Source organism: Hymenobacter swuensis DY53, assembly GCF_000576555.1.
Taxonomy (GTDB): domain Bacteria; phylum Bacteroidota; class Bacteroidia; order Cytophagales; family Hymenobacteraceae; genus Hymenobacter; species Hymenobacter swuensis.
On record NZ_CP007145.1, the window covers coordinates 2352653 to 2580496 of the forward strand.

Sequence of the window (227844 nt, forward strand, 5' to 3'; positions counted from 1 at the left end):
AATAACCGTAGTCACGCCGTTCTTGATAACGTTACCCAATTCAAAGGAACGGAGCAGGCGGCGCACCAACTGCTGTACTTCCTGCAGGAGCTGCACTAAGCCGGTGCGGTCGGCAAACTCCACGTCCTCTTCGCCAAAGTCCAGTTCCAATTCCAGCAGGGCCGCAAACTGTACCAGCCGGCCGCGCAGGTCCTTCAACTCCTGGGAAAAGCCCCCGCGCATCTGACGCATGGCTACCTGGTGCGAAAGGGCCGAGTCGGCGGCAATCAGATCGGCCACGGCTTCGGCCTGGGCCAAGTCGAAGGCTCCGTGCAGGAATGCACGCTTGGTGAACTCGCCGGCCTCCGCCAGGCGGGCGCCGTGGCGCAACAGCAGCGTCAGGACTTCCTGCACGATGTAATCGGAGCCGTGGGTGCTGATTTCCACTACGTCCTCACGGGTGTAGGAGTGTGGCCCCCGAAACAACGATACGACGACTTCATCCAGAATCCGCGCCCCGTCGCGGATGGTCCCTACATGTAGTGTGTGGCTGGGCTGGTCGCGCAGGCGCTTTCCGGCAAATACCACATCGGTCAGCAAAATAGCCTGCGGCCCTGACAGTCGAAGCAGGGCAATAGCGCCGGCCCCGGGCGGCGTTGACAGGGCAACAATGGTATCGGAAAGCGAGGGAGGTAAGCCTATGGCCATAACACAGCAGGATGAGTTCAGCCGCAAAGGTACGTGCCTGCTTGCCAGTGTTCATGCTGTTACTGATGCTCACCTGAAGGCAACCGGGATTCGTGCAGATAGCTTGGTGTACCGAGGCCGCGGAACAGTAATTCCTCACCGAGTACGGGGTGTACAGGGCTCAATCCGTGACCAGCAGGTTACGGCTTACTTCGGCTGAGACTAAGTATTTAACTTCGTTGTTGATTTTGATTTCTAGGGAATTATCGAATGTTATCTTATCTACTACTTCAATCTGTGTGCCGAGGTTGACGCCCACTTTATCGAGGTATTGCAGGAAGGGAGCCGAGGTATTCTTGACGGCTATAACCCGGCCGTGTTCACCGGGGCGCAGGTCGGAAAGCAGGCGGTGCTGGGGGCGGTGCAGCACGCCATCGGCCGTCGGAATCGGGTCGCCGTGGGGGTCAAGCTGCGGGAAGCCCAGAAACTCATCGAGGCGGCGCACCAGCAGGTCGGAGTCGATGTGCTCCATCTGTTCGGCGACGTCGTGTACTTCATCCCAGTTGAACCCCAGGTGCTGGACCAGAAAAACCTCCCACAGCCGGTGTTTCCGAATAGTAAGCAGGGCCAGCCGGCGGCCTTCCTGCGTGAGCGTCACGCCCCGGTAACGCGTGTAATGCAGCAGCTCTTTTTCCCCGAGGCGGCGCAGCATATCCGTCACCGAAGCGGGCCGCGTCCGTAGCTCCTCCGCCACGCTGTTGGTGCTGACTTCGGTGCCGGGTTGCGCTTCTGCCAGCTTGTAGATGGCTTTCAGGTAATTCTCCTCGGTGTAGCTGGGCATTCGGTTGCATTAAGAATTATGAATTAAGAAGTAAAAATCGAGGTGACCAACGCGGATGATAAAGTCCGGTCAGCCACCTCATTTTTACTTCTCAATTTTTAATTGACCAGAACCTACCAGCGGATCAGGGCGGAGGCCCAGGTGAACCCGGAGCCGAAGGCGGCCAGACACACCAGGTCGCCGCGCTTGATGCGGCCTTCCTGCACGGCTTCGCTCAGGGCAATGGGCACCGAGGCGGCTGTAGTGTTGCCGTAGCGCTGAATGTTGCTGAACACCTTGTCATCGGAGAGGCCCATTTTCTGCTGCACGAACTGCGTGATGCGCAGGTTGGCCTGGTGCGGGATGAGCATATCGATATCCTTTGACTCGTAACCATTGGCATCGAGGGCCTCCCGGATAACCTGCGGAAAGCGCACCACGGCGTGCTTGAACACGTTCTGGCCGTTCATGTACGGGTACATTTCCAGCTCGTTGGCCATTACGTACTCCAGGCGGTTGTTGCGGTTCGAGCCGGGTTCCCGCACAATAAGCTCCTCGGCGTGCTCGCCTTGGGAGTGGAGGTGGGTGCTCAGAATGCCATGGCCCTCGCGGGTGCTGGGGCGCAATACCACCGCGCCGGCTCCATCACCGAAAATAACTGACACGGCCCGGCCCCGGGTGCTGATGTCGAGGCCCGAGGAGTGAATTTCGGAGCCCACCACCAGCACGGTATCGTACATGCCGGTTTTGATGAACTGGTCGGCCATGCTCAGCGCGTACACGAAGCCGGAGCACTGGTTGCGCACATCAAAAGCCGGAATGGGGGCCGTGATACCCAACTCACGCTGCAGCAGCACACCGGAACCGGGGAAGAAGTAGTCGGGCGACAAGGTGGCAAACACAATCAGCTGCACGTCATCGGGCGTGAGGCCGGCCATTTCCAGGGCCTTGCGGGCCGCGTTGGCCCCCATGTTGGCCGTGGTGTCTTTTCCTTCCTCAAACCAGCGCCGCTCCCGAATGCCGGTACGTTCCTGGATCCACTCGTCGGTGGTGTCAATCAGTTGGGTCAGGTCGGCATTCGTGACCACGCGCTCAGGCACGTAGTGACCAACACCGGCAATTTCAGAGAGTCGGAGAGAGTTGTTCATCAGTAGGGGGGATTTGCGGAGCAGGGCAGTCGGAAATAAGCACGCCGAAGGTAGAAAAATTCGGCACCAGCTCCGTAAACGGCCCGCAAAGGTCGGTAGTTACCGGATAGAATCCATCAGCCAGTGCAATTTTTCAGCTTCCGACTGCCAGAAGACTCCGGCGGGTGGGCCGGCCGGGTAGTATACGCGGCTTTGCAGCAGTCGGGCCAGTTCTTCAGCGGGCGGATAAGCGGGCTGCTGGAAGTCGAACCCAAAACCGGCTTCCGCTTCCTCCGCCAAATCGGACCAGAGCGGATTGGGCGGCAGCACCAGCGGTAGCGCGTGGGCTAGGTACTCGAACAGCTTGGTAGGAAGGCAACGGGCCGTGCTGGGGTGCGGCCGGTAGGGCAGCAGCCCCAGGTGGCTCCGGCGGATTTCAGCCACTACCTGCGCGTGCGGCACCAGGGCCACCCCACCCACCAGCGTCACGGCCTCACTGGCGGCAGCCACTGCTGCCTCCAGGCGCGGCAGTAGCCCCGGTTGCTGGCAGCTGCCAATGATGGTCAGGTGAGCCAGCGGCCACACCTGCCGCATATGCTGCACAAACCGGATAGCCTCCCACACGCCATTCAGCTCCGAAATAGTACCCGTGTACACTATCCGCAACGGCTCGGTAACCGGCGGCAGCCGGCGCGGGAACGGGGTGGGGTGCTCGTCGTAGAGCTGGTATTTGTTTTCGATTAGCAGGGTGAGCCCACGGCGGTTTCCGGTCGGTGGCAGATTCGTTGCAGACAGTTGGGCAAAGGGCAGTTCTTCCGCATAGCTTCTTTCGGCCAGCAGCACGGCGGTGGCCCGGGCACTGGCCAGGGTTTCGAGGTGCCGCACTAAGCTGGCCAGCAGGTTACGGGCCCAGGCCGGGTACACAGCCTGCGTCCGGATGTTGAGGGCGTAATTTTCCCGTACATCGTACATAAACCGCCGTCCCGGCCCTAGCAGTTGCCACAGTACCGTGAGAGGGAGCAGTTCGGGCGCATGTACGAATACGACAGCGGGCCGGAGCTGCCGGAGCAACCGCCAGTAGCGGAACTGCGCCCACACGCGGCCCAGGCTCAGGCGGGAGCCGTGCAGCAGAGTATGCGTGTGCAGGTTGGCGGGCAGGCTGGGTGGAAGTGGGGCCAAGCGGCCTGCTACGTGTACCTGGGTGCCCGGCCTTCCGGCCAGCGTGCGTCCAAACTTGCCCAGCATCCGCGTGTCATCGAGGGGCTTAAGGACAGAGGCCAGCAAAATGGTGACGGGACGCGGCATATTGGGTGCGAAGATGGTACTTTTGGCCCGCTTGCGGTATGGGTTGGTTATGAGTTTTCAGTTATCATAACAAGCAACAACTCGTAACCAACACCCAATAACCGGCAACCAACAACTGGCAACACACAACCCCTTTAGCATGTCTGAACTGCAAAACCTGATTGAAGCCGCCTGGGCCGACCGGAGCCTGCTCCAGCAAGCCGCCACCACTGAGGCCATCCAGCACGTAATTGAAGAGCTCGATAAAGGCCGCCTGCGCGTGGCCCAGCCCGCCACTGACCGGGAAGGCGGCTGGCTGGTAAACGACTGGGTGAAGAAGGCGGTTATCCTGTACTTCCCCATTCGCCAGATGGAAACCATTGAGGTAGGACCGTTTGAATTCCGGGACAAAATGCGGCTCAAAACCAACTACGAGCAGCAGGGCGTGCGCGTGGTTCCCCCAGCCGTGGCCCGCTACGGTGCCTATCTGGCCCCCGGCGTTATTCTGATGCCGAGCTATGTTAACATCGGGGCCTGGGTAGGTGAGGGTACGATGGTGGACACCTGGGCTACTGTGGGCTCCTGCGCCCAGATTGGGGCGGGCGTGCACCTGAGCGGGGGTGTAGGCATTGGCGGCGTACTGGAGCCGGTGCAGGCTGCGCCGGTTATCATCGAAGACGGAGCCTTCGTGGGTTCGCGCAGCATTCTGGTGGAAGGCTGCTTCGTGGGCAAAGAAGCCGTCATCGGGGCAGGTGTGACCATCACGGGCAGCACCAAAATCATTGACGTGACGGGCCCCGAGCCAGTGGAGTACAAAGGCACGGTGCCGGCTCGCTCGGTGGTGATTCCGGGTTCCTACACCAAGCACTTCCCGGCCGGCGACTACCAGGTGCCCTGCGCGCTCATCATCGGGCAGCGCAAGCCCAGCACCGACCTCAAAACTTCACTCAACGACGCGTTGCGCGAGCACAACGTAGCCGTATAAAGCATGCATTCTGGATAGAGCCTCTGGTTTATATGAAGTAGGTGAGCCAGCTTCCAGGTAAGTAAACGTCCGGCTGACTGCCTACAGTCGGCCGGACGTTTTTTGTGGGAAAAGGCCGCCGGCATCGGTAGCCGAGCCGCGCAGCCAGGCCAACCGAATCCGTGAAATCCGAAAAATCCGTTCAAATCCGTGATTAACTGCTTAACATTGTAGAGCCGCGCCCGCCACCGGTTGGTCCTGGGCCGGACGTCTATTCTTTCTCTTTGCTTGATGAGTACCCTGAAACCAGTTGTATCGGCCGCTCAGGCCCGCGACGAAGTGCGCGACTACATAGCCCAGGAACTGGGCGTTGAACCCGATACCATCCAGACCCGCGTGGCCTTCAACCGGGAATTGCCTTGGGTGGATGCCCGCATGCACCACTGCTTCCTGGTGGAGTGGGCCGATGCTACCGGCCGCGACGGTGTGGCCCTAGCCGGCCCCTACACTCACAATTTCTTCGAGTTTACCCGGGCCGATGCCTATCAGCTGGGCGCCCAGAACGCGTGGCGGCAGCAGCTCATCAACCTGTACGCCGGCTGCGAGCTGGTGGTGCAGGCTCGCCTCACGCAGGCTTTTACCGATACGCCCGACCCCACGCGCTTGGCCATCATCAAGCAAACCCTGGAAGAGCGCACCAACTGGCGCATCGGCGTAAACGTGTCGTTGCGCGAGTTCCTGCGCTTTGGGGTAGATGAGTACTATATTTTCAACGGCAGCTGGGTCTGGAACCCGCACTACCGCTACTCGCACCTAAAAGGCTTTATCCCGTACGGGGAGAAAACCCTGATGGAACTGCCCAAAGGGGACTTTCTACCGGTCAAGAACTTCTCGCCCTTCGAGGCCATTCCGCCGCTGGGTGAAGATGGCGCGTATCCGGGTGAGTTGGTAAGTTTCATCATCGTGAAGAACAACCAGATCCTCGAAACCCGGGCCCTCGACCTCTACGCCCGTACCCTGATGAACCAGGTGGCACTGTTCTATGCCCTCGGCCGGGAGCATGGCCCCTTCAAGATTGATCTGCCGGAACAGGGATAAGAAGAAGTAAAAAGATAAAAAATCAACGCGCGGACGTAGCCCCTGAAATCGGCTTGCGTCCGCGCGTTGACTTTTATCTGCCTCCCAGGCTACACTTTCAGCTTGTCACCAAATACAGCTTTCACCTTATCTACTTTGCTTTTTACCACAAACTGGCAGTAGGGCTGAGAACCGTTGAGGTTGTAGTAATTCTGATGGTATGCTTCAGCGGGGTAAAACGCGGCCAGGGGCAAAATTTCGGTGGTAATAGGGCCGCTGAAGGCGTTGGCCTCAGTGAGCTTCTGCTTATAGGCTTCGGCTGTGTGCTGCTGCTCCGCGTTGTGGGCGTAAATGCCTGAGCGGTACTGGGTGCCGGCATCGTTGCCTTGTCGGTTGAGGGTAGTAGGGTCGTGGGTTTTCCAGAATACCTCCAGCAGCTCCTCGTAGCTGATAACGGCCGGGTCATAGGTAATCTGAATAACCTCGTTGTGGCCCGTCAGACCGCTGCACACCTCCTTATACGTGGGGTTGGCGATGCGCCCGCCGGTATAGCCCGATACTACTTTTTCTACGCCTTTCAGATTCTGAAATACGGCTTCGGTGCACCAGAAGCAGCCGCCGCCAAATGTTGCTTGTTCCATTAAAATACGAGTCAGATGTCAGAGTCAAAAACTGAATCTATATAAGCGTATTTAGGGCCCGAAGGTTTCATCAGAATCCAACGGCAAACGCCCTTGCCGGTTTACCGGCAAAGGCGTTAGAAGTATAGAACAGACCCGGAGCTTACTTGCGAAACCGCTCGGCCAGCACCAGCTCTTTGGTGCCGTGGGCCCAGGAATAGAACCCTTCGCCGGACTTCACGCCCAGGCGGCCCGCCGTTACCATATTCACCAGTAGCGGACAAGGAGCGTATTTGGGGTTGCCCAAACCGTCGTGCAACACGCGCAGAATGGCCAGGCACACATCTAGGCCAATGAAATCGGCCAGTTGCAGGGGGCCCATGGGGTGGGCCATGCCCAGCTTCATCACCGTGTCAATTTCCTCTACACCGGCCACGCCCTCAAACAGGCTGTAAATGGCCTCGTTGATCATAGGCATCAGAATGCGGTTGGCCACAAAGCCGGGGTAGTCGTTCACCTCGGTGGGCGTTTTGCCCAGCTGGCGCGACAAATCCATTACGCGCTGCGTCACCTCATCGGAAGTGGCATAGCCCCGGATTACCTCCACCAGCTTCATCACCGGTACCGGGTTCATGAAGTGCATCCCGATTACCTGAGCGGGCCGCTTCGTGACGGCCGCAATGCGGGTAATGGAAATGGACGACGTATTGGAGGCCAGAATGGCTGCTGTCGGTGCGTGCTGGTCCAGCTCCCGGAAGATGCTAAGCTTGAGGTCCACGTTTTCCGTGGCGGCTTCTACCACCAGGTCCGCAGTACGCACCCCTTCAGCCAGACTGGTAAAGCTGGTCAGGCGCTCCAAAGTAGCCGCTTTGTCATCGGCCGTAAGGCCACCTTTGGCCACCTGACGGTCCAGGTTCTTGCCTATGGTAGCCAAGCCCTTGTCGAGAGACGCCGGATTAGTATCGATGAGGGCCACAGAGAAACCATGCTGGGCAAAAACGTGAGCAATGCCATTGCCCATGGTGCCCGCGCCAATTACGGCAACGTTCATAGTAAAAAGAGTTGGGTGGGGTGGGAATGGGCCGGAGCCCGGGAAAACTGCTGCAAAGCTAAGCCGAAAAAGGCGGCGTCCTCAATTCTAAAATGCTAGGATATTCCCAGGGCACACATAGATTTTTTTTAATGCAAAATCGATGATTTGAGCCCTGAAAAGCCATTTTCCTCATAACACCTAGTCCTACGGCAAAAAAAATATGAAGCCTTTATAAACCTTTTGGCTGAAAGGGCGCGTACAAAACCGCAGAATGGCTTCCGCCGCTGAAATCACCCACAACACGGCGGAAACCAACAAAACCCCACTCTCCCTTTTTTCACTAAACTCTCTCCTCCAATCATGGGCAATCTACTGTACATCATCGCCGTCATTCTGATCATCATCTGGGCCCTGGGCTTCTTCGGTGTAATGGGCGCGGGTATTGCCGGTAACGGCCTGATTCACATTCTGCTGGTTATTGCCATTATTGCTATCCTGCTGCGTGTTATCCGCGGTGGTCGGGTAGTATAACTGGCCTCGATTTCCACTTTGGTAGGTGGAATTCACCCTGTTCGAAAAACGCAAAAGCCCCGCTCAGCAATGAGCGGGGCTTTTTGTTGTACCAGCGGCAACTTTATTTCAGATCAAACAGGAAGCTGAAGCGGATAACCGGCTGCCCATAAATGTCCTCAAAACCGTCGTTGAAGTTGTAGAGCACCACAATATCGGCGGCGGCCCGGTCGCTGAAGCGGGTGCGGTAGCCGGCCCCGGCCAGAGGCGTGCGCACATTGAGCTTGCGCTTGAAAAGCTGGCCGGTATTGATATCCTGATAAAGGACTTCCGCTTGGGTTACTTCGTATTCGGCGTGCAGAAAAAACTCTTTGTAAGCAATGAATTGGGCGAAGCCTTTCACCCCAAAGCTACTGGTTTTGATGCCATCGGTCCCGCGCAGGGAGTAGCTGTTGTAGGCGTAGGAAATGCCCGGTCCGGCCGCAAACCGCTCTGTAAACCGGTACCCGATGGCCGGAGCTAGGCTGGCACTGAACTGACTGAACCCATACAGACTACTGAAGCCCAGGCCGAAATTGGTGTACAGGAAATACTTCCGCAAGGGCGGGGGCGGCGGGGCTACACCGGGCCGCTGCGGCAAATCCATGCCCGAGGGCCGGCTGGGGTCGAAGGGCTGGTTGGAGGCCGGCACGTTCGGGTCGGGGGCCACGGGAGCCGTAGGCGCTGGCTGGTACACGGGAGCCGGCTGCCGGGGTGTGGGCACGCTGCCGGGCGGGGCCGTGTTCAGCTGGGGCTTGCTGGTGCGGGTGGTATCGGTGGTTTGGGCTGAAACGGTAGGGGCCAGCCCAACCAGGCCGGCCCCACCCATCAGCATCAGGAACAAGAGTCGTTTCATAATGCCTGTAAGAACGTAATTACGATACCAATTGGTACATGCGCTGGCGCTGGGTCCGAATGTTTTCGTCGGCCAGGTATTCCTCGTAGCTCATGCGCCGGTCAATGATGCCCGTGGGCGTCAGCTCGATGATACGGTTGGCTACCGACTGAATCACCTGCAAGTCGTGAGAAGCAAACAGCAGCGTACCGTTGAACTCGCGCAGGGAGTTATCCAAAGCCGTAATGCTTTCCAGATCCAGGTGGTTCGTCGGGTCGTCGAGCACGAGCACGTTGCCGCCTTCCATCATCATTTTGGAAAGCATGCAGCGCACTTTCTCGCCCCCGCTCAGTACATTCGACTTCTTCTGCGACTCCTCGCCTGAGAAGAGCATGCGGCCCAAAAAGCCCCGGATGAACGATTCATCCTTCTCGGTGCTGTACTGGCGCAGCCAGTCCACCAAGTTCAGGTTGGTATCGAAGAACTCGGTGTTTTCCTTGGGGAAGTAGCTGGGCGTGATGGTAGTGCCCCACTTAAAGTCGCCGGTTTCAGCCTTGACCTGCTCAAATAGCACGTCGAACAGGAGGGAAGCGGCCCGGTCGTCGCGGCCGATGATGGCCACTTTATCCTTCTTATCCAGCGCGAAGGAGACATTGCGGAAAACCACCTGACCGTCTACCGATTTGCTCAGGTTGTCTACCGTCAGCAGCTGGTTGCCGGCTTCGCGCTCGGGCTTGAAGGCAATGTAGGGGTATTTGCGCGAGCTAGGCTTAATCTCCTCCAAGGTGAGTTTCTGGAGCAGCTTCTGGCGCGAAGTAGCCTGCTTGGACTTGGACGCGTTGGCCGAGAAGCGGCGCACGAATTCTTCCAGTTCCTTACGCTTGTCCTCAGTCTTCTTGTTAATATCCTGGCGCTGGCGCAAAGCCAGCTGCGACGACTCGTACCAGAACGAGTAGTTGCCGGGGTACATGGTGATTTTTGAGAAATCGAGGTCAGCCATATAGTTACACACTGCGTCAAGGAAGTGACGGTCGTGGCTGACCACAATTACCGTATTCTGGAACGAGTCGAGGAAGTTCTCCAGCCACAGCACAGTTTCGGCGTCGAGGCCGTTGGTGGGTTCGTCGAGCAGCAGCACGTCGGGGTTACCGAACAGGGCCTGAGCCAGGAGCACGCGCACCTTGTCGGAGGTACCCAGGTCGGCCATCAGGGTGTGGTGCTTATCTTCCCCGATGCCGAGGCCGGAAAGCAGCTCGGCAGCTTCGTACTCGGCATTCCAGCCTTCCAGGTCGGCAAACTCGCCTTCCAGCTCGGCGGCCCGCTCGCCGTCAGCGTCCGAGAAGTCGGCCTTGGCGTAGAGGGCATCTTTTTCCTCCATCACCTTCCACAGGCGCGTGTGGCCCATAATTACGGTCTGGAGCACGGGGAAGGCATCGGCCGCAAACTGGTCCTGCTTCAGTACCGAGAGGCGGGCCCCCTTAGGCATATCCACCGAGCCGGTGTTTGGCTCAATCTCGCCCGAGAGAATCTTCAGAAACGTGGACTTACCCGCGCCATTGGCCCCGATGAGGCCATACACGTTGCCGGGCATGAACTTGATGGTAACGTCTTCAAACAATACGCGCTTGCCGTAGCGCAGGCTTACGTTGGAGGTGCTGATCATAGGTGAAGTAAGGCGGAAAAATCCCGAAATGGCCGGCAAAGAGCGTGTCCGCTGATTCCCGGCCCGCAAAAGTACGTAAAATGCCTCGGCCCCCCGGATTTGCAGCCGACAGAATCGGCCACGGACGAAAAAAAAGCCTGGAATGTACAACCGGTTGCCACTCAGGGCTGTATAGATAAGAGCAGGTTGCTGTCGGAGGTAGCACGGGTAGGCCGGTGTTGTAACATGAATACTCCCACCGGTAGTTCCGGAACAGCAGCTTGCTGGGTATCCCTTCCACCTTTTAACAGTTCAACTCATGGCAACCACTCAACTTACGCCCGAAACCAACGGTGTCCGCTATGGCCTGTTTACAGCCGGCGGCATGGTCCTGTACTTTCTTATTGCGTCCCTGTTCGGCTTGTCCGAGCGGATCGAGCTCAGCTTTCTGAATGGCGTAATTCTGGCGGTGGGCATCTGCCTGGCCATTGCGCAGTACAAACGGTTCCGGCACGGCCGAATGCCCTATTTGCACGGTTTTGCCACCGGTATCATCACAGCTATTGTTGCCTCGGTAGTCTTTAGCCTCTTCTTTATTCTGTACGCCGGAGTGCTGAACCGGCATATTATGGATGGTATCCGAGCGCAGGATCTGTTTGGGTTTGACCTTTCAGTGACCATTGCCTTCTTGGCCATCATTCTGCAGGGTGCCATGTCGGGCATGATTATCTCGCTGATAGCCATGCAGTACTACAAAAGCCCCGACCATAAGCCAATGACTGGGCTTGAGTAAGCACGTTCAGCCTGATAACCGCTGCTACCAGCCGGCCCCAAAGGCCGGCTGGTATGCGTAAAGAGAAAGAGAAGAACACGAATGGGAGAATATTTACGTTAATTATTTCAATAAATAATTGTCTTTTTTTGCTTAAAATAATTGTGATTGTACTTTAAACCACGTATTTTTGGATATAAATACTAGGGAAGGAGTGGAATTTTTTACGATGCAGCTTGGTTGGTTGCCCACTACATACCTATGCTCTCAAACCTGCCCGCTTTCCACCGTTTTCCCATGAAAGCTCTTGTCCTAACCTGTTTACTGGCTGCATTTGGCACTGCCGCGCATGCCCAGATGAAAGACCGATACGCCGAGCGTCCTGGCACTTCGGAGCCCTCTACCACTCAGGTAGAGGACCTAACACGTTCCATGAGCCAGCAGTTGCAACTAAACGAAGCCCAGTTTATCCAGTTGCGAGCCGTTAACAAGATCAAGCTGGCCCGTACTGAAGAAATTCAGTGGCAATACCACGATAATCCCTTGGAGCGCACCGCCAAACTGGCGGAGCTGGAGTCGCAGTATGAAACAGAGTGTGGCCGCATTCTAACTCCCTCGCAGCTAAGCCTGTTTCACAACGAGCAGCACCGAGATGTTATGCCTGCTCAGCCAACCAACTCTACTGATGGCGGGCTTGGGTAAGGCAGTTTAAAGCAGTTCGCCTTAGTAAAAACGGCCGTTTCTCTGCCAAGAGAAGCGGCCGTTGCTGTATTAAGTGTACAGAGAAGTTCGGGCAGTGTAAAAGGTTATTAATGATGTATGTTGAAATAGTTATATTTAATCAAATTTGATTACTGGTAGGATAATTTCCGTAATGGTGCCGGTTGCTCCACTTCGCAGGAGCATTCTGTTGCTGCCGGAGCGCGGGTGGCCAGGGGCGCAATGCATACCAGGGGCCACGTAGTAGATGTATACTTTGTCGCTCTGCTCACCGAGCTCCTCTTCGTCGGGGTGGCCTAGCAACGCGGTAATATCATTGATCCGGGAGCCGTAGAGGGCATTGCGGTGCTTTTCCAGAATAGGTAGCAACTGGCGGCGCTGATTCTGGCAGCCGTAGGAGTCGGCGCGCCAGGTGGCTGCATTAAAGCCCGGAAGCGCAGGCAGGTCGTGGCCGCAGCTAGTGCAAGCCAAGGTCATCAGTCCCCAAAAAGCAGCACGAGGTAAAAGCGTGGGAACAGTTTTTCTGGTCAAGTGGTTGAGCATCGCAAGGTTAATTGACGCGAAAGTACTATTTTTGGCTAGCCCAAAGCCCAGCCGCTTCGCAAGCTACTTCCATTTTCTTCGCCCCGACTACTTTAGCCGATGACGAATCTGCCGACTTTCACCGCCGGTCTTTTCCTGACGTGTTTTTCCTGGTTTGCGCCAGCTAGTGCCGCGCCTGTTGCTGCCTTTGCAAGCCCGGTAGTGGAGGAAGCTCCAGCCGCCGCCGGGCTGAGTGCTACCGCTCGTATGGCCTACACAGCGGCTTTTGAACAACACGTGGCCCTGACGTATGTTCGGGCTGGCCTGACTGCCGCCGGCGTACCGCTGGATGTATACCGGAAAGCCCTAGTGGGGTTTTACAACTTACAGCAGCAAGGCACCATCAGCAGCACTTGTCACACCATTACCATTGTTGATTTCAGCCGCTCTAGCACCCGGGAACGGCTGTGGGTGGTAGATCTGGCGCAGGGCAGGCTGTTGCACCACACACTAGTAGCGCACGGCAAAAACACCGGTGAAGAATACGCCCAAACGTTTTCGAACCGGGAAGGCTCCGAGATGAGCAGTCTGGGTTTTTACGTAACCGGCCAAACGTATCAGGGCAAGCACGGCCTTTCCCTGAAGCTGCATGGCGTAGATCAGGGCTATAATACGAACGCCCTGGGGCGGGCTGTGGTGGTACACGGTGCTGAATACGTAAGCCAGGAATTCATCCGGCAGCACGGGCGACTGGGGCGCAGCCAGGGCTGTCCGGCTTTGCCCGTGGCCCAGACGCCCGGTATCATTCGCTCCATCAAAGGTGGGACGGTGCTGTTTGCCAACGGCCCAGCCACCTCCGCCTACCGCTCCCAGCTTCTGCTCCTGGATTCTGCATTGCTGGCTTTTGCGCAGAGCAAAGGACTGGTAGCTCGCGCGAGCTAGCTTCGCCTACGTACCAACAGCAGCGGCCCGCCTCTCTGATTGAGAAGCGGGCCGCTGGCATTTCAGGCAGTGAGAAGGTTACGCCCGGTCACTGGTAGTCCGAACCAGGTTGATGCCGGCAAAAAAGAAAATCAAGCCTACCACAAACGGAACCAGCGAGTTCATCTTGCTGAGGCCCAGGCCGCCAATTTGCAGGAAACCCAACGCGGCTATGATGATACCGATAATACCCAGAACGGTCAGGATGCTGCCGAAAGTGCGTTTTTGATTCATAGGGAAAGGGGAGTTGCAGTGGGAAGAAAGGCCCTCCGGGGAGAGAATGGCCGGGATAGGGCCTGATACGTGTACCACTGGATTTTAGGTTTCAACAGGCCAGGCAACCCTACCGAAAGCTGCGCGTTACAAGGCGCAAAGGACGTTTCGTCCGGTTTTCGCACTTTCCCTACTCCCTTCCTTCCAATTAATCATGAGAGGCAACCTACGCTACATAATTGCCCTGGTAATGGCCGCCTTTGCGTTCATTCCCTATTACTGCAATACCCAGAAGAACGAAGTTACGGGCGAAGTCCAGCACGTAGATATGTCGGCTGACCAGGAAATTGCCCTGGGCTTGCAGGCCGCTCCCGAAATGGCCCAGCAATACGGCGGCATTCACCCCGACCAGAAAGCCGGAGCGGCCGTAGAGCGCATCGGCCAGGAAATTGTCCGGTCAACCAAAGCGGGCCAGTCGCCCTACAAATTCCAGTTTCACCTGCTGGCCGATGAAAACACCATTAATGCCTTTGCCTTACCCGGCGGGCAGGTGTTTATTACGGCTGGCTTGCTGAAAAACCTGAAAACCGAAGGGCAAGTGGCCGGCGTACTGGCCCACGAAATCGGCCACGTGGTGGGACGGCACTCGGCCGAGCAAATTGCCAAGTCGCGCCTCACCAGCGGCTTGACCGGAGCCGCTGCCATCGGCCTCTATGACCCCGAGCGGCCCGGTACCGCCGCCAGCGCCGCTGCTGCCGCTATGGTGGGCAAGCTGCTGACCCTGCGCTACGGCCGCGAGGATGAGCTGGAAGCCGACCGCTTGGCCGTGGACTTCACACCGGCTGCCGGCTACGACCCCCGCTCCATGATTCAGGTGATGGAAGTGCTGCAGCAGGCCAACCAGGGCAGTAGTCCGCCTGAGTTCCTGAGCACCCACCCCAACCCGGGCAACCGTATTGAGGAACTGCAGCAGGAAATCAATGCCGATTACCCGCAAGGTTTGCCGGCCAACCTGAAGCCCTAGTCCTGATGCAATTTTTTCCTGTTCCGGAGCCGGCCAAAAGCCGGCTCCGTTCGTTTAGGAAACCACCATCTTTGTACCGTCTACCGCGTATCTGTTCCTCGCATGCTTCCCACCTCCCCTGCGCAGCTTCGGCGGCTCCTGTTCGTGCTTAATCCTGTTTCCGGCGACATTGATAAGTCGGAGTTGGAAGGCTCCATTACTGCTTATTGCACCGAAAGAGGCCGGACGGCGGCATTTTTTCATACCGATGGGGAGGATGATCTGGCTCAGTTGCGCATGCACTTGCATGAGCATACCTACGACGCCGTATTTGCGGCCGGCGGTGATGGAACGGTAAGCCTGGTGGCAGAAGTAGTGAGCAACACGCATCTGCCGCTGGGGATTCTGCCCCTAGGGTCCGGCAACGGCCTGTCGAAAGACCTGGGCATCCCACAGGACCCAGCCGAGGCGCTACGTCTTACCTGGGACTATCAGGTACGCACGCTGGACACATTGCGTGTGGGCGGCAGGTTCTCGGCGCATCTGGCCGATATGGGTTTCAATGCCCTCATTGTGGAACGGTTCGATGCGGGCGACGTGCGCGGGCCGGGGGCCTATGTGCGTATTGCTACGCAGGAATACGCCGCTTACCAGCCCGCTACCTACCGCATTGAAACGGAGCAGGAAACATGGGAAGGCGTGGCATTTATGCTCACCATTGCCAATGCTAATACATTCGGCAGCAACGTTATCATCAACCCCGATAGTCAGCTGGATGATGGGAAGTTTGAAATCTGCCTGATTGCGCCGTTCCCGAATACGGCCGCCCCGGGGCTGCTGTACCGCCTGTACACCAGTGACTTTGACGCTTCAGACTACACGCGCCGGCTGTGCTGTAGCCAGGCCCGCATAAGCGTGCCAGGAGCTACGCAGGTGCTGGTGCAGATTGACGGCGAACCGTATCAGCTGCCCACGCCGGTGGAAGTGGAAATGTACCCGGCCAGCCTGCGGGTGCTGGTGCCTGCTACGGTTTAGCGGCTCAGCAACTGGCCCAGTTGCTGCGGCAGCGGCACTACTGGCGGCGTAGCGGGCGTGGCAGGCTGTAACCGTAGCCGAAACACTTCCGAGGTAGCGCCCGGCTCCAGCGTCCGGAGCCAGGTTTCCTGGCCGGTATAGAAATCGAGGCTAAAAAAACCGATGTGTTCGTGCACAAACGTGGCATTTCCGCCTTTCTGCACAAACGCAGTTTTACTACCCGCGCCACTCACCAAGTAATGCCCGCCGTACCGCTGAAAGTATTGCAGGTTGTGGTCGTGGCCGGCAGCGTAGATGATGTTTGGAAACTCATGCAGAACCCGCAGCAGCCGGCGGCGCATTTTACGGTAGCGGGGGTGGGCCATATCCTCTGCCGCTCCAAACAGCTTACGGTAGAGCGGTAGCAAAGACCCAATGAAAGGCAACGGTACGTAGGCCCGCTTATGTACCGTAGTGAGAGGGAATACGTGCTGTTTGGCTGTGAACTTTCCCCCGTGCAGCGCATTGGAGTACAGCGGATGATGCCCAGCTACCACCACGCGTTGATGCCGGTTGGCGGCCAGCAGCTGCCGGAGCTGCCGAAACGGTTCCTTGGTGTCGGCGGCGGGGCGAGGGCCGCGTTGCACCCACCACTGCGTATTCAGCACGATAAGCAGGATACCATCGGCTAGTTGCAGGGTGACCGGGCCCGGGGCTCCATTAGTTGGCAGATAATGGGCCGTGGGCAGATGCTCCCGCACATACGCCTCCTGCCGCCGCAGGTATTCCCAGCCATCTGGGCGGCCTTTGTTCCAGTCGTGGTTACCGCTAAGCAGCACTACGTGGCCCTGAAACTGGCGTAGCGTGGCCAATAAAGCATCAAAACGCGCCTCGGCGGCAGCCCGGCCCGGGTGTTCGGGGGCTGGCAGACCAGTGGGGTAAATATTGTCGCCTAGGATAATGACCGTGCCGGCCGCGCCGGTTTCCTGCTGCCACTCCGCCAGCCGGCTCAGGATGGGGTCGGAGCCGTTGGTGGCTACGGCACCCGGGTCGCCGAGCAGGGCTACGCGGTGCCGGGGCGCATCGGCGGGAAGCGGGTGCTGGGGCCAGTCGTTGTGAGCCGGGGCCACGTAGGGCCGGCGGCGGTAGCGCCGTTCCTCCGCAAACCGGCGCAGGAGCCACAGCGTTAGCGCAACAGCCGCAACTGCCAGTGTATACAGGAGCAGAGAAGTTACCGGCACAGGAAGAAGCGGAAGTCCATACTAGCTCTACGAAACAACGCCCGCTGTGGTGCAAACGGTGGATGCCTGCTGTCGGTAAACCAGCTCAGAAAGCTGGGGGCGTGAGGTTTTTGAAATGGCCGTTGAGGCGTACCCGCTCCTTCAGATGCTCCGTTTCCTGCAGCACCGGTAGTATATGTTCTAGGTGAGCCAACATCAGCTGCTGCCGCTCCAGCTCCGATGCGGCTTCCAGTAGCTCGTACTCCTGCTCGGTATTCAGCCCCAGGTGGTGCGCTACGTCGTAAGCCCGGAAGTTTTCCGGCAAATCCAGGAATAGCCGCCGCAGGTTCAGAATATCGTAGAGCTGCTCAATCAATTTTCGGGTTTGCTGGTGCAGGGCCAGGTCGGCGGTGGTATCATCGGGTAGCTCTTCCACGGTAGCCCCGGCGTAGAGCTTGCCCGGCAGCTCGTGAAAAAACTCCCGCACCCGAAACAGCCCTACGGCCCGCGTCCGGATATCCATTTCGCCCGAAGGATAGGTTTTTTCAATATTCAGCAGCCGCATTTCCGTGCCCAGCATGCTTACCCCGCCATTGATGTAGGGCGGAATGCCGAACGTGATGTTGTCCTGCAGACAATCATGCACCAACTGGCGGTAGCGGGGCTCAAAAATGTGCAGGTTGAGTTTCTCGCCGGGAAAAACCACCAGGTTAAGCGGAAAAAGAGCCAGTTGGCGCATTGGGTGGGGTAGAATGCAGAGTGGAAGCGTACTGTAGCTGACGGTTCAAGGTAAGGCTTTACCGCATTACCTCGATGAGTGGTCAACTCAAGGCAAACAAACATGTTTTTACTCCAGTGAGGCCACGGTGAGCAGCCGGACGGATAATAACCGACGAGAAACCAATAAGTGCTGAAACAGCCGCTATTTTTGTGCCGGGCTCTAAGTTGGGGCCGTGTTCAAGGCTAGGCAGCAATTTTGTGAAGGATTACAGGCAAATGGCCCGCCATGCGGGGCGACTCACGCTTCAGGTAGTAGTAGCGCTATTTCTGACCTCAGTGGCGTGGGTGCTGGTGTACCGTTGGGTGAGTCCACCCGCTACCTGGCTTATGCTGGAGCGGCGCGCCCATGCTCCCGTGGGGAAAGGCTACCACGGCATTCGGGAAGACGACCGGCACGTCCGTTACGCTTTCAAAACCCTGGAGGAAGTATCGCCCCAGCTACCGTTGGCCCTGGTGGCCGCCGAGGACCAACGGTTTCTGCTGCACCACGGCTTCGATGGCGACGCGCTGCTGAAGGCGGCTAAGTCTAACATGAGTGGTAAAAAGCAGCTACGCGGCGGCAGTACCATTTCGCAGCAGGTGGCAAAAAACGTGTTCCTGTGGCACGGCCGCAGCTACGTGCGCAAGGCCGCCGAAGCATATTTCACCCTGCTCATTGAGTTGCTCTGGAACAAGCGCCGCATTATGGAGATGTACCTGAACGTGGCCGAAATGGGCGACTGTATTTTTGGGGCCGAGGCCGCTTCGCAGCAATATTTTCACAAATCGGCCAGTAAGCTCACGCCTCAGGAGGCCGCGCTGCTGGCGGGCGTGTTGCCCAACCCATTGCGCTTTCGGGCCAGTAACCCCGGCCCCCAGGCCCGCCTCAAGCAGCGCCGGGTACTGCGCCGGATGCGCCAGCTACGCGGCTCGGTGTACGTGCGTGAGCTAATGAAGGAATAAGCCTGAACTGGCGCGCAGCCAAGTAAAAAGCCCACTTTCATCTGAAAGCGGGCTTTTTACTTGGCTGCGCGCTGAACTCTCGCGTCCTTTGATTTCATGAAACGCCTTTCTGCCTTCCTGTTATGCGTGGGGCTGCTGGCCAGCTGCGCCGCCACGCACCAGCTGACCACTGCCGATACCGCCTCCGCTCGGCGCGACATCCTGCAGGTACTCACCACCCAAACCGCCGCCTGGAACCGGGGCGACGTACCCGGCTACATGCAGGGCTACTGGCAGCATGACTCCCTAGTGTTCATCGGCAAAAGCGGCCTGACATATGGCTGGCAGCGTACCCTGGAGAATTACCGCCGCAGTTACCCCACACCCGCCGCAATGGGTCAGTTGACGTTTAGCAACCTCCGCATTCAACTCCTGGGCGCGGAAGCAGCGCAGGTTGTCGGCCGCTGGCATCTGGCTCGTCCGGTGGCCGGCGACCTGCAGGGGCATTTTCTACTGGTGTTGCGCCGCCTGAATGGCCACTGGGTGGTGGTAGCTGACCATTCGAGCTGAGCATAAGGGGTAGCGGAGTAAGTGTTTTATCAGCACTGCTTGTGCCGACAAAACGACTACTCCGCTACTCCGTTACTTCCTTATGCCATAACCGGCTGGCCGGTGCCTTCGCCATCAAGGCCGTCTTCTTCGGGGGCAGTTTCGTCTTTTTGTTTTTCCTGCTCCACCGCTGGCACGGCTGCCTGGAATACCAGGCCCACTCCGGCCGCGTGCTTGGCCGCCTGCACGGTGTCTTTCACCAGCAACATTTCCACCTTGTCGTTGCGCAGCTCCTCGCGCACCTGTTCAACCAAAGCAGCCCGTTCCGGCAGATTCACGTCGCGGATGTAGATGGCCAGCACTCGGCCGGGGTGGCGGCGCACTACTTCCCGGTAGATGTTGGCGTCTTCCTGGCCCGAGTCGCCGATGAGTACGAAAGGCAGTTTGGGATACGTGAGCAGCAGGTTGTCAATTTCTTTGAGCTTGTGGCCATGATGCTCGGAGGCCGAGCCGGCCTGCTTGCGTTTCAGGGCCATGTCGCGTAGCAGGAGCGGCCCAGGCGGAATATCGTTCAGCTCCAGGAAGTCCTCTAGTAGATCATATAGGTTCCAAGGCGAGCTGCTCACGTAGAAAAACGGGTTGTTGCGCTTCCCGTTGCGCCCCAGCTGTAACTGGCGGTAGAACTCGGCCACGCCTTTGAAGGGTAGGCGGGAGCGGGCATTGCGCAACAGCACGGTCCGGGCCATGCGTAGCAAATCGGTGGCTGAGGTCTGGATGACGGTATCGTCCAGGTCAGAAATGATGCCGTACTCCGCGTCGGGCGGCGGAATAAGGACCATGTTGCGAGTGCGCAGGCCGGCCGGCGTAGGGAAGGGGGCGGGCGACTGGCGCAGCAGCACTTCCACCGGATACCACAGAAAATCTACTGGCTCCGGCAGCACTTTGGGTTCCAGGTTTAGGGTATAGTACCCCTCCTCATCCGAAATGACCGGATGCTCGGAGCCGTCGGCGGGGTGTACGCTCAGCTGGGCCCCGCTGATTTCGTTGCTGTCGAAGCGCCGGTACATGTTCAGCAGATTGTGCCAGCGGGAGTCGTTGGGGTCGGCCTCACTGATGCCCTTGTCAGTGAGCAGACGGCCCTTGATGTAGAGCCGCTCGGGTGTGCCGTAGCTGCGGTAAGGTATCAGCTGCAACGGGTGCAGCAGGCCCAGGCGGGCACGGGTGCGGGTAAACGCCTCATCGGCCCGTTCGGCCCAGCCGTTGAGTTTGTCAAGTAAAGCCATAAAGCGTAAAGAAAGCGGGTTGGCGGAACTCTGCCTACGCAGCCCGCCCGCTTCGGTGTTGCACAGGGGCAGCAAAAGGCAGAGCCTCAGATGCAAAAAAAAGCTCCCGACGACGAATCGGAAGCTTTTTTCAGACAGCGCAAATACGTGCTGTATTCCTTTGAACCAGCCTATAGACTGCCTTTAAGCTCGTTGAAGTCAGCGCTGCCGGCCGTGCGGTTGCGGCAGTTCAGCTGGTCGGCTTTGGTCTGAATATTCTGGATGCGGGAGCCGGGGTCGGGGTGGGTGCTCAGGAATTCGGGCGGGCTCTGTTGGCCATCGTTTTGGGCCTTGATGAAGAAACCGGCCGCGCCGTCGCAGGCGTAGTAGTTGGTGCCGTTGAGGTACTCTACTGAGTACGCGTCGGCTTCATTCTCATAGTCGCGGCTGAATTTAAGCTGGCCCAGACCATTTGCTACTTCCACCAGCGTGTTCTGGTTGTCGCCCAGGATCAGACTCAGCAGTGTGCTGATACCGTACTGGGTTTGGAGCTGGCGGGAAGTGTGGCGCCGGTCGGCGTGGGCAATTTCGTGACCCAGTACGCCGGCCAGCTGGGTTTCGTTGTCGAGGTACTTAATCAGGCCTGAATACACGTAAATGTGGCCGCCGGGCGTGGCAAACGCATTCTGAGTGGCGTCGTCCCGGATGATTTTGACATCCCACGGAAACTCGTTGCGGTATTGCAGCTTGCCGCTATCCAGCACCCGACCAACGATGCGGCCCAGGGCCGCGTAAGCGCGGGGGTTACTGCCGGGTTCCAGCAGCTGACCCTTGGCCCGGAAGGTGGAATCGGTTTGGGCCGCGACCTGCTCACCCAGAGCTTTATCGTCTTCGATGGAGAACAGCAATACCCCGTCGCCGTCTTTGGAGCAGGAAGCAGCACCGCCAAGAGTAAGTGCAAGGCCGGCCAGCAGCCCGGTTTTTTGCAGAAGATTGCGCATCGTACGCCAGGATTTGAGGGTTGTGAAGAAAGGAGAGCAATGCCGGCCCCTAGAAAAAACAATGCCAGAGCCGGCGGCATCCTAACGGCAGCAGGCAAAGCAGTGTTGCACAGCCGGCGGACGGAAGCAGAGCAGGGCCGCTTAGGTAGCGGAGTATCAGCCAAAAAAAACCGCTGCCCGAGCTACCAGCCCAAGCCGAAAGCCGATAAAAAAACGGCCATGTAGCGGCCGGAGCACATAGCCTTCGGCCAGATTCCTGCGTACAGAAAGGCCATTTGGCATCCTTACCAGCCCTGTTTTTTTGCCCACCCATGACTACCGTAGCAGCTACTCCCCGCCCCAAAACCAAGAAAAAACGCCTGGCTCCGCTGGAGGAGGCGCACGAGCTCTATAAAGACCCGGCGCGCCAAGCCGAATTGGCCGGCCTGCGCTACCTCACCGATACCAAGCCCGGCCTCACCCGCCAAGCCACGAAAAGTGGCAGCTTCCGTTACGTATCGGCCAAGGGGGAGCCGGTGGAAGATGAAAAAACGCTGACCCGGATTCAGAGCTTTGTGATTCCGCCGGCCTGGACGGAGGTCTGGATTTCGCCCTCGGCCACCACGCACCTGCAGGTAACCGGCCGCGACGCCAAGGGCCGTAAGCAATACCTCTACCATCCGGCCTGGGACCAGGCCCGGGCCCTCACGAAGTTCAGCCGGCTGCGCGCCTTCGGAGAAAAGCTGGCCGACTTACGGCAGCAGATGGCCAAAGATCTGGCCCGCCCGCAGCTGGATAAGCGCAAGGTGGTGGCCCTGGTACTCACGCTCATGGATCAGTCATTCATCCGCATCGGCAACAGGGAATACGCCAAAAAGAACAAAACCTACGGCCTCACCACGCTGCGCGACAAGCATGTGGCCGTCAGCGGGGCGGACGTACGCTTTAGCTTTGTAGGCAAGAAGGGCGTACCGCACGACCTCACCATTCATGACCGGAAGCTGGCCCGGCTGGTGCAGAAGTGCAAGGAAATTCCCGGTCAGCACTTGTTCCAGTATTATGCCCCCGACGGCCACCGCCAGGAGCTGGAGTCGGGCGACGTGAACGAGTACCTGCACGAGGTAACGGGAATGAGCCTATCGGCCAAGGACTTCCGGACTTGGGGTGGCACCGTGAAAATGGTGGAATGCCTGGAGCGGGTACTGGATGAGGAGCCCGATTTTCCGAAGCCCAAAACCCTGAAGCGGGCTGTGAAGGAGGTTGCCGAAAATCTGGGCAATACACCCAGCGTCTGCTCCAAGTACTACATTCATCCGCAGGTAGTGGAGTTGTTCAACTCCGATAAGCTCATTGACTACCTGCGCCGCCACGACGCCGACCCTTCCGAAAATGACCAGCTAACCCCCACCGAGCACATGGTGCTGGAAATGCTGGCAGAGCTGGAAGGGAAGTAAAACCGAGCATCAGCAATTAAAAACCGGGTTGATCGACCTCACTACCTGCGACGTTAATCAACCCGGTTTTTAATTGCTGATGCTCGGTTTTCTTGTGCCCTCTACCGTCCCGAGCCGTCCCGATCAAAGGCGTGGGAGAGGACGCTGTGAGCGGTGCGGTCTTTGGTTTCGGGGCCGGGTTCCAGCACGTTGTTGCGGCTGGTATCAAAGAAGCGGGTGCGTTTGCGCAGGCCCGCCACCCGCGACGAATCCTGCAGCAGATCTTCACCGGGGCCACCATACACTTCCACAAACGGGGAGCGGCGCACCTCTCCGGAAACCACAAATTCATCCTTCCCCTGCAACCCATGCAGCCGAACGGTATGGGTGTAAGCCGGGTTGAAGCTACGCTGGTAGAGCAACGACGCGGCCGGATCCTTTTTGCGCAGCGGCAGCGCGTACACCGATACCACCGTGGCTGTGTCGTTGAGGCGTTGTACCACAAACCGTTCAGCTTCATCGGTGCCGGCTACCAATACCTCCCGGGCTTTGAGCCGATAGAATTCCTCCGTCGCCTTGGGCAGCGTGGTCCGCCGGGCTTTCAGTGTGGCTATCATGCGCGGGCCTTCCAACTGATACACTTCCCGGGGCAGGCCCTGGCGTACGGCCTGCTCAATTACCGCGTCAGTGAGCTGCAACTGCAGCTCATGCGCGGTACGCAGGTACGTGGCGCGGGGCACGGCGGCCAGGGCGCGCTCATCCATGAAAGCGGCGTTGCGGGTGTAGCCCTCAATGCTTTCGTAGTGGAGCCTGAAGGTGCGGAATTTGGCCACCAGCTTGCTCACCAGCCAGGAAAGCACGCCGTCATCGAAGCGAAAGAAAACCTGGTCCCGATCCTGGGGCACAGGTTTCCAGAGGACGCGGCCGGTGGGTTGGGTGTAAGCTGCCCAGCTCCATTGGCCCTCGTGCCGGTCCCAGTCGCCCAGCCACAGGTCGAGCAGGCGAGCCCGGATATAAGCGTCGCCATCCAGCACATGTTTTGCCGACGCATAACGCTCCGCCAGCACGTCATCCGATTCTTCTAAGTCCTGGGCACCGGCTACGGGGCCGGTAATGTTCTGCTTACCTTCAAACTTCTCCTCCAGCAGCACCACTTTGCCCCGGAACCGCTCGGAGGCTTCTTCGAGGCCGTTTTCATCGGGCCGCACGTAAAAAGCCCGGGGTGTAGTATGTGGCACGCCGGCAGCTTCGGCCAATGCGGGAACTACCAGCGCGCCGTAGGGCATTCCGGCCGATGTGGCATCACGCACCGTAGTCAGGATAAAGCCCTGGCGAAGTGCCTTGGGAAGCGTGCGGTACGGGTCCTTGTCGATGCTGCGCAGGGCGTAGCTCCGGCCATCGGCTCCTACCACCGTCATGCTGATGGTTTGAAAACCACCCCCGATTTTACCAAATTTCAGTCCGCCCGGCACGGCTGTCTGGAGGTCGAGCACAGGCAGCGTAATGGGCTCGGCCCAAGCGCGGCGGTAGTGGGGGCCCAAAAAGAACCGTCCCGAGGGCCCGCGCCGGTAGTGGCGGCCGGCGGTTACGCGGGCACTATCGGCGCGGGCAGGCAGGGCAGAAGTGAAGTCAACCCGGGCATCAGGCTGAAAATACGTGTCGCGGCTGCACGAGGCGGCCGTCAGAAGCAGAAAAGCGAAAGGGTAGCGTGGGTTCATACGGGGCGGGAAAGCGCGGCGTCGGGTCCTTGAACGCAACTTCGGCAGAAAAGTCAATGCGGTTGCGTACAACCGTGAAGGTCAGCTTTGCGCTATAAGGGCAGCCGTTCCGATCGGAGCGGGTTTGCTTCCTGCCGAAACGCCTGCTCATTCGTGTTGTTTTCCTCCTCTGCATCCTGGCTGGCCGCGGGCTTATGCAGTGCTCTGGTTCTGAGTTCCTGCTCGGCCCCGGCCCAAACGGCACCGGCTGCCACCCAGCCTGCCATTCGCCCCGATTCGACGGTGCTGGTAGCGGCCGGGCCGCAGTACGACCGGGGCGCTGTGCACCGCTTCTTCTGGGGGACGCACTACCGGACCCTGTGGGGGCTGCCCGTAACGGTACCGGTTTTCAACCTGCGTACGGCCGTGCCGGGCGGGCTTACGCCCGTTCGGGAGGGAGGCTCATTCCAGACTAAAAACCTGCGGCTAATTGACCGTAATGGGGTCCAATACGTGTTGCGCTCTGTAGATAAGGATGCCACCAAGGCGCTGCCCGAGGGCCTGCAGGATGGTCCCATCGGGCGGCTGATGAAGGACCAGACCAGCGTGATTCACCCGTATGGAGCCTACATTGTGGCGCCACTGGCGCAGGCGGCGGGCCTGTACCATACAAATCCCCGGCTCGTGTACATTGCCGATGACCCGGGCCTGGGAGAATTTCGGGAGGGTTTCGGGCAGGCGCTGTACCTGTTTGAAGAACGCCCTGAAGGCGACCAGCGTACCGTGCGCAGCTTCGGCAACTCGGCGGCTGTAGAAAGCTCCCGCAAAGTATTCACCAACCTGGTAGCCAGCTCCGCCTTTCAAGTAGATGCCCGGCAATACCTGCGCAACCGGCTGTTTGATATGTGGCTGGGCGACTGGAGTCGGCGTGAGGACCAGTGGCGCTGGGCCAGCTTTCCGGCGGCCGGCGGCGGCACGGTGTACCGGGCTATTCCGCGCGACCGGGACCACGCCTTCTTCAAGTTTGATGATGGCTTACTCACGCACATGATTGGCTGGGTGAAATCCAACTACCAGAGCTTTCATGAGAAAATCCGGCTGGCCGATGTGGAAGGTCTGAACCGGGCTGCCCGCCCGATGGACAAGTCGCTGCTGGCCTATCTGAGCCGGGAGGATTTCCGGCAGATTGCCGACTCCCTGCGCACTTCCCTGGCCGACCCCGTTATTGCCCGGGCCCTGGCCGTGTGGCCCCCGGAAGTTCGACAAATGAGCACTGCTGATTTTACCCGCAAGCTACGCGCCCGCCGGGAGCAGTTGCCCGCTGTGGCCGAAAAGTTCTACCAGTTGTTGAACCAGGACGTAGAACTCCCCGGCACCGATGAACCTGAGCGGTTTGTGCTGGAAGCCACCGGTCCCAATGAGGTACAGGTGCAGGTGTTCCATCTTTCGCCTCAGGGAGCCACACTACTGCATCAGCGCACGTTCTCCGCCAGTGAAACCCGATCCATTAAACTGTTTGGCCTGGGCGGTAATGATGCGTTTGAGCTGCGCGGGGAGCCGACTTCCCGCCTGGAAATAGGGGTGTACGATGGGGCAGGTCAGGACCTTGTAGAAGCTACTCCCGCCCCCGCTAAAAGCCTCCGCAGCCGCCTGACGGTATATGACAGCGGCGACGGTAATACCCTGCGGCTGGGCAAGGTAAAACAGGAGAGATACCAGCCCCGGGCCGAGGAGTTCGATGCCGCTGGCTGGCTGTTACGCCACCGGCTGTTCTAACGGACAGGTCAATTAACAGTTGGCTTGCAGCCACTGGGTTGCTGCCCCTTCATCACCGAACAGTTGCACTTTAAAGGGCTGCCCGGCTTGCGGGGCTTCCTGGGCCAGTACGGCCAACGGCGTGGCCGGGGTCTCTGCGGGCTGCCAGGTGGCAGCTACCAGGCACGCCAGGTGCACGATGCGGTTGTTGAGCTGGCTGCTGAGCGTAGGCAGGTAGTCATTGGCCAGCCACTGCACCATAGCCGTATCCGACTGTGTGCGCCGCCGCGAGTCGATCAGCCAGCAGGTTGCGCTATGCTGTACGGCGGCCTGAAGGGTAGCGGAATAGCCTTGCTGCAACTCAGCCTGGGTCACGTCGCGCAGCCAGCGCACAATCAGCAGGTGTAAATCGGGGCGGAAGGAAATCGTGAGGAAGGAGGAACTAGAGGTCATATATAACGGGCCGGGAACGACCGGTCTAAAGGTACTACTTACCGGGCCGAAAAATGGCGCAGACAGGGGAGGGTCCTGCCGAAAATGAGCCCTGCGGCTGCGGCTAGCTAGCTGCACCTGGTAGCTGTACCGTATATTTGATTTCGAATCAAGCCCTCATGCGCACCTTCGCCGCTCCCGATTTCCTCTCCCTGGCTCACCGTTCCGACCTCGATTTCCTGGTAGCCCGTTGGTTACGACCGGTGTCCGGGGAGGAAACCAGATGGGGTTACCAGTTGATTCTGGAGGCTGCGCAGCAGTGCCGCTGTCCTTACTGGCTCCTGGATGGCCGCCGCCGCCAGCCCGCTGATGCCGATACTACCCGCTGGGGACTGGAGGAGTTTTTTCCGCAACTGGCCGGCAAAATGGGTAGGCCCATATGCATGAGCCAGCTACTGTCGCCTGACTACCAACAACTAACCGAGGAACTGCCCGCGTTCCAAGCGGCCGACCACGACCCTAATCGAACCTACCAGATGCGCCGCTTCAATGATGAGACCCGGGCCGTGCAGTGGCTGCAGCAGGCTCAGGCCGGGAAGTGAGGTGTCAGAACCTAGATAGTAGAAGTAAGCCTTTCGTTCCGCTGACGAGCTTCTCCTGCCTCACTTCTACGTTCTAAATTCTCCTATCTCACTTGAACACCTTCACTTTATCCTTGTGCGGGGTGCGCAGGTACTGGCGGATAATCTGCTGCACGTCCTTGTTGTCGTTGTAGCGCGTAATACCGTCCTGGAAATCGGCGAAGCGGCGGGCCGTGAAAGTTTCATCGATGTAGCCGAAGCCGAGGTAGCGGCCGTTTTCCACTACCACTAGGCTCTTCTCGTCTTCGCGGCGGCCCTGCCCAATCACCACGAACGAGCCGTGCTCGTAGGTAAACGACTCGATGGCCGCCTCCACGCGCTGGTTGTACTCCTCGGCCGGCTCCAGGCCCAGGCAGGCACCTTTGCAACGGTGCACCTGGTAATCAAAGCAGGCCCCCTGGGTTTTGTACAGGTCGCAGAGTTTCTGGCAGAGGTTGAACTTGGCCACTTTGTGAAAAAGGAAGCCCTTGGCCTTGTATTGATTGCCCAAGGCAATCAACGGGTGCGACTCGGCGTGGTCGTCGGCGCGGCCGTAGTAGAGGTGCTTGTAGCCATTTTCGTCGGTGCGCAGGAAGATACCGGCCGGAAACACCGAGCGGCGCTGCGCGCGGTTGTACAACGGCTTGAGGCGCTTGATTTCGTGCGACTCATACAGCAGTGCCACCAGTTCCGAGCCCGTCAACTCCCAAGTGATATCCGAAATCGAGTTCTTAAACTCAATGCTCTTGCGCGACTTGTAATCAACGGCGAAGTGCTGCTGAATCCGCTTGTAGATATTAATGCTCTTGCCCACGTAAATCACCTCCCCGGCCTCGTTGTGGAAGTAATATACCCCTGCTTCGTGAGGCAGGGAGGCCACCTTCTCGGGGGTGATGTTGGGCGGGAGCAGCGCCGTTTTAATAGCATCCTGCACCGCCTTGATCTTGCGGGCCGACGGCTGCTTGGTGGCCGCAGCAGCCGTTTCGGGCTTGCGGCCGGCCGGGGCGTTGGCATCCACAGCGGCCAGCGCATCGGCCGGTGTCAGGCCCGCTGCCTCCGGGTTTTCCTGCTGCTGACTGATGGCCAGCAGCCGCCCGAACAGGATAGCCGTAGCCGCTGCGTCACCGGCGGCGCGGTGGCGGCCATTGAGCGGAATCCCGATGTTCTGGCACAGCTTACCCAGGCTGTAGCTCGGCTGGCCCGGCATCAGAGAGCGGCTCAGGCGCACCGTACACAGCGTTTTGCGGGAGTAATTATAGCCTAGGTCGGCAAACTCTTTTTTTAGGAAGGAGTAGTCGAAGCGTACGTTGTGGGCCACAAACACGCAACCCTCGGTCATTTCTACCACTTTGCGCGCTACTTCATGGAACCTGGGTGCCTCCCGCACCATATCATCGGTGATGCCCGTGAGCTGGGTAATGAAGAAGGGAATGTTCCGGCCGGGGTTGAGCAGGGTGCTGAATTCATCCACCACTTTCTCGCCATCATGAATGTAAATGGCAATTTCGGTGATACGGTCCTGCGCGGGCTGGCCCCCGGTGGTTTCAAGGTCGATGATGGCGTACAAAAGCGGCGGGGCTAATAAGACTGGATTCCGGCTAAGCTGATTCGTAACAAAGATACCGGGTCGGAAGGTTGCAACGGTGCCGGAGTCCGGTTCGGCAGTCAACTTGGATAGGTCTAGCGCCAACAACACGTGATTCCGAGCTTACCGAGGACACGCATGCTGATGTCTGATTGCGCTGGCAACGTCAGCACGCGAGATTCCTCGGCAAGCTCGGAATGACGTGCTATGCCCCTCTGCTTTAAATGCGCAAAAAAGGCCCACCAGAAGGGTGAGCCTTTTTTGATTCTAAGAAAGTAACTGCCGCCTATCGAGTGCCTTTCTGCTGAGTAATCCAATTTTTGGCCGACAAAATTTCGCCGTGCTGCTTCTGAATCACGTTACGTGCTTCTACGGGTAGCTCCTGTGACTGCAGTGCCGTTTCGTACGATTTCAGCGCCGTCGCGTCGCCGGTTTCGCACTCACCCAGAATGGCTGAGTCGTCCTGGCCCGTAATAGCCGATTTAATGTTGATCCAACCCCGATGTACAGCGGCGGCGGCGTCGGCTACCACGCCTTCCACAGTTGTTTCATTTGCGGGGTTAATGCCGTACTGGCGGGCGTGCTGGTTAAGTTCAGAAGCAAATTGGGCGCGCTGCTGGCTCAATTCACTGAGCTTCGATTTCAGGTCGGGGCTGGTTACGCCTTCGGCAGCTTCTTGATAGCCTTTAGCTGCAGTTTCGTTGATTTCTACGAGGTCGTTGTAAGCGCGGGCAGTTTCTCCGGTGATAGTAGCCATGATGGAAAGAAATAAGGGTGCAAGGTTCAGTTGTAAGACGCCGCCGGAAGCGGTAGTCTGTGCTGTATACCGCAAGCTGGTAAGATGAGGTTGCGTATAAAATTTCGGGTCTATACCTTGATAAACAGATATTTAATACGGAGAACGGCCTCCCGTAGCTAGCTGCGGGAGGCCGTTAAATACCTTCTGGAATAAGGAGTTAGGCCGCTTTGCCGGTCAGGCGCTGCCAGAATTTCTGAATGCCGCCCGGCTCTTTGTTTTCCGGCTTTACCGAGTCTTCGCCCTCGGCCGTATCGCCCAGTAGGAAGCCCCAGGGTTCCGTCGTCTTGTTGGCATCCAGCACTACCTTGGCCACGGCCATCAGCGGGATACTCAGAATCATGCCCGGCGTACCCCACAACTCCCCGCCCAGGATGAGGGCCAGAATGGCGGCCAGCGGGTTGATGCTCACCTGCGAGCCGGTAATCATGGGCGTAATGAAGTTGCCCTCCAGAAACTGTACCACCACAAATACACCAATCACCAGCGCCGCTTGTACCGGAGAGCCGGTTTCGACCAAGGTAATGATAGCCGGTACTGTAGCCCCGATCATAATGCCGATATAGGGAATAACGGCCAGCACGGAGGCAAAAATGGCGAAGAAGATGGCAAACTTCACGCCCAGTGCCAGCAGCCCGATGCCGTTCAGAATGGATACAATGACAATCACCTTAAACAGGCCTGAAATGTAGGCTTGTACTACCGTCTGGATGTTATCCACCGTGTGCAGCACGCTAGTGCGCTTGTCGGGAGCCACGAAGCGGAACATAAACTGCCGCAGATGGTCACGATAGTACAGAAAACAGAAAACGTAAATCAGTACCTGCGCTAGGTTACTCAGTACGGCCGTGGTGGTGTTGAGCGTAGTGCCTAGGTAAGTACCGCCCGATTTCTTGAGGGCCTTAATGGAGCTTTCCTTCAGGTCGTTGATGCTCATGGGCTGGTAGCCGAACTTGGCGTGTGCCCATTCCTGCGCGTTGGTGAAGAACTCCATCATCTTCACCTGCAGCTTGGGAATTTCGTTTTTGAACTGGGCCAGCTGAGAGCCAAAACCCAGAATAACGCCCGTAAAAACAGCTAATACAAGCAGTAGGCACACTATAATGGCCAGCACCCGGGGCACCCCACGCAGCTCCAGCCACCGGCAGATGGGCAGTAGCAACAGCGTAAACACTGCCGAAAAAAGCAGCGGCAGCAGAATATCATCAAGGACTTTGAGCGAGTACACCAGCAGCACGGCCCCCAGTAGGAAGAAGGCAAACTGAATAATGGGTGTTTGCTTGACCATCGGACTGGGTTTGTGACCGGACGGCGGTAAATGATGTTGAGGGGAAGGGGGGAGCATTTTGCTAATATGATTGGAGTTGTGTGTCAGATGAAAACGTGTTTTGTGGGAAGGGGAGGAGAATTTATGCGGTTGGGAAGTCGTTGAGGTTAGGCCGGTATAGTATATTTTGCTAACTTTACTAGCGGAATAACGACGCGGAAACGGACAATTTTCTGCGTTATTTTACCCCAAATTCGATTTCTGGTTTCCCGATGGCTGAACAGCAAGTACCCTCCGCCCAACACGCGTATACCGAAGACAGCATCCGCTCCTTGGACTGGCGCGAGCATATCCGGCTGCGGCCGGGCATGTATATCGGCAAGCTCGGCGACGGTTCCAGCTACGACGACGGCATCTATGTGCTGGTGAAGGAAGTTATCGACAACTCCATCGATGAGTACGTGATGGGCCACGGCCGCACCATCGACATCAAAATCTCAGACCAGCGGGTGCAGGTGCGCGACTACGGACGCGGCATTCCGCTGGGCAAAGTGGTGGAAGTGGTCAGCAAAATCAACACGGGCGGCAAATACGATAGCAAAGTATTTCAGAAGTCTGTGGGCTTAAACGGCGTCGGCACCAAAGCGGTTAATGCGCTCAGCAATTACTTTCTCGTGCAGAGTGTGCGCGAGGGCCAGTTGAAGGCTGCCGAGTTTTCGCAGGGCATTCTGACCAGCGACGCCGCGCCGGTAAAAACCAGCCAGCGCAACGGTACGCTCATGACGTTCCAGCCCGATGAGTCGATTTTTCGCAACTACCGCTTCATCCCGGAGTACCTGGAAAACCAGATCTGGAACTACTGCTACCTCAACGCGGGCCTCACTATCAACTTCAACGGGCAGAAGTACTTTTCCGAGAACGGCCTCAAAGACCTGCTGGAGCGCAAAGCCGACCGCGAGAGCCTGCGCTACGACATCATTCATCTCAAGGCCGAGGATATTGAGCTGGCCCTCACTCACGGCAACGACTACGGCGAGGAGTATTACAGCTTTGTAAACGGCCAGTACACCACCCAGGGCGGTACCCACCTGGCCGCCTTTCGGGAAGCCGTGGTGAAAACCGTGCAGGAGTTTTTCGCCAAAACCAACAAGAACAAGAAGTACGAAGCCTCCGATATCCGGGCCTCCATCATTGCTGCCATTTCGGTGCGGGTGCAGGAACCGGTGTTCGAAAGCCAGACGAAAACCAAGCTGGGCAGCATCAACATGGGGCCCGACGGCCCCACGGTGCGCGGGTTCATGCTCGATTTCGTGAAGGAGCACCTGGATAACTATCTGCACGAAAACCCGTTGGTAGCCGATGCCCTCCGTAAGCGCATCGACCAGAGCGAGCGGGAGCGGACCGATATGGCCGGGGTGAAAAAGCTGGCCAACCAGCGCGCCAAAAAAGCCAATCTGCACAACCGCAAGCTCCGCGACTGTCGGTTCCATTTGGGCGAAAACGCCAAGGAGGCCGAAAAGGAGCTGCTCACCACGCTGTTCATCACCGAGGGCGACTCGGCGTCGGGCTCTATTACCAAGAGCCGCAACGTGGAAACGGAGGCCGTATTCAGTCTGCGCGGCAAGCCCCTGAACTGCTTCGGGCTTAAAAAGAAAATCGTGTACGAGAACGAGGAGCTGAACCTGCTCCAGCACGCGCTCAACATTGAGGAGGGCATTGAGGGCCTGCGCTACAACCGCGTGGTGGTGGCCACCGACGCCGACGTGGACGGCATGCACATCCGGCTGCTGCTACTCACGTTCTTCCTGCAGTTCTTCCCCGATTTAGTGCGCAATGGCCACGTCTTCATCCTGGAAACGCCGCTGTTCCGGGTGCGCAACAAGAAAACGACTATCTACTGCTACAACGAGCAGGAAAAGCAGGCCGCCATGCGCCAGCTCGGCCGCAACCCCGAAGTCACGCGCTTCAAGGGCCTAGGCGAAATCAGCCCCGATGAGTTCGGTAAGTTCATCGGCGACAACATCAAGCTGGAACCCGTGATTCTGCAATCGGACCGCTCCATTCAGCAGGTGCTCACCTATTACATGGGCAAGAACACACCCGCCCGTCAGGAATTCATTATTGACAACCTGCGCTTGGAAAAGGATTTGGTGACCAGCGACGTGCTGCCGGTAGCCGAGGTGCCGGAGGAGGATCTGGCGTAGTTGCTGGCGTACGCAACTCAAGGCAACTGCCTCACCCAGTACAGACCCGCAGGTGGGGCAGTTGGCGTTACCAGAGTGTCAGGAAGGAGCATAAGCTCGCCAATTGGTAAGTCAGGAATAGAGATACTTGCCTTCAGCCACCGATAGGGGCCGGGAAGGCTGTGTGAAGTCGAAAACAGGGCGCGGGAATAGTGTATCTTGTCCCACCTTTTTCCTGAGCACCATATTTTTCCTTCCATGAACCGGTTCCTGCTTTGCCGCGCACTACTACTTGTGCTGGGGCTGGGGCTGGCGGCGGCAGCTCCGGTTCAGAAAAACGGTAACAGCCCCACCGTGGTGCTGGCGGACTCCCCGGAGCGCATAACCGCTATTGCCGTGCAGCGCACCAGCCAACGACGCATTGACAGCTTGCAGGCGCTGATTGACGCCCGCCCGGTGCTCGATACCATCAAAATAATGCAGGTAACTCGTCTCGCCTGGGAAATCCAGCAACGGGATGTGCGGGCCGGCCTGCCGGTGCTACGAAAGGCCTTGCAGATGTCGCATCAACTGCGGTGCCGGGATTATGAAGCGGAGGCGCTACTGGACCTGGCCGACTGCCATATTCTGCTGGGGGAGTACGTTGCGGCCAGGCACTGGCTGAACCAGGCAGATGCGGAGTTCCGGCGTATTCATAATATCGGGGGGCGCATCCGGTGTCTGGGGCGCATGGCCAGAATTGCCTCGCAGCAGGGCCAGTATGCCCGGGCCCTGTCGTATTGCTTCCGGGTGCCTGCCTCGTATGATGCGGGGGATACGCGCCGCTTCTATACCAGCCTGCAGATTCAGATTGGCAGCACGTACCGGCAGCTTGGGGAACTGCCCACGGCGGAGCGGTACCTGCGTCATGCCCTGAAAGTGGCCCTGCGCTATGACTACCCCGACCGACTCAACCTGATTTATGGTGAGCTGGGGGAAGTCTGCCGCCGACAGAAGCGCTGGGCGCAGGCCAGCCGTTATTACGCCCAAAGCATGACCATTAGCGAAAAGCTGCATCTGGCCCCGGAAATTCTGGGGATGGAAATCAATCTGGCGGAAATGGATGAGCAACTGGGCCGGAACTCGGGAGCCATGCAGCGCGCGTATTCGGTGCTCTGGCAGGCAAAAAAAGTGCTGCCGCTGGCAGTACCCCGGGTGCTGGTGCTATTGGCCCGGGGCAACCTGAGCTGGGGCCGTGCCGATAGCGCCGTGCTGTACGCCCGGAAAAGTATGCAGGCCAGTCGGCTCATCCATTCGCAGTCGGGCATTCAGAATGCTAACGAAGTGCTAGCACAGGCTTACGCCGGACTGGGGCAGTTTGCCCGCGCTTACCAAGCCCAGCAGCAGTTTATGGTTGCGCGGGATAGTCTGACCGGTGCAGAAGTAAGTAGGCGCACGGCCGCCCTGCAGTACCGTCACCAGCTCCGTGAGCAGCAGGGCAGAATACAGCTGCTTACCCAACAAACGCGCCTGCAGCAGCAACAGCAGCAGCTGGTAAGGTTGCGGCAGCAGAGGCAGGTGGCGTTGCTGGTAGGAGTGGGGGGGCTGGTGGCTTTGTTGACCGGAGTAGTATTCTGGCTGTACCGCCGCCGGCAGGCCGCCCGCGAAGCTGCCCTGCGCACCAGTCTGGCCGCTGACCTGCACGATGACGTGGGCTCCCTGCTCACCCAGATTTCCCTGCAGAGCACCATGTTGCGCGAAGGCCTATATCCGCCCGAACAGCAGCGTGGCCACCTCGACCACATGGCCGAAACCAGCCGCATGGCCGCCCGCCAGATGAGCGACGTAGTATGGGGAATTGATGCCCGCAACGACTCCTTTCTCAGTGTGCTGGACCGCATGCGTGACCACGCCCACCAAGTGCTGCCCCCGGCCGGGCTGGAACTGGATTTCTTCGCCGACCCCGCATTACTGACTGCGTCTGTGCCGCTCAATACCCGTCAGGCGGTGTATCTGATTTATAAAGAGGCCCTGCACAATGCCGTGAAGCACGCGCGGGCTTCCCTGGTAACGGTGCACCTGCGCCTGCGCGGGCGCCAGCTGGAGCTGCAAGTGACTGATGATGGCTGTGGCGGCCCGGTACCTGCCCGGCCGGCCGGGCAGGGCTTGCGCAATATGCAGGCTCGGGCCGCCGCTGCGGCCGGCACCGTTACCTACGACACGGCCGGCCCGGGTTTCCGGCTGGTAGCCCGGTTGCCGCTGGGCTAAAGCCAATGGACCCGGCTGCTCGGCCCTGCTCCCGAACGGTTGCTATGGGGCTGCCAGGGGGAGAAATTTCACATATTCATGCTATACTGCCAGCAATGTCTACCGGCGACCTTTGTCAGGTGATAACTCTCGGCATCATTGAAGACCAGCCAACCATCAGGGAAGCCCTGACCGGCTACTTGTGCGCGCAGCCGGAATTCAGCTGTGTGCTGAGCACCGGCTCGGTGGAGGAGTTTCTGACGGCGCTGCCCACACTGCCGGCCGCGCCCACGCTGGTGCTGTCGGATATTGGGCTGCCGGGCATGTCGGGGATTGAAGGGCTGGCCCACCTGCGCCGCCTGCTGCCGGCGGTGGAAGTAGTAATGCTAAGCGTGTACACCGATGCCGAGCGGGTATTTGAGGCGTTGCGCGCCGGTGCGGTGGGCTACCTGGAGAAAGATACTCCGCTGCCTTTGCTCAAGGAGCATCTGCTGCAGGTGGCCGCTGGGGGCTCGCCTATGTCGCCCAGCATTGCCCGCCACGTCATCCGCCATTTTCAGCCCGCCCCCCGGCCGTCCCTGGAGCCCCTCACGGCCCGCGAGCAGGACATTGTGCGCGGCATTGAGGACGGCCTGAGTTACCAGCGCATCGCCGACCGGCTGTTTTTGAGCATCGATACCGTGCGCAGCCACATCCGGCAGGTGTACCGCAAGCTGCAGGTCAACTCCAAGGCCGAGCTACTGGCCCGCAACTACCGCCGCTAACGGCCCCATGTGCTCATCTGGCGGGGCGGGTACCGCCTGATTTGCTATTGCTTGAAGCAGTCTTTGTTCGACAGTGGGTTGTATTTTAACTTATTGAGAGGTCATGTTGGGGCGTTGCGTGTAAAAATCCGGTAGCCATTTTCGCATGTTCATGTGATACCGCCGCGTGGCTCTGGCTGCTACCTTGCCCGGATGAAAAGCATAGTAGCTATCATCGAAGCAGAACCCGCGTTACGAGAGGTTTGGCAGGCTTACCTCGGGGCACAGCCGGAGTTTGAAAGTGTGGTGGTGGCCGAGTCGGTGGAAGAGTTGGTAGCCACGCTGCTGGCCGGCGCCCGCAAGCCACACCTGATTCTGCTAGATGCCCGCCTGCCCAGGACGGCTGCCTTAGCCGATGTAGCCCTCCTCCGGGAATTTGCTTCCCTGGCCGCCGTGGTGCTTATGGTGGAGGAGTTGGCCGGTTTGTCGGGCCGGGGCCGGGTGGGCGGAGCCAATGGATATTTGCTGAGAAATACCCCGCTGCCGACCATCAAGGAAGGCTTGCTGGAAATGCTGCTTAACGCGTCGGCTCTGCCAGTCGTTGTGCCCGTGCCGTCAGTGTATTCCTTCTGAAACGGTATCGGCCCTCGCGGAAATATGTCGGCAGGCGGCTACCGGGGCGGTGGTGGCATGGCTTTTTGCTACTTTGGGCGCCCATCACCGCGCCCCATGCTCGCCATTCTTACGGACATCCGTCAGCGCCTGAAAACCGGCGACTATGAAAACGAAGAACACGTTCGCCTATCGCTGGTAGCGCGCATTGTGCAGGCCCTGGGCTGAAATATCTGGAACCCGGACGAAGTGTACGCCGAGTTTAAAGCCACCCCGAACGAAGACGTGAAGCGGGTAGATCTGGCTCTGTTTGCCGACAACCTATCGGAAGACGCCATATTTATCGAGTGCAAGGCCACCGGGAATCTGGCCAAAGGCCTGCCCGAAGACCTGGCCAAAGTGGAGCGGCAGCTGCGCGACTACAACAAGGACAACACCGCCCAGCTTGCCATTATTACCAACGGCCGCATCTGGCGGTTTTACTACTTCTACACCAGCGGGAAGTTTGCCAGCAAGCACTTCAAAACCCTCAACCTCTCCGAAGACGACCTGGAAACGGTAGCCGAGTTCTTTACCTTGTTCCTGAGCAAAGCTGCCGTGGCCGACCGTAGTGCTCGGGTCGCCGCCGAAAGCTACCTCAACCTCACCCGCAAGCAGCAGAAAATGCAGGATGCCCGCCCCGAGGCCGAGCGGCGCATCACCCAGTACCCATTTCCCAGCCTGCCCGACGCGCTGATGCAGGTAGTAGCCGAGCAGCACACCGCCGTTTCGCGGCAGGAGGCGGAAGCCTTTCTGGAAGGCCACGACGGCCGCCTGCTCCGGCCCGCCGGGGTTGCCGGCAAAGCCGCCCCCGGTAACCCTGCGCCGCCTGAAGCAGCACCCGCCAAAACTACCCCTGACTCGAAGGCTCCCAAACGCCGGGTCGCTCCGCTACCAGAGGCGGCTGTTGCATTCGTGCCGGCTGTTCCTGAACCGGCTCCAAAGCAGCCAACAGGGGAGAAGTTCACGCTGAAACAGGGTACGGCTCACGCCACCGCGTATTTGCAGCCCGATGGCCGGTTGCTGGTGGCGGCCGGCTCCCTGGCCGCCGCCCAGGCGGCGGGCAGCATTCCGCCCAAACAGAAAGTCCTGCGCCCAACCGGCGACTACCTGGAGTTCACGGAAAACCACGTTTTTGCCTCCGCCAATACTGCCGCCGTAATCATTGTGGCCCGCGCCGTAAATGCCCAGCTGGCCTGGAAACACGCCACCGGCCGGCAGCTACGGGATTTTCTGGCACATAGTAATTCGTAGCGGGCGTTGGGGCATTTCGGCAACGGCTGCAGGAAGTTTGGCTAACCAAATTAGTTTTAATTCGACATATCCGGCCTTGTCCGGGAAGCGGGAAAAGCCAGTGAGGCCAATTCACGGCTTGTACTTGCTTTTGGCTAATGAAATTAGGAACTTTGAATAGGAGTTCAGGCGTTGGAAAAATTGCGTTCTGCGCAGCTAACGGTACTTTTGCTGTTCCGGAGCTGCGCAGTAGCCCGGCAGAATACCGTAGATTTTCTTCGTAGCTTTTTCCCTGATTATTTGCGCTGCTGCTCTGGGTTTCGGCCTTTCAAGCCAAACCAGTAGGGTGACAAAGCCTTCCGCCTATGTGGCCGGAAGAGAGGTACAAGAACAATAACCGTGGCAAACGCCACACCCCACCGTGTCAGAAGAAAACACCCCCCAGGATCCGAATTCTGAAGAGCAGCCTAACCTGTTTGGGGCCGGCGACTCTATCGAATTCAGTGCTGCCGCCGCTTCGGCGGCGCACGACGAGGATGTCACCCAGTTCAGCATCAGCGAAACCGGCGAGCTGCTGCTGGAAATGGCCGCCGCCGAAACCACGGCCGCCGAGCCGGCCCCGGAAGAAACTGCTCCCGAGGAGGAGCCCAAATTCGCGCCCGGCGAGATGATTCACGATGTGGCCACCGTGAACGGTATGTATCAGAACTGGTTTCTGGACTACGCCAGCTACGTGATTCTGGAGCGCGCCGTGCCCGCCATCGAGGATGGTCTCAAGCCCGTGCAGCGCCGCATTCTGCACGCCATGAAGGAAATGGACGACGGCCGCTTCAACAAAGTGGCCAACGTCATCGGACAGACCATGCAGTACCATCCCCACGGCGACGCCAGCATCGGCGACGCCATGGTGAACCTGGGCCAGAAGGATTTGCTTATCGAAACTCAGGGCAACTGGGGCGACATCCGCACCGGCGACGGGGCGGCGGCTCCGCGTTACATTGAGGCCCGCCTGAGTAAGTTTGCGCTGGACGTGGTGTTCAACCCCGACATTACGGAGTGGCAGATGAGCTACGACGGCCGCAAGCGGGAGCCCACCACGTTGCCCGTGAAGTTTCCGCTGCTGCTGGCCCAGGGTGTGGAGGGCATTGCCGTGGGCCTGAGCACCAAGATTATGCCCCACAACTTCCGCGAGCTGTGCAAGGCCAGTATCGACGTGCTGCGGGGCCGGGAAATTCAGCTGTTTCCGGACTTCCCGACCGGCGGCCTCTGCGACGTGACCAACTACAACGGCGGCCTGCGCGGGGCCAAAATCCGCCTGCGCGCCACCATCGAGAAGGCCGACAAGACCATGCTGGTCATTCGTGATATTCCCTACGGCACCACTACCACGGCGCTGATGGAGAGCATCGTGAAGGCCTCGGAAGCCAACAAAATCAAGATTAAAAAGGTGGTCGATAACACGGCTGCCGAGGTGGAAATCCAGGTGCATCTGCCCGCCGGCGTGAGTCCCGACCTCACCATGGATGCGCTCTACGCCTTCACTGACTGCGAAGTCAGCATTTCGCCCAATACCTGCGTTATTATTGAGGATAAGCCGCGCTTCGTGGGAGTGGAGGATATGCTCAAACTAAGCACCCAAAAAACGGTGCGCCTGCTGGAGCGGGAACTGGAAATCCGCCAAAATGAACTGCAGGAAAAGTGGCATTCTGCTTCCCTGGAGAAAATCTTCATCGAGAACCGCATCTACCGCAAAATCGAGGAGTGCGAAACCTGGGAAGACATTCTGCAGACTATTGATGCCGGTTTGCGCAAGTTTGTGCGCATCGAGGGCGAGAAGCCCAAAGCCAACGACCTGCGCATTGTGCTGCGCCGCGCCATTACCGAGGACGACCTCACGCGCCTGACCGAAATCCGCATCAAGCGCATTAGCAAGTTCGATGGGTTCAAGGCCGAGGAGTACATCCAGCGGCTGGAAACCGAGCTGGCCGAAGTGGCCGACCACTTGGCCAACCTCACCCGGTACGCTATCAACTACTTCGAGGGCCTGCTGAAAAAGTACGGCGCGGGCCGGGAGCGAAAAACCCAACTGCGCACCTTTGATGTGGTAACAGCCCAGAAAGTAGCCGTAGCCAACCAGAAGCTCTACGTGAACTACGCCGATGGTTTTGTGGGCTACGGCCTGAAAAAGGACGAAAAAGCGGTGGAAGTCACTAGCTGCTCCGACCTCGACGACATCATTGCCATCCGCCGCGACGGCACGTTCACGGTGTCGAAAATTGCCGAGAAAACCTTTGTGGGCAAGGATATTCTGCATGTGGGCGTGTACAATAAGAACGACGACCGGTTGGTGTACAATATGGTGTACCTGGATGGGGCCTCGGGCATCAGCTTCGCCAAGCGCTTCCTCGTCACAGGCATCACCCGCGACAAGGTGTACGACCTCACCAAGGGCACAAAAGGCACCAAAACACTCTACCTCACGGCCAACCCTAACTCCGAGTCGGAAGTGGTGAGCATCCAGCTCTCCGACAAAGCCCCGGCCCGCGTGAAGCAGTTCGATTTCGACTTTGCCGAGTTGGCCATTAAGGGTAAGGGCTCAATGGGGAACATCGTAACTAAACAGCCCATCAAGAAAATCCAGCGCAAGTCAGTGGGTGACTCCACGCTGGGGGGCCGGGAAGTATTCTTCGACAGCGTGGTGGGTCGCCTCAACCACGCGGGCCACGGCCGTTATCTGGGAGCCTTCGACACCGAGGACACGCTACTGCGGGTGTACAAAGATGGGAGCTACGAAGTAGTGCCGCCTGAGCTGTCCCTGCAGTTTGACATGGGCAATATGGTGCTGTTGCGCAAATTGGAACCCGATACCGTGTTGAGCGCCGTGTACTACGAGGGTGAATCGAAAACTCACTATGTGAAGCGGTTTAGTATCGAAACCGCGACGCTGAAAAAGCGCTTTACGTTCATCAGCGAAACCACTGGCTCTAAGCTGCTGACAGCCACGGCCCACCCTGAGCCGCAGGTGGAAATCAAGCTGCAGCGCGACAAAAAAGCCGATAAGGAGACGGAGAAGCTGCTGCTGCACGAGTTCATTGACGTGAAGGGGTGGAAGGCTATGGGCAACAAGCTCAACTACTTCAAAATTCACGCCCTCACGCTGCTCACCGACGAAGGCCCGGAGCCTGAGCGCAAAGCAGCCAAGAAGAAAGCCGGCCCCGCTACCATCCTGCGCTCCACCACCACAGCCGCCCCGGAAGCGGAGGAGCCGCTTCCGGAACACACCGGCGACGTGGACATCTCCGCCGCCGACGTGGCCCAGGCTCAGGCGGTGCTGAAAACCCCTAAGTCGCAGCTGAAGTTGTTTTAAGCTGCTGCCTCACCAGTTCAATCAGCCGCAAAACGGCCGTCTTACTCACGTAAGGCGGCCGTTTTGCGGCTGATTGAACAACTTTGCGCCGGCCGTTGTGTAAGTATCTGGTTGTTTTACCTCTTCCCGTTTTCTCCCTTGCCTGGTATGCCCCTTCCGTTTCGAGCCTTCGCCAGCACGCTGCTGCTGAGCCTGTGGCTGGCGGGGTTGCCACAAGTCGGCGCGCAGCCGGCCCCCAAACCGGCCAAAGCCCCTGTGGCTGCGCCCGCCCCCGATCCGGCCGTAACCGAGCTGCTGGTCCAGGCCCGCAAGCTCCAGGCAGAGTACCACGAATCGGAGGCGCTGGGTAAGTACGAGCAGGCCCTCGGCAAATCCCCGGCTACCTACGAGGCCCTATGGCAGGCGGCCGTGCTGAGCGTGCGCATCGGGAGCCGGTATACCGATGAAACTCGTAAATCGGCCTACTTCGCGGCGGCTCGCCTCTATGCCAACCGGGCCCTAGTAGTGCGGCCCGACGGAGCAGAGGGCCACTACGCCGAAGCGCTGACCCTGGCCAATCAGGCCAACTTACTCACGGCCCGGGGCCGCCTGCTGGCCTACCGAGAGATGCGCAGCCACGTATTCCGGGCCACCGAGCTGCGCCCTGATTGGGCCGACGCCTGGCAACTGCTGGGCCGCTGGCACTACCGCGTCGACCACTACAGTCCGCTGGAGCGCGTATTCAGCCGTCTGTTTCTGGGCGGGATGCCGGCCAGCGCTAGTACCTTCATGGCCATTGATGCGCTGCGTAAGGCCCACGAACTGGAGCCTAAGCGTATTCAGTTTGCCTACGACCTGGCCCGCGTGCACCTCAACCGTAGCCAGGAAACCCGAGCTACAGCCGTGCTGCAGGAGGCCGTGGCCCTCACGCCTGTTACGGCCGACGAACTGGAAATCAGCCGCCGCTGCCGCCGGTTGCTGGAGCAGCTTAACCGCCGCCTGCACCGGCAGGTGCACCGACGATTAAAGAAGCTGTGAGCTGCCGGACCCGGAACCGGCGTTATCTTTGCCCATCTCATTGTGTCGTTACCGTGCCTGCTTTTCGCTTCTCCTGTTCCTGTTTTCTCTTGACTGCCGGTCTGCTTGTATCCTGCGCCCCTGATACGGAGGAGCGGCCCGAGCGCATGGTCAACCTGAAAACGGTGCAGAGCGGGCCCGCCATCCAGGCCCAGGAACTGGACGGGGCTATTAGCCGGCAGCCCCGCAATGCGTCACTCTATGCCCGTCGGGCTGCGTTTCGGCTGGAGGCCGGGCAGGTTGAAGCGGCCCTGCGCGACATCAACGAGGCCCTGGAGCTGGATGATGCCCCCGGCGAGTTTTATTTCACCAAAGCCCGCGCCCTGCGGGCCGAAGGGCGAATCAAGGCGGCCCTGACCGCTACCGATGAAGCCGCCCGCCGCGGGTTTGCCTCGCCCGAGCTGAACCTGCTGGTAGGGGAGATGCACCTCGCCTCCCGTCGCTATCAGGATGCCCTCGACCAGCTCGACCGGGCGTTGCAGCAAGAGCCGGATCAGCCCGCGGCGCTTTTCTATAAGGGCGTGGCGTACATCGGGCTGCAGGATACCGTGCAGGCCTTGGACTACCTGCGCGCCAGCCTCGCCCGCGACCCGCGTCAGCCCGAAACCCTGCACCAGCTGGCCTTCCTCTCCAACGCTTATCGCCAGCCGGCCCAGGCGGCGCAGTATGCCGCCCGCGGCCTGAAGCTGGCCCCCACCTATGGCCCGCTCTGGTACGACTACGGCCGCCAGTTTGAGCTGCAGAACCAGCCCGACAGCGCCGTGCGCATTTACGTTCGCGCCGTGCAACTGGACACTACCTTCTACCGCGCTGATTACCGTTTAGGCCTTGTGGCGTACAAAAAACGCCGCTATGCCGATGCCATACCGCATCTGCAGCGGGCCCTGCGCCGCTCATCTCGCCTCGAAAATGCCCGGCAGATGCTGGCCGAGAGCTTCGAGAGCCTGGCCCGCTGGTCCGAAGCCGCCGACCAGTACCGCCTGCTGGTGCAGGAAAACCCCGGTAACCGCCACTGGACCTACAAAGCCTGGAAAGTAAGCAACCGCGCCCGGGGTGTTATGGTGGAGGAAACTCCGCGTCCTGCCCCCATAGAGGCCATCGAACCCATTCAGCTACACCGCCCGGGACTGTAGCAAGGGGGGGAAGTGGTGAAAGTGAGTTTGACGTTTAGCTTGTACCGGTTGAACGTCAAAGTCATCATTTCACCACTTCATAAATTCACCACTTGTGTAACTTGCGGCCTCACGGCTGCTTGTATAGCCATTATTCCCTCCCTTTTTTATGCTCAACATCACCCTCCCCGACGGTTCGGTGCGCCAGTTTGTAGATGGCGCCACGGGCTACGACGTTGCCGCCGGCATCAGCGAAGGCCTCGCCCGCAATGCCCTTGGCGTGCGCGTCAACGGCGAAGTGCGCGACCTGCACCGTCCTATTGAACAGGATGCGCAGGTGGCCATCCTCACCTGGAATGACCCCGAAGGCAAAGCTTCCTTCTGGCACTCTTCGGCTCACCTGATGGCCGAAGCTCTCGAAGCCCTGTACCCCGGCGTGAAGCTGGGCATTGGTCCCAGCATTGAAAACGGCTTCTACTACGACATCGACCTGGGCGAAGGCCGCTCGATTTCGACCGATGACCTGCCGGAAGTTGAGAAGAAGATACTGGAGCTGGCTAAGAAGAAAAGCCAATTCGAGCGTAAGGAAGTGAGCAAGGCCGATGCCATTGCTTACTTCACCGAGAAGCAGGACCCCTACAAACTGGATCTGCTGGAGCGCCTGGAAGACGGTTCCATCACCTTCTATACGCAGGGCGACTTTACCGACCTCTGCCGCGGTCCGCACATTCCAGATACTTCCCCAATTAAGGCTGTGAAGCTACTCAACGTGGCCGGGGCCTACTGGCGCGGCGACGAAAAGAACAAGCAGCTCACGCGCATCTACGGCATCACCTTCCCCAAGGCCAAGGAGCTGACCGAGTACCTGGAGCGCCTGGAAGAAGCCAAGCGCCGCGACCACCGCAAGCTGGGCAAGGAGCTAGAGCTGTTCACGTTTTCTGAGAAGGTAGGAGCGGGGCTGCCCCTGTGGCTGCCTAAAGGCACGGCCCTGCGCGAGAAGCTGGAGCAGTTTTTGCGCCGCGCCCAGCTGCGGGCCGGCTACCAGCCCGTCGTGACGCCCCACATCGGTTCCAAGGAGCTGTACGTGACCAGCGGCCACTACGAGAAATACGGCGCCGACTCGTTCCAGCCCATCAAGACGCCCAACCCCGGCGAGGAGTTCTTCCTCAAGCCGATGAACTGTCCCCACCACTGCGAAATCTACAAGAGCAAGCCCCGCTCGTACCGCGACCTGCCCGTGCGCCTCGCCGAGTTCGGCACGGTGTACCGCTACGAGCAGAGCGGCGAGCTGCACGGCCTGACCCGCGTGCGGGGCTTCACCCAGGATGACGCCCACATCTTCTGCCGCCCCGATCAGGTGAAGGAGGAGTTCCTGAAGGTGATTGACATCGTACTCTACGTGCTCAAAGCCCTGGATTTCCCTGATTTCACCGCCCAGATTTCCCTGCGCGACCCCGAGAACAAAGCCAAGTACATCGGCTCCGACGAAAACTGGGAGAAAGCCGAACGCGCCATCATTGAAGCCGCCGCCGAAAAAGGCCTCACGACCGTGACGGAGCTGGGCGAGGCGGCCTTCTACGGTCCTAAGCTCGACTTCATGGTACGCGACGCCATCGGCCGTAAGTGGCAACTGGGTACCATTCAGGTAGATTACAACCTGCCCGAGCGGTTCGAGCTGGAGTACGTGGCTCCCGATAACTCGCGCCAGCGCCCCGTTATGATTCACCGGGCTCCGTTTGGCTCGCTGGAGCGCTTCGTGGCCGTGCTTATCGAGCACTGCGGTGGCAACTTCCCGCTCTGGCTCTCGCCCGAGCAATTTGCCGTGCTGCCCATCTCGGAGAAGTACCACGACTACGCCCAGCAAGTGTACGACCAGCTGGTGCAGGCCGACTTGCGCGGTACTGTGGACCACCGCGACGAGAAAATCGGCCGCAAAATCCGCGACGCCGAGGTTTCCAAGGTTCCCTACATGCTCATCGTGGGCGAAAAGGAGCAGGCCGAGGGCATCGTCTCCATCCGCCGCCACGGCCAGGGCGACGTGGGCGCCATGCCCATCGGGGCCTTCATTGCCGACTTCCAGCAGCAGGTGAGTGACCTGATGGACGGTAAATCGGTCGGATAATCCTGCCCGCACATCCCGCCGGATGAAACGAAAGCCCCGAAAAAAGGCTTGAGTATAGTCCGGCGGGTTTTTTGTGCGATTCCGAAAAACCGTCTTCCGTTACCAAATCCGGCAATTTTATATAGCTTTTCTTGAGCGTTCGAAAAAAATGCCGGATATTTGCCCGCTGATCAAACCCATTGGGCTTGCCCGATTAGCGGTTTAATTTCGCAGAATCTGACTTCCACCTAAAGGAAAACCGCCATAGCTACCCCCAACCGCCGCTATATCCCTCGTGCCCAGGTCGAGGAGCCGTTCAAAATCAACCAGAAGATTACGGCTCGTGAAGTCCGCCTCGTTGGCGACAACGTGGAACAAGGCATCTACCCCACCGACCAGGCCCGGCGCATGGCCCAGGAGCAAAACCTGGACCTTGTAGAAATTTCGCCCACCGCAGTACCGCCCGTGTGCCGTGTCATCGACTACTCGAAATTCAAGTACGAGCAGAAGAAGAAGACCCGCGAGCTGAAAGCCAAGCAGACGAAAGTTGTCATCAAGGAAATCCGTTTCGGACCTAACACGGATGACCACGACTTTGCCTTCAAGCTCAAGCACGCTCAAGAGTTCCTGCGGGAAGGTGCCAAGATTAAGGCGTATGTGCACTTCGTAGGTCGGAGCATCGTGTTCAAAGAGCGGGGTGAAATCCTACTGCTTAAGTTTGCCCAGGCCCTTGAGGACCTCGGTAAAGTAGAGCAGCTCCCCAAGCTCGAAGGCAAGCGTATGTTCCTGTACCTGGCTCCTAAGGCCGCCGTGGTTCCCGTGAAGAAACCAGCACCGGCTCCCGCCAAGGATGCCCCGAAAGAGGCCAAGCCTGCCGCTGCTCCCGCCGAGAAGGCCGCTGAATAGTTTTGCCGGAATCTTCGGATTCCACCTGTATGCTGGCGCACCGGCCTTAGGCAGCCGACCGCCGCAGTTTTTCACCTTTTATCACCACCACAATGCCGAAAATGAAGACCAAGTCTGGTGCCAAAAAGCGTTTCTCGCTGACCGGTACGGGCAAAATCAAGCGCAAGCACGCTTACAAGAGCCACATTCTGACCAAGAAAACCACCAAGCAGAAGCGTGCCCTCACGCACGTTGGTCTGGTTAGCTCGGCCGATATGAACCGCGTAAAAGACATGCTTGCCATTTAATTAAAAATGAAGAATTAAAAATTGAAAATGTATCGGTCAGCTTATAGCCGTGTCATTTTGCCGATTTTTAATTCATGATTTTTAATTTCTAATTCATTCACCAGGCGTCCGGTAGGAATTCTAAGCTGCGGCACTAAACCCGCCGCCGGCCGCCAAAAACAACTCTGGTTATGCCAAGAAGTGTAAACCACGCGGCCTCGCGCCACCGTCGGAAAAAAGTAATGCGTTTGGCGAAAGGCTATTATGGCCGTCGCAAGAACGTATGGACCGTTGCCAAAAACGCCGTTGAAAAAGGCCTGCTCTATGCTTACCGTGACCGCAAGGTTAAGAAGCGTGAGTTCCGTGCCCTCTGGATTCAGCGTATCAATGCTGGTGCACGTGAGCACGGCATGTCGTACTCACAACTGATGGGCGGCCTGAAAAAGGCTGGCATCGAATTGAACCGTAAAGTTTTGGCCGACCTCGCCCTGAACCATCCCGCAGCCTTCAAAGGTATCGTGGAGAAAATCAAGTAGGTTGCCTAATATGCCTATTGAAAAGCGTCTGATCCTACTGGATCGGACGCTTTTTCGTGCTTGACCGTTTTTTGTTGAAATAAAACCGGATGCGCCTCACAACAGCCGGCCGCTGTTTCTGAAGGAAAGCGGCCGGCTGTTGTGTGGTTACGGATGAGTGAGTTGCCTATTCAGGAAGCTGACTGCTGCATGTGCCGCAGCCAAGTTTGAGCCTCTTCTATGTTTTCGAACAGGCGCATCTGAAAGCTGTTGCCAACGCGCAGGTGCATATCCTCCGCTGAGGCCTGACCAAAGACTCCCGGGGCTACTATGTGAGCGTGGTAGCGAAGTCCGGCAGCCAAGGCCTGCGGCATCCATTGGGCTTCGATCCACTCGTTGGCCTGCTTCCAGGAGCCCAGCACGCCCCGGTTGTCATTGAGCATGTACGGGCATTGCGAGTGCTGAAGAATCTCTAAGACGCCGGTAGAGCCCTGTATCACTCCCTCTAGGGATAACAGGCCCTGCCAGTTGTTATAGATCCAGTTGTTCGGCTTATCGAATTCAGTAATGAGGAACGTCTTACCGAAGGAGTTCTGAAAATCATGACGCATTTGGTCAAGATGCCAAACCGGTGCTGAACAGGCAAGGTTTTTAGACTAACGAACAGTAGTACCCGGTGAGTAGCTACCTGCTGAGGGTTAGCCCTGTCAGGATCAGCGCACAGCCAAATGAGAAAAGCCAACAAAAAACGGCCTTCCCGCAATGGAAAGGCCGTTTTTGTAAGTAGCGGGGACGAGAGTTGAATTAGTGGCTACTCTTGCAAAAGTGCATTTGCAGGCCGTAGTGGCAGTTTTTGGGGTTGCGGCGATGCAGGTTTCAGTCACAGGTGTGATAAAATTGTGATGCTCTCACAACCCATTCTCAGAGCTGCCAACTGCAATAGTAGCACCCAGGCCGGCAATTCACGCAAACACGATGGCAACGTACTACGATGCGCGGTGCGGGCCGGCGGCGGTCCGGGTACTTGGTTTGCGACGGAGTATAAAGCCGCCCCCTACGTTACGTTCATAGTAAAGAGAGGGGTGGGTGATAAGGGAAAACAGCAGTGGCCTGCGTAGTACGAAGCTACGCAGGCCACACCAAAACCGATAGAATACCGGGTTCAGTTACCGGGTCCGGCACTTAAGAATGGAAAGGTTGCTTTCATCCCATAAGGGGCTGCCTACGGTTTAGCTTACACCGGGAAAAACTGGCAAGTATAATATATAAGGTATTTAAGATAAGGCCTTTTCCCAGAATAGGATTGTTCATTTGTCTTGTAAAATCTACGTTTTAACTGGTAAAAATACAGAACTAACGAAATTGTACTGGCGTACAAATGCCGTTATGGTGCATAGAAAGCAACTTTGCACCTAATTACTATCTAGTAAGACCTTTACGGCTTCTCCGACATACCACACCTCTACCATCTCAAAATGAAACTAAGCGCGACTCCATTTCACCCGGTAACGGGAGATTTGCTGCCGGCCTATAGGGACGCGTATCTACGCGGTGACCTATCCAGCCAGAATACGGAACTCGTTGACGCGTTCCTTAAAGCAGATAAACAAGTGGCTGATGAAACGCTCAGCCGCTTTTACGAACTCAAACAAAAAGGCCACCAGGTAAAGCCCGTGGGCTGGGTGCAGCGGCAGTTCGAGCTGATGCGCACCGAGCCGGAGCGGTTTCGCCGCCGGGCGGCTTCCCTTATCGTGGGCAGCGCCCTGGTAAGCGGGGCCGTCTTCGCCGGAGCCAACCTGCCCAACACGCCCACGGAAGCCGTGCCGGTTACGAGCGAGTTGGCCGAGTCGGCCGCCGAGGCCAGCGCGTTGCGCGTTTCCACGGTAGCGGGCCGCATTCTGGATGAAAATGGCAAGCCCCTGGTGGGCGCTACTGTGTGGGTGAAAGGCACCCGTACGGGCGTCAGCACGGATGCTGAGGGCCAGTATACGTTGCGCATGGCTGCCGGGCAGCCGGCCACGCTGCAATACGCTTACGCGGGCTACAAGGAAGAGGAAGTGATTCGCTCTAAGGGCGGCACGGCCAACGTCACGCTGCTGCCCCGCACCGGAAAGGCTGCCACGGCTAAAAAGCGCTGGCTGTTTTTTTAACCCGCTAACCCAGCGCGCCGCCAGCTCCGGTAGTTTGTGGGAAGCCGACCGGAACCGGCGGCGCGCTGTGAGCCCGGCCCCTGCGCGCCGGGCATGCCATCCTTGTTCAACGCTTACTCTCACCGCTAACTCAAGCAGTTGCATGCGCATCCCTTTTCTAAACCAGTTGGTGGTGAAAAAAATCACGGGAGATGCCGTGGGCGCTACGCGCTCCAGTGCGGAAACGCTCATTCAGCACCTGCTGCGGGAACTGCCCGAATTAGTGGCCGTCGCGGTGGTGGACACCGCCTCCAGCAAAATGGTAGCCGCTTACACGGCGACGCCCAAATTCGACCCCTACAAGCTTACAGGGCGCAGTACCGACTTGTTTCGGGGGCTGCAGCGGATGCTCGCCGCCCCGTGGCTGCAGGGCCAGCAGGTAACCGATCTGGTAGTGGTGCTCGATGAGCAGCTGCATTGCCTGCGCCCCGTGGGCCAGGGCCGGCAGATCGTCTACCTGGTCGTCCGGTTGGCCGATACGAATATGTCGCTGGTGCGGGACATTCTGCGTCGGCACGCCTTTTAACGTTTCTTTTTTACACTTTCTTTTTTCGCGTTCATGTCCACGTTGACCCCCAACCAAGTAATTCAAAACATCCTGAAAGAACTGCCCTCGCTGGTAGCCGTAGCCGTGGTGGAAACGGAAACGGGTATGCCCCTGGCGCACCATTCGAACCTGGCTTCGTTTGATGCCGAAACGGCTGCCGCTTACAACACGGAGGTAGTAAAGCAGAAGTTAAAAGCCATTCAGGCCCTGAAGCTGAACCAGACCATCCAGGACATCCTGCTGACCCTGACCGACCAGCTGCACCTGCTCAAGCTCTCGGCCGACGGGGGCAAGTTCATCTACCTGGCCGTGAACTCGGCTGATACGAACCTGGCCATGGCGCGTCAGATTGTAAAAAGCCAGGCTGCCGTTCTCAACTAGGGCGCCCCACGCGTGTAGTAGCCGCAGAACGGGCCCGCCGACCAGCTGTTACCAGCTGCCGGCGGGCCCGTTCTGCGTGTGGTGCAGCACGAAACCCGTTGCGCCGACCACTGGGCTACCGGACGGGGTGCAGAAGAGCAGAAGCGAATTAAGGGGTAGCTGGCGGGCTACAGGCCCAGGCGCGGGCGGCGTGCACGTCAGTGAAGTAGCGTAGCTCGATGGGCAGGCTTTCGACCGGGTAGGTGTACTCCTCCTGAATCAAGGCGCGGTTGAGCCAATCCTCCGATTCCAGCATGGCCAGGCGGCGCAGGCCCCCGGCGGCCAGGGCCGGCAAGATGTGCGTGCCTACCCAGGCCAGGTCTTCGCGCTCCATGGGCCCTAGCCGCCGGTCGTCGGCAACCCACCCCGTGGTCTGGTACTGCTGCACGTAGGTGACGGCCTGCAGGACGGCCTCCCGGAAGAAGGAACTGCTCACGTAGTCTCCCCACACCGCTTCCAGGGCATTGCAGCCAATATCGTGCAGGTAAAAGGTGACGAAGGGAAAGGAGGCAAGGTGCACCATCGAGTAGCGGTGTGAGAGGGCAAATGGTCTGCTCGAAGGGCAGGAAGGAGCACCGGAAGGGCACCATCCTACGGCACGCTACTCCCGGGCGAGGATACAGGAGGGCTATCTTACGTGTGCTGCTGCTGCGTGGTTTGGAGCCAGCGCTGGGCCTCGGGCAGGTTATCGAACATGTGCATCTGCAGCTGACCCTCAAAACCCAGCAGCATGGACGTGGCCGACTGGGCCGCCAGCGACTCGGAGCTGACGATGTGGGCGAAGTGGGTCAGGCCGCTGGCAATGGCGCGCGGGGCCCAGTTGGTGACAATCCACTCCACGGCGTGGTCCCAGGGGCCGAGCACCTGGCGGTTGTCGTTGAGCAAGTAGGCGCAGGCGTGTTCCTGCAGCGTGGGCAGGCAGGCATCGGCCCCGGCAATAATGCCGGTGTAGGTCTGGTAGCCGACCCAGTTGTTGTACACCCACTTGTTGGCTGGGTCGTAGGCAATGGTCAGGTAGACCTTGCCAAAGCCATTGGTAAGTTCAGTAGGCATCGGGGGAAGGTAGTCGTAGGAAGAAAATGCTACCGCAAAGGTAGCTCCGGCAAAGTCGGCAGCGCCGCCGCTTCCGGAGAAACTAGCAGACCGGTGGGCCTGCTGGTGGGTATCCGTGGCCGCCCGGCTCCAGCGGTCCAGGATGGAGTTGATGGTATCAGCGCAGGTGCCGGGCTTGTCCTTAGCACAACCCAGTTTCTCGTTCCAGTCGCCGGGCCGGCAGGATTCGAAGGAATTCAGGCGCAGGCTGTCCCAGCGAAAAATCAGGCGAATCGGGGCAGTACCCTTTTTCTTGGATAGGCAGCGGGAGGGGCACTATACACTGCGCTGCTCCTGAGCGAAACCAAATGGTAAGCATTTTTGTAGCCAGCCTGTACTCTGCACTTTTCTCAGACCTGCTTGCCTCTTTCCTATGCCTTTACATCACCTGATCTATCTAAGCACCCCTACCGTTTCTTTCTCGTCTCAACAATTACAGGACCTCTTGCAGGTATGTCGCCTCAACAACGCTCGGAGCGAACTGACGGGTGTACTCTTTTATGGTCAGCGGCACTTTATGCAGCTCATTGAAGGGGAGCAAGACAAGGTGTACGCCCTGTATGAACACTTACGCCAGGATGCGCGCCACAAGAACCTGATCAAGATTGCCGATAAGCCGATTCAGGCCCGTGGGTTTGCCGACTGGTCCATGGCCTTTCAGTGCCTGGAAGGAGCGGAGGCCGAGCAGGGCTTTCAGCAACTGGAATCGGTCACCCTAGAGCGCCCGATGCTGGCGGCGGCCGATGCGCTGCTGCTGGAGACAATGCGCCAGCGGCTACTGGCTGAGTAGGGCAAATGAGGCAGGAATGGTGACGGGCATATCAGTTCGACGGGGTATGCTCACTTGCTGCCATATCCGCTTCAGCAGGAGCCGAGCGCCGCGTGAGCTGCTGCCGGAAGAGGAAGAAACCCACGCCCAGCAGCATAACCAGCGCAAAAACTTCCTTGGTCGACGGCCTGGGCACGGTGCTGCGGCTGCTGTTTGCGCCCACACGACTGGCGTACGAGGGTTTTAGCCTGCTAGTAAAGGGCCTGGCGGAGTGGGTCCGGCAGTCGGAGCCGGCCAAGGCGGTCATCCTGGTCATGCTAACCCCACTCCGCATGCTCTTCGATATGCTGCGCGACTCGCCGGCGTTTTTCGAAGGCTTTAGCGCCGCCGCGCAGGCAAGCTTCGGGCAGGTGGGCAAGGCCTGGCGCGCCGTGCTGCGCGGCGACTTCAGCGCCGCCGGCGAGGAGCTGGCCAGCATCGGCGGGGCCGCCGGCCGCGCCTACCTCAAGGCCTTCGACGCGGCTCGGGCCAGCCGGCCGGCGGAGGCCACGGCCACCACGGCCGCCGGCGGGGAGGAGCCAGACGGCAACAAGCCCGGGGCCGGCGGGGATGGAACTACTCAGGCTGAGCGGGATAAAGCAGCGAAAGAGGCCCAGGCAGCCCGCGAAAAGGCCCGCAAGGAAGCCAAAGCCGCTCGTGACAAAGCGGATCAGGAGCACCTGAATGGCCTCAAAAAGCTGGTGCAGGACGAACTCGTGGTACTCAGTGACCGGGACGCGCTGCGGGCCCAGCGCGAGCTGGCCGGCTACAACGACGAGCTACGGCGCCGCGACCAGCAGCGGCAAAAACTTTTCGATGCCGCCGCCGCGCAGGTCGACAAGCTCACCGGGCTGGAGAACGACTACTCCCAGCGGGTGGAGGCTATCATGCAGGAGCGGGACCTGAGCCTGCGCGAGCTGCAGGCCGGCTTCGATGAGGAGTCAGCGAAGCGCAAGCAGGAGCAACTGGACCAGAAGATTGCCCAGGGCCAGGCCGAGCAGGAGCAGGCCCTGGCTGAACTGGACCTGCAGCTGACCAACGGCGTGCTCAACGAGTGGGCCTTCCAGGATGCGGTGTATGCCGTCAAGCAGGCCGCCCTGGAGCGGGAACTGGCGCTGGTCAAGCTGAAGAACGGGGAGGAGTCGGCCGAGTACAAGGCCCTGCAGGCGGAGAAGCTGCGCAACCAGGCTGATTTCATTGCCTCGCGCAAAGGCATGGATGAGGGGCTCTACAAGATGGAGAAGGGCATCACGGCGGCCCACAAGCTGCTGGGCTCCGAGGAATTCACGGCCCTGACTGAGCTATTGGGTAAGAAAACGCTGGTCTACAAAGCGGCCATGGCGGCGCAGAAGGCCCTGACCATTGCCGAAATCGGGATGGGCGTAGTCAAGCAGTTTGCCTCTAATGCCGAAGCCGGGGCGAAAATTGCCGCCATGGCGCCCCCGGTATCGATTCCGCTGGGCACGGCTTATACGGTCGGAGCTAATATCCTGGCCTCCGCCACGGCCGGGGCGGCGGTGGCCAAGGTGCTGGGCATCGGCTTCCGTCAGGGCGGGCCCACCGGCAGCGCGCCCGTGGGGGAGGGTGCCGGGCTGGCCGGCCTGCGCATCGGGACCAGTGGCAAGCTGCTCGATGCCGAGGGCTTTGCCGTGGCCGGGGTGGTGCACGAGAATGAGTACGTGATTCCCGAGTGGATGCGGGCTGATCTGAAGGTGGTGCAGATCGAGCAGTTCCTGGAGCAGAAGCGCCTGCGTGGGTACATCGAAGGTGGCGCCACCAGCGGCAACGTGACTGTGCCGGCCGCCGGTACCGGGGCCGCTCCGGAGACGGAAGTGCAGCTGCTGCTGCTGGCCGTGCTCGGCCGCCTGGACTTGCGCCTGGTCGACGTGGAGCAGTGGGCCCGCGACCTGAACGTGGTGCTCGACGTGTACGGACTGGAGCAAACGTTTGAAGAACGGGACGCCACCCGGAAGGCGGCCGAAATCCGGTAAAATGGGTGTTCGAATTATGTAGTGAAAGAAGCCCCCGAAAAACCGCGTTTTCGGGGGCTTTTGCGTGGGTGGTAAAAGTGGTCGGAAAAGATCCTATTTCGATCAACTTATTAATCCGCGTAGGATGTAACTCTCTCCTACTATGTAGTCACTTACACCCTCAACCTATGTAGTCACTTACACCCTCAACGCGATAGCTGATGGCCATTTTCGGATCAAAGGCTGGTGTGTAGTAGGCCGCTATCCGTGAATCAAATTCATCACAGAGCTTATGTTGCTTGGCATAGAGCCTGTCCGCTTCGGTCTGAAACGTGACCTCAAATGCGGACCAATCATAGCGCATGCTGATGGCTAAGCTGGGTGTGATGATGGCCGCAATGGTAAATACCTCTGAAAAGTCCTGCTGTTGCCTGGCTCTAGTTTTTCGTTGTCGTAGGATGACTCTGTATAACCAAAGCAGGACCAAGATTAAGAGAGTAAAGAATAGATAGAGAGATATTTTCATAGACTCAAAAATACAAATGCTATAGAATCTTTAGCAAATGGCCCTGTCCATACAAGGGACGGTTTATGCACAGTCTGACCAGCATTGAAAACGCCCCCGAAAACGCGGTTTTTCGGGGGCGTTTCTGATACCCTTTTCTGGACAGTCATTCGTGTCCAGAAACCGAGCGTTTGCCGGACAGCCATTCATACTCCCTTGATTCTTGGAAACGAATAAATAGGCCACCGAGAACTGGAAGGCGTGGCTGCGGTAAGGTGCATTAATATGCATAGCTATTCTCAGAGTCAGTGCGGGTTCGAATATTTAATTTTGATATGAATAGGATAGTATTTTGTCGGGGCTAAATTTGCACACTGTCTCTCTTCTACCGTTTAAATACGTTAACGTTCTTTTTTTTTGTTTTTTATGCGTGCTTTATTTGCTTGGCCACTACTGCTTAGCTCACTAGGTTTGGGTAACTGCGCCGCTCCCTCCGCCGAGTCTGCCTCTAATACTGCCCCAGTCGCAGCACCAGCGCGTAGCGATGATTCTACAGGCGTTGCAATCAGCAGGAAACCCGGACCTGACTCCACTCAACAGCCTGTCCAAGCGGAAGACATCTTGAGCGAGGACACAGCGTATGCGGCAACATTACCCGTCCTAGATGACGCTGACGGCTCGGTGCACATCCGGATAACGGTTAATCCTCAAGCCCATACGCTGGAAAAAATGACGGTGCTTTCCACACCTCACAAGCCAACGGTAACTTACAGACAAGTGGGTGAGGGCATAGGTAAGTATGATTCGACCACGGGCCGCTACTACTTCGTTCGACTCTATCAGAAGATAAGCAAGCTCAATGCTCTGGTAACCGATAATGGCGACATTCTAGAAATTGCGGGATGGATAAATCCTGCGGACGCCACCGCAGCCGTGGCGCACAAAGTAGCTACCTAAGATGTTGCATAGGATTGGTGTTCGGATTAGAACACTTTTTCACCCCCTGCCAACGCCCCCGAAAACGCGGATTTTCGGGGGCGTTTTTGACTAAGTAATTCGAACACTACATTTAGGCAATGAGAGTAGCCCTATATGCTCGTGTCTCCACAGCTGATAAGGACCAGGACCCGGAGAACCAGCTGCTCGTGCTGCGCCGTCATGCTGAGCAGGCCGGTGATGTCGTTTATAAGGAGTACGTTGATGAGGAGTCCGGCCGCAAGAGCACGCGCCGGGCTTTCCAGGAAATGATGCGCGATGCCCAGAAGCGCAAGTTCGACCTGGTGCGCGTGTGGGACCTGAGCCGCTTCAGCCGCGAAGGTATCGAGAAGGTGTTTGAGCACACCTCCTTGCTGGAGCAGTGCGGCGTCAGCTTCTGGAGCTACTCGGAGCCGCTGCTCAATACGACCGGCCCGATGAAGGATTTGATGAAGGCCATGATATCCTGGGCCGCCGGCTACTACTCGCAGCGCCTGAGCGAGAACGTGAGTGCGGGCCTGGCCCGAAAGAAGCAGAAGGCTGCGGAGAAAGGGGAGGTATATGTGCACGGCCGCCGGGGCCTGTTGCCGGAGCTGGTAGCACAGATCCAGCAGCTGCAGCGCGAAGGCCTCAGCGTCCGGAAGATCAGCGCGGCTACTGGTGTGCCGCCAGGTACTTTGCACAAGTACCTGGTGAAAGAAGAAAGCCTCGCTGAGTAGCGGGGCTTTTTTGTGTCCTTTTTGACCGTGGCAGGGGATGGCAGTTTTGGGCCTCAATCAACCAAACCCAACCCTCAATAAGAAGTTACATTGTGCTGCTCTTCGGCAGCTTCGCCCTGTTACTGGCCACCGCGTGCAGCAGGCCGGCCCCGCCCACTCTGCCGCCTGCGCCGGTCAAGTACTTCTTCCGTGAGCACCGGTGTGCACCGGTGCAGGACTCACGCGGAGCTGCTCCTGCCAAGGAGCAGCTCCGCGTGAGTCAGGTGGCCACGTCAACTAAGCAGGTCGCAGCTCCGTCGCCTCGTTTTTACACCAGGTGGCGCAGGGTGCACGGCCGCTGGTATCACTTTACCTACCGAGTAGGAGATAAGCGTGCCATGGTACAGCATCCAGATCCAGGCCGGCGAAGTAGTGTTTTGGTATAATACTGCCCCAAAACTGTCCCCCGGAAAAGAAAAAGGGCCTCAGCGAGTAGCTGAGGCCCTTTTTTGTGGTCGTGTAAGGAATGAGCCTGTATATTGTCTGTAGGTCAGCCTAAAAGTCCGGCATCTTGGCCAGCTGCTCATCGTCATCGAACATGCCCAGCCGGCGCAGGTAAGTCGCCGTGATGCCGGCGTGGGCGTGCCGACAGTGGCGGCGCACCAGCTCAATATCCTTGTGGCTAGGTACAGGTTGATGGCCCCTGTGTGCTTGTAGCCATACACGGTATGCTCCCCGTCGTTCAGGCCCACGGCCGTCAGCACTTTGCGGTGGCGCTTGGCAAACCAGTTCTTGCCCACCGGCACCGGCCCGGGCTTGTGCTCCTTGGTGAACACGTACGCGTCGAGCGGATAGGTGCGCAGGCCGGCCTTCTCAATCAGGGCTTCGAGTTGGTGCACGATGGCCACGTGCTCGGCCTTGCCGTTCTTGGCCCGGGCGGCCGGGACCAGCACTGTGCGCGGCTTGAGGTCCCGCACGCGCAGCAGGCGCAGCTCACTGCCACTGCGGATGAAGCCGTAGTAAATGAAGCTTATATATAAGAGGAGTTGCTCGTCGCCGCGCGCGCGGATTTCCGCCGTGATGGCCTGCTGCTCCGGCTCCGTGTAGGGCACATGAATAGGGGAGGCCTCCACCTTGCGCAGCTCGGTGGGGGCGCAGGGGTTGCGCAGCAGGACTTCCTGCTTGACCAGGTAGTTGAAGGACGCGTTGAGGCTGTTGCGGTAGTTGTTGTAGGTTTTGGCCTCGATGCCGCGCTTGCTCTGCTGGTCCAGAAAGTTGGTGACGTGGGCCAGGGAGAGAAATTTGAGCGGCAGGGTGGCAAACGGCGGGTACTCGCGAATGCGGCGCAGGGCCACGTTGTAGAACGCGGGGCCCACGCCGGCCGCCTTCTTGCGCTCTACAACCCATTCGATGGCTTCGCGCACGGTGGCCTTTTTAGGGTCGATGCCTATGGATACGGCGGGCGTCTCGCCGGCCGTGTAGCCTTCCTCCCGCAGCCGCCGGGTTTCGGCCAGCTTCTCCTTGCACACCCGCTGCCGCTCCCGCAGCGTGGTGTACTTATTCATCCCCGTGTATTGCTTGCGGACGAACTCCTGCTTGTCCGTATTCCAGATCCGGTAGTCGATATACTACCGCTTGGACATGTCCCCATCCGCATCAAATAATCGGGGCTCGTACTTGGGGGCGTACATGGAGGTGTGATAAAACTGTGATAAAAAAACTAACAAGCACAAAAAAACGGCCTTTCCGCAATGGAAAGGCCGTTTTTGTAAGTAGCGGGGACGAGAGTTGAACTCGTGACCTCAGGGTTATGAATCCTGTGCTCTAACCAACTGAGCTACCCCGCCCTGTTTGGTGGTGCAAATGTAGCAACAAGATTTAATGTTGTGCAAGTGTTGTGCAAAAAAAAACCCGCGTATATTGGCTGCCGGGCCGCTTTTTCTACATGAGCATGGCCGTTAAATTCTTCACTTTGTTCTGCTTATGCCCCTTTCTGCCACTCGCCTCAAACACCGGTTTACGGTCGAATATCCCATTAACGCTTCCCCTAAAATCCTGTACCCGTACTTGGCTTCGGCTTCCGGCCTTTCGCACTGGTTCTGTCAGGACGTGAAAATTGAAGGTGGGCACCTCTACAATTTCATCTGGGACAATCAGCCGCACTATGCTGAAATGGCCTCCCATCGTACCAACCGTTCGGCTCGGTTTGTTTTTCTGGACGAGAACAAACGGCATGCTGCCGATGCCAACTTCTTGGACTTTCTGATTGAAGAGTCACAGCTGACTCAGGAGGTGTATCTGCGGGTAGTGGACTACTCAGAGGAAACGGACACTATTGAGTTGCAGGAAATGTGGGATAGTCTGATTCTGAAACTTCGCGAACAGGTAGGAGGGTAGCATTTGTTTACTCAGGTAGGCAGGGAGCAGGCACGAAACGAGGCGTATCTTCGTTTCCTGTTTGCTCCCTTTCTTTTTGCGCTAGGGTGTTGCTCACTGGCTGGCGAAGCATATGAAAAAACTCGATAAACTGATCCTGCGGGCCTTTGCCGGACCGTTTCTGCTCACCTTTGCCGTGGTGGAGTTCATCTTCCTGACGCAGTATATGCTCAAGTATATGGACGACTTGGTAGGCAAAGACCTTGGCCTGGGCGTTATCGGCCAGCTGCTATTCTATTTCGCCGTGATGCTGGTGCCCATTGCGCTACCACTGGCTGTGTTGCTTTCCTCACTGATGACGTATGGGACGCTGGGGGAACATCATGAGCTGACGGCCATAAAAACGGCGGGCATCTCCCTCACGCGCATCCTGCGGCCTGTGATGCTGGTGAGTGCCATGCTGGCGGGCGGAGCTTTCTGGTACAACAACGTGGTGGTGCCCAAGGCCAACCTGGAAGCGTTCAGCTTGCTCTGGGACGTGCGGCAGCAGAAACTGGCCCTAGATATTCGGGAAGGCGTGTTCTACAACGGTATTCCGGGCTTTACCATCAAAGTAAACCAGAAGATGGGGGAAAACGGCGACCTGCTGAAGGGTGTGATGATTTACGACCATACCCAAAGCCGGGGCGGCAGCACTATCATCCTGGCCGATTCGGGCCGCATGTTCACGCGTTTTGGGGGGCAGTATCTGGGGCTGGAACTGTTCCGGGGCCGCACGTACGTGGAGCAGCCCTCGGCTGAAAACCGCTCCGGAGCCAGTTTTATCCGGCAGAATTTTGACCGCAACCTGATAACCTTCTCCCTGGCCTCCTTTGGGCTGGACCGTACCAAAAAGGAGTTGTTCAACACAAACAAGATGATGCTGGACCTCTCCCAACTGGCACATTTTACCGATTCGCTGCACAACCGCCTGTTTCTGGAGCGTCGGCTGCTGATTCCGCAGCTCAACCCGTATTACACTTATCTGCGCCTTGATACGACTGGCCACATGGCTATACAGCGCGTAGAGAATTGGCAGGTGCCCGCCGCTGAACTGAAGCCAGTGAGCCTGAACATTACGCAGCAGGCAGCCAACCGGGCCCGCAATGTTCATTCATTCCTAGGTACTTCGGCGGAGCGGCTGATCAACCTAAACAAGGAAACTGCCAATTACCGCATCGAAACCTACCGCAAATACACGCAGTCGGCGGCCATTTTGCTGATGTTCCTGATTGGGGCTCCGCTGGGAGCTATCATTAAGAAAGGTGGTATTGGTATTCCCATTCTGGTTTCTATCGTCTTTTTCATTGTATACTACGTGCTGTCCATCATGGGGGAAAAGTACGGTCGGGAAATGGTGATGCCTGTTGGAATTGGCATGTGGATGTCGGCGGCAGTATTGCTGCCTATTGGCTTGTTTTTCCTCTACCAAGCTCGCCACGACTCCGGTATTATGGATGTTAACTGGAGCCGGTTCGCGCCGCAATGGTTACGCTGGCCTTTGCGAGGCTATAAGAAGGCAGTGTGAGGAGCGTGGTAGGAAATGGGGAGAAATGTGCAAATTGATAATGGGTAATACATTCCAACGCATATATCACATTAACTGCTTACCTTTGCGGCCACCCCGAAATGCGGGGTGGCTTTCTTTTTTTCATTTTTAAATCCAGGACGGGGAAACCTATCTGCCGATGAAACTCACTACCGAAGCAAAACAGGCTATTTTCGAGAAAAACAGCCTGCAAAAAGTAGCCACCGACACGGGTTCGGCCGAGGCTCAGATTGCATTGTTCACGCACCGCATCTCACACCTCACCGAGCACCTGAAAGTGAACAAAAAAGACTTCTCGACTCGTTTGGGTCTGCTGAAGCTTGTTGGTAAGCGTCGTCGCATGCTGGACTACCTCCAGCACCGCGAAATCAACCGCTACCGCGCCATCATCAAGGAGCTGGGCATTCGTAAGTAAGCCCACCGCCTGGAGCAGGGAGCCTTCCACCCCGGAAGGTTCCCTGCTCTTTTTTTGTCCGAAACCAAGTGCACCATTTGCCAGCTTCGGTCGTTGAATTTTCAGAATATGATTTTTTAGAGCAAAATGGGGCCGCTGCCGGTCCCGTTTTTACGGCTGCTCGCCCGCTGCACGCTTTCCACAAGCACCCTCTCAGATGCCCAATTACACCGCGGTTACCAAACACATTACGCTGCCCGACGGGCGGCAGATTTCCATCGAAACCGGCAAGCTGGCCAAATTTGCCGACGGCGCCGTAGTGGTGCGCCTCGGCGACGCCATGCTGCTGGCTACGGTCGTGTCGCAGCCCAGCTCGCGCGGCGACGTGGATTTCCTGCCCCTGTCGGTTGATTACCAAGAGAAATTCGGTGGTGCCGGCAACATTCCCGGCTCGTTCCAGCGCCGCGAAGGCCGCCTCTCGGATTACGAAATCCTGGTGTGCCGTATCGTAGACCGTATCCTGCGCCCGATGTTCCCCAAGGACTATCACTACGAGGTGCAGGTGATGATTACCCTGATTTCGGCCGATAAAACCGTGCAGCCCGACGCCCTGGCCGCCCTGGCTGCCTCGGCTGCCCTCTCGATTTCGGATATTCCCTTCGCTGGCCCCATCTCGGAGGTTCGCGTGGCCCGCATCGACGGCAAGCTGCAAATCAACCCCCTCACCGCCGACATTACTCGCGCCGACATTGACCTGATTGTAGGGGCCACGGCTGATTCGGTAGCCATGGTGGAAGGCGAAATGAACGAAGTGAGCGAAGAGGAAATGGTCGAAGCCATTGCCTTCGCCCACGAAGCTATCAAGGAGCAGGTGCGCGTGCAGCTGGAGCTGGCCGCCGAAGTGGAGAAATCCCACGTGAAGCGCGAGTACCCCAAGTACGAGGAAAACGACGATCTGAAGAAGCGCATCCACGAGGGCGTATATGAGCACGCCTACAAAGTGGCGCACTCGGGCAACCCCAGCAAGGCCGGCCGCAAGGAAGGCTTTGGCGCCATTAAGAAGTCGCTGACCGAGAAACTGCTGGAAGAGCAGCCCGAGCTGGACATGAAGATGTTCGGCCGCTACTACTCGTCGGCCGAGAAGAAGGCCATCCGTGACATGATGATCAAGGAGCGTACCCGCCTCGACGGCCGCGCCCTGACGGAAATCCGCCCTATCTGGAGCGAGGTGAACTACCTGCCCGGTGCCCACGGCTCGGCTTTGTTCACTCGCGGCGAAACCCAGTCGCTGACCACCGTAGCCCTCGGCACCAAGCTCGATGAGCAGATCATCGACACGGCCATGACCTCGGGCTACAGCAAATTCATGCTGCACTACAACTTTCCAGCCTTCTCGACCGGTGAAGTGAAGCCTAACCGCGGCCCTGGCCGCCGCGAAATCGGCCACGGCAACCTAGCCCAACGCTCACTGAAGAAGGTAATGCCTTCCGACGACGAGAACCCCTACACCGTGCGTATCGTGTCGGACATCTTGGAGTCGAACGGTTCCAGCTCGATGGCTACCGTTTGCGCTGGTTCGATGGCCTTGATGGACGCTGGTATTCCGGTGCGTGCTGCCGTTTCGGGTATTGCCATGGGCCTCGTGCAGGATAAGGAAACCGGCGAATACGCCGTGCTTTCCGATATTCTGGGCGATGAGGACCACCTCGGCGACATGGACTTCAAAGTAACCGGCACCGAGAAAGGTATCGTGGCTTGCCAGATGGACATCAAAATCCAGGGCTTGAGCGCCGAAATCATGACGGCTGCCCTGCACCAGGCCCGCGAAGGCCGTCTGCACATCCTGCGCGAGATGGCCAAGACCATTGCTGCGCCGGCTGCTGAGCTGAAGCCTCACACCCCTCGCTCGCACAAAATGCTGATTGATAAGGAGTACATCGGTGCCGTTATCGGACCCGGTGGCAAAGTCATCCAGCAGATCCAGAAGGACACCAACGCCACGGTTATCATCGAGGAGAAGGACGAGAAAGGCCACGTAAGCATTTACGCTTCCAACCAGGAAGATATGCAGGCCGCCATCGACCGGATCCGGGCCATTGCCGCCACGCCGGAAATCGGCGAGACCTACAAAGGCAAAGTGCGCAGCATTCAGCCGTACGGCGCGTTTGTGGAAATCATGCCGGGCAAAGATGGGCTGCTGCACATCTCGGAGGTTTCGCACGAGCGCCTCGCCGCGCTGGAAGGGGTGCTGGAAGTAGGGCAGGAGATTGACGTAAAACTGCTCGACATCGACAAAAAGACCGGTAAATACCGCCTCTCGCGCAAGGTGCTGCTTCCGAAACCGGAGCGCGCCGCCGATACCAACGGTGCGGCCTAAACCGCCCCACCGAACTTTCGCGGGTACCGGGGTGTTGCTTTCAACTGACCCGGTACCCGCGTTTGGGTATCCCTCGTATACCGGACCAACACGACCTTACTAGCATCAACAACTCAACTCTCTCGCGCCCGCAATGAGACAGCTAAAAATCAGCAAGCAGATCACCAACCGCGAAAGCCAGTCGCTGGATAAATACCTCCAGGAGATTGGCAAGGTGGATCTGTTAACCCCCGACGAGGAGGTAACGCTGGCGCAACGCATCAAAGAAGGTGACCAGCAAGCGCTGGAAAAACTCACCAAGGCTAACCTACGCTTCGTGGTGTCGGTGGCCAAGCAGTACCAGAACCAGGGCCTAAGCCTGGGCGATTTGATCAACGAGGGCAACCTCGGCCTGATCAAAGCAGCCAAGCGCTTCGACGAAACTCGGGGCTTCAAATTCATTTCCTACGCCGTATGGTGGATTCGCCAGTCGATTCTGCAGGCCTTGGCCGAGCAGAGCCGCATCGTGCGTCTGCCCCTGAACCGGGTTGGCTCGCTGAACAAAATCAGCAAGTCGTTCTCGGAGCTGGAGCAGAAGTTTGAGCGCGAGCCCTCGCCCGAGGAAATTGCCGAAGTACTGGAGCTGACTACCTCGGAAGTGGTGGACACGCTCAAGATTTCGGGCCGCCACGTATCGGTGGATGCGCCGTTTGTGCAGGGCGAAGAAAACCGCCTGCTCGACGTGCTCGAAAACGAGGACGAAGAATCGCCCGACACTGGCCTGATGAACGACTCGCTCCGCAAGGAAGTGCAGCGCGCCTTGAGCACGCTCACCAAGCGCGAAGCCGACGTCATCACGCTTTACTTCGGCCTGAACGGGGAACACTCGCTCACGCTGGAAGAAATCGGGGAGAAGTTCAACCTGACCCGCGAACGGGTGCGCCAGATCAAAGAGAAGGCCATCCGCCGTCTGCGCCACACCTCGCGCAGCAAGGCCCTGAAGCCGTACCTGGGGTAAGTAGTTCTACCCCGCAGCAGAAAACCCTGGCCTTTGGTTGGGGTTTTTTGTTGAATACGTGTCGGCGGCCTCCGTATTATCCTGCTTTCCCGGCGTTTCGGACAAAGTGGCCGATGTGCAGAGTTGGCGCAATTTTCGGCAATACGGAGTCGCACCGGATGAAAACCCGGGACGCGTGTACTTTTGCATCCCAATCTTAACCCTTCATGGCGCTGGCGCAAGCTGCCGCTACTTTCTCCTGTATGGCGACTACCACTCCGGAACACATCAAGTGTCTGATTATCGGCTCCGGCCCGGCCGGCTACACGGCGGCTATTTACGCGGCCCGCGCCAACCTCAACCCCGTGATGTACCAAGGCCTGCAGCCCGGCGGCCAGCTCACGATTACCAACGACGTCGAGAACTTCCCCGGCTACCCCGACGGCATTATGGGTCCCGAAATGATGGAGGACCTCAAGAAGCAGGCCGCCCGCTTCGGTACCGATATCCGCTACGGCATCGCCACCTCGGTGGACTTCTCGGGCCACCCGCACCGCGTGACGGTGGATGAGAACCTGGAGTTGACGGCCGATACCATCATCATTGCCACCGGCGCCTCGGCCAAGTGGCTGGGGCTGCCCTCGGAGCAGCGCCTGAACGGCTCAGGCGTATCGGCCTGCGCCGTGTGCGACGGGTTCTTCTACCGCGGCAAGGACGTAGCCATTGTGGGTGCCGGCGACACGGCAGCCGAAGAGGCTACCTATCTGGCCAACCTGTGCAACAAGGTGTACATGATTGTGCGGAAAGGCGAGATGCGCGCCTCGAAAATCATGCAGAAGCGCGTGACCGACAACCCCAAGATTGAGGTGCTCTGGAATACGGTAACCGACGAAATCCTGGGCGAGCACGCCGTGGACGGCGCCCGCGTGAAAAACGTGCTGGATGGCACCACCCGCGACCTGGCCATTGAGGGCTTCTTCGTAGCCATCGGCCACGACCCGAACTCGAAAATCTTCCAGCCCTACCTGCACCACGATGAGCAGGGCTACCTGAAAACCATTCCCGGCACGGCCAAAACCAACGTGGACGGCGTATTCGCCTGCGGCGACGTGCAGGACTACACCTACCGCCAGGCCGTAACGGCCGCCGGCTCCGGCTGCATGGCCGCCCTCGACGCCGAGCGTTACCTAGCTGCTTTGGGCGACCATTAGGCGAAATGGTGAGTTAGTGATTCAGTGAGTTTGACGCCAAACACTATTCAAGGTGGCTGTGCGTTCAACCCACTAAATCACTAACTCACCACTTCACTATTTCACCATTTCACTGTTTTGCCCTTGCTGCATTTTTTGAAAACATGGCTGCTGCCGCTGCTACTGATCGGGCTGTTTGTAGGCTTGCCCGGCCAGCTGCTGGCCCAGCGCCGCAAAGTACCGGAGCCGAAGGCAAAAGCCGGTTCGGCCGGCAAGCGGAGCGACTTTTTTCGGATTAAGTCGCCCACTATTCGCTACGTGCGACCTGATACGACCATTCTCATTGAAACGGAGGAACTGCCCGACGAGGGCTCCGACGCAGCCAAATCCATCTTCTTCAACCCCGCTAAAAAGCTCTCTATCGTGAGTGAGGATACGTCCACGCTCAACGAGGGGGAGCAGCATATTGTGGAGGTAAAGGAGCAGGTGCAGATTGACTCCTCCTGGATCCAGGTGGCAGGGTATTACGCCATCTGGGATACGCACAATATCAACCCGTACCGGGTGGATGGCCGCCGCATCAAGGATACGCTAAACCTGAAACTGACGGAACCGGATCGGCAGCGCTACGCCAAAATGCCGCTGGTGAAAACGCCTCTGACCTCTGATTTCGGGTTCCGCGGCTACCGCTGGCACTACGGCGTAGACCTGGACCTGGAAACCGGCGACTCGGTGAAAGCGGCCTTTGACGGGGTTGTGCGCATTGTAAAATGGGACGGTTCGGGCTACGGCAACTATGTGCTCATCCGCCACTATAACGGCATCGAAACGCTTTACGGGCACATGCAGAAGTCATTGGTGACGCCGGGTACGTTTGTAAAGGCCGGACAGCTGATTGGCCGGGGCGGCAGTACAGGGCGCAGCAGCGGCTCGCATCTGCACTTTGAGGTGCGCTACGAGGGCAACCCCATCGACCCGGAGCAGATGTACGATTTCCCGGATTACCGGCTCATCAAAGACAACTTCCAGATTACTTCGGGCCTGTTTGCTTACTACAGCAAGTCGTTGAAGTACCGGGGCGGCAGCGTGCCGGGGGCGGCCAGCAGCAGTAGCCGAAGCAGCAGTGCCGCCAAGCCCACGCAGGCCCGGCGCATTGTGTCACACAAAATCCGCAGTGGCGATACGCTGTCGGAAATTGCCGACAAGTACGGGGTTTCGCAGGCCCAGATCCGGCGGCTGAACGGTGGCACCGCCGTGCTGCGCGTGGGCCGGACGCTACGGATTAAGTAAACAAGCTTCTTTTTTGATTTGTGAAAAGCCCCGCTGCGGTAGTAATCCGGCGGGGCTTTTTGGTGTCTCAGCCTTCGATTATCAGCCCGCTGCGTGGCGAAGATTATCTATCTTTTGGCAGCAGGTGCGTGCCGTGGTGTTGACGGCATGCACCGGTCGTTGCTGCTGAATATTCTGTCCGCTGCCCATGTTCGTCCACCTTGATCTGGCCCTTGTGTTTCACCTGTTCTGCATCGTGCAGGGGCTGAGTACGGCCGCGTACCTGCTGGCGGGGCCACGCCGGCCGGGCAACCGATGGCTGGGGCTGTTGTTGCTGGCCCTCACGCTGCAGGTGATTGATTATTTTCTGAGCCGCTCGGGTGTGTACTACCGCAGCCAGTGGCTGTATTTCACGCCGCTGTTCTTCTCCTGGGGTTTCGGGCCGCTGCTGCTGGCGTACGTGCGGGCGCCGTACGGTGCCCGGCCGCTGCGGTGGCCGCACTTCGGGCCGGTGGCGGGGCAGGCACTGTTCTACGTGGTGCTGGCAGTGCAGTCGTTTGATGCCAAAACATGGTTCTGGCTGAACGTGCATAAGCCCTGGACACGCTACCTCGAGCACTACGGGGCGGTGCTGTCGGTGCTGCTGTATGCGGGGCTGGCGCTCGGCTTTCTGAGCCGGCAGTCCCGGCCGGCCCGGTGGCTACGGCCGGGGTTGCTGGGTGTGGGCCTGTTCTACGCGGCCGCTGCCCTGGACCCGGTGGTGAACAGCGCCTACCTGCCCGCCGGGGGGGCAAAATTCTACCTCACCAGTCTGGTGCTGCCCGTGCTTGCCTATGCGCTGGCGTTGGGGGGGTGGCTGAAAAATACCGCTACGCCGGTGCCGCACTTGGTCGGAGCGGCATCGGCTGAAGCGGCATCTGGCTTGTCGGAAGTCGCAATGCCCGCCGCAAACGCAGCAGCTCCCAGCAAAGAGCCGCCGCAAGTAAACCCTGAGCAACTGGCGCGGGTGGTGGCCGCCTTCGAGCAGGAGCATGTGTTCCGCAACCCCGACCTGACCCTCGACAGCTTGGCGGAGCTGCTGGACCTGACGCCTAATGCCGCGTCGCAGTTGCTGAATGCCGGGCTGGGGCAGTCGTTTCACGAGCTGGTGAACGGCTACCGGCTGGAGGAGGTGAAGCGCCGCCTGCTGACTCCCGATGCTCGTCGGCTGACGGTGCTGGCTCTGGCCTTGGAAGCGGGCTTCAATCCCAAGACTACTTTCAACCGGGTATTCAAGGAAAAGACCGGCCTGACGCCCAAAGAGTACCAAAAGAAGTACCAAGCTACCCATCGGGACGATTCGGTGACGGCCGCCGGCTAGGTTTGCTGTCGTCATCATAGTCCTACCTACTATGCGCTTGCTTGTACTGCTGCCGCTCCTGCTGAGCTACCTGGGCTCTGTGCCTAGTCTCGCTCAGGCTCCCGCCGCTTCGCCCTTGCCCGCCTCGGTGCCCGCCCGCATCCGGGCCGTGGAAAACAGCCTGCTGCCTTACGTGCCGGTAGCCGGCCTGCCGGGCTGGAACCTCTTGGACCGCATGAAGCACCACCGCGTGCCTGGGCTCAGCATTGCCGTCATCCACAACTACCGGGTGGAGTGGGTGAAAGCCTATGGCTGGGCCGATACCACCCGTAGGGTGCCAGTAACGCCAGCTACGCTGTTTTCGGCAGGTTCCATTTCCAAGCTTGTCACGGCTGGGGCCGCGTTGCAGCTGGTGCAGTCCGGTAAGTTCAGCCTGGACACGCCCATCAATACCTACCTGAAGTCGTGGCAGGTCGCCGAAAACGACTTCACCCGGCAGCAGCCTGTTACGCTACGGCTGCTGCTGAGCCACCAGGGCGGCACCAGCCAGTCGGCTTACTTTGGGTTTGTGCCGGGGAAAGGCCCGCTGCCTTCGGTGGTCGATATTCTCAGCGGGCAGCCCCGGGCCGAGAGCCGGCCGGTGGTGGTGAACAAGGTGCCGGGCACGGGCTTCCAGTATTCGGGTGGGGGCTACCTGGTGGCCCAGTTGGCTATGATGGATGCTACCGGCCTGGACTTCGCCACCCTCACCGACGAGGTGCTGTTCCGGCCCCTGAAGATGCGCAGCGCCACGTTTGCCCAGCCTTTGCCGCCAGCCCTGGAAGCCCGCGCCGCCTGGGCGTATTCCGAAAATAGCTGGTTTAAGAGCATGCCCTACGTGTATCCGCAGCAGGTCCCGGCCGGCCTCTACGCCACGCCCACCGACTTTGCCCGGTTTGTGCTGGAGGTGCAGCAGGCCTACCGGGGCAGGGGCCGGGTGCTCACTCAGGCCTCGGCCCGGGCCATGCTCACGCCTGAGGCCGATGTTTCGCAGGGCACGTACCGGGAGCAGATGGGGCTGGGGGCTTTCTTGCTGCAGCGCGCCGACCGCACCGACGAGGGCAGCCGCTATTTTGAGCACATGGGCGTGAATGCCGGCTTTCTGGCCTATGCCCTCGGCAGCGTGACGGGCGGCAACGGTGTGGTGATTATGATGAACAACAACAACGGGGCGGCCGAGCTGGGCAAGGAGCTGCGCCGGGCCGTGGCCGCCGTGTACGGCTGGCCGGCCTTCCTGCCCGAGCCCATCCGGCCCCTGGCCGTGGCCTCGGCCGTGCTGGATGCCTACGCCGGCCGCTACCAGCGCGGCCCCGATGAAGTCGTGACGTTTCGGCGGGAGGCCGGGCACTTGGTCGAAACCATCAACGACGGGGCCGAAATCCTGGCCTACCCCATGGGCCCCGATACGGTGGCCTTCACCGATTACGCTATGCGCGGCGTGTTCACACGCGACGCGGCAGGGCGGGTAGCCGGCCTGCGGATTCCGGAAACCAACCAGCTGCTGCCCCGTCTCGCCCCCGAGAATCTGCTGCCCGGAGAATTCTTACGACAGGGCCGCATTGCGGAGGCCGTGGCTGGCTACCGGCTGCTTAAGCTCAACGAATACCAGCTTACATACATGGCCTACGAGCTGCTCAACGGCCACCCCGCCAACCTTCCCGCTGCCTGGGCCTGCTCACGCTGGCCCGGGAGCAGTTCCCGGAGTCGGCCATCGTTTTCGCCCGTTGGGGCGACCTGTACGCGCGCCAAGGCAACAAACCCCGGGCCATTGAAGCCTACCAGCAAGCCCTGCGGCTGTATCCCGAGGATAAGGATGTGCAGGAAAAGCTGCTGGCTTTGCAGCCGTAAGCAGGCCCAGGCAGGCGGGCTACCGCACTACCTGCTACTTTTGCCGGTAGCTGTGGCCCGAGCCCGGCACTCAGGCGGGCGTCGTCCGCGGGGAGGAGCCAGGCCGGGCTACAGCGTTCCTGTTGTGGCTTATTTTTCTCTCTCTGAATGAAACTTGATATTCTGGCCTTTGGGGCGCACCCCGATGATGTAGAAATGTCGGCTGCGGGTACGCTGCTGACGGCGGCGGCGGCCGGTAAGAAAATCGGCATTGTGGACTTTACCCGGGGCGAGCTGGGCACGCGCGGCACGCCCGTTACCCGCGCCCAAGAAGCCGAAGCGGCCAGCCGCATCCTGGGCCTGAGCGCCCGCGAAAACCTAGGCCTGCCCGATGGCTTCTTCCGTAACGACCGGGAGCACCAACTGCCCGTTATTGCCGCTATCCGTCGCTACCAGCCCGAGATTATCCTCTGCAACGCCATTCACGACCGGCACCCCGACCACGGCCGGGGCGCGCAGCTGGCCTCCGAATCGTGCTTTCTGAGCGGGCTGCGCATGATTGAAACCCTCGGCGACGACGGGCAGTCCCAGCAGCCCTGGCGGCCGCGCCTGGTGTTTCACTACATCCAGGACCGCCAGATTCCAGCCGACTTCGTGGTGGATATTTCGGCGCATTGGCCCCAAAAGTGGGAAAGCATTCAGGCCTACCGCACCCAGTTCCACGACCCCGAAAGCACCGAGCCCGGTACCTACCTCTCCACGCCGGTGTTCAGCAACTTTATGGAAGCCCGCGCCCGGGAGTTTGGCCACCTGATAGGAGTGGAGTTCGGGGAAGGCTTCACCCGCGAACGGCCGCTGGGCGTGCGGGAAATTACGGAGCTACTGTAGCTGTTGCGTGTGATAAAACCACGTCATTTCAAGCGTAGTGTAGCGAAGCCGAGGAATCTCACGTGCTGATGTTGGATTACTCTGGCAACCTCAGCACGCCAGATTCTTCGGCAAGCTCGGAATGACGTGCTGGTTGATAGGGGATTTTCTTGCTGTCTATTCACCCTGTGCTGCCTCAGTACGGAAAGAGCCCGGTCCTTCAAGGCTGGGCTCTTTGCATGAAATCCAGTTGGAACAAGAGAATTGCAGGAGTGTGCGAGATGCGTTGAAAGTCTGATAACATAGGGCATAAATTCACTTTAATACGTTGAAAAGCTTTTTTGTGAGGAAGAGAAAAGTCTGATAAGTGGATGAGTTGTAATGGCGCTTCGGCTGTCAATCTGCTACTTCGGGCATCTCTTCTGCGTCGGCTGTTCTTCAGGGCCGGCAGGAGGGAAGTTGCCCCACCTCACTTCCTCGTACCCATGAAACGTGTTCCTGCTCGCTTGCCTTTGGGATTGAAACTGGCCTTCACGGCTTTCCTACTGGTAATGGTGCCGGTGTACTGGGTGAATTACGGCCCCACCAACTTCCTGTACTTCTGCGACGTGTCGCTGCTGCTGTGTCTCATCAGCGTCTGGACGGAGCGCCGCCTGTCGGCTTCCATGGCCGCTGTGGGTATCCTGCTGCCCCAGGTGCTGTGGTGCGCCGATTTTCTGGGCGAACTGGGCGGCACCCACCTGATTGGTATGACGTCGTACATGTTCGACCCCAACCGCTCCTTGTTTCTGCGCGGGCTCTCGTTTTTCCACGGCTGGCTGCCTTTCCTCATCCTGTTTCTGGTGAAGCGTCTGGGCTACGACCGGCGCGCCCTGCCGGCCTGGACGCTGCTGGCCTGGGGCCTGTGCCTAGTAGCCTACTTCTGGCTGCCGCCCGCCGGAGCCACCGTACCCGACCCCAAGATTCCGGTGAACATCAACTACGTGTTCGGCTTCGATGATGCCCACCCCCAAACCTGGCTGCCCGCCCCGCTCTACCTCGTGGGCTGGATGCTGACGCTGCTGCTCGTCATCTATTTGCCCACGCACTGGGCGCTGCGCCGCTGGCTGGCCCCGAAGTCGGCACCGGTGCAGGCGGCGGCAGAGTACCCGGTCAAGTTGACACTGAAGCAGGGCTAAGCTTCGGTAATTTCTCTTCGGTGAACTATCTTGTTATGAAAATCACGCGCTTTACCGCTTCCGTTACCCGGCTACTCCTGATGTCTATCCTCGGCCCTGAGCAATTCCCGGACGCCGCCGCCCAACCCGCTACAGGCCGCCGCCAGCGCCTGGCCGGGGCGGCGGCTACCACCGCCACCCAGCTGCTGCCTTTGCTCAAGCTGCTCGATACCATCCAGCCCCAGGTGTGCAGCGACTCGGTGTTTCACCTGCGGCGGCTGAAAATTCAGGCTCACTTTGCGGAGGTACGCCAGGAAATGCGGGCAGAGCGGCCCCGTCGACAGGCCCTGCAATTCGCCCTCCACGCCCTCACCGAGCTGGTGCGCGAAGAAGCCCGTGACATCAGCCGCGACGAGCTGCAGCAAGCCGCCAAGGAAGTTGTGCTGGCCACCCTCAAAAATGCACCGGCCCTGCTGAACGCCGCCAATCAGGCGCGGTTGCTGGCGTGAAGTATAGTGAGTGAGGAGGTCTATTCTACCGCACCTCAGTTTGTTGCGCTTCCAGGCCGGTCCAGTAGCGGCTCCCAAAACGGCGTGGTATAGCACCCGTTGGGGCTAAGATGAACGGCTGGAAAAACAGGACGGAAAAAAATTACCTGCAACGATGCGTTACCGGGCGTAACAATGCCGTAGTTTTGCAGCATGCTTCAACCCCAAAACCTGTTGATGAAGCGTGGAACCCTGCCCGGCAAGGACCCGCGAGTGGACCAGAAGGTCTTCGCCGCCATCGGTTTTTCCGATTTTGCCGCTGCTGTTTCCGTTATTTTTTCTGCCTGTTGCCCCGCCGCCGTTTCGGATTTCGAAACGGTTTTTTTATGCCCCTTGGGTTCGTCGGACGCTACCGCTCCGCCCAACGCGCGGCGGCGGCCGGCGCCCCGGCCTCCACGGGTAGCTCGTTTCTCCGGCCTGGGGAATAGCCGATAAGACTTTCCATTGTCCGTTTTAGTCCGACAACCTCACTTTTCCTCACCTCCGGTATGGCACGTAAAGACCTCCTTGACATTGCATCCCTTCACCGGGAGGAAATCGAGTTTTTGCTCGATCAATCCACGTCCTTTAAAAAGCTGTTCACCCGCTCGGTGAAGAAAATCCCCGCCCTCGAGGGCAAGTCGGTGCTTATGCTGTTCTACGAGGCCAGCACCCGGACGCACTCCTCCTTCGAGGTGGCCGCCAAACGCCTCTCGGCGGAGGTTACGAACTTCGACGTCGCCCACTCCTCCATCACCAAGGGCGAGTCGGTGCGCGAGACAATTGAGACGCTGCAGGCCATGCGCACCGACTACATCGTCGTGCGCCACGGGCACCCCGGGCTGCCCGCCATGATTGCCCGCCAAACCACGGCGTCGGTCATCAATGCCGGCGACGGCGCGCACGAACACCCCACCCAGGCGTTGCTGGACGCCTTCACCATCAAGGAAAAATTTCCTGACCCCCGGGGCAAGAAAGTCCTCATCATCGGCGACATTCTCCATTCCCGCGTGGCGCGCTCCACCAGCACGCTGCTGCAAAAGCTGGGCGTGGAGGTGGCGTATCTCGGGCCGGGCTCCCTGGTGCCCAAGTACGGCCCGGCCACCATTCCCCGCTTCACCGACTACGAGGCGGCCATGGCCTGGGCGCCCGATGTGGTGTACCTGCTCCGCGTGCAGATGGAGCGCCAGGACGTGCAGTTTTTCCCCAACGTCCGCGAATACCACCGGGTCTACGGCATCACCACCGCCCGGCTGGCAGAAATCCGTGATAAGGGTCTCTACATCATGCACCCCGGCCCCGTAAACCGCGGGGTGGAGCTGTGCGATGCCGTGATGGACTACGAGCGTAGCCTCATCACCAACCAGGTCGAAAACGGCATCTCCATCCGCATGGCCGTGCTCGACTGGCTTACGCCGGGCGGGGACTTCCCGAAGCAGGAAGCGTATGCCGCCCGGCAGCAAGCCGGCTCTTCGCTGCTTATGCCCTAGGTAGCGGCTGGTGCCGCCCGCGTAGTATCATCTTCAACAGTTCGAATATTTCACCCACCCTTTGCCGGTTCATCGCACTCCTTACTCCATGCTCCTCCTTCAAAACGCCCGCATCGCCTCCGAAAATTCACCCGTACTTGTCGAGAGCGACGTTTTAATTATCGAAGGAATAATTCAAGAAATCGGCACCAGCCTGGCCATTCCCGAGGGCGCGCGCGTGATTGATGCGCGGGGCCGGGTGCTGATGCCCGGCATGTTCGATGCCCACGTCCACTTCCGTGCCCCCGGCTTCGAGAACAAGGAAACCATCACCACGGGTAGCGAAGCGGCCATCAACGGCGGCATTACCGGCGTGGTGATGATGCCGAACACCCGTCCGGCCCTCGATTCGGCCACCGCCATAGCCACCGTGCTGGAAAATGCCAAGCACCGCGCCCGCATTCCGGTGTACACCTCCGGCTGCGTCACCAAAAACCGCGAGGGCGAGGAACTGGCCGAAATCGAAGGCATGCACCGGCTCGGCGTGATCATGCTCACCGACGACGGCGACACCACCGCCGACCCGGCGGTGCTGCTGCGGGCCATGCAGTATGCCACCGAGTTCGGGATGTTTTTCGCCAGCCACTGCGAGGTACCGGAGCTGGCCGGGCCCCGCGCCCTCAATGAGGGCGTGATGAGCTACCGGCTTGGCATCAAAGGCTCACCGGCCTGCGCCGAGGAAATCATCATCGACCGGGACATCCGGCTGGCCCGGGCGGCGGGCGCGCACGTCCACATTCAGCACGTTTCCAGCAAGATGGGCATGGAAACTATCCGCTGGTGGAAATCGCGCGGCGACGTGAAGGTGACGGCCGAAGTGGCCCCACACCACCTGCTGTTCACCGACGAGCACATCGGCGACTATGACACCAACTACAAGATGAACCCGCCGCTGCGCACCCAGGCCGACTGTGACGCGCTGCTGGAAGGACTCAAGGAAGGCGTGTTCGACCTCATTGCCACCGACCACGCCCCACACACGCCCTTCGAGAAAGCCCAGGATTTCATCAGCGCGCCCAACGGTATCACCGGCCTGGATACGGCCCTGGTATCGCTCCATCACTTCTTCGTCGAGCCCGGCAAATTCGGGTGGGATTTGGTGGTGAAGCGTTATTCGGCCGAGCCCCGCCGCCTGATGGGCCTGCCGGTAGCCGCCATCGAAGTCGGCCAGGAAGCCAATTGCGTTTTGTTCGATACTGAAGCGGAAACGACCTTTACGAAGGAATTTATGAAATCCAAATCCCAGAACACGCCCTTTATCGACCAGACGCTGCAAGGACGGGTAGATATGGTGATTCTGGGGACGGAAATCCTGCTGGAGCGTTAATAGCTGGAGCTGCCTTTGCCTGCAACAGAACGTCATGCTGAGCGAAGCCGAAGCATCTCTACCGCTTCGCTCGCACGGCTGCAAATACTGAACTCAATGGGTACTGACTCGATGTGGATTGAGCACGTTTTGAATCCTAAAACCATAACGAGTATCTACCCAACTGAACCTCTATCCTTAGAGCAGATACAGTTGTTTGAGGTAGCCATTGTTTGTGGCGATGACCTACAGTGTAAGCTTCATTTTGACTTGAAGGATTTTCCTGCTGACGCCCCGATCAAATGGGTACAGCGAAAATGTAATACAGTGCAAATGAGCTTAAACTTGAGTCAAACTGAGCTAAACCGTTGCGCTATTCCTAGCGGAAATGGCATTGGCGACTTGAGTATCATTTACGACGGAACGCGCTTTCAAGTAACATTCACCACCCAGCCACAAGGAATTGTTTTTCAAGCAACAGCTACTTGGATACACGTCGACAACATCTCGGGCTATCAAAATGAACTTCGCTAACCGCTCAACGAAGCGGTAGAGATGCTTCGGCTTCGCTCAGCATGACGACCAACTAATTTCGATGAGTACTACTTCCTCCCCCAATACCCTCAAACCCATAATTGGCGTCGTCATGGGCTCCAATAGCGACTGGGACACCATGCAGCACGCCGTGCAGATTCTCACGGAATTTGGCGTGGCCCACGAAGCCCGCGTGGTGTCGGCCCACCGCATGCCCGACGACTTGTTTGCCTACGCCGAACAGGCTGGGCCGCGCGGTTTGCAGGCCATTATTGCCGGCGCGGGCGGGGCCGCCCACCTGCCGGGGATGCTGGCCGCCAAAACCACCGTGCCCGTGCTGGGTGTGCCGGTAGCCAGCCGCCATTTGCAGGGCGTTGACTCGCTGCACAGCATCGTGCAGATGCCTAAAGGGGTGCCGGTGGCCACGTTTGCCATTGGCACCGCTGGCGCGGCCAATGCCGCCCTATTCGCGGTAAGCCAACTGGCCTTGCACGACGCAGCTCTGGCCGCCAAGCTGCTGGCCTTCCGCGCCGCCCAAACCGAAGCTGCCCGCGCCATGACGCTGCCGCTATGAGCGAGGGAGCTGATATGACCACCATGACGCCGATTTTCCCGAGCAGCACGGACGCCGCCGGCCAGCGGGCCACGCTGGGCGTGCTGGGCGGCGGCCAGCTGGGCCGCATGTTTGTGCACGCCGCCCAGCGCCTAGGCTACTTCACCGCCGTGCTGGAGCCCGACCCGCAAAGCCCCGCCGGGCTGGTCAGCCACCACCACATCCAGACCGGTTACGACGACCCGGCCGGGCTGGCGCAACTGGCCCAGCTCTGCCAGGCCATCACCACCGAGTTTGAGAACGTGCCGGCCCAAACTCTGCACACGTTGGCCCAAACCCGCCCCGTGGCCCCCGGCGCGGCCGTGGTGGGCATTGCCCAAAACCGCATCGAGGAAAAAGCCCGCTTCACTGCTTGCGCCGACGTGTCGGGTGTGAGCTGCGCGCCGTATGCGGTGATTGAAACGCCGGCCCAACTGCAAACCGTGCTGGACGAGCGGGCCGAGTTGCTACCCGGTATCCTGAAAACCGCGCGTATGGGCTACGATGGCAAGGGCCAGGTGCGCGTGCAAACTGCCGGGGCATTGGCTGCCGCCTGGGCCGAGCTGGGCCACACCGCCTGCGTGCTGGAAAAGATGCTGCCGCTCACTGCCGAATGCTCGGTGCTGGTGGCGCGGGGCTGGGATGGGCAGGTGGTGAGCTTCGCCCCCCAGCGCAACGTGCACGTCGGGGGTATTCTGGCCGTCACGCACGCCTACGAAGGCGCGCTGCCGCCCGCTTTGGCCGACCGGGCCCGGGAGGCAGCCGTGGCCATTGCCCGGCATCTGGACTACGTGGGGGTGCTGTGTGTGGAGTTCTTTGTGGTGGACGACGGCAGCGAATACGGCGGCCTGGTGGTCAATGAAATGGCCCCGCGCCCGCACAACAGCGGCCACTATACCCTGGACGCCTGCGACGCCTCGCAGTTCGACCTGCAGGTGCATGCCATGGCGGGCCTGCCTTTGCCGCAGCCGCGCCAGCATTCCCCGGCCATCATGCTCAACCTGCTGGGTGACGTGTGGTTTGCTGCCGACGGGCAACTACGGGAGCCCGACTGGTCGGCCGTGCTGCGCCTGCCAGGCACGCACCTGCACCTGTACGGCAAAGTGGAAGCCCGCGCCGGCCGCAAAATGGGCCACCTGACCATCACCGGCCCGGATGCCGCCAGCGTCACGACGGTGGCGCGGCGCGTGGCAGAGATGCTCGGACTTCCGGGGTTGGACGCTATGTAGATGCCCCTGTCAGCCCTTATCAACGGAATCCTACTGGTCCTCAACTGGCTGTTAGCCACCCGAGGTAGACTGCTCCCAGAACGACCAACGCCGCCAATCAGGCGCGGCTGCTGGCGTGAGAAGCTATATGCTCTTAGCTTGGCGGTTATCCTGTCAGCAAGAACGAGCTGCTGTACTTACCCGATAAAATAGTTGATTCTCGATAGGTGGTAGCACATGTACGCCACTGCCTGAGTACTTTCATTACTTGGAAGAGAAACCTGCTTCCTTGAAAAATAGCTGCTTATGATTACCTCATTCCTCCCCAAGCATATCGTTAGCGCCTGGCTGTTACCGCTACTCGTTGTTTTCGCATCCTGCGGCTCCAAGGACGATGACAAACCAGAACCCACGCCTCAGTATGTAGTCAAAGTCAAGGTGATTAGCATAGACGCCGGTGGGTTAGGTGCGGGTGGAACAGTACATGTCACGCGATTCAATGATCCTCTTGGATCTATCCTGATGAACGCTAGCTTACCTGATAACGGAATTAAGGAAACGGGCCAGATTACCAATCTAAAGACAGGTGAAAAAGTCGCTGTTGGGTTAGGTTTTGATAAAGCTACAACCGGTTCCGGTATTGTCCCTCGCACAACCAGTAAGCTGCGTGGTGAAATCTGGGTGAACGACCAGCTCAAAGCCTCGGCTGAGTTAGACCGCAATACACCTTCGCAAAACCCAGATTATCCTACCAATTTTGCCGCGTACACAATGGGTGACTAACCACCAAATTCGCACGCACAAAAAGGCCGCCCGGTTACATAACCGGGCGGCCTTTTCGTGCGTGCGAATTTCCGCTACCGAGCCCCCAGCCGGTTGCGTTTCCAGGCCGAGCCGGTAGCGGCGGGCGCATCGGCGGCGGGAGTTGCGGGTTTCTTCTCCATCAGGAGCATGGCGGTGAGGACGGCGGCAAGCTTGGCGGTGGCTTCATTGGGGGCGGCAGGTTTCAGGGCGTCGGCCGGGAAATGGTCGCGGATGAAGTTGGTGTCGAAGTTGCCGCTCACGAAGGCCGGGTGCTGCAGCACGTAGCGGCCGAAGCCCAGCGTGGTTTCGATGCCGGTAATCTGGTATTCGTCGATGGCGCGCAGCATCCGGGCAATGGCCTCCTCGCGGGTGGCCCCGAAGGTGACGAGCTTGGCAATCATCGGGTCGTAGTAAATCGGGATTTCCATGCCTTGCTCGAAGCCGTCATCCACCCGCACGCCGGGGCCCTGGGGGCGCACGTAGGTGGTCAGCGTCCCGATGTCGGGCAGGAAATTGTTCTGCGGATCCTCGGCGTACACGCGCAGCTCCAGGGCGTGGCCGGTGATGGTCAGGTCGTCCTGGCTAAAGGCCAGGGGCAGGCCCTGGGCCACTTTGATCTGCTCCTTCACCAGGTCGAGGCCCGTAATCTGCTCCGTCACGGGGTGCTCCACCTGCAGGCGGGTGTTCATCTCCAGGAAGTAGAAGTTGCGCTGGTCGTCCAGCAAAAACTCCACGGTGCCGGCCCCGGTGTAGTTGCAGGCGCGGGCCACGTCCACGGCGCAACGGCCCATTTCGGCGCGCAGCTCGGGCGTGAGCACCGAGGAAGGCGCTTCCTCAATCACCTTCTGGTGGCGGCGCTGAATCGAGCATTCCCGCTCAAACAGATGCACGATGTTGCCGTGCTCGTCGCCCAGGACCTGAATTTCGATGTGGCGCGGGCCGGTCACGAACTTCTCAATGAACACCGAGCCGTCGCCGAAGGCTGAGGTGGCCTCGTTGATGGCCAGCTGCATCTGCTCCTCAAAATCCTCGGCCGAATTCACGATGCGCATGCCCTTGCCGCCGCCGCCGGCCGAGGCCTTGATCAGGATGGGGAAGCCCACCGTGGCGGCAATGCGCTTGGCCTCTTCCACGTCGGAAATGGCTTCGTCGGTGCCGGGCACCAGCGGGATGTTGTAGGCTTTCACGGCCTGCTTGGCCGAAAGCTTGTCGCCCATCACGTTCATGGCTTCCGGCGAAGGACCCACGAAAATCAGCCCGGCCTCCGTGACCATGCGGGCAAACTCGGCGTTTTCGCTCAGGAAGCCGTAGCCGGGGTGAATGGCATCGACGCCCAATTGCTTGCAGACTTCCAGGATTTTGTCGCCGCGCAGGTAGCTGTCTTTGCTGGCGGGCGGGCCCACGCACACGGCCTCGTCGGCGTAGCGCACGTGCAGGGCATTGCGGTCAGCTTCAGAGTAGATGGCTACGGTCTGGAGGCCCATTTCCTTGGCCGAGCGCAGCACGCGCAACGCAATTTCGCCGCGGTTGGCGACGAGCAGCTTGGTTATTTTTTTCATCGGGAGAGAGGTGGAGCGGGTGGGAGTGGAGTCGGATTATGTAAACAGAAACGTCATGCTGAGCTTGTCGAAGCATCTCTACCGCTTCGTTGGGTTAGCATTGCAACGAAGCGGTAGAGATGCTTCGACAAGCTCAGCATGACGTTTCTGTTGGCGGTAACAGGCGTTCAATACCCAAAGAAACGCCATTCCGACCGGACCAGAAAACCGCGCCGGCCAATTCCCGGAAGGTTGGATAGCGGCCCGGGGGAGCTTACCTTTGCGGATTGCCATAACTTTGTACATTCCCCGGTGGTTTAGCGCTCAGGCGTCACCGCCCGTTTCCTTTCACATTAACCCGTCCCCTCGTGGATCTATTTGAGAAGATTGCCGCCAACCGCGGCCCGCTGGGTGTCCACTCACACTACGCGCACGGCTACTTCGCTTTCCCTAAGCTGGAAGGCGAAATTAAGCCCCGCATGATTTTCCGCGGCAAGGAAGTGCTTACCTGGAGCCTCAATAACTACCTGGGCCTGGCCAACCACCCCGAGGTGCGCAAGGCCGATGCCGATGGCGCGGCCGAGTACGGCATGGCCCTGCCCATGGGCGCCCGCATGATGTCGGGCAACTCCAACCTGCACGAGCAGCTGGAAAGCGAGCTGGCCGAGTTTGTAATGAAGCCGGACTGCATGCTGCTCAACTTCGGTTACCAAGGCGTGGTAAGCATCATCGACGCCATGGTGAACCGCCACGACGTAATTGTGTACGACGCTGAGTCGCACGCCTGCATCATTGACGGGGTTCGTCTGCACGCCGGCAAGCGGTTCGTGTACGTGCACAACGACATGGCCAGCCTGGAGAAGCAGCTGCAGCGCGCCGAGCGTATCATTGCCGAAACCGGCGGCGCTATTCTGGTGATTACCGAGGGCGTATTCGGCATGTCGGGCAACCAGGGCGACCTGCGGGGCGTGATTGCACTGAAGGAGAAATACCAGTTCCGCCTGTTCGTAGACGACGCTCACGGCTTCGGTACGCAGGGGGCTACGGGTGCCGGAACGGGCGAAGAACAGGGCGTACAGGACGGTATCGACCTTTATTTTTCGACGTTTGCCAAGTCGATGGCCAGCATCGGCGCCTTCGTAGCTGGTCCCGAGAACGTAATTGAATATTTGCGCTACAACATGCGCAGCCAGATTTTCGCCAAAAGCCTGCCCATGCCGCTTGTAGTGGGCGCTTTGAAGCGGTTGGAGCTGTTACGCACCCAGCCTGAGCTGAAAGAAAACCTCTGGACCATCGTACGGGCGCTGCAAAGCGGTTTGCGCGAAAAGGGCTTCAATCTGGGCACTACCACCTCCTGCGTAACGCCGGTGCTGCTGACCGGCCAAATCTCCGACGCGGCCCAGATTACCTTCGATCTACGTGAGAATCACGGCATTTTCTGTTCCATCGTGGTGTACCCGGTGGTGCCGAAGGGCGTTATCATGCTGCGCCTCATCCCCACGGCCAGCCACTCGCTCGATGATGTGGCCGTGACCATCAAAGCCTTCGAGGCGGTGCAGGAGAAGCTCTCGAAAGGACTATATTCCAAAGCTGAAGTGCCTGCCGGCCTCCAGGACTAATTACGGCTTTGCTAAGTACAAAAGTCAGCTTCCATCCCGGGGGCTGACTTTTTGCTTTAGTACTATTCCGGGTATTGTCCGGTCATGAGGAGGGGTAGAGTGAGTCGGTTTGAGGGTAAAAAGGCCCCTATGCGGCTGAAAAAGGGGATTGAGAAAAAAACTCACCGACTTGCTTGTATTTGAAATCCCTGTATATTAGGGCCGGTTAAACACTTTTTTCCACACCAAATAACCCCTCCCAAAATGAGCAACTTTAGCCAACTGAAAGACCTCGTGATGTCGCTGGAAGCTGACTTCGAGAAGTTCTACGACAAGGGCAACTCGGCCGCTGGCACCCGCGTGCGCAAGGGCATGCAGGAGCTGAAAAATATGGCCCAGACCATCCGCACCGAGGTGCAGAACGCCAAGAACACCGCTGGCGAAGCCGCTCCGGCCAAAGCTGCTCCGGCTGCCAAGAAAGCCGCTCCCGCTGCCGCTAAAAAGGCTGCACCGGCAAAAAAGAAGTAATGCCGGGCCGCGCTCTGCGTGGCCACTGTACTTACGAAAAGAGGCCCTGTCTACTATCGACAGGGCCTCTTTGTGTTATGGGCTCTTGGCGGGTGAGTACTTACACTACCTTGATCAGGTAGTAGTTCTTTTTGCCCTTCTGGGCCACTACATACTTGTCGTGCAGCAGCGGCAGCTCGGTGGCCTGCTGCTCCAAAGTGGCCTTGGCGCGGTTCAGGCTCACGCCGCCCGCCTGAATCATCTTCTTGGCCTCACCTTTGGAGGGGAAGATGACGGCGTTAGTGGCGTCGCTTAGCAGGCTGATAACGTTGTGCTCGGCAAGGCTGGCGCGGGGTACCTCCACGTGGGGCACACCGGCAAACACGTCGAGCAGCGTGGCCTCGTCGAGGCTGCTGAGCTCCCCGCCGCCGAACAGCACCTGCGAGGCCGCTACAGCCGCTTCGTAGGCCGCCTGGCCGTGCACGCGGATGGTCACGTCTTGGGCCAGGGCCTTCTGCAGAGTGCGCAGGTGCGGGGCTTGGGCGTGCTCGGCTTCCAGGGCTTCAATTTCCGCCTGCGGGAGCAGCGTGAACACGCGGATGAGGCGGGGCACGTCCTCATCCTTGCTATTGTAGAAGAACTGGTAGAACTGGTAGGGCGAGGTCATGGCGCCATCCAGCCACACGGTGCCGGTTTCGCTCTTGCCATACTTGGTGCCGTCGGACTTGGTGATGAGCTGGCCAGTGAGGGCGTAGGCCTTGCCCTCGCCGCCCGACATGCGCCGGATCAGCTCGGTGCCGGTGGTGATGTTGCCCCACTGGTCCGAAGCGCCCATCTGCAGAGTGGTGCCCAACTCTTTGTAGAGGTGGAAGAAGTCGTAGCCCTGCAGCAGCTGGTAGCTGAACTCGGTGTAGCTGATGCCATCGGCCCCGGATTCCTCGTTGCCGCCGATGCGGCGCTTCACCGAGTCTTTGGCCATCATGTAGTTCACGGTGAGGTGCTTGCCCACTTCGCGCAGGAACTGCAAGAAGCCAAAATCCTTGAACCAGTCGTAGTTGTTCACTACCTGCGCCCCGGTGGGCGAGTCGTCGAACACCAGGAACTTCTCCAACTGGACTTGGATGCCGGCCTGGTTGCGGCGCAGGGCGTCTTCATCCAGCAGGTTGCGCTCCGCTGATTTGCCCGAGGGGTCGCCAATCATCCCGGTGGCACCGCCCACTAGTGCCAGGGGCCGGTGGCCGGCGCGCTGCAAGTGCACCAGCAACATGATGGTGGCCAGGTTGCCGATGTGCAGGGAAGGCGCGGTGGGGTCGAAGCCGATGTAGCCGGTGATGGGCGCGTTCTTCAGCAGGTGCTCCTCGGTGCCGGGCATCATGTCGTGAAACATGCCCCGCCAGCGCAGTTCGTCGATTAGGTTCAAGGGGGAAGTTGTGAAGTTGTGAAGTTGTGAATCAGGCGGCGGTTATAGACACGACCAACTCACGCAAGTAAGAGGCGCAAAGGTAAAAAGGCCTGTGGTACATTTGTCGTTCAAGTGAAAGCAGTGGCGGAATAGCGCCCCGTTGGCCTTCACAACCTCACAACTTCACAACTTCCCCCTTGACCCTCACACCCGACGAAATCCTGAAGCAGCTCCAGCAGCGGCAGTTCGCGCCCGTGTATTTCCTGCAGGGCGAGGAGCCGTATTACATTGATCTGTTGGCTGATTTGCTGGAAAAGCACGTGCTGCCCGAGCATGACAAAGGCTTCAACCAAGTGGTGCTCTACGGCAAGGATACCGACGTGGCCGGCATCCTGGGCCAAGCCAAGCGCTTCCCGATGATGGCCGAACGCTCGGTGGTCATCGTGAAGGAGGCCCAGGCCGTGGCCGACCTGGAGGCGGAAAAGTCGTGGCCGTTTCTGGAGGCGTACCTGCGCAACCCGCTGCAGAGCACTGTGCTGGTGTTCTGCTACAAGCATAAAACCCTGGATGCGCGCAAGAAGCTGGGCAAGCTGCTGGCCGGCGACAAAAAGGAGCCCGCGCCCGCCGGCACCGTGCTCATGACCAGCAAGAAGCTCTACGACAACCAAGTGGCGCCCTGGCTGAGCACCTACGTGCGCTCGAAAAACCAGCAGATTACGCCTCAGGCCACGGTTATGCTGGCTGAGTACATCGGCGGGGAGCTGGGCCGCCTCACCAACGAGGTAGACAAGATGCTCATCAACCTGCTGCCCGGCCACAGCATCGATGAGGACTTGGTGCAGCGCATGGTGGGCATCAGCAAGGAGTACAACATCTTCGAACTGCAGAGCGCTTTGGTGCGCCGCGACGTGCTCAAGGCCAACCGCATCCTGCTCTACTTCGAGGCCAACCCCAAGAACAACCCGCTCATCCCGAACCTGACGCTGCTGTTCAACTACTTCTCCCGGCTGCTGGCGCTGCATCAGAATCCCAACCCCTCGGAAGCCGACTGGCTGAAAATGGGCCTGCGCTTCCCCATCCAGCGCAAAGACTACCAGACCGGCCTGAAGGTGTTTGACTTCCACCGCACCCGCGACATTGTGCACTTAATAAGACGCGCCGACGCCCAAAGCAAAGGCATCGACTCGGGCTCCATGACCGACGGGGAAATCCTGCGGGAGCTAATCTGGCTGATCATCCACCCGGTGCCGCTGCACGCGGTGGTGGGGCAGTAGGTCGCGTATCTACATCAGGCGGTTGCTGCCACTTCATTCTGAAACCTCGTTCCCGAAAAAATGTGCCCTGACTGCTTCCCGGCCGGAGTATCCGGCTTTCCCTCGTGGTGGGAATACGAGGCGTTTGCGCAACAACTGCCCCGCAAGCCGCTGACGTTGCTGCCGGCTGCGTCGGACCCGGTCGTGCGGTATGCATGCCCGACGTGCCGGGAGGTATGGGTGCTGTCGGAGCCGGAAGGAGCGTGGCGGGGGTATTTTCTGCCTGAACCAGCAGCGGCCGTCTATACCCAGCGGTTGATGATGGGCGACAAGGCGCGCCGGCTCGGTTGTTTCGGGCTGTTGCTGGCGGCGGCACTGTATGCCGGTTGGCGGTGGCTGTGTGTAGCTTAAAGTGGCGGAAGGGACGACGTACACGGCAAGCAGCTCCGGACTGCTCAGTAACAAAAGCACGTGCCGAAGCAAAAAAGATGATTAGCTAAAACAATGTGTATACATTTGATGTACAGACATGGATAAATGACTTGGCTTGCCGGCAGTCAGGCTTGGCTGCCGCACCTACGGAACGGGTTCGACGTGCTTCCGCAAGGCCGGGGAGTTTTTCTTACATCTCTAAAAATCAGTAGCATGAACATTCTGAACGTCATTTCCAGCCCACGCGGCGGCGCTTCCTTCAGCATTAAGCTGGCCAACGGCATTATCGAGAAGCTGCAGGCTGCCAACCCCGGCAGCACCGTAACCACCCGGGACCTTGCTACCCATCCCTTCCCGCAACTGGAAGAGGCCAAGCTGCAGTCCTTCTTCACGCCGCCCGCCAACCGCACGCCCGAGCAGCAGGAAGCCGCCCGTCACTCCGACGATGCCATTGCTGAGCTGCAGGCCGCCGACGTCATCGTTATCGGCGCGCCGCTCTACAACTTCGGCATCCCGTCCACGCTCAAAGCCTGGATTGACCACATTGCCCGCGCCGGCATCACGTTCCAGTATGTTGATGGAGCTCCGCAGGGACTGGTAACGGGCAAGAAAGTGTACGTGGCCATGTCCAGCGGCGGCATCTATTCGGAAGGGCCGGCCGCTGGTTACGATTTTGTAGCACCCTATCTGAAAGCCGTGCTGGGCTTCATTGGCATGACCGATGTAACCGTGGCGCGGGTAGAGGGCGTTGCCGTACCCGGGGTGCAGGACACCGCCCTGGAAAAAGCTCTGAACAGCGTAGCTATCTAAGGCGCTCAGGCGGTTTTCCAGCCACAACAAAAGCCCGCCCGGTTTCGTTTCTACCTTGCTGAAACCGGCGGGCTTTTGTTGTGGCTGTTGGTTACGCACCAAGATTGGTGATGTATAGAACCAAAGGAAATTTTTCCTCGTTAATCAGAAAAATTTCTATAAGTTCGATTCGCTAACTGGAACTTCTCATGGCCACACCTGCTCATCAACCCAAAACCACGGCTCCTACACCAACCGCTTTGCGCAAAAAATGGGCGGCCTGGAGCCTGGCCGGGCAGGATTCGTTTGCCTTGGTGATGGAGGCGCGCAAGGGTGTACCAGCCGCTACGGCTTTCGAGGTGGCCGAGGCGTTTCATTTGCAGGCCAACGAGCTGGAGGCTATCTACGAGCTGTCGACCAAAACGCTGCGCACGTATTCGCAGGAAAAAAAGCCGCTGAGTGCGGCTAGTAGCGAGAAAACGCTTAAAATCATCAGCCTCTACAACCTGGGCCTAGAGGTATTTGGCGAGGCGGCCGCGTTTCTGCGCTGGCTGGATAAGCCCGCTCACGGCCTCGACGGCGAGATTCCGCTGCGGCTGCTGGAAACCAGCGGCGGCATTGACCTAGTAGCTGAGGAGCTCACGCGCATCGCCTACGGCGACTTGTCGTAACCGGGGAATCTGCATGCTGGTATACCGCATCTGTCTGGCCAAGTACGCCGATGACCTGTTCGCCTCGGGCTACCGGGCGCGTTGGAATTTCAAGGATCAGTTTGTGATTTACACGGCTGCCACCCGTGCGTTGGCCTGCCTGGAAAACGTGGTGCACCGCAGCGGCGAAGGCCTCACCGACCAGTTTCGGGTGCTGGTGATTGAAGTGCCCGACGACGTGCTCATCGAGGAAATTACGCCCACTCAGTTGCCTGTCAACTGGGAAAAAGCCAGCCGCTACGCTGTGTGACAGCCCCTCGGTGACGCCTGGTACCGCCGCCGCAGCTCGGCGGTGCTGCGCGTGCCCTCATCCATCGTGCCCCAGGAGTTCAACTATATCCTGCACAGCCGCCACCCCGATTTCAAGCGTATCCGCATCATAGCCCGGGAGGAGTTCCGGTTCGATTCCCGCATCAAGGCGGATACTGCGGATAGGTAGTCTGGTTTGATTGCTACGCAGAGGAACTCAGGTGTTTTTTCGATGCTGCCGCTCTATCTATGCTATTCTTACTCCGCATCTGGAAAAAGGAAAATTAACAAATCGATGCCGCAACTCACCGAGCCAGCGCCGCACATTTCTTTCCTGCTGCAGCAGCTTCCTGGTCTAACGTTGCCGCAGGTACTGCGCCTTGCTCCCCGTAGCTTTGTGCCCGATACCCACGTTCAGCGCGCCCTGGCCGTGCTGGAAGTGGAAGTCAATGCCGCGCAGCTGGTAAGGCGCAGTTTGGGTGAAGAAACGGTGGTAGAGGTGCAGCAGACGGCGGCGGGTCTGACGCTGGCGTGCACTTGCGGGACAGTAGGAGAGAACCTATGCGAAACCCAGGCCCAGATGGTATTGGCCTTGATCAACCGCCCGGAACTGCGTGTATTCTTTGATGCGCCGCTGCGCCAGAACCAACTGCTGGCCGCCGCCCGGGAATACGGTCTGGAGCATGCTCCAGACCTTGAGGAGCACTTCCAGCTGACGTATGCTGCCACCGGGACAACGGTCATTCCGCGCCGCCCCGATCTGCTGCCTGTAACACCCGTTGCCAACCAGGAGATGGTGCGCCGCCTGTTGCCCCCGCCGCCGACACCGGCAGCAGCTACGGGTGGCCAGCGGCTGCTGGTGCTGGCGCGCCACCGCTACTACGGGCACCTTACCCTGCACCTGGCCGAAGCCGCGCTGACAGCCGCTGGTAAGCTTAAAAATCCGCTTACCCTGCTCAACCCGCTGGATGGCATCTGGCAGCTCACTAACCTGGCGGAGTTGAAGTTCTACACCGGTTTGGCCCGCTTTCAGCATAACTACGACGAGGCCCGGACCCCGGCCGCAGTGGAGGCGCTGCGGGCCGTGGTGCGTAACCCACCGGGGCTGCCCATATTCGTGCATCAGGCCCCGGCCGGCGAGAAGCTGACGGCTCCGACGCTGCGGCCCGTACGGCTGCACGGCGGGCGGCTGGAGCTGCGGTTGCACGTAGCGCAACAGGACGCGTTTTATCAGATAACCGGCCAGCTGCTGGTGCAGGATCAGGCCCTCGACTTGCAGGCCCTGACCATCCACTACGAGTACTTTGTGGCCCTGCACGACGATTTGTACCTGCTCGATGACCTGGATGTCTGGCGGGTAGTGGAGTTCTTCCAGCAGCGTAACAACGCCCTGCTGGTGCACGAGTCGAAGTTTGCCGAATTCCGGGCTGAGGTGCTGCAGGGGCTGGAAGACCGTCTGCACATCCACTACGCCTACCTGCGCCCCGCTACCCGTCGGCAGCTGGCCGCCGCCGGTTTTGGGGCAACGCCGGAGCCGCTGCTCTACCTTTCCGACGCCGGCCCCCACGTGGAGCTACTGGCTGCCATGCGCTACGGCGAGCGGGAAGTGCCGGTCCTCTCAAAACGCCAGCTACAGGCCACGGATGCCCTGGGAAAGCCGTTTGCGGTAGCTCGTGACGGTGCGGCTGAAGACCGGCTGACGGCCGCCCTGTTGCACCACTGGCCCGAGCTGGCCGATCAGCAAACCCAGGATTCGTTTTATCTGGCCCGGGCCCGGTTTCTCGACGAAGACCGAGTGCTGGCCGCGCTGGCCGACTGGCGGGCGGGCGGTATCAAGGTGCTGGGGTTCCGGCAGCTGCAGGGCAACCGGCTCAATCCGCACCGGGCCGAGGTGTCGGTGCAGGTCAGTAGCGAGACGAACTGGTTTGATACTAGGCTGGCGGTGCGTTTCGGGCGGCAGCACGCCACGCTGCCTCAGCTCAGCCAGGCCGTGCGCAACCGCCGCCGTTACGTGGTGCTCGATGACGGTAGCCACGGTGTACTGCCGCCCGAGTGGCTGGCGCGGTTTGCCCGCTACTTTGCGGCCGGAGAGGTGGTGGAAAACCAGCTCCGCACGCCACCTGCAGGCTTTGCGGCCGTGGAGGAGCTGTACGCTGCCGAGGAACTGATGCCTACTGCCCAGGCCCGGCTGGCCGGCATCCGGACGGCCGTGGCCGATTTCCGGGGCATTACGCCGGTGCCCGTCCCGGCCGGGTTGCGTGCTACCCTGCGTGACTATCAGCGGGAGGGCCTTAACTGGCTGAATTTCCTGGATGCCTTCGGGTTCGGGGGGGGGCTGGCCGATGATATGGGGCTGGGCAAGACGCTGCAGGTGCTGGCCTTTGTACTGCACCTGCGCGCGCAGGGCCGCCCGGGGCCCTGCCTGGTGGTGGTGCCCACGTCCCTGGTGTTTAACTGGCAGGCCGAAGCCGCCCGGTTTGCACCCGGCCTGCGGGTGCTGACGTGGCACGGGGCCGGCCGCCGCCGGCAACCACCGGATTTTGGCGCCGCTGACCTGGTACTGACGACGTACGGCACGCTGGTTTCGGACCTGTCCCGGCTGAAGGCGCAGGAGTTTGAGTACGTATTTCTGGACGAAGCCCAGGCCATCAAGAACCCGGCCTCCCAACGGTACCGGGCGGCCTGCCAGCTACGCAGCCGGGGCCGGGTGGTACTCACCGGCACCCCCATCGAAAACAACACCTACGACCTGTACGCGCTGCTTTCCTTTACCTGCCCGGGGTTGCTGGGCAGCCTGCGGCAGTTCCGGGCCCGGTATGCTACGCGCATTGATAAATTTGGGGAAGAGCCGGTGGCCCGGGAGCTGCACCGCAAAATCCGGCCCTTCGTGCTGCGCCGCACCAAGGCCCAGGTAGCTCCTGAGCTGCCCCAGAAGACGGAAATGGTGCTCTACTGCGAAATGCCGGCCGAGCAGCGCCGCGTGTACGACGCCTGCCGACAGGATTTTCGGAACCTGCTGCTGGGCCAGCGAGAAGACGTTACGGCCCGCAACCACGCCTCCGTGCTGGCCGGCCTCACGCGGCTGCGCCAGATCTGTGACTCGCCGGCCCTGTTGCCGGATCTGCCCGATTACGGTGCCGCCTCGGCCAAGCTGGCGGTGTTGCTGGAGGAAATTCAGAACCACGCTCCGCAGCACAAAATCCTCGTTTTCTCGCAGTTTGTGGGCATGCTCGACCTCATCCGGCCCATGCTGGAGGCCCACGATATTCCGTACCAGTACCTGACCGGGCAGACGCGGCAGCGCGCCGCCGTGGTGCGGGCGTTTGAGGAGCAGGACGAAGTGCGGGTGTTTCTCATCAGCCTGAAAGCCGGCGGGACCGGCCTCAACCTCACCCGTGCCGACTACGTGTACCTAGTGGACCCCTGGTGGAACCCCGCCGTGGAAAATCAGGCCATTGACCGCGCCTACCGCATTGGGCAGAACAAGCCCGTGGTGGCGGTGCGCCTCATCTGCCCCGATACCGTGGAGGACAAAATCCGCCAGCTGCAGGAGTCGAAGCAGGAACTGGCCCAGGACCTGATCCGCACCGATGCCGCCCTGCTCAAGTCCCTCTCGCCCCGGGAGCTGCTGGAACTGGTGGGGTAGTCGGGTAGGGGGAGTGAGGCAGTAGTGCCAGTAACTACAAAACGGCTTCCCGATAAAAGCTGCAGCTTTACGCCGTTTTTAACCCCGCCCGCCATGCTCCAGACCTCACCGCATATGCAAGTAGTTGATATTATTCAGATGTCGCCGAAGGAGGTGTTCATCGTCGGCTACCTCACCGGGGCCGTGGCGGCAGGCTCCTGGGAGCTACGGCGCAACGATGAAGCAGTGGCCGTGGTGCAGGTGGCGGGCGAGGTAGAGGTGGAAGCCGGCCGCAAAGGCAAGCTGGCCCCGCCCCGCGTCGTCAGCTGCCAGGGTCAGGTCGATAAAAAGCAGTTCGACTTCACCCAGGATGAGATAACGCTGGCCCGGCTGGACGCCTGAGCTACGGCGGCGCCTAACGCGACGGACTCACCGGCTTTGCTGCCCCTTGCGGCTGCCGGAAAAACCGCAGGACTGTTGCGTTAAATACCACAGGCACTTCCTGCGGCGCGTAATGCGTGGCCCCGGGGAAAATAACCAGCTGGCTGTGCGGCAAAGCCCGGGCAATGGCGCGGGTGTGGGCTTCCAGCACTACATCGTGCTGCCCGGCCAGTACCAGCGTGGGCGTGGCAAGGCCGCCTAGCTGAGCGAAGGTGAGCTGGGGCTCTTGGAGCAGCAGTCGGAGCAGACGGGCGGGGTTGCCGGTGGCGGGCTGAGTATTTGCCAGCTGCTGCCGGAACTGCCGGAGCAGGGCCGGCTCCAGGGCCTCGGCAGTCGGGAACAGGTTGGCTCCCATGATGGCCATGCGCCGCACGCGGGTGGGGTGGGCAAGTGCCAGTTTCAGGGCTGTATTGCCGCCGTCGCTCCAACCAAGGATATCTACTTGCTGCAGGTGCAAAGAGTCGAGCAGCTGACGGACATCTTCGGCAAACAGGTCGTAGGTAAGCGGCGTGGTGGTGAAATCCTGGCTGCGGCCCTGAGCGCGGGTATCAAGGGCAATAACCTCGAAATGGCTGGCCAGTTCGGCAATCTGCAACTGGAAAGCGGTCACCGACTGGCCATTGCCGTGCAGCAGCAGCAGCGGCTGACCCTTCCCGTACCGCTCGTAATAGAGCCGCCCGCCCTGGACCGGCACGTAGTGGCCGGCGGCCGGGTTGCTGCCGTAGCGGGCGGAGTTGGGAAGGGCCGGGCCGGAGCCGTACCGCAGGTAGTTGAGGCTATCCGGCAGCGCGTATTGGGCTGGCGCATCGGGAGCAGCAGCGGCCGGGGTGTCGGAAAGGGGGGCTAAGGCGGTGGCGCGGGAGGTGTCGGCGTACGTGTCGGCCGTGAGGTAGAGGCTGAGGTAGCCGGGCGCGGTCTGCTGCCACTGGGCCTCGCTTTTGGAGCGGGTAAGAATGCTGTGGCCCGGCAGCGGCACGGCCGAAAAGGCGAAGCCCTTGGCGCTATCGGGGGCCGCATCACTGCGCAGCCACTGCACGGTCACGGCTACTTCCCGCAGCTCTGGCAAGACTAGGTGATAGGGCTGCAAATCGACTTTTACCCACCCCCGGGGTTGGGTTACGGTGAAGCGGATATCCGGCTGGGGCAGGGGCTCGGCGGGCAGCCCGTTGCGCACCCGGTACAGCAGCAGCCTGAACGTTACCGCCCGGAACCGGTTGAAGGCCACGTGCAGGTTCACGTCGCGCAGGTGACAATCGGGGCTGATGGGCACGATGGTACCCTGCTCGCGGGCCCGCTCATCCTGCCCGGCCCCGGGCTCAGTGTAGAGGCGGGCCGTCATGAAGGTGCTGCTGGCGGTGCGCCCAAAGGTGTGGGTGCGCACTTTTCCGGGTCGGATGGTAACGGCCCCGAGTTGCTGCGCGGCCGGCTGCAGCCGGATAACCGACTCGGCCACCGTCTGCAGGCTCCGCAGCGGCACGGGCTGCGCTTGGTACCCCACGCAGGACACCACCACTGGCTGTTGCACCGAATCGGGCAGCTGAAACCGGAAGCGACCCACCTCATCGGCCACCGTGCCAAAGGGCCGGCCAGCCACGCCCACCGAGGCGAATGGTACCGGGTTTTGGGTAGCGGCATCGAGCACTAGGCCGTGCAGCACGGTGGGCTGAGCGAAGGAAGTAAACGTCAAACAGAAGAGTAGTAACAGAATGAATAGTGCGCGCATGGAAGAAGGAAATGTTCTCTCTGGAGTGCCAAACTCCATGAAACGTTGCGCGGGCAGCGGCACGAGCAGCAGAAATACAGGCCTTTCTTCGGGGCAGAGGGGACCAACCCGCGAATAAGTAGCACTAATGCAGTAGTTTGTACTGGATGGGTGAGGATCGGGCTCCGGTGAGGTGTATATAGTAAAGGCCGGTGCTCAGCGGTACGGTAGCAATATCCAGCTCGGCCTGGGTGCTGCCCACGGGTACGCGCAGCTGCCCCTGGGCCAGCGGAAATGTGAGGGGTAGCGTCCGTCGGGCGGGTGGCCGCCGCCAGCGGCCGGGCAGCCGGCGTGCCGGTGGCCTACCAGACTTCCAGACCTGAGAGGTTGCAGATGCCGTCGAATGTAGTGAGTTGTAGGGAGCCGGTAGACACCGTGACGTCAAAGGGCCCGAGCTTTTGCCAGGTGCCGGCCGGGCCGCTGTTGTAGTTCGTCTGCACGGTTTGCCCATTGAGGGCCAGCGAGAAGGTTTCCGCGTTGTTGTCCTCCCACACCTAGGCCCACACGCGGTAGGAGCCGGCTGGGTTCACGGCCCAGTAAAAGGTGTAGGCCGGGGCGGTGCTGCAATCCGGGTTCAGCCGGATTTCCTAGGTGGTAGCTAGGCCGGCGGCATCCGTCACAGTCAGCACAACGCGGTAGTAGTAGGTTTCGGCCCCGCAGCCCAGCGCCGAGGTCGTGAGGCTGCCGGTGGGCGTGGTTTGCGTGGGTTCGGGGTGCTCGTAGTCGGCATGGTGCAGGTAGCACTGCCAGAGGTAGCTCAACTGGCCCGCGCCGTGCTCCTGGTCAGCCACGGTAGCCGAGCGCATAGCGGAGAGGAGTTAAAATGAGGCATGTCACCTCCCGGCCCGCTGCCGGGTCAGGAAGCGGAACAAAGTCAGGAAGTCGGGGTGGAGGAGTAAGACGCGGCCTACTTAATATCGTTCTTCCTTCCGTGCCGAACTCAAGCCAATCAGATATTCGCAGGCTTGGCGGAAGCCGTCCTGCTTATCGGGGCTATGGCGGAATACCGCGTGGTAGCCGCCGGCCGTGTGGGCCTCCAGAATCCAGTAAGCTCCGTCCGTTACGGTATGCAGCCCGCAGGTTACTTGCTGTTGGAAGCGGCACTGCTGCAACAGTCGCTCAAACTGTTGCCACTGCAGCGGCGTGATGGGTCGGGTTGTTTCCAACTGCGGCACCCGCTCGGCCCGGCGGTTCATTTCGGCCAGATTGCGCAGAACTTCAGGGTCAGCGCGGGAAGCTCGATCAGCTGCCCGCAGCCGTTCCCGCTCAGCCGGTGACTGGTTGGAAGAGGTGAAATCAATGCTGCTGAGCCGGACCTTGGGCAGCCCAGCCCATTTGCTCAGCCATTGGGTGCGTAGCGTGGCACCGCTGCCTTGGCGGGTAAGCGTGATAAGCACCGGCCGCTCGAAGGAACGCAGCCACAGAAATCGGTACATGTCGTGGCCCAGGTAATAATTCGACAATACCGGCGCTCCGAAGAAGATCAAATTGGTTGAGGCATTACTTAGTGTAAATCGGCAGTCTTTGGCTTGGTCAGCCTGCTCATCGGCTTCTGGGGAGCCGGTACGAGGAACATGTCTGGGTAGCATAGCTACCTTGGGGAAATAAAACGTGCTGGAATCCCGCGGGTGGCCCTGGGCATCGGAAACGGCCGGGTTATGCGGGAAGTGAGACTGGCTGACAGCAGGCGAGGAGCATGCCGCCAACAGCAGCGGGAGTAGCAAATGAATACGAGGCATAAGTGATAAAGTGCTATTGACAGATTCTAAATGTAATGGCGTAGAGCTTTTGCGACCAATCTTCTCTAACTCACACATAATAATTCCTGGTGCCTTATTCCTGGATGTGCCTCTTTCTGCTCTGTTGGTCTATACATATGCCGGTCTTTGCTAGTAGTACCTCGCCAACGGCCTGCTGTAAGCATGCCTACTACCCAGAAATAGTGTGAACAGCCTACAAAAAAACGGCTGGAATGCACCAGCGCGAGCTTGCATTCCAGCCGTTTGGCAGAATAAAAAAAGGGGATCTTATCGAAGGAGGATGTGACGGATAAGTGAGGTCGAAGCACTGGTGAGCCGCAAAACGTAGGAGCCGCGGGCTATTTTTTCTACCTGTAATTCCTGTGCTGATAGGTGACCGTCCAAAACAGTGCTAAGCACTATCCGGCCAGTCGCGTCCAACAGCTCTGCCCGATAAGAGGAAGTGAAATTAGCCCCGGAAAAGCGCAGGTGCAGGCGGTCAGCGGCCGGATTGGGATACACCAGCCACTGGTCTGTAGCAGCTACCATTGTCTGGCTACTGGTAACAGTGCCGCCTCCTTGCAGGAACGTATTCACCGCGCTGGCTCCTAGGTTGGCCACTGTAAGATCGGGGCGGCCATCAGCATTTACATCGGCTACTGCCACATCATACGGTGCTCCGCTCACGACTAGTATGACGCCAAACGACAGGACGCCGTTGGTATTGCGTAGGATGGAGACTTCGTTATTGCGAGCACTGGTCACCAGCACCTCCGGCTGCGAATCGCCATAGATGTCCGCCACGCTCAGGCCGCTGGAGTAAAAGCCGTTCGGCTGGGGCTCCACCTGAAACTGGCCGCTGCCATCATTCCGCAACACTACCACCGGCGACCGGCCTTCGCTGCTGGTCAGCAACTCGGGGCGGTTGTCACCCGTCAGGTCGGCCGCAATAATCTGTACGGGAGCCCCGCTGGCGGCAATAACACTGGGGGCCGCAAACTGCCCGGTACCAAGGTTCCGCAGAACGGCTATTGGACCGGTAGAGTGAGCGGCTGCCAAGTCGAGCCGGCCGTCGGCATCCACATCGGTGGCTACCAGCCCAGTGGAAAACGCGCCCGTCGGTAGTGTAAGCGGACTAGCAAACTGGCCGTTTCCGATGTTGAGAAGAACTGCCACCGAGTTGCCGGTAGCCCCGGATACGGCCAGGTCCGGGCGGCCGTCCGCATTGAAATCGGCGGCTACCACACCTGTGGGGTTGCCCGGTACGCTGATGGTCGTAGCCTGGGAAAGTACGCCCGTTCCGGCAGGGTTTAGCAGGACCGAGAGCGAAGCTGCCCCGCGGTTCGCCGTTACCACATCCAACCGGCCGTCGCCATTTACATCTGCCAGCGTTACCGCTTCGGGCTGGCTGCCAACCGGATAGGTAACTGCAGGATCTAGGGTGCCATCGGGCCGACGGAGTAGCACGGCTAGGTTGCTGGCCATAGGCGAAAGGCCGCTTACCGTTACCACATCGGGCCGCCCATCGGCGTTCAGGTCGCCCTGGGCCAGCCGCAGCGGACCATTGGGAGCGTTGATAGCAGTAGAGGTGGCGGCGGCGAACCGGCCGTTGCCCAGGCCCGGTAACACGCTCAGCGACTGGGAAACCGTCTGGACGTAATTGGCCGTAACCAGGTCCGGGCGGCCGTCGCCCGTCAGGTCCGCCACGGCTACATCATAAGTCGTTACTCCGGCGGCAAAGGAACCGACCGACGTAAACGCACCGGTAGCCGAGCCCAACAGGATGGTGACGTCGTTGCTGCGGCTATTGGATACGATGACGTCCCGAAAGCCATCGGCATTCACATCGGCGCTGGTAATGCCCGTAGAGCCCAGGCCGGCCGGGTAGCTTACAGGGACCGCAAAGCCGGTGGCCGTGGCCAGGGTAATAGTGGCCGCGTTGGCAAAGTCGGCCTGCGCCACGTCCGGGCGGCCATCCCCGTTAAAATCAGCCACCAATAGCTCTATCCCGTCCTGCGCGCCCGGATAGCGCCCCACGGACGTAAGTACGCCGTTGCCGGCATTGCGTAGCACTTCAAAGGTAGCCGTGGCACCATTCGAAACGATTACATCCGCCTTACCATCGGCATTCATATCGGCTATGGCAATGCCCTCCGCCCCCTGGGGCAGGGTGAGCAGGGTCCCGGCTTCCGCGAACGTCCCGTTGCTCAGGCTCGCTAAGATGCTCAGCTGGGTAGTTCCTGCCGCGGAGCTGAGGACGGCCAGATCCGGACGGCCATCCCCCGTCAGGTCGCCGGCCGCCAAGTCATAGGCAGCGGCATTGTTAGGGGTTGGGTAGTTGACGGCCGCATTGAAGCGACCGGAACGGTCGTTGCGCAACACCGATACCGACTGCCCTCCGTAGGATGTTACGGCTAGGTCGGGGTACAGGTCGCCATTAAAATCAGCGGCCACAATAGCGTTTGGCCGATTCCCCACGGCATAAGTAGTCACGGGCCCTAGTGTACTGGTAGCGCCATTCAATAGTACCCCTACAGTGCTTCCCACTAGGTTCGCCGTTGCCACATCCGGTCGGCCGTCCCGGTTTAAATCAACGGCTACTACGCTGCGGGGCGTTTCGGGGTAGGGAGAGCCGACGCCGTAGCCGATGGGTTGCGGAAAAACCGGGAAAGACTGCGCGAAGCCCGACAGAGTCGGCAGCAGCAGGCTACCGGCTAGGAAAAGAGGTAAGCGTTGACGCATAGAAAGCGCTGAATAAAGGAGGGATGTAGATGTGGAAATTCAAACTGCTTCGGAAAAAGCCAGTAAAACTAGGTAAGAAACCGAGGTAATAGTCGTTCTACCAGGACAAAAAATGGATTCGCCGCAACCTGCGGGCATTTTTCTATACTTTTGGCTACCCCCGCTGCGGCTTGTTCACTAGGTCTATTACTCCATAGTTATGCTGAAAAAGTATCTGCAATACGCCACTGCGGCTAGCCTCGTAGCCTCATTCGCCGCCTGTCAGCAAATCGGCGAAGAGGAGCAGAAAGGAATTTTTACCATTACGAACCAGTCGGGACAGGATGTGGAAGTGCGAGTGTACCGCACGCAGAACCGGCAGCAGCCTCCCCTGATTCTGTCGCTGCCGCATGCTGCCAGCGTAGAGCGGGTCAGCTACGGCGGAGCGGGCCTCATCGCCTATCCGGAACTGTTTTCCCAGGGTGATTCGGTCCGGTTGGTGTTTCAGGATGGAAAGCAGCAGCTGCACTACTGCCTCCAGGCGCAACAGGCCGAACAGTGTCAGCCGGTGCGTAATCTGCTGTCACTGGGGCAGTATCAGGTAGAAGCGCTGGGCGAGCATACCAACCGATTCAGCTACACCATAACCGCTGCTGATTACGCAGTAGCCCGGTGAAAGCGGGATATAAGCGGGTGCAGACAGGTAAGGCGGTACCCTGCACGGACGGTTAACTTACACCAAACGGGTGGCTTAGGGCGTTATCGGCAGCGAAAAGGCAATTCCCGCCGCAACCCAAGCCGGGTTTTCGCTACTTTTGGCCATATCCGGCTGCGTAAGCCGTTTCCCGTAACGCCCCGCAATGAAGTTTATACCCCGTTTGGCGCTGGCCGCCTCCCTTTCCGCTGCCGCCCCCCTGGCAGCTTCGGCCCAGCAAACGCAGGTGTTCACCGCTGATGAACGCCACTTCCAGGAAGGCCTCGAACTATTCGACCGTGGCAAGTACGGCGCGGCCCAGCAGGCTTTCCAACGCTACCTCGACCTCACCCAGCGCCGCACCGGCGAGCTGGCCCCCGGCCGCACCCAGGATGCCGAGTACTACTACGCCGTAGCCGGCCTCTACCTATTCCACCCCGACGCCGAGGACCGCATCCTGGCCTTCGCCACCCAGAACCCGGCCCACCCCAAAGCCGCCCAGGCCTACTTCGAGCTGGGCAAGTTCTACTTCGACAAGAAGGACTACGTGCGGGCCATCGACTACCTGCAGAAGGTGGGCCCCGATAACCTCACTGACGACCAGCGGGCCGAGGCCGAGTTTAAGCTCGGCTACGCCTACTTCGCCCAGAAGGAGTTCGACAAGGCCAAGCTGCAGTTTGACCGCAACAAAGCCGGCAACCACCAGTACCGCTTCGCCAGCTCTTACTACGCCGGCTACCTGGCCTACCGCGCCGGCGACTACGCCGGGGCCCGCAAGGACCTGGCCGTGGCCGAGCAGAACGACGCCTACAAGCCCGTGGTGCCGGCCGTGATGAGCCAAATCTACTACAAGGAAGGCGACTACGACGGGCTGATTGCATACGCCACTCCGGTGCTGAGCCAGACCCCGCCGCCCCAGAGCGCCGACGAGATTCAACTGCTGGTGGGCGACGCCTACTATCAGAAGGAGGACTTCAAGCAGGCCGCCGAGTACTTCGACAAGTACGCCGCCGGCCGCAAGAAAATCGAGCCCGAGGTGCAGTACAAAATCGGGTACGCCAACTTCAAGCAAGGCGACTTTAAGGGCGCCATCGGCAACCTGAAGGGCGTGGCCGCCCGCCGCGACTCGCTGGGCCAGAACGCGGCTTACCACCTGGGGCTGAGCTACCTCAAAACCAATCAAAAGCCGTTGGCTCTGAACTCGTTTGACGCGGCCCGCAAGCTCACCTTCGACAAGGTGATTACCGAAAACGCTACGTTGAAGTACGCCCAGATAAGCTACGAGCTGGGCAACACCCAGGAAGTCATCAACGCCCTGCGCGAATTTAGCAAGCGGTACCCCCGCTCCAAGAACCGCGCCGCCGCCGATGACATCCTAAGCCAGAGCTTCCTCAACTCCTCCGACTACGCTCAGGCCCTCAATTACCTCGACAACCTCGACGACCGGAGCCAGAAGCTCAACGCCACGTACCAGCGCGTAGCCTACCTGCAGGCGGCCACCCTCTACAACGACAACCGCTACCAGGACGCCCTGCCGGTGCTCGATAAGAGCCTGAAATACCCCGAGGACGAGGCCCTGCGCGCCGCCGCCCAGGTACTGAAAGGCGAAATCTACAGCATCGGGCAGCAGTACCAGCCCGCCATTACGGCCTACACCGCCGCCGCCCGCACGGCCCGCACCGGCTCGGCCTCCGAAACCGACTTCGACCAGAAGGCCCGCTACGGCCTGGGCTACGCCTACTACAACACCAAGCAGTACGACCGGGCCCGGCAGCAGTTCCAGGCCTGGCTGCAGGACCCCGTGGCCAAGCCCGCCGACGCCAACTACTACGACGTGACCCTGCGCCTGGGCGACACCTACTACATCGGCAAACAGTACCAGCAGGCCCTGGACCAGTATAACAAAGTCATTCAGGCCAACGCCGCCGATAAGGACTACGCCTACTACCAGAAAAGCGTGGTGCTGGGGCTGCTGGGCAAGCGGGAGGAAGCCGGCGCCACGCTGAGCACCCTGCTTAAAACCTCGCCCAACTCGCGCTACGCCGACGACGCGGTGTACCAGCAGGCCCAGCTCGATTACGAGGCCGGCTCGTTCCAGCCCGCCGTGGATGGCTTTACCAAGCTCATCAACAACCGCCCCAACTCGGCCCTGATTCCGCAGGCTCTGCAGAAGCGCGGCGTGGCCTACCAGAACCTGGACCAGCACGACAAGGCCGCCGAGGACTTCAAGCGGGTGCTCACCCAGTTTCCGCGCACCAAGGCCGCCAGCAGCGCCATCTACAGCCTGCAGGAAAGCCTGAGCGCCCAGGGCAAAACGGAGGAATTCGACCAGTACCTGGCCCAGTTCAAACAGCAGAACCCCGATAGCAAGGCCACCGAAAGCGTGGAGTTTGAGGCCGCCAAGTCGCTGTACCTGGCCGAGAAGTACGCCCAGGCCATTCCGCGCCTGGAAGGCTACCTGCAGCAGTACCCCAGCACCACCCTGGCCGCCGACGGCCGCTACTTCCTAGCCGACTCCTACCTGCGCACCGGCCGCAAAACCGACGCGCTGCCCCGCCTGAAAGCGGTGGTGGAGGAAGGCAAGAGCGAGTTTGTGAACCGGGCCGTGGGCCGGGTGGCCGACCTGGAGTTTGAAAACAAGAACTACGCCGAGGCCGCCAAGTACTACGGCCGCCTGCGCGAAGTGTCGCAGAACAAGCGCGAGGTGGCCAACGCAGGCATTGGGCTGATGAAGAGCTACTACGAGGCCGGCGACCTGGAAGGCACCCGCCGGGTGGCCCAGGAGCTGCAGGCCCAGGGCGGCGCTTCGCTCAACGCCACCAACCTGGCCCTGCTGTACCTGGGTAAGGCCAGCTACAAAGCCGGCAGCCTGGAGCAGGCCATCGGCGAGCTGACCACGGCCGCCGCTACCGCCAAGGATGAAAGCGGGGCCGAAGCCCAGTATCTCATTGCCAGCGCCCTCTACCAGCAGAAGAAGTACCCCGAAGCCCTGGACGCGGCCTACAAGAGCAACTCCGACTTCGCCAACTACGATCTGTGGCTGGGCCGGGCCTTCCTGCTGATTGCCGACGTGTACCGGGAGCAGAACGAAATCTTCCAGGCCCGCGCCACGCTCAACTCCATCATCGACAACAAATTCCCGGTAGCCGAGGTGGTGGTCGGGGCCAAGGAGCGCCTCGCCGCCCTGCCCGCCGACCCCGCCGCGCCGGCCCCGACCCCGCCCAAAACCACGCCCAAGTCGGCCCCGGCTACCCCGCCTAAATCGACTACCAAACCCGGTACTACCACCAAGCCCACCGGCAAAACCACTCCGGGCAAAACGCCGGTGCGCAACTCCCTGGCCCCCTCGGAGGTGCAGCCCGCCGACACCACCAGCAACCCCAGCACCACGCCCCGGGAGGAGTAGAACGATATAGAGACGCGACGTGTCGCGTCTCTATACCGGCCAATAAGCCCGCAGGAATACTTCAGGCTTACGGATTCAATACATTGACAACCAGTAAAGAATAGGGTAGGAGGCTGCCCGCCTTGCCTGACGCCGAAACGTCTGCCAGGTCCCTAAGTCCCTAAGTCCCTAAGTCCCTATATGACCCACAAACTGCTGGCCGCTGCGGCCCTGCTGACTGCCACCGCCCACGGTACCGATGCCTGGGCGCAGAAGACGCGCGGCAAGATTGAGGATGCCGAAATTGAGATTGTGAAGGAGCGGGTGAACGAACTACCCGAGGCTACCCGCAACTTCGAGAAGGTGAAGGTGGAAGCCCCGGCCAAATCCGCCGAGCCCGTCAACTACTCCTTCCAGGATTTCCGCCTGCCCGCCGACAAGCTCAACCCCTCGGTGCGGGTGCTCACCATCCGGCAGGAAGAGCTGGCTCCCCTCACCGGCAACTACCTGAAGGCCGCCCTGGGCAACTACGGCACCGTCTACGGTCGGGCCTACCTGCACAACACCCGCTCCGAATCCGGCAGCTACGGCCTCGACTTCAAGCACCTGTCGTCTGCCAACGGGCCGGTGAACCGCCGCAACTCCGGCCAGAGCCAGACCAGCCTGGGCCTGAACGGCGAAACGTACCAGGGCCCGCTGGTGCTGGGTGCCAAGGTGGACGTGGGCCGGGAGCGGTACAACTTCTACGGCTACAACGGCAACGTGCGCGACCTGCCCAAGGCCGACAGCATCAAGCAGGTATTCAAGCGCGCCGCCATCAAGGTGTATGCCCGCAACCGGGCCAAGGATGCCGCTTTCCAGTATGATTTCGGCCTGGGCTTTAACTACTGGTCCGATTTCTACAACGCCCGGGAAAGCAATGTGTACGCCACCCTGCGCTCGGGCTACACGCTGGGCGAAACCAGCCGCGTGAGCGTGAACGGCGACGTGTCGTTCATCTCCCACAAGGATTCGCTCACCGTGAGCCGGCCCTTCGTGCAGGTAACGCCCGCCTACGAGCTGACCCTGGACCGGCTGGCCCTGTCGGTGGGCGCCACGCTGGGCTACACCGGCGACACCATCGGCAACGCCCGGCAGTTCAACGCCTACCCGGCCGTGCGGGCGGCCTACACCGTGACGGAGGATAAGCTGGTGGCCTACGCGGGCCTGGGCGGGGGCATCCAGCGCGTGACGCTATACGACCTGACCACCGAAAACCCCTGGCTGGCCCCCAACGTGCGCGTGGCCGACACCCGCCGCGGGCCCACGCTCTACTTCGGCTTCCAGGCCGCTCCGGCCCGGGCCTTGGAGGTGAATGCCCGCGTCACGCTCAGCAACGACCGGAACCTGTACTTCTACAACAACTCCCGCCGCGACTCCAGCAAGTTTGACCTGGTGTATGATAAGAAGGCCACCCAGCTGGTGAACGTGCACGGCGAAATCATCTACAACGCCGCCGAGCAGTTCCGCCTGGGCTTCAAGGCCGACTACAACGGCTACAACGTGAAGACGCTGGCCAAGCCCTTCCACCGCCCGGCCTTCCAGGGCGTGCTGTTCGGCACGTATAATTTCTACGACAAACTGCTGGTGGGTGGCGAGCTGTACACCTACAGTTCCAGCTTCGGCACCGGCCTGTTGCGCCCCACCGGCGCGGGCCTGCCGTACCGCGAAACCGTGCGCCCCACCGACTCCGTAATCGACCTGAATCTGCGGGCCGATTACCGCATTATGGAAAATCTGTCCATCTTTGCTTTAGGCAACAACCTCATTGGCCGCAAGTACGAGCGGTTCCTGAACTATCCGGTGAAGGGAATCAACGTGCTGGCCGGTGTCACGTATGACTTTTAATCTGACGCTGATGTAATGCGGAAATTCCGGCTTAACCATCTGTCATCCTGAGCACAGCGAAGGACCTTGCCCGCTTGAAATGCCGCATTGATACGGCTGTTCTACCGGGGCAAGGTCCTTCGCTGCGCTCAGGATGACCGGTGTTTTTGTGTCTTCCGCCCAGCGTTTTCTTCTTACCAGCACCCGCAACCGAATGCTTTCTGACCATATCCGCACCTTGCTCCGGGACCATGATTGCATCATCATTCCCGATTTTGGCGGCCTGATTGCCGAGTACGCGCCCGCCCGGATTCATCCCGTGCGCCACACCCTGACGCCCCCGGCCAAGCGCGTGGCCTTTAACCAATCGCTCACCCGCAACGACGGGCTGCTGGTGGATGCGCTGAGTGCCAAGCTGAACCTGAGCACGGCCCAGGCCCGCCAGCTGGTGCGCGAGGCCGTGTTGCGGATGGAGCAGGAGCTGGAAACGGGCATGCGGACCGAGCTGAGCGGCGTCGGCACGTTCCGGCGCACGCCGGGCCGGGGGCTGGAATTTGAGTATACCGGGGGGCAGAACCTGCTGAGCGCCAGTTTCGGACTACCCGAGCTGGTGTCGCGGCCGGTGCGCGCCACCGATGCGCTGCTGGCTCGCGAGCGGCCGACGGCGGCTCCGCTGCTGGCGGCTTCCCGCTCCAACCGCGCCACGCGGGCATTCCGCACGGTGGGCTCCGTGGTTATTGCGGGGCTGGTGCTGTCGGCCAACTACTTCTTTGCGGATATTTTCGGGTATCTGCCTGAGCAGTTGCGCCTGCCAGTAGCCGCCGTGGCTCCCGCCGCCGCGCCGGTAGCGCAGCCCGTACTGCGGCAGCAGGCGGCGCTGGGCAACCCCGGCTCCGAGTCGGAGCTGGCCGCTGCTCCCGCACCTGACATGACGCCCGCAGCCCCGGCTCCGGAAACGCCCGCGCCCGTTACGGCCCCCGTAGCAGTAGCTACTGCGCCAGCCACGAAGCCGGTGGTGGTGTCTCGACCCGCCGTGAAAGCAACCGTGGTAGCCAAACCTGCCGCAACGTCCGTAGTGTCTGTTGCCAAGCCTGCTGGGGCAGTTCCGGTTGTGCAGACGGCTAAGGCCAAAGCAGCGGCCAAGCCCGCCACCAAAGCGCCCGGCTGGGAAAAAGCCGCCGCCGCCAATGCAACCAACGTGGCCGAATCGGCGACAATTAAAAGCCGCACGGGTCGTTACTTCATCGTAGCCGGCTCGTACACCAGCTTGGCCAACGCCGAGAAGGGCCGGCAGGCGCTGCTGCGGTTGGGGCACCAGCCCCGCGTGATTCTGCCCGCTTTCGGGAGCCGCCAGTACATGCTGTCGGTAGCCGATTTCCCAGACCGCGCATCGGCTGACCGGCAGGCCAACCTGCTGCGTAAGCGCCTCGGCGACCTGTGGATCAAAAACTACTAGTACCTCACTTGACCCGATAGTTCGAAATGCAGAATAGCTAAAACGCGCAGGCCCTATTCACTACGGCCGGTGTGTTTTAGCTATTCTTTTGCTTCTCACCCAACCCCACGCATGACGCACCTGCTTTCCTTGCTGCTGCAACTCCAGGTAGGGGACGCGGCTCCCGCCGCCTCGCCCGCCGCCGCTGCTGATTCTGCCGCCACGGCCGCCAACGCGGCCGCCGCCGCCGCGCCCGGCCTCTCGCTCATCGACCTGATTCTGGCCGGGGGCTGGATTATGGTGCCGTTGTTTCTGCTCTTGTTCGTGTCAGTGTACATTATCCTGGAGCGGTATCTGACCATCCGCAAGGCCGGGGCCGTTTCCGAAACCTTCATGCCCGGCATCCGCAACCTGATGGTGAAAGGCGACCTGCAAGGTGCCAAGATGCTGTGCAGCCAGAACCCCACGCCGCTGGCCCGCATGATTGAGAAGGGCATCCGCCGCATTGGGCTGCCGCTCAAGGAAATCGAAACCAGCGTGGAAAACGTAGGCAAGATTGAAATTGCCCGCCTCGAGAAGAACATCAACGTGCTGGGCATTATTGCGGGCGTGGCCCCCATGCTCGGCTTTGTGGGTACCATCATCGGGGTAATCAAGATTTTCTACGCCATCAGCTCCACCGGCGACTTCGGCATTGCCCAGATTTCGGGTGGTCTGTACACCAAAATGGTGACCTCGGCGGCTGGCCTCATCGTGGGCATCGTGGCCCACATTGGCTACCACTGGCTCAGCATTATGGTCGAGCGCATGGTTTTCCGCATGGAAAACTCCGCCATCGAGTTCATGGATATTCTGCAGGACAACTAAAGGTGAAATTGTGAAAGGCAAAGTTGTGAGTTGACTATCGGTTCATTCTACGCTTTTGCCTTTCACAACTTCACCTTTCACAATTTCACCGCATGGACCTCAGCCGGCGCCGTAAACTTTCTTCTCACGTCGAGACCAACTCGATGAACGACATCATGTTCTTTCTGATGCTGTTCTTCCTGATTGTGTCGACGATGGTGAACCCCAACATCATCAAGCTCATGCTGCCCAGCGCCAAAAGCAGCAAGCAGATGATGAAGCAGCCCATTACCATCTCGGTGGATGCCAGCGGGTCCTATTTCATTGACCGCCAGCCCACCACAGCCCAGCAGCTGGAAGCGGAGCTGCAACGCCGCACGCAGGGTCTGGAAAGCCCCACCGCCGTGCTGCGCGTGGATGCTTCCCTGAATGTGCAGAAGCTGGTGGACATCCTCGAAATCGGCAACCGCCTCAAGATTAAGATGGTCATGGCCACTCAGGCCCAGCAAGGAAAATGAGTTGCCGGTTGCGGGTTGTCAGTTGCCAGTCAGGTAATGGTTTTGGTGTAGATAACGTTTGATGATCAGCCAGCCTTTTTTCCGGAGACTAGACTGGCAACCGGCAACTCGAAACTGACAACTGAATCAACCATGGAATACCGGGAAGAACATCGGCGGGAGGCTCTGATTGGCACCGTGGCCCTGCACGCGGCCCTGGCGGCGCTGTTTATCTTTACCGTGTTCAAAGGGCCCGATCCGCCCCTGGAAGCCCTCGGTGGTGATGGGGTGGAGCTGAACTACGGCGTGGACGAAGTGGGCTCCGGCGACATCCAGAGCCAGGCCCCGGCCAACGAGTCGCAGAACCGGGAGGACAGCCGCCCGCCCGCCGCCCAGCCTGACCCCACGCCCCCGCAGCCCACCGCCCAGCCCGACCCGACCCCGCCCAGCGAGGCCCGCGTGGTGACCAGCGAGGCTGAGGAAAGCCCCGTCACGGCCCCGCCGGTAGAAAAGCCCGCCCCGCAGCGTGAGGAAGTGAAGCCCGAGCCGCCCCGGCCCAAGGTGGATCAGCGCGCCGTATTCACGCCCCGCGCCAATAGCAACGCAGGCGGCGGCAACGGCGTGAACGGCACCAGTAACGCGCCCACCGGCAACAACAACGGCGACAACCCCGGCACCGTGGGCGACAAAGGCGACCCACGCGGCACTTACGGCGGCACAGCCTACTCTGGCGAGCCGGGCAGCGGCGGCCGCGGCACCAGCCCCGGCAGCGGCGGCCTGGAAATGGCCGGCTGGGCCATCGTCAGCAAGCCCACCGTAGCGGCGCTGGACAACAACTCGGGTTCCGTTCGCTTCAAAATCAAAATCAACGCCGATGGCGAAGTCGAATCCGTGACGAAGGTATCCGGCACGGTATCGGCGGCCCAGGAACGAGTGTGCCGGGACGAGCTGCTAAAGCTGGAGTTTCGCCGCACCAGCTCGGCCGAGGGCGGGGCCACCGGCTTCTACACCTTCCGCTTCACGGTGCGGTAGGCCGCAACCTTAACCTGAACCATGCAAAAGCGCCACTCCGGTCCCGGGGTGGCGCTTTTGCGTGGCCGGGGCTGCGGGCAAGTGGCCGAGTCGGCTACCTTTGCAGTCCACCCGCGCATTTCTGGCCCATGACCTACCAGCAAACCCTCGACTTTCTCTACCAGCAGTTGCCCATGTTCCAGCGGGTGGGCGAGGCTGGCTACAAGCCGGGGCTGGAGCGCACCGAGGCCCTGGCCGCCGCCATGGGTAACCCCGAGCGGCAACTGCGCTGCGTGCACGTGGCCGGCACCAACGGCAAGGGCAGCTCCAGCAACCTGCTGGCCGCCATTCTGCAGGCCGCCGACTACAAGGTGGGCCTCTACACCTCGCCCCACCTGCGGGAGTTCACGGAGCGCATCAAGGTCAACGGCCAGGATTTGGCCCCCGGCTACCTGGTGCAATGGGTGGCGCGCTGGCGCGGGCTGTTTGACGAGGCGCAGCCCTCGTTCTTTGAGATGTGCGTGGCGCTGTGCTTTGCCTACTTTGCCGAGCAGCAGGTAGATGTGGCTGTGGTGGAAGTGGGCCTGGGTGGGCGGCTCGATTCCACCAACATCATCCGGCCGTTGGTGTCGCTTATCACCAACATCAGCCTCGACCACCAGAACCTGCTGGGCGAGACGCTGCCGCTCATTGCCGCCGAAAAGGCCGGCATCATCAAGCCCGGTGTACCCGCCATCATCAGCCAGACCCAGCCCGAGGTAGCCGACGTATTCCGCCAGAAAGCCGCTGCCGAAGGGGGGCCGCTGCTGTTTGCCGATGCGCGCTTTCACGTAGAGCTGCAGCAGGAGCCGGCCCCCGACGAATCCACCCAGCGCCTGCGCGTACTGCGCGACGAAGTACTGTATCTGGACGACTTGGAGCTGGCCCTGGCCGGTGATTATCAGCGCCTGAACCTTCCCGGCGTGCTGGCCGTGGTGGAGGAGTTGCGCGGCCAGGGCTTTGCTATCAGCGAAGCGGCCGTGCGGGAAGGGCTGCGTGACGTACGCCGCCTTACTGGCTTTCGGGGCCGCTGGACCATCTTGGGCCGCAAGCCGCTGGTGGTCTGTGATACGGGCCACAACGAGGCAGGTATCCGCTTTATCACCGGGCAGCTGGCGCGGCTACCGTACCGGCAGCTGCACATTGTGCTGGGCGTCGTCAATGATAAGGATGTGCGCAAGATGCTGGCCCTGCTGCCCCGGGAAGCCACTTACTACTTCTGCCAGGCCCTGATTCCGCGGGCGCTGCCGGCCGAAGAGCTGGCCGAACGTGCCGCCGCCCTGGGCCTGATGGGCCGCGCGTACGGCCTAGTGCCGGCCGCCGTAGCCGCCGCCCGCGCCGCCGCCGCCGCGGATGATGTGGTCTTCATCGGAGGCAGTACTTTTGTGGTGGCGGAGATTGAGGAGCTGTAAAGTCGTGGTTCGTTTTTGGTGATTCGTTTTTCCTTGGTTGCAAGGCGCATCCACGGTTTACAACTGCCAAGACCAAACAACGAACAACGAAAAACAAACAACTAAAAACGAATAGAGTGAGTCGAGTAAAACTGAAGCGCTTTGCCGAGAATGCCGAACGGCCCAGTGTAGTAGAACCCGGGAAAGACACCTACCAACAACTCGGCGGCCGCTGGCACGAGGCTTTTTTTCAGAACCCGAACCCGATTACCCTGGAAGTGGGCTGCGGCAAAGGCGAGTACACCGTGGGCCTGGCCGAGCGCTACCCCGAACGCAACTTTCTGGGCCTCGATATTAAGGGCGACCGGATCTGGCGGGGCAATGCTCGGGCCGAGGAAATGGGCCTTACAAACGTAGGCTGGGTGCGCACCCGTGCCCACGATTTGCTCACGCATTTCGCCCCCGGCGAGCTGCACGAAATCTGGATTACCTTCCCCGACCCACGCCCCCGCGACCGGGACATCAAGCGCCGCCTCACCTTCCCGCGCTTCCTCGATCTGTACCAGCAGATTCTGCGCCCCGGTGGCCTGATTCACCTCAAAACCGATAACGGGGACCTGTTTGATTACTCCCTCGAAACCGTGCAGCAGCGCCCCGGGGCCACCGTGCTGGCCCACACCAAAGACCTGTACGCTACGCCCGAGCTGCTGCCCCACGCCGAGGACATCCAGACCACCTTCGAGCGCAAATACCGCTCAGTAGGCGTGCCCATCAAGTACCTGCAGTTTCAGGTAAGTTAAGCCTGGTACATCCTAAAAGCAGGAAAAAGGGCGTGGCCAATGCAGGTCGTGCCCTTTTTGCTATACTTGGCAGACAAACAACTTGACCGATGCAGCTTGTTTCTATTCCCAAAACCCTGCCGCTCTTTCCGGTTTTAGATACCCTTTTGCTGGACGTGCTGCGCAGCCTGAGTCCAACCGACTGGCAGCGGCCCACGCTGGCCCCGGGCTGGAACGTACACGCTGTGGCCCTGCACCTGCTCGATGGCAGCCTACGTACCCTTTCCATGCTGCGCGACGGATATTTTGCCGGTTCGGGGCCGGCCAGCGGGGCCTATACCGATGTGGTAAACTACCTCAATGGCCTAAACAATAGTTGGGTGCAGGCCGGACAGCGGCTGAGTCCGGCCCTGGTAACGGGCCTGCTGGAGCTGACCGGTCCCGCCTACAACGGCTTCCTGACCAGCCTCGACCCGGCCGCGCCAGCCGCCTTTGCCGTGGCCTGGGCCGGGGAAGCGGAATCGACTAACCACTTCCACATAGCCCGTGAGTACACTGAAAAATGGCACCACCAGCAGCAGATCCGGCAGGCCGTGGGGCAGGAGGGGCCGTTGCTGGAGCCGTTGCTGTACGAGCCGTTTCTGAAAACCTGCGCGCAGGCGCTGCCCCACCATTACCGCAGTGTGGCCGCCGAACCGGGTACGGTGGTGCGGGTGCAGATTACCGGTCCTACCGCCGCTGCGTGGTTTTTGCGGCGTACTCTGGCCGGCTGGGAGCTGGGCCAGGACTATATGGGGCCGGTAGCGGCCAGTATTGTGCTGGATGGGTCCGTAGCCTGGCGACTGTTCACCAAAAGTCTGCCCCCGGCCGAAGCCGCCCGATACCTGCAACTGCAGGGCCCGCCAAATCTCACCCAGCCCATCTACTCGCTGCTGACGGTGATGGCCTGACGCCTGAAAACAGCGCAGCCCCGAAAGTACACTCTCGGGGCTGCGCTGTTTTGGGGGTAGTGGAGTGCTTATTCTTCTTCCAACTGCTCAAATACTGCTTCCATCTCGTCAAAATCACGCAGGCCAGGCTTGATTTCGTCGCCGCCTTGTAGCACGATGCCAGCGGGGCGCACTTTTTCCACGAAGCCGCGCAGGTTATCAGGGGAAAAACCGGCCCCGAGCCAGACCGGATAGGTGCGGGCCTGCTCAGTGAGGCGTAGTAGTTCGGCGGCGTTGGGCAGGGGCGAAGGCGGTGTGGCCAGTACGAAACCCAGGTAGTGTGGGGCCTGCTCGCGGAAGCGCAAATCCACATCTTCCGGCATCATATCCTGTACCCAGGGCGTGAGCTTGAGGGCCGGCACCGTTAGCTGGGCCAGCTCGTCGGCGGGGCGGCGGCGGTGCAGCAGCACCGCGTGCAACCCGCACTTTTGCACCAGCGTGTTGATTTCCTCCATCGGCAGCGTATCGAACTCGCCGATGAGCTGCACGCCGGCTACCCAGCCACTGAGTTCCTGCACGGCCTCGGGCGTGAGGTAATCAGCAAAGGCCGGGTCGAGGCGGAAGGTGAGGGAGTCGGCCCCCATCCCGGCGCAGTACCGGGCGTCGGACAGGTTATTGATGCCGCGCACCATCACGGGAACTAGTAAGGACATAAAAAAGGCATATGAGGATGACAGGCAAAAAAACGCCGCTTCGCCGTCGGCGTTGCGCCTGCAATATTCGGAGGAAATATGTTGATAGTTGACTGTTGTGTCATCCTGAGCAGCGCGAAGGACCTGCTTGCCTCTGAACGAGGTATAAGTAAGGTCCTCCGCGCTGCTCAGGACGACAGCCCTCATCATTCAAAATTCAACCCCGTATCTTTGCGGCTTCGGCCGGAACCTTTCACGCTTCGGGCGCAATTTGATTCACGTATGAATACAACGAAAGGACGGGTGCTCGTCGCTATGAGCGGCGGCATCGACAGCTCCGTGGCAGCCGTGATGCTCCACGAGCAGGGGTACGAAGTGGTCGGGATGACCATGAAAACCTGGGATTACGCCTCGGCGGGCGGCAGCAAGAAGGAAACCGGCTGCTGCTCCCTCGACAGCATCAACGACGCCCGCCAGATTGCCGTGGAACTGGGCTTCCCGCATTACATCATCGACATCCGCGACGAATTCGGTGACTTTGTCATCAGCAATTTCACCGAGGAATACCTGGCCGGGCGCACGCCCAACCCCTGCGTGCTCTGCAACACCCACATCAAATGGGACGCGCTGCTGCGCCGCGCCGACCAGCTCGGCTGCGAGTTCATTGCCACCGGCCACTACGCCCAGGTGCGCGAGGAAAACGGCCGCTACGTCATCAGCAAGGGCCTTGATGATAATAAGGACCAGAGCTATGCGCTGTGGGGCGTCACGCAGGAAAGTCTGGCCCGCACGCTGTTCCCGCTGGGGCAGCTGCGCAAAACGGCCATCTACGACTTTGCCCGGGAGCGGGGCTTCACCGAGCTGGTAAACAAGCCCGAGAGCTACGAAATCTGCTTTATTCCGGATAACGACTACCGTGGCTTCCTGCGTCGCCGGGTGCCGGGTCTGGAGGAGCGCGTGGCCGGCGGCGAGTTTGTGCTGCGCGACGGCACCGTTATCGGCAAGCACGAGGGCTACCCGTTCTACACCATCGGGCAGCGCAAGGGGCTGGGCGTGGCCCTGGGCTTCCCGGCCTATGTGACGGCCATCGACCCCGAAACCAACCGCGTGGTGCTCGGCAATTTCGATGACTTGGCTAGCACTCGCACCGTGGTGGGCAAGCTCAATATGGGCAAATTTGCCTCTTTGGAAGGCCGGGGCCTGGTGCCCAGCACCACCAAAATTCGCTACAACCATGATGGTTCCCCGGCCTTCCTAGAGCAGAAGGGCGACAAAATCTACGTGTACTTTGAGGAAGCCGTGCATGCCGTGACGCCGGGTCAGGCCGCCGTGTTCTACGAGGGCAACGACGTGCTGGGCGGTGGCTGGATTGAGCGCCATACCATCGGCGAAATCCCGGAGCCTTCCGAGGCAGTGGCCGTGCGCTAAGCGGCCGGAATAAGTCGGCGGCCCGGGCACTTGTCCGGGCCGTTTGTACGTTGAGGCAGCAATAAATTCTTCCCAAACCTGTAGTACTTTCAGGACGCTACTTCCCTTATTATGAAAAAGAGCTATTCAGTTTATTCCTCCGTGTTGGGCAAAGTACCCGGCTGGTTGATGCCGGGCCTGTTGCTGGCAGCTGCAGCTGGTTGCCAGAACGAGACGGAAGTACTGCCCAACGAAGGCCCGGCGTACTATCCGCTGGAAGTAGGGGCGTACCGCATCTATGACGTGGCCGATACCAGCTGGCGCAACAACGTGCCCACGGCCAGCCGCTTTCAGTTCCGGGAGCAGGTAGAAGCTGAACTCAGCCCCGATGCCACCGGCCAGCCGGTGTACCGCATCGTTCGGTCGCGCCGCGCTACGGCCACCGATGCCTGGGCCATGGATTCAGTGCTGACCGTGACGGTGGGGGCGCAGCATCTTACTGAACAGCGTAACAACCGCCGCAGCGTGGAACTGGTATTTCCGGTACGGGAAGACAAGGTCTGGAACATCAATGCCTTCAACGCTCAGGATACCATTATTGCCGAAAATCGTTTTTACCGCAACGTAGGCCAGCCTTTCAGCATCACGCGCGGCGGCAAAGTGTATTCGTTTGATAACACGGTTACGACCATCAACGATGTGGCCGTGGAGGTCAATGCCGCCTACACCACCATTCTGCGCACCACCTTCGCCAAAGGTACCGGCCCAGTGTACCGGGTGCGCCGCCGGTTTTTCCACTGCGACAATACCGGCGCCCTGGGCTGCAACCCTAGCTTGAACTACCAGGGCCAGTCGCGCAGTGAGGTGCTGATTGAAAGCGGAAAATAGCCGCTGAACTTAGGTAGCAGCAACGCCCCGGCGCAACACTGCATTTTGCCGGGGCGTTGTGCGTCCGGCCGCGTGCAGGATTCGGCCCCTCATGCCAGAACGGGTGTATTTGCCGGATTCGTTTGTATCTTCCGGCACGTCAATTCGCGTTCCGAATGATTCTATCCCGCCTCTTCCTGACTACCGGTCTGAGCCTGACGGCCGTGCTTCCTTTGCTGGCCGATTCGGGCCCGCAGCAACCACCGGCTGATCCGGTTGCCAAAACCACCGGCACGGTGCGCAAGCACCTGATTTATTTTAAAGATAAAGCCGGTACGCCCTACACCGTCGCCAACCCCCAAGCCTTCCTTTCCGCCCGCGCCATTCAGCGGCGGCAGCGGCAGAGCATTGCTATCCTTCCGCGTGATTTGCCGGTTTCGCCCGCTTACGTGCAGCAGGTGAAGGCTGTGGCCGGAGCGCAGCTCTGGTACACGTCGCGCTGGTTCAACGCGGCCATTGTGGCCTGCGACTCGGCCACGCTGCAACAGGTGCAGGCGCTGCCCTGCGTGCGCTCAGCCCAGACGCTGAACCGGGGCCTGCCCGGCACCCGTAAACCCAAAGGTGAGGATGCCACCGATCCGCAGACGCTGGAGCGTGGCACACGCAGCCAGTACGGCAAAGCCTACACCCAGGCCCAGATGGTAGGGGCCGTACAGATGCACGACGCCGGCTTCCGGGGCGAGGGCATGCAGATTGCCGTGTTCGATGGCGGCTTTCCGGGCGTAAATTCGGCTTCGGCCTTCCGCTCCATCATCCAGGAAAACCGGCTGGCTGGCACGTTCAACGTGGTGGATAAGTCCACGAACGTATTCCTGCGCGACAGTCACGGCACGCACTGTTTGTCCACCATCGGCGGTAACGAAACCGGACTGTACATCGGTACCGCGCCCAAGTCTACCTTCCGGCTGTTCATCACCGAAGACGTATCCTCGGAGCATCCCATTGAGGAAGCCAACTGGCTGATTGCGGCCGAAAAGGCCGATTCGGCGGGCGTAGACGTGATTAGCTCCTCGCTGGGCTATAGCACTTTCGACTTCCCTTCTATTGATTATAGCTACGCCAGCATGAACGGGCGCACGGCTATTTCTACGCGTGCCGCCACGGTAGCCGCCCGCGTGGGCATGGTGGTGGTCAGCTCGGCCGGCAACGAGGGCAACGGCTCTTGGCGCTACATCACGGCTCCCGCCGACGCCGATTCCATCCTGACAGTAGGGGCTACCGATTCGCTGGCCGTGGTGGCCGGCTTCAGCTCCCGCGGGCCCACGGCCGATGGGCGAATTAAACCCAACCTGGCGGCAATGGGCGTGCAGACGGCTATTGTGTCGCCGGGCGGGGTAGTTACCCGGGGCAACGGTACATCGTATTCCTGCCCGGTGCTGGCGGGGTTGGTGGCCGGGTTCTGGCAGGCCAACCCCACGCTCACGGCCCAGCAGGTCATCAGCTTCCTGCAACGCTCCGGTACCCGTGCCACCACCCCTAACGACGATATTGGCTACGGTATTCCCAACTTCGTGCGGGCATATAATCTGGCTAATCCCGGCACGCCGCTGGCTGCTGCCCCGCCCGCCCCGCGTCAGGACCTGATCATCTACCCCAATCCCAGCAAGGACGACGAACTGTACCTGCAACTGGCGGTTGACTTCCAGGCCACGCCGTTGCAGGTACGCATCTTCGACGCCCGGGGGGCGTTGGTTTCCGAGCAACAGATTGCCCCTACTACGGCCGCGGCCGTGCGGCTGCAGCCGGGTGTGCTCACCAAAGGTGTGTACACCTGTACCGTCAGCAACCGGCGCGAGCAGCGCACCGTTCGGTTTGTGAAACTCTGATCTGATAAGTAGGTGAAAGCAACGTAAAAAAAGCAGACTGTGAGGTCTGCTTTTTTTATGTGTGGAAACGACCCGTTGCGTATCTTGAGACAGGTAGCGGGAGGGATTTGCTACTTATATTGGCTGAATAATTGCAAATAAAATTAGTAAATTGGCAATGATTTCCTGGCTGCTCTTGTTGTCCGTCTGAAACCCTGATTTCGTTTTATTCACTTTTAGCTTTTCTCTCCCATGTTGCAAATGATGGTCACCAAGCGCCTCGGGCGTCGGCAGTTTCACTTCACGGTGCAAGGCGCCAATTTCCATGAAGTGGTGGCCGAGTATGACCGGCTCAGCTTTCCGGATGTGCCCAAGTGCGGCCTCTGCGGCTCCGATAACCTCGACCTCACCGCCCGCGTGGCCCAGGATAAATTTAAATATACCAGCCTCAAGTGCCTGGACTGCCGGGGCGACGTGACCTTCGGCAAGCGCGCCGACGACGATAAAACCGTGTTCCTGCGCAAAACCGAGGACGGTAAGCTCGACTGGCGCGCCTGGGACAAGGAGCCGGCTACCAAGTGAGAAACAAGATATGAGAAGTAAGAACTGAGAGGACGTCGCTCAACGCCTTACTCGGTACAATTCTCACATATAAGTTCTCACTTCTATAAAAAAACAGGCCATTGCCCTAGGGCAGCAGCCTGTTTTTTTGCATCTGCCGGTACGAACTGCCGTGGTAGGCGCGTTGAGGTCCTGAGTCGAACGACAACTGCCGGGCCACCCGGCTGGCTATTCTGCCGCCGTGCTACGCTATCCTCCGTTATTCAGTTACTTTCGCGGTATGAATCCGACCCGTCGTATGGCCCCGCTGCTGGCCCCTTCGCTTCTCGCCGCCGATTTTGGCAACCTGCAATTTGAAATCGAGCGTCTGGCTGGCTCCGCCGCCGACTGGCTGCATTTTGACGTGATGGACGGCCGGTTCGTGCCTAATATTTCCTTCGGCATTCCCGTATTACAGGCGGTGCATCGCCATGCCAAGCAGCCCATTGATGTGCACCTGATGATTGAGGAGCCCCAGCACTACCTGAGTGCCTTCCGCGACGCCGGGGCGGCTAACATCACCGTGCATTATGAGGCCTGCACCCACCTGCACCGCGTGATTCAGCAGATCAAGCAGCTGGGCTGCCGGGCCGGGGTAGCCCTGAACCCGCACACGCCCGTGCATCTGCTCGAAGACATTGCCGCCGACCTGGACTTGGTGTGCATTATGTCGGTAAACCCGGGTTTCGGCGGGCAGGCCTTCATTCCGAATACGCTACGCAAAGTAGCTGCCCTGAAGGATCTGCTGGTAGACTGCGGCTCGGAGGCCCTCATTGAAATTGACGGCGGCGTAACCCTCGACAACGCCGGGGCGCTGGTGGAAGCCGGGGCCGATGTACTGGTGGCCGGTTCCTTCGTGTTCAGCTCCCCCGATCCGGTGGCTACCCTGGCCCGCATGCGCGAGCAACTGGCCACCCCAGCCATCCCGGAAGACCTCAACTAAGCCGTGCGGATGCCAGTACGTTTCCGCGTTCAGTCGGCTTACCCAGCGTTGTGGCTGCGGTTACTGCTGCAGCCGCTGCCCGTGGCTACGGCCATGGCCTTGCTGGTGAGTCTGGATACTATGGGCCAGGCTGGGCAAACCGCCCGCGTGCTGGTTACCGGCACTGTACGCACGGCAGCCGGCCAGCCGCTGGAGCAGGTGGCCATAGGAGTGGAGGGTATGCCCGGCGGAACCAGTACCGACGACCGGGGCCGTTTTGCCCTCAGCGTGGTGCGGCCCCTGAGCAGCAAAGCTCCCGTGCTGGTCATCAGGCGGCTGGGTTTCCGCACCGAGCGAATTACCCTGAACCTCGACAGCCAGCGGGAACTGACGCTCACCATGCAGGAAGACAGCCGCTCCCTGGGCAACGTGACGGTGCGGGGCCGCTCCGACGCCACCGATACCCGCGAGCAGGTGAGCATTCTGCAGTTGGAGCCGCGTACGGCCAAGGAAATTCCTTCGCCCTTCGGCGACTTCTCGGCCATCCTTAAAACCCTACCCGGCGTAGCCAGCACCAATGAGTTGACCAGCACTTACTCGGTGCGGGGCGGTAACTACGAGGAAAACCTGGTGTACGTGAACGGCTTTGAGGTGTACCGGCCGTTTCTGGTGACGGCGGCGGCCCAGGAAGGCTTGAGCTTCATCAACCCCGATCTGGTCAGTAAAATTGAATTTTCGACCGGAGGCTGGCAGCCAAAGTATGGCGACAAGCTGTCCTCGGTACTGGATATTGCCTACAAGCAGCCGGGGGCATTTGCCGGCTCAGCCACGGCCAGTCTGGTGGGCGGTACGGCTCATGCCGAGGCGGCCTCGGCCAACCGGCGGGTAAATTATCTGGCCGGGGTGCGCTACAAGAATGCGACTTACGTGTTCAACTCGCTGCAACAGCAGCAGGGGGGCTACAACCCCACTTTCTACGACGGGCAGAGCCTGATTACGGTGAATCTGGGGCCGAAGGACAACCTGGAGCGAACTTCGTTAGGCATCTTCAACACCTTTGCCCACAACGATTTTCGCTTTAACCCGGAGAGTGGGGAGAGTACGTTCAGTACCGCCACCAACCAGCTTTCCCGCCTGTACGTTGGGTATGCGGGCCGGGAGCGGATGCAATATGATATGTACCAGGGCGGGCTGAACCTGCGCCACGATGTACTGCGCAACCTGCGGCTGGAGCTGCTGGGCGGCCTGGTACACTCGCGTGAGTTTGAGTACCGCGACGTGGAAGCTGCCTACAGCATTGCTGAAATCAACCGCGACCAGAACTCGACTGAGTTCGGGAACGACGTGAACCGGCGCGGGGTAGGCTCCCGGTTTCAGCACTCGCGCAACAACCTCACAGCCCGCATTGCCACCCTGGAAACCCGTGGCACCTGGACGCCGGGCGAGCGTAGCACCGTCCGCTGGGGCCTGAAAGTGGGCCAAGAGCGGATTGAGGACGAACTAAACGAGTACAGCTTCGTGGATTCGGCCGATTTTGTGCCGGAGGCGCGCCGCACCCGGCTGGTATCCAACCTGAACCTGGAAAGCACCCGCACCCAGGGCTACCTGCAACACACCATCCGGTTTGATTCCTTGCGCACGCTCACCTATGGCGGGCGCGTGAGCTACTGGACGGTGAACCGGCAAACTACTTTCAGCCCCCGGGTGCAGTATGCCTTCACCAGCGCCCGCAACCCGCGCCTAGCCTGGAAGGCGGCCGTAGGCGTGTACCACCAGCCGCCCTTTTACCGGGAGCTGCGCTACCAGACCGGTGCCCCCCAGGACCAAGAAGGCACGCTGAACTTGGCGCTGCGGGCCCAACGCTCCTTGCATGTAATTGTGGGCAATGAGTTGCGGTTCACTCAGTGGGACCGGCCATTTCGCTTCACCGGCGAGGCCTACTACAAGTACCTCACCGATGTGGTGCCCTACGACATCGACAACGTGCGCCTGCGCTACCAGGCCAACAACGACGCCCGCGCCTATGCCGCCGGGGTGGATGCGCGGGTGAGCGGGGAGTTCATTCCTGGTACTGAGTCGTGGTTTAGTCTGGGCGTACTCACCACCCGCGAAAACCTGGCCGGCGACTCCCTCAACATCTTTGATGCGGAGGGCAACGTGACCGGCCGGGAACCGAAAGGCTACATCCGCCGACCCTCCGACCAGCGGCTGAACCTGGGGGTGTTTCTGCAGGATAACCTGCCCGGTAACCCCTCGGTGAAGGGCTACGTGAACCTGGTATTCGGGACCGGCCTGCCGTACAGTCCGCCAGATGCCCCCGATCTGCGGGGTACCAGCAAGCTCACCCGTTCCTATAAGCGTGTGGATTTGGGTTTTACCAAAGTACTGAGCCTGCGCACGGCGGTGGAAGAAGCCAATGGCCGCACCGTACAGCTCAAAACCCTGTGGATGAGCCTGGAAATTCTCAACATCCTCGGGGCGGATAATTTAGCTGGCTACAACTACATTCAGGACCTGAACGGCCGCATCTATTCCGTGCCTAACTTTCTCTCGCGCCGCCTCGTGAACCTGCGCATTATTGCGCGGTTTTAAGGTATTTCTGGGGCTGATTTATCGGTCTGCTTCTGGCTTTCGCTCAGTTCTTCATGTACGTCCCGGAAGCACAGCATGGGAAGTAGTCGTTCCTCCTTGTCGGCGTCGAAGCCGCAGGTAGCCTGGAATTCACGCGGGTTATGGTACGTGCCGAACAGCCAGTCCCAGAGCGGTAAGTCGCCGTAGTTGTGACTGTGTTTCTGGTATTCGTGGTGAATGCGGTGCATTTCAGGGCGCTGAAACAGGTAACCGACCCACTGGGGAGTACGTACATTGGTGTGGTAGAAAAACTCGCCCAGGGCCGTGCAAAGGGTGTATACGGCCCCGGCCGCCGGACTCAGACCTAACAGCGTGAAGACCAGCAACCCGCCCAGAATGGAGTTGACCGTCATTTCCAGCGGGTGCTTGTAAAAGGAGGTAATCACCTCAATGCGCCGGGGGCTGTGATGAATCTGGTGAAAGTGCAGCCATAGGAAATCGACGGTATGCCGCCACCGGTGCCACCAGTAAAATACAAACGTGGCTACCACATAAGCCAGCAGACCGCCCGCTGCCGGGCCTACATGCCGGGAAAGGTGCAACACGGAATATTCCGACAGCCATTTTTCCCAACTCACGCCGGCCAGTAGTACCACGCCCAATTGGGCCCCGTTGATGGCCAGCACGCGTAGCGGCCAGGAAGAAATACGGGGTAGCGGCCAGCCCGGAATCAGCCGTTCAAGCACGAAGCAGCCAACAAATACCACTAGAATATAGCCGAGCGTGGGCGGGAAATCCAGCGTGGGCAATAGGGAAGAACTGTCGTGGAGGGATAGGAGAAGAGGTGTACGCATGACTTTTGGCGCTTGGTGAAACCATGCGTCAAAAGTCCCTCGGGCGGCACTCACTTCCCTTGATATTTGTCAAGAACGGCGGGCGCGCAGGCGGCTTAGCGTTTCGGGGGTGAGGCCTAGGTGCGAGGCTAGCAGCTTGAGGGGCACCCGCTGCACAATGCCCGGGAAGTCGCGCAACAGCAACTCATACCGCTCGGCGGCGGGCAGCATGCGCAGGTGCAGCGCCCGTTGCTCGCTGAGTACGTAGTACTGCTCCGTGAGCACGCGGCCGATGAAGTTGAACTCCGGAAACTGCCGGTACAGCTGTTGCAGGTGCTCGTGGCTCAGTGACCAGAGCACGCAGTCCGTCAGGGGCTGTACGTATTCGTAGGAAGGCTGCCGGGAAAAGAAACTCAGGATAGAAATGACGAAGTGGCCTTCCTGCATAAACCACGAGGTGATTTCCCGGCCGTCCTTCAGGTAAAAGCCGCGCACCAGCCCCTGTTCCACGAAATACAGCCGTTGCGCCGTGTGGCCCGGCTCCAGCAGATAAGAGCGGGCCAGGGCCGTTTCGCGGCGCACCTGTTGGCGCAGGGCATGTTCTAATCCGGCCGAAAGCGGGTGGATGGCGTGACAAAGAGCAAGCAGAGCGTCCATGTGGGAAATCAAGGGGAGAAAGTCAAAAGTCAAAGCGCCCACGTCTTCCTGATGGGACGTAGGCGCTTTGACTTTCTGACTTAAACATTAATACGCTTTGGCCTGCCATTCAGTAAGGGCGATGCGCATAGTGGGGAGCTGGGTTTTGAAGGCGGTATCTTCCTTGTCACCGAGCTTGATGGCCTTGCGGGCATACACGATGGCGGTGCCGAAATCCTGCTGCTGGGCCAGCAAGCGGGCTTTGATCCAGTTATTGGTGGCCGCGTCCTGCAGCTTCAGCGACTCATTTATCCAGGTGAGGGCGCGCTCGGGCTGGATGTTGTTCTGCACCAGGTAATCGGCGGCCTGGGCCAGCAGCTGCCAGTCGTTGGGCTGCTGCTGCAGTACCTGCTCGATGCCGGCCAGTACCTGCTTGTGCACTTCCGTTTCGATGGGCAGCGTGAGGGTGCGCTTTTCCCAGGTCAGGTTCAGGTGTGCGCCGGTGGCCTTAATGTCGGAAAACCAATAAAGCAGGTTTTCGTGGTAAGGCGCGGTTTCGGGCATCACCGGCACCCGGATGATGTCTTCGCGCTGGTCGTAGCCCTCGGCCCCCCAGTGAGTAGTCACCCGGTTCAGGGTCAGCTCCCAGTCCCGGTCTTGGTGGGGCACTACGTAGAAGGAATACTGCCCGGCCGGAATCAACTGGCCGCGCAGCAGCACCGGCGTGGAGAAACGGATAAGCGTGTTTTCGTTGGCTCCCGCCCGCCAGACCTGGTCATAAGGCACTAGGCCGCCCCACACGGTGCGGTTACGCACGGCGGGGGCATGGTAGTCTACTGTGACTTCGGTCAGGCCGAACCCCTGAGAAACTAAGGCGCGCGGACTGGCCTGGGGCAGGGGCAGCTGCACGGTGGGTACGCCAGCCGCCGGGGCTGCCATGCCGGTGGGTGCGGTGCTGCCGGCCGTGGCCGGTGCTGGCGCAGCAGCCGGTTGCGCAGGCGTAGTGGGCGCTACCGGTGAAGTAGTCGGAGAAACCGGGGCGGGCGTAGGCGCGACCGGAGATGAAGGGAGCGGAGCCGGGTTGGGAGCGGGCGTGATTTGAGCCTGTAGTAGGTGAGGGGTACAGGCCAGGCTCAGGCCCAATCCCCAGTAAAGAACCGATAAGCGGACGTTGAGCATAGGGACTTAGCAGTAGGTGTGAAGCAAGTAACCGGGGCGGCTACCCTTGCCAGAGCAGGGCACTCCGAAACAATGGTGCCAGAAATACGGTTAGCAGGTTGCAGAAAACGCAAAGGTCCTGCTTTAGCGTAAAATTTCTGCGAAAAAGTTTTCATCTCTGGTTGGCGCGCTTACCTTTGCCCCGCTACTCTAAGCCCCGTATGCAATCCTCCGCGCTTTTCCTGTGCCCCTCTAGCCACCTGGCCGCCCCCGTAGCGGGCCGCCTGGCCGGGCCCTGCGCGTCTGAGTCGAAGCATCACCATCACCACGGGCACCATTCCTCTTTCTAGAGGAATGAACGCATCATATTGACCTGTTGGGCGAACCGCATCTGGTTCCCCGGCCTCCCGAAAAACCGGTGGCCCGGCCGTAGTATGGCCCCATCCCAACGCCCAGGTCCGCTCCCCCTAGTCACACTTCCTGAATTACAGTTAAGGCTTGGCCACACCGGTCAATTCTTAATTACTAATTCTTAATTACTAATTCCCAACACTATGCTCCGTCTGGCCATCCAGAAATCGGGCCGCTTAAGCGAAGACTCCCTGAACCTGATTCGGGAGTGCGGCATCAGCTTCCTCTCGGCTTCCTACAAGCTCAAAACCGAAGCCACCAACTTCCCCCTCGAAATCCTCTACCTGCGCGACGACGACATTCCCGGCTACGTGCAGGATGGCGTGGCCGACTTGGGCATCGTGGGCCAGAACGTGCTGGTGGAAGCCGGTTTCCCCGCCCTGGAAGTAGAAGGCCTGGGCTTCAGCAAGTGCCGCCTGAGCCTGGCCGTGCCCCGCGCCGCCGCTTACGACTCGGTGCAGGATTTGCAGGGCGTGAACATTGCCACCTCGTACCCGCAGATTCTGGGGGCCTATCTCATGGAGCGCGGCGTCAAAGCCAACCTGCACACCATCAGTGGTTCGGTGGAAATTGCCCCCAGCATCGGGCTGGCCGAGGCCATCTGTGATATTGTGAGCAGCGGCTCCACGCTGCTGGGCAACGGCCTGCGCGAGGTGGAAACCGTGTTCCGCTCCGAGGCTGTGCTCATCGCCAACCAGAACCTGAGCGCCGAGAAAAAGGAGCTGCTGGAGCAACTGCAGTTCCGGATGCAGGCCGTGCGCCGCGCCCGCCGCAACAAGTACATCATCCTCAACGCCCCCGTGGCGGCCCTGCATGCGGTTAAGCAGCTGCTGCCTGGCATCAAGTCGCCCACCATTACGCCGCTGGCCGAAGAAGGCTGGGTATCGGTGCAGTCGGTGGTGAACGAGGACGACTTCTGGCACATCACCAGCCAGCTCAAAGCCGTCGGCGCCGAAGGCATTCTGGTATTGCCGATTGAGAAAATGATTAGTTGAATGGCTTAATGGCTGAATTGTTAAATGGTTGAATTGTGCCAGGGCTCCTTGAACGAGCAACCATTTAACCATACAACAATTCATCAATTCGACCTCATGAACATCTTCCAATATCCATCCCAGCCGGAGTGGGCGGCGCTGCAGCAGCGGGCGGCCCAGCAGCAGGCCCAGGACGTGGAGCAGCGCGTGCAGCAGATTTTCGAGGACGTGCGCCAGCGCGGTGACGCTGCCCTGCTTGACTACGCCCGCCAGTTCGACGGGGCCGACCTCTCGGGCGGTTTGCGCGTGGGCCCCGAGGAACTGGCCGCCGCCGCGGCACAGGTCCCGGCCGAGCTGCAAACGGCTATTCGGCAGGCGCACGCCAATATTCTGCGGTTTCACAAAGCGCAAATCCCGCAGGAGGAGCGCGTGGAAACCATGCCGGGCGTAACGTGCTGGCGGCGGGCGGTGCCTGTGCAGCGCGTGGGCCTCTACATTCCGGGTGGCTCGGCGCCGCTGTTCAGCACTTTGCTAATGCTGGGCGTACCGGCTAAGCTGGCCGGCTGCCCCGAAATCGTGCTCTGCACCCCGCCCCAGAAGGACGGCTTGGTGAACCCCATCATCCTGTTCACGGCGCAGCTGCTGGGTATTACCATCATCGTGAAAGCCGGCGGGGCGCAGGCCGTGGCCGCCTTGAGCGGCGGAACTGATTCGGTGCCGGCCGTGGACAAGATTTTCGGCCCCGGCAACCGCTACGTAACGGCCGCCAAGCAACTGGCTACCCGCTACGGTGTGGCCATTGATATGCCGGCTGGGCCCTCTGAGGTGCTGGTTATTGCCGACGAATCGGCCACGCCGGCCTTCGTGGCCGCCGACCTGCTCAGCCAGGCCGAGCACGGCCCCGACTCGCAGGTGATTCTGCTGTCGGATTCGCTGTCGATGCTGGAGCAGACCAAAGCCGAAGTGGAACGCCAGCTGCGGGTGCTGCCCCGGGCCGAGGTAGCCGCCCAGGCCCTCACCGAGAGCCGCGCCATCCTGCTGCGTACGCCGGAGGAAATGCTGTACTTCTCGAACCAGTATGCCCCCGAGCACCTGATTCTAGCCGTAAAAAATCCTGAACAGCTGGCCGAAGGCGTTACTAACGCCGGCTCCGTGTTCCTGGGCCACCTCACCCCGGAAGCTGTGGGCGACTACGCCTCGGGCACCAATCACACGCTGCCCACCAACGGGTACGCCCGCAACTACAGCGGTGTGTCGCTCGATTCGTTCCTGAAGAAAATCACCTTCCAGCGCCTCACCCCCGAAGGCCTGCTGAACGTGGGCCCCGTGGTAGAAACCATGGCCGAAGCCGAAGGCCTCCGCGCCCACGCCCGCGCCGTCACCCTCCGCTTAGAGGCTCTGGCAGGCGGGGAGCAGTAGAAACAGATATATATAAATAACCTGTCATCCTGAGCGGAGCAAAGGACCTTATCACGCCAGAACCAGATGTTCGGTAGTAACCCAGACGTGATAAGGTCCTTTGCTCCGCTCAGGATGACAATAAGAAACCAACCGATGTTCAACCTCGATAGCCTCGTACGCCCCAACCTGCGGGATATGAAGCCCTACTCGTCGGCCCGCGACGAATTTCAGGGCGAGGCCCAGGTCATGCTCGACGCCAACGAGAACAGCCTCGGCAGCGCCGGCCCCGACCAGTTCAACCGCTACCCCGACCCGTTGCAGCGCGCCGTGAAGCAGGAGCTGGCCCAGTTCAAAGCCGTACGTCCCGAGCAGATTTTCCTCGGCAACGGCTCCGATGAAGCCATCGACCTGCTGGTGCGCCTCACCTGCGTGCCCGGACAGGATAGTCTGCTCATCCTGCCGCCTACCTACGGCATGTACGAGGTGGCCGCCAACCTGAATGATGTGCGCGTGGAGCGCCTGCAGTTGACGCCCGACTTCCAGCTCTCGCCCGAAATCGTGGCCAGCGTGCTGGCTTCGGATGCCAAAATCGTGTGGCTCTGCTCGCCCAATAACCCTACCGGTAACCTGCTCCACGCCGAGTACATGGAGGAAATTCTGCGCGGTTTCCGCGGGTTGGTAGTGGTGGATGAGGCCTACGCCGATTTCGCCGCAGCCCCCAGCTGGACCACCCGTCTGGCCGAATTCCCGAACTTGGTGGTGCTGCAAACCTTCTCGAAGGCTTGGGGTCTGGCCGGCCTGCGCCTGGGCATGGCCTTCGCCTCGCCGGAAATCATCGGCTACCTCAACAAAATCAAGCCGCCCTACAACGTGTCGGAAGCTACGCAGCGTTTCGCCCTGCAGGCCCTGCGCGACGCCGACCGGTTCGAGTCGCTACGCCAGCAGCTGCTGGTAGGTCGCGACTGGCTGGCCGAGCGCCTGCCCGCGCTGCCTATCGTGGCGGAGGTGTTCCCCTCGGATGCCAACTTCCTGCTGGTCCGTTTCCACCCCGATGCCACGGCCGTGTACGATTTCCTGGTAGCCCGGGGCATCATCGTGCGCAACCGCACTACCCAGCCCGGCTGCGCCGGCACGCTCCGCCTCACCGTAGGCACCCCCGCCGAGAACGAGCTGCTGCTTCAGGCTCTGCGGGAGTTCAACGCATAATTTCTCAACGTCAAGCTACCATGCAGCTCGTGCTGTTCTGCGGAATCCAGGCTACCGGAAAATCGACGTTTTATCAACAGCGGTTTTTCCATACGCACGTGCGCATCAGCATGGACCTACTGCGCACGCGCCACCGGGAACGGCGGTTGCTGGAGTTGTGCCTGGAAACCCAGCAGCGCTGCGTGATAGATAACACCAACCCTACACAGGCTGAGCGAGCCGTATATCTGGCGGCGGCTCGGGCGGCGGGGTTTGAGGTAGTTGGCTATTTTTTTCAGTCGGTGGCGGCGGATGCTCTGGTGCGCAACCAGCAGCGTCCGCCGGAACGTCAGGTACCCGATAAAGGTATCCGGGCTACCCGCAACCGGCTGGAGTTGCCCACCCGCGCTGAGGGGTTTGACCAACTATACTTTGTGCGGGTGCTCGATAACCAAGCGTTTGACGTTACCAGTTGGCAAGATGAAATTTAACGACCTCGACGCACGACTACGGGTATTCGAAACCGCCCACGACCATTGCGCGTTGCCTGGGCTTTACCTGGTGGCGCGCCTGGACGGACGTGGTTTTACCCGGCTGACCAAGGAAGTACACCCATTCGAAGCTCCCTTCGATGTGCGCATGCGCGACTACATGGCTGAAACCACCCGGCATTTGCTGGAATGTGGTTTCCGAATCGTGTACGGCTATACGCAAAGCGACGAAATTTCCCTGCTGCTGCATCCTTCGGAGGACTCTTTCGGCCGTAAGCTGCGCAAGTACACGTCGGTACTGGCGGGGGAGGCTTCCGCCAAATTCTCGCTGCTGCTCGGTGATATAGGAGTATTTGACTGCCGAATTTCCCAGTTGCCGCGTCGGGAAAATGTGGTAGACTATTTTCGGTGGCGCCAGGAAGACGCTGCGCGCAACTCCCTGAATGCGCATTGCTACTGGTTGCTGCGCAAACAGGGTAGCTCTGTAGCCGAAGCTACGGCGCAGGTGAAAGGCCAGCGCACCGCAACCAAGCACGATTTGCTTTTCGCGCACGGTATTAATTATAATGAGTTGCCGGCCTGGCAAAAGCGGGGTCTGGGTTTGTACTGGGAAGTGTATCCGAAAGCCGGCCTCAACCCGCACACGCAGGAGCCCGTGGAAACGATGCGCCGGCGGCTCGCACTTAATCTGGAGTTGCCGCTGGGCGATGCCTACGCGGATTTCATCCGGACTCTTTTGCCGGCCGACTGAGTAAATCGGCCGTTGTTTCATTGTTTATTTCCGGCTGTCGGATTGTAGTAGTCCGGCACCAAGAATTCTCTCCATGAAAAAAGTACTCTTCATTGACCGTGACGGCACCATCCTCATCGAGCCGCCGACGGATTTTCAGGTGGACGCGCTGACGCGGGAAAAATTTCAGTTTGTGCCCGGTGCCATCACCGGTCTGGCCCGCATTGCCCGCGAGCTGGATTACGAGCTGGTGCTGGTGAGCAACCAGGACGGCCTCGGCACCGCCAGCTACCCGGAAGATACCTTCTGGCCGGCCCACACGATGATGCTCGACGTGCTGCGCTCGGAAGGAGTGGAGTTCGTGCGCGAGCACATCGACCGGAGCTTCCCCCACGAGAACCTGCCCACCCGCAAGCCCGGCACCGGCATGCTCACTCAGTACCTGGGCGAGGGCAGCGGCTACGACCTCAAAAACTCCTTCGTCATCGGCGACCGGCTGACCGACGTGGAACTGGCCCAGAACTTGGGCTGCCAGTCCATCCTGCTGAAGCCGGAAGGGGAGGGCGACGAGCGCGCCGCGCTGACGACCATGAGCTGGGAAAAAATATACCAGTTCCTGCGGCTGCCCGCCCGCACCGCCGTGGTACAACGCGATACGAACGAAACCAAAATTAGCATCGAGCTGAACCTCGACGGCAACGGCCGTCCCGAGATGCACACCGGCCTGGGCTTCTTCGACCACATGCTCGACCAGCTCAGCAAGCATTCGGGCGTGGATATGAAAATCACGGTGCAGGGCGACCTGCACATCGACGAGCACCACACCATAGAGGACACGGCCATTGCCTTGGGCGAAGCCTTCACCCAGGCCCTCGGCGACAAGCGCGGCCTGGCCCGTTACGGTTTCCTGCTGCCCATGGACGACGTGCTGGCTCAGGCCGCCATTGACTTTTCGGGCCGCCCCTGGATTGTGTGGGACGCCGAGTTCAAGCGCGAGAAAGTAGGGGATATGCCTTGCGAAATGTTTTACCATTTCTTCAAGAGCTTCTCCGACGCCGCCCGCTGCAACCTCAACATCAAAGCCGAGGGCCAGAACGAGCACCACAAGATCGAAGCCATTTTCAAGGCCGTAGCCAAGTCCATAAAAATGGCGCTGGTGCGCGACGCCGGTCGCATGGAAATTCCCAGCACCAAAGGTATTTTGTAGTTTATCCATTTGTATAAAAAAATGGATAAAGAGCTGGATGTGCGTAATTTACATGTATAATTGTCATCCTGGCTGAAGTGTAGAACCTTACACATTGCACCGATTCGTGCTACCGTAACAAGGCTCTCGGTTCCAGCCAGGATGACGATTTATAAGCCAAAACCTCTTTAAACATTTGTTTAAACAAAAGAATAAACAGCGTCCTTCACTTGATATGTTCAAATGGAAATAGCCATAGTAGATTACAAAGGCGGCAACGTGCAGTCGGTGCTGTTTGCGCTGGAACGGCTGGGCGTGCAGGCCACGCTCACGGCCGACCACGACGTGATTCGCCGCGCCGACAAGGTGCTGTTCCCGGGTGAGGGCGAGGCTGCCTCCGCCATGCGGGAGCTGCGGGCCCAAGGGCTGCACGAACTGCTGCCCACGCTCACGCAGCCGTTCCTGGGCATCTGCCTGGGCATGCAGCTGCTGGGCCGCCACACCCAGGAGGGCGGCGGCACCGAGCTGCTCGGGATTCTGCCTTTCGACGTGGTGCGGTTCCCGGCCACGCCGGAGTACAAAGTGCCACACATGGGCTGGAACAACCTGCAGGCGTTGCGCGGTCCACTGTTCGAAGGGCTCAGTGCCGAGGACTACGTGTACTTCGTGCACAGCTACTACGCCCCGGTGGGTGAGTACACCATTGCCGAGGCCGCGTACCCCGCACCGTTCAGCGCCGCCGTGCAGCACGAGAACTTCTACGCCGCGCAGTTCCACACCGAAAAGAGCGGCCCCGTCGGCACCCGTATCCTGGAAAATTTTCTCAAGCTGTAAGCTGGTGATAAACGAACGTCATGCTGAGCGAAGCCGGAGGCGTAGTCGAAGCATCTCTACCCCTTCGTTGCAATGCCAATTGATTAGTCAGAGGTAGAGATGCTTCGACTGCGCCTCCGGCTTCGCTCAGCATGACGTTCGTTTGATCCGCTACAAGCACCAAGCCCTAAATCCAACATGGAAATCATTCCCGCTATTGACCTCATCAACGGCCAGTGCGTGCGCCTGACGGAGGGCGACTTTGCCCAGCAGACCACCTACGACGCCGACCCGCTGGCCGTGGCCCAACGCTTCGAGGCCGCCGGCGTGAAGCGCCTGCACCTGGTGGACCTCGACGGGGCCCGCGCCAAGCGCCCCGTGAACCTACCCGTACTGGAGCGCATTGCCCGCCACACCAGCCTGCACATCGACTTCGGGGGCGGGCTGCAGAGCGAGGACGCCGTGCGCCAGGCCTTCGACGCCGGAGCCCGGCAGATAACGGCCGGCAGTATTGCCGTGCGCGAGCCCGAAACCGTGAATGGCTGGCTCCATGCCTTCGGGGCCGACCGGATCATCATCGGGGCCGACTACCGCGACAACCACATTTCCATCAACGCCTGGGCCGAGCAGAGCGAGCGGACCCTGCGCGAGTTCGTGGAGGGCTACCTGGCCAGCGGAGCCACCACCTTCATCTGCACCGACGTGAGCAAGGACGGCAAGCTTCAGGGCCCTTCGCTGGGTACCTACACCGAGCTGCGCGAGCAGCTGCCCGCCGCCCGCCTCATTGCCAGCGGCGGCGTCACCACCATTGCCGACGTGGAGGCCCTGGCCGCCGTGGGCATGCACGGGGCTATCATCGGCAAAGCAATCTACGAAGGCACCATCACGCTGGAGCAGCTGCAGCCCTGGCTATGATTTCGTTTTTAGTTGTCAGTTGTTCGTTGCTTGTCCACTCTCGATGTAGTCAGCCGGCAATCGACCTACAATCACTGACAACTGATAACGAACAACTGACAACTAAAAACCAAGCATGCTAACCAAACGAATCATACCCTGCCTCGACGTGAAGGACGGGCGCACCGTGAAAGGGGTGCGCTTCGAGGGCCTGCGCGACGCGGGCGACCCGGTGGCCCTGGCCGCCCGCTACGCCCGCGAAGGCGCTGACGAGCTGGTGTTCCTCGATATCACCGCCACCAACCAGAAGCGCGCCACCCTGGTGGCCCTGGTGCGCGACGTGGCCCGCGAGCTGGACATCCCGTTCACCGTGGGCGGCGGCATCGGTACCGTGTCCGACGTGGAGGCGCTGCTCATGAACGGGGCCGACAAAGTGAGCATCAACTCGGCTGCTCTGGCGCGCCCCGAGCTGATTGACGAGCTGGCCGCCCGCTTCGGCTCCCAGTGCATCGTGGTGGCCGCTGATGCCCGCTACCACGACGCCGACGGCTGGCAGATCTACACCCGGGCCGGCACCCACAACACCGGCCGCGACGCGGTGCAGTGGTGCCGGGAAGCCGCCGACCGGGGCGCGGGCGAAATCCTGCTGACCTCCATGAGCAACGACGGCACCAAGGACGGCTTCGCGCTGGATATCACCGGGGCCGTGAGTCGGGCCGTAACCATTCCGGTGGTAGCCTCGGGCGGCGCGGGCTCCAAGCAGGACTTCACCAACGTGTTCCAGCAGGCCCACGCCGACGCCGGCCTCGCCGCCAGCATCTTCCACTTCGGCGAAATCGGCATCCGCGAGCTGAAAGAACACCTGCGCCAGGACGGCATTGCCGTACGGCTGTAAATATGAGTTGTCAGTTGAGAGTTGTCGGTTGTCAGTAATGATAACGGCGCCCACCAGTACTGACAACCGACAACTACCAACTGACAACGAAACCAATGGATTTTGCCAAAATGCCCGATGGGCTGATTCCGGTGATTGTGCAGGATGTCCACACGGGGCAGGTGCTGATGCTGGGCTACCAGAACGAGGAAGCGCAGCGCGTGACCCGCCAGACGGGCCGCGTGACGTTCTTCTCCCGCTCCAAACAGCGCCTCTGGACCAAGGGCGAAACCTCCGGCAACTACCTCACCGTGGTGAGTGAGCACGAGGACTGCGACCAGGACGCCCTGCTCATCCTGGCCCGCCCCGACGGCCCCACCTGCCACCGGGGCACCACCAGCTGCTTCGAGCAGTCCCAGCAGACGCGCTACCCGGCCCCGGCCGTGAGCTTCGTGGCGGAGCTGGAGCGCCTGGTGCAGCGCCGCCACCAGCACCCCGATGAAGACCCCAAGTCGTACACTGCCTCGCTGTTCCGCAAGGGCATGCCCAAAATCGCCCAGAAAGTGGGAGAGGAGGCCGTGGAAACCGTCATCGACGCCGTGGGCGGCAACGTGGAAGGACTCAAAGGCGAAGCCGCCGACCTGTTGTACCATTTGTTGGTACTGCTGACGGCCTCCGGCCTGTCGATGGAAGACGTGGTGGACGTGCTCAAGCAGCGCCACACCACCATTTCCGGCGGGGTGCGGCGGGAGTAACGTCTTACCCTTCAACTGCTGTCAAGTGAAACGCTGCCGGTGCCTTATCAGGTACGGGCAGCGTTACGGCTCCCCGCTGGGAATTATACGTGTATTGCACCGGTACCCGCATCATCGTTGTTAATCCCTGATTTAGAAATAGGCTGATATTGAAACGTTCCCGGCCCAAACGGTAAAATCGGGCGGTGGCCCCGCCGGTGAGAAATGCGCCCCAATGCCGGGTAATGCTTGGCTGCTGCCGGAAAACAATGGTATCCTGAGGTGATACAATACCGGCTCCAAGGTTGCATGTCTGGCAAAACCGGATACTATAAGCGTACTGTTCGGCTTCGGTAGGTAAGGGTTGAAAATCAAAACGCGCCACTGGCCAACTCACCAGCAATGGCAGTCGGTCGAGGTAAACACTCACAGCGTGCCCCCCATACGCACCGCCGTATGCCCCATTGCTCTGTGCTTTGGGTACCTGAAGCTTGTATCCCCAGCCGAGCCCGCCACCCGAGTAGCCAATTGAAATATTGGTTTCGTCTTTCAGTTGTAGGCGAAGCATGGGAGCCACAAACGGCGTAATCAGAAATTCATGACCTTTGAAAGGCCGTTTGCCTATGCCGAAATGGCCCCCTTCCGCATACGCGTACTGACCACCTATCTGTAGGTCTAGCGAGAGTTGCTGGCTTCTTGCTGGATTGGTCAGAGTAAGTAACAGACTTGCTGTTGCGGCAGGACCTACGGTAGTGGTAAAACCAGGAAAAAAACACGTCATAATTTGAGGATAAGTTGTATATCAGATGCAAAATGGTTGATTGACGAAGAGTAGTATAATATATATGCTTTTTTCTTATTCCTTTCTTCAATGTCTGCTCCTGCCATCCAGTTAGTACCCCTACAGCTTGACCAAGCCGCTATTTTCCACCGCTGGATTCAGGACCCGGAGGTTGTTCTTTACTCGTTGAATGCCTTCCAGCAAATGGATTCGCTGGCGAAGGTCACGCAATGGCTATCGGCTACGCTGGCAGATACGCGGAGCCTGAACCTGGGCGTATATCTGGCCGAAACCCGGGAATTGATTGGTCACGCCGGCATCTCTGGCATGTCAACGGCCAATCAGGCGGGCGAGTATTTCATTCTGCTGGGCGAAAAGCGGTACTGGGGCCAGGGAATTGCTACGGAGGTAACCCGGCAAGTGGTGGCGCGGGGTTTTGCGGAACTGGGCCTGAACCGGATTATGCTAACGGTTTCGGAACCGAACCAGGGGGGCGTGAAAGCCTATCAGCGGGCCAGGTTTCAGCTGGAAGGCCGGCTGCGGCAGGCGTGTTTCCGCAACGGGGCCTTTCACGATAAGCTAGTGATGTCAGTTCTGCGGGAGGAGTGGCGTGACCGATAAAGAAATGAAAGGGAAGTACGTGGCTACTCTGCGGCTCACAACCGTATACCCAGTTGCAGGCCTGCTCCTCGGTTGAGGGGCTGATACCGGTTGCGGGTATTGCGGGAAGTGGCCCGCCGCAAAATTTCCGTTCCCACAAATGTATCCAGCACCAGCCGTGAGCCCAGGGCCCATTGGCGGCCCAGTTGAAGCTGGGGCTGTATGCGGGTACTGGCAGCATGCGTGACGTAGGCCGCTGTGGTCGGCGTGGACTCATGCTCCTGCCGGGTACGGATGTGGGAACCATGTGCCACCAGGGCAGCATACCAACCCGTCAGGGGCTGGCCAACTGTACGCCGCCGGAAATAGTACCGGGCCTGCACATCGACGTTATAGTACCTGTTTACCCCCCGTACAACGGTTGGCTGCTGCTGCCCGGCCGCGGTTGTGTACCACAACCCATAGGAAGAATAATGCTGGGGAAAATAGCCCAATGTGCCGCTCAGGCTCCAGCGGGCAGATAGCCGCTTTTCATAACTAAGGGCTATATCGGGCTGGTCAAATGCGCGCAGCCCGATTTTAAAAACCTGCTTGACCGGGCGCGGAATACGGATGGGCTCAACCGTCTGAGCTGAAGCAATGAATGTAGGTAGAGAAAGCAAGGCCAGTAGGCCGCTCATTCGGTAGTGCATAGAACCTATTCGGATAGCTGGCAGTAAGATACTGCCGATGGGCCGATGGTTGCAGTCCGGTACAACTATTCGCTGCCAAACCTTCCGTACCTTTCGCCCTGTTTTACCCCTTCCGTTCCTATGTCTGCTGCTCCCGACCGCGCCGCTTATCTCGCCTCCCAAAGTCTGACGGTGCTGGTGCCCGTGTATAACGAAGAAGAAAGTCTGGGGCAGTTTGTGGTGGAAATGGACAAGTTTCTGGCCGAAACGCCGGTGGCCACTACCGTGCTGTTCGTTAACGACGGCTCTACCGACGGCTCCGTTGCCATTCTGCGCGAGGTATGCCGGCAGAAGCCCCAGTACGAGTTCATCAGCCTGAGCCAGAACCGGGGCCTGAGCACCGCCGTGAAAGCCGGCATCGACCACGCCCGCACCACCCTCATCGGCTACATCGACTCCGACATTCAGACGACGCCGCTGGATTTCCTGACCTTCTTTGAATTCCTGCCCGAGTTTGACATGGTGAACGGCATCCGGGCCAAGCGGCAGGATACGTTTGTCAAGAAGATGTCGTCGCTGGTGGCCAATACCGTGCGCCGCACGCTCATCAACGACGGCATTCAGGACACGGGCTGCCCGCTGAAAATCATCAAGACCGAGCATGCCCGCCGGATTCCGCTGTTTCACGGCATGCACCGTTTCCTGGGGGCGCTGGTGCAGCTGCAGGGCGGCAAAGTCAAGCAGCTGCCGGTGCGCCACTTCCCGCGGTTTGCGGGCACGGCCAAATACAACCTCTGGAACCGGGCCTGGAAGCCGCTGGTGGATACGTTCGGCTTCCGCTGGATCCGCAGCCGCTGGAAGAACTACGAAATCGGGGAGGCCCACCGCCAGGAGGCGGCGGTGGCAGCAGGAGCAGGCAAGTAACCTGAGGAGGCTATGACGTCGCAAACCGTGGCCCTGGGCATTGGGCTGGTGTCGCAGCTGCTGTTTTCCAGCCGCATTGTGCTGCAATGGATTCAGAGCGAGCGGGCCAAACGCGTGCTGGTGCCTACTTTGTTCTGGCAGATCAGTCTGGTATCCTCGTTTCTGATGATTGTGTACGGCATTCTGCGCCACGACCCCGTGATTCTGGGCGCGCAGGTGATCAGCTACGCCATCTACATCCGCAACCTGCAGCTGCTGAAGGAGTGGGGCAAGCTGAGTCCGTGGTTCCGGGCCGGGGCCTACGCCTTTCCGGTGGCTATGCTGGCCTGGTTTGTGGCCGGCAACCAGCACTTCAGCCTGCGGGCCATGCTGGGCAGCCGCATTCCGGCCGGGTTGCTGGCCCTGGGGGCCGTGGGCCAGGTGATTTTCCTGCTGCGCTTCGTGTACCAGTGGATTTACTCCGAGCGCAAAGGCGAATCCACGCTGCCGCTCAGCTTCTGGGTAATCAGTTTCGTGGGCTCGGTGCTGATTCTGGTGTATGCCTTCCTGCGTTGGGATGCAGTGCTCATCATCGGCAACGTGTTCGGCACAGTGGTGTACGCCCGCAACATCGTGCTGCTGCGCCGGGAGCAGCGGCGTACCGCTCCGGGTGCCATATCAACGGAATAGAACCGGGAATGACCATCGACCATTTTGAAAAAGCAAAGCCCCGGGTGTTCCAACCCTCGGGGCTTTGCTTTTTCAAGGATCAATGAGCAAGGAATTTCGGCTCAAACGGCCGCTACTTCCCGTGTGTTCAGCCAGCGTACAAACTCCGCCAGTCCTTCGGTCAGAGTAGTCTGGGGGGCGTAGCCCAGCAGGCGCTGGGCCTTGCTGATATCGGCGTAGGTGATGTCCACGTCGCCGGCCTGCATGGGTCGGAACTCCAGCTGCGGCTCCACGCCCACGGCTTCGCCCACGGCCCGGATCAGCTCCAGCAGGGGCACGGGGCGGTTGTTGCCCAGGTTGAGGGTGTCGTATACGCCCGTGTGCCCGAGCAGATAGTCCACGCCCCGGGCAATGCCGTCCACAGTGTCCAGCACGAAGGTGTAGTCACGGGCCGTGGTGCCGTCGCCGAAAACCGGAATGGGCTGTCCGGTCTGTAGCAGCCGCACGAACTTATGGATGGCCAGGTCGGGACGCTGGCGGGGGCCGTACACGGTAAAGAACCGGGCATTGAGCACATCCAGGCCGTGCAGGTGATGGTAGGTGTAAGTGAGCTGCTCTCCGCTGAGCTTGGAGGCGGCGTAGGGCGAAATGCAGGTCGATAGCAAGTTCATATCCTCCCGGAAGGGCTGCTCACGGGTATTGCCGTACACCGACGAGGAGGAGGCAAAAAACAGCTTTTGAATATCGCGCTGCCGCATCCATTCCAGCAGGTGGGTGGTCCCGAGGACGTTGTTTTCCAGGTAGGCCACGGGCTGCTGCACCGAGGGCCCCACGCCAGCCTTGGCGGCCAGGTGCACCACCACGTCAATCGGGTCGGCGGGCAGGGCGTCTACCAGCGCGTCGAGGCCGTGGCGCAGGTCGGCTTCGTGGAAGCTAAAGCGGGCATGAGCCAGGCAGCCGGCCAGGTTTTGCTGCTTGCGGGAGCGGTCATAAAACGGGTCGAAATTATCGAGCCCAACCACGCGGTGCCCGTCGCGGAGCAGGCGCTCGGCCAGATGCGAGCCAATGAAGCCCGCGCAGCCCGTTACCAGAATGGAAGCCATGCGTAAAAGAGGCAGGGGAAGGAGGAGAGAACAGGCCCTGAAAGCCCGGGGCGCAAATGTAACCGGAATTACCCGACCCCGGTTATTCTGCGTATAAGCCGTACGTAGCGGCTGCAACGGGTGTTTTGCCGCCGCCCTACTTCTGTCTCTTTTGTTGACTATGACAAGTGTTACGCCCCTGCTTACCTGGCCCGTGGTGCTGGCCGTGAGTGGGCTGAGCTGGCAGGCGGCCCCGGCCGTTTCTGCTCATCCGGCCGATGCCCCGCCCGCAGAGCAGGCCCAGCGGCGGCCTTTGGTTATCGGGCATGCCGGTTCCGGGTTCTTTCATCCGTTGTTTAACCCGTTGCCACCCAGCAGCCTCCGCAGCATCAACCGGGCGCTGCGCCACGGGGCCGATGGGGTAGAAGTGGATATTCGCCTGAGTCAGGACAGCATTCCGGTGCTCTACCACGATAATTCTCTCAGCTCCATGACCGATGGCACGGGCTGCGTGAGTCAGACCCCGGCCGCCACGCTCACCACGCTGCACTACCGGGGGGGCTGGCCGTATGACTGGTTTCAGCACGAAAAGCTGCTGACGTTTGAAACCTTGCTGAAGACCTTCGCTAAGCAGTCGGGATTCCCTTATCTGCACCTGGATCTGCACGAGGATGATGACTGCAACGGCAACGACCCGGCCCGTAGCCAGGCCCTGGCGCGCCGGCTGCGCGACTTGCTGCTGCAGTACCGGGTGCCGCCCGGGCGGGTCCTGATTCTGACTAACCGGGCCAGTACCCTGGTGTATCTGCGCCAGATACTGCCGTCCGTACCGTTGGGTCTGGAAATGGGCGCTGATTTCGTGGCGGGCGTGGCCACGCTCCGTAGCCTGCCCACTGTGCAGATGGCCGTGCTGCACAAAAATGATCTGACGCCTGAACGAGCTGCACAGGTGCACGCGCTGGGTAAGGAGGTGGTCGTATTCGGTGGGCGTTCAGCCAAAGCCGTCAGCCGGGTCGTAGCGGCCGGCACGGATGCGTATGAAGTCGATAATGTGCGGCGGTTGCAGGCCGCGTTGCGACGACAGGATGATTAAACGCGTATACTGACGTTTTCAGACCTGGGCCACATCAAGCCTGGTATATTTCTACGCAGTTGTCACAAGTAGCTTTTTCATGGATGTACAGCAAGTGAGCCGTTCCCGTTGGGGGCGGCTTCTGACGATTTTGGGGGTATGTGGGGTGAGCTTTTTTCTGCACGGCAGCGCGCCGGCCGTAAGCCTGATGGAGTCGCGCAACTTTGTGGCGGCCCGCGAAATGGTAGCGGGCGGCTCCTGGCTGATTCCCACTATGAATGGGGAGCTTCGGCTGGCCAAGCCGCCACTACCTACATGGGCCGTAGCGGCAGTGCAGCAGCTGACTGGCCCCACTGAAGACCTGGGTCTGCTGCGCTGGCCGGCGGCGTTGGCGGCTACGCTGCTGGTGCTCTTCTTCTGGGGCCTGGTGCGGGAGCTGACGCGCACTGCCCCCGGTGAGGCGGTCAACCCCGGCCGCACGGCCTGGCTATCCGCCCTGGTGCTGGCCAGTAGCCTTTTGGTGGTTACCACGGGGCGGGAAGGGCAGTGGGATATTTTTGCCAACAGCCTTATGGTGGGCGGACTGTGGTTGCTGGTGCGGGGCTGGCAACGCCCCCGGCACGGGTGGGTGAGTCTGTTTGGAGCCGGCCTGCTGATTGGGCTATCCATCCTTAGCAAGGGCCCGGTTCCCTTATATGGTCTATTGCTACCGTTTCTGCTGGCCTATCTGGTGCGGCAGCCGCAGCACCGCCAACTGGTGGCTCGGCAGGGGTGGAGTACGGCGGTAGCGGCCGTGGTAGCTTTGGTGGTAGGCGGTAGCTGGCCAGTTTACATCTGGTTGGAAGTAGCCCCCACTGCCCTGCGCGTCGCGCGTATCGAAACGGCCTCCTGGGGTAACCGGCACGTGCAGCCGGTGTGGTATTACTGGTCGTTCTTTGCTTTTACCGGTCTGTGGGCACTGGTTGCATTGGCGGCTTTGGTAAAGCCCTACGCGCAGCGCCGGGCCGAGCAGTATATTCCTTACGTGGTGGCCCTGACCTGGCTGGTCGCTGGCCTGATACTGCTGAGTCTGGTGCCGGAGAAGAAAGAGCGGTATATGCTGCCCCTGATGCCGCCGCTGGCCCTGTTGGTAACCGGCCTGCTGCGGTACTGGGAAAGTACCCCCCGGTTTGAGTGGCGGCGGCCGGATCTGGCGTTGGTACGTGGGTGGGGGGCGTTGCTGGCGTTGGTATGCGTGGCTCTGCCGGTTGCCATGGCCGTGCTGGGCCTACCGGGTTTTGGCGTTGGCTCGACCCAGTTTACAGCGGCTGTAGTGCTGTTTGGAGGGCTGGCCATCTGGATTAGCTGGCAGGGCGTCCGTCTGGCCCGGCCCGTTGTGGTAATGGCCGGCACGCTTACCGTGATGGGAAGTCTGTTGGCGCTGCTGATGCCGGTGTATCCGGTGTGGGAGGGACGGCGCGATACGCGGGGGTTGTCGCATGTGCAGGATATGCGTCGGTTGCCGGCAGTAGCGGGGGTAGCAAGCTGGCGTAGTCTGGATACGTTGCACGTCAAGCAGGTGTGGGGGGCCGGCCGGGCCGTACCGGTCTGGCATCCCACGCTCGATTCGCTGGCACAGCTTCAGCAGCCGGTGGTTGTGCTTTCCGGTTCTCTGGTCGGTTCCCGACTCCCAACCGGCTGGTCCCGGTTTGTGCACGCGCAGGTGGTGGATAGCTTTTATCTGGGTCGGGGCCGGGAGTCAGGCCGCTGGCTTGTTTCCCGGATAGATCCTATATAGTTGTAGCAGACCTTTTTGATAAAACGTTGATATAAGGAACTCTGTGCAGAAGTTAGGTTAACATAAATTAGAAACAAACCTTTGAGTCGAACCAAATGCATAGTTGCAATTACATGAAAACAACAAAAAGGGGAGCGGCTCAAAGCCGCTCCCCTTTTTGTTGTTTTACTCAGACAGATAAACGACGCCGAATCTGTTTAAGGAAAGCCTCCACGATATCCAGGTCGTCAATGTCCTGAACTGTCAAGTGCGTATCCAGGCCAGGCCCCTGAATGCGTACTGTATAGCTCAGACCGGTTTCGGTTGTGGCAGTGCTCTGAATAGCAGTAGGTGTACTTATGGGTTCAGGCAGGTTAGCAGTCGGTACCGGTGGTACGGAAGGTTGTGTAGCTGAGGGAAGAGGATCAGGTTGGCTAATAGACGGTACAAAGACAGCTTCTGGTCCTCTATACATACCAGCTTCTTCCTCCGGGAGAGGAAAATCGTCCTCTAGGTCATCCGTGTCCAAGCCAAACAGGTTCGATACGGCATCATGCGTACGCGCTGGGGCCGCCACGGAAGGTACATAGGAGGCCGGAGAGGATATACTGGTAGCTACGGCTCCGTGGGTAGATTGCGTAGGGCGTATAGACAGAGCAGGAGAAGTCCCTGCTGGTGCGCCAGTACCTGTGGTAGTGGCTGCTGACGTACCGGCAGGGCGGAACAGGTTCATGGGCATCTCGGAGCTGGCGAGTTCCTTACGGGGAGCTTGCTGGGCGGCCAGAGCGTCAACGTCGGCCATTACGTTGTTCTCATCCAGAATTCCGGCCATACGGGCACCATCGATGAATGCTTTCGAAACACTCTGGGCGTTTATTTCCTCTACGCCGAACTCCCGGATCAGCATCACATCAAACATGTGTACCGGCAATTCCCGGTTGCGAAACTTACGGCAGATCTGGTTAAACAGGGGAGGATGCAGGAAGGCTTCACGATGATATACTCGTTCTTCCTGTTTGTCATACGCGTGCTTGATTCGACGGAACAGGTTTGTAGTCGTGAGTAGCTCTCGTTTGCTGGTTAGCAAGCCGAATTTGACGGCTGAACCAATAATGGCTTTAAAGGAGCCACTAACTTTCCGATTCAGCTTACGGGCAGTTGTTTCGATGGCACACTTTCCACCAGTGTCATCAACTACTTCAGCAACTTCCCAGGCGCCTAGATAAGAGGTACGCGGGTAGTCTATGGTCTTTGGCATATCGGTAAATAGCTAAGAGGATGAAAGGAAGAAAGTAAAAGTAGAAATATAGGAGGTAAATATAAACAGTACATAGTATAATTAAGTAGTACAAAGTATATAAAAGTTTAACCATTTAATACTTTTTGTACTTTTTATTACTTTTATTTAATAACACAACTTATAACTCTTACTACTCTATCTAATTACTATTACCTTCTAACATAAGGCGGCCCCGGGGGGAAGCTGCTGTTCTTTTGAGCTGTGTGGGCATTCTGTTCGCTTTTATGACCTTATCAGGGTAGATACCACTGGTGAAGCCTCAGTAATACGACGTGGCCACACACGAGATTAACACTGCCTTAAAAAGGCTCATACTCAACGTAAATGAATAACTCTGTAAACTCTCATGCGAAATCGAAACGTAACAAGCACAATAAAGCAGGAGGGAAGCAGACTTACCCAATAGGATATCACCGCAACAAAGAGACAAAGCCACATCCATTCAATTTCGCCAATTACCCAATCAGCGAGGAGCAACTCTGTGAAACTGCCAGCTCAGCAGATACTGGTTATTAGAGTGTGGTAAGGCAACTGCTCGCACCATAGCTTCCGCCACAACATTGGTGTCGTAGGATTTGTCCGCCAGATAACCCCATTGATGAACCGCCACCCGCTGTGCCCGGCTTGCCGAATTCGCGTTCAGTCTGTTCGTGGCCCAGCATGGCGCAAAACTAAGCCCGACGGGCTAAACTCACCGGTAAGCATTTATAGACTTTATAAAAGCAGGTGCAACTCAGCATTCCAGCGGGTCATGTATTATCACACACATTCGGCAGAAGCCAAGAAACCTCAAGACAGCGGGGCTCTGCAGTAGACGGGTACTACCACATAAGCCCTGACTTCTTATCACCAAGGAAAACAACCGGCAGAAGACCCCGCTAACTTCACACTACTATCTTATATCACAACATGAATGCACCACAGCTACCGTAAAACGATTATATCTTTTTGTCTTATAATTTATATTATGTTAAGTAATATTTTAAAAATATAGTCCGGCAACATGCCGGACTATATTTTTATCCTCCCCCGCTATTAAGGCCGGGGAAATACTTCTTCTATTTCTTCTGTGCATCCAACTTAGCAGCCATCCGCTCCGAGTCGGCTGTGCGGCCTACCCGCAGGTACGCTTTCTGCAGGGAAGAAATAACAGCCCGATCATCTGGCTGCGTCTGCAGAGCTTTTTCAAAGTATGGTAGTGACTCCTGGAAATACTTCTTGCCATCAGCTTCAAACTTCTTGCCTGACTTCTGGTACTCAGCTAAGCTCATTTTGCTGGCTTTGGTATACAGGTCAGCCGCTTTGTTATAGTTGTATACACCCAGGTTGAAGTTTGCATCAAAGTTGGCAGGATCCACTTCTACCGCTTTCTTATACGCTTCCAATGCCTTGGCGGGCTGCTTATCCTGGTCGTATACGGAACCTAGCACCGCGTACAGGTTGGAGTTGGTGGGGTCAGCGGCAATGGCTTTTTCAATTTTGCCAATAGCTTCCTTGCCACGACCGGCGCTCAGTTCCATGTTCAGGTCTTCCAGCATGAAGCCTTTGTTAGTTGGAAAAGCAACCAGCGCGTCCTGCACAACTTTGCGGGCGGCAGCATCGTCTTTCTCCTGCCGGGCAATCTGCAACATACGGCCGTACATCTGGGGCGTCTTGTAACCAATTCCCTGGAGCTTGCCATACATTTCCTTCGCCCCGCCAAAGTCCTGGTTTGCTTCAGCCGCGTAAGCAGCATACAAATACGCCGTCGTATCCTGCGGACGAATCTGCTGGGCCATCCGATACGAGTCGATGGCCTTGGCGAAATCCTTGCCGTTGTAGCTTTCTACCCCGGAATTCAGCGCCAGACCATATAGGCCATCGAGTTTGGCAGTAGCCATTTTGCCGTACTCACTGTCTTTACCTTCCAGGCTGACGGCTTTGGAATACGACTCAAAAGCCGTTTTGGTGGCTTCCGTAGCGGGCATCGTCTTACCATAAATCGGACTGGCTACGATACCTTCGTAGACTTCGCCACGGGTATACCAGGTTTTGGCTTTACCCTGGGTTTTCTCATTGGTGATGGCCTTGTCAATTTCAGCGCGGGCCTTATCAAGGGTGCCTTGCTTCTGAAACAGAATGGCGTTGGTAACGGCCGAGTTCTGGGCCGACACGGTGTGTAGCGCGGCGGCAGCTACCAGGGTCAAGATGATCTTCTTCATGGGAGTTTTGCTGAAGAATTTACAGGTAAAGGAAAGGAATTGCAACGCAAACGGCAGAACGCCCAAGGGAGTTCTGCCGTTGCAAGTTAATTAGCGCTGATGGATTCAGGATCGGTCAGGTCCGTGAGGTCCGTATCCGGGAGGCTGACTGGCCCTTCCTCGTCCGGACTGCCGTTCAGCGTTACAGCCTCGGTCCCATCGGTTTCCAGTTCGATTTCCTTTTCCTCGGCTGCCACCTTGGCAACGGAGGAAATTTCGTCGCCGGAACTGATTTTCAGCAGCCGTACGCCCTGGGTGGCCCGCCCGATGCTGCGTAGCTCACTCATGCGCAAACGGATGGTAATGCCCGATTTGTTGATGATCATCAGATCATCGGTGTCGTTTACCGTTTTGATGGTCACCAGCTGGCCGGTTTTATCGGTTAGCTTCATGGCGCGCACGCCTTTGCCACCACGGTTGGTGATGCGGTATTCCTCCAGCGGACTACGCTTGCCGTAGCCGTTTTCCGAAACTACCAGCAGTTCATCCTGGCTATCCTTATCGAGACATACCATGCCTACTACCCGGTCATCGGCCATTTCTTCCGAGAGCGTGATACCACGTACCCCGGCAGCAGTGCGGCCCATGGAGCGTACTTTCTCGTCGGGGAAACGCACGGCCCGGCCAGAGCGCAACGCCAGCACGACTTCCGAGTTGCCGTTGAGCAGCTGCACGTCGAGCAGCCGGTCGCCTTCGTTGATGGTAATGGCGTTGATACCGGCAGTACGGGGGCGCGAATAGGCCTCCAGCGGGGTTTTCTTCACGGTGCCCTGCTCGGTGCAGAACATCAGGAAGGTATTGTCGAGGTAATCCGGGTCGCGCAGACCGCGCACGTTCAATACGGAACGCACCGAATCTTCGCGGGGAATCTCAATCAGGTTCTGAATGGGCCGGCCCTTGGTGTTCTTGCCACCCTCGGGCACTTCGTACACTTTCAGCCAGAATACGCGGCCAGCTTCGGTGAAGAACAGTAGGTACTCGTGGGTAGTGGCCACAAACAGGTGCTCCGTAAAGTCATCCTGCTTGGAAGCCGCCCCACGGGCCCCTACTCCTCCCCGACCCTGCGCCCGGTACTCATCCAGCGCCGTGCGCTTGATGTAGCCTTCGCGCGAGATGGTAATCACCATGCTTTCATCGGCAATCATATCCTCCATCGAGAAGTCGCCACCGGCGTACTCGATGCTGGTACGACGGGCGTCGCCGTAACGGTCCTTAATGTCGATAAGCTCCTGGCGGATGATATCCCGCTGCATCTCGTCCGAGGCCAGCACGGCCTTCAGGTGGTCAATGAGAGCCATCAGGTCGTTGAACTCCTGCATGAGCTTGTCACGCTCCAGGCCGGTGAGGCGCTGCAGGCGCATATCCAGAATGGCCCGGGCCTGCACTTCGCTCAGCGAGAACCGCTCAATGAGCTGAGCCCGCGCCACGTCCCCGTCGCGGGAGCCCCGGATCAGCTTAATTACCTCGTCGAGGTGGTCCAGCGCAATAAGCAGACCTTCCAGGATGTGGGCGCGCTTCTGGGCTTCGGCCAGCTCGTAGCGGGTCCGGCGCACGACTACATCGGCCCGGTGATCTACGAAATGGTGAATCAGGTCCTTGAGGTTAAGCGTCATCGGGCGGCCTTTTACCAGGGCCACGTTGTTGACGCCGAACGAGCTTTGCAGCTGGGTGTACTTATACAGGTTATTAAGTACCACCGTGGGCATTGCGTCCCGCTTCAGGTCGTACACAATACGCATCCCGTCGCGGTCCGATTCGTCGCGCAGGTCGGCAATACCCTCAATTTTCTTCTCGTTGATCAACGCGGCCGTCTTTTCAATCATCGAAGCCTTGTTCACCATATAGGGAATTTCGGTCACGATAATCTGCTCCTTGCCCGATGGCAAGACTTCAAAGTGCGCCTTGGCCCGCATCACTACCCGGCCCCGGCCCGTCTCAAAGGCCTGCTTCACGCCCTCGTAGCCGTAGATGATACCGCCCGTGGGAAAGTCGGGAGCCGTTACGTGCTCCATCAGCTCGGCAATGGTGATATCGGAGTTGGCCAGGTAGGCAATGATGCCGTCTACCACCTCCGTGAGGTTATGCGGGGCCATATTGGTGGCCATACCCACGGCAATACCGGTGGTACCGTTTACCAGCAGGTTCGGGAACTTAGCCGGCAGCACCGACGGCTCCTCCAGGGAGTCATCGAAGTTGGGCTGGAAATCTACCGTATCCTTGTCCAAGTCGCCCAGCAGCTCGTCGGAGAGGCGCTTGAGGCGGGCCTCGGTGTAGCGCATAGCGGCCGGCGAGTCACCGTCGATGCTGCCGAAGTTTCCCTGACCATCCACCAGCGGATAGCGCAGACTCCACTCCTGGGCCATGCGCACCATGGTGTCATATACCGAGGAGTCACCGTGGGGATGGTACTTACCGAGCACTTCCCCCACGATACGGGCGCTCTTCTTATAGGACTTGTTGTAGGAAACGCCCAGGTCCGACATGCCATAGAGCACGCGGCGGTGTACGGGCTTAAGGCCGTCACGCACATCGGGCAGTGCCCGGGAGATGATAACCGACATCGAATAGTCGATGTAGGCCCCACGCATCTCGTCTTCAATGTTTATCGGAATGATCTTTTCGCCTTCCGCCATAGGGAGAATGTAGTCGGCCGGAAAGCCCCTGAAAGAGGAGCTTCACAGCCCGTGAGAGTGAACTTCGTTAAGCCTGCAAGATAGGCAGAAAAACCCGTTTTACCTAGCTCAAAGCCCGATTCAGGGCCTATTTAAGGGTCTTGCTACGGTCGTTGGAATGCTTCCCCTTTTCCTGCTTATGCACCTTGATTTTTTCCCCGATGGCCGGGTTCTGCTTCTTGAACCAGGGCTGCCCACGATACTTGGTACCGTTGTGCAGATGCACCTTACGGGTGTGGCAGGCTTCCATCGGACAGGTACGGCACGAAGCGGCCAGCAGCAACACAACCAAAGGGGCCAGCCAGCGGGCAAAAGAGGGAGAAAAACGCATGGGGTAAAGATAGGAATTAGGATTGGGCCACATCCTGGCTGTCCCACTCGCGCAGGAACTGCGTCAGAAACTGTTCCATAAAGGCGTGGCGCTCCTCGGCCACGCGGCGGGCGGCGGGTGTATTAAGCCGCTCGCGCAGGTGCAGCAGCTTCTCGTAGAAGTGGTTGATAGTGGGCGCTACATTCCGCTTGTAGCTTTCAAACGACTCATGCACCACGGGCGGCACCGTGGGGTCGTGCAGGGGGCGGCCCTTGTGGCCGCCGTACGCAAAGGCTCGGGCTACCCCAATGGCCCCAATGGCATCGAGCCGGTCGGCATCCTGCACCAATTCCCCTTCCACCGTACTCATGGGCGTGGCCACTCCCAGGCCCTTAAAGCTGATTTCGCGAATGACGGCCTCTACCCGCTGGATAACTGGCTCCGCTACATGCTGGCTTTCCAGCCACCGGCGGGCAGCCCGGGGACCGGCTTCTTCGTCACCGTCATGAAATTTCCAGTCGGCCACGTCGTGCAGCAGGGCGGCCAGTTCCGTTACCAGCGCATCGGCCGAGGGCGTCTGAGCTGCCAGGGCCCGGGCCACCTGCCACACCCGGCGGATGTGTTCCCAGTCGTGGCCGGAGCCTTCGTGCAGGAATTTCTCCCGAATAAATTCGGCAGTATGGTCAATGACCAGTTGCTCAGGGGCTGGCAGCAAAGAAGCAGACATCAGAACGCAGGATTGTTTGCGGCAAAGATATCGGCTTCCGCCGGCCGCCACCTATGCCCTAACCGGCCAGTAAATGAATCATTCGCACGGATTCTGTCGTTACTGCGTATATTGTCGTCAAATGACGATTAAAAAACAGGCAAATGACAGTCGTTCGTAAAACCTCGGTGGCCAATATGGTGGACTTGATGGGCGGGCCAACCGTAATTCCTCAGCTGGTACGCAATGAGATGGACCTTCTGGCCGTGGCTATCAAAGGCATTTCGGTGCAGGCAGTGCGGGCCTTACAACAGCACCTGGGCTTTTCCAACAAAGAAATGAGCGTGGTGTTAGGCGTTTCGGAAAGCACCCTGGCACGGCGTGAACAGACCCGTAAGCCCCTGACGCTCGACGAAGGCGAGAAGGCCATTCAGCTCTCAGCCGTGCTGGCGAAGGGCATGGAGGTGTTCGAAGACGAGGAAGACCTGCATTTCTGGCTTAACTCGCCCATTCCGGCCCTGGGCGGGCAGAAGCCCAAGCATCTGCTTCATTCGGTTATCGGCCGCGACCAAGTGCACGATGTGCTGGGCCGTATTCAGCACGGGCATTTTTCCTGATCATGCGGTAGTTTTCCCGCCTTGGACAACTCACCCATCATTTCCTAAATCGTCAGTCTGTGCTTCTCTACCGCCTGGGCAAGGCACCTTACATTTCGGATACCTCCGGGCAGGGAGGGTTGTATTACGGCGGACGCTGGCATAAAATCGGGAGCCAGATTCTGTATACGGCCGAGCATTTGTCTCTGGCCAAGCTGGAAGTGCTGGCTAACTCGCCAGTACTGCCGCGCAACTATTTCGCCCTTACTCTGGAAATTCCCGACGGTACGCCGTTCCGGCAAATCGACGCGGCCGACCTGCCCGCCAACTGGCAGCAGGTGCCGTACCCGGCCGAACTGGCCGAAATCGGGCGGGCCTGGCTGGATGAGGGCCGGCACTGGGTGTTGCGGGTACCCTCGGCGCATGCGCCTTCGGAATGGAACTATCTGTTCAACCCGCTGCATCCCGACCATACTCGGCTCCTGCGCACCGTTACCCTAGAGCCTCATCCTTTTGATGCCCGACTGAAATAGCTGTTGGATATTCCTTCCTTTTTTTCTACTTTATCAAAGTACAATCGCCCTTCTCTGGACATACGCCATACTTTCACCCCGTAGCCTATGCGCTGAACCGTACTGCCCGCTTTTCCGTCACCTTCTTACCTCACAGCTTTATGGATTGGTTAAGAAGCACCGTGCGGTCTGCCTTATTGCTTGTACTCCTCACTGGCTGCGCATTTTCTCTGGAAGCTCATTCCAGGAAACATAGTGAGCGAGTAACCGACGTGGAAATGACGGCGGCCCGGGCTACCCTGCGCACCCTGCTGGACACACGCCAGCACGGTGCCGCTGCCACGTACCGCCAACTGGGCCTGATGGCCGGCCCAGCCGTGCAGGCATTCTATGCCAACCAAGGGTACACTACGCACTGGATTCAGGAAACTGGCTGGAATAGCCGGGCCCGGCAGGCCCTGGCCTTGCTCGGCCGGGCCGCAGATGTGGGCCTGAGTCCGAGCCGTTACGCCTGGGCAACACTACAGGCCTTTCCTGACTCCTTGCAGCAAACGGGCGGCACCAGCCGGTCCAAACAGCTGGCCCTCTCGGAACTACGCCTTACAGACGCGCTGCTTCGGTACACCACCCACCTGCGCCAGGGCTACCTCCTTCCTGAAACGCTCACGCCCGCTCCCCCGGCCGATAGCCTGACGGCCGGCCCTACCGCCGGCCTGCTGCAACAAGCCCTACTGGCCCCCGATTTTGCCACGGCCCTGCTCCGAAACCAGCCCAGTACCCGGGCCTACCGCCTGCTGCAGGGGGCCTGGGTACGCAGCCTGCACGCCTCCCCCACCGATTCGGCGCGTCTGATGCAGGACACAACGGCCGGCTTCCGCCGAGTGGCCCTGAACCTGGAACGGCTCCGGTGGGCCGCCCCGGCCGATTCGGAATACGCGGTGGTCAATATTCCGGCGTATCGGCTCCAGCTCATCCGGAACGGGCAGGTCATCCAGACCCACAGGGTGATTGTGGGCAAGCCAGAGTCGCCGACTCCCGTGCTCAGCAGCCGCATAGTGGTATTTGTAACGTCTCCGGAATGGCGCGTACCCTATAGCATTGCCGTGCGAGAGTTTCTGCCGGCGCTGCAGCGCGACCCGAGCTACCTCTACGACAATCATTACCGCATGTATGACGGCCGGGGCCGGCAGATCAATCCGTGGCGGGTAAACTGGCAGAAGATGACGCCGGAGAAATTCCCTTACGCTATCCGGCAACGGGCCGGCTCGTTCAATGCCCTGGGCAGCGTGGTGTTCTACTTTCCCAACCAGCAGACCGTTTTCCTGCACGATACGCCCGCCCGCAGTGCCTTCAGCCGCACCGACCGAGCCCTGAGCCACGGCTGCGTGCGCGTGGAAAAGCCGTTCAAACTGGCTGAGTACCTGCTACGCCGGGAGAACAGGGTGAAAGAGCTGACCGGCATGTACCAGAGCGTCCGGGAGCAGGAGAAACAACGCTTCGACCTACAGCGCAGCCTGACCATCTACCTGCGGTATTACACCTGCGAAACGGATAACGGGCGGCTGGTATTCCTGCCTGATATTTATCACCAGGACAGCCTATTAGCCGCTGCATTGTTCGGGCAATAAACAAGACTTTTTTTTAACCGGACATCTGCCAATTTCAGCGGATGCTCGATTTTTTTATTTCAACTACTCATTCATTTTTACCTGTTTTGATTTATGATTCGCTTTACGTTTGCGTTATAAATTAATTCCTGCATCTGTTATTTTTTTTGGCAGCCGTAAATCCGAACAGGAAAGTAGTGGCGTAAGTGCTGGCAAATAGTTCCAACCCACGTCATTTTTCTATTCTTTTTCATGAAAAAGCACCTGCTTTCCCTCTCATTCATTGCCCTGCTGGGCACGGCCTCCGCAACTTCCGCTACGGCTCAGGCCAAGATGACGCCCGGCACCGTATCGGTAGGCGGCCAGGCAATGTACCCCAACAAGAATATCGTGGAAAATGCCGTTAACTCGGCCGACCACACAACCCTGGTAGCTGCCGTGAAAGCTGCTGGCCTGGTAGAAACGCTCCAGGGCAAAGGTCCCTTTACCGTATTTGCGCCCACTAATGCCGCCTTCACAGCCCTGCCCGCCGGCACCGTGGAAACGTTGGTGAAGCCCGAAAATAAAGCCACGCTCACTAAAATCCTGACCTACCACGTAGTGGCCGGCAATATGACCGCCGACAAAATTATGGCGGCCATCAAGGCCGGCAAAGGCACTGCTACCCTAAAAACGGTGAGCGGTGGCACGCTGAAAGCCATGATGAACGGCCCGAAAAACGTTGTACTTCAGGACGAAAAAGGGAATATTTCCACTATTTCCACCTACGACGTAATTCAAAGCAACGGCGTAATTCACGTAATTGATAAAGTGCTGATGCCGTAAGTTACAGCACCCCAAATAAAACACCGAAAGGCTTCATAGTTTAACTATGAAGCCTTTCGGTGTTTTATTTGGGGTTCACAAAAAAAGAACAAACTAAAAATATTCAGCAGACTTTTCCGCAGGTTGTCGGTTACAAAGGCTATTGTCTTCTCACTCCTACCACCATATGTCCCATTTTACCGCCTCCGACCTCGCCCAGCTTGAGAAAGTATACCGGCTGAATCTGGTTAACGCCATTACCGGATTCAAACCGGTTAACCTACTGGGCACTGCCGACGCGGCGGGCCGCACCAATCTGGCCATTATCAGCTCCGTTGTACATCTGGGCTCTAACCCGGCCCTGCTGGGCCTCATTATGCGGCCGCCCACCGTGGAGCGCCATTCTTACGACAACATCCGAGCGACGGGCCGCTATACTCTCAACCATGTGCACACCGACATGGCCGGCGCGGCGCATTATACCTCCGCCAATTTCCCCCGGGAAGTATCCGAGTTTACGGCCTGCGGCCTGACCCCGGAATACCTGGATGGCTTTGCCGCCCCGTACGTGCAGGAAAGCCGGCTGCGCATTGGGCTGGAACTGGTGCAGGAAATCCCCATTGAAGCCAATGGCACAGTTCTGCTCATTGGGAGTGTGCAGCATGTGTACCTGCCGGAACAGGACGTGCTACGCACCGACGGCTCGCTGGATCTGGCGGCGGCCGGTACCGTGGCCCTCAGCGGCCTCGACACGTATTACGAGGCTACGCCAGTGGCCCGCTACGGCTACGCCCGCCCCCACCAGCCTCTGCCGGACCTGCCACTCACGGATAAGTAAGCGGTAGCCGGCCGGTAACACGTATCTTTAGGCCCCTGTCCTTTCCTGCTGCACTTCTTATGAGCACTTCCGGCTTTCGCAACTTTGATAACGACGACGCGGCTGATTTTCTGGCCGACTTTGCCGATGACCCCAGCGAAGTGCTCCTGCTGGAAGCCCTGATTACGGCTGCCGAGGAAGAAAAGCACCTGGAGGCGGAAGCCGCCGGGGCCGCTCTGGCCGCCGCCGAAATTGTGGCTGCCTGGCTGGGCGACCCCACGCCCGACTTTCCGGCCGATGTGCTCGACCTCACGGAGGAACTGGATGTCAGCGACGAAGAGGCCCTGACCGACCTAGCCACCCGGGCCGTGCTGGCCGTACTGCGGAATTCTGAGTTGCTGGACCTCTGGCAGGCCTCCGATGAACTGGCTCAGTGGCAGGCGACGCAGGAAAATCTGCTGGCGCGGCTGGCCTGAACTGTCCCCTACGACGGCCATGCGAGCAGTGCAGCCGGGGCGTTTTGTATTGCAGAACCGGCTGTTTGTATAACGGCGGCCAGTAGCCGGCGCCGGACCTTTGAGCGTATGGATAGTTCTATCCAGCACTAACCGCTCAGATACAGATGCAACTCACTAATTTCCGCACCCTCGGCCGCTCCGGCCTCGTTGTCAGCCCGCTCACACTGGGCACCATGACCTTTGGTACGCCGCGCTGGGGCTCTGCCGATGAGGTTTCCCAACAGATCTTCAATGCCTACGTGGACGCGGGTGGCAACTTCTTGGATACGGCTGATGTGTATGCCAAAGGCCGCAGCGAAGAGCTGGTGGGCCACTACATCAAGGAACGCGGCCTGCGCGACCAACTGGTACTGGCCACCAAGTTCGCCTTCAACACCAGCCCCGGCAACCCGCACGCTGGCGGCAACGGCCGCAAAAACATCTACCAGTCGCTGGAAAGCTCCCTGCGCCGCCTCCAGACCGACTACGTGGACCTGTACTGGCTGCATGCCTGGGATATGGTCACGCCCGTGGAAGAAGTACTCCAGACCCTCGGCGACCTAGTGCGGGCGGGTAAAATCCGCTATTTCGGCTTTTCGGATATTCCGGCCTGGTACGCCACCAAGGCTGCCACGCTGGCGCAAGCCCACGGCATTCCGGGTCCCATTGCGCTGCAGCTGGAGTATTCGCTGGTGGAGCGCAGCATTGAGCGGGAACACCTGCCCGCCGCCCGGGAGTGCGGCCTCGGGGTACTGCCCTGGAGCCCCCTGGCCGCCGGATTCCTGGCCGGCAAGTACCCGCGCGAAGCCCCCAAAGCCACCGGCGAAGGCCGCCTCACCGGCAGCAACCCCTTCGGCGACTCCAAATTCACGGACCACAACTGGCAGGTGCTGGAGGTGCTACGCACGGTGGCCGCCGAGCTGAACCGCCCGCTGGCGCAGGTGGCTCTGGCCTGGGCCTCGGCACAACAAGGCATTACCTCACTTATTCTGGGCGCCAGCAAGCTGGAGCAACTCCATGATAACTTAGCCTCATTGGAAGTCCGGCTTACGCCCAGGCAGCTCCAAGCCCTGGACGAGGCCAGCGCCCCGGCTCCTACGTTTCCGTACCCCATTTTTACGCCGGCCATTAACAAAGGAATTTTCGGGGGCCACTCGGTGCAAGGCTGGCAGTAGAAGGGACCAGATTAGAGGCAGCACCCGCGTTTTGTGTTGCAGAAGCGGCAGTTTGTATAACGGCGGCCAGTAGCTACTGCCAGACCTTTGCAGGGTAAGTTGAATACCCTCACTCAACCCCCAACACATCCGATGAATACCATCACACGCGTAGCCCTGGGCAGCCAGGGCCTGGAAGTACCCATCGAAGGCCTGGGCTGCATGGGCATGACGGGCGGCATTAATGGCATGAGCGTGTACGGCGAGGCCGACGAGCAGGAAAGCCTCGCGACCCTCAACCGGGCGCTGGAACTGGGCATCAACCTGCTGGACACGGCTGACCTGTACGGACCGATGCACAATGAGCGGCTGGTGGGGAAAGCCCTGGCTGGCCGGCGCGCCGAAGTCATTCTGGCAACCAAATTCGGGTTTGAAGTCGACGACCAGGAAAACTGGACCGGCGGCTACAACGGCCGGCCCGAGTACGTGCGCAAATCCATTGAACGCTCCCTGCGCAACCTGCGGACCGACTACGTGGACCTGTATTACCTGCACCGGCTCGACCCAGCCACGCCCATCGAAGAAACAGTGGGCGCCATGAGCCGGCTCGTGGAAGAAGGCAAAGTGCGCTACCTGGGCCTCTCGGAAGTACCAGCCGATATTCTGCAGCGGGCGCACCAGGTACATCCCATTACGGCGCTGCAAACGGAATATTCCCTCTTTGACCGGGGCGTGGAAGAGAATGGCGTATTGCAGGCCACGCGCGACCTGGGCATTGGCTTCGTGGGCTATTCGCCGCTGGGCCGGGGCTTTCTATCAGGTGAAATCAAGTCTCCCGATGACTTCGAGCCCACTGATTCCCGCCGCTTTTTTCCTCGCTACCAGGGGGAGAATTTCTACCGGAACCTGGCGTTGGTAGAGAAGCTACAGTCGATGGCCGCCGCCAAAGGCATAACAGCCGCGCAACTGGCCCTAGCCTGGGTTTTGGCGCAGGATGTGGTGGCCATTCCCGGCACCAAGCGGCGCACCTACCTGGAGCAGAACGTAGCCGCCGCCGCCATGCCACTGACGCCCGGGGAGTTGGCCGAACTGGATGCCATTCTGCCCGTGGGCAGCGCCGCCGGGCAGGCGTATCCGGAAGGGTTTTAAACCCGGGAACTTCCGAAACATTCTCCATCCGGCCGGGCTTGTCAAAGTAGCGTCGTTTCTGCTTGCCCAGCCAACGGGGCAGCAACAGACTGGCGCGGCCTTGACAAGCCCGGTACGACGTACTTACTTCATCACTTCGCATGCGACATCCGGCTAAAGAGTTTCGGGTACTGGCTTCGGTTTCCGACTTCACCCAGCATTTCGGTTTTCCCAATCCGGCACACCCGCTGCTGACGGTGATTGATCTGGCGCAACACCGCCGGGTGCTGCCTCCTACCGGCCCGGCCTTGCGGCAGCTGTATATCATCTCCCTGAAAAAGAACCTGAAGGGCCAGATGCAGTACGGCCGTCGGTCCTATGATTTCAGCGAAGGAGTCCTGGCCTTTTACGCCCCCGGCCAGCTCTGCGAAGGCAATGAGGAACTGGACCTCTCGGAGCTCAGCGGGTGGATGCTGGTCTTTCACCCCGATCTGCTCCACAAATATCCACTGGGCCGGAAACTGGCCGGTTTCGGATTCTTTTCCTATCAGGTACACGAGGCCCTGCACCTCTCTGACCAGGAGGAGCAGACACTGGATGGGGTAGTAGAAATCATCCGGCGAGAGCACACGCAGCCCGTCGACGGCTTTACCCATGATGTGCTGGTGGCCCAGCTGGAAGTCCTGCTGAACTACGGCAACCGTTTCTACCACCGGCAGTTTCTGACGCGCCGCCCCGCCGAGCACGACCTGCTCAGCCACTTTGAGGAGCTGCTCGCCGCCTATTTTACCCAGGCCACGGAACAGCCGCTGCCCAGCGTGCAATATTTCGCCGACGCCCTGCACGTTTCACCCGCCTACCTCAGCGACATGCTCCGGAGCCTCACCGGCCAGAATACCCAACAGCACATTCATTACGGCCTTATCGAGAAAGCCAAGCAACTGCTGCTCAGCACTTCGCTGTCCATCAATGAAACGGCTTTCCAACTAGGTTTTGAGTATCCGCAGTATTTCACCCGCCTGTTCAAAAGCAAAACCGGCCTCACCCCGGCCGCTTTTCGGTTATCGGTGCAGTAGCACTTAGACAGGACGCAACAAAAGCGGCCGGCTTATCATCTGGATAGGCCGGCCGCTTTTGTTGCGTTGATTGCATTGGCTACAGCCCCACGGCTCCCAGCTTCTCCATCTCCTCCCATACGCGGTGCACGGGCAGGCCCATTACGTTGAAATACGAGCCTTCGAGCCGAGTCACGGCCACCATCCCAATCCAGTCCTGGGCCCCGTAGGCCCCGGCTTTATCAAGGGGTTGATACTGGCGCACGTAATGCTCGATTTCCGCGAGGCTGAGGGCGCGGAAATGCACCCGGGTCTGGTCGGAGAAAACCACCCGGCGGCCGTCGCCGCAGAGCAGGCAGACGCCGGTGTACACGTCGTGGGCGCGGCCCTGCAGGCGCTGGAGCATCTGCACGGCCTCGGCCTCGTCGGCAGGCTTGTTGAGCACGTCGTCATCGAGGCACACAATGGTATCGGCCGTAATAACCAGCTCATCGGGGGCCAGGTCGGAGGCGTAGGCGCTGGCTTTGTGGGCGGCCAGGTACTCCGCCACTTCCGCCCGCACCAGGTGGGCCGGGAAACTTTCCTCTACTTCCCGCAGCCGGATTTCATACGTCAGGCCCAGTTCCGTGAGCAGCTGGCGGCGGCGGGGCGAGTTGGATGCCAGCACCAGCCGGGGCCGGTGGGGGCTGACGAATGAGGCGGTATCAGGAGCGGAAAGCGGCATAGAACGGCGCGGAAGTTTCGGCCTCCTGAATACTGCTAAACAGGAAGCCACCAATGGTTTTGGGGTAAAAGAACGTGGATTTGGGGGGCATCACGGAGCCGGAGTGGCACACGGCTTCCACCTCCGCCATGGTTACCTCGTTGGTGATGAAGGCGGCCCGGGCCTCGCCCCGGTCTACGCGGGTCAGGCACTCGGGAAAGTTGCGCACGTAGGCAATGCCCGGCCACTGGCGCTGCGCCTCGGGGCCGGTTACGCCCAGCACTTTTTCCAGCACAAAGTAATGCAGCACCGTCAGGTCCAGGGCTTTTACCTCGGGGGTGGTATCCCAGGCTAGCAGCTCGTGCACCTCCGGCCGCAGCCGGATTTTATATGCCTGCCCTTCGCCTAAGTACAGCCCGAAGGCCCAGGGCTTGCCGGCAATGCGCTCGGGCAGGTCGTAGGCATCTTCCAGGGGCAGCACCGTAAAGTAGGGAGCCAGCCGGGCCAGCAGCTCGGCCGAAGTCAGGCCGCCGGGCAACTCCAGCACGAGCCGGTGTGTGGGCAGAATCCGCAGGTCGTCGGCCGCTGCGTTGGTGAGGTACATAAGGTGAAAATTCCAGGCTTCGTGCCCGGTGTACGCGGCCCCGGCCGCCGCCCGCCGCGCCTGCCGGTAGGCCAGGGAGCCTTCGTAGCGGTGGTGTCCGTCGGCCAGAATTACCTCCCGCTGCGCCAGTACCTGCTGAAACTGACGAATAATACGTACATCCTGAATCACGGCCAGCACGTCGCGCGCGCCCTGGTAATCTTCCTCCGTCTGGTAGAGCGGGCTACGCATGGCCTCATCCATGTAGTGCTCCAGCGCAAATGCATCGTCGCGGTACAGGCCGTGGGTGGCGCTGGTCTGGAACTCGGTGCGGGCCAGCAGCTCGGCCCGGTCGTTGACGGCAGCGGGCAACGTATTCTCGTGGCGCAGCACCACATTTTCGGTCCAGTCGGTGGCCCGGATGTGGCACATGAAGCCTTTGCGGCAATACTCGCGGGAGCTGCCCGCCAGCCGGAAATACTGATAGTACACGTAAATACCCGGCAGCTCATCCTGCAGGAGCACGCCCCGCTCCTGCCACTCCCGCAGGCGCTGCGCGGCCGCCCCGGCCGCGTCCTCGCCCCGGGGCACCGAGAGGTGAATACTATTGAGCGGATTGCGGTACAGCGCCTCCCGCTGCTTCACCGATACCACATCAAACAGCGGCGACACATACGCGTCAATCTGCTGGCTCAATTCTGAGTTGTAGCGCCAGCCGCGCAGGGGTTGAATTTCAGCCAAGAATTTAGGAGAGTTATGAATGCTGAGAGTGGTAGTATGAGTTGAGCAGTTGCCGCTGCTGAGGATCGAACACTGAACATTGAATGCGAAAACATTCTACTTCATACTTCCACTCTCAGCATTCATACTTCTTCAAGGAGCCAGACGGCTGATGCGCCAACTGCCACCGTGCAGCTCGTACACAATCCGGTCGTGCAGGCGGGAGGGACGTCCCTGCCAGAACTCCACCCGTTGCGGGCGCAGCACATAGCCGCCCCAGTGCGCGGGGCGCGGCAGCGGCTGCTGCCCGGCAAAGCGGGCTTCTACGTCCTGCTCCCGCTGCTCCAGCTCCTCCCGGCTGCGGATGGGCTGGCTCTGGGGGGAGGCCCAGGCCCCAATCTGACTACTGCGCGGCCGGCTCTGGAAATACTCCGTGGATACCTCTTCCGACGCTTTTTCTACCCGGCCCTCCACCCGTACCTGCCGCTCCAGCCCGGGCCAGAAAAACGTAATGGCCGCCAAGGGGCTGGTAGCCAGCTCCTGCCCCTTGCGCGACTCGTAGTTGGTAAAGAACAGAAAGCCCTCTTCTTCGGGCAGGCCCTTGAGCAGCACAATACGCGCGGCTGGCTGACCAGCCTCATTCACGGTCGACAGGGTCATGGCGGTAGGCTCGTCGAGTTGAGCGGCCAGGGCCTCATCCAGCCAAGTCCGGAACTGCCGCACGGCATCGGGCTGCACGTCGGCTTCAGTGAGGGTGCGCTGGGAATACGTCTGGCGCAAATCGGCCAGCTGCTGATCAGTCATGGGAAATGCTGAAAACAAGAGCGGAGAAAGGAATGTTTGGCCGGGGGAAGAGCTGCGCTAAACGCATCTGCGGGCCGATAATCCGGCCGCAAGGTAGCACTTTGATGGCAGCTGACGGAACCCGCGCCCCCCTGCCCGTCGTACGCTCTATAAGCAGGAGCCGCTACGGTCAGTCCAAATCTTTTCCGTACTTACCTCTGCCCTGTCCGCCGTCACTTGCTCCCTCCTTCACCAAACCCCGACTTCCGATGCCGCGTCTTCGTCCTGGCAGTCTGCTGATTTCCCAGCCTTTCCTGGGCGACCCGAACTTTGAGCGTACCGTAGTGCTATTGTGCAGCCACTCGGACGAGGAAGGCTCTTTTGGGCTGGTCCTGAACCGGCCAGCAACGCTGCGGCTCGGCGATGTGCTGGAGCTGCCCGGCGGCGAAACGCTGCCGGCCACGCACATTCCGCTTGGCATCGGGGGGCCGGTGCAACCCGATACACTGCACTACCTCCACCAACAGCCCGACCTGCCGCAGGCCAGCCACCTGGGCGACCAGGTGTACTGGGGCGGCAGCTTTTCGCAACTGCTTGAGCAGCTCATCAGTGGTCAGGCCGCTCCCGATGACGTACGCCTTTACGTGGGCTACTCGGGCTGGACGGCCGGGCAGCTGGCGGAAGAGGTGCGGGAAAATGTCTGGATTGTGCATCCCAATGCTGCCGCGAAAGTATTTACTTTGACCACTGATGCCTTCTGGCAGTCCATTCTGCGGGAAAAGGGCGGGCGCTACCGCATGCTGTCCAACTACCCCACCGACCCCCGCCTGAATTAACGCTTTACCACCTCCCGGCCACCGGCCGGGCCTTCCTTCCGACTTGTATGCTACCTGATCAGAATTCCCCCGCCCCCACTCACTCCGACGACAGCGCGGAGTCGCCCCAGCAGATTCTGGAACGCCGCCTGGCCGAAATCCAAAACCGCCAGACCGAGCCCGAAGATATTACCGAGCGTCCGGCCCAGGGCACCCCGCCCCTGCCCGCCGAGCCTGTCGGGTCCGGTACGGCCGAGCCGGAAGCGGCTTCCTCTGCCCCCGAGCCAGACAGTCCCGAAGCAACAGCCGCGACTGAATCCCTCACCCACGTACCCGCAGATGCCGCTACCACTGAGGTGCATTCTGCCGGTGAGGCCCGCGCCATGGCGCATTATGGCACCACTTCTCCGGCCACCGACCAGCCTGCAACGCTCACTGAGGCAGTAGAAGCACCGGCCACTGCTTCGGAAGGAACGCCGCAGGACGCCGCCCTGCCCGAACCGGAAGCCCCGCACGTTACGCCGGTGGTTGAGGTAACCCCAGCCAACGTGGAAGCTGCCCTTGAAAGCGCCCCCACCGTTGGCTCCCTGCATACGTCCTCCGACGCGGCGGCTGCTGAGGAGGAAGAGGAATACGTACCGGAAGTGCCGGCTGTAGACTTTTCCACCTTGGATCTGCCAGCCCGGACGGCTCACTTGCTGCAGTTGCTGCGCCGCCCCGATGCCCGCCAGAACCGCAAGCAGATTTCCGACCTCTACCGCCTCTACGATACCCAGCTGCAAACAGAGCGTACCGCCGCCCGACAGCGTTTCGTGGATGAGGGCAACCAAGCCGAGGAATTTGCATATGCCGGCCCCGAAGGCCACCAGGATCTGACCAAAGCCTTCCAGGAGTTCCGTGACAGCCGGGCCCGTGACGCCAAGGCCGAGGATGAGCAGCGTACCAAGAACCTGACCCATAAGCAGTATCTCCTCTCCCAGCTGCGTACCCTGGTAGAGTCGGCTGAAACCAAGGACAGCTCGGCCCGCATCAAGGCCCTACAAAACGACTGGAAGGCCACCGGTCCCGTGCCCCAGAAAGAGGCCCAGGAGCTGTGGAACAGCTACCACGCACTGCTCGACATTTACTACAACAACCGCGGTCTGTTCTTCGAAATGAAGGAGCTGGACCGTCGCCGCAACTTGGAGGCCAAGGAAGTGCTCATTACCCGCGCCGAGGCACTCCAGCAGCAGCCCAGCATCAACAAGGCCCTGCAGGAGCTGCGGCAGCTACACGATGAGTGGAAACATATCGGCCCCGTTCCCAATGAGCAGCGCGAAACGCTGTGGCAGCGTTTCCTCCAAGCCTCGGAGCAGGTGCACAACCGCAAGCAGGAATTCCTGACAACCCGCCAGACGCAGGAAACGGCTAATCTGGAGCGTAAAACGGCGCTACTAGAAGAGTTGCGGCCGTTCGGCGAGTTCCAGACAGAGCGCGTAAACGAATGGCGCGCCAAAACCGACGAGCTGCAGAAGCTGAAGGAAGCCTGGGACGCCGCCGGCCTCGTGCCCCGCGATAAGGCCGAGCAGCTGAACCGACAGTTCTGGGGTGCTTACAAGGGCTTTTTTCAGAAGAAAAATCAGTTCTTTAAGGCTCTCGACGAGGAAAAAAACACCAACCTCAAGCGCAAGCTCGATCTATGTGAGCAAGCTGAGTCGGCTTTGCAGAGCCCCAACTGGGAGGAGGCTCGCGAAACGGTCATTCGCCTCCAGAAAGAATGGAAGCTGGTTGGCCGGGTGCCCGAGAAGCAGTCGGACAAGGTCTGGAACCGCTTCCGCACCGCCTGCGACGCCTTCTTTGACCGCAAAAAAGAAGAAACCCGCCAGCGCGAGCACCAGGTGCAGCAACTTGGCCAGGAACAGACCCAGCACCTCGCGCAGGTAGCCGAAGCCGTAACCGGCCTTTCTTCTGACCAGCCGGGCACGCTGGAGGGCTTCCGTCAGCACGTCAGCGAATGGCGGGCCTTCGACAGCGGTGCTCGCCATTCCGGGCAAGCGGAGGACAAGTTTCAGACGCTGATGGGCAAGTACCTCGACCAGGTACCGGGCCTCACCTACGCCGACCGCACAGACCTGCTGTTTGCGCTGCAGATTGAACGCCTCAAGTCGTCGCCCGACGCCCAGCAGCAGCTCTACAAGAAAGAGCAGACGCTGCGACGGGAAATCAACGAACTGGAAAACGACATTTCGACCCTTAAAACCAACCTGGAGTTTTTCGCCCGCTCCAAAAATGCCGGCCAGCTCCGGGAGGAATACCAGGGCCGCATCAATGAAGCCCAGGCGCGGATTGACGGGTTGAAACGCCAGCTGCGGGCCGTAAGAAGCTAGCTTCACCCTGTATTTCAACAAAACACCGCGCTCTGTTAAAAGGCGCGGTGTTTTTATTTTTCGGCAGGTCAGTTAGTTAGTTTTTTTCAGCAGGAAATTTCAGCGAATTACTTGCCCTGTTCGCCTGCAACGCCTACTTTTGTGCCACCTGAATGCCTCCTTAGCTCAGCTGGTAGAGCAACTGACTTGTAATCAGTAGGTCGTTGGTTCGATCCCGACAGGAGGCTCATTTATTCACTACCGGAATGCCCGGAAACTTGCTCCTCGCGCTGCGAAAGCTGGTTTCCGGGTTTTTTGCGTCTGGGGGTACTCGGTTCTCTGGGCGCGAATCTTTCAACTCTGGGTGGGAGTCACGCCCCCCTTACGCCCCCTATACCGGTATGGTGACGCAATTCACGCTTCGCACCGACAAAAAAGACAGCACGGGACGGTGCCCCGTGCATTTGGCAGTTTACTTCGACGGCTTGCGCCTGCGCTGCGCCACCGGCGAGAAGTGTAAACCGGCCGACTGGAACGAGGACCGGCAGCAGTTCCGACGTTCCTATCCGCTGGCCGAAGATGCCAACGCCCTGCTGGCCCGCATGGCCTCCGATATGCTGGCCTGGTGGCGCGCCGTGCGCGCCGCCGGCGAAACCCCTACGCTGGCCGGCCTGAAAGCCGCCCTGCGGCCGGCCCCGGCGCCCACGCCCGCCCCCGAGCGGCTGGTGGTAACGGAAATTATGGAGTTTCGCGAAGTCATGCGCCGGCGCGGGCTGATGTGGAACACGCTGCGCCATTATCTGGTCACGGCCAACTGGCTGCGCGACTTCGAGCGGTGGGCCGGCCGCAAGCTCACGGTCAGCGGTTACGACCTGGCCACCCACGATCTGGTGCTGGCTTACCTGCGCCACGAGCGGGCCCTCAGCCCAAATTCTCTGTACACCGTGGGCAAAGACCTACGGCGGCTCTTCGGCTACCTGCGCGATGAGCGGGGCCTGACGGTGAGCGTGGAGCCCCGGAAGCTGCGCGTGGCCTGTCAGGACACGGAGAAAGTGTACCTCACGGGGCCGGAGCTGGAGCGCCTGCGCGTGACGGTGCTGCCCACCACGCTGGCACCGGTGCGGGACGTGTTTCTGTTCTGCTGCTATACCGGCCTGCGCTACTCCGACGTGCTGCAGTTGCACGGCGGCAACGTGGAGGCCCTGCCCGACGGCTCGGGACGGGTGCTGCGTCTGACCCAGACCAAAACCCGCACCCGGGTGAGCGTCTACCTGACGGCCGCCGCCACGGCCCTGCTGGAGAAACACGCCGGCCCCGAGCGTGAAGGGCCGGGCGCGCGCCTGTTGCCCGTCTACCAGAACCAGGTGATGAACCGCTACCTCAAGCGTATCTGTCAGCTGGCCGGCGTTACGGCCGGCGTGGAAGTCGTGGAGGTGCGGGCCGGGCAGGTGATCAAGTCCATGCGACCCAAGCACGAGCTGATAACGATGCACACGGCCCGCCACACCTTCGCCACCCAGAGCCTGCTGCGGGGTATGCCGGTGGAGGTACTGCAGAAGATTCTGGGCCATGCCAGCATCAAGACCACGCTGGTGTACGCCAAAATCGTGGAGGACTTCCAGCACCAGACCATGCGCCGCATCTGGGAGGATGTCCCCACCCCGGCACCGGTGGCGGCCGACACCATCTACACCGTGGAATCGTCGGCGGCCTGATTTTTACCAGGCACTACCCCGGTCTACTAAGTGGGCCGGGGCGTTGCTGATATAGGGGAGCAACTGAAAAAAATAAAGATACGGCTTCACTTCACCCTGTTTGCCCGATCACCAGGTTGCGTGCCCAAAGGGGTAAGGTAGAGTGCCGACGAAGGCCGTCGGCAACTGTACCTTATCCCTTTTACCTGATGTTTACCCAAAAAATTGCGGTTCATCGGCTCAGCTCCCAGGAGCGCCATCTTCTTAGTCAGCAGCTGTATCCGCTGCAGGAACAACTTTTTACCGGCGTCGACTATGAGGCCTTCCGCCGTTACGTGGTAGATTCGACTGCCTGGCGTACGTGGATCTACCTGCAGCACTCGGAGCAGGGCGAATTGGTAGGCTACTTGGCCATGCACACGTTCCGGCGGGTAATCGACGGTAAGCGCCGCCAGATTTTCCGCATGGAAACCGGTAAGCTTCCTGCTTTTCGGGGCCAGGACCTGACCATTCTACGAGCCCTGGGACGCATGCTGCTGCATAGCCTCTCCGGGCTGCGCTACGATAGCTTCTTCTTCGCGTCCATGGTCTATCCGGCTTCCTACGCCATGGCGGCCAAATATGCTCCGCGGATCTGGCCGACTTTCCTACGGCCTACACCGGCCGACAAACAGACGCTGATGTTCGAGCTTGCGGCCAGTTTCCACCTGGCTCCCGTCAGACCCGAGGCGCCGTACGTACGATACGTCGGCTGGATCACGCGTGAGAGCGGCCCCCAACCCCAATGGAATTCGGCGGTCAATCATCATGCGGTGTACTTTGTCGAGGAAAACCCCACCTTCACCCAGGGGCACGGCCTGCTAACACTTATGCCGGCCTCCTTAACCGATATTTGCCGGGCCGTTGTCCGCCTGCTCATCGGCCGCAGTAAACGCGTACTGCGTCGCCTCTAAGCTTTTCCTTTACTGCTTCCTGCTTCCATGCTGTGCTTTGAAAATCCTGCCGGCCGTATTCTCCTCCATTCTACCTTCGTGCAGGTGGTCTGGAGCACGGGCCAACGGCAGGATGCCCACGTGATGGAGCTCATGGACCGACTGCTGGAAATTGGTCAGCAGCAGCATCTGGACCGCCTGCTGGTGGACCAGGGCATCATGGACTCCTGCTCCGTCGAGGTGGAAGTATGGTTTAAATACGACTGGCTGACGCGGGCCCGCCTGCAGTTCGATTTTGGCGCGGCCGCCATTCTGAGCGGCCGTAATCTGCTGGTACGTATGGCCACGCTTGGGATGCTACGGCACCTGCTGGGCTGGACCGGATCCTTCCAGATTCGGGTTTTCTCCAGCGGGCAAATGCAGGAAGCCGTTACATGGCTCAGCCAACCATCTCCCCGGGCTTAATACCCGGGGAGATGCACGGGCTTCACAAAGCGAAGAAGGCGGCGTTGTAGCCGAAAATCCCGCCTCGCTCGGTGCCACCCACCCAGATATAGGGTTCCAGACCAGCAAATTCAGCCTGGCACGACTGCAACGCCGGCATAATAATGCCCAGGTGGGTAGCCAGCGCTGCCTGACTATCGCACAGCAAGAGCCCCGTGTGGGTAGTAAAGTCCGCTTCTTTCCAGCCGTAATCAGCCGACTCCACATTGTACGTGGACTTTCGGCCAGCAAACAGGGCCAGTTCATACCCCTTTGCGGCAGCCATTCGCTGGGTTATCAGCCGGAAAAATGGCGTCCCCTCCGTAACAAATGACTGAGCCTGACGGCTCGTTGTAAAAATCGTTTGTAAGAGCACGCGGTAATAATGGAAAGTAATAGAGAGCTGCCAAGCGATAACGCCACAAGTTACGCGGCCTCCTAAAATAACAGCGCCAGTTGAGCGCAGAAACTAGCCGCGCAGCTGCCGCAGCCGAAGGCGTTGCCCGACGCGCACCAGCAGCAGCAGGGCCAGCAGCCCCGGAATCAGGAGCAGCAGCACCCAAGTGTTGGCCTCGGGATACCCACCAGAAATACGAGCAGGTTGGCCAGCACGTAGGCGGCCCCGCCTCCACCGGCCGCCAGCACCCGGATAGAAAGTTCATAGAGCGGGCGCAGCCGATAGTAGGCCGGGCTGTTGGCCGGCGTGGCGTGAAGGCAGGCGTGGTAATGGCAGTAGCGGGTACAGCGGGCCGAAACCCGGGCGGCCGTGGGCGGGTGCGGGGCGGCAGAGTTGACGGCGAAGCCCACCAGCAGCGGCAGCAAGGCCAGCAGGAAAGTGAGCAGCAGCGGGTGGAAAGCAGGCATAGGCGGAATCAGAGAACCCAACGGCAAAGAAGCACTTACAAACCATTCCGCCGCCGGGGTGGCCAGGGCGCAACCGCGGCAGCCAGCCTAGAAGATAGAATACTTTTTTCACGGGGTGGGGTCAGGGCTTGGGAGCTTTGACGAAAATGAAGGTGGACGAAGCTTCCAGATCGGAGTGAGTCATTGTTTGCAGCACATAACCTTCACCCATGAGCTTCATAACAACTTGCTGATAGGCGGCTGCCGTGGAGCGGATGCCCTTGTCGTTCAACCCACTCTGATATTCGATTTCTTCCACCCTATCCTTGCTGCGATAGATGATCAAGCGGCTGTTCGCCCCATTCCTTTCGAGGCTGCGCACAATAATTACGGATGGGTCCTCTCCAACGGCCCACGACGGCGAACTGCTTAGCATCAGCAGGCAGTTCATAGCATAGAATAGTTTTTTCATCGGGTACGAAAGTAGCAACCTTCTCTTACCTCACCACCGGCGCGCTCACCCTGCAGGATCCGCTGTTCGGCCTGCCCGCCGCCCAGTAAGTGGTGCTGAGCTCGGGCCGCGGCAACTTGGCCGAGACTGCTCACTAGCTCTACGCGGTCCTGCATCACCTTGACGCCCTGCGCCTGCGTCAACTGTCGGCCGAGTGGTTGCCTGGTGTCAGCCTTGCCCTGAATGAGCGCCTAGAGGGAGTGACTGCCCGCAGGTAACGAGGCCAGCCACGAATGCTTTTGCTCGACTTCCTGACATAAGGCCAACCAGTCCGAAGGCAGCAGGCCCCAGCCTCTTACCTGATCCTGCCGACCTATGGCAGCGCACTTATGCACAGTTGTATATATAATATTGTCTATTTTTTGCTTCATTACGTTCCCTAACAACCCTTGTTTCCAGAATACAGGAAATGATGGCCCACTACGGCTTAAATACCAACAGCATGGCCAAGCAGTTAGGCTACGCGGCAACCAGCAAGCTGCATGGCATCATGCAGGGCTCCGCCCCTTCCTTTGGCACGCTCAACGACATCCTGGAAAGGTGGCCGGACGTGGCGGCTGACTGGCTGGTGTTGGGCAAGGGACCAATGCTGCGCGGTGGCACGACGGCTGCAGCCCCGCAACCACAGGCCGCCCCGGTGGTAATGGACACGATGAACGAGCGGGGTGAGCAAAACACACTGTTTGTGCCGATTCCGGCCCAGGCAGGCTACACAATGCACCACCACGAGGCCGCGTACTATAAGCAACTCGATGCTTACCGCCTGCCGGGTTTCGAACACGGCGAGTTCCAGGCGTTTGAGGTTTCGGGCGACTCGATGGCCCCGACTATCAACCACCGCGATGTAGTAGTCTGCAGCCGGATGGCCGAGCTGCGGCTGCTGGAGCCGGGTGAGGTATACATAGTGGCAACGGCGGCCTCGGTGATGCTCAAACGCATCCGGACGCGGGTGCGGGCCACGGATACGGAAGTGACCCTGTTCTCGGACAACGCCAACCGGCCGCCCTATGAGATGGAAACCCGGGACGTGCGGGAACTATGGCGGGTGCAGGGCTACGTGTCGGGCTGCATCCCAAGCGCCCCCGACGTGACGGTGGAGCAGCTATGACAGGTGGTGGAAGCGCTGAGCCTGGACAAAAACGAAGTGCGGCGGCATCTGGTGGAAAACGCTCCCCCTGAGGCCCCCTCCAGAATTTAACATCTCTTCAAATTAAGCATATCTACCTGCTAAAAAGCAAGTTTCCGAGCATTCTGCAGTAGTGCTTAGAGCCCCGACAGGAGGCTGTTCTATTCACTACCGGAATGCCCGGAAACTTGCTCCTCGCGCTGCGTAAACAGAAGCAAAACAAGGCGAGAACATGCTTCATGTACCTGCTCGTCTATTTAGACGGGGTCCGGCTAGCCTGCTCTACCAGTGGGGAGTAGCGGTATCCTTGTCAAAGTAATCAGGTTAGCCCATTTTGCTACGCAGCTCCTTATAGCGGGAGCGGCCGATAGGCAGCAACTCGCCATTTTGGAGCAGCAGCTGGTAGCTGCTGCCTTCCTGCACGAGGATTTTTTCGACCTGCGCGAGGCAGACGATGTAGGACTTGTGGATGCGCTCGAAGGAGGCAGGCAGCAGCTGGGCCAGCTTTTCGAGAGACTTGTCGTGCAGCTCTTTTCTGCCGTTGTGCAGGTGCAGCTCGGTGTAAATGCCAGCTCCTTTGATGTAGCGCAGGTCTTTGATGTCAATCAATACCAAGCTACCCTGTTTCTTCACCGCGAGGAATTGGAGGGCGTTTTCGGACTTGCGAGCCGGCGAGGTGGGCGTGGTCAGGCGGGCGAAAGCCTGGGCGAGGCGTTCTTCGGTGAAGGGTTTAGGCACGAAATCGAGCACGCCGTGGGCGAAGGCGGTAATGGCTTTATCGGTGTTGGCCGAGACGATGATAGTATGAAAAGCCCCGGCCACCACGCTTTTCAGCAGATCGAAGCCGTCCTGGCCGTTCAGGTTCAGGTCGAGCAGCAGCAAGGCCGGCGGGGCGGTGGCCAGGGCGTGCAGGGCGGCGGGCAGGGCATCGCAGACGGTCAGGCTTTCGAGCCGGGCACCGAAGTAGTCGCGGGTCATGCGCTCCAGGCGCCGGGCAATGCGGGCCTCGTCTTCAACAAGCAGAATGTTCATGCGGCCGGGCCGATTTTGATGGACGTGAGCCAGCCTTCCGGCACGGCATGCGAATGGAATTCCCACCTACTGCCGAAGCTTTCCCGCAGGCGGGCTTCGATGTAGTGGAAGCCGGTGCCAGGCTGGCCGTCGCCGGCTTCGGGCTGTTGGTGGGCGCAGGTGAGCAGCGAGTAGTGCCGATGCTGGCCGGCGCGCTCAAAGCTAAGCCGGAACCGGATGCTGCCATCGGCCAGGGGCAGGCTGTGGGTGATACCGTTTTCGAGCACGGTGTGGAAGATGGCCGGCGGGATGAGGTCGGCGGGCTCGATGCCGGATGTTTCCAGCTCGTAGCGGATTTCCTTGCGAAACTGCATCACCCGCAAATGGTGACGGCAGAGCGCAATTTCCTGGCTCACGGGAATGAGCGTGGCCTCGGCAATGTCGTTGAGAATATCGAACTCCTGGGCCAGCGCATGGATGAAAACCGCGCCTTCCCGGGGCGAGTCCTCCACCCAGTCGAGCATGGAGGTGAGCGTGTTTTTGATGAAATGGGGCTGAATGTTTTTCTTGAGCAGCTCCAGCTTCAGGCGCGCCGACAGCAGTTGGGCGGCCTGGTGCTCGGTTTCCATGGCCCGCACCCGGATGGTGTGCAGGTAGAGCATGCACAGCACGAGCAGCATGTAGCCGATAAACAGACCGGAATCATAGAACAGGAAGTAATTGACCACCGCGCTGGCCAGCAGTCCGGCCAGCACCACGCCCGCTCCCCGGGCCTTCCGGATGATGGCCACCACCACCACCGCCACCGAGGCCAGCCACATGGTGTAGCTAAAGTACCTAGCCGTGAGGTCGTACTGATGCAGATGAAGGCCATAAATACTCAGGAGCACCGCCGCCATGCCCATGGCAAGCAGACCTTTTCGCGGGAGGTTAAACTGGATGGTGAAATACAGCGGCACCAGCAGGGAAATGGCGAACGTGAGCCAGCCAATAGCCTCCAGCCGCAGGTAAAACTGCGGATAGGGAATAGTGAGGTAGAACTTGATGTACTCCAGAATGAGCAGCGCGAAAAACAGAAAGCAGATGACGCTGAACACCAGCAGGGCGGGCTCCTTTCGGCGGCTGTTCAGCAGCAGAAACAGGTAGTAGATGGCCGCAATGAGGAAGGCGCCGGCCATCAGGTTCATGAACGACATGACGAGGAGCGGGCCTTGCAGCAGCCGCAGGTAGCCGTCGAGATGCACGTAGGTGCCGCGCTCATCCTCCGGCAGGTAGGCCTGGGTGCCGCGCAGGGCCACGAGGTGCCGGCCGGGCCGGGCCAGCGAATCCGGCACCAAATAGCAGCTGCTTTCCGTGCCGGGCACTTCGGCTGGCCGGCCGGTGGCCAGCTCGCCGTTCTGGCCGATACGGACGCCGTCCCAGTACACCTCGAACGCGCCGAACGCATTGACCTGCATGCCCAGCGGCGTGCGGGGGTTGCGTTGGTGCAGCGTGACCCAGGTGCGGACCCAGAATACGCGGGGGCCGGTAGGGCCGCGCTCCGGCTGCCAGTGGGAGTCGTCGTACGCCCGGACGGCCCAGCGTGGGTCGTCGCCGGGGCGGTACACGACGTCGGCCGGGGTGTAGCGCACTTCCGACTGGCAGGATGCCAGGGTGAGCAGCAGCAGACAAAAGTAAAGGAATCGGACCATGCGGTAAAGGTAGCAGGCGCCAAACAGCACTTTCCAGCCGTTTGCGAGGGCATAGAGCCGTTGGCATGAATTTGCTTCCGGGCCGCTCCGATTCCTCCTAACCTTGGGTCATGAAAACCTGGCTCTACCTCTGTTTATGGCTGCTCCTGACCGGGGCGGCCCAGGCTCAGCCCACCGTCGGCCCTGGCCGTACCCTGGCCGGCAAGGTGCAGGACCACGGCTCCGGCGCGCCCGTGCCCTTCGCCACCGTCAACGTGAAGGATGCTACCGATAAGCTACTGACCGGCGGCATTAGCGACGAGAACGGCGTGTTTCGGCTGGATGGCATTCCAGCGCAGGCTGTGACGGTGGAGTTCCGGTTCATCGGGTACCAGACGCTCAGCCAGGCGCTGGCGAAGGGCACGGGCCGGCTGGATGTGGGCACCGTGCGCCTGATGCCCGACGCCACCCAGCTGGGCGAGGTGACGGTGACGGGCGAGCGGCCGGCCATCAGCCTGCAGCTCGATAAGAAGGTGTTTGAGGTGGGTAAGGACGTGTTGTCGCAGAACGGCTCGGCCAACGACGTGCTGAACGGCGTGCCATCGGTGGCCGTCACGCCGGCAGGCGGGGTGAGTCTGCGCGGCAACCCTAACGTGACGGTGCTGGTGAACGGCCGCCGCTCGGGCCTGACGCAGAGTAACGCGCTGGACCAGATTCCGGCCGACCAGATAGAGCGGGTCGAAGTCATCACCAACCCCTCGGCCCGCTACGACGCGGCGGGCAGCGCCGGCATCATCAACATTGTGCTGAAGAAGAACCGGAAGGGCGGCCTGAGCGGACAAATCCGACTGGTGAGCGGTCTGCCCAACGACACGCGGGCAAATCCGAGTCTGAGCTATAAGTCCAGCAAATTCAACGTGTTTGCCACGGCCGCCCTGCGCCTGACTGACTACGTGGGCCGCTATAGCACCAATCAGCTAACCGGCCCGACCACCGACCAGACCCGCCTGCACCAGCAGCAACGCGAGAACCGCCACGACGACGGACGCCTGCTCTACTTCGGGTTTGACTACTACCTCAACGAGCACAACACCCTCACGGCCTCGTTCCTGAAAAACGCCACCCAGGACCACGACAAAACCACGCTGCAATACGACTACGCCAGCCGCACCCCCGACAGCAGCCTGGTGCGCACCGGCGAATCGTGGGAACGGCGCAGCTACCAGCAGCTGGATGTCAACTACACCCGGCTCTTCGCCCAGGCCGGCCGCAAGCTCACCGCCGACCTGCAATACGACTTCTGGAACAGCGCTAAAGACTGGGTGCTGGCCACGAGCAGCACCACTCCGGTGGTGCAGGCCCTGCCCGGCATCCGGACCAGCTCGGTGGGGGCCAGCCAGGATCTGGTGGTGCAGACCGACCTCGTGCAGCCCCTTAGTTCGCGGTACTTGCTGGAAGCCGGCCTTAAGCTCGAAAGCCGCCGGGTGAGCAGCGACTTCCTGGCCGAAGAGCAGTTGGGGCCAGACTGGGCCATCTTCCGGGGCATCAACAACCAGCTGCTTTACCAGGAGCTCATTCTCGGCGCGTATACCCAGCTGGGCAGCAAAACCAAAACCTTTTCCTACCTGCTGGGCCTGCGCACCGAGCTGACCCGCATCACGGTTCAGGACCGTGAAGGCACCTACAACAACCAGAAACGCTACGACCGCCTGTTCCCGACCCTCAACCTGAGCTACCAGTTTGGCGAGAGCACCACGGCCCGGCTCAACTACAGCAAGCGCATCAACCGGCCCGCGTTATGGATGCTCCACCCTTTCAACGAGCTTACGGATTTGAACGCGCAGTACGTAGGCAACCCCGACCTGAACCCGTCGTACGGCGACGTGGTGGAGCTGGGCCTGTTGCGCCACTGGAGCGCGGTTACGTTCAGTCCGGCAGTCTACTACCAGCGCAATACGGGCTTCATCCAGACGTATGTTTCCCGCGACGCGGCGGGCACGTTCATCAGCTCACCCATCAACCTGAGCCGAGAAATCCGCCGGGGCCTGGAGCTGTCGGTGCAGTATACACCCGTGCCGTGGCTGCCGCTGAACGCCGCGCTCAACGGCTACACCTTCACCCAGCAGGGCCGCTACCAGGAGCGCAACCTTAATTTCTCGGGCCAGGTGCTGACCGGCCGGCTCAGTGCGCAGGTGAAGCTACCGGCGAAGTTTGGCGTGCAGGGCCGCTACAATTTTACCGGGGTCCAGCGCAATGCCCAGACCCGGACCCTGGCCATTCACACCCTCGCCATGGGCTTGAGCAAGAACCTGCTGCGCGACAAAGCCACCCTGGTGCTGGACGCCACCAACGTGCTGAATTCCGACCAGCAGCGCACCCGGACCACCGGCGAGAACTACGAGTTCAACCAGGTCAGCAGCCCCAACGCCGCCCGCTACCGGCTCAGCTTCGCCTACCGCTTCAACCTGCAAGACGGGCAAGCCGTGCGGCAGGCCAAGAGCAGCAACCGCAATTGAGTTGCTCGCGGCCTATCCATCAGCCTACTAAGTTCCCTTGATAAGCAGCTGATAACCCGTTGGCTTTTAAGTAGCCACTTGGAAGCTACTATCCTTTTCCATCATCGGCAATCCCCAACGGTTGCGGATAATTTCACCAAACAAACCGCCCCCTGTCATGAAAAAGACCTCCCTATTCATCCTGCTAGCCATCCTTTTCCACTTTTATGCTGGTAAAGCACAGAATAGAAAGCAAGCAATGGCTGTGACTATTTCGCGCCAGATTGACACCCTGCTAACCCTTGAGATTGGGGGAATTAAGCAGGTGCTGCAAATCAAAACGGATGACTCGAACAAGCCGGTGCTGTTGTTTTTATCGGGTGGCCCCGGCAGCTCCATGATACCCACTGCGAACAACTTTACCGGTCTTTTAAAAGACAAGTTCACCCTTGTCCAGTGGGACCAGCGGGATGCGGGGAAAACCCTAGCCTTAAACCCGTCGCCCACCCAGCCATCCGTTGCCCAGATGGAAACGGACACCTACCAGGTCATCCGGTTTCTGACCAAGGAACTGAACCAGAAAAAAGTCTACCTGCTGGGTAGCTCCTGGGGAAATGTTTTGGGGTTTTATATGGTCGAAAAGCATCCTGACCTCCTGCATGCGTATTTCGCCGTGAACCCAGTGGTTAGTCAATTAGCAAGCGAGCAGGAATTGCTGGCCATCCTAAGAACTCATTTTGAAGGACATCCACTGGCCAGCAAGGAGTTGCTGAGCGTATCCATTCCTTTCGAAAAGGATGAAGACCTGTTCTACATCAGGAAGTGGCTTTTTTATAAGGAAGGCAAGAAGTATGCAGCCAGTGAGGAGTTCAAAAAAGGGTTTCTTACGTGGTCCGAAACGTGGTCACCGGTGTGGAACGAAGTAATGACTATTGATTTGCCAAAAACGCTGAAGAAGGTTAAATGCCCGATTTATTTCTTCGTTGGCAAAAACGATATTCAAACATCGGCTCTCATTACACAGAACTATTTCCAGGACCTCAAAGCCCCGAGGAAGGGCTTGGTTTTCTTTGAAAATTCCGGTCATCAAATACATAAAGATGAACCGGAAAAATTGCAAAAAGCGATAATCCAGACAGTAGAAACAACCCGATAAGGTTGGTTTCCAACGTCACTCCTTGGTTGAGCAAAATTTTGCTCAACCAAGGAGTGACGTTTTGGATTCCTACATCCGCCACGGGGCCCGGAAGGGCACGCCTTGCTTGGCTCAGCCAAAAATCAGAAAATCAATATATTAAATTCCTGGTAAGCAGGTTGGCCTCGGGGTAGCTCGTGCTGGTGAGGTTAGCCACGTCACTCGGCAATATGTTCCGAACGGCCGCACAGCCTTTGCGGAAAACCCCACTACCCGGTGGGTGCATACCGGCGGAAAAGCCATTGACACTCCCCCGCTGGCCGTTGACTGCTGTAAACGGTCCGGCCGCTTTTTTTTGCTATTTCAGCGGGGGTTAGGTGATGAAAGTTATATGCTTACCCGATGGGCGTCATGGGATACGCCGGGCCAAAGCTGCACTTTCACAGCACTCTTTTTTTCCTCACCGGCCCCGCCAAGGCCTTACTCTTTATTCCTCATGTTGACGCTCCTGTTTCCGATGATGCTACTGGCGTTGCTGGCTCTGGTTGGGGCGTACCGGCACGGGTCATCGAGAGCAGCCAGGGAAGCCAATCCGGCCGCCGTGTTGGGCAGCAGCACCAACACGGCGGCCGCTTCGGCCAGCAGTGAGGGAGCAGGAACAAGCACGGGACGAGGGGATAAAGCCGGAAGAAGAGAAGCAAGCCAAAAGTAGCCGGGGCCGCCGTCCGGGCGAATGACGGCTGCAAGACGCGTTGCTGATTTTTGTCACCCTGGCCCGGCGAATTAATGCGCACCTTTAGCGGCCTGGCCGGCACACCGCTTTTTCTATCTGATACCCAGTGACTCCCGACTCCCACGTCTTTGCCGACCTGTTCTACGCCCAGGCTCAGGAGTTTGTCGGCGTCTATGACCCGGCGCTGGGCTGGTTCACGGGCGTGAACCTCGCCGGGGTACGCCTGCTGGGCTACCCCTCCGAGCAGGTGCTGCTTGCCGACCCCAGCCGTACCCTACCCTCGCTACCCTGGACCGCCGCTCAGTGGCAGGCCCTGTACGAGCAAACCCGGCGCACGGGCCGGGCGGCGGTGGAAGTTAAGATTCGGCGCTACGTTGGTCCGGCATTCTGGGCGCGGGTCGAGCTGGCGTATTGTGAAACCGCCGACACGCCGTTCTTCATGATTCGCCTGGTGGAGCAGCGCCGCCTGCAACAGGCGGAGCGGGAGCTGGCCCAGAGTGAGCGGCGCTTCGAGGCCGTGTTTGCCAACGCCACGCTCGGCATCATCGTCTGCGACCAAGCCGGCGACATTGTGTCGGCCAACCAGCTGGCCGGACAGCTGTTCGGCTACTCCACCGACGAGCTGCTCGGCCAGCGCGCAGCTGCTCGTGGTGCCCGAGGCCACCGGCCGCCACCACGAGCAGCTGCGCGCCTCCTTCAACGCCCACCCGCAGGTGCGCGGCATGGGTAGCCACCGCGTGTTTCGGGGCCAACGCCAGGACGGCTCAGCGTTTCCGGTGGAAGTCAACCTGAGCTATTTTCACCTGGATGAAGAGCTTTACGTGGTGGCCTACGTGTTCGACCTCACCAAAAAAAAGCCGCTGAGCAGGAGCTGATGGCTCAGCATCAGCGCGTGGCCCGCCTCAACGCCGACCTGGAACAAAAGGTGGCCGACCGCACCCACGCCCTGCTCACCACTTTAGAACAGCTGGAGAAGCGCCGCCGCGAGCTGGCCCTGACCCTGGCTGCCGAGCGGGAGTTGGGCGAGCTGAAGTCGCGCTTCGTGAGCATGGCCTCGCACGAGTTCCGTACCCCGCTCACGGCCGTGCTCACCTGCGCCGAGCTGATTGCCGACTATACCACAACCCGGCAGCAGCCTCAGCGCCTCAAGCACGTGCAGCGCATTCAGACCTCAGTAAAGCAGCTGAACAATATTCTGGAAGAGTTTCTATCAGTGGGCCGCATCGAGGAAGGCAAGATTGAGAGCCAGCCTGCCGACTGCAACCTGACGGCCCTGCTCACCGCAACTACCTCTGACGTGCAGTCCCTACTCAAAGCCGGCCAGCACATTGCGTGGCAGGTACAGTGCCCGCATACCTTCCGGCTCGATGCGTCGCTGCTGCGCAAAATTCTGGTAAACCTGCTGTCCAATGCGCTTACATACTCGGCTGAGGGCACGGTGGTGACGGTGCAGGCCGACTGCCACCAGCACCGGCTCCGGCTGAGCGTGGCCGACCAGGGTGTGGGCATTTCGGCAGAAGACCAGGCGCATTTGTTTGAGCGGTTTTTCCTGGCCCGCAACGTAAGCACCGTGCCCGGTACCGGCCTGGGCCTCTACATCATTGCCCGGTACCTGGAGTTGATGGGCGGTACTATCGCCCTGCACAGCGAACTGAACGTGGGCACTTCCGTCACCATCACCATTCCATATGAAAACCATTCTGCTGATTGAGGACGACGCGCCCATCCGCGAGAATACCGCCGAGCTGCTGGAACTGGCCGGCTACGCCGTGCAGACGGCCGAAAACGGCCAGCTGGGCGTGGTGCAGGCCCTGACCACCAAGCCCGACCTGGTGCTGTGCGACATCATGATGCCGGTGCTCGATGGCTACGGCGTGCTCCAGATTTTCAACCAGCACCCGCAGCTGGCTGGCGTACCGTTCATCTTCCTGACCGCCAAAACCGAGCGCACCGACCTGCGTAAGGGCATGACGCTGGACGCCGATGACTACCTGACCAAGCCCTTCGACAAGGCCGAGCTGCTAAGCGCCATTACCGGCCGCCTGGCCCGCTTTCAGCACCTGCAGCCCGACTACGACCTACAGCCTGAGAGTAGCCTGGGCGCGTTTCTGGACGATGCCCGCGCCGGGGGGCAGCTCGAACAGCTCGCCGTAGACCGCAAAAGCCACCTTGTGCGCAAAAAGCAGGATATCTACCTGGAAGGCGACGAGGCCGCGCGGGTGTACTTCGTGCAGACCGGCCGGGTGAAAACCAGCAAAGTCACCGACGGCGGCAAGGAGCTGATTACGGGGCTCTTCGGGCCGGGCGAGTTCTTCGGCTACCTATCCGTACTGGCCCACACGCCCCACACCGATTCGGCCGTGGCTGTGGATGATACGACGCTGGTGTATATTCCGAAGGACGATTTCGCACACTTGCTGCACCGCAACGCCGAGGTCAGCCAGCAGTTTATCCGGCTGCTGGCGGACCGGGTGGAGGAGCGGGAAGAATGGCCTGATTGAGCTGACGCCCGGCAACATCCGGGTGCTGGAACCCGAGAAGCTGCGCCACGCCCGCTGGTAGCCCGGCCGGCGGAAACAAACAACGGCCCCACTAGTCCACCCTGACAAAGCTCACCCACGCCGGTGATTTTCGTCGTGTGGCACCCGGGCAGCGGCGGCTAGCTTTGGCCTGACGGCCTGACGCCGCTTGTTTTCGCCCTAAGCCCCGCCTGATGGACTACCACATTGTGCCCGTTGAAGAAGCTGCCCGGTTGCTCGGCACCACGCCGGCCGGCCTGGCCACGCCCACGGCCCGGCAGCGGCTCATCGAGCACGGCCCCAACCAACTGGCCGACGCCCACCGGAAAACCATCGGGCAGCTGGTGCTGCACCAACTGCTCGACGTGATGATTCTGGTGCTGCTGGCCGCCGCCGGGGTATCGGGGCTGATGGGCGAGTGGAAATCCGTCTATGTCATCCTGGCCATTGTGGTGGTCAACGCCGTCATCGGTTTCCTGCAGGAATACCGGGCCGAAAAGGCCATGGAAGCCCTCCAGAAGATGGCGGCCAGCCAGGCCCAGGTGCTGCGCGACGGCCAAGCGGCGAAAGTAGCCGCCGCCGATCTGGTGCCCGGCGACATGGTGCTACTCGAAGCCGGCAACATCATTCCGGCCGACCTCCGGTTTATCGAAACCCACGCCCTGAAGGTGGATGAGTCGTCGTTGACCGGCGAATCGACGAACGTGGAGAAGGACCCGGCCCCGCTGCCCGCCGGCGACTACCCGCTGGGCGACAGGCTGAACCTGGGTTTCAAAGGCACCTTCGTGACCAACGGGCGGGCCACGGCCTACGTGGTGGGCACCGGCATGCACACCGAACTGGGCCGGATTGCTACCCTCATTCAAACTGCCGAAACCAGTACGCCTTTGCAAAAGCGACTGGCCACTTTGGGCAAGCGGCTGGCGGTGGCAGCGCTGGTGGTAGGCGCCCTGTTTTTTGCGGTGGGCTGGCTACGGGGCGAGCCGCTGCGCGAGCTGCTGCTGGTATCCATTTCGCTGGCCATTGCTGCGCTGCCCGAGGCTTTGCCTGCGCTGGTAACCATCTCGCTGGCGCTGGGGGCCAAGCGGCTCGTGGACAGCCACGCCCTCATCCGCAAGCTGCCGGCCGTGGAAACGCTGGGCTCGGTCACCTACATCTGCACGGATAAAACCGGCACGCTCACCCTCAACAAGATGACAGTGGAGGAAGTGTTTGAGGTTCCGGATTTCCGCTTGCCCGTGCTTGAAGACGGCCACGGGCTGCTCACGGCCATGGCCCTGAACACCGATGCCACCCAGGATGACCAGGGCCAGTGGCTGGGCGACTCCACCGAGGTGGCGCTGGCCCGCTACGCCGCCGAACAGGAGCACAGCCGCGCGGCCCTCGAAGCCCGGTTTCCGCGCCTTGCCGAGCTGCCCTTCGACTCGGAGCGCAAGTGCATGAGCACCCTGCACCAAACCCCGCAGGGCGTCCTGGTCGTCACGAAAGGGGCCGTGGGCTCTTTGTTTGCGCAGCTCGATACCAGCCAGCAGGCCGGTATTCCCGACCTGAAGCGCCGCGTGGACGCGCTGGCCGGCCAGGGCCACCGGGTGCTGGGCTACGCCGCCCGGCTGCTGCCCGAATTGCCCGCTGAAATCACGTCGGCCACCATCGAAACCGGTCTGGTCTTCGTGGGCTTCGCGGGTTTGCTCGACCCGCCCCGTCCCGAGGCCCGGCAAGCCGTGGCCGAGTGCAAAGCGGCGGGCATTACGGCCGTCATGATTACCGGCGACCACCAGCTCACGGCCCGCGCCGTGGCCGAAAGCTTGGGCATCATTACCTCAGGTGAGGACCTGGTGCTGACCGGCAAGGAGCTGACCCAGCTCGACGAGCCTGCGTTTGCCGAGTTGGTGGAACAGGTGCGGGTGTACGCCCGCGTAGATCCGGCTCAGAAGCTGCGCATCGTTAGCGCCCTGCAAAGCCGGCACCAGTTCGTGGCCATGACCGGCGACGGGGTAAACGACGCCCCGGCGCTCAAAAACGCGGATATCGGCATTGCCATGGGTATCAATGGCACCGAGGTGTCTAAGGAGGCGGCCCACATGATTCTGCTCGACGACGATTTCGCCACCATCGTGGAGGCCGTGCGGCACGGCCGCCGCATCTACGGCAACATCCTCAAGTTTATCCGCTATATCATGGCTGGCAGCGCGGGCGAAATCTGCACCCTGTTTTTCGCGCCCTTGTTCGGGCTGCCCATTCCGCTGCTGGCCATTCACATCCTCTGGATCAACCTGATAACCGACGGTCTGCCCGGGCTGGCGCTGGCCTACGAGCCCTCGGAGCCCAACAGCATGAAACGGCCGCCCATTGATCCGAAACAGACCATTTTTGCCGATGGGCTGGGCTGGTTTATCGTGTGGGTTGGGCTGTTGGTGGGCGGGGTTACCATTGGCATGCAGGCCTGGGCCATTCACGGGGCCGGTACGCATTGGCAGACCATGACCTTCAGTGTGTTGTGCTTCTCGCAGCTGGGGCTGGCCTTCACCGTCCGCTCCCGCCACGAGTCGGCGTTTCGCATCGGGCTGTTTGCCAACAAGCCCATGCTGGGCGCGCTTACCCTCACCTTCGGACTGCAGCTGCTGATTATTTACGTACCGTTCTTCAACGACCTGTTCCGAACCGAGCCGCTGACCTGGCCGGAGCTGGGCCTCACGCTGGCCGTGTCGAGCGTGGTGTTCTGGGCCGTGGAAGCCCACAAGCTGGTCAGCCGCCTGCGGGAGCCCGCGTCAGTTTCATCAGCTCCAGTACCACCAGCGCCGACGCCCGCAACCCCGCCGGCGCGGGCTGGCGAGCCAGCCCAGCAACCAACCAACCGGCCCACGAAGCCCATTTCAGAGCCGCTTTTGCAGCCTTAGGAGCACCGCATTCGGGCTTGCGCCACCCCCTCGTTTCCGCCCTCGTGCTGACGTCCGCTTATGGAAGTAGAACGGCCTGACCAACCTGAAGCATTCGTTTCCGGCTGCTGTTTGCCCCGTCAAACCTATCACCGCTCCTGCCTGAGCAGCTACCATCTGCCATCGTGCCTATTCACTCTGCCATGGAACCCAACATCGTTGTTCTGACCGATTTTTCGCCCGCGGCGGCGCAGGCCCGCACCTATGCCGCCGCCCTGGCCGCGCCGCTGGGGGCCGTCGTGCATCTGGTCCATATCTACTCGCCGGTGCCGCTGAACGTGGAGTACGACATGGTGACGCCCCTACCGATGGAGGCGCGCTACATGCAGCAAATCAGCCATTCGCTGGAGGAACTGGCGGCAGCCCTGCCCGTGCCGGCCACCGCCGAGCTGCTGGAAGCGGACTGGTACGGGGCCGTACAGCAGACGCTGCGCAACTACCAGCCTCTGCTGCTGGTGGCGGGCCTCTCAAAAACCAACGGCTGGCTGGACGAATGGCTCAGCAACCGCGCCCTGCCGCTGGCGCATCAGCCGGGCTACCCCTTGCTGCTCGTGCCCCAGGAGCTGTCGGCGGTGCCGGTGTGCCCGCCCCGGCGTCTGGTGCTGGCCGTGCAGGACGAGGGGTTTAGCCTCACGGCGGAAGCCCGGGCGTTGGCCCCACTGCTCGACGCGCTGCACATCGAAGTCGTCGTGGTGACGGTGCTACCTTACGAGCAGCGGGCGGCCGGGGAGCAGGGCTTCCACTCGGCGCAGCACTGCCGGCTGGCCGCTTCTGTAAGCCGTCACGACCAGCACAAAGTGGTGCATGAGCTACCCGCGCGCGGAATCATGCAGGCCGTGGATGAACTGGCGGCCGATGGGCTGGTGCTGCTGGACCTGGGCCACGGGTGGGCACATACGCTCTTTGAGGGCAGCGTTATCAGTCAGGTGGTCCGCCAGACGCGGGTGCCGGTACTGCTGCTGCCGGCCCGCCCTACGCCCCCGCACGAATAGTGCGCGGCGGCCCCATTTCCGGCCCCGCGTTCAGTTGGCTGCCAGCATCGTCACTATCTACCACCTTACTCTGCCTTTCCCATGTCACTTACGCTTCTTGTTCTAGCCGGCTTTTATCCGCCCGCCCGCAACGCCATGCAATACGCTGGCCCAGGCTCTGGATGGCCGCTTGGTGCTGCTGCACGTCAAACGCGCCTCGCTATTCGACCCCAACGACCTGGTGGGCGAGGGCTACCACCAGCAGGAGCTGGCACGCCAGACCGATACGGCCGCCATTCTCTACCAGCAGGCCGAAGAGCTGCACACGGAGGCCACCGTGGAAGTCGCCACCGACCTGCTGCCAGAAGTAGCCCAAGACCTGGCCCGCCGCTACCAACCGGCGTTGTTCGTGCTCAGCCAGCCCGATGAAACCCAGCCCGCCACCGCCAACTTGGTGAGCTCGTGCGCCGAAATCCTGCGGGCCGGCAACTACCCGCTGCTGGTGGTGCCTCCCGCTGCCGCCACCCACCATGCCCCGCGCCGCCTGCTGATTGCCGCCGACCGGGAGCCATTTGCGCTGGCCCCCGAAGCCCAAGCCCTGCGCACGCTGCTGGCTCTGCCCAACGCGGAATTATTTGTGGCGCACGTATCGAGCGGCGTAGAAGACGATGAAGGCTGCGCCTTGGCCTTGCGGGCCGTGCAGGCCAGTGGCCTCGTGGACGGACTGCCCACACCCGAGCTGCGCGGCTTCGAGCACAACGACTACGCCGCCGGCGTGCTGGCAGCGGTGCAGGATATCCAGGCCGACCTGGTTGTGGTACTGGCCCGCCAGCGCAGCTACGTAGGCGGGCTGTTCCACCGCAGCATCACGGCCCGGCTACTGGAGCGCTGCCCCGTGCCGGTGCTGGTGCTGCCAGTGGCCGCTGAGGTGAGTACCGGGCCAAGCAGCGTCCTTACCTCGGCGGCCCTGAATGCGCAGGCACTACTCAACGGCCTGTCGCCGGCCAATTGAACACCTGACAGTGCTGGAAACCAGCGTTTCCGGCAGTAGAAACTACCAAAACAGCATCGGAGAAATTCCTGGTAATCCGGGTCACCCTGACCCACCAGCAGGCCACTTGCAGCCACCTGAACAGCCCCCGTTTCTGGCTTCCTGTACGTGGTCCTGACCTGCAATTTCGTCCCTGTGGACTATCGGCCCGACGCTCTTTTATTGAGTTGCAACCCGCTGGCCTACGTTGCCCCTGCGAGACTCCCTCAGGTCAGGCAATCAAGTAGCGTATTCGTGTGGGAGCCTGTCGTTCCATTTTTTTGGTCCTTGTCATGAGCCTATACCACCTCGTTTACCAGAGCCAGGCCTTGGTGCCGTTCACCGTCCCGGAGCTGACAGAGCTGCTGAAGCAGGCCCGCGCCCACAACCAGCAGCTACACGTCACCGGGCTGCTGCTACACTCTTCCGACGGCCGCTTCTTGCAGGTACTCGAAGGCGAGGAGGCTGACGTCCGGCAGCTTTACTACCAGCGCATCCAGCCCGATCCGCGCCATTACCACTGTCTGGTCCTCGGAGAAGGCCGCTGTACGAGGCGCAGCTTTGCTAAGTGGGATATGGGCTTTTATGTCGCGCAGGCCGATGATATAACTACCCTGCTGCAAAGCAGTGCCGTGCTTCCTCCGGACAATACCGGCCGCCAGCCTACCATCTCCCCCGAGCTGATAACGCTGCTCCTGGATTTTGTGGGTAGTAAAGCACTGCAATAACTGACTGGCCACGACCTGCCTGGCTCCACTACCGGCCCGGCTTCCAATGGTGGCCCGCTCACTTTCCCGTTCCAGCGGCAGCCACAGCGCGTTAGCAGGCCAAAGCTGTTGCTGACTGCATCTGGACTGATAAAGCCTGGCCTTGGCTGTAGTCCAAAAACGAATCTGAACCCGTATTCCTCCCTGAAAACTGTGCGTCTGCCCCTTGAAAGAGCCGCCGGGCCCGCTCCTCCCCGTTTTCTGAGAGGCCCCTGGTAAGCCCCGAGCCTTCTCACGCCTTTTAGCAGCAGTAAAACGCCAACAAGAAAAGCCTCTCCATCGTGAAGAGGCTTTTCTTGTTGTATGAAATTGACTGCCAGAACCTAGCGACGGATAAAGCCTTTGGCTTCCCAGGCCGCCACGTTCTGCGTGCGCACGAAGCGCGTTTCCATGTGTCCCCAGGCATCGTGTCGGTACATGACCGTTTTGCCGGCTTCCCGCTGCTGCATAGCCTGGAGTTGCTCGGCATGGGATAGTGCAGGCCCGGCCTCTTCGCTGGCTTTGCGGGGGCGTTTCGTTGATTTACTTGCGGTTGACATATCCCGGGTAACGAGCCGCTGCGCCAAAAGGGTTCAACGGAGCGTCAGTCATGCCTGAGGCGGTTGCCGCTCGCCCTATTGCACCGTGGGTTTCGGCGCATTCATCTGCTCATGCAGTCCACTCATCATGTCGAGGTACTGCTGCAGCGGCTCCATGCCAATGGCGGCGCGGCGCTTGTCTACATTCTTTGGGTCGCGCAACGACCTGGGAACCGCTTTCCCCAAGCCCGGCCCTTTGTACTCCACCTGGGTGCCGTATTCCTCCGGCTTGCCCGCGTTGATGGCGACGCGGTCCGTCAGGTACGCGTAGTTGACGGGGCTGGCATTCTTGCGTTTTACTTCGGACAACATTAGCTCCAACACCTGGCGTTGGAAGGCCGGGTACGCATCGGCATGCTGTACGAGCAGCCAGAAATTGTTCGCGCTTTTCTCCCCTACCTGCTGGAACCCTGGGTATCCTACCTGGCGCACAATCTTTTCCAGCAGGGGTTGGTGGCGGGCGAAATTCTCTTTCTCGACTTGCACCAAGTCCCGATCAGCACTATCGGGCAACTGCTTGAACAGCTGCTGCATGGGCCACTGATCAACGTAGGCCAAGCTATCCAGGGTCTTGCTCAGCTTTGGATATAGCACCGGCTTGGTTTGCGCGGTAGCAAGGCAGGTGCTCAGGCACCAGAAAGCATAGGTAGCAGCAACTAGTTTCATCGTTACCAAGCTAGTAAAATAACGACTGGGTCCCGTAGGGGTAGCCCGTCAGCCATCTGGGCCCTTGGCTGTTCCACCAGCTGAGGGCCGCCTTTTTAGGGCCAGCCATCAGCATGTCACAATTGCGGGAGGATTTGCCTTGAACCCGGGTCGGAAGAAGAAGTACTTGGGGTATCCTTTCACCCTCCACTTTTTCCACTCCATGTACAACTCCTTTCGCTTACTACCCGTCGCGGCCCTGCTGAGCCTGGGTGCAGTTACCGCTACCCCCGTTGCTACCCCGCCGGCCCAGGCGCAGCAGTGCCCCACGTACGAAGACGGCCTGGTGGACGGGCAGGACCACAAGGCCAACTTGGCCGCCACCTACGGAGCAGGGACTCCCGACTACGAGCAGGCGCTCAACACGGCCATTGCCAATGCCCGCTACAACGCCCGCAACGCGGAGTGTCCCACGTACTGGCGCGGCTACGTGCAGGGCCTCTCCAATTAAGGCGCCTGCTCGAACTACTTGCTCCACCCCTTCCACCAATTCATGAAAAAGCTCCTCCTGTCTGCTTTGCTGCTGGCCTCCACCGGCATGCTGACCTCCGCCACGTCGCCCACCCTGCCGGCCCGTCCCCTGTGTGATGCCTACATCGAAATTTATGGCACCGACTGGTGCGAGGAAGGCCTGGTTCCCATTCACGGCAATTCCAGCGACCCGAACGCCACGTATTACTGGCAAATCGTTGGTACCGGAGCCACCGTGTTGGGGAATACCAGCCAGGATGCTTACATCCGGATTCGCTCCAACGCCAACTTCCAGCTGCAGCTCACCGTCAACGGCTCCTGCTCTTCTACCACCGAAACCCTCACGTACCAAGACTTCGTCGATCTGTGTAACTAATACGCCGCCTGGCGTACCAGTCCGACGTACTTCTACCTTCCTTTCCTGTTCCCATGAAACATCTTTTTCTGGCGCTGCTGCTGCTGGGCTCTGCCGGTAGCACCTGCCTGGCCGCTCCCGCCACTGCCTCTCACGCCCGCACTATCTGGCTGGGCCCTTCTCCCTACCACATCGGGGTGGCCGATGGCCAGGCTATCAAGCCTTACCTGACACCCGAGCAGCTGACGGCCGAAATTGCTTACGCCGATGAGATGCGCGCCAGCTCCACCACTCTGGAAGACCGTCAGTACTGGTTGGGCTACTCCTCAGGCCTGCGAAACTAGTGCCCTGGCGCTGGCCACGTAGCTACACAACACAAAGCCCCTCCATATTGGAGGGGCTTTGTGTTGTGTAGCTGGCTGCGGAAATGAAAAAGTAAGAGGCTCGGTTACACCTCCTCCTCCGCAGCGCGTTCCAAGCCATCAATGAACCCGAGCCAGAAATCCTCCTCGTGCGTGTCGCCATTCTGGCGAGCGGCCTGTACGGCCCGGCTGGCCCGCAGATATTCGGCGTCGATGGCGGCCGTATATTGTGGCGTGCCTTCCCCGTACTGGCTGGCCCAGTGGCTACGATAGCCCTGCCCGGTTGCCAAGCCGCTGTAGTAATCCGAGGGAGAAACCTGCTCGTTGCTAAACGTGGCAGGAGCGGCAAGCCCAGTGCCTGCCTGCAAGCCGCTGAGGAGTAGCCCCAGGGCAATTGAACGCCATACTGCTTTCATACTGGAAGGAATAGTGAAGTGAGTAGAGGCGGCAAAGTCGGCACCAGACTGCTTGTTGTACAGGCTATGCTTTAGCAGATTGTGACATCCTTCTTGCTGCTTTATACCAGGCTGTGGCTGAAAACGCCAAAACGGTCATGCTGAGCTTGTCGAAGCATCTCTACCGGTTTGTTGAGTGGCCTCAGGAAAGCGGTAGAGATGCTTCGGCAAGCTCAGCATGACGTTCAACGAGCTGCAAACGACTTTTCGGGCACAGCCCGGTATGCTCATTCGCTTCTACCTGCACTCCTACGCCTGCGCTGACGGTCCTTCCCTATTTACGCCGACATCCGCTAGGGCCGGGACGACGCCACCACTGATGACCTCTCCCGACTGCGCACCAGCAGGGGCCAGAAAAAGCCCCGGCGCATTGCCGGGGCTTTTCCAACTGCTAGTCAAATACCGGCTCAATGGGGCCACCGCCCCCGCCCCCGGGCCCCGTACCCGTACCTGGACCGGTGCCGCCGGGGCTACCACAGGTAACGGGCGTATTGTACCCCTCTTCCATACCATCCAGATATCCCTGGTAGTAATCGTACTCATCTTGTGAGGCAGCCGTGTCTCGCCAGTAGGCAACGCGCTGCCGGTACCATTCATAGTTCTGCGGGAAATTATTGCCGTCGATGCACTTATTCTGCTCGGTTTCGCGCTTGCCCGCCGTATAGCCATTCTGGTAATCGGTAGAGGACCCGGCCTGCGCGGTGCTGGCTCGGGGAGGAGTGAAAGCGGCGGCACCGGACCCGAGGGCCAGCAGCAACACCAGAGAAAAGGAACGTAGCTGATTCATGGAATGAAGGTGAATGTGGGATGTCAAGATCAGCTTCTTCTGCACGACATGTAAAGGCTATGTCAGGCGTTGTTGTGACATCTACTCCGAACCATCAGCTTTGCACGCTGGTACTCCCGCGCCATACCCGGCAACGCATAGCTGCCGCCAGCAGACAGCAGCTATGCGCCCAGCACTTCCTCATCCGGCACCCGCTCAAACTCTATCACCCACACCCACTCATTACGAGCCCAGGCCGTAGGATATATGGAAGCAAGCAACGCCTGAAAGGCCGCCGTGGGACTATTGTACCAGCAAAAATCGTCCGGGTTATCCGGGTCCGGCTCTACTCCACCCCATTGCACCCGCCCGGCTTTTTCCCGAGGGCGGATGCCTTCTGCCAGCGCCTCGGCATCCGTCAGGCACCGAACCTGCTCAGCCCGGATGCTCACCACGCGCAGGCTACTGGCGGGGTCCTCCAGCACCCGCAACTTCTCACCTGGTTGCCCAAAAGGACACGCAACCGGTGGCAGCAGGGCCTGGTTGTGGCGCAGATCTTCGAATAGGGCCCCGGCTGCCGCCAGCTCACGGTACTGGTAGCGGCCGGGCTCCTGCTGCACAGGCAGAGATAAGGAAAACCGACGGCGGGTCACTGTTTTGTGTCCCGCCAGGACGGCCGCCAGCATGGCAGGATTAAAGGAGATAGAGCGCATACAGCCGCGAAGTTATACCGGCCGGCTTAGCCGGTACGCACTCAATCGTGCTGCCTAAACTAATACAAAAGGCGTATATCATCGGGCAGACGCAGGTACATCCCATGCCGTTTGCTTAGCTATAACTACTCATGCTATTCTGAAACCAATCTGCACTACGAGTAGCCAGTAGATTCTTAAAGAGTTTGTAATCTTGCAGTACTTAATCTGGTCTGATGCTTTACAATTCTCTACAGTTCCTAGTCTTTTTCATTGTTGTAACTATTCTGTATTTCCAGTTGCCGTGGCGAGGCCGTTGGATGTTATTACTCGGGGCTAGCTGCTTCTTTTACATGGCCTTTGTGCCTGAGTATATTCTCATCTTAGGCTTCACGATTGTTATCGACTACTTCGCCGGGCTGCAAATTGAACGGGCCAGAGGCTTTCACAGGAAGCTGTGGCTTATCAGTAGCCTAGCTGCCAACATTAGTATTCTGGCCGTCTTCAAGTATTTCAACTTCTTCGTTTCTAACGCTAATGCGGCGCTGGCCTTTGCGGGTATGCCTACGTCGCTGCCCTTCCTGAACATGCTCTTACCTATTGGCCTGTCTTTTCACACCTTTCAGGCCATGAGCTATACTATTGAAGTGTACAGGGGGAACTACCCGGCCGAACGGCATTTCGGGATATACTCCCTGTATGTCATGTTTTACCCACAGTTGGTAGCCGGCCCAATTGAGCGCCCACAAAACGTCTTACCGCAATTTCACGAGCAGTATAAATTTGATTGGGAACTGTGCAAAAGCGGCTTATTGCAGATGGCCTTCGGGTTATTCAAGAAGGTGGTCATTGCTGACCGGTTGGCCCGGGTGGTGGATGGTGCTTACGATGATGTTGGCACCCAAAATAGCACGACCCTCTTAATTGCTACCGTCTTCTATGCCTTCCAGATTTACTGTGACTTCTCTGGCTACTCCGATATTGGTATAGGAGCTGCGCGGGTAATGGGCTTCGATCTAATGAAGAATTTCGATCAGCCTTATACTGCCCGCTCTATTGGTGAGTTCTGGCGGCGGTGGCACATCTCCCTGTCTACCTGGTTTCGAGATTACCTCTACATCCCATTAGGAGGCAATCGGGTTAAGTACTCGCGCCGCCTGTTCAACGTGCTGCTGGTGTTTCTAATCAGTGGCCTGTGGCATGGTGCCAGTTGGGCGTTCATCATCTGGGGCGGCTTACATGGCTTATACCAAATTGTGGCGCAACTGTGGAACCGCGTCTTCCCTCCACGAGAAGCCTGGGAGCAAACCTGGATCAAGAAGACGTGGGACGTGCTTTCCACCTTTGCCTTGGTAACGTTTGCCTGGATATTCTTCCGGGCCCACGGCGCGCACGATGCAGTCCTGGTCATCAAAAAGCTGTTTATCCACACCGCTTACCAAGTCCCAGATTTAGCCCTGAATGTGGGCGAGACGCTGCTGTGCGTGGCACTCATTGGACTACTACTCTGGAAGGAACGGTACTATATGACGCTGCCGACTGCTCAGACCTGGAAGTTTGCCACGCTGTTCAGCGTGCTGCTTTTTAGCTGCTATCTGCTAGGAGTATTTGACCACAGTCAGTTTATCTACTTCCAATTCTAAGCATCATGAAGCGGATATTACTGTTTTCGATTGCCGCCCTGTTCCTGGGAATTGGTGTGTTAAGTAGCAATACAGAGTGGATGAAGGCACTGGGGCAATACCGTGCTGATGCGTGGCCTACCGACAAGTACCGGTATGGTGATTTGTATGGACTTTCCTATTTACCACATTACAAAACCCCTGTCTTTAAACTGGCTGATCTGAAACCGGATTACGTCAAGTCAAAGGCCGTCAGCAATGTGCATCTGTACACCATCTGTGACAGTTACATCTGGGCCTTTTTACAGACTGATTCGCTTCTGGCTCACGCCGATGCGTACCGTTTTTCGCGCCTGGACTATGAAGGCAAGCGTTTTCACTTAGATTCTACCAAGAAAAATGTTCTGGTGCTGGAAATGGTAGAACGTCGCGTGCGCTACACCTTGCCCGATACGACCGTGTTGTATCAGCAGCTTGAAGTAGTGGCTTCCCGTGCAGAGGAATCCACCCAAGACATGAAACCTGTTTCCTGGGTAAATAGCCATCTGTTCAACAAGGATATTGAGTCGAATCTGGAATTCAATTTGTTCGACTATCCGCTTTTCACTCCCCTGAAAGAAGTAAAGGCTAAGCTTAATCAGACGGTGTTCAACCGCATTAGTCCAGACGTATTTATCTCGCCGACGCGTGACCGGCTCTACTACCAGAAAACAATTGATACAACGCTAAATTCAAGCTCTTTCAATCCGCTTCCCAGGGAGGAAGAGGCCATGTTGGTGAAAAATTTCAATCAAGTATACAACCACTACAAACGGGCCGGATTTGATGAGGTGTACTTAGCCATTATGCCAAATCCTGTCACTGTTCTGGAGCCAGAGTTAGGGAAGTATAATAACCTGATTCCACGCATTCAGCAAAACCCAGCCCTACAGATGCCGGTGATTGACGTCTATACCAAATTTCAACGGATGAAGGAGCAGCCTATTTATGCCCGCTCGGATACCCACTGGACGAAAACAGGCTTTCTGGCAAGCTTAGCGTTAATTGATTCTTCTTTAGCTACACATATAATATCTCGTGCGAGGAAGTAGAACCCAAGCTCTTACCCCAACTGCGTAGCCCCTCCTAAAATGGCACGCTTGTTGGCAATAGTTCTCATCGGTCATTTTTTTGTCCTCCTTATCCACACACCATGCGTTCTTTTCAACAGCAGATTTTAGGCATTGCCCTTGTAGCCGGGCTTTTAAGTATTTCCTCAACGGCGTCTGCCCAGAATGCAGTGCGCACGGCAGTTCAGCAAGGACAATCTGGTGCCTTTGTTCATAAAACGGATCAGGTATATAACATCCCTAATGCCTCCCTGGGCATTCCCGGCCTAGCTCCCGATGCTCAGATTGAGATGACGCAGACCAAATTCATTATTACTCCGTCGGGCAAATCAACTTCCGTTCTGGTAGGTAAGCTACCATCTGGTGTGGCTCCTCCCACACAACAAGTAGTGTACAACTCAACCTACACGGAAGTGGCGGAAGGTCCAACCAAGGGACGCACGTACCAAACCGTAGCAGTAACCGAGCCCAATGGTTCGATCACCTATACGGGCACGCTGGACAATATCAAGGGGAAGGGTAAAGGAAAGAGCAAAAAGTAAGTTTTGAAAGCCTTCCAGATTACCAAAAAGCGCCCCGGCTATGTCGGGGCGCTTTTATAGTGTATACCTCCTAGCTAAGTAAATACTACCTATGCTAGCCTGCATCTATCTTCCGCTTTGGGTGGCTACCTTTGCGGCATGAATCCTCCTTTGTTTCACCTTGGCCAAGCCGTGGTTTGCACCAACGACGACTTTACACTGCTGCTGGTGCAGAATCCGGTTATCCAGACGCCCAAGCGCGGCCCTATCTACACGGTGCGGGGACTGTACGCTACCCACCGGGGTTATGGCGTGACGCTGGCGGAAATCAACAACGCGGAGGTGGCACCAGGCTTTCCGGAGGCCAACTTTCACGAGGACCGTTTTGCCGCCGTGCCGCCGGTAGAGGAAGTAAGTCTGGCGGAGCTGCTGGAAGAAACCGTACTCGCCTGAGTGCACTACGGCCCCGGCGCAGGTAACGCCTGAATTGCACCACGCCAATAAACGGCGGTATTCTCCGCCGGCGCACGCAACTGTACGGGGCAGCGGGGGCTCTTTCCAGCATGAAGCATATTTCCATATTAGGGTGCCTGTGGGCTTTGGCGGCCACGGCAGCCGTAGCGCAAGCTCCTACTCCCAGCACTAAAGTACTTGATGAGCGGTATGGCTTCCGGGGCGTGCGGTTCGAATCGGATACCAGTGCCCTGCCGGACCGGGCACTGGCGGAGGTAGGCGGCACTACCCGCTTTTACCGCCGCACCAGCGAGGTAAAGCAATTGGGGGAAGGCGAAGTATCGTCTATTCGCTACGGCTTTTACAAGGGCAAACTGGCCCTGGTCATTCTGGAAACCCGGGGCATCAGCAACAGCCGTGCCGTACTGGTTGCCATACAGCAGCAATACGGCGCGGGTACCCGCAACAGCCCATTCCGGCAACGCTACGCCTGGAACGGCAAAGCCGTAACCATGAGCTACGATGAAAACGCGGCCAGTAACGACGCCACCATCTTCATCAGCAGCAAGAAGCTCCGCGCCCAGCAGCTGAAGGCCGAGTATGATGCCGCCAAAAAGCTGAGCCCCGGCTAATAGCCTCGTCGGGAGTAATCAGAAAATCAGCATACAGCCAATGCGGCTGCCGGATTTACCACTCACAAAAAAAGCCTTTCCAACACTGGAAAGGCTTTTTTTTATAACGAATAACTCGTTTCAACTCTACATCGGGCCATCGTCAATGCGGCTTTCCACAGCCTGTTGCACCGCCGGCGCCACGGCCGACAGCAGGTCGTAGCCGGTGGCAGCCTCAATGGCATCCACGGTGGTGCGGTACTGGCCCCAGTTGGTGTTAATGGACTGGTCGTTAGGCGTATCCACGGCAATAACCCGGGTGGCCGTATTCACGCGGGTGGCGTCATTGTCGCCGGTGGGCAGAATCACCACCACTTTCCACACGCGCATAGGTACCGTTACCCGGCCCTGGTCGAGGGTAGTTTTGTAGCCACTGGAGCCGGTACCGCCCGTGCCGTAGCTACCCATGATGACGTACACCTCGTTGGCGCCGTTGGCGAGTTGGGCCCGACTGAAGTTTTCCAGGTTGGCCCAGGTTTGCTGGTTGTTGCGCGGAGCCTGCGGAATCATGTTGGTCATCAGAAACGTAGCCGAGTTGTCGGCCACGGTGTTGGTGCGGTCGGCCGAGGGGCAGTTGTGGCCCCTATCGAAGCCGGAGCCGCTGTAGCTGGTAGCCTGCACCTGGTACCAGCCGGTGGGCAGCGTGTTATCGGCCCGGAAATCGTCCTGCCGGTCGGCACTACCCCGGTTATCCAGGGTCAGGTGCCAGCTTACCCAGTTGGGCGTGCCCCGGTCGCGGTGGTAACTCAGCGCGTACTGCGGCTTCAGCAATAGGTAGTTGGTGGGTTGTTGAACATCGGCCACGGCACCGCTGGGGTTGCCCAGCGTGAGGTGCTCGGGGAGCACCACAGGTGGCGAAACAGGAGGAACGGGCGCAACCGGTGTGGGGTCGGGCGAGGAAGAACAGGAGGATACCCAGGCGGCCACAGCCAGCAGCAAGGCACCACTCCCGCTCCGCCGAAGGGAAGGAAGCAGGAATAACATGCCGCAAAGGTAGTAGCCCTGGGCCGCCCGCCCCGGCCGGTCTAGGGCGGCCCCTGCTTAGTACTGGCTCAGGAGCCAGTTGATAGCCGCCGGCTCTTCTTCAAAATACTGGTAGAGCATCTGATGCTGAGCGCGGGCCTGCCCCACCATATCGGTGGTAGCCAGCCGGGCAAAGACGTTATCGGCCGATAGAATAGCCCCCCAGCGGTAGTACCCCGGCCCCGTAGCTCGGGGAAACCAGTCGGTGAGCAGCCACTGCACGATTTCCGGCGTGAAAGGCGTCAGGTGCTGTTGGTTGATGAGCATGCGCAACCAGCCCGTGCTGGTCAGCAGCACCAGGGCCTGCTCAAACACGGCGCGCACGGCAGCACCGTCGCCGGAGCCGGGCAGCCACTCCAGCCGCACAAAGCCCTGGGCGTCGGCCAGCAGCCGGCCAGCCGGGTTTTCGAAATAAAGGGAGGGAGGCAATGATGCAAAAGGCATAGGAACAGGACGGAGCCGCCAGCTGCGGGAAAGAGTTCTGCTCTAGAATAGAAAGAGAAAAAGCAGGCGTTCTTAGCCCGCAAATATAACGTACCATCAGGCATAAGACCAGTTTAATTCCTATATAATACCATCTATTTCTCCACGGGTTCACTGAGTCGGCCGGCGTTGGCGGCGGCCGCCGCCAACGCCGTTGCGGGCAGAAAACGATTCCGTTGTGTACATTCCCTCATGATTTACCGCTTTTGGGGAGGTGTACTAGCCCTGTTGCTGCTTCGGGCCTTACCTGCCGGAGCCCAAAGCCCGCAAACCCGCCCGTTGCAACGTGCCTTGGCCCAGGCCACTACCGATACCAGCCGGGTACTGCTGCTGGCTGATTTGGCCGCTACCTACAGGTACTCCCGCTTCGACTCGGTGCAGTGGTACGCCCAGCGGGGACTGGTGCTGGCCCGGCGTATCGGGTACTCCAAAGGCGAGGGCCGCTGCCTTTCGCGCATGGCCATTCTGCTGGGGGAACGGGGTAATCTGCCGCAGGCTCTGCGCGTGGATTTGCAGGCTCTGCGGCTCAACCAGGCCAGCCATGATACGGAAGGCACGGCCCGCACCCTCAACCAGACCGGCCTGCTGTACTTTGCCCTGGATGACTACCGGCCGGCCCTGCAGTATTTCTTTCAGGCCCTGCACCTCTACGAGCAGGCCCGCACCCGCGACACGTCTCAGCTCATCAGCGTAATCACCAACCTGGGCGCCAGCTACGAGGGCCTGCACCGGTATGATTCGGCGGCTTTTTTCCTGAATCAGGCCTGGGCCTTTACGGCCCGGTCCCGCTCGGTTCACCAGAGCTGCTGGGGCAACCCGGCCCCCTACGTACTGCGTGAAATCGGGCTGCTGCAGCTGGCCCAGGGCCACCGGGAAGCGGCCCTGTCATTTTACCGGCGCAGTGCGCGGGCTTCCCTGCCCGAGAATGATCAGCGCAGCGCCAGCCGGGCCTACCAGTACATAGCGGAACTCTACCAGGCCCGCCGGCAGACCGATTCCAGCATCTACTATGCGCGTAAGGCCCTGGCCCTGGCCCGGCCCCTCCCCTTTGTGGTGGGGGTAATGCGCAACAGTACCCTGCTCACCCAGGCCTTCGAGGCCCGCCGCCAGCCCGATAGCACGCTCCATTACATGCGCGTGATGCTTACGGCCCAAGACAGCCTCCACAACCCTCGCCGCATCAAGCAGCTGGACGCCATTGGCTTTGCGGAGCAGCAGCGCCTGCAGGAACTGGAAACGGAGCGAGCCCGCCTCACAGAGCAGTTGCGCACGGCCGCGTTGCTGACTGGTCTGGGCGGCCTGCTGCTGGTGTCGTTGCTGTTGTGGCGCAACAACCGGCAGCAGCAGCGGGCCAACCGGGAGCTACGGGAGCTACACGAGCAGGTCAGCCAGCAGGCCCGGGAGCTGACCGCTCAGCGCGACAGTCTGGCCCGAACGCTGCGGGAGCTCAAAATTGCCCAGAGCCAATTGGTGCTACGCGAAAAGATGGCCAGCCTGGGCGAGCTGATGGCTGGCGTGGCGCACGAAATTCAGAACCCGGTGAACTGCGTACGCAAGTTTGCGGCCATCAGCGTGGAACTGTGCGAGGACGTGCGCCAGGAACTCAGCCGGCTCACCCTGCCGCCGCACGAGCAGGAAATTGTGGATGAGATGCTGCAGAACCTGGGCCAAAACCAGACAAAAATCATGCACCACGGGCAGCGGGCCGAGTCTATTGTGCGCGGGATGCTGGAATACTCGCAGGAAGGCAGCGGCCCCCGGCAGGTAACCGACCTGAACGTGCTGGCCGAGGAATACCTGCGGCTGACGTACCACGACCTGCGCGCCAAAAACCGCTACTTCAATGCCGCCCTGCTCCTGCGCCTCGACCCGACAATGGAGCGTGCCAATGTGGTGCGCCAGGATATCGGGCGGGCACTGGTGGGCGTATTCAGCGCGGCGCTGCAGGCCGTGCAGCACCGCCAGGCAGAAGCCGATGAAGACTACGTGCCGCAGGTAGAACTCAGCACGCAATACACGGCCTCGCAGCTGGAAATCAGGGTGCAGGACAATGGCCCGGGCCTTTCCCCGGAGGCACTTGCCACCCTGTTCCAGCGCTTCCCGGCAGGCCCGGATGCCAGCCTGGGCCTGGCCCTCAGCCACGACCTCATCACGAAAGGCCATGGCGGCATGCTCAGCGCTGCCAGCCAGCCTGGCCGGGGCACGCAGTATACCATTACGCTGCCAGTAGCCGCCCTCTAGCTGACCGGCTGCCAGGAAACGGCGAGGCATACGCGAGGCCCTGCGTAAAACACTTACCTTACGCTCCTGTCTGCGGCCTTCTTATTCTGTACCCCGATGCCCGATCTACCCGCTTCCACAGTTGCCGTTGCAGAGTTGCTCAGCAGACCGCCGCGCCGGAAGTACTCCCGGGCCCCGGCTTTGCCGGCTGGTTGAGTTTCCACTCAGCGCCTCGCCCTATTTTCGGTTTTCCCCGGCCAATTCCCTCTTTCACCGCGCAGGTATCGTTTATTGACGGCCTGCCCTGGCTTACCGGCTTCTTTTCGCGTGTCCTCTACTGCTTCCCTGCTTTCCGTTTTCAATGCGCTGCCCGACGCGACCCTGCTGCTGACGGCGGAGCTGCGCATTGAGGCGGCCAGCGACACGTACCTGGCGGCCACGCTGGCCCGGCGCGAGGCTATTGTGGGCCGGCTCATCTTCGAGGCTTTTCCCGATAACCCGGCCACGCCCGAGGCCCGGGCCGTGCATAACCTGCGGACCTCCCTGGAGCAGGTGCTGGCCACCGGCCAGCCGCATACCATGGCCCGGCAACGCTACGACGTGCCGGACCCCGCCCGCCCGGGGCAGTTTGTGGCGCGTTATTGGCTACCGCGCAACACGCCGGTGCTCGACGGGCAGGGCCGCGTGAGCCACCTTCTACACACGGTAACCGACGTCACCCCCAGCGCAGAAAGCGAGGCCCGGCAGCAGCTGCGGCAGCTCAACCGGGAGCTGGAAAGCCGCGTGCAGGAGCGCACCCACGCGTTGGAGCAGGCCCGACAGGAAGCTGGCCGGCAGCGGCAGCGCCTGGAAAACCTACTCCTGCAGGCACCGGCCGCCATTTGCATCTTCAGCGGCCCGGAGCTGGTGTACGAGCTGGTGAATCCCGTTTATCAGCAGCTGTTCCCCGGCCGCCGGCTGCTGGGCTATCCGGTGCTGGAAGCGCTGCCCGAGGTACTGAACCAGCCCATCTGGCACACACTGCGGCAGGTGTACCACACGGGGCAGGCCCACACGGAAAGCGAAGTACTGGTGCAAGTGGCCCCGCATGAAGGCAGCCCCCTGCAGGATTTCTATTTCAACTACCTCTTCCAGAGCCGTACCGATGAAAACGGCCACGTCGACGGCGTGGTGGTCTTTGCCTTCGACATTACCCAACAAGTACGGGCGCAGCGGGCCAGCGCCGCTGCCGCCCATCAGCTGCGCCTGCTTACCGACGCCCTGCCCGTGCTCATCGGCTACCTCGACCAACAGGAACGGTACCAGTTTGCCAACCACGCCTACCAGGCCTGGTTTGATCAGGAGCCGGAGACATTATTGGGCCGCCCTGTGCGCGAGGTAATCGGGGAACAGGCATATGCCGGTGTGCAGCACTACATCAAACGAGCACTGGCCGGTGAGCAGTTGAGTTTTACTGCCTGCATGCCCTACCGCGAAGGGTTCACTAAACACATTCGCACCAGCTACGTGCCCGATATCCAGGGCCAGCAAGTCGTGGGCTTTTATACGCTGGTATCCGACGTGACGCAGGAGGTGCTGGCCCGTGAGCAAGTGCAGGGTCTCAACGACGAGTTGGCCGCCATCAACGAAGAACTGGAGGCCTCAAACGAGGAACTGCGCCTTCAGCACACCGAGTTGGAGCAAACACAACAGGCGCTGCTGGAAGAAGCTCAGCGCCGCGCCCAGGAGCGCGAAACATTTTATCAGGTATTCGAGCAGACGCCGGCCCTGATTGCCTTGCTGCGGGATGAGGAGCATCGGTTTGAGTACGTGAACCAAGCTTATCAGGAACTCTTCCCCGGGCGGCAGCTTGTGGGGTTGACCTTGGCTGAGGCTCTGCCTGAAACAGTGGAGCAGGGGTTTCAGGCCCTTATGGATAAGGTGTACCAGACGGGCGAGACTTTTTATGGCAACGAACTGCTGCTGCGTATGGAGCAGCCCGCCGGCCAGCAGCCCCGGGATATATACTTCACCTTCACCTACCAGGCGTACCGGGAAAAGGGGGCGTTAGCCGGCGTTTCTATTTTTGCCTTCGAGGTGACCGGGCAGGTGCAGGCCCGGCAGCAACACGAGGTGGAGCGCGAGATGGAGCGCCAGCGCCTGCTGAGTTTATTCGCGGAGGCCCCGGCCGGCATCTGCATTCTGGCCGGGCCCGAGCTGGTGTATGAATTTGTTAACCTGGCTTACCAGCTGCTGCTGCCGGGGCGGGAGTTGCCGGGGCGCTCCATTTTTGCGGTGCTGCCCGAAATCCGGGGTACCTCCGTTGAGGCCATCATGCGCAACGTGTACGCTTCGGGCCAGACTCATGAAGAACAGGACCTACTGATTCCCCTGAAACAACCCGGGGACGACGGGCTGGAGAACCGCTATTTTTCCTTTGTATGCCAGGCCCGCCGCAATGAGCAGGAGCAAATTGACGGCCTGCTGGTATTCGTCTTCGAAGTCACGGCACAGATTCAGGTCACCGAGGCCCTGCGTGAAAGCGAGGCCCGGTTTCGCATTATGGCAGACGCAGCCCCCAACCAGGTGTGGGCTGTGAATCCGGATGCAACCATCCGCTACGCCAACCAGGCGTTTCTGGACTTTGTGGGCGTGAGCCTGGAGGAATATACGGCCACAGGTTGGGCTTACTTTGTGCCGCCGGAGGAGCTAAAACAAGCCCAGTACACGCTGGAAACGGCCATCAGAACCCGCTCGCTGTACATGCTGGAGCACCGTATGCGTCGCCACGACGGCCAGTACCGTTGGCTACTGGCGCAGGGTGCCCCCAGCTTCTACCCCAACGGCGAACTGTACGGCTACGTGGGCTCTGCCATCGATATTACCGAGCTCAAGCAAACCAATCAGCAGCTCACCCGCACCAATCAGGATCTGGATAACTTCGTGTACGCGGCCAGCCACGACCTAAAGCAGCCGGTCAACAACCTGACCGGCCTGTTTGAGGAAGTCTGCCGCAGCAGCACCTTCGCCGACCCGGCGGAGGAACAGCTGCTCGTGCCACTGGTCCACGAGGCACTGCAGCAGCTAAGCAGCACCATCGACGATCTAGCGGCTCTGGGCCAGGCCCAGCAGACCCGCGTAATGCCCACGGAGCTGGTTTCGCTGGCCGACCTCATGGAGGAAGTGGTTAATACCCTGGAGCCGCAGGTACGCGCGGCCCGGGCCCGCATCACCACCGATTTCACGTCCCGGCCGGCTCTATCCTTTGCCCGCGCCAACCTGCGCACGATTCTGCTGAACTTAGTGGGCAACTCGCTGAAATACGCCGACCCCACCCGCCCCGCCCGCATTCACGTATCCGTGTGGGTAGAGCTGGGCCAGCCGGTGTTGATAGTGGAAGACAACGGGCTGGGCTTCGACGCGGTCCGACACGGGGCCGAGCTGTTCCACCTCTTTCAGCGCCTGCATACGCATACGGCCGGCACCGGCGTGGGGCTGTACCTGGTACACCGCATTGTGCAGGCCAACGGCGGCACCATTGAAGTAGATAGTCAGCCGGGCGAAGGGGCCACGTTTCGGATCCGCTTCGGGGCCGCCTGAGCAGCCGGCGCTTACCAGCCCGCTCTCCCCCACCATATTACGTTTCTATCACTTTACCTTCCCACTCCTGCATGCCTGCTTCGCTGGTTCCGCTGCCTCTCCGCTCCCTGCCCGCCGCCGACCTGCTCGGCGACCTGCTGGCCGTGTCGATGACGGGAATTATTTATTATACCCCCATCTATGACCCCGCAGGTTCAGGGCAGATAGTCGATTTCACCTTCGTTTACCTCAATCCGACGGCCCAGCGCATGATGCGCATGCCGGAGGTGCCCACCCTGACTCACAACGAGCAGTGGCCCCACAGCATCGCGCACGGCACGTTCGATTTTCATGTGGACGCCTACCTAAGCGGGGAGCCGCGTGAATACAACATCAACTACCAGGCCGACGGCTACGACAACTACTACCGGCTGGCCGCCCGGCGCACCGGCGACGGCCTGTGGGTGAGCTTTACCGATACGGCCGACCAGCCCCGCTCGCCCGTTGAAATGGCACTGCGCGAAAGCCAGGCGCGGGAAAAAGCAGCCCGCGCCGAGGCCGAAGCCCAGCGCCAGCGCCTGCACCAGATTCTGATGGAGCTGCCCGCCAGCGTGGCCACCCTGCACGGCCCCGACCGCATGTTTACGCTTGTCAGTCCCGGCTATCAGCAGCTGTTTGCTTCCCGCGTTCTGCAAGACCGGCCCCTACGGGAAGCCCTGCCGGAACTGGTGGGCCAGCCTCACTTGGCCGCCCTGGACCAGGTGTATCAGAGCGGCGCGCCGTACTACGGAACCGAAATTGAAACCTGGGTGGATTTTGCCGGGACGGGCCAGCGTCAGCGCCGCTATTTCAACGTGTTTTTTCAGGCCCTGCGCGACGCCACCGGCACCGTAGACGGCGTCCTGAGCTTTGCCTATGACGTAACCGAGCAGCTGGAAGCCCGCCATCAGCTGCAGCAACTCAACCAGGAGCTGGAAAGCCGGGTGCAGGAACGCACCCAACAGCTGCGTGGGGAGCAGCAGCGGCTGCAGCTGATTTTAAGGCAGGTTCCGGCTTTCATTGCTACCCTGGAAGGCCCCGAGCACCGCCACACCTTCTTTAACACCAGCTACGGGCGCTGGTCCGACGAGCGGGCGCAGCTGGGCCGCACCATGGCCGAAGTGTACCCGGAAACGGTTGACCAGGGCTTTATCGGGCTTCTGGACGAGGTATACCGTACGGGCCGGCCGTTTGTGGGAGATGAAGTACCCGTGCAGCTCGCGGCCGGAGCCTCCGGGCAGTTGCAACAGTACTATCTGGACTTCATTTACCAGCCGTTGCTGGATGAGCGGGGGCAAACCACCGGCATTCTGGCCTTCATCGTTGATGCCACCGAGAAGGTGCGGGCCCGCCAGCAAACCGAGGCGCTGCAGACGGAGTTGCTGCTGGTGGCGCAGCGGCAGGTGCGGGAGCGCGAGGCCTTCTACCAGGTATTCGAGCAGACGCCGGCCCTGATTGCCCTGTTGCGCGCCCCGGAGCACCGCATAGAGTACGCTAACCCGGCCTACCAGCAGGTATTTGCTGGTAGGCCCCTGCAAGGGCTTACCCTGGCCGAAGCCCTGCCGGAATTGGTCGATCAGGGATTCACCGACCTGATGGACCGCGTCTATCAAACCGGCGAAACGTATTTCGGCACCGATACGCCCTTTACACAGCCGGCCACGGAAACCCAGCCTGCCCGCACCATCTACTACAACTTCACCTACCAGGCGTACCAGGATAACGGGCAGATTGCCGGTATTACCGTATTCGCCTACGACGTGACGGAGCAGGTGCTGGCCCACCGCGAGCGGGACAGCCAGCAACAGCGCCTGGAGCAGCTATTCATGCAGGCGCCGGCCGCCATCAGTATTCTGGTGGGGCCCGATATGGTGTATGAGCTGGTCAACCCTGGCTACCAGGCCATGTTTCCTGGCCGCGAGCTGCGCGGCCGCGCCATTGCCGACGTGTTTCCGGAACTGGCCGGGACGGGCGTACTCGAAACGTTTGAACAGGTGTACCGCACGGGCGTTACCAACGAGGAAAAGGGGATTCGCATCTACTTCACCAACCCCGACACCGGCCAGCTGGAGGACCGCTACTTCAACTACATTCAGCAGGCCCGCCGTGATGCGCACGGCCAGCCCGATGGGGTGCTGGTTTTTGCGTTTGAGGTTACTGAGCAGGTCCGCGCCCGACAGCAGGCGCAGGCCCTGGCGGCCGAGCTGACCCTTACCAACGACCAGCTGACCCGCACCAACGCCGACCTGGACAACTTCATCTACACGGCCTCCCACGACCTCAAAGCCCCCATCAGCAACATTGAGGGGCTGCTGTACCTGCTGCAGGAGGAACTGCCGGCCGCTGTCACGCAGGGCCCGGACGTAGCGCCCACCCTAACGCGCATGCTGGGGGCTGTGGAACGCTTCAAGCGCACCATTGAGCACCTGACGGAAGTTTCCAAGCTGCAGAAGGAGCACGAGCCGGCAGCTACGGCGGTGGATCTGGCGGAGGTGGTGGAAGACGTGCGCCAGGACCTGCTGCCGCTGGTGCAGGAAACCGGCGCCCGCCTGCACCTCAACGTGGCGGCCCGGCCTCCCATCCGGTTTTCGGAGAAAAACCTGCGCAGCGTGGTGTATAACCTACTCAGCAACGCCCTCAAATATCACTCTCCCGCCCGTCGGCCCCATATAGATGTGCGGGCCCACGTGCGCCCGGGCTACACTGTGCTGGAGGTGCATGATAATGGGCTGGGCATTGAGGCGGCGTACCTGCCGCGCCTGTTTACCATGTTCCAGCGTTTCCACGACCACGTAGAAGGTTCAGGTATCGGGCTGTACATGGTCAAGCGGATGGTGGATAACGCTGGTGGCCGCATTGAGGTATTCTCCCAACCCGGCGCTGGCACCACTTTCTTCGTACACCTGCCTCAGGCCGCCGAAGTGCCCGCCTCCTAGCTTCTTTCCTTCCTGCCCATGCCCTCGATTTCCTGCACCCTGCTCGTCGATGATGACGACACCACCAACTACCTCAACCAGCGGCTGCTGCAGCGCATGGCCGTCACCGACACGGTATTGGTAGCCGGCAATGGCCAGGAAGCCCTGGACCTGCTGCACACGCACTGCGAGCAGCCAACCTCCCCCACCTGTCCGACCCTTATTCTATTGGATATGAAGATGCCGCGCATGAACGGCTTTGAGTTTCTGCGGGCTTATGCCCAGCGCCCACCCCTCCAGAACCCGGCCGTGGTTATCATTATGCTCACCACTTCCCTCAATGCCCAGGATGTGTCCCGAATGCAGGATCTGCCCATTGCCGGCTTCCTGACCAAGCCGCTGACCCGGGAGAAGATGGAGAATATTCTCCACGAGCACTTCACCGCTCCATCGTAGGCGGGCCGGGCGGGTGTTGCTGCGCAGCAACTGCAACTACCCTACTCCGGTTCTGCGCGTCATCATTGCTGCCGCAACCAGGCTACGGCGGCCGCTTCCTCGGTAAAGGTGCGGTAGACCAGCGGCAGCCCTTGCACCGAGGTAGTCACATACGCCGTGGCCAGACGCGTAAACACATCCTCCGATACCACAATTGCCCCAAAACGGTAGCCGCCTTCGGTTACGGCCCGGGGCAGCCATTCCTGCACAATCCACTGTTGCTCCGCCGTGGAAAAAGCCCGCATCTGCCGTTGATCAATAAGGATGCGGTACCAGCCGTGACGGCGAAGTGCCTGCACCATATGGTTAAACAGTGCCCGAAAGGTCAGTTCATCCCGTTCCTGCTCGCTCCAGTGGGCCCGCAGAAAGCCGGCCGGGTCTTCGAGCAACCGGCCAGCTTTGTTCTCAAAATACAGCGTTGGCAGGGGTAGTTGCATAGCAGAGGGCACCGTGCAAGTACCACCAATGCCCTGCTATTGTTTAGCCTTCCCACATCATTCCGATAACCAACCCTTCCGAAACGGAAGGGTTTTTCATTTTACACCGGTTGTTTTCTCCGGCCTTCAAATCACAAACAACTTATAACCAATAACATACAACAAAATAAGTCATCCCATTGAAAGTCGGCACCGGACTTGGCAGTAGCCTGTCATATCCCAAACACCGCCGACCAGTATGCTTCTCTTCGACAACATCGCCAAAGCCGCCAAAGATTTCTTCGTGGAAGAAACCTCCCCGGAGGGTCCTTCCGTAGCGGCCCCGCGCCCCCTGCCCGGCCAGACGGCCCCGGTATTTTCGGGCAATAATGCCACAGTAGGCACGCAGGCTACTCCGCTCCTCACCCAACCCGAGCAGCGCCACCTCGACCACATCCGGCAGCTGCTCTCAGGCGACGGCAAGGACTTTATGGCCTTCACCAAAATGGTAACCAGCCTGCAGGCCAGCGGCCTTTCGGGCCCTATCCTGTACCAGACTGCCTTCAACGCCTTTGCCGCCGTGACCAGCCTGGATTTGCCGGCTTTGCTGAAATCGGCTGAGCAGTTTGAGCTGAAGCTGGCCTCGGATCGCAACAGCATTCTGGAGCGGCACCGCGAGAAAGTGGGCGAAATCCGGATTCCGAACGTACCAGCCAGCCCGTTAGTGCAGCTGCAGCTGCAGGAGCAACAGCTGCAAACCGGCCTCGCCGACCTGGCCCGGCAGCTGGAAGAAGCCCAGCAGCGCCTGCTCGCCGTGCGCCAGCAGTTGCAGGAGCAGCAGCAGAAAGCGACATCCGCCCTGGCCTCCTATGAACTGGCCCATGCCACCGCCTCGGCCGAGCTAAAAGCCCACCAGCAGGCCGTGCAGGCCTATTTACTCCGGTCCGGCAGCTGAAAGCCATCGGGCCGGTTGCCGCCCGAACGACAACGCCCGAACAACGCCATCAGCATCACGCGGCCACAACGCCGGCCCCCAACAACCGGCCCACCGGCTGGCCGTCGCCGGACCGGGGCGCGGCTGTCCACAGCCGCTTCTCACTACTCACTACTTACTACTACTACCATGAACTCTCTTTCCACTTCCGATTTCAAAACCGGCGAGTTGCCCAAGTGGCAGCAACCTGAAAAGGTAGCCGGCTGGATTTTTCTGGCCGGGCTGGCCGGAGCCGGCGTGTATTGCTGGGGCACTATTGTACCGTTCCTGGTTGAAATGGTGTTCGATACCGTGAAGCTGGGCATCGGGCTGGGCGTGCTGCTGGCGGCCTGGCTGGTGCTCACCAGCCCCCGCGTGAAGGCCGGGCTGTGGTACGCGGGCCAGCGCATTTTCCGCACCGCCGCCGGCATCTTCGTCAACACCGACCCTATCGGCATCATGGAGGACTACATCAAGAGCACCTCGCAGGAAGCGCGCAAGATGGAGGAGGAAGTAGGCCACGTAGAGGGCGCCCACGAGCTGGTGAAGCGCAAGCTGGAAGCCAATACCCTGCAGATGCGCGAGTACCTGGCCCTGGCCGACGCCGCCACCCGCCAGCGCGAGCCCGACGCGGCCGAGCAGTACGCCAGCCGCGCCGCCCAAATCCAAGACTACAACCAGCGCCTGCAGCCCATGCTCACCACCACCCAGAACGTGAGCCTGGTGATGCGCCAGATTCTGAAAGCCGCCCTGCGCCAGATCGACGGCAGCAAGTTCAAGGTGAACCTGCTCAAGGACGAGTACCAGCTGGTGAAGCGCACCAGCTCGGGCATGCGGGCCGCCATGAACATCCTGCGCGGCGACCCGGACAAGAAGTACTTCTTCGACCTAGCCACCGACCGCGTGGCCCAGGACATGGCCCAGCAGCTCGGCCAGATCAAGCAGGCCATGCGCTACTCGCAGGAGTTCGTGAAGGAAATGGACATCCAGAACGGCGTGATGAGCGAGAAAGGACAGCGCCTGCTGGAGAAATACCAGAAAGGCGACTTCAACGCCCTGCTCGACGAGAAGCCCGCCCCCACTACCACTGCCCAGACCCGCGTGGCCACCAACGACGCTTACCAAAGCCTGCTGGATTAACCAGCCTCCGCGCCCCAGGCGTCCCAGGGCTGAAGCCCCGGGCTATGCAGCGCCTCAAATACTCGGTCACGCCTCAACATTCCCACTGACTAGCCTAGGGCTTCAGCCTTGGGAACCGGGAACCGCGTGCCGGACCAAAAACAAACAACGAAAAACGAACAACCAACATGACAACTCGCGGTAAATTCGTACTGGGCGTCCTCATTGCGGCGCTGCTGTACTTTGGCATCAACAAGCTCGTGCAGAGCGGGGTGCTGTTCAAGAAAGCGGCCACCGAGTCGGTGCTGCTGAACTCCATTGAGCTGCCCGCCGCCAGCGGCGGCTCCCGCGCCAACGTGGCCGTGCCGCTGGCTCCGCTGCCTTCTGAAACTCCGGCCGGTAAGGGCAGTCCTATTGTGTGGGAAGTAATGGCCTGGAACTCGCAGATGGCCGGCATGCTGGCCAACGGCGGGGCCCGCACTACTCAGGGCTCCAGCATGGCTGCCGGCGGCCTGGATATGCAGATTGTGCGCCAGGACGACGTAGCCAAAATGCAGGCCGACCTGGTGAAAAACGCCCTCGATCTGCAAACCAACCCCGATACGCCCGGCCTGCTGGTGAGCATCATGGGCGACGGCCTGCCGGCCTTCTCGGCGGTGCAGCCCCAGCTGGAAAAAGCCGGCACCGGTCTGCAGATCATTCCCTACTCGGTGGGCAAAAGCTTCGGCGAGGACAAGCTGATGGGCCCCAAGGAGTGGCTCGATAACCCCAAAGCCGCCCTGGGCAAAACCGTGGCCTGCTACCTGCGCGACGGCGACCAGAACATTGCCCTGAAATGGTGCGCCGACAACGGCCTGAAAGTCAACCCCGACGAAACCACCTACGACCCCGAAGCTGTGAACTTCATGGCCGCCTCCGACTTCCTGGTGGCCGCCGAGAAATACATCATCGGCAAGCCCGAGCAGCGCGTGAAAGTGGTAAAAGGCAAGAACACCGGCGTGAAAGTAGACGTGGTAGCCGACGCCGTAGCCACCTGGACGCCCGGCGACGTGAACATTGCCAAGCAGAAAGGCGGCTTGGTGAACATTGTGAGCACCAAGGACTACAGCAACCAAATGCCCAACATCATGGTGACCACTAAGCGCTGGTACGACGCCCACCCGAAGGAAGTGGAAGCCCTGATTACGGCCCTGGCCGTGGCCGGCGACCAGGTAAAATCTCACCCCGAGGCCCTGAGCCGCGCCGCCGACATTTCGGCCTCCGTGTACGGCGATAAGGACAAGCCCGGCAGCTACTGGCTGCGCTACTACAAGGGCGTGAGCGAGGCCGACCGCAACGGCGAGGTAGTGGAGCTGGGCGGCTCCAAGGCATTCAACTTCGCCGATAACCTGGCCCTTTTTGGCCTGAACGAAGGCGGCACCAACATCTACGCCGCCGTGTACAAAACCTTCGGCGACGTGCAGCACCAGCTCTACCCCAAGGAACTGCCCAGCTACGTACCCCTCGACCAGATGCTGGACCTCGCCCCGCTGCGCAAGCTGCAGGACAAGTACCGCGGCAAAAACCTGGCCCCGGCCGAGCAGCAGCAGTTTGCCGCCGATGACGAAATCCGCCAGAGCGTGAGCCGCCGGGCCTGGAACATCGAGTTCAACACCGGTCAGCGCACCTTCACCCCCGCCGCCGAGCAGCAGCTCGACCAGCTCTTCAACGACCTGGTCGTGGCCGGCCGCCTGAAAGTAGCCGTGCACGGCCACACCGACAACGTGGGCGACGCCCAGCGCAACCAGCAGCTCAGCCAGGACCGCGCCGAGGCCGTGCGCCAGTGGCTGGAGCAGCGCAGCGCCAGCGCCTTCCCCGCCGGCCGCGTGCAAACCTACGCCCACGGCGCCCAGGAGCCCGTGGCCCCCAACACCACCCCCGAAGGCAAAGCCCGCAACCGCCGCGTGGAAATCGTGCTGGGCAACTAAGTGGGTTGTCAGTTGCTCGTTGTTCGTTGTCAGTCTGCTCGTTACCTCCCATTGGTGACGAACAGCTGACAATGAACAATAAACCACAACCAGCCACTAACAACGAACAACTGACAACTACTACACCCATGAAATCCCTCTTCCTCCCCAACGCCCGGCCGCCGCGTACCACGTTTGCCCTGATGGCGGCCGGGCAGGCGGGGCTGCTGCTGCTGCTGTGGCTGTTTTACCCGCTGCAGCTGTTCCCCTCCCTGGGTGACGTACTGCGCGCCCTCGCCGACCTGACTACCACCCAGGGGCTGGTGCCGGAGCTGTGGGCTAGCATGACGACGGCCCTGCAGGCCCTGGGCATGGCCACGGTACTGGCGCTGCTGATTTCCTACCTCACGGCCCTGCCCTTCTTCCGGCCGTTGGCCTACGCGGCTTCCAAGATGCGCTACCTCACTCTCACCGGCCTCACGTTTTTCGTGGCCCTGCTGGTGAGCTCGGGCCACGAGGTGAAGCTCTCGGTGCTCACCTTCGCCACCACCGTGTACCTCGTCACGGGCATGACGTCCGTGATGCTCAGCACCACCCAGCAGGAGCTGGACCACGCCCGCACCCTGGGCCTAGGCGAGTGGCGCAGCTTCTGGGAAGTGGTGGTGCTGGGCAAGCTGGCCGATATGCTGGAAGTGGTGCGCCAGAACTTTGCCATCATCTGGACGATGATAACCCTGGTCGAAACGCTCTACCAATCGGAAGGCGGCATCGGCCTGCTTCTCTACAAGCAAAACCGCTACCTCCACCTCGACGGCGTGGTCGCCATCCAGCTCGTCATCCTGGCCGCCGGCGCCGCCCAGGACTACCTCTTCGAACTGCTCCGCCGCGTGTTTTTCCCCTACGCCAGCCTGGCCGCCGCGCGGTAAATCACATGTCATCCTGAGCGGAGCGAAGGACCTTATCACCCTAGAACGACTCTGTGGACCTCTGCAAGAAACGTCGTTTCAACAATTCATTCAGATGTGAGAAGGTCCTTCGCTCCGCTCAGGATGACAATTTCAACCACCTTAACACCTAGTATCTCACCGATGACTCCCTACTCCTACAAATCCCCCGTGCTCACCCTCGACAATGTGTCGCTGACGCTGAACGGGGAAACCATTCTGCGCGATATTTCGGCGCAGGTGCTGGATGTGTGCCGGCCGGGCATGAGCCAGGGCCAGGTGGTGGGCTTCTACGGCCGCTCGGGCATGGGCAAGTCTGTCCTGTGCCGGCTGATGGCGGGGCTGCTGGCCCCCAGTAGCGGCGAGGTGCTGGTGGGCGAGGCGCAGCAGCCGGCCACGCCCGGCGCGGTGGGCTTCGTGCAGCAGCACTACCCCTTGTTCAACCACCGCACCCTGCTCGACAACCTGCTGGTAGCCGCCGCCCGCCGCCACCCCGACCCCGCCGAGGCCCGCCGCCAGGCCGAAGAATACCTGGAGCGGTTCCAGCTCACGCCCCACCGCAGCAAGTACCCAGCCCACCTCTCGGGCGGGCAGCGCCAGCGCGCCGCCATTGCCCAGCAGCTGCTCTGCTCCGACCACCTTATCCTGCTCGACGAGCCCTTCTCCGGCCTCGACGTGGCCATGATTGACGAGGTGCGCAAAATCATCCTCGAAGTCACCACCCTCGACGAGCTCAACACCGTGGTCATCGTCTCCCACGACCTGGCCACCACCACCGCCCTCTCCGACCGGCTCTGGCTACTGGGCCAGGAGCGCGACGCCGCGGGCCAGCTGCTGCCCGGCGCCACCATCAGCCCCCAGCACCAGTACAACCTCGCCGAGATGGGCCTCGCCTGGCACGAAAACGTGGAAGCCGAGTCGGAGTTCGTCCGGTTCGTGGAGCATCTGAAAGAGGAGATTCGGCTGAGTGCGTAAGTGAAATACTATTTCCCGTGCGTCAGCTTTATTACCCGGCTGTCTCTTGAATCCAAAATGATGGTGAACGTACCTCCGTCCCAATTTTCTGGTAGCGTGCCCATCAATACCCAATATTTGTCAATAAGATATATCTCATAAGGCCGTTCATCCACGATGTGCTTTTTGCCATACGTGCGAAATAGAATTGGCTCAGCAAATCGCACAGCCGCAATGCTATCCGGCAATGGCTGCTGCGTTGTGGGACTGGCTGATTCAGAAGTTTTCTTCAGTGCTTCCTGAAGCTCTTCCTTCGCAACTTCCAGCCCTAATCGGCTATGTTTTTTGCCTTGTGCGCAGCTGCTGAAACTTAGTACCAGTAGGATTAAAGTGTAATAGAGAGTAGAGCGTAATAACATGGAGAAGAAGGTATAAGGAGGCTGTAGAGACGCAATATCTTGCGTCTCGTCGTTGCTGATGTTGTTTGAACCGCTCGGGCAAAGTCGTTCAACGACGAGACGCAAGATATTGCGTCTCTACACTCCGGCCTGCAGTTTTCCTCACAAGCCGATACTTTCGCATCCGAATCCCTCATTACTAATTCATAAAATGCCCACCGGTACCCTGCTCCTGATTGACGACGAAGCCCGCCTGCGCCAGCTGTTGGCGCGGGTGCTGGAGCTGGAAGGCTACACCGTGCTGCAGGCCCCCGATGCCAGCCGCGGCCTGGAGTTGCTGCAGCACCACGCCCGCGAGGTGCTGGTGGTCATTTCCGACGTGAAGCTCCCCGACGGTCACGGCGTGGACCTGATGCCGCGCTACCGCGCCAAAGCCCCCGACTGCGAAATTGTGCTGCTCACCGCCTTCGGCACCATCCCCGATGGCGTGCGGGCCATGAAGCAGGGCGCCTTCGACTACCTCACCAAGGGCGACTACGAGCAGCAGCTGGTGGTAGTGGTGGAGCGCGCCGCCGAAAAAGCCCGCCTGCGCCACCGCGTGGCCGAGCTGGAGCGGCGCATGAGCCAGCGGTTCAGCTTCGAGAGTATGATTGGCACAGCCCCGGCCCTGCGCCGCGCCCAGGACCTGGCCCGCCAGGTAGCCCCCACCGACAGCACCGTGCTGCTGGAAGGCCCCACCGGCGCGGGCAAGGAGCTGTTTGCCCAGGCGTTGCACGAGGCCAGTGAGCGAAAAGCCAAGCCCTTCGTGGCCGTCAACTGCTCAGCCTTCCCCAAGGATCTGCTGGAATCGGAGCTGTTTGGCTACAAGAAGGGCGCGTTTACGGGCGCGCTGGCCGATAAGAAAGGCCTGCTGGAGGAAGCCACCGGCGGCACGCTGTTTCTGGACGAAATCGGGGAGCTGGAGCTGAACGTGCAGGCCAAGTTTCTGCGGGTGCTGGAAACCCGGCAGTTCACCAAGCTCGGCGACACCAAGCCCACCAGCGTGAACGTGCGCATTGTGGCCGCCACCAACCGCAACTTGCGCCAGGAGGCCGCCGCCGGCCACTTCCGCCCCGATCTGTACTACCGCCTCTCGGTGTTCACCATTAACGTGCCCAGCCTGCAGGAGCGCGCCCAGGACGTGCCCATCCTGGCCGAGCATTTCCTCCAGCACTTCGCCGCCCAGCTGCGCAAGCGCCTGCCGGGTCTGGAGCCCGAATGCGTGGAGCTGCTCACGCGCTACGAGTGGCCCGGCAACGTGCGCGAGCTGAAAAACGTACTGGAGCGCGCCGCCATCCTGGCCCCCGCCGACCAGCGCCTCTCCGCCGGCTACCTCCCCGACGAATTTCACACCTTGCCTGCCTCCGGTAGCCCCGACGCCGACCCCACCGACCAGAGTCTGCGTGCCGTGGAAGCCCGCCACATCCGCCAGATCCTCCACCAAGTGCAGGGCAACAAAACCGAAGCCGCGCGCCGCCTCGCCATCGGCCTCACGACCTTGTATAGAAAGGTGCAGGAGTATGAGCTGTAGGGTATGCGGGTAAGAGGGTGTGAGTTTAGGGGGCGTCTGTCATCCTGAGCTTGCGAAGGACCTTACTACGCCTGAATAATTCCTCCCGAACGACTCTGCTGCCCTCCGCGCGACCTTCTGCGTCCTCTGTGGGCTCAATCCGCTTGCATGAATCAAGCGCGAGAAGGTCCTTTGCAAGCTCAGGATGACAGAACGGTAAATTCACCATTTCACCACCCTCGCCGCCCAATGTCTCTGAAACTCAAAATCCGCCTCAGCATTCTGACCATGCTGACTTTGCTGCTGGGGCTGGGCGGCTACACGTTTTTCACCATTCAACGGCTGGAAGGCGGGGCGCAGGGGATTCAGCAGGCCAATTTCCGCTCCGTGGAATATGGGGAGCAGATGCTGCGGGCCCTGGAGCAGCTGCAGGAACAGCCCGCTGCCCAGGCTCCGCTGGCTCAGCTCCGCCGCGCCCTCACCCGCGAGGCCGCCAACATCACCGAAACCGGCGAGTTGGAACTGGTGGACACGCTCACCCAGCACTTGGCTGACTACCAGCGCCTGATGGATGACCGCGCCCCGGCTACCCAACAGCTGGGCCGGCTGCACCAACTGCGGGCCGAAACACACCGCATGATGCAGCTCAATGCCGCGTCGTTCAACCTGCAAACCCGGCGCGTAACCGCGCAGGCCGCTCGCTCCCGCCGTCTGCTGCTCACGCTTCTGCTCCTGAGCACGGCTGTAGGCCTGGGCCTAGTGGTGCGCCTGCCGCGCATTGTATTGCGCCCCCTGCGCCGCCTCACTGCCGATGTGGAAGACATTGCCAGTCCCGGCCCGGCCACGCAGATTTCCATTGCCAAAAACGACGAAGTAGGCGCCGTGGCGCTGGCCCTGAACCGCGCATTTGGCTATATGCAGGATCAGCGCAGCGTGACGCGGGCGGCCTTGGCCACGGAGCGCAGTCGCCTGGAAAGCCTTATCGAGCACCTCGATGAAGGCCTGCTGCTGCTGGACCCCGACCGTACCGTTCTGCTGGCTAACCCGGCGGCCCGGGAGCTGCTGGGCCGTGCAGCCGCCGATCTGGTGGGCCACCTTGCGGAGGAGCTGAGCCAAGAGTCGCAATTGCTGCACGACCTGTTCCGGCCACTACTGGAGCAGGAAGCGGTGCGCGCCGGTGATACGCCCCCGCCGGTTACCCTCACCATCACCCGCCCCGGTGGCGAAACCGCTTACTACCAGCTTACCCTCAACCACATCGTCAGCCGCAACCGGGAAACCAGCCGCACCGAGTTTGTGGGGCATATTCTGAGCCTGCGCAACGTATCCGACTTCAAGAAGCTGGATGAGGTGAAGTCCAACTACCTAGCCACCATTTCGCACGAGCTGAAAACGCCGCTGGCCAGCATCAAGCTCAGCCTGATGCTGCTGCAGGATGAGCGCACCGAGCCCGAGGAGCGTCAGCGCATTGCCGACGGCATCCGCGACGAAACGCAGCGCCTGCTGGGCATGGTGGGCCAGCTACTGGCCGTATCCCGGCTGGATGCCGGGGCCGAAATCCAGTTCGATGTGCAGCCTATTCCGCTGGCCAACATTGTGCAGTACGCCATTGAAACCGTGCGCCCCCAGCTGGAGGATCGGGAACTGCAGCTGCGCCTGGAAGTACCCCATGACCTGCCTGCTGCCCGCGCCGACCTGGAAAAGACCACCTGGGTCCTCATCAATCTGCTGGCCAACGCCATCCGTTACTCCCCGCGTGGTGCCGACCTGTGCGTGCGGGCCCTGCAGCACGAAGGGCAACTGCAAATTGGGGTGCAGGACTGCGGGCCGGGCATCCCGGCAGAATATCACGAGCGGATTTTTCAGCGCTTCTCAGAAGTACCCAACGCCAGTGGCCACAAAGGGGGCTCGGGGCTGGGGCTGAGCATTTCGCGCGAGTTCATTGAGGCCCAAGGCGGACGGTTGTGGGTGGAAAGTGAGCCGGACCGGGGCAGTCGGTTTCTCTTTACGCTGCCATTAGCGGATTAAGAGACGGTACCGAAGCCTCCTCTTCTTTGCCGATAGCAGACTTACCAGGCAGCTGGCCGCTAAGCAGCACCTGCCGTTGCCCTGCAACCAGATAAAGCCACTGTCACAAGCAGCAGTATTTTGTACGCTTTTGGCTTGCATCCTGCTTACCCAATCAGTGTATTGATCGAAATAGCCGGATTTTTGGTTCCGATTTGGCACTATAGGCAATGTCACAAACAGCGGGGCAGTGGCCTTGAGGACGGGAGAAAATAGCAGCACATTTGTCTATCCCTCTGGTGCTTTCTCTTCGGGGGCAGCACCAATTCCGTCCCCTTTTCCACAACCAAAAGCGCAAGCCGAAGCACTGTCTTCGGCTTGTGCTTTTTCCGGGGTACCGGAACGCTCAGAAAGAGCCTGCATCAGCACGGCACAACAGCCCAAGAACACCGTAGCAGGACCTTCTATCCTCAAGTATCTTTGGTGCTGGCACTGGCGCAATAACCGGCGTGCGGCCACGCAATGAACAGACGCTTCAGGATTACCTCAGGATTAAGTTTTAATCTTACGTACTGAAGCCATCCGCCGGGCCGGATGACGGACTTTCGCACTTATCAACTCGTTTGCCGTGTCGTTTTTTTCTGCTTACGCTATCCGCCGCACTGCCGCTGGCCTGCTGCTTAGCGCAGCCTCCATCCTCCCCCTGACGGCTCAGATTCAGCCCGTACCCGCTTCTGCCGATACACTTCGCAAGTACGAAAACCCCGCCGGCATCCCCACGGTGGTGAAGCAGCCCTGGTATAAAGGCAAGCTGGTGAAGGCCACCATCGTGCCGGCCCTGCTTATTGGCTACGGCGCGTCCACCATCAACGGCAACGGTTTCTACAGCAGCTATGACGCCCGCCGCGACATTCAGAAGCAGTTTTCCGGCTTTCATACCAAGGCCGACGACTTTTTGATCATTGCGCCTTATCTGGAACTGGGCGCGGTGGCCCTGGCCGGCGTGAAATCACGCAACGACCGGATCAACACCCTGCTGGTTATCGGCAAGTCGGAGCTGATTTTCGGGGCCCTGACCTACGCCCTCAAGAATACCACCAAGGTGCTCCGGCCCGATGGCAGCACGCGCAACTCGTTTCCTTCCGGCCACACGGCACAGGCATTTCTGGCCGCCAGCATTGTGCACACCGAGTTCCGGGACCAAAGCCAGTGGTACGGCGTGGGGGCCTATACCATTGCGACCAGCGTGGCAGCCCTGCGCATGCTGAACGACCGGCACTGGCAGTCCGACGTGGTTGCCGGGGCCGGTATCGGTATTCTGTCGGCGCATCTGGGGTATCTTACCCACCGTAACCGCTGGGGCCGCAAGCCATATCTGAAAGGGGTAAGTGCTTCGCCCATGGCCTGGCCGGGTGGTGCTACCGGCCTCACGGTTACCTGGCGGGCCCAGTAGCCCGGCCCGCCTCTTCCTGATTTATCCTGCGCTGACTATGTGGTGGCGCTACGCCTTGCTTTCCGCCGTATTTGCGGCCCTTACGGCAGTACTGGCGAAAGTCGGGATGAAGGGCGTGGACTCCAGTCTGGCTACCGCCGTGCGTACGGTAGTTGTACTGGTGCTGGCCTGGGCCGTGGTGTATTTCCAGCACGGTCTGGGCGGCCTCACTCAGCTCACGCGGCAGAACTGGTTGTTTCTGGGGCTTTCGGGCGGGGCAACCGGGCTTTCGTGGCTGTTCTATTTCCGGGCGTTGCAGCTGGGGCCGGTATCGAAGGTAGCGCCGGTAGATAAGCTGAGCGTGGCCCTGGCCATTTTGCTGTCGGTGCTGTTTCTGGGCGAAAAGCTGACCTGGCAGACTGGTTTGGGCGCGGGTCTAATTCTGGCTGGCACCCTAGTGCTCATTCGGTAGAAACAGCCACTCAGTGCCCCCGGGCCAGCAGGGCAATGCCCACCACAATGCTCAGCAGCCCCAACCCCTGCGACCAGCTCAGCGACTCGCGTAACACTACCAGCCCCAGTACCGCCGTGAGCAGCACCGAGCCGCCCACAATAACTGGCGTGCCCACGGAGGAGGAAACGCCCCGGCTGAATACCACAAACGTCAAGATTTCGGCCAGCCCTACGCCCAGCCCGGCCAGTACCGCCAGCCCCACGCCTTTGCGGCTGATGTCCAGCGGCTGCCCGTTCAGATGCAGCCACAACAGCCACGCCGCCCCAAGGCCAGCGGCCACCAACTGCAGAATAACCGCCCCGGCCGCCGCCGAAATATACCCTGAGGCCAGCTTAATGAAGAAATTATAGGCCGCCAGGCACAGGGCCGTAAGCAGGGCCAGCAGCAGCCAGTGCATCGGTTAGGCGTGGGGTTCGAGGCGCTGCAGCAACGTGTGCTGCAATTCCTGCCAGTTGTTGTAGTCGTCGCTTTCGGCCCACAGCTCACGCAGCTCCGAGTTTTCCCGCAACACGGCCAATACGGCATGCCGGGCAGGCGTGCGCAGAGGCTCAATGTGGTCGATGGTAAGCCGGGGAATTACCAGCAGTAGGTCGGCCGGAAAGTCGGGGCCCGGCTTGCCCAGCACGGCGGCCACGATTTCAGCGGCGGCCAGTGCTTCACAGGCTTCGTCGGAGTCGAGGTAATCCTCCTCAGTTACGGCCGCCAGGGCTTCGCGCAACACTTCAGCTCCCGGCTCATCCTTGAAGTTACCGGCAAAATCAGCCGCTGTGTCATTATCAAAATTGTAATAGCCCCAGGCACCCATACGTTGGTTTGTTATTAGGATGAGTAGTTTGCAGGAGAAGATTTCTCTACCCTGAGCAACGCGGTAGCAAGCCCCACTCCTTCCCTTTACGGCTCTCCAGCGGCCGCGTTTGGTCGCCGTCGATAGAAAGTTGTTTTCAAGCTGTGCACTGTGTTGCCGGATGTACCCTATAATAACGTCTTACTTTCTATGGAAGAACATGCTTTATATGGCCAAGTATACACTGACAACGGCCTCGATTGGTTAAGCTCTCTACTGAAAAGCGAATCCGCCCAGGTACGGGAATCCGCTAACTACACCACTGGCCGCTACCTGTTAATCAGCACTGCTACTATCGACATGACGTTCGAACAGATAGCAAACACTGAGTTCCTTATTGCTGCCCAAGCTGTTAGTGCTTCACTATTGCTGCAGTTGGCTCATCGGGTATCAGCCATATTAGCAACCCACCAAGTACAGCATCGCATGGAGTTATATACGGTTGAGCAAGTGGAGTATGCCTACCTGCATTATCATTGGCCCCAACCGGCTACTTAAACTTCTCCTTCAGCAGCTCAATCTCCACGGCCGGCGAAATCTTCTCGTAGAGGATGTGGTAGGCCGCCGAGGTGATGGGCATGGACACCTGCAGCTTGCGGTTCACCTCATAGATGCTTTTAACGGCATAGTAGCCTTCCGCCACCATGTTCATTTCCATCTGGGCCGATTTCACGGAGTAGCCCCGGCCCACCATGTTGCCGAAGGTGCGGTTGCGCGAAAACTGTGAGTAGGCCGTCACCAGCAAGTCACCCAGGTAGGCGGAGGCCGACAGGTCGCGGGGCTGGGGGTTGAGGGCGTGCACGAAGCGGCGCATTTCCTGCACGGCATTGCTTACCAGCACCGCCTGAAAGTTATCGCCGTAGCCCAGACCGTGGGCAATACCGCCGGTCAGGGCAATGATGTTCTTCATCACGGCGCAGTACTCAATGCCATCCAAGTCTTCGGCGGGGTTGGCCTTCACGTAGCGGTTGCGCAGCAGGCGGCTGAAATCCTCCGCCAGCTCCGCGTCGGGTGAGCCGATGGTGAGGTAGCTCTGCTTTTCCAGGGCTACCTCCTCGGCGTGGCAGGGGCCAGCCACCACGCCCAGGCGGGTGCGGGGCAGGCGAAACCGCTCGGCCACGTAGTCCGTCACCAGCACGTTCTTGCCCGGAATCATGCCCTTAATGGCGGAAATCACACGCTTATTCTTGAGAGAATCCCGGTCCAGTTTGTCGAGGGTGCTTTGCACGAAGGCAGCAGGTACGGCTAGCACCAGCCAGTCGGCGTCCCGCACCGCCTCTTCCAGATCAGTGGTAGGGAGCACCCGGTCCAGATCGTGGACCACGGAGGAGAGGTAACGGGGGTTGTGGCGGGTGCGCAGCAGGTGCTGCACATCATCCTTGCTGCGCATCCACCAGTGGACGCGGCTGCCGTTTTCTGAGAGAATTTTGGTCAGCGCGGTGGCCCAGGAGCCGCCGCCAAGCATGGCTATTTTTTCCAAAGTCGGGAGGATGGGTGGGGAGGGTTCAGGCAGGTAATTTTAGCCAAAAAAAACGGAAGGCCGCCTCTGCATACGGCAAAGGCGGCCTTCCGGCAAAGGTTAGCGGCTCAGTGGTAGCGGCTAACTTTTATGGATTATTTCTCCTCTTCCTCGGACGCGTCTTCCTTCAGGGCAGCTTTGTTGAGGCTCTTGGCATCTTTTATCACCACCATGGCCCCATCTTTCAGGGTTTTGGATACGGCCCGGAATGGCCCGCTCACCACTTGGTCGCCGGACTGGATACCGCTCAGGATTTCCATGTTCTGAAAGTCGCTGATACCGGTTTTTACCGGTGTCATTATAGCTTTGCCGTTCCGGATTAGGAATACCACTTCCTGCGCGTCGCCTTTGGGAGCAGGCTGGTCAGTTTTATCGGCCTGGGCGTTGCTGCCCCGGCTTACGCGTACGGCGGGCGTCGCGCCTTTCTTATCGGCCGTCCGGGCACTGTCGGAGCGGGTGGTTACGGCGGCCAGGGGCACGCTCATCACGTTGGCTTTCCGGTTGGTGATGACGTCTACGGAGGCCGTCATGCCCGGGCGGAAGGGCACAATAGTACGGCCCTGCACCGTGCGCGTGAGTTTGCGGTACGACTCAGGCAGCAGCCGGATTTTTACCTCGAATTCCGTCACCGCTTCGGCCGTGAGAGCATCCTTGGCCGTGTTGGCAATGCTGGTGACGATACCCCGGAACTTCTGGTCCTGGCTGGCGTAGCTGTCCACTTCCACGTCGGCCGAGTCGCCCAGGTCCACGTTGATGATGTCATTTTCGTTCACGCTCACCCGCACCTCCATATTGTTGAGGTTGGCAATGCGCATGATTTCGGTACCAGCCATCTGGGAAGTACCCACTACCCGTTCGCCCTTCTTCACGTTGAGCTTGCTGATGGTACCGCTGACGGGCGCGTAAATGGTAGTTTTATCGAGGTTGCGGCGGGCCTCCTCCAGGCCGGCCCGGGCAGAGCGCACCGAGCTCTGGGCGGCCCGAATGCTCTGGCGGGCCGAGTTGATTTCCTCCTGCGAGGCATCGTAGGCGGCTTTGCTGGCCTCGTAATCCGACTGCGAAATCACCTTCTGCTTGTAGAGGGACGCATTGCGGCGGTACGTCAGCTCGGTTTGGCGGGCGCTGGCAATCAGCTGCTGCAGCCGCGCCTGGCTCTGGCCCACGTTGGCCTGCTGGGTACCCACCACCGCGCTCTGCTGGCTTACCACGGCCTGGTAGTTATCGGGGCGGATGCGCAGCAGCAGCTGGCCCTTCTTCACGGAGTCACCTTCCTCCACGTACAGCTCCGTAATTTCCCCGGATACGTCGGGTGAGATCTTCACTTCGGTTTCGGGCTGCACCTTGCCGGAGGCGCTTACTTTCTCCACGATGGTAGCCGGCGCGGCGCGGGCCGCCAGCACCTCAGTGCCGGCCGGCGCCCCTACCAGGCCTTGCTTTTTGGCCACCACGAAGCCCACAATCAGGACCAGCAGCACGGCCAGCAGGATGAACAGGGTACGGTTGTTTTTCATATGCGGAATCTTGGGAGCTTGAGGTCAGGGCTGTCAGGATGTGGCTTCGGAACGCCGGGCCACCACTACAAACTAATTGGCCGGCCCTGGTAGAAGTCGAGCACTTTGCGGCGGAAGATAAACTCGTACTTGGCCTGAATCATCGTCGATTCGGCGGCCGTGAGGTTGTTTTTGGCAATGTTGAACTCAGTGCCGTTGAGCAGGCCGTTGTTGAAGCGGATTTCGGCGTTGCGGTAGGCTGTAGTCAGGGCCTCTACCTGGCGGCGCGACGAGAGGTAGCGGCGCTGGGCGGCTATGGCGTCGGCGTAGCTCTGCTGGATGGTCTGGCGCAGCGTCAGGCGGGTTTGCTCGGCCCGTAGCTCCTGCTGCTGAATGTTGATCTGGGCCCGCTGCACTGAGGTGCGCGTCTGCAAACCGTTCAGAATCGGGATTTGCAACGAGAACTGCAGGTTTTTACCGATGTTGTCCTTGATCTGCGAAGAGAAGCTGGAGGGAAGCAGCTCGGGAATGGCCTGCTTGGGCTGCAGCAGAAAGAACGAGGATGGCACCGGCTGCCCCCCTACCGTCTGGAACACGGGCACCTGCACCGCGTCGGTGGAGTCGCCGTTGAACACCCGCGCCAACCGCGACGAGGAGAAACCCGTGAACACGCCCGCTCCGAAGGCCAGGCGTGGGTAGTAGCCGCCCCGGGCAATATCGAGGCTACGCTGGGCGGAGCGCACGCGCAGGTCGGCGGCCTTGATTTCGGGCAGCAGGCTCTGGGCCGTCTGGTAGGTACCGTCGGGGTCAGCGGCCAGCAAAGGCTGGTCGTCGGGGTCGGGCAGCGGGGGCACCTCAATCTCGAAGCCGGCGGGCGAGGGCAGGTTCAACAGCTGCACGAGCGAAAGGCGGGCCAAATCACGCTGGTTCTGGGCCGTCACCACGTTCACTTCGTCGGAGGCGAGCTGGGCCTGGCTGTCGAGCAGGTTGCTTTCGGCCACCGAGCCGGCCTTCAGCAGCTTCTGCGTACGCTCTACCTGGCTCTGGGAGCTAAGCACGCGCACCTCGTTGGCACGCACCAGCTCCTCAGACAGCACCAGCTGCAAAAACGCCGAGGCCACGTTCAGCGACAAATCGTTGCGGGCCTTCTCAATATCCAGTACGCTGGCTTCCGAGTCCAATGCGTTGCGTTTCACAGTATTACGCAGCTGAAAGCCGGAAAATAGCGTTACCTGCGAGTTGGCCGAGAAGTTGTTCGACCGGATGGTCTGGCTCACGAAGTCGTTGGTGAGCGGGTCGAGGCCGGTGCCGTAGTTCCAGGCCTGGGTGCCCGAGAGGTTGGCCGAGGGCAGCAAAGCGGCCCGGCTCTGGCGCAGCGTGGCGTTCTGCAGCTCGGCCGTGAGCTGCTGCTGGCGCACCGTCAGGTTGTTTTGCAGGGCGTAGTCCACGGCGCGCTGGAGCGTCCAGGGGCCGGTGGGCGCAGCGGCCGACAGGGAGCCGGCGGGGGGCTGCCCCGGCGTGGAGGAGGGCGTCTGGGCCTGGGCCGGCCGCACCGCCAGCAGCCCCGAACTTAGCAGCAGCCAGTAAAAACGCTTCATGGGAAAGGAATAGAGGGCGGATGAATGGAAAAAAGGCGGGCCGTCCGGCGGGTGGCTCAGGCCACCAAAGGTATCCGGCCGCGCCCACTCAGGTTTTCAAAAATCAACCAACCGCAGGAAAACCGCCGTTAACCGGCCGGCCGCCGCCGTTAGTTGCCGTTAGTTGCCGTTAACTGGCGCTAGTCGATGGTGGGAATATAGGTAACGCGGTGTACCCAGCGCAGCTGGCGCAGGTATTCCAGGGTGATGTCGCGCAGGCCCGAATCGACTTCGATAAACTGCCGGGCCGCGTCATTTTTGCCCTTGCGGCTCACGAACATGGTGGCAATGTTGCAGTCGTCGTGGGCAATGACGCTGGCAATGAAAGCAATGGAGCCGGGCACGTCGTCGGCATCGAGGATGAGCGTGTGCAAAGAGGCCGAGAAGTCGGACGGAAAGCCATCCACCTCCACAATCCGGATAACGCCCCCGCCCCGGCTCTGGCCGATGACCTCCACCGCGTGGCCTGTGCGCTCGTCGCGCAGCTGCAGCTTAATGGTGTTGGGATGCATGGTGGAGGCGTTGCCCACGCCCTGAAACGTGTACTGCAGCCCGGCTTCCTTCGCGTGGTCGAAGGCCTCACGGATGCGCACGTCATCAGTGGGCATGCCCAGCAGGCCGGCAACAATGGCACGGTCGGAGCCGTGGCCCTCGTAAGTGCGAGCGAAGGAGTTATAGAACGTGATGGTGGCGTGGGTTGGCTGGCTGCCCAGAATCCGGATGGCGGCCCGCGCAATGCGTACCACTCCGGCCGTGTGTGAGGAGCTGGGCCCGATCATCACCGGCCCGATCATATCGAAAATGCTGGATTTCTCTGCCATAAGCGGGGTAAAGGTAATTTTTAATGTGATTCGAATGCAGTTTGAATGTGGGGAATGAAGGTTGAATGTGATAAATGTGGTTTGGAATGCGGATGGAATGTGCGGAATGGGTCATTGCGAGCGGAGCGAAGCAATCCGTCCTTCTTCGAAGCCAGCAGCCTTGACCTATTCTGAAACCCTAACGCATGGGCCGTCCGCTGCACAGGGTTTGTGACTGCGTGGAGGATAGATTGCTTCGCTTCGCTCGCAATGACCCATTCCACACCATATTTCCCACATTCAAACTGCATTCCCTTCCCACATTAAACTCCCATCTTTGCAGCCGCCACCCTCCTTTCCACCTTGCCTATGACCGCCCCGCAACCCGAGCTGACGCCGGCCGTGCTGGAGCAGCTGCGCCGCCTGCAGCAACGCTACGCCGCCGACGACCAGGACCTGGCCGCCTACCTCGAAGGACTCTACCACACCCGCTACCTGGGCTATTGGGACTATATCCAGCTGGATACCCTGCTGAGCCTGCAACACCCGCTCACGAACATTCCCGACGAGCGGATTTTTATCATCTACCACCAGATTACGGAGCTGTACTTCAAGCTCTGCCTCTGCGAATACGAGCAGCTGGGCGACCTGACGGAGCCGACCCTTAAGGAAGTAGTACTGCGCGTGGGCCGCATTAACCGCTACTTTGAGAACCTGATCGACTCGTTCGACGTGATGGTGGACGGCATGGACAAGCAGCAGTTTCTGGAGTTCCGGATGGCCCTGATGCCGGCCTCGGGCTTCCAGAGCGTGCAGTACCGCATGATTGAGCTGGCCAGCACGGCCCTCACCAACCTCGTGCCCGAGGAGCAGCGCCGCCTGCTGGGCGAGGCCGCCGCCCACGACGAGCTGCTGGGCTGCATCTACTGGAAATCGGGGGCCACGGTGGTGGAAACCGGAGCCAAGGCCCTCACCCTGGTGGAGTTCGAGAAGAAGTATGCCGGCCGCCTGCTGGAGCACGCCCGCGCCTTTGAGCACCGCAACCTGTGGGCCGTAGTGCAGCGCCTGCCCGCCGGCCCCGAGGGCCGGGAGCATCCGCGCCTGCTGCACCAGCTCAAGCAGTTGGATGTAAATGTGAACGTAAACTGGCCCCTGATGCACTACAAATCGGCGGTGCGCTACCTGGAGCGCCACCCCGACGCCATTGCCGCTACCGGCGGCACCAACTGGAAGCAGTACCTGCCTCCCAAGTTCCAGCGCCGCATCTTCTACCCCACCCTCTGGAATGCTCAAGAGCTGGAAGACTGGGGCAAAGGCTGGGTAGAAAGCGTGCTGGGTGGCGAGTAAGCTGGGCGGCTATTTCATTCAACGTTTATCCTGATTTCCTGTGCGGCTATCCTCTCTGCTATTCCTCTCGGGCATAAGCACTACTGCTTTTGCCCAGCAAAAACCGGTGTTGATAACGGCCACTGATTACAAAGGCTCGGGGGTGATTCTGGAGGCCAAAAACATCAGCAGTATCCCTTACACGCTGGTGTTGACCTGCACTCTGCAAAACATGGAGCCCAGTACCGAGCTACCCCTGCGCAAAGTCATAGAACCGGCCAAAAAGAAGCTGACCCTGACCCGGCTTACTCCCGTAGGGCAGCCGTACCGGTATACCTACAACTACCGCTACTACCTGGGCAATACCCTTTCCGTCACGCCAACCGCAGATTACGTATATGACCTGCCCTTTGCAGCAGGTCAGGAGTATGCGGTGATGCAAGGCAATAATGGGGCCTTCTCTCATCTCAATAAACTGGCCGTCGATTTCAGCATGCCCGAAGGCAGCATAGTTTGCGCGGCCCGGGCGGGTATCGTTGCCGAAATCAAGCAGGATTCCAACACCGGCTGCCCTACTGCCAGTTGCAAGGATATGGGCAACTACATCATCCTCTTTCACGAAGATGGCACCTACGCCACCTACGTTCATTTCAAACAGAATGGCAGCCTGGTGCAGCCCGGGCAGCAGGTAGCGGCCGGGGCACCCATTGGCTACAGTGGCAACACCGGCTGGTCATCCGGCCCACATTTGCATTTTGAGGTGGATTTACCTTCCGAGCAGGAAAAAATCACCCTTCCGGTTAAGTTCCGGGTCGGCTCCCAGATTCTGGGAGAACTTCAGCAGGGCGCGCGTTACAAACGCTAAGCAGGCCTTCCATCAGTATGCCGCAGCGGCCGGTAATTCATCTTACTTCACCACAAACTGCACCCGGGTTTTCTCCCAGGCCAGCGTAACCTGACCAGTTGTATTGGTGGTGATGGTAAACCGCTCCAACGGCTGGGGGCTAACTCCGGGCTGGGCCTGCACGCGCAGTACGTCATCAGCCTCCTGATACTCGTAGGCACCCCACTGAGTGGCCGTTTTGTTGAAGATGATGGTCCATTCCTTTTCGGCGGGAATGGTAAACAGCGCGTATTTGCCTGCGGGCAGCGGCTGGCCCTGCACTGTCACATCCTGGTTGATGGTAAACGTAGTGGCTTCATTGGCTCCCGTGCGCCATACTTGTCCATAAGGTACCAGGCCGCCAAATACTTTGCGCTCCTTGGCTGAAGGACGACTGTAACTGATGGTAAGCATAGCCCCGCCGGGCACCCTGGTGGTAAGGGTAGCGGGCGGACTGGGGCGGCCGGGCTTATCTGCCGGTTTCTCCTGCTCGGAGCAGGCCGTCAGCGGCCCCAGGAAGAGCAGCAGCAACAGAAAAACCGGGAAACGCACCAGACGTGTACGGGTAGGGGGCATGGGAGGCAGAAACGAAATAAGGGGCCGGGCAGCAGCCCGGGCGCAGGACCAGAAAGTTAGCCTATCAATAATTATACCCCAAGTTAGAGGTTAGGTTACTTTTGTCGGGCAACCTTTTGCCTTCAACCGGCCTCCTCCCGGAGGCGGCCCTTGCTAGGTCTTAGTTTTTTCGCTCTTTCCAAACCTCTTATGAAAGCCATTTTCACTTCTTCCAGCCGCCTTTTCGCCGCCGTTTTCCTGGGGCTGAGCATCACCTCCTGTCTGTCTGATGCCGATGACAGTTCCTGCTCTCAGGAAGTAGTGGGTTCTGTGGCGGTGGTAGGTGGGGCCAAAACCGGCAAAGTCGGCACTCCCGTAGCCGTTACCTACACGGTGAGCATCATCAATGGATGCGGCCAGTTCAAGGAACTGCGTGAGCAGCGCGAAGCCAACAAAGTATACCTCGCACCCACCGTCCGCTACGAAGGCTGCACCTGCCCCCAGGTGGCAGCTGACTATCAGGGCACCTACCAGTTTGTTGCCACGCAGCCGGGCCAGTACATTCTTAATTTCCCCAACGTCACCAAAACCATCACCGATACCATCACCATTCAATAACTACCCAACGGCCTATTCCGGGCTCATGCGGGAAGTGGTGCGGGTGTCGGCCATGCGCCAGTACACCAGCAGCGACACGGCCGCGCAGGTCGTCACGTACCAGTAGAACCAGGTTTCCACGCCGTGGTCTTTGGCCAGCAGAGCCAGGTATTCGGCGGAGCCCCCAAAGACGGCCACCGTGAGGGCGTAGGGCAACCCGACTCCCAGGGCCCGGATTTCAGTCGGGAACAGCTCGGCTTTTACCACGGCATTGATGGAGGTATAGCCGCTTACCACTACCAGCGCCACCAGCAGCAGCCCAAAGGCCGCGCCGGGACTACCAGCCTGGCCCAGGGCTGTAAGCAGCGGTACGGTGAGCAGGGTGGCCCCCACGCCAAAAAACAGCAGCACCGGTCGCCGCCCAATCCGGTCCGACAGCGCGCCCATCAGTGGCTGAAACAGGATAGCCACGCCCAAAGCCCCAAATGACACCAGGGTGGCCTGGCCTTTGGTGAAGCCAGTAGTATTCACCAGGAACTTCTGCACGTAGGTAGTAAACGTATAGAACACCACCGTGCCGCCCAGGGTGAGGCCGATTACCGTAAGCACCTCGCGCGGATGCTGCAGCAGTATCCGCAGTTGGCCGGGCCGGCCGGCAGTCCGGGCCGGGGCAGCTTCCCGCTCGAAAGCATCGGTTTCTTCCATCGTGCGGCGCAGATACAGGGCCACCAGCGCGGCGGCGGCCCCAATGGCAAACGGCACGCGCCAGCCCCAGGCGTACAGCTCGGCCGGCGTGAGAAACTGCTGCAAACCCAATTGCACCAACAATGCCAGCAACTGGCCGGCAATCAGCGTAACGTATTGAAAACTGGAGAAGAAACCCCGGTTTTTGGCGTCCGCCATTTCGCTGAGGTAGGTGGCCGAGGTACCGTACTCCCCTCCTACGCTCAGGCCCTGCAGCAGCCGGGCCAGCACCAGCAGGACCGGGGCGGCTACCCCAATCTGGCTGTACGAGGGCGTGAGGGCAATCAGCAACGACCCGCCGCACATCAGCAGCACCGAGGCCAGCAGGGCGGCCTTGCGCCCGGCCCGGTCGGCGTACACGCCCATGAGCCAGCCGCCCAGCGGCCGCATCAGAAAGCCCACCGCAAAAATGGCCGCCGAGTTGAGCAGCTGCGCCGTAAGGTTGCCTTTGGGAAAGAAAGCGGGAGCGAAATACAGGGCAAAGGCCGAGTACACATACCAGTCGTACCACTCTACCAGGTTGCCCACCGAGCCGCTGAAAATGGACCGGATGCGTGAGGCCATGGTGCGGGACGTGGTGACGTGCGGCATAAAGCAGGACAAATTGGGTAGCAGAATATTGGGCGGCGGCCACGCCGGGAAGGCGTCCTGCGCAAGAATAGCTTAATCCGGCAACTTCGGGGCCGCCCGCAGGCGGTTGGTTTCGGCGGCTACTACCAAAAAGCCGTAGCCAAACACGAACAGGTTCAGCCCGATCTGCAGGCTCAGCATATCCGCTACCATCATTACGGTGGCCTGGGTCAGGATAAATAAAACGATGTAGGGGTTGCGCCGGGCACTGCGGTGGCGCAGGGGCCAGAACAGGATACTCAGCCAGATGGCCAGTCCCACCAGCCCGCCCCCGACCAGCGCACTCAGGTACTGGTTATGCACGTTCACCCAGTTGGCCGGCCGCAGCCCGAAGTTTTTCCAGCGGTATTCGTCCAACATGGCCGCGTAAGCATCGGCCGGGCCTACGCCCACCAGCCAGTTGCGCCGGATGATGCTGGCGGCCGTTTCCACCGCCGCCAGCCGCCGGGCCAGGGAGTAGTCGTTGATATCGTTTCCCTGCACGTACTGCTTGATGTCCCAGGAGGTGGACTCTACCCGCCGCTGCACGGAATGGAGCGTTTGAAACGCCACCCACGGCCCCAGAGCCAGCAGCACCAGCAGCCCCACCCCGAACGCAACGTGCTTCCGCAGCAGCAGCCGGATGGCGTAGGCCAGCAGCCCGGCGTACAGCACCAGCAGCCCCGTGCGGTAGGCCAGCACATGCAGCGTCAGCACGATAACGGCCGCCGCCGCCAGCAATACCGCCCGCCCCAGAGGCCCCACCTGTTGCTCGCGCCGCAGCAGTAACCCCCAGAAAAATGCCTGCGCCAGCATGGTTCCGAAGGCAATGTGAAACACCCCGGTAATAGCCTGCACGTTGTGGCCCACGTTGATGGCGGCATCGGCACTGACGGGGTCCAGCAGATACTTCACCAGCGTAGCCAGGGCCACGGCGGCTGTACTCAGTACAAACAGTGCTCCTACTGCCCGCCGCTGCCGCCCGCTCAGCGGAACGGCCAGCGTGAAAGCCAGCGGCACGCCCAGCCACGTCAGGCTTCGGAACAGCTCATGCCGCCACACCGCCCACTCGCTGGTATAGAGCCCGCTTAGCAGCAGGAACGCCACCAGTGCCACCGCCCGCAGCAGGGCCCCGTTATGCCAGCAGCGGGCGGCCGTCTGGCGCAGCTGGGGGTTAGCCAGCACGGCCAGTACGCCTACCACCGGGCTCAAAGCAATCAGGGCGCGGGAGGCCAGCAGCCCGGCTACGCCCGCCCCGCAGGCCAGCCACAACAGGTGCTGAGATAATTTTCCCGAACGATAATACGCTCCTATGGCCAGGGTTTCTACCAACTTTGGCATGCCGTTACTATTCACTAAAACTTCCTGACACGGTAGCTGCTGTGGCACTCCTGCGGTTTTTATACGCCGCCGAGCCATGATTTCCCGGCAGCTGAACACCGCACGTCTGACAACCTGAGTAAAACGGCCTTGAAATCCGAATCATTACCACTTGTTACTGTAGAAAGGCATATCCCCAGAGCGCAAAGTACGCCTTCTGCCCAGTAGCATCACAGCGGCTCCGGCCCTGAACAGTTCTTTTTTCGCCCCGAAGCCGCTTCCGAATCTGTGCGTACTTTGCGGCCACGTTCTTTGTCTGTTTTTTCAGTCAGACGAGCGGCAGGTGGCCCGGCTGGTTGGCAGGGCCCGAAAAGGGAACCGGGTGCAACTCCCGGACAGACGCGCTACTGTAATGGCCCGCCACCCCGGTGGCAACGGCTTCCCCACGCAGCCCATTACCGCCCCCGGGCCGGTGAGAAGGGCGGGGAGTCGGGCCTGAGTCAGGAGACCTGCCTGCCGCTTTTGATGATGAGGCTTCTTCGCGACCTGAGAGCCTTGTTGGGTGCTGCCACGGCCGGCCGCTTTTCCGGCCCGCAACCCGGGAAACCTATGCCCGGGCGCAGCGCAGCCGGGGGCGTGGCAGTCAGCGAGGAGCTACTACGGGAAACGTACGAGGCCGCCAAAACGGGCCGGGAAAGTGCATTCATCCACCTTTTTCCAGTTTCCATGTCCACGCTTGCCGAAAAAATCACGCGCGCCGAAACGCGCATCTTCAAGGCTGTATTTCCCAACACCACCAACCACTACGACACCCTGTTCGGGGGCACCACCCTGCACATGATGGACGAGGTGGCCTTCATCACGGCCACCCGCTTCTCGCGCCTCAAAATGGTGACGGTATCCTCCGACAAGGTCGATTTCACCCACCCCATTCCCGGCGGTACGCTTGTTGAGCTGATCGGGCGGGTAGAACATGTAGGCAATACCAGCCTGAAAGTGCGGGTGGAGCTGTTCGTAGAGCAGATGTACTCCGAGGAGCGCCACCGAGCCGTTTCGGGCCTGTTCACCTTCGTGGCGGTGGATGAAAACAAGCGGCCCGTGCGCATTCTGCCCGCTACGACTGTCTGAGCCGGTTTCACAGCCAAAGTGGTACCCCATCTGTACCGTTAGTACTACCCCCGGCGGCAGTCTGGCGGGGCAACTGAGCCGTAAATAAGACGTAAACAAGATTTTTTCGGATTGAGCTGAACTATTCCGACCCCGCCCGTGGTTTTGCCTGCCATTCCCCCTTTGTCTCATCCTAGATATGGCTTCTGAAAAGGACTACACCCCGCAGATGAATGCCCGCCTGGAACAGTCGTTCCGGGAAGCAGACCAAGCCCGCGAAGATTTAACCGATTCTATGGCAAACTCAGTGGCCGCTAACTGCGACCTGCTTCACCACGGCCTCATCAGCGCCAAAGGGCTGGAAGTAACCACCGAAATGTACCGGCACCTGCTGGGCAACCTGCTGCGCCACCCTTCAGGCGAAGTGCGCACTCAGACACTGATGCTGTTTAACGAGGCCATGGAGGAATTCTGGCCCCGCCTCCAGGGCTCGGGCTCGGGCAAAAACCAGACTACCCCGAACAGCAACGGCCACACCAGCCACTAGCCCCGCCTGCTGCTCCTGTACCTGCCGCCCCGACTGCAGGCCGGCCCTGAACCACGTTGGTTTAGGACCGGCCTGCAGTCGGGGCGGCGGCGTGTGGCGGGGCCGCGTATCTTTGCGCTTCCTTGATTCCAGTACCGGTTCAGAGGCTAACTCCCTTTCACCCCCATTTACTCCATGTCCCTTCCCCAGGAACTTGAGCTACTGCTGCCCCCGGAGGTAGCCTACGATGAGCTGGCCCGCTACCGCGCCCTGCTCGATGCCGCCGGCCTCGTGCCCGGCCAGGCCGATTTTGTGCATCTGCGCAAACGCTCCATTGATGCCCGGGGCCGCCAGCCGCTGGTGCGTCTGCGCGCCGACATCTACCGCACGGTCCCGCCAGCCGACCTGTTCGGCCCCTGGTTCCAATACCCCAACGTCAGCCAGGCCACCCGCTCGGTACTGATTGTGGGCGCTGGCCCGGCCGGGCTGTTTGCCGCGCTGCGGGCCATTGAGCTGGGTATCAAACCCATTGTGCTGGAGCGCGGCAAAGACGTGCGCACCCGCCGCCGCGACCTGGCCGCCCTCAACAAAGACCACGTGGTGAATCCGGATTCTAACTATTGCTTCGGCGAAGGTGGGGCCGGTACCTACTCCGACGGCAAGCTCTACACCCGCTCCACCAAGCGCGGCGACATCCAGCGCATCCTGCGGATTCTGGTGCAGCACGGCGCCACCTCCGATATTCTGGTAGATGCCCACCCCCACATCGGCACCAACAAGTTGCCCTCCGTGGTAGCTGCCCTGCGCGATTCGGTACTGGCGGCCGGCGGCGAGGTGCGCTTCGATACCCGCGTAGATGACCTAGTTTTGACCGGCCAGCACCTGCGCGGCGTGGTCACGAGCACCGGCGAGGAGCTGACGG

Annotated in this window: 210 protein-coding genes, 2 tRNA genes, 3 pseudogenes and 1 riboswitch (2 of these 216 only partly in view); of the genes and pseudogenes, 144 read left to right on the forward strand and 71 right to left on the reverse strand. The window is 60.0% G+C overall.

Annotated elements, in window-relative coordinates:
* The 4 genes from mnmE to HSW_RS11375 all read right to left on the reverse strand — a co-directional run.
* Positions 1-687, reverse strand: the beginning of a protein-coding gene (mnmE, locus tag HSW_RS11360; RefSeq protein WP_044002021.1) for a tRNA uridine-5-carboxymethylaminomethyl(34) synthesis GTPase MnmE. 705 nt of this gene lie to the left of the window's left edge; 687 of the gene's 1392 nt are visible here — the first part of the coding sequence; its start codon is at positions 685-687; its stop codon lies off the left edge, out of view.
* Positions 688-847: 160 nt separating this feature from the next.
* Complete coding sequence (locus HSW_RS11365; protein ID WP_044002022.1) at positions 848-1507, reverse strand: metal-dependent transcriptional regulator; 660 nt, start codon at positions 1505-1507, stop codon at positions 848-850.
* Positions 1508-1620: 113 nt separating this feature from the next.
* Positions 1621-2634, reverse strand: a complete 1014-nt coding sequence (locus HSW_RS11370) for a 3-oxoacyl-ACP synthase III family protein (RefSeq protein ID WP_044002023.1) — start codon at positions 2632-2634, stop codon at positions 1621-1623.
* A 99-nt stretch (positions 2635-2733) separates the two neighbouring features.
* Positions 2734-3918: a glycosyltransferase gene (locus HSW_RS11375; protein ID WP_044002024.1), complete on the reverse strand. Its 1185-nt coding sequence runs from the start codon at positions 3916-3918 to the stop codon at positions 2734-2736.
* Between the two features lie 139 nt (positions 3919-4057).
* On the opposite strand from HSW_RS11375, the gene HSW_RS11380 reads away from it, so the two are divergent.
* Both HSW_RS11380 and HSW_RS11385 read left to right on the forward strand, forming a co-directional pair.
* Complete coding sequence (locus HSW_RS11380; RefSeq protein ID WP_044002025.1) at positions 4058-4882, forward strand: 2,3,4,5-tetrahydropyridine-2,6-dicarboxylate N-succinyltransferase; 825 nt, start codon at positions 4058-4060, stop codon at positions 4880-4882.
* 270 nt (positions 4883-5152) lie between these two features.
* Positions 5153-5959 (forward strand): hypothetical protein, encoded by an 807-nt coding sequence (locus HSW_RS11385; RefSeq protein ID WP_044002026.1) that lies wholly within the window; start codon positions 5153-5155, stop codon positions 5957-5959.
* A gap of 89 nt (positions 5960-6048) precedes the next feature.
* Here the strand turns inward: HSW_RS11385 and msrA are convergent, their stop codons facing one another.
* Both msrA and HSW_RS11395 read right to left on the reverse strand, forming a co-directional pair.
* Positions 6049-6579: a peptide-methionine (S)-S-oxide reductase MsrA gene (gene msrA, locus HSW_RS11390; protein WP_044002027.1), complete on the reverse strand. Its 531-nt coding sequence runs from the start codon at positions 6577-6579 to the stop codon at positions 6049-6051.
* Positions 6580-6721: 142 nt separating this feature from the next.
* The gene (locus HSW_RS11395) at positions 6722-7609 is read right to left on the reverse strand and encodes a 3-hydroxyacyl-CoA dehydrogenase family protein (RefSeq protein WP_044002028.1); all 888 of its coding nucleotides are present in this window, start codon (positions 7607-7609) and stop codon (positions 6722-6724) included.
* 342 nt (positions 7610-7951) lie between these two features.
* On the opposite strand from HSW_RS11395, the gene HSW_RS24270 reads away from it, so the two are divergent.
* Positions 7952-8122, forward strand: a complete 171-nt coding sequence (locus HSW_RS24270; RefSeq protein ID WP_155832937.1) for a lmo0937 family membrane protein — start codon at positions 7952-7954, stop codon at positions 8120-8122.
* Positions 8123-8225: 103 nt separating this feature from the next.
* Here the strand turns inward: HSW_RS24270 and HSW_RS11400 are convergent, their stop codons facing one another.
* Both HSW_RS11400 and HSW_RS11405 read right to left on the reverse strand, forming a co-directional pair.
* Positions 8226-8996 carry a hypothetical protein gene (locus HSW_RS11400; RefSeq protein ID WP_155832938.1) on the reverse strand — a complete coding sequence of 257 codons (771 nt, stop codon included), beginning with the start codon at positions 8994-8996 and terminating at the stop codon, positions 8226-8228.
* A gap of 19 nt (positions 8997-9015) precedes the next feature.
* Positions 9016-10638, reverse strand: coding sequence for an ABC-F family ATP-binding cassette domain-containing protein (locus tag HSW_RS11405; RefSeq protein WP_044002030.1), 1623 nt, complete (start codon positions 10636-10638; stop codon positions 9016-9018).
* A 298-nt stretch (positions 10639-10936) separates the two neighbouring features.
* Here HSW_RS11405 and HSW_RS11410 point away from each other — a divergent pair, with 298 nt between their 5' ends.
* Together HSW_RS11410 and HSW_RS11415 are read left to right on the forward strand one after the other, a co-directional pair.
* Positions 10937-11410, forward strand: a complete 474-nt coding sequence (locus HSW_RS11410; protein ID WP_044002031.1) for a DUF4199 domain-containing protein — start codon at positions 10937-10939, stop codon at positions 11408-11410.
* A gap of 276 nt (positions 11411-11686) precedes the next feature.
* On the forward strand, positions 11687-12091 hold the full coding sequence (locus HSW_RS11415; RefSeq protein ID WP_155832939.1) for a hypothetical protein: 405 nt from the start codon (positions 11687-11689) through the stop codon (positions 12089-12091).
* 135 nt (positions 12092-12226) lie between these two features.
* Here the strand turns inward: HSW_RS11415 and HSW_RS11420 are convergent, their stop codons facing one another.
* Positions 12227-12586, reverse strand: a complete 360-nt coding sequence (locus HSW_RS11420) for a hypothetical protein (RefSeq protein WP_044002033.1) — start codon at positions 12584-12586, stop codon at positions 12227-12229.
* A gap of 165 nt (positions 12587-12751) precedes the next feature.
* Between HSW_RS11420 and HSW_RS11425 the strand changes: the two genes are divergently transcribed.
* Positions 12752-13573 (forward strand): murein L,D-transpeptidase catalytic domain family protein, encoded by an 822-nt coding sequence (locus HSW_RS11425; protein WP_052346366.1) that lies wholly within the window; start codon positions 12752-12754, stop codon positions 13571-13573.
* 78 nt (positions 13574-13651) lie between these two features.
* Here HSW_RS11425 and HSW_RS11430 read toward each other — a convergent pair whose 3' ends face one another.
* Positions 13652-13846: a hypothetical protein gene (locus HSW_RS11430; protein WP_044002034.1), complete on the reverse strand. Its 195-nt coding sequence runs from the start codon at positions 13844-13846 to the stop codon at positions 13652-13654.
* Positions 13847-14039: 193 nt separating this feature from the next.
* Between HSW_RS11430 and HSW_RS11435 the strand changes: the two genes are divergently transcribed.
* Together HSW_RS11435 and HSW_RS11440 are read left to right on the forward strand one after the other, a co-directional pair.
* Positions 14040-14849, forward strand: coding sequence for a M48 family metallopeptidase (locus HSW_RS11435; protein WP_044002035.1), 810 nt, complete (start codon positions 14040-14042; stop codon positions 14847-14849).
* A 102-nt stretch (positions 14850-14951) separates the two neighbouring features.
* A complete protein-coding gene (locus tag HSW_RS11440) occupies positions 14952-15863 on the forward strand; it encodes a diacylglycerol/lipid kinase family protein (RefSeq protein ID WP_044002036.1) in 912 nt (303 codons plus the stop codon).
* Here HSW_RS11440 and HSW_RS11445 read toward each other — a convergent pair.
* Together HSW_RS11445 and HSW_RS11450 are read right to left on the reverse strand one after the other, a co-directional pair.
* Complete coding sequence (locus tag HSW_RS11445; protein WP_052346367.1) at positions 15860-17083, reverse strand: metallophosphoesterase; 1224 nt, start codon at positions 17081-17083, stop codon at positions 15860-15862. The genes HSW_RS11440 and HSW_RS11445 overlap by 4 nt on opposite strands.
* 85 nt (positions 17084-17168) lie before the next feature.
* Positions 17169-17801 carry an LON peptidase substrate-binding domain-containing protein gene (locus HSW_RS11450; protein WP_044002037.1) on the reverse strand — a complete coding sequence of 211 codons (633 nt, stop codon included), beginning with the start codon at positions 17799-17801 and terminating at the stop codon, positions 17169-17171.
* Positions 17802-18058: 257 nt separating this feature from the next.
* Here HSW_RS11450 and mtgA point away from each other — a divergent pair, with 257 nt between their 5' ends.
* The gene (gene mtgA / locus HSW_RS11455) at positions 18059-18784 is read left to right on the forward strand and encodes a monofunctional biosynthetic peptidoglycan transglycosylase (RefSeq protein WP_044002038.1); all 726 of its coding nucleotides are present in this window, start codon (positions 18059-18061) and stop codon (positions 18782-18784) included.
* Positions 18785-18880: 96 nt separating this feature from the next.
* Positions 18881-19333, forward strand: a complete 453-nt coding sequence (locus HSW_RS11460; RefSeq protein ID WP_044002039.1) for a YybH family protein — start codon at positions 18881-18883, stop codon at positions 19331-19333.
* Between the two features lie 80 nt (positions 19334-19413).
* Here the strand turns inward: HSW_RS11460 and HSW_RS11465 are convergent, their stop codons facing one another.
* Both HSW_RS11465 and HSW_RS11470 read right to left on the reverse strand, forming a co-directional pair.
* Complete coding sequence (locus HSW_RS11465; protein ID WP_052346368.1) at positions 19414-20595, reverse strand: App1 family protein; 1182 nt, start codon at positions 20593-20595, stop codon at positions 19414-19416.
* Between the two features lie 170 nt (positions 20596-20765).
* Complete coding sequence (locus HSW_RS11470) at positions 20766-21575, reverse strand: M48 family metalloprotease (RefSeq protein WP_044002040.1); 810 nt, start codon at positions 21573-21575, stop codon at positions 20766-20768.
* Positions 21576-21886: 311 nt separating this feature from the next.
* On the opposite strand from HSW_RS11470, the gene HSW_RS11480 reads away from it, so the two are divergent.
* On the forward strand, positions 21887-23008 hold the full coding sequence (locus HSW_RS11480) for a DNA topoisomerase IB (protein ID WP_044002042.1): 1122 nt from the start codon (positions 21887-21889) through the stop codon (positions 23006-23008).
* A 101-nt stretch (positions 23009-23109) separates the two neighbouring features.
* Here HSW_RS11480 and HSW_RS11485 read toward each other — a convergent pair whose 3' ends face one another.
* On the reverse strand, positions 23110-24705 hold the full coding sequence (locus HSW_RS11485; protein WP_052346369.1) for a hypothetical protein: 1596 nt from the start codon (positions 24703-24705) through the stop codon (positions 23110-23112).
* 156 nt (positions 24706-24861) lie between these two features.
* On the opposite strand from HSW_RS11485, the gene HSW_RS11490 reads away from it, so the two are divergent.
* Entirely contained in the window at positions 24862-26460 is a 1599-nt protein-coding gene (locus HSW_RS11490; protein ID WP_044002043.1) for a hypothetical protein, read from the forward strand.
* A 12-nt stretch (positions 26461-26472) separates the two neighbouring features.
* Here HSW_RS11490 and HSW_RS11495 read toward each other — a convergent pair whose 3' ends face one another.
* Positions 26473-26892: a hypothetical protein gene (locus tag HSW_RS11495; RefSeq protein WP_044002044.1), complete on the reverse strand. Its 420-nt coding sequence runs from the start codon at positions 26890-26892 to the stop codon at positions 26473-26475.
* Between the two features lie 137 nt (positions 26893-27029).
* Between HSW_RS11495 and HSW_RS11500 the strand changes: the two genes are divergently transcribed.
* On the forward strand, positions 27030-27473 hold the full coding sequence (locus tag HSW_RS11500; protein WP_155832940.1) for a hypothetical protein: 444 nt from the start codon (positions 27030-27032) through the stop codon (positions 27471-27473).
* Positions 27474-27561: 88 nt separating this feature from the next.
* Here HSW_RS11500 and HSW_RS11505 read toward each other — a convergent pair whose 3' ends face one another.
* The 3 genes from HSW_RS11505 to HSW_RS11515 all read right to left on the reverse strand — a co-directional run bounded on the left by HSW_RS11505 (position 27562) and on the right by HSW_RS11515 (position 31160).
* Positions 27562-29058 (reverse strand): exonuclease domain-containing protein, encoded by a 1497-nt coding sequence (locus HSW_RS11505; RefSeq protein ID WP_044002046.1) that lies wholly within the window; start codon positions 29056-29058, stop codon positions 27562-27564.
* A gap of 304 nt (positions 29059-29362) precedes the next feature.
* Positions 29363-29833, reverse strand: a complete 471-nt coding sequence (locus HSW_RS11510; RefSeq protein ID WP_052346370.1) for a PA2169 family four-helix-bundle protein — start codon at positions 29831-29833, stop codon at positions 29363-29365.
* A 199-nt stretch (positions 29834-30032) separates the two neighbouring features.
* A complete protein-coding gene (locus HSW_RS11515) occupies positions 30033-31160 on the reverse strand; it encodes an AI-2E family transporter (RefSeq protein WP_044002047.1) in 1128 nt (375 codons plus the stop codon).
* Between the two features lie 251 nt (positions 31161-31411).
* Here HSW_RS11515 and HSW_RS11520 point away from each other — a divergent pair, with 251 nt between their 5' ends.
* From HSW_RS11520 to rplT, 12 genes and pseudogenes are all read left to right on the forward strand, one after another.
* The gene (locus tag HSW_RS11520; RefSeq protein WP_044002048.1) at positions 31412-33343 is read left to right on the forward strand and encodes a DNA topoisomerase IV subunit B; all 1932 of its coding nucleotides are present in this window, start codon (positions 31412-31414) and stop codon (positions 33341-33343) included.
* A gap of 237 nt (positions 33344-33580) precedes the next feature.
* A complete protein-coding gene (locus tag HSW_RS11525) occupies positions 33581-35569 on the forward strand; it encodes a tetratricopeptide repeat-containing sensor histidine kinase (RefSeq protein ID WP_044002049.1) in 1989 nt (662 codons plus the stop codon).
* 95 nt (positions 35570-35664) lie between these two features.
* Positions 35665-36312 (forward strand): response regulator, encoded by a 648-nt coding sequence (locus tag HSW_RS11530; protein WP_044002050.1) that lies wholly within the window; start codon positions 35665-35667, stop codon positions 36310-36312.
* A 192-nt stretch (positions 36313-36504) separates the two neighbouring features.
* On the forward strand, positions 36505-36924 hold the full coding sequence (locus HSW_RS11535; protein ID WP_044002051.1) for a response regulator: 420 nt from the start codon (positions 36505-36507) through the stop codon (positions 36922-36924).
* Positions 36925-37152: 228 nt separating this feature from the next.
* Entirely contained in the window at positions 37153-38196 is a 1044-nt protein-coding gene (locus HSW_RS22795; protein ID WP_052346371.1) for a DUF4357 domain-containing protein, read from the forward strand.
* Between the two features lie 646 nt (positions 38197-38842).
* A complete protein-coding gene (locus HSW_RS11545) occupies positions 38843-41542 on the forward strand; it encodes a DNA gyrase/topoisomerase IV subunit A (RefSeq protein WP_231501403.1) in 2700 nt (899 codons plus the stop codon).
* A 147-nt stretch (positions 41543-41689) separates the two neighbouring features.
* Positions 41690-42559: a tetratricopeptide repeat protein gene (locus tag HSW_RS11550; protein ID WP_044002053.1), complete on the forward strand. Its 870-nt coding sequence runs from the start codon at positions 41690-41692 to the stop codon at positions 42557-42559.
* 89 nt (positions 42560-42648) lie between these two features.
* A complete protein-coding gene (locus HSW_RS11555) occupies positions 42649-43731 on the forward strand; it encodes a tetratricopeptide repeat protein (RefSeq protein ID WP_044002054.1) in 1083 nt (360 codons plus the stop codon).
* Between the two features lie 148 nt (positions 43732-43879).
* A complete protein-coding gene (gene thrS / locus HSW_RS11560; RefSeq protein WP_044002055.1) occupies positions 43880-45832 on the forward strand; it encodes a threonine--tRNA ligase in 1953 nt (650 codons plus the stop codon).
* Between the two features lie 243 nt (positions 45833-46075).
* Positions 46076-46636: pseudogene (infC, locus tag HSW_RS11565) on the forward strand (translation initiation factor IF-3); the annotation flags it as partial.
* A 173-nt stretch (positions 46637-46809) separates the two neighbouring features.
* Complete coding sequence (gene rpmI, locus HSW_RS11570; protein WP_044002057.1) at positions 46810-47004, forward strand: 50S ribosomal protein L35; 195 nt, start codon at positions 46810-46812, stop codon at positions 47002-47004.
* A gap of 170 nt (positions 47005-47174) precedes the next feature.
* The gene (gene rplT / locus HSW_RS11575) at positions 47175-47519 is read left to right on the forward strand and encodes a 50S ribosomal protein L20 (RefSeq protein ID WP_044002059.1); all 345 of its coding nucleotides are present in this window, start codon (positions 47175-47177) and stop codon (positions 47517-47519) included.
* 170 nt (positions 47520-47689) lie between these two features.
* Here rplT and HSW_RS11580 read toward each other — a convergent pair whose 3' ends face one another.
* Positions 47690-48109: a hypothetical protein gene (locus tag HSW_RS11580; RefSeq protein ID WP_044002060.1), complete on the reverse strand. Its 420-nt coding sequence runs from the start codon at positions 48107-48109 to the stop codon at positions 47690-47692.
* Between the two features lie 864 nt (positions 48110-48973).
* On the opposite strand from HSW_RS11580, the gene HSW_RS11585 reads away from it, so the two are divergent.
* The 3 genes from HSW_RS11585 (at position 48974) to HSW_RS11595 (ending at position 50615) form a co-directional block, all read left to right on the forward strand.
* Positions 48974-49648, forward strand: a complete 675-nt coding sequence (locus HSW_RS11585) for a carboxypeptidase-like regulatory domain-containing protein (protein ID WP_081768380.1) — start codon at positions 48974-48976, stop codon at positions 49646-49648.
* 142 nt (positions 49649-49790) lie between these two features.
* The gene (locus HSW_RS11590) at positions 49791-50213 is read left to right on the forward strand and encodes a hypothetical protein (RefSeq protein WP_044002267.1); all 423 of its coding nucleotides are present in this window, start codon (positions 49791-49793) and stop codon (positions 50211-50213) included.
* A 33-nt stretch (positions 50214-50246) separates the two neighbouring features.
* Complete coding sequence (locus HSW_RS11595; RefSeq protein WP_044002063.1) at positions 50247-50615, forward strand: hypothetical protein; 369 nt, start codon at positions 50247-50249, stop codon at positions 50613-50615.
* Between the two features lie 148 nt (positions 50616-50763).
* On the opposite strand, the gene HSW_RS11600 is transcribed toward HSW_RS11595, so the two are convergent.
* Positions 50764-51177: a hypothetical protein gene (locus tag HSW_RS11600; protein WP_044002064.1), complete on the reverse strand. Its 414-nt coding sequence runs from the start codon at positions 51175-51177 to the stop codon at positions 50764-50766.
* 110 nt (positions 51178-51287) lie between these two features.
* Positions 51288-51707, reverse strand: coding sequence for a hypothetical protein (locus HSW_RS11605; protein ID WP_044002065.1), 420 nt, complete (start codon positions 51705-51707; stop codon positions 51288-51290).
* Between the two features lie 412 nt (positions 51708-52119).
* Here HSW_RS11605 and HSW_RS22800 point away from each other — a divergent pair, with 412 nt between their 5' ends.
* Together HSW_RS22800 and HSW_RS11615 are read left to right on the forward strand one after the other, a co-directional pair.
* Positions 52120-52536 carry a BLUF domain-containing protein gene (locus HSW_RS22800; protein WP_071883101.1) on the forward strand — a complete coding sequence of 139 codons (417 nt, stop codon included), beginning with the start codon at positions 52120-52122 and terminating at the stop codon, positions 52534-52536.
* 155 nt (positions 52537-52691) lie between these two features.
* Positions 52692-54545: a hypothetical protein gene (locus HSW_RS11615; RefSeq protein ID WP_044002066.1), complete on the forward strand. Its 1854-nt coding sequence runs from the start codon at positions 52692-52694 to the stop codon at positions 54543-54545.
* A 160-nt stretch (positions 54546-54705) separates the two neighbouring features.
* On the opposite strand, the gene HSW_RS11620 is transcribed toward HSW_RS11615, so the two are convergent.
* Positions 54706-55050: a hypothetical protein gene (locus HSW_RS11620; protein WP_044002067.1), complete on the reverse strand. Its 345-nt coding sequence runs from the start codon at positions 55048-55050 to the stop codon at positions 54706-54708.
* Between the two features lie 405 nt (positions 55051-55455).
* On the opposite strand from HSW_RS11620, the gene HSW_RS24550 reads away from it, so the two are divergent.
* The gene (locus HSW_RS24550; RefSeq protein WP_197031991.1) at positions 55456-55986 is read left to right on the forward strand and encodes a hypothetical protein; all 531 of its coding nucleotides are present in this window, start codon (positions 55456-55458) and stop codon (positions 55984-55986) included.
* A 119-nt stretch (positions 55987-56105) separates the two neighbouring features.
* Positions 56106-56723, forward strand: coding sequence for a recombinase family protein (locus tag HSW_RS11630; RefSeq protein ID WP_044002069.1), 618 nt, complete (start codon positions 56106-56108; stop codon positions 56721-56723).
* A 464-nt stretch (positions 56724-57187) separates the two neighbouring features.
* Here HSW_RS11630 and HSW_RS11635 read toward each other — a convergent pair whose 3' ends face one another.
* Both HSW_RS11635 and HSW_RS11640 read right to left on the reverse strand, forming a co-directional pair.
* Positions 57188-58267 (reverse strand): site-specific integrase, encoded by a 1080-nt coding sequence (locus HSW_RS11635; protein WP_044002070.1) that lies wholly within the window; start codon positions 58265-58267, stop codon positions 57188-57190.
* Positions 58268-58475: 208 nt separating this feature from the next.
* Positions 58476-58549, reverse strand: a tRNA-Met gene (locus HSW_RS11640).
* A gap of 136 nt (positions 58550-58685) precedes the next feature.
* Between HSW_RS11640 and HSW_RS11645 the strand changes: the two genes are divergently transcribed.
* The 18 genes from HSW_RS11645 to HSW_RS11730 all read left to right on the forward strand — a co-directional run bounded on the left by HSW_RS11645 (position 58686) and on the right by HSW_RS11730 (position 78580).
* Positions 58686-59099 carry an START-like domain-containing protein gene (locus tag HSW_RS11645; protein ID WP_044002071.1) on the forward strand — a complete coding sequence of 138 codons (414 nt, stop codon included), beginning with the start codon at positions 58686-58688 and terminating at the stop codon, positions 59097-59099.
* A 112-nt stretch (positions 59100-59211) separates the two neighbouring features.
* Positions 59212-60645, forward strand: a complete 1434-nt coding sequence (locus HSW_RS11650) for an LptF/LptG family permease (RefSeq protein ID WP_044002072.1) — start codon at positions 59212-59214, stop codon at positions 60643-60645.
* Positions 60646-60805: 160 nt separating this feature from the next.
* The gene (rpsO, locus tag HSW_RS11655; protein WP_044002073.1) at positions 60806-61081 is read left to right on the forward strand and encodes a 30S ribosomal protein S15; all 276 of its coding nucleotides are present in this window, start codon (positions 60806-60808) and stop codon (positions 61079-61081) included.
* 196 nt (positions 61082-61277) lie between these two features.
* On the forward strand, positions 61278-63437 hold the full coding sequence (pnp, locus tag HSW_RS11660) for a polyribonucleotide nucleotidyltransferase (protein WP_044002074.1): 2160 nt from the start codon (positions 61278-61280) through the stop codon (positions 63435-63437).
* A 133-nt stretch (positions 63438-63570) separates the two neighbouring features.
* The gene (locus HSW_RS11665) at positions 63571-64434 is read left to right on the forward strand and encodes a sigma-70 family RNA polymerase sigma factor (protein ID WP_022823752.1); all 864 of its coding nucleotides are present in this window, start codon (positions 63571-63573) and stop codon (positions 64432-64434) included.
* 242 nt (positions 64435-64676) lie between these two features.
* Positions 64677-65624: a thioredoxin-disulfide reductase gene (trxB, locus tag HSW_RS11670; protein ID WP_044004583.1), complete on the forward strand. Its 948-nt coding sequence runs from the start codon at positions 64677-64679 to the stop codon at positions 65622-65624.
* Between the two features lie 123 nt (positions 65625-65747).
* A complete protein-coding gene (locus HSW_RS11675; RefSeq protein WP_231501393.1) occupies positions 65748-66893 on the forward strand; it encodes a peptidoglycan DD-metalloendopeptidase family protein in 1146 nt (381 codons plus the stop codon).
* Between the two features lie 187 nt (positions 66894-67080).
* Positions 67081-68232 carry a helix-turn-helix transcriptional regulator gene (locus HSW_RS11680; RefSeq protein ID WP_044002075.1) on the forward strand — a complete coding sequence of 384 codons (1152 nt, stop codon included), beginning with the start codon at positions 67081-67083 and terminating at the stop codon, positions 68230-68232.
* Positions 68233-68263: 31 nt separating this feature from the next.
* Complete coding sequence (locus HSW_RS25240; RefSeq protein ID WP_052346373.1) at positions 68264-70249, forward strand: serine hydrolase domain-containing protein; 1986 nt, start codon at positions 68264-68266, stop codon at positions 70247-70249.
* Complete coding sequence (bshB1, locus tag HSW_RS11690) at positions 70246-70965, forward strand: bacillithiol biosynthesis deacetylase BshB1 (RefSeq protein ID WP_044002076.1); 720 nt, start codon at positions 70246-70248, stop codon at positions 70963-70965. The genes HSW_RS25240 and bshB1 overlap by 4 nt, the downstream gene beginning before the upstream one ends.
* Positions 70966-71429: 464 nt before the next feature.
* Positions 71430-72122 carry a hypothetical protein gene (locus tag HSW_RS11695; RefSeq protein WP_044002077.1) on the forward strand — a complete coding sequence of 231 codons (693 nt, stop codon included), beginning with the start codon at positions 71430-71432 and terminating at the stop codon, positions 72120-72122.
* A 35-nt stretch (positions 72123-72157) separates the two neighbouring features.
* Positions 72158-72610 (forward strand): hypothetical protein, encoded by a 453-nt coding sequence (locus HSW_RS11700; RefSeq protein ID WP_044002078.1) that lies wholly within the window; start codon positions 72158-72160, stop codon positions 72608-72610.
* A gap of 527 nt (positions 72611-73137) precedes the next feature.
* Entirely contained in the window at positions 73138-74118 is a 981-nt protein-coding gene (locus tag HSW_RS11705) for an aspartate carbamoyltransferase catalytic subunit (protein WP_081768381.1), read from the forward strand.
* 88 nt (positions 74119-74206) lie between these two features.
* Positions 74207-75484 (forward strand): dihydroorotase, encoded by a 1278-nt coding sequence (locus tag HSW_RS11710; RefSeq protein ID WP_044002079.1) that lies wholly within the window; start codon positions 74207-74209, stop codon positions 75482-75484.
* A gap of 111 nt (positions 75485-75595) precedes the next feature.
* Positions 75596-75997, forward strand: coding sequence for an Imm50 family immunity protein (locus tag HSW_RS25205; RefSeq protein ID WP_394332389.1), 402 nt, complete (start codon positions 75596-75598; stop codon positions 75995-75997).
* A gap of 61 nt (positions 75998-76058) precedes the next feature.
* Positions 76059-76571, forward strand: coding sequence for a 5-(carboxyamino)imidazole ribonucleotide mutase (gene purE / locus HSW_RS11720; RefSeq protein ID WP_044002082.1), 513 nt, complete (start codon positions 76059-76061; stop codon positions 76569-76571).
* Positions 76568-77818 carry a 5-(carboxyamino)imidazole ribonucleotide synthase gene (locus HSW_RS11725; protein ID WP_197031992.1) on the forward strand — a complete coding sequence of 417 codons (1251 nt, stop codon included), beginning with the start codon at positions 76568-76570 and terminating at the stop codon, positions 77816-77818. The genes purE and HSW_RS11725 overlap by 4 nt, the downstream gene beginning before the upstream one ends.
* 285 nt (positions 77819-78103) lie before the next feature.
* Positions 78104-78580 (forward strand): hypothetical protein, encoded by a 477-nt coding sequence (locus HSW_RS11730; protein ID WP_044002084.1) that lies wholly within the window; start codon positions 78104-78106, stop codon positions 78578-78580.
* Between the two features lie 74 nt (positions 78581-78654).
* Here HSW_RS11730 and accC read toward each other — a convergent pair whose 3' ends face one another.
* A complete protein-coding gene (gene accC, locus HSW_RS11735; protein WP_044002085.1) occupies positions 78655-80160 on the reverse strand; it encodes an acetyl-CoA carboxylase biotin carboxylase subunit in 1506 nt (501 codons plus the stop codon).
* 347 nt (positions 80161-80507) lie between these two features.
* Here accC and HSW_RS11740 point away from each other — a divergent pair, with 347 nt between their 5' ends.
* Positions 80508-81758 carry an aminotransferase class I/II-fold pyridoxal phosphate-dependent enzyme gene (locus HSW_RS11740; protein ID WP_044002086.1) on the forward strand — a complete coding sequence of 417 codons (1251 nt, stop codon included), beginning with the start codon at positions 80508-80510 and terminating at the stop codon, positions 81756-81758.
* A 243-nt stretch (positions 81759-82001) separates the two neighbouring features.
* Positions 82002-82175 (forward strand): annotated as a pseudogene (locus tag HSW_RS25085) (histone H1); the annotation flags it as partial.
* Between the two features lie 190 nt (positions 82176-82365).
* On the opposite strand, the gene tyrS reads toward HSW_RS25085, so the two are convergent.
* Positions 82366-83664, reverse strand: coding sequence for a tyrosine--tRNA ligase (gene tyrS, locus HSW_RS11750; RefSeq protein WP_044002087.1), 1299 nt, complete (start codon positions 83662-83664; stop codon positions 82366-82368).
* A 179-nt stretch (positions 83665-83843) separates the two neighbouring features.
* On the opposite strand from tyrS, the gene holA reads away from it, so the two are divergent.
* The 7 genes and pseudogenes from holA to HSW_RS11785 all read left to right on the forward strand — a co-directional run bounded on the left by holA (position 83844) and on the right by HSW_RS11785 (position 91106).
* Positions 83844-84920 (forward strand): DNA polymerase III subunit delta, encoded by a 1077-nt coding sequence (gene holA / locus HSW_RS11755; protein WP_044002088.1) that lies wholly within the window; start codon positions 83844-83846, stop codon positions 84918-84920.
* Between the two features lie 60 nt (positions 84921-84980).
* The gene (locus HSW_RS11760) at positions 84981-85310 is read left to right on the forward strand and encodes a hypothetical protein (protein ID WP_044002089.1); all 330 of its coding nucleotides are present in this window, start codon (positions 84981-84983) and stop codon (positions 85308-85310) included.
* 234 nt (positions 85311-85544) lie between these two features.
* Positions 85545-86141 (forward strand): FMN-dependent NADH-azoreductase, encoded by a 597-nt coding sequence (locus tag HSW_RS11765; RefSeq protein ID WP_044002090.1) that lies wholly within the window; start codon positions 85545-85547, stop codon positions 86139-86141.
* Positions 86142-86329: 188 nt separating this feature from the next.
* Positions 86330-86791, forward strand: a complete 462-nt coding sequence (gene parS, locus HSW_RS11770) for a type II RES/Xre toxin-antitoxin system antitoxin (RefSeq protein WP_081768382.1) — start codon at positions 86330-86332, stop codon at positions 86789-86791.
* Between the two features lie 13 nt (positions 86792-86804).
* Positions 86805-87269, forward strand: a pseudogene (locus tag HSW_RS11775) (RES family NAD+ phosphorylase).
* A gap of 105 nt (positions 87270-87374) precedes the next feature.
* Positions 87375-90725, forward strand: a complete 3351-nt coding sequence (locus HSW_RS11780) for a DEAD/DEAH box helicase (protein WP_052346374.1) — start codon at positions 87375-87377, stop codon at positions 90723-90725.
* 93 nt (positions 90726-90818) lie between these two features.
* Positions 90819-91106, forward strand: a complete 288-nt coding sequence (locus HSW_RS11785) for a hypothetical protein (protein ID WP_044002091.1) — start codon at positions 90819-90821, stop codon at positions 91104-91106.
* A 13-nt stretch (positions 91107-91119) separates the two neighbouring features.
* On the opposite strand, the gene HSW_RS23805 is transcribed toward HSW_RS11785, so the two are convergent.
* The 5 genes from HSW_RS23805 to HSW_RS11810 form a co-directional block, all read right to left on the reverse strand.
* Entirely contained in the window at positions 91120-92868 is a 1749-nt protein-coding gene (locus tag HSW_RS23805) for an alpha/beta fold hydrolase (protein ID WP_197031993.1), read from the reverse strand.
* A 341-nt stretch (positions 92869-93209) separates the two neighbouring features.
* Positions 93210-93401 carry a hypothetical protein gene (locus HSW_RS11795; protein WP_044002092.1) on the reverse strand — a complete coding sequence of 64 codons (192 nt, stop codon included), beginning with the start codon at positions 93399-93401 and terminating at the stop codon, positions 93210-93212.
* A gap of 93 nt (positions 93402-93494) precedes the next feature.
* The gene (locus tag HSW_RS11800) at positions 93495-93713 is read right to left on the reverse strand and encodes a hypothetical protein (protein ID WP_044002093.1); all 219 of its coding nucleotides are present in this window, start codon (positions 93711-93713) and stop codon (positions 93495-93497) included.
* Between the two features lie 105 nt (positions 93714-93818).
* Complete coding sequence (locus tag HSW_RS11805) at positions 93819-94646, reverse strand: hypothetical protein (protein ID WP_155832944.1); 828 nt, start codon at positions 94644-94646, stop codon at positions 93819-93821.
* 288 nt (positions 94647-94934) lie between these two features.
* Positions 94935-97388: an FG-GAP-like repeat-containing protein gene (locus HSW_RS11810; RefSeq protein ID WP_044002095.1), complete on the reverse strand. Its 2454-nt coding sequence runs from the start codon at positions 97386-97388 to the stop codon at positions 94935-94937.
* Between the two features lie 199 nt (positions 97389-97587).
* On the opposite strand from HSW_RS11810, the gene HSW_RS11815 reads away from it, so the two are divergent.
* The 10 genes from HSW_RS11815 (at position 97588) to HSW_RS11860 (ending at position 110260) form a co-directional block, all read left to right on the forward strand.
* A complete protein-coding gene (locus tag HSW_RS11815) occupies positions 97588-98043 on the forward strand; it encodes a hypothetical protein (RefSeq protein ID WP_044002096.1) in 456 nt (151 codons plus the stop codon).
* Between the two features lie 184 nt (positions 98044-98227).
* Positions 98228-101467 carry a tetratricopeptide repeat protein gene (locus HSW_RS11820; RefSeq protein ID WP_044002097.1) on the forward strand — a complete coding sequence of 1080 codons (3240 nt, stop codon included), beginning with the start codon at positions 98228-98230 and terminating at the stop codon, positions 101465-101467.
* A gap of 180 nt (positions 101468-101647) precedes the next feature.
* Positions 101648-103333 carry a TonB-dependent receptor gene (locus HSW_RS11825; RefSeq protein WP_044002098.1) on the forward strand — a complete coding sequence of 562 codons (1686 nt, stop codon included), beginning with the start codon at positions 101648-101650 and terminating at the stop codon, positions 103331-103333.
* Between the two features lie 193 nt (positions 103334-103526).
* Positions 103527-104768, forward strand: a complete 1242-nt coding sequence (locus HSW_RS11830; protein ID WP_044002099.1) for an HU domain-containing protein — start codon at positions 103527-103529, stop codon at positions 104766-104768.
* 111 nt (positions 104769-104879) lie between these two features.
* Positions 104880-105614, forward strand: coding sequence for a MotA/TolQ/ExbB proton channel family protein (locus tag HSW_RS11835; RefSeq protein ID WP_044002100.1), 735 nt, complete (start codon positions 104880-104882; stop codon positions 105612-105614).
* A 92-nt stretch (positions 105615-105706) separates the two neighbouring features.
* The gene (locus HSW_RS11840) at positions 105707-106111 is read left to right on the forward strand and encodes an ExbD/TolR family protein (RefSeq protein WP_044002101.1); all 405 of its coding nucleotides are present in this window, start codon (positions 105707-105709) and stop codon (positions 106109-106111) included.
* Positions 106112-106243: 132 nt separating this feature from the next.
* Positions 106244-107122, forward strand: a complete 879-nt coding sequence (locus tag HSW_RS11845) for a hypothetical protein (protein WP_044002102.1) — start codon at positions 106244-106246, stop codon at positions 107120-107122.
* Between the two features lie 128 nt (positions 107123-107250).
* The gene (locus HSW_RS11850; RefSeq protein ID WP_044002103.1) at positions 107251-108552 is read left to right on the forward strand and encodes a bifunctional folylpolyglutamate synthase/dihydrofolate synthase; all 1302 of its coding nucleotides are present in this window, start codon (positions 107251-107253) and stop codon (positions 108550-108552) included.
* A gap of 116 nt (positions 108553-108668) precedes the next feature.
* A complete protein-coding gene (gene trmB / locus HSW_RS11855; RefSeq protein ID WP_044002104.1) occupies positions 108669-109331 on the forward strand; it encodes a tRNA (guanosine(46)-N7)-methyltransferase TrmB in 663 nt (220 codons plus the stop codon).
* Positions 109332-109420: 89 nt separating this feature from the next.
* Entirely contained in the window at positions 109421-110260 is an 840-nt protein-coding gene (locus tag HSW_RS11860; RefSeq protein WP_044002105.1) for a maleylpyruvate isomerase N-terminal domain-containing protein, read from the forward strand.
* A gap of 68 nt (positions 110261-110328) precedes the next feature.
* Here HSW_RS11860 and trpF read toward each other — a convergent pair whose 3' ends face one another.
* Positions 110329-110952 carry a phosphoribosylanthranilate isomerase gene (trpF, locus tag HSW_RS11865; protein WP_197031866.1) on the reverse strand — a complete coding sequence of 208 codons (624 nt, stop codon included), beginning with the start codon at positions 110950-110952 and terminating at the stop codon, positions 110329-110331.
* A 261-nt stretch (positions 110953-111213) separates the two neighbouring features.
* On the opposite strand from trpF, the gene mnmA reads away from it, so the two are divergent.
* From mnmA to HSW_RS11895, 6 genes are all read left to right on the forward strand, one after another.
* A complete protein-coding gene (mnmA, locus tag HSW_RS11870) occupies positions 111214-112359 on the forward strand; it encodes a tRNA 2-thiouridine(34) synthase MnmA (RefSeq protein ID WP_071883103.1) in 1146 nt (381 codons plus the stop codon).
* 111 nt (positions 112360-112470) lie between these two features.
* On the forward strand, positions 112471-113226 hold the full coding sequence (locus tag HSW_RS11875) for a hypothetical protein (protein WP_044002108.1): 756 nt from the start codon (positions 112471-112473) through the stop codon (positions 113224-113226).
* 155 nt (positions 113227-113381) lie between these two features.
* Positions 113382-115091, forward strand: coding sequence for a S8 family serine peptidase (locus HSW_RS11880; protein ID WP_052346376.1), 1710 nt, complete (start codon positions 113382-113384; stop codon positions 115089-115091).
* A gap of 231 nt (positions 115092-115322) precedes the next feature.
* Positions 115323-115652, forward strand: coding sequence for a hypothetical protein (locus tag HSW_RS11885; RefSeq protein ID WP_044002109.1), 330 nt, complete (start codon positions 115323-115325; stop codon positions 115650-115652).
* A 277-nt stretch (positions 115653-115929) separates the two neighbouring features.
* A complete protein-coding gene (gene rpe / locus HSW_RS11890) occupies positions 115930-116613 on the forward strand; it encodes a ribulose-phosphate 3-epimerase (protein ID WP_052346377.1) in 684 nt (227 codons plus the stop codon).
* Between the two features lie 9 nt (positions 116614-116622).
* Positions 116623-119184 (forward strand): TonB-dependent receptor, encoded by a 2562-nt coding sequence (locus HSW_RS11895; RefSeq protein WP_052346378.1) that lies wholly within the window; start codon positions 116623-116625, stop codon positions 119182-119184.
* Here HSW_RS11895 and HSW_RS11900 read toward each other — a convergent pair.
* From HSW_RS11900 to HSW_RS11910, 3 genes are all read right to left on the reverse strand, one after another.
* On the reverse strand, positions 119181-120017 hold the full coding sequence (locus tag HSW_RS11900) for a sterol desaturase family protein (protein ID WP_081768386.1): 837 nt from the start codon (positions 120015-120017) through the stop codon (positions 119181-119183). The genes HSW_RS11895 and HSW_RS11900 overlap by 4 nt on opposite strands.
* A gap of 69 nt (positions 120018-120086) precedes the next feature.
* Positions 120087-120653 carry a Crp/Fnr family transcriptional regulator gene (locus HSW_RS11905; RefSeq protein WP_044002110.1) on the reverse strand — a complete coding sequence of 189 codons (567 nt, stop codon included), beginning with the start codon at positions 120651-120653 and terminating at the stop codon, positions 120087-120089.
* A gap of 87 nt (positions 120654-120740) precedes the next feature.
* Complete coding sequence (locus HSW_RS11910; RefSeq protein WP_081768387.1) at positions 120741-121811, reverse strand: DUF2911 domain-containing protein; 1071 nt, start codon at positions 121809-121811, stop codon at positions 120741-120743.
* 533 nt (positions 121812-122344) lie between these two features.
* Here HSW_RS11910 and hisG point away from each other — a divergent pair.
* The 10 genes from hisG to hisIE all read left to right on the forward strand — a co-directional run bounded on the left by hisG (position 122345) and on the right by hisIE (position 131504).
* Positions 122345-123196: an ATP phosphoribosyltransferase gene (gene hisG / locus HSW_RS11915; RefSeq protein WP_044002111.1), complete on the forward strand. Its 852-nt coding sequence runs from the start codon at positions 122345-122347 to the stop codon at positions 123194-123196.
* 96 nt (positions 123197-123292) lie between these two features.
* Positions 123293-124594: a histidinol dehydrogenase gene (hisD, locus tag HSW_RS11920; RefSeq protein WP_044002112.1), complete on the forward strand. Its 1302-nt coding sequence runs from the start codon at positions 123293-123295 to the stop codon at positions 124592-124594.
* 135 nt (positions 124595-124729) lie between these two features.
* Complete coding sequence (gene hisC, locus HSW_RS11925; RefSeq protein ID WP_044002113.1) at positions 124730-125782, forward strand: histidinol-phosphate transaminase; 1053 nt, start codon at positions 124730-124732, stop codon at positions 125780-125782.
* 20 nt (positions 125783-125802) lie between these two features.
* Positions 125803-126252, forward strand: coding sequence for an AAA family ATPase (locus tag HSW_RS11930; protein ID WP_044002114.1), 450 nt, complete (start codon positions 125803-125805; stop codon positions 126250-126252).
* On the forward strand, positions 126242-127003 hold the full coding sequence (locus HSW_RS11935; RefSeq protein WP_044002115.1) for a tRNA(His) guanylyltransferase Thg1 family protein: 762 nt from the start codon (positions 126242-126244) through the stop codon (positions 127001-127003). Before HSW_RS11930 ends, HSW_RS11935 begins: the two co-directional genes overlap by 11 nt.
* 73 nt (positions 127004-127076) lie before the next feature.
* The gene (gene hisB / locus HSW_RS11940) at positions 127077-128189 is read left to right on the forward strand and encodes a bifunctional histidinol-phosphatase/imidazoleglycerol-phosphate dehydratase HisB (RefSeq protein WP_044002116.1); all 1113 of its coding nucleotides are present in this window, start codon (positions 127077-127079) and stop codon (positions 128187-128189) included.
* Positions 128190-128411: 222 nt separating this feature from the next.
* Positions 128412-129002 (forward strand): imidazole glycerol phosphate synthase subunit HisH, encoded by a 591-nt coding sequence (hisH, locus tag HSW_RS11945; RefSeq protein ID WP_044002117.1) that lies wholly within the window; start codon positions 128412-128414, stop codon positions 129000-129002.
* A gap of 177 nt (positions 129003-129179) precedes the next feature.
* Positions 129180-129896 (forward strand): 1-(5-phosphoribosyl)-5-[(5-phosphoribosylamino)methylideneamino]imidazole-4-carboxamide isomerase, encoded by a 717-nt coding sequence (hisA, locus tag HSW_RS11950; protein WP_044002118.1) that lies wholly within the window; start codon positions 129180-129182, stop codon positions 129894-129896.
* A 115-nt stretch (positions 129897-130011) separates the two neighbouring features.
* On the forward strand, positions 130012-130770 hold the full coding sequence (hisF, locus tag HSW_RS11955) for an imidazole glycerol phosphate synthase subunit HisF (RefSeq protein WP_044002119.1): 759 nt from the start codon (positions 130012-130014) through the stop codon (positions 130768-130770).
* A gap of 95 nt (positions 130771-130865) precedes the next feature.
* On the forward strand, positions 130866-131504 hold the full coding sequence (hisIE, locus tag HSW_RS11960; RefSeq protein WP_052346380.1) for a bifunctional phosphoribosyl-AMP cyclohydrolase/phosphoribosyl-ATP diphosphatase HisIE: 639 nt from the start codon (positions 130866-130868) through the stop codon (positions 131502-131504).
* Positions 131505-131508: 4 nt separating this feature from the next.
* Here the strand turns inward: hisIE and HSW_RS11965 are convergent, their stop codons facing one another.
* Entirely contained in the window at positions 131509-132264 is a 756-nt protein-coding gene (locus HSW_RS11965) for a hypothetical protein (protein ID WP_044002121.1), read from the reverse strand.
* Between the two features lie 90 nt (positions 132265-132354).
* On the opposite strand from HSW_RS11965, the gene HSW_RS11970 reads away from it, so the two are divergent.
* Positions 132355-132885 carry a GNAT family N-acetyltransferase gene (locus HSW_RS11970; RefSeq protein WP_044002122.1) on the forward strand — a complete coding sequence of 177 codons (531 nt, stop codon included), beginning with the start codon at positions 132355-132357 and terminating at the stop codon, positions 132883-132885.
* Positions 132886-132920: 35 nt separating this feature from the next.
* On the opposite strand, the gene HSW_RS11975 is transcribed toward HSW_RS11970, so the two are convergent.
* On the reverse strand, positions 132921-133556 hold the full coding sequence (locus tag HSW_RS11975) for a DUF3575 domain-containing protein (protein ID WP_155832946.1): 636 nt from the start codon (positions 133554-133556) through the stop codon (positions 132921-132923).
* Between the two features lie 120 nt (positions 133557-133676).
* Between HSW_RS11975 and HSW_RS11980 the strand changes: the two genes are divergently transcribed.
* Positions 133677-134459 (forward strand): glycosyltransferase family 2 protein, encoded by a 783-nt coding sequence (locus tag HSW_RS11980; protein ID WP_044002124.1) that lies wholly within the window; start codon positions 133677-133679, stop codon positions 134457-134459.
* Between the two features lie 12 nt (positions 134460-134471).
* Positions 134472-135128: a lipid-A-disaccharide synthase N-terminal domain-containing protein gene (locus HSW_RS11985; protein ID WP_044002125.1), complete on the forward strand. Its 657-nt coding sequence runs from the start codon at positions 134472-134474 to the stop codon at positions 135126-135128.
* Positions 135129-135229: 101 nt separating this feature from the next.
* On the opposite strand, the gene HSW_RS11990 is transcribed toward HSW_RS11985, so the two are convergent.
* Positions 135230-136210, reverse strand: coding sequence for a GDP-mannose 4,6-dehydratase (locus HSW_RS11990; protein WP_044002126.1), 981 nt, complete (start codon positions 136208-136210; stop codon positions 135230-135232).
* Positions 136211-136370: 160 nt separating this feature from the next.
* Between HSW_RS11990 and HSW_RS11995 the strand changes: the two genes are divergently transcribed.
* Both HSW_RS11995 and HSW_RS12000 read left to right on the forward strand, forming a co-directional pair.
* Positions 136371-137282, forward strand: a complete 912-nt coding sequence (locus HSW_RS11995) for a glycerophosphodiester phosphodiesterase (protein WP_044002127.1) — start codon at positions 136371-136373, stop codon at positions 137280-137282.
* A gap of 79 nt (positions 137283-137361) precedes the next feature.
* Positions 137362-139038, forward strand: a complete 1677-nt coding sequence (locus tag HSW_RS12000; protein WP_052346381.1) for an ArnT family glycosyltransferase — start codon at positions 137362-137364, stop codon at positions 139036-139038.
* A gap of 169 nt (positions 139039-139207) precedes the next feature.
* On the opposite strand, the gene HSW_RS12005 is transcribed toward HSW_RS12000, so the two are convergent.
* The 5 genes from HSW_RS12005 to HSW_RS12025 all read right to left on the reverse strand — a co-directional run bounded on the left by HSW_RS12005 (position 139208) and on the right by HSW_RS12025 (position 146266).
* The gene (locus HSW_RS12005; RefSeq protein ID WP_044002128.1) at positions 139208-140275 is read right to left on the reverse strand and encodes a hypothetical protein; all 1068 of its coding nucleotides are present in this window, start codon (positions 140273-140275) and stop codon (positions 139208-139210) included.
* A gap of 1100 nt (positions 140276-141375) precedes the next feature.
* The gene (locus tag HSW_RS12010) at positions 141376-142518 is read right to left on the reverse strand and encodes a tetratricopeptide repeat protein (RefSeq protein WP_044002129.1); all 1143 of its coding nucleotides are present in this window, start codon (positions 142516-142518) and stop codon (positions 141376-141378) included.
* 86 nt (positions 142519-142604) lie between these two features.
* The gene (gene gyrA, locus HSW_RS12015) at positions 142605-145190 is read right to left on the reverse strand and encodes a DNA gyrase subunit A (protein WP_044002130.1); all 2586 of its coding nucleotides are present in this window, start codon (positions 145188-145190) and stop codon (positions 142605-142607) included.
* A 127-nt stretch (positions 145191-145317) separates the two neighbouring features.
* Entirely contained in the window at positions 145318-145560 is a 243-nt protein-coding gene (locus HSW_RS12020; RefSeq protein ID WP_044002131.1) for a hypothetical protein, read from the reverse strand.
* A gap of 16 nt (positions 145561-145576) precedes the next feature.
* On the reverse strand, positions 145577-146266 hold the full coding sequence (locus HSW_RS12025) for an HD domain-containing protein (RefSeq protein ID WP_044002132.1): 690 nt from the start codon (positions 146264-146266) through the stop codon (positions 145577-145579).
* 143 nt (positions 146267-146409) lie between these two features.
* On the opposite strand from HSW_RS12025, the gene parS (HSW_RS12030) reads away from it, so the two are divergent.
* The 9 genes from parS (HSW_RS12030) (at position 146410) to HSW_RS12070 (ending at position 154436) form a co-directional block, all read left to right on the forward strand.
* Positions 146410-146862 (forward strand): type II RES/Xre toxin-antitoxin system antitoxin, encoded by a 453-nt coding sequence (parS, locus tag HSW_RS12030; protein WP_044002133.1) that lies wholly within the window; start codon positions 146410-146412, stop codon positions 146860-146862.
* A gap of 59 nt (positions 146863-146921) precedes the next feature.
* Positions 146922-147374, forward strand: coding sequence for an RES family NAD+ phosphorylase (locus HSW_RS12035; RefSeq protein WP_044002134.1), 453 nt, complete (start codon positions 146922-146924; stop codon positions 147372-147374).
* 140 nt (positions 147375-147514) lie between these two features.
* Positions 147515-148981, forward strand: coding sequence for a L,D-transpeptidase scaffold domain-containing protein (locus tag HSW_RS22810; RefSeq protein ID WP_081768388.1), 1467 nt, complete (start codon positions 147515-147517; stop codon positions 148979-148981).
* Between the two features lie 231 nt (positions 148982-149212).
* Positions 149213-149785, forward strand: a complete 573-nt coding sequence (locus HSW_RS12045; RefSeq protein WP_044002135.1) for a fasciclin domain-containing protein — start codon at positions 149213-149215, stop codon at positions 149783-149785.
* A gap of 166 nt (positions 149786-149951) precedes the next feature.
* Positions 149952-150602: a flavin reductase family protein gene (locus HSW_RS12050; protein WP_044002136.1), complete on the forward strand. Its 651-nt coding sequence runs from the start codon at positions 149952-149954 to the stop codon at positions 150600-150602.
* Between the two features lie 59 nt (positions 150603-150661).
* Positions 150662-151057 carry a DUF4259 domain-containing protein gene (locus tag HSW_RS12055; protein WP_044002137.1) on the forward strand — a complete coding sequence of 132 codons (396 nt, stop codon included), beginning with the start codon at positions 150662-150664 and terminating at the stop codon, positions 151055-151057.
* Positions 151058-151203: 146 nt separating this feature from the next.
* Entirely contained in the window at positions 151204-152253 is a 1050-nt protein-coding gene (locus tag HSW_RS12060; protein ID WP_044002138.1) for an aldo/keto reductase, read from the forward strand.
* Between the two features lie 132 nt (positions 152254-152385).
* Positions 152386-153381: an aldo/keto reductase gene (locus tag HSW_RS12065; RefSeq protein ID WP_044002139.1), complete on the forward strand. Its 996-nt coding sequence runs from the start codon at positions 152386-152388 to the stop codon at positions 153379-153381.
* 140 nt (positions 153382-153521) lie between these two features.
* Positions 153522-154436, forward strand: a complete 915-nt coding sequence (locus tag HSW_RS12070) for a helix-turn-helix domain-containing protein (protein WP_044002140.1) — start codon at positions 153522-153524, stop codon at positions 154434-154436.
* Positions 154437-154515: 79 nt separating this feature from the next.
* Here HSW_RS12070 and HSW_RS12075 read toward each other — a convergent pair whose 3' ends face one another.
* The 3 genes from HSW_RS12075 to pdxH all read right to left on the reverse strand — a co-directional run bounded on the left by HSW_RS12075 (position 154516) and on the right by pdxH (position 157225).
* Positions 154516-155139 carry a Maf family nucleotide pyrophosphatase gene (locus tag HSW_RS12075; protein ID WP_044002141.1) on the reverse strand — a complete coding sequence of 208 codons (624 nt, stop codon included), beginning with the start codon at positions 155137-155139 and terminating at the stop codon, positions 154516-154518.
* Positions 155120-156442: a DUF1015 domain-containing protein gene (locus HSW_RS12080; protein WP_044002142.1), complete on the reverse strand. Its 1323-nt coding sequence runs from the start codon at positions 156440-156442 to the stop codon at positions 155120-155122. The genes HSW_RS12075 and HSW_RS12080 overlap by 20 nt, the downstream gene beginning before the upstream one ends.
* 132 nt (positions 156443-156574) lie before the next feature.
* A complete protein-coding gene (gene pdxH, locus HSW_RS12085; RefSeq protein WP_044002143.1) occupies positions 156575-157225 on the reverse strand; it encodes a pyridoxamine 5'-phosphate oxidase in 651 nt (216 codons plus the stop codon).
* A 248-nt stretch (positions 157226-157473) separates the two neighbouring features.
* Here pdxH and HSW_RS12090 point away from each other — a divergent pair, with 248 nt between their 5' ends.
* The 6 genes from HSW_RS12090 (at position 157474) to HSW_RS12115 (ending at position 163455) form a co-directional block, all read left to right on the forward strand.
* Entirely contained in the window at positions 157474-158040 is a 567-nt protein-coding gene (locus HSW_RS12090; protein ID WP_044002144.1) for a YqgE/AlgH family protein, read from the forward strand.
* Between the two features lie 47 nt (positions 158041-158087).
* Complete coding sequence (locus HSW_RS12095; protein ID WP_052346383.1) at positions 158088-160385, forward strand: DUF349 domain-containing protein; 2298 nt, start codon at positions 158088-158090, stop codon at positions 160383-160385.
* A 154-nt stretch (positions 160386-160539) separates the two neighbouring features.
* Positions 160540-160612: transfer RNA gene (locus HSW_RS12100), tRNA-Thr, on the forward strand.
* 153 nt (positions 160613-160765) lie between these two features.
* Positions 160766-162079, forward strand: coding sequence for a tyrosine-type recombinase/integrase (locus tag HSW_RS12105; RefSeq protein WP_044002145.1), 1314 nt, complete (start codon positions 160766-160768; stop codon positions 162077-162079).
* Positions 162080-162267: 188 nt separating this feature from the next.
* On the forward strand, positions 162268-163011 hold the full coding sequence (locus HSW_RS12110) for a hypothetical protein (protein ID WP_052346384.1): 744 nt from the start codon (positions 162268-162270) through the stop codon (positions 163009-163011).
* Positions 163012-163038: 27 nt separating this feature from the next.
* Positions 163039-163455 (forward strand): STAS/SEC14 domain-containing protein, encoded by a 417-nt coding sequence (locus HSW_RS12115; protein WP_044002146.1) that lies wholly within the window; start codon positions 163039-163041, stop codon positions 163453-163455.
* Between the two features lie 22 nt (positions 163456-163477).
* Here the strand turns inward: HSW_RS12115 and HSW_RS12120 are convergent, their stop codons facing one another.
* The 3 genes from HSW_RS12120 to HSW_RS12130 form a co-directional block, all read right to left on the reverse strand.
* On the reverse strand, positions 163478-163759 hold the full coding sequence (locus HSW_RS12120) for a hypothetical protein (RefSeq protein WP_044002147.1): 282 nt from the start codon (positions 163757-163759) through the stop codon (positions 163478-163480).
* 257 nt (positions 163760-164016) lie between these two features.
* Positions 164017-164337: a hypothetical protein gene (locus HSW_RS12125; protein WP_044002148.1), complete on the reverse strand. Its 321-nt coding sequence runs from the start codon at positions 164335-164337 to the stop codon at positions 164017-164019.
* 121 nt (positions 164338-164458) lie between these two features.
* Positions 164459-164788, reverse strand: a complete 330-nt coding sequence (locus tag HSW_RS12130) for a hypothetical protein (RefSeq protein ID WP_044002149.1) — start codon at positions 164786-164788, stop codon at positions 164459-164461.
* Positions 164789-165269: 481 nt separating this feature from the next.
* Between HSW_RS12130 and HSW_RS12135 the strand changes: the two genes are divergently transcribed.
* On the forward strand, positions 165270-165935 hold the full coding sequence (locus tag HSW_RS12135; protein ID WP_231501287.1) for a S24 family peptidase: 666 nt from the start codon (positions 165270-165272) through the stop codon (positions 165933-165935).
* 342 nt (positions 165936-166277) lie between these two features.
* Here HSW_RS12135 and HSW_RS12140 read toward each other — a convergent pair whose 3' ends face one another.
* Both HSW_RS12140 and HSW_RS12145 read right to left on the reverse strand, forming a co-directional pair.
* Positions 166278-166985, reverse strand: coding sequence for a LytR/AlgR family response regulator transcription factor (locus tag HSW_RS12140; RefSeq protein WP_044002151.1), 708 nt, complete (start codon positions 166983-166985; stop codon positions 166278-166280).
* Positions 166982-168655 carry a histidine kinase gene (locus HSW_RS12145; RefSeq protein WP_052346385.1) on the reverse strand — a complete coding sequence of 558 codons (1674 nt, stop codon included), beginning with the start codon at positions 168653-168655 and terminating at the stop codon, positions 166982-166984. Before HSW_RS12145 ends, HSW_RS12140 begins: the two co-directional genes overlap by 4 nt.
* A gap of 110 nt (positions 168656-168765) precedes the next feature.
* On the opposite strand from HSW_RS12145, the gene HSW_RS12150 reads away from it, so the two are divergent.
* Together HSW_RS12150 and HSW_RS12155 are read left to right on the forward strand one after the other, a co-directional pair.
* Positions 168766-171150: an outer membrane beta-barrel family protein gene (locus tag HSW_RS12150; protein WP_044002153.1), complete on the forward strand. Its 2385-nt coding sequence runs from the start codon at positions 168766-168768 to the stop codon at positions 171148-171150.
* Positions 171151-171307: 157 nt separating this feature from the next.
* On the forward strand, positions 171308-172285 hold the full coding sequence (locus HSW_RS12155; RefSeq protein ID WP_197031867.1) for an alpha/beta fold hydrolase: 978 nt from the start codon (positions 171308-171310) through the stop codon (positions 172283-172285).
* A gap of 459 nt (positions 172286-172744) precedes the next feature.
* Here HSW_RS12155 and HSW_RS12160 read toward each other — a convergent pair whose 3' ends face one another.
* Positions 172745-172930 carry a hypothetical protein gene (locus tag HSW_RS12160; protein ID WP_044002154.1) on the reverse strand — a complete coding sequence of 62 codons (186 nt, stop codon included), beginning with the start codon at positions 172928-172930 and terminating at the stop codon, positions 172745-172747.
* A gap of 173 nt (positions 172931-173103) precedes the next feature.
* Here HSW_RS12160 and HSW_RS24950 point away from each other — a divergent pair, with 173 nt between their 5' ends.
* From HSW_RS24950 to HSW_RS12190, 8 genes are all read left to right on the forward strand, one after another.
* On the forward strand, positions 173104-173727 hold the full coding sequence (locus HSW_RS24950) for a PAS domain-containing protein (protein ID WP_262489380.1): 624 nt from the start codon (positions 173104-173106) through the stop codon (positions 173725-173727).
* Complete coding sequence (locus HSW_RS24955; protein ID WP_262489381.1) at positions 173648-173872, forward strand: PAS domain S-box protein; 225 nt, start codon at positions 173648-173650, stop codon at positions 173870-173872. Before HSW_RS24950 ends, HSW_RS24955 begins: the two co-directional genes overlap by 80 nt.
* The gene (locus HSW_RS24770) at positions 173872-174708 is read left to right on the forward strand and encodes a sensor histidine kinase (protein WP_231501288.1); all 837 of its coding nucleotides are present in this window, start codon (positions 173872-173874) and stop codon (positions 174706-174708) included. The genes HSW_RS24955 and HSW_RS24770 overlap by 1 nt, the downstream gene beginning before the upstream one ends.
* On the forward strand, positions 174686-175498 hold the full coding sequence (locus HSW_RS12170; protein ID WP_197031868.1) for a response regulator: 813 nt from the start codon (positions 174686-174688) through the stop codon (positions 175496-175498). Before HSW_RS24770 ends, HSW_RS12170 begins: the two co-directional genes overlap by 23 nt.
* Positions 175499-175710: 212 nt before the next feature.
* A complete protein-coding gene (locus HSW_RS12175; RefSeq protein WP_081768389.1) occupies positions 175711-178413 on the forward strand; it encodes a cation-translocating P-type ATPase in 2703 nt (900 codons plus the stop codon).
* A gap of 164 nt (positions 178414-178577) precedes the next feature.
* A complete protein-coding gene (locus tag HSW_RS12180; protein WP_197031869.1) occupies positions 178578-179444 on the forward strand; it encodes a universal stress protein in 867 nt (288 codons plus the stop codon).
* A gap of 172 nt (positions 179445-179616) precedes the next feature.
* Positions 179617-180435, forward strand: coding sequence for a universal stress protein (locus HSW_RS12185; protein WP_197031870.1), 819 nt, complete (start codon positions 179617-179619; stop codon positions 180433-180435).
* Positions 180436-180746: 311 nt separating this feature from the next.
* Positions 180747-181181, forward strand: a complete 435-nt coding sequence (locus HSW_RS12190) for a BLUF domain-containing protein (protein ID WP_052346386.1) — start codon at positions 180747-180749, stop codon at positions 181179-181181.
* A gap of 362 nt (positions 181182-181543) precedes the next feature.
* Here HSW_RS12190 and HSW_RS24275 read toward each other — a convergent pair whose 3' ends face one another.
* Entirely contained in the window at positions 181544-181759 is a 216-nt protein-coding gene (locus tag HSW_RS24275) for a hypothetical protein (RefSeq protein WP_155832947.1), read from the reverse strand.
* Positions 181760-181834: 75 nt separating this feature from the next.
* Positions 181835-182464 (reverse strand): DUF6624 domain-containing protein, encoded by a 630-nt coding sequence (locus HSW_RS12195; protein WP_052346387.1) that lies wholly within the window; start codon positions 182462-182464, stop codon positions 181835-181837.
* A 202-nt stretch (positions 182465-182666) separates the two neighbouring features.
* Here HSW_RS12195 and HSW_RS12200 point away from each other — a divergent pair, with 202 nt between their 5' ends.
* Genes HSW_RS12200 through HSW_RS12210 form a run of 3 tightly spaced genes read left to right on the forward strand, consistent with a single transcriptional unit; the run spans position 182667 to position 183673 of the window.
* Positions 182667-182954, forward strand: a complete 288-nt coding sequence (locus HSW_RS12200) for a hypothetical protein (protein WP_044002157.1) — start codon at positions 182667-182669, stop codon at positions 182952-182954.
* Between the two features lie 42 nt (positions 182955-182996).
* Positions 182997-183350, forward strand: coding sequence for a hypothetical protein (locus HSW_RS12205; protein ID WP_044002158.1), 354 nt, complete (start codon positions 182997-182999; stop codon positions 183348-183350).
* A gap of 53 nt (positions 183351-183403) precedes the next feature.
* Entirely contained in the window at positions 183404-183673 is a 270-nt protein-coding gene (locus HSW_RS12210) for a hypothetical protein (RefSeq protein WP_044002159.1), read from the forward strand.
* Between the two features lie 104 nt (positions 183674-183777).
* Here the strand turns inward: HSW_RS12210 and HSW_RS12215 are convergent, their stop codons facing one another.
* The 3 genes from HSW_RS12215 to HSW_RS12225 form a co-directional block, all read right to left on the reverse strand.
* Complete coding sequence (locus tag HSW_RS12215) at positions 183778-184107, reverse strand: hypothetical protein (RefSeq protein WP_044002160.1); 330 nt, start codon at positions 184105-184107, stop codon at positions 183778-183780.
* 430 nt (positions 184108-184537) lie between these two features.
* Entirely contained in the window at positions 184538-184933 is a 396-nt protein-coding gene (locus HSW_RS12220) for a hypothetical protein (protein WP_155832948.1), read from the reverse strand.
* A 161-nt stretch (positions 184934-185094) separates the two neighbouring features.
* Positions 185095-185625, reverse strand: a complete 531-nt coding sequence (locus HSW_RS12225; RefSeq protein ID WP_044002162.1) for a hypothetical protein — start codon at positions 185623-185625, stop codon at positions 185095-185097.
* Positions 185626-185840: 215 nt separating this feature from the next.
* Between HSW_RS12225 and HSW_RS12230 the strand changes: the two genes are divergently transcribed.
* The 5 genes from HSW_RS12230 (at position 185841) to HSW_RS12250 (ending at position 189941) form a co-directional block, all read left to right on the forward strand.
* Positions 185841-187247, forward strand: a complete 1407-nt coding sequence (locus HSW_RS12230) for an MBOAT family O-acyltransferase (RefSeq protein WP_044002163.1) — start codon at positions 185841-185843, stop codon at positions 187245-187247.
* Positions 187248-187252: 5 nt separating this feature from the next.
* Positions 187253-188317, forward strand: coding sequence for a hypothetical protein (locus tag HSW_RS12235; protein ID WP_044002164.1), 1065 nt, complete (start codon positions 187253-187255; stop codon positions 188315-188317).
* 101 nt (positions 188318-188418) lie between these two features.
* Positions 188419-188877 carry a hypothetical protein gene (locus HSW_RS12240; RefSeq protein WP_155832949.1) on the forward strand — a complete coding sequence of 153 codons (459 nt, stop codon included), beginning with the start codon at positions 188419-188421 and terminating at the stop codon, positions 188875-188877.
* 138 nt (positions 188878-189015) lie between these two features.
* On the forward strand, positions 189016-189309 hold the full coding sequence (locus tag HSW_RS12245) for a hypothetical protein (RefSeq protein WP_155832950.1): 294 nt from the start codon (positions 189016-189018) through the stop codon (positions 189307-189309).
* A gap of 110 nt (positions 189310-189419) precedes the next feature.
* Positions 189420-189941 (forward strand): hypothetical protein, encoded by a 522-nt coding sequence (locus HSW_RS12250; protein ID WP_155832951.1) that lies wholly within the window; start codon positions 189420-189422, stop codon positions 189939-189941.
* Positions 189942-190067: 126 nt separating this feature from the next.
* Here HSW_RS12250 and HSW_RS12255 read toward each other — a convergent pair whose 3' ends face one another.
* The gene (locus HSW_RS12255; protein ID WP_052346388.1) at positions 190068-190964 is read right to left on the reverse strand and encodes a DNA/RNA non-specific endonuclease; all 897 of its coding nucleotides are present in this window, start codon (positions 190962-190964) and stop codon (positions 190068-190070) included.
* A gap of 57 nt (positions 190965-191021) precedes the next feature.
* A complete protein-coding gene (locus HSW_RS12260) occupies positions 191022-191432 on the reverse strand; it encodes a hypothetical protein (RefSeq protein WP_044002169.1) in 411 nt (136 codons plus the stop codon).
* A 246-nt stretch (positions 191433-191678) separates the two neighbouring features.
* On the opposite strand from HSW_RS12260, the gene HSW_RS22815 reads away from it, so the two are divergent.
* From HSW_RS22815 to HSW_RS12280, 4 genes are all read left to right on the forward strand, one after another.
* Entirely contained in the window at positions 191679-193727 is a 2049-nt protein-coding gene (locus tag HSW_RS22815) for a tetratricopeptide repeat-containing sensor histidine kinase (protein ID WP_052346389.1), read from the forward strand.
* A 306-nt stretch (positions 193728-194033) separates the two neighbouring features.
* On the forward strand, positions 194034-197285 hold the full coding sequence (locus HSW_RS12270) for a PAS domain-containing protein (RefSeq protein ID WP_044002170.1): 3252 nt from the start codon (positions 194034-194036) through the stop codon (positions 197283-197285).
* A gap of 71 nt (positions 197286-197356) precedes the next feature.
* Entirely contained in the window at positions 197357-200239 is a 2883-nt protein-coding gene (locus tag HSW_RS22820; RefSeq protein ID WP_052346390.1) for a PAS domain-containing protein, read from the forward strand.
* An 18-nt stretch (positions 200240-200257) separates the two neighbouring features.
* On the forward strand, positions 200258-200674 hold the full coding sequence (locus HSW_RS12280; RefSeq protein ID WP_044002171.1) for a response regulator: 417 nt from the start codon (positions 200258-200260) through the stop codon (positions 200672-200674).
* Between the two features lie 62 nt (positions 200675-200736).
* Here the strand turns inward: HSW_RS12280 and HSW_RS12285 are convergent, their stop codons facing one another.
* Positions 200737-201150 (reverse strand): STAS/SEC14 domain-containing protein, encoded by a 414-nt coding sequence (locus HSW_RS12285; protein WP_044002172.1) that lies wholly within the window; start codon positions 201148-201150, stop codon positions 200737-200739.
* A gap of 238 nt (positions 201151-201388) precedes the next feature.
* On the opposite strand from HSW_RS12285, the gene HSW_RS12290 reads away from it, so the two are divergent.
* The 5 genes from HSW_RS12290 (at position 201389) to HSW_RS12310 (ending at position 207086) form a co-directional block, all read left to right on the forward strand.
* The gene (locus HSW_RS12290; protein WP_044002173.1) at positions 201389-202084 is read left to right on the forward strand and encodes a hypothetical protein; all 696 of its coding nucleotides are present in this window, start codon (positions 201389-201391) and stop codon (positions 202082-202084) included.
* Positions 202085-202252: 168 nt separating this feature from the next.
* Positions 202253-203242, forward strand: a complete 990-nt coding sequence (locus tag HSW_RS12295) for a hypothetical protein (protein ID WP_044002174.1) — start codon at positions 202253-202255, stop codon at positions 203240-203242.
* A 167-nt stretch (positions 203243-203409) separates the two neighbouring features.
* The gene (locus HSW_RS22825) at positions 203410-205188 is read left to right on the forward strand and encodes an OmpA family protein (RefSeq protein WP_052346391.1); all 1779 of its coding nucleotides are present in this window, start codon (positions 203410-203412) and stop codon (positions 205186-205188) included.
* A gap of 128 nt (positions 205189-205316) precedes the next feature.
* Positions 205317-206093 (forward strand): ABC transporter permease, encoded by a 777-nt coding sequence (locus HSW_RS12305; RefSeq protein ID WP_044002175.1) that lies wholly within the window; start codon positions 205317-205319, stop codon positions 206091-206093.
* Positions 206094-206255: 162 nt separating this feature from the next.
* Positions 206256-207086: an ATP-binding cassette domain-containing protein gene (locus tag HSW_RS12310; protein ID WP_044002176.1), complete on the forward strand. Its 831-nt coding sequence runs from the start codon at positions 206256-206258 to the stop codon at positions 207084-207086.
* A gap of 8 nt (positions 207087-207094) precedes the next feature.
* On the opposite strand, the gene HSW_RS12315 is transcribed toward HSW_RS12310, so the two are convergent.
* Positions 207095-207589, reverse strand: coding sequence for a YbbC/YhhH family protein (locus HSW_RS12315; protein ID WP_155832952.1), 495 nt, complete (start codon positions 207587-207589; stop codon positions 207095-207097).
* Between the two features lie 85 nt (positions 207590-207674).
* On the opposite strand from HSW_RS12315, the gene HSW_RS12320 reads away from it, so the two are divergent.
* The 4 genes from HSW_RS12320 (at position 207675) to HSW_RS12340 (ending at position 212923) form a co-directional block, all read left to right on the forward strand.
* Positions 207675-209033, forward strand: coding sequence for a sigma-54-dependent transcriptional regulator (locus HSW_RS12320; protein ID WP_044002178.1), 1359 nt, complete (start codon positions 207675-207677; stop codon positions 209031-209033).
* Between the two features lie 228 nt (positions 209034-209261).
* Positions 209262-211040 carry a sensor histidine kinase gene (locus tag HSW_RS12330; RefSeq protein WP_044002180.1) on the forward strand — a complete coding sequence of 593 codons (1779 nt, stop codon included), beginning with the start codon at positions 209262-209264 and terminating at the stop codon, positions 211038-211040.
* A 607-nt stretch (positions 211041-211647) separates the two neighbouring features.
* Complete coding sequence (locus HSW_RS22830; RefSeq protein ID WP_052346392.1) at positions 211648-212472, forward strand: phosphatase PAP2 family protein; 825 nt, start codon at positions 211648-211650, stop codon at positions 212470-212472.
* A 37-nt stretch (positions 212473-212509) separates the two neighbouring features.
* Positions 212510-212923, forward strand: coding sequence for an EamA family transporter (locus HSW_RS12340; RefSeq protein ID WP_044002181.1), 414 nt, complete (start codon positions 212510-212512; stop codon positions 212921-212923).
* A gap of 10 nt (positions 212924-212933) precedes the next feature.
* Here HSW_RS12340 and HSW_RS12345 read toward each other — a convergent pair whose 3' ends face one another.
* Together HSW_RS12345 and HSW_RS12350 are read right to left on the reverse strand one after the other, a co-directional pair.
* Positions 212934-213362, reverse strand: coding sequence for an EamA family transporter (locus tag HSW_RS12345; RefSeq protein WP_044002182.1), 429 nt, complete (start codon positions 213360-213362; stop codon positions 212934-212936).
* Positions 213363-213365: 3 nt separating this feature from the next.
* Complete coding sequence (locus HSW_RS12350; RefSeq protein WP_052346393.1) at positions 213366-213770, reverse strand: DUF4259 domain-containing protein; 405 nt, start codon at positions 213768-213770, stop codon at positions 213366-213368.
* 189 nt (positions 213771-213959) lie between these two features.
* On the opposite strand from HSW_RS12350, the gene HSW_RS12355 reads away from it, so the two are divergent.
* Positions 213960-214307 carry a hypothetical protein gene (locus tag HSW_RS12355; RefSeq protein WP_044002183.1) on the forward strand — a complete coding sequence of 116 codons (348 nt, stop codon included), beginning with the start codon at positions 213960-213962 and terminating at the stop codon, positions 214305-214307.
* Here HSW_RS12355 and HSW_RS12360 read toward each other — a convergent pair.
* From HSW_RS12360 to sdaAB, 4 genes are all read right to left on the reverse strand, one after another.
* Entirely contained in the window at positions 214300-215289 is a 990-nt protein-coding gene (locus HSW_RS12360; protein ID WP_081768394.1) for an NAD(P)H-dependent glycerol-3-phosphate dehydrogenase, read from the reverse strand. The two genes, HSW_RS12355 and HSW_RS12360, sit on opposite strands and share 8 nt — an antisense overlap.
* 134 nt (positions 215290-215423) lie before the next feature.
* Complete coding sequence (locus tag HSW_RS12365; RefSeq protein WP_044002184.1) at positions 215424-216839, reverse strand: efflux RND transporter periplasmic adaptor subunit; 1416 nt, start codon at positions 216837-216839, stop codon at positions 215424-215426.
* Positions 216840-216904: 65 nt separating this feature from the next.
* The gene (locus HSW_RS12370; protein ID WP_044002185.1) at positions 216905-218416 is read right to left on the reverse strand and encodes a TolC family protein; all 1512 of its coding nucleotides are present in this window, start codon (positions 218414-218416) and stop codon (positions 216905-216907) included.
* A gap of 179 nt (positions 218417-218595) precedes the next feature.
* On the reverse strand, positions 218596-219276 hold the full coding sequence (gene sdaAB / locus HSW_RS12375) for an L-serine ammonia-lyase, iron-sulfur-dependent subunit beta (protein ID WP_044002186.1): 681 nt from the start codon (positions 219274-219276) through the stop codon (positions 218596-218598).
* 348 nt (positions 219277-219624) lie between these two features.
* On the opposite strand from sdaAB, the gene HSW_RS12380 reads away from it, so the two are divergent.
* Together HSW_RS12380 and HSW_RS25090 are read left to right on the forward strand one after the other, a co-directional pair.
* The gene (locus HSW_RS12380; protein WP_044002187.1) at positions 219625-220602 is read left to right on the forward strand and encodes a tryptophan 2,3-dioxygenase family protein; all 978 of its coding nucleotides are present in this window, start codon (positions 219625-219627) and stop codon (positions 220600-220602) included.
* Between the two features lie 40 nt (positions 220603-220642).
* Positions 220643-221446 carry a M23 family metallopeptidase gene (locus HSW_RS25090; RefSeq protein ID WP_052346394.1) on the forward strand — a complete coding sequence of 268 codons (804 nt, stop codon included), beginning with the start codon at positions 220643-220645 and terminating at the stop codon, positions 221444-221446.
* Between the two features lie 42 nt (positions 221447-221488).
* Here HSW_RS25090 and HSW_RS12390 read toward each other — a convergent pair whose 3' ends face one another.
* Positions 221489-222040, reverse strand: a complete 552-nt coding sequence (locus HSW_RS12390) for a DUF2911 domain-containing protein (protein WP_052346395.1) — start codon at positions 222038-222040, stop codon at positions 221489-221491.
* A 189-nt stretch (positions 222041-222229) separates the two neighbouring features.
* Between HSW_RS12390 and HSW_RS12395 the strand changes: the two genes are divergently transcribed.
* The gene (locus HSW_RS12395; RefSeq protein WP_044002188.1) at positions 222230-222637 is read left to right on the forward strand and encodes a hypothetical protein; all 408 of its coding nucleotides are present in this window, start codon (positions 222230-222232) and stop codon (positions 222635-222637) included.
* Positions 222638-222649: 12 nt separating this feature from the next.
* Here the strand turns inward: HSW_RS12395 and HSW_RS12400 are convergent, their stop codons facing one another.
* On the reverse strand, positions 222650-223951 hold the full coding sequence (locus HSW_RS12400; RefSeq protein ID WP_044002189.1) for an MFS transporter: 1302 nt from the start codon (positions 223949-223951) through the stop codon (positions 222650-222652).
* Between the two features lie 72 nt (positions 223952-224023).
* Positions 224024-225310, reverse strand: coding sequence for an O-antigen ligase family protein (locus HSW_RS12405; protein WP_155832953.1), 1287 nt, complete (start codon positions 225308-225310; stop codon positions 224024-224026).
* Between the two features lie 303 nt (positions 225311-225613).
* A riboswitch (cobalamin riboswitch) is annotated at positions 225614-225820 on the forward strand.
* A 195-nt stretch (positions 225821-226015) separates the two neighbouring features.
* Here HSW_RS12405 and HSW_RS12410 point away from each other — a divergent pair.
* The 3 genes from HSW_RS12410 to HSW_RS12420 form a co-directional block, all read left to right on the forward strand.
* Positions 226016-226417: an acyl-CoA thioesterase gene (locus HSW_RS12410; protein ID WP_044004635.1), complete on the forward strand. Its 402-nt coding sequence runs from the start codon at positions 226016-226018 to the stop codon at positions 226415-226417.
* A gap of 178 nt (positions 226418-226595) precedes the next feature.
* Positions 226596-226943, forward strand: coding sequence for a hypothetical protein (locus HSW_RS12415; protein ID WP_044002191.1), 348 nt, complete (start codon positions 226596-226598; stop codon positions 226941-226943).
* Between the two features lie 174 nt (positions 226944-227117).
* Positions 227118-227844, forward strand: the 5' end (the start) of a protein-coding gene (locus HSW_RS12420; protein WP_044002192.1) for an NAD(P)/FAD-dependent oxidoreductase. The gene runs 851 nt beyond the window's last position; the window shows 727 of its 1578 coding nt (coding positions 1-727); it begins with the start codon at positions 227118-227120; its stop codon lies beyond the right edge, outside the window.

Coding starts and splice junctions, on each gene's coding strand:
- HSW_RS11785 (WP_044002091.1), top strand. CDS start 90,819: ATGCTCCAGACCTCACCGCATATGCAAGTAGTTGATATTATTCAGATG.
- HSW_RS12210 (WP_044002159.1), top strand. CDS start 183,404: ATGAAACATCTTTTTCTGGCGCTGCTGCTGCTGGGCTCTGCCGGTAGC.
- HSW_RS12380 (WP_044002187.1), top strand. CDS start 219,625: ATGACCGCCCCGCAACCCGAGCTGACGCCGGCCGTGCTGGAGCAGCTG.
- HSW_RS11585 (WP_081768380.1), top strand. CDS start 48,974: ATGAAACTAAGCGCGACTCCATTTCACCCGGTAACGGGAGATTTGCTG.
- trxB (WP_044004583.1), top strand. CDS start 64,677: ATGGCGACTACCACTCCGGAACACATCAAGTGTCTGATTATCGGCTCC.
- HSW_RS12150 (WP_044002153.1), top strand. CDS start 168,766: ATGAAAACCTGGCTCTACCTCTGTTTATGGCTGCTCCTGACCGGGGCG.
- pnp (WP_044002074.1), top strand. CDS start 61,278: ATGCCCAATTACACCGCGGTTACCAAACACATTACGCTGCCCGACGGG.
- HSW_RS24550 (WP_197031991.1), top strand. CDS start 55,456: ATGCGTGCTTTATTTGCTTGGCCACTACTGCTTAGCTCACTAGGTTTG.
- HSW_RS11990 (WP_044002126.1), bottom strand. CDS start 136,210: ATGGCTTCCATTCTGGTAACGGGCTGCGCGGGCTTCATTGGCTCGCAT.
- HSW_RS11440 (WP_044002036.1), top strand. CDS start 14,952: ATGCTTCCCACCTCCCCTGCGCAGCTTCGGCGGCTCCTGTTCGTGCTT.
- HSW_RS11395 (WP_044002028.1), bottom strand. CDS start 7,609: ATGAACGTTGCCGTAATTGGCGCGGGCACCATGGGCAATGGCATTGCT.
- bshB1 (WP_044002076.1), top strand. CDS start 70,246: ATGAAACTTGATATTCTGGCCTTTGGGGCGCACCCCGATGATGTAGAA.
- HSW_RS11930 (WP_044002114.1), top strand. CDS start 125,803: ATGCAGCTCGTGCTGTTCTGCGGAATCCAGGCTACCGGAAAATCGACG.
- HSW_RS11600 (WP_044002064.1), bottom strand. CDS start 51,177: ATGGTGCACCTTGCCTCCTTTCCCTTCGTCACCTTTTACCTGCACGAT.
- hisD (WP_044002112.1), top strand. CDS start 123,293: ATGAACATCTTCCAATATCCATCCCAGCCGGAGTGGGCGGCGCTGCAG.
- HSW_RS11460 (WP_044002039.1), top strand. CDS start 18,881: ATGAAACGCCTTTCTGCCTTCCTGTTATGCGTGGGGCTGCTGGCCAGC.
- trpF (WP_197031866.1), bottom strand. CDS start 110,952: ATGTCCTTACTAGTTCCCGTGATGGTGCGCGGCATCAATAACCTGTCC.
- HSW_RS11970 (WP_044002122.1), top strand. CDS start 132,355: ATGTCTGCTCCTGCCATCCAGTTAGTACCCCTACAGCTTGACCAAGCC.
- HSW_RS11470 (WP_044002040.1), bottom strand. CDS start 21,575: ATGCGCAATCTTCTGCAAAAAACCGGGCTGCTGGCCGGCCTTGCACTT.
- HSW_RS11520 (WP_044002048.1), top strand. CDS start 31,412: ATGGCTGAACAGCAAGTACCCTCCGCCCAACACGCGTATACCGAAGAC.
- HSW_RS12255 (WP_052346388.1), bottom strand. CDS start 190,964: ATGTTATTCCTGCTTCCTTCCCTTCGGCGGAGCGGGAGTGGTGCCTTG.
- HSW_RS12120 (WP_044002147.1), bottom strand. CDS start 163,759: ATGGCTGCCGCAAAGGGGTATGAACTGGCCCTGTTTGCTGGCCGAAAG.
- HSW_RS11545 (WP_231501403.1), top strand. CDS start 38,843: ATGATTCACGATGTGGCCACCGTGAACGGTATGTATCAGAACTGGTTT.
- HSW_RS11365 (WP_044002022.1), bottom strand. CDS start 1,507: ATGCCCAGCTACACCGAGGAGAATTACCTGAAAGCCATCTACAAGCTG.
- HSW_RS11605 (WP_044002065.1), bottom strand. CDS start 51,707: ATGCCTACTGAACTTACCAATGGCTTTGGCAAGGTCTACCTGACCATT.
- HSW_RS11420 (WP_044002033.1), bottom strand. CDS start 12,586: ATGACCTTGGCTTGCACTAGCTGCGGCCACGACCTGCCTGCGCTTCCG.
- HSW_RS11850 (WP_044002103.1), top strand. CDS start 107,251: ATGACCTACCAGCAAACCCTCGACTTTCTCTACCAGCAGTTGCCCATG.
- hisH (WP_044002117.1), top strand. CDS start 128,412: ATGGAAATAGCCATAGTAGATTACAAAGGCGGCAACGTGCAGTCGGTG.
- HSW_RS12005 (WP_044002128.1), bottom strand. CDS start 140,275: ATGCCAAAGACCATAGACTACCCGCGTACCTCTTATCTAGGCGCCTGG.
- HSW_RS11910 (WP_081768387.1), bottom strand. CDS start 121,811: ATGCTCAACGTCCGCTTATCGGTTCTTTACTGGGGATTGGGCCTGAGC.
- HSW_RS12075 (WP_044002141.1), bottom strand. CDS start 155,139: ATGCCGCTTTCCGCTCCTGATACCGCCTCATTCGTCAGCCCCCACCGG.
- HSW_RS12355 (WP_044002183.1), top strand. CDS start 213,960: ATGGAAGAACATGCTTTATATGGCCAAGTATACACTGACAACGGCCTC.
- HSW_RS12125 (WP_044002148.1), bottom strand. CDS start 164,337: ATGCCTGCTTTCCACCCGCTGCTGCTCACTTTCCTGCTGGCCTTGCTG.
- HSW_RS11810 (WP_044002095.1), bottom strand. CDS start 97,388: ATGCGTCAACGCTTACCTCTTTTCCTAGCCGGTAGCCTGCTGCTGCCG.
- HSW_RS12310 (WP_044002176.1), top strand. CDS start 206,256: ATGACTCCCTACTCCTACAAATCCCCCGTGCTCACCCTCGACAATGTG.
- HSW_RS12345 (WP_044002182.1), bottom strand. CDS start 213,362: ATGCACTGGCTGCTGCTGGCCCTGCTTACGGCCCTGTGCCTGGCGGCC.
- HSW_RS24275 (WP_155832947.1), bottom strand. CDS start 181,759: ATGTCAACCGCAAGTAAATCAACGAAACGCCCCCGCAAAGCCAGCGAA.
- HSW_RS11525 (WP_044002049.1), top strand. CDS start 33,581: ATGAACCGGTTCCTGCTTTGCCGCGCACTACTACTTGTGCTGGGGCTG.
- HSW_RS22815 (WP_052346389.1), top strand. CDS start 191,679: ATGATTTACCGCTTTTGGGGAGGTGTACTAGCCCTGTTGCTGCTTCGG.
- HSW_RS12305 (WP_044002175.1), top strand. CDS start 205,317: ATGAAATCCCTCTTCCTCCCCAACGCCCGGCCGCCGCGTACCACGTTT.
- HSW_RS24270 (WP_155832937.1), top strand. CDS start 7,952: ATGGGCAATCTACTGTACATCATCGCCGTCATTCTGATCATCATCTGG.
- HSW_RS12395 (WP_044002188.1), top strand. CDS start 222,230: ATGAAAGCCATTTTCACTTCTTCCAGCCGCCTTTTCGCCGCCGTTTTC.
- parS (WP_044002133.1), top strand. CDS start 146,410: ATGACAGTCGTTCGTAAAACCTCGGTGGCCAATATGGTGGACTTGATG.
- HSW_RS11510 (WP_052346370.1), bottom strand. CDS start 29,833: ATGGCTACTATCACCGGAGAAACTGCCCGCGCTTACAACGACCTCGTA.
- HSW_RS12025 (WP_044002132.1), bottom strand. CDS start 146,266: ATGTCTGCTTCTTTGCTGCCAGCCCCTGAGCAACTGGTCATTGACCAT.
- HSW_RS25205 (WP_394332389.1), top strand. CDS start 75,596: ATGTGGATTGAGCACGTTTTGAATCCTAAAACCATAACGAGTATCTAC.
- HSW_RS11620 (WP_044002067.1), bottom strand. CDS start 55,050: ATGAAAATATCTCTCTATCTATTCTTTACTCTCTTAATCTTGGTCCTG.
- HSW_RS11595 (WP_044002063.1), top strand. CDS start 50,247: ATGTCCACGTTGACCCCCAACCAAGTAATTCAAAACATCCTGAAAGAA.
- HSW_RS11700 (WP_044002078.1), top strand. CDS start 72,158: ATGAAAATCACGCGCTTTACCGCTTCCGTTACCCGGCTACTCCTGATG.
- HSW_RS11450 (WP_044002037.1), bottom strand. CDS start 17,801: ATGCGCCAACTGGCTCTTTTTCCGCTTAACCTGGTGGTTTTTCCCGGC.
- rpsO (WP_044002073.1), top strand. CDS start 60,806: ATGAAACTCACTACCGAAGCAAAACAGGCTATTTTCGAGAAAAACAGC.
- HSW_RS11630 (WP_044002069.1), top strand. CDS start 56,106: ATGAGAGTAGCCCTATATGCTCGTGTCTCCACAGCTGATAAGGACCAG.
- HSW_RS12060 (WP_044002138.1), top strand. CDS start 151,204: ATGCAACTCACTAATTTCCGCACCCTCGGCCGCTCCGGCCTCGTTGTC.
- HSW_RS12190 (WP_052346386.1), top strand. CDS start 180,747: ATGAGCCTATACCACCTCGTTTACCAGAGCCAGGCCTTGGTGCCGTTC.
- HSW_RS12225 (WP_044002162.1), bottom strand. CDS start 185,625: ATGCGCTCTATCTCCTTTAATCCTGCCATGCTGGCGGCCGTCCTGGCG.
- parS (WP_081768382.1), top strand. CDS start 86,330: ATGGCCACACCTGCTCATCAACCCAAAACCACGGCTCCTACACCAACC.
- HSW_RS11765 (WP_044002090.1), top strand. CDS start 85,545: ATGAACATTCTGAACGTCATTTCCAGCCCACGCGGCGGCGCTTCCTTC.
- HSW_RS12330 (WP_044002180.1), top strand. CDS start 209,262: ATGTCTCTGAAACTCAAAATCCGCCTCAGCATTCTGACCATGCTGACT.
- HSW_RS11380 (WP_044002025.1), top strand. CDS start 4,058: ATGTCTGAACTGCAAAACCTGATTGAAGCCGCCTGGGCCGACCGGAGC.
- HSW_RS11815 (WP_044002096.1), top strand. CDS start 97,588: ATGCTGAAAAAGTATCTGCAATACGCCACTGCGGCTAGCCTCGTAGCC.
- HSW_RS11845 (WP_044002102.1), top strand. CDS start 106,244: ATGGAATACCGGGAAGAACATCGGCGGGAGGCTCTGATTGGCACCGTG.
- HSW_RS11985 (WP_044002125.1), top strand. CDS start 134,472: ATGACGTCGCAAACCGTGGCCCTGGGCATTGGGCTGGTGTCGCAGCTG.
- HSW_RS11885 (WP_044002109.1), top strand. CDS start 115,323: ATGTTGCAAATGATGGTCACCAAGCGCCTCGGGCGTCGGCAGTTTCAC.
- HSW_RS12400 (WP_044002189.1), bottom strand. CDS start 223,951: ATGCCGCACGTCACCACGTCCCGCACCATGGCCTCACGCATCCGGTCC.
- HSW_RS11780 (WP_052346374.1), top strand. CDS start 87,375: ATGCCGCAACTCACCGAGCCAGCGCCGCACATTTCTTTCCTGCTGCAG.
- HSW_RS12240 (WP_155832949.1), top strand. CDS start 188,419: ATGCGTTCTTTTCAACAGCAGATTTTAGGCATTGCCCTTGTAGCCGGG.
- hisC (WP_044002113.1), top strand. CDS start 124,730: ATGTTCAACCTCGATAGCCTCGTACGCCCCAACCTGCGGGATATGAAG.
- HSW_RS11695 (WP_044002077.1), top strand. CDS start 71,430: ATGAAACGTGTTCCTGCTCGCTTGCCTTTGGGATTGAAACTGGCCTTC.
- HSW_RS11800 (WP_044002093.1), bottom strand. CDS start 93,713: ATGCGCTCGGCTACCGTGGCTGACCAGGAGCACGGCGCGGGCCAGTTG.
- HSW_RS22820 (WP_052346390.1), top strand. CDS start 197,357: ATGCCTGCTTCGCTGGTTCCGCTGCCTCTCCGCTCCCTGCCCGCCGCC.
- HSW_RS12235 (WP_044002164.1), top strand. CDS start 187,253: ATGAAGCGGATATTACTGTTTTCGATTGCCGCCCTGTTCCTGGGAATT.
- HSW_RS11535 (WP_044002051.1), top strand. CDS start 36,505: ATGAAAAGCATAGTAGCTATCATCGAAGCAGAACCCGCGTTACGAGAG.
- HSW_RS12390 (WP_052346395.1), bottom strand. CDS start 222,040: ATGCCCCCTACCCGTACACGTCTGGTGCGTTTCCCGGTTTTTCTGTTG.
- HSW_RS12110 (WP_052346384.1), top strand. CDS start 162,268: ATGTTTACCCAAAAAATTGCGGTTCATCGGCTCAGCTCCCAGGAGCGC.
- HSW_RS12140 (WP_044002151.1), bottom strand. CDS start 166,985: ATGAACATTCTGCTTGTTGAAGACGAGGCCCGCATTGCCCGGCGCCTG.
- HSW_RS11415 (WP_155832939.1), top strand. CDS start 11,687: ATGAAAGCTCTTGTCCTAACCTGTTTACTGGCTGCATTTGGCACTGCC.
- HSW_RS12090 (WP_044002144.1), top strand. CDS start 157,474: ATGCCGCGTCTTCGTCCTGGCAGTCTGCTGATTTCCCAGCCTTTCCTG.
- hisB (WP_044002116.1), top strand. CDS start 127,077: ATGAAAAAAGTACTCTTCATTGACCGTGACGGCACCATCCTCATCGAG.
- HSW_RS11370 (WP_044002023.1), bottom strand. CDS start 2,634: ATGAACAACTCTCTCCGACTCTCTGAAATTGCCGGTGTTGGTCACTAC.
- HSW_RS12350 (WP_052346393.1), bottom strand. CDS start 213,770: ATGGGTGCCTGGGGCTATTACAATTTTGATAATGACACAGCGGCTGAT.
- gyrA (WP_044002130.1), bottom strand. CDS start 145,190: ATGGCGGAAGGCGAAAAGATCATTCCGATAAACATTGAAGACGAGATG.
- HSW_RS12155 (WP_197031867.1), top strand. CDS start 171,308: ATGAAAAAGACCTCCCTATTCATCCTGCTAGCCATCCTTTTCCACTTT.
- HSW_RS11820 (WP_044002097.1), top strand. CDS start 98,228: ATGAAGTTTATACCCCGTTTGGCGCTGGCCGCCTCCCTTTCCGCTGCC.
- HSW_RS12070 (WP_044002140.1), top strand. CDS start 153,522: ATGCGACATCCGGCTAAAGAGTTTCGGGTACTGGCTTCGGTTTCCGAC.
- HSW_RS23805 (WP_197031993.1), bottom strand. CDS start 92,868: ATGCGCGCACTATTCATTCTGTTACTACTCTTCTGTTTGACGTTTACT.
- HSW_RS12115 (WP_044002146.1), top strand. CDS start 163,039: ATGCTGTGCTTTGAAAATCCTGCCGGCCGTATTCTCCTCCATTCTACC.
- HSW_RS11550 (WP_044002053.1), top strand. CDS start 41,690: ATGCCCCTTCCGTTTCGAGCCTTCGCCAGCACGCTGCTGCTGAGCCTG.
- mnmA (WP_071883103.1), top strand. CDS start 111,214: ATGAATACAACGAAAGGACGGGTGCTCGTCGCTATGAGCGGCGGCATC.
- rplT (WP_044002059.1), top strand. CDS start 47,175: ATGCCAAGAAGTGTAAACCACGCGGCCTCGCGCCACCGTCGGAAAAAA.
- HSW_RS11965 (WP_044002121.1), bottom strand. CDS start 132,264: ATGACGTGTTTTTTTCCTGGTTTTACCACTACCGTAGGTCCTGCCGCA.
- HSW_RS11830 (WP_044002099.1), top strand. CDS start 103,527: ATGCTTTCTGACCATATCCGCACCTTGCTCCGGGACCATGATTGCATC.
- HSW_RS12410 (WP_044004635.1), top strand. CDS start 226,016: ATGTCCACGCTTGCCGAAAAAATCACGCGCGCCGAAACGCGCATCTTC.
- HSW_RS12175 (WP_081768389.1), top strand. CDS start 175,711: ATGGACTACCACATTGTGCCCGTTGAAGAAGCTGCCCGGTTGCTCGGC.
- HSW_RS12220 (WP_155832948.1), bottom strand. CDS start 184,933: ATGAATCAGCTACGTTCCTTTTCTCTGGTGTTGCTGCTGGCCCTCGGG.
- HSW_RS12320 (WP_044002178.1), top strand. CDS start 207,675: ATGCCCACCGGTACCCTGCTCCTGATTGACGACGAAGCCCGCCTGCGC.
- HSW_RS11935 (WP_044002115.1), top strand. CDS start 126,242: ATGAAATTTAACGACCTCGACGCACGACTACGGGTATTCGAAACCGCC.
- HSW_RS11485 (WP_052346369.1), bottom strand. CDS start 24,705: ATGAACCCACGCTACCCTTTCGCTTTTCTGCTTCTGACGGCCGCCTCG.
- HSW_RS12405 (WP_155832953.1), bottom strand. CDS start 225,310: ATGCCAAAGTTGGTAGAAACCCTGGCCATAGGAGCGTATTATCGTTCG.
- HSW_RS11375 (WP_044002024.1), bottom strand. CDS start 3,918: ATGCCGCGTCCCGTCACCATTTTGCTGGCCTCTGTCCTTAAGCCCCTC.
- HSW_RS11480 (WP_044002042.1), top strand. CDS start 21,887: ATGACTACCGTAGCAGCTACTCCCCGCCCCAAAACCAAGAAAAAACGC.
- HSW_RS12105 (WP_044002145.1), top strand. CDS start 160,766: ATGGTGACGCAATTCACGCTTCGCACCGACAAAAAAGACAGCACGGGA.
- HSW_RS11580 (WP_044002060.1), bottom strand. CDS start 48,109: ATGCGTCATGATTTTCAGAACTCCTTCGGTAAGACGTTCCTCATTACT.
- HSW_RS22825 (WP_052346391.1), top strand. CDS start 203,410: ATGACAACTCGCGGTAAATTCGTACTGGGCGTCCTCATTGCGGCGCTG.
- HSW_RS11645 (WP_044002071.1), top strand. CDS start 58,686: ATGCCCCTTTCTGCCACTCGCCTCAAACACCGGTTTACGGTCGAATAT.
- HSW_RS11665 (WP_022823752.1), top strand. CDS start 63,571: ATGAGACAGCTAAAAATCAGCAAGCAGATCACCAACCGCGAAAGCCAG.
- HSW_RS12135 (WP_231501287.1), top strand. CDS start 165,270: ATGGCCAAGCAGTTAGGCTACGCGGCAACCAGCAAGCTGCATGGCATC.
- HSW_RS24770 (WP_231501288.1), top strand. CDS start 173,872: ATGGCTCAGCATCAGCGCGTGGCCCGCCTCAACGCCGACCTGGAACAA.
- HSW_RS12280 (WP_044002171.1), top strand. CDS start 200,258: ATGCCCTCGATTTCCTGCACCCTGCTCGTCGATGATGACGACACCACC.
- HSW_RS11680 (WP_044002075.1), top strand. CDS start 67,081: ATGTTCGTCCACCTTGATCTGGCCCTTGTGTTTCACCTGTTCTGCATC.
- HSW_RS11400 (WP_155832938.1), bottom strand. CDS start 8,996: ATGAAACGACTCTTGTTCCTGATGCTGATGGGTGGGGCCGGCCTGGTT.
- HSW_RS11465 (WP_052346368.1), bottom strand. CDS start 20,595: ATGGCTTTACTTGACAAACTCAACGGCTGGGCCGAACGGGCCGATGAG.
- HSW_RS12295 (WP_044002174.1), top strand. CDS start 202,253: ATGAACTCTCTTTCCACTTCCGATTTCAAAACCGGCGAGTTGCCCAAG.
- rpe (WP_052346377.1), top strand. CDS start 115,930: ATGGCCCCGCTGCTGGCCCCTTCGCTTCTCGCCGCCGATTTTGGCAAC.
- HSW_RS11860 (WP_044002105.1), top strand. CDS start 109,421: ATGCAGCTTGTTTCTATTCCCAAAACCCTGCCGCTCTTTCCGGTTTTA.
- HSW_RS12195 (WP_052346387.1), bottom strand. CDS start 182,464: ATGAAACTAGTTGCTGCTACCTATGCTTTCTGGTGCCTGAGCACCTGC.
- HSW_RS12230 (WP_044002163.1), top strand. CDS start 185,841: ATGCTTTACAATTCTCTACAGTTCCTAGTCTTTTTCATTGTTGTAACT.
- rpmI (WP_044002057.1), top strand. CDS start 46,810: ATGCCGAAAATGAAGACCAAGTCTGGTGCCAAAAAGCGTTTCTCGCTG.
- HSW_RS12095 (WP_052346383.1), top strand. CDS start 158,088: ATGCTACCTGATCAGAATTCCCCCGCCCCCACTCACTCCGACGACAGC.
- pdxH (WP_044002143.1), bottom strand. CDS start 157,225: ATGACTGATCAGCAGCTGGCCGATTTGCGCCAGACGTATTCCCAGCGC.
- HSW_RS12290 (WP_044002173.1), top strand. CDS start 201,389: ATGCTTCTCTTCGACAACATCGCCAAAGCCGCCAAAGATTTCTTCGTG.
- HSW_RS12285 (WP_044002172.1), bottom strand. CDS start 201,150: ATGCAACTACCCCTGCCAACGCTGTATTTTGAGAACAAAGCTGGCCGG.
- HSW_RS11495 (WP_044002044.1), bottom strand. CDS start 26,892: ATGACCTCTAGTTCCTCCTTCCTCACGATTTCCTTCCGCCCCGATTTA.
- mtgA (WP_044002038.1), top strand. CDS start 18,059: ATGGCCCGCCATGCGGGGCGACTCACGCTTCAGGTAGTAGTAGCGCTA.
- HSW_RS11825 (WP_044002098.1), top strand. CDS start 101,648: ATGACCCACAAACTGCTGGCCGCTGCGGCCCTGCTGACTGCCACCGCC.
- HSW_RS12245 (WP_155832950.1), top strand. CDS start 189,016: ATGAATCCTCCTTTGTTTCACCTTGGCCAAGCCGTGGTTTGCACCAAC.
- HSW_RS12170 (WP_197031868.1), top strand. CDS start 174,686: ATGAAAACCATTCTGCTGATTGAGGACGACGCGCCCATCCGCGAGAAT.
- HSW_RS12020 (WP_044002131.1), bottom strand. CDS start 145,560: ATGCGTTTTTCTCCCTCTTTTGCCCGCTGGCTGGCCCCTTTGGTTGTG.
- HSW_RS11995 (WP_044002127.1), top strand. CDS start 136,371: ATGACAAGTGTTACGCCCCTGCTTACCTGGCCCGTGGTGCTGGCCGTG.
- HSW_RS12250 (WP_155832951.1), top strand. CDS start 189,420: ATGAAGCATATTTCCATATTAGGGTGCCTGTGGGCTTTGGCGGCCACG.
- HSW_RS11760 (WP_044002089.1), top strand. CDS start 84,981: ATGTGCCCTGACTGCTTCCCGGCCGGAGTATCCGGCTTTCCCTCGTGG.
- HSW_RS12050 (WP_044002136.1), top strand. CDS start 149,952: ATGTCCCATTTTACCGCCTCCGACCTCGCCCAGCTTGAGAAAGTATAC.
- HSW_RS12065 (WP_044002139.1), top strand. CDS start 152,386: ATGAATACCATCACACGCGTAGCCCTGGGCAGCCAGGGCCTGGAAGTA.
- HSW_RS11840 (WP_044002101.1), top strand. CDS start 105,707: ATGGACCTCAGCCGGCGCCGTAAACTTTCTTCTCACGTCGAGACCAAC.
- HSW_RS11875 (WP_044002108.1), top strand. CDS start 112,471: ATGAAAAAGAGCTATTCAGTTTATTCCTCCGTGTTGGGCAAAGTACCC.
- HSW_RS12415 (WP_044002191.1), top strand. CDS start 226,596: ATGGCTTCTGAAAAGGACTACACCCCGCAGATGAATGCCCGCCTGGAA.
- msrA (WP_044002027.1), bottom strand. CDS start 6,579: ATGGAACAAGCAACATTTGGCGGCGGCTGCTTCTGGTGCACCGAAGCC.
- HSW_RS11515 (WP_044002047.1), bottom strand. CDS start 31,160: ATGGTCAAGCAAACACCCATTATTCAGTTTGCCTTCTTCCTACTGGGG.
- HSW_RS11975 (WP_155832946.1), bottom strand. CDS start 133,556: ATGCACTACCGAATGAGCGGCCTACTGGCCTTGCTTTCTCTACCTACA.
- HSW_RS11880 (WP_052346376.1), top strand. CDS start 113,382: ATGATTCTATCCCGCCTCTTCCTGACTACCGGTCTGAGCCTGACGGCC.
- HSW_RS12000 (WP_052346381.1), top strand. CDS start 137,362: ATGGATGTACAGCAAGTGAGCCGTTCCCGTTGGGGGCGGCTTCTGACG.
- hisA (WP_044002118.1), top strand. CDS start 129,180: ATGGAAATCATTCCCGCTATTGACCTCATCAACGGCCAGTGCGTGCGC.
- hisF (WP_044002119.1), top strand. CDS start 130,012: ATGCTAACCAAACGAATCATACCCTGCCTCGACGTGAAGGACGGGCGC.
- HSW_RS12130 (WP_044002149.1), bottom strand. CDS start 164,788: ATGAAAAAACTATTCTATGCTATGAACTGCCTGCTGATGCTAAGCAGT.
- HSW_RS11805 (WP_155832944.1), bottom strand. CDS start 94,646: ATGCCTCGTATTCATTTGCTACTCCCGCTGCTGTTGGCGGCATGCTCC.
- HSW_RS11705 (WP_081768381.1), top strand. CDS start 73,138: ATGGCACGTAAAGACCTCCTTGACATTGCATCCCTTCACCGGGAGGAA.
- HSW_RS11635 (WP_044002070.1), bottom strand. CDS start 58,267: ATGAATAAGTACACCACGCTGCGGGAGCGGCAGCGGGTGTGCAAGGAG.
- HSW_RS12370 (WP_044002185.1), bottom strand. CDS start 218,416: ATGAAGCGTTTTTACTGGCTGCTGCTAAGTTCGGGGCTGCTGGCGGTG.
- HSW_RS11385 (WP_044002026.1), top strand. CDS start 5,153: ATGAGTACCCTGAAACCAGTTGTATCGGCCGCTCAGGCCCGCGACGAA.
- HSW_RS11530 (WP_044002050.1), top strand. CDS start 35,665: ATGTCTACCGGCGACCTTTGTCAGGTGATAACTCTCGGCATCATTGAA.
- HSW_RS11835 (WP_044002100.1), top strand. CDS start 104,880: ATGACGCACCTGCTTTCCTTGCTGCTGCAACTCCAGGTAGGGGACGCG.
- thrS (WP_044002055.1), top strand. CDS start 43,880: ATGCTCAACATCACCCTCCCCGACGGTTCGGTGCGCCAGTTTGTAGAT.
- HSW_RS11900 (WP_081768386.1), bottom strand. CDS start 120,017: ATGCGTACACCTCTTCTCCTATCCCTCCACGACAGTTCTTCCCTATTG.
- HSW_RS11405 (WP_044002030.1), bottom strand. CDS start 10,638: ATGATCAGCACCTCCAACGTAAGCCTGCGCTACGGCAAGCGCGTATTG.
- HSW_RS12145 (WP_052346385.1), bottom strand. CDS start 168,655: ATGGTCCGATTCCTTTACTTTTGTCTGCTGCTGCTCACCCTGGCATCC.
- HSW_RS12205 (WP_044002158.1), top strand. CDS start 182,997: ATGAAAAAGCTCCTCCTGTCTGCTTTGCTGCTGGCCTCCACCGGCATG.
- HSW_RS11590 (WP_044002267.1), top strand. CDS start 49,791: ATGCGCATCCCTTTTCTAAACCAGTTGGTGGTGAAAAAAATCACGGGA.
- HSW_RS12200 (WP_044002157.1), top strand. CDS start 182,667: ATGTACAACTCCTTTCGCTTACTACCCGTCGCGGCCCTGCTGAGCCTG.
- hisIE (WP_052346380.1), top strand. CDS start 130,866: ATGGATTTTGCCAAAATGCCCGATGGGCTGATTCCGGTGATTGTGCAG.
- HSW_RS11710 (WP_044002079.1), top strand. CDS start 74,207: ATGCTCCTCCTTCAAAACGCCCGCATCGCCTCCGAAAATTCACCCGTA.
- HSW_RS25240 (WP_052346373.1), top strand. CDS start 68,264: ATGCGCTTGCTTGTACTGCTGCCGCTCCTGCTGAGCTACCTGGGCTCT.
- HSW_RS12340 (WP_044002181.1), top strand. CDS start 212,510: ATGTGGTGGCGCTACGCCTTGCTTTCCGCCGTATTTGCGGCCCTTACG.
- purE (WP_044002082.1), top strand. CDS start 76,059: ATGAGTACTACTTCCTCCCCCAATACCCTCAAACCCATAATTGGCGTC.
- HSW_RS22800 (WP_071883101.1), top strand. CDS start 52,120: ATGCCTTTACATCACCTGATCTATCTAAGCACCCCTACCGTTTCTTTC.
- HSW_RS12055 (WP_044002137.1), top strand. CDS start 150,662: ATGAGCACTTCCGGCTTTCGCAACTTTGATAACGACGACGCGGCTGAT.
- sdaAB (WP_044002186.1), bottom strand. CDS start 219,276: ATGGCAGAGAAATCCAGCATTTTCGATATGATCGGGCCGGTGATGATC.
- HSW_RS11435 (WP_044002035.1), top strand. CDS start 14,040: ATGAGAGGCAACCTACGCTACATAATTGCCCTGGTAATGGCCGCCTTT.
- hisG (WP_044002111.1), top strand. CDS start 122,345: ATGCTCCGTCTGGCCATCCAGAAATCGGGCCGCTTAAGCGAAGACTCC.
- HSW_RS11725 (WP_197031992.1), top strand. CDS start 76,568: ATGAGCGAGGGAGCTGATATGACCACCATGACGCCGATTTTCCCGAGC.
- HSW_RS11650 (WP_044002072.1), top strand. CDS start 59,212: ATGAAAAAACTCGATAAACTGATCCTGCGGGCCTTTGCCGGACCGTTT.
- HSW_RS11730 (WP_044002084.1), top strand. CDS start 78,104: ATGATTACCTCATTCCTCCCCAAGCATATCGTTAGCGCCTGGCTGTTA.
- HSW_RS12010 (WP_044002129.1), bottom strand. CDS start 142,518: ATGAAGAAGATCATCTTGACCCTGGTAGCTGCCGCCGCGCTACACACC.
- HSW_RS11410 (WP_044002031.1), top strand. CDS start 10,937: ATGGCAACCACTCAACTTACGCCCGAAACCAACGGTGTCCGCTATGGC.
- HSW_RS11905 (WP_044002110.1), bottom strand. CDS start 120,653: ATGGACGCTCTGCTTGCTCTTTGTCACGCCATCCACCCGCTTTCGGCC.
- HSW_RS11425 (WP_052346366.1), top strand. CDS start 12,752: ATGACGAATCTGCCGACTTTCACCGCCGGTCTTTTCCTGACGTGTTTT.
- HSW_RS12215 (WP_044002160.1), bottom strand. CDS start 184,107: ATGAAAGCAGTATGGCGTTCAATTGCCCTGGGGCTACTCCTCAGCGGC.
- HSW_RS11980 (WP_044002124.1), top strand. CDS start 133,677: ATGTCTGCTGCTCCCGACCGCGCCGCTTATCTCGCCTCCCAAAGTCTG.
- HSW_RS22810 (WP_081768388.1), top strand. CDS start 147,515: ATGGATTGGTTAAGAAGCACCGTGCGGTCTGCCTTATTGCTTGTACTC.
- HSW_RS11430 (WP_044002034.1), bottom strand. CDS start 13,846: ATGAATCAAAAACGCACTTTCGGCAGCATCCTGACCGTTCTGGGTATT.
- HSW_RS12365 (WP_044002184.1), bottom strand. CDS start 216,839: ATGAAAAACAACCGTACCCTGTTCATCCTGCTGGCCGTGCTGCTGGTC.
- accC (WP_044002085.1), bottom strand. CDS start 80,160: ATGAAAAAAATAACCAAGCTGCTCGTCGCCAACCGCGGCGAAATTGCG.
- HSW_RS12045 (WP_044002135.1), top strand. CDS start 149,213: ATGAAAAAGCACCTGCTTTCCCTCTCATTCATTGCCCTGCTGGGCACG.
- HSW_RS11895 (WP_052346378.1), top strand. CDS start 116,623: ATGCCAGTACGTTTCCGCGTTCAGTCGGCTTACCCAGCGTTGTGGCTG.